The 191,023-nt window shown below is 50.4% G+C and carries 172 protein-coding genes, 1 other RNA gene, 1 pseudogene and 1 riboswitch (1 of these 175 running past the window's edge); of the genes and pseudogenes, 62 read left to right on the forward strand and 112 right to left on the reverse strand.

Annotated features, from left to right (window positions below; all coding sequences use genetic code 11):
* From iscA to suhB, 6 genes are all read right to left on the reverse strand, one after another.
* On the reverse strand, positions 1-177 hold the 5' portion of the coding sequence (gene iscA, locus ACN0S4_RS03810; protein WP_169930425.1) for an iron-sulfur cluster assembly protein IscA. Its footprint begins 147 nt before the window's first position; the window shows 177 of its 324 coding nt (coding positions 1-177); the start codon lies at positions 175-177; its stop codon lies off the left edge, out of view.
* Between the two features lie 3 nt (positions 178-180).
* On the reverse strand, positions 181-564 hold the full coding sequence (gene iscU, locus ACN0S4_RS03815; protein ID WP_169930426.1) for a Fe-S cluster assembly scaffold IscU: 384 nt from the start codon (positions 562-564) through the stop codon (positions 181-183).
* Positions 565-591: 27 nt separating this feature from the next.
* Positions 592-1,806, reverse strand: coding sequence for an IscS subfamily cysteine desulfurase (locus ACN0S4_RS03820; protein ID WP_417656389.1), 1,215 nt, complete (start codon positions 1,804-1,806; stop codon positions 592-594).
* A 5-nt stretch (positions 1,807-1,811) separates the two neighbouring features.
* Positions 1,812-2,303: a Fe-S cluster assembly transcriptional regulator IscR gene (gene iscR, locus ACN0S4_RS03825; RefSeq protein ID WP_169930428.1), complete on the reverse strand. Its 492-nt coding sequence runs from the start codon at positions 2,301-2,303 to the stop codon at positions 1,812-1,814.
* 155 nt (positions 2,304-2,458) lie between these two features.
* A complete protein-coding gene (gene trmJ / locus ACN0S4_RS03830; RefSeq protein ID WP_417656390.1) occupies positions 2,459-3,178 on the reverse strand; it encodes a tRNA (cytosine(32)/uridine(32)-2'-O)-methyltransferase TrmJ in 720 nt (239 codons plus the stop codon).
* Positions 3,179-3,202: 24 nt separating this feature from the next.
* A complete protein-coding gene (gene suhB / locus ACN0S4_RS03835) occupies positions 3,203-4,003 on the reverse strand; it encodes an inositol-1-monophosphatase (protein ID WP_417656391.1) in 801 nt (266 codons plus the stop codon).
* 296 nt (positions 4,004-4,299) lie between these two features.
* Between suhB and ACN0S4_RS03840 the strand changes: the two genes are divergently transcribed.
* Entirely contained in the window at positions 4,300-4,458 is a 159-nt protein-coding gene (locus ACN0S4_RS03840) for a DUF3545 family protein (protein WP_169930431.1), read from the forward strand.
* 22 nt (positions 4,459-4,480) lie between these two features.
* Here ACN0S4_RS03840 and ung read toward each other — a convergent pair whose 3' ends face one another.
* Positions 4,481-5,143, reverse strand: a complete 663-nt coding sequence (gene ung / locus ACN0S4_RS03845) for a uracil-DNA glycosylase (protein WP_417656392.1) — start codon at positions 5,141-5,143, stop codon at positions 4,481-4,483.
* Between the two features lie 102 nt (positions 5,144-5,245).
* On the opposite strand from ung, the gene ACN0S4_RS03850 reads away from it, so the two are divergent.
* Positions 5,246-6,013, forward strand: coding sequence for a glycosyltransferase family 2 protein (locus ACN0S4_RS03850; protein WP_417656393.1), 768 nt, complete (start codon positions 5,246-5,248; stop codon positions 6,011-6,013).
* A 113-nt stretch (positions 6,014-6,126) separates the two neighbouring features.
* Here ACN0S4_RS03850 and ACN0S4_RS03855 read toward each other — a convergent pair whose 3' ends face one another.
* The 4 genes from ACN0S4_RS03855 to ACN0S4_RS03870 all read right to left on the reverse strand — a co-directional run bounded on the left by ACN0S4_RS03855 (position 6,127) and on the right by ACN0S4_RS03870 (position 11,989).
* Positions 6,127-8,178: a S9 family peptidase gene (locus ACN0S4_RS03855; RefSeq protein ID WP_417656394.1), complete on the reverse strand. Its 2,052-nt coding sequence runs from the start codon at positions 8,176-8,178 to the stop codon at positions 6,127-6,129.
* 154 nt (positions 8,179-8,332) lie between these two features.
* Positions 8,333-10,177: a DUF1302 domain-containing protein gene (locus ACN0S4_RS03860; protein ID WP_417656395.1), complete on the reverse strand. Its 1,845-nt coding sequence runs from the start codon at positions 10,175-10,177 to the stop codon at positions 8,333-8,335.
* 136 nt (positions 10,178-10,313) lie between these two features.
* On the reverse strand, positions 10,314-11,243 hold the full coding sequence (locus tag ACN0S4_RS03865) for an electron transfer flavoprotein subunit alpha/FixB family protein (protein WP_417656396.1): 930 nt from the start codon (positions 11,241-11,243) through the stop codon (positions 10,314-10,316).
* Positions 11,240-11,989, reverse strand: coding sequence for an electron transfer flavoprotein subunit beta/FixA family protein (locus ACN0S4_RS03870; protein WP_169930436.1), 750 nt, complete (start codon positions 11,987-11,989; stop codon positions 11,240-11,242). The genes ACN0S4_RS03865 and ACN0S4_RS03870 overlap by 4 nt, the downstream gene beginning before the upstream one ends.
* A gap of 139 nt (positions 11,990-12,128) precedes the next feature.
* On the opposite strand from ACN0S4_RS03870, the gene ACN0S4_RS03875 reads away from it, so the two are divergent.
* Entirely contained in the window at positions 12,129-12,548 is a 420-nt protein-coding gene (locus tag ACN0S4_RS03875; RefSeq protein ID WP_417656397.1) for a SufE family protein, read from the forward strand.
* A 29-nt stretch (positions 12,549-12,577) separates the two neighbouring features.
* Here the strand turns inward: ACN0S4_RS03875 and tcdA are convergent, their stop codons facing one another.
* The 6 genes from tcdA to rppH all read right to left on the reverse strand — a co-directional run bounded on the left by tcdA (position 12,578) and on the right by rppH (position 18,778).
* Entirely contained in the window at positions 12,578-13,330 is a 753-nt protein-coding gene (tcdA, locus tag ACN0S4_RS03880) for a tRNA cyclic N6-threonylcarbamoyladenosine(37) synthase TcdA (RefSeq protein WP_417656398.1), read from the reverse strand.
* An 81-nt stretch (positions 13,331-13,411) separates the two neighbouring features.
* Complete coding sequence (locus ACN0S4_RS03885) at positions 13,412-14,263, reverse strand: thymidylate synthase (protein WP_417656399.1); 852 nt, start codon at positions 14,261-14,263, stop codon at positions 13,412-13,414.
* A complete protein-coding gene (gene lgt / locus ACN0S4_RS03890) occupies positions 14,260-15,108 on the reverse strand; it encodes a prolipoprotein diacylglyceryl transferase (RefSeq protein ID WP_417656400.1) in 849 nt (282 codons plus the stop codon). Before lgt ends, ACN0S4_RS03885 begins: the two co-directional genes overlap by 4 nt.
* A gap of 3 nt (positions 15,109-15,111) precedes the next feature.
* Positions 15,112-15,903, reverse strand: coding sequence for a sulfite exporter TauE/SafE family protein (locus ACN0S4_RS03895; RefSeq protein WP_417656401.1), 792 nt, complete (start codon positions 15,901-15,903; stop codon positions 15,112-15,114).
* 34 nt (positions 15,904-15,937) lie between these two features.
* Positions 15,938-18,211, reverse strand: a complete 2,274-nt coding sequence (ptsP, locus tag ACN0S4_RS03900) for a phosphoenolpyruvate--protein phosphotransferase (RefSeq protein ID WP_417656402.1) — start codon at positions 18,209-18,211, stop codon at positions 15,938-15,940.
* Between the two features lie 12 nt (positions 18,212-18,223).
* Entirely contained in the window at positions 18,224-18,778 is a 555-nt protein-coding gene (gene rppH / locus ACN0S4_RS03905) for an RNA pyrophosphohydrolase (protein ID WP_417656403.1), read from the reverse strand.
* A gap of 88 nt (positions 18,779-18,866) precedes the next feature.
* Between rppH and mutH the strand changes: the two genes are divergently transcribed.
* The 8 genes from mutH (at position 18,867) to arcA (ending at position 26,311) form a co-directional block, all read left to right on the forward strand.
* Entirely contained in the window at positions 18,867-19,553 is a 687-nt protein-coding gene (mutH, locus tag ACN0S4_RS03910; RefSeq protein ID WP_417656404.1) for a DNA mismatch repair endonuclease MutH, read from the forward strand.
* Complete coding sequence (locus ACN0S4_RS03915) at positions 19,550-20,239, forward strand: DUF2982 domain-containing protein (protein WP_417656405.1); 690 nt, start codon at positions 19,550-19,552, stop codon at positions 20,237-20,239. Before mutH ends, ACN0S4_RS03915 begins: the two co-directional genes overlap by 4 nt.
* A 63-nt stretch (positions 20,240-20,302) precedes the next feature.
* Positions 20,303-20,740, forward strand: a complete 438-nt coding sequence (locus ACN0S4_RS03920; protein WP_417656406.1) for an ATP-dependent zinc protease — start codon at positions 20,303-20,305, stop codon at positions 20,738-20,740.
* Positions 20,737-21,642: a 30S ribosomal protein S6--L-glutamate ligase gene (rimK, locus tag ACN0S4_RS03925; protein ID WP_417656407.1), complete on the forward strand. Its 906-nt coding sequence runs from the start codon at positions 20,737-20,739 to the stop codon at positions 21,640-21,642. The genes ACN0S4_RS03920 and rimK overlap by 4 nt, the downstream gene beginning before the upstream one ends.
* 89 nt (positions 21,643-21,731) lie before the next feature.
* Positions 21,732-22,763 carry a succinylglutamate desuccinylase/aspartoacylase family protein gene (locus ACN0S4_RS03930; RefSeq protein WP_417656408.1) on the forward strand — a complete coding sequence of 344 codons (1,032 nt, stop codon included), beginning with the start codon at positions 21,732-21,734 and terminating at the stop codon, positions 22,761-22,763.
* Entirely contained in the window at positions 22,760-23,800 is a 1,041-nt protein-coding gene (locus ACN0S4_RS03935; protein ID WP_417656409.1) for a methyltransferase, read from the forward strand. The genes ACN0S4_RS03930 and ACN0S4_RS03935 overlap by 4 nt, the downstream gene beginning before the upstream one ends.
* 3 nt (positions 23,801-23,803) lie before the next feature.
* A complete protein-coding gene (locus tag ACN0S4_RS03940; RefSeq protein WP_417656410.1) occupies positions 23,804-25,444 on the forward strand; it encodes an ATP-binding protein in 1,641 nt (546 codons plus the stop codon).
* Between the two features lie 114 nt (positions 25,445-25,558).
* Positions 25,559-26,311 (forward strand): two-component system response regulator ArcA, encoded by a 753-nt coding sequence (gene arcA / locus ACN0S4_RS03945; protein ID WP_169930451.1) that lies wholly within the window; start codon positions 25,559-25,561, stop codon positions 26,309-26,311.
* On the opposite strand, the gene ACN0S4_RS03950 is transcribed toward arcA, so the two are convergent.
* A complete protein-coding gene (locus ACN0S4_RS03950) occupies positions 26,291-26,632 on the reverse strand; it encodes an Hpt domain-containing protein (protein ID WP_417656411.1) in 342 nt (113 codons plus the stop codon). The genes arcA and ACN0S4_RS03950 overlap by 21 nt on opposite strands.
* Before the next feature lie 161 nt (positions 26,633-26,793).
* Here ACN0S4_RS03950 and folE2 point away from each other — a divergent pair, with 161 nt between their 5' ends.
* From folE2 to ACN0S4_RS03975, 5 genes are all read left to right on the forward strand, one after another.
* Positions 26,794-27,732, forward strand: coding sequence for a GTP cyclohydrolase FolE2 (gene folE2 / locus ACN0S4_RS03955; protein ID WP_417656412.1), 939 nt, complete (start codon positions 26,794-26,796; stop codon positions 27,730-27,732).
* Between the two features lie 65 nt (positions 27,733-27,797).
* Positions 27,798-28,811, forward strand: coding sequence for an adenosine kinase (locus tag ACN0S4_RS03960; RefSeq protein WP_417656413.1), 1,014 nt, complete (start codon positions 27,798-27,800; stop codon positions 28,809-28,811).
* A gap of 103 nt (positions 28,812-28,914) precedes the next feature.
* A complete protein-coding gene (gene ahcY, locus ACN0S4_RS03965; protein ID WP_417656414.1) occupies positions 28,915-30,279 on the forward strand; it encodes an adenosylhomocysteinase in 1,365 nt (454 codons plus the stop codon).
* Positions 30,280-30,284: 5 nt separating this feature from the next.
* The gene (locus ACN0S4_RS03970; protein WP_417656415.1) at positions 30,285-30,857 is read left to right on the forward strand and encodes a GNAT family N-acetyltransferase; all 573 of its coding nucleotides are present in this window, start codon (positions 30,285-30,287) and stop codon (positions 30,855-30,857) included.
* Positions 30,858-30,875: 18 nt separating this feature from the next.
* Complete coding sequence (locus ACN0S4_RS03975) at positions 30,876-32,213, forward strand: NAD(P)/FAD-dependent oxidoreductase (protein WP_417656416.1); 1,338 nt, start codon at positions 30,876-30,878, stop codon at positions 32,211-32,213.
* A gap of 32 nt (positions 32,214-32,245) precedes the next feature.
* On the opposite strand, the gene ACN0S4_RS03980 is transcribed toward ACN0S4_RS03975, so the two are convergent.
* From ACN0S4_RS03980 to mdh, 11 genes are all read right to left on the reverse strand, one after another.
* The gene (locus tag ACN0S4_RS03980) at positions 32,246-33,394 is read right to left on the reverse strand and encodes an ABC transporter permease (RefSeq protein WP_417656417.1); all 1,149 of its coding nucleotides are present in this window, start codon (positions 33,392-33,394) and stop codon (positions 32,246-32,248) included.
* Positions 33,391-34,125: an ATP-binding cassette domain-containing protein gene (locus ACN0S4_RS03985; RefSeq protein WP_417656418.1), complete on the reverse strand. Its 735-nt coding sequence runs from the start codon at positions 34,123-34,125 to the stop codon at positions 33,391-33,393. The genes ACN0S4_RS03980 and ACN0S4_RS03985 overlap by 4 nt, the downstream gene beginning before the upstream one ends.
* A gap of 9 nt (positions 34,126-34,134) precedes the next feature.
* A complete protein-coding gene (locus ACN0S4_RS03990; RefSeq protein WP_417656419.1) occupies positions 34,135-35,604 on the reverse strand; it encodes an alpha/beta hydrolase in 1,470 nt (489 codons plus the stop codon).
* A gap of 81 nt (positions 35,605-35,685) precedes the next feature.
* Positions 35,686-36,180, reverse strand: coding sequence for a DUF3718 domain-containing protein (locus tag ACN0S4_RS03995; protein ID WP_417656420.1), 495 nt, complete (start codon positions 36,178-36,180; stop codon positions 35,686-35,688).
* Between the two features lie 89 nt (positions 36,181-36,269).
* On the reverse strand, positions 36,270-36,773 hold the full coding sequence (folA, locus tag ACN0S4_RS04000; protein WP_417656421.1) for a type 3 dihydrofolate reductase: 504 nt from the start codon (positions 36,771-36,773) through the stop codon (positions 36,270-36,272).
* Positions 36,774-36,856: 83 nt separating this feature from the next.
* Positions 36,857-38,029, reverse strand: a complete 1,173-nt coding sequence (gene cgtA, locus ACN0S4_RS04005) for an Obg family GTPase CgtA (protein ID WP_417656422.1) — start codon at positions 38,027-38,029, stop codon at positions 36,857-36,859.
* An 80-nt stretch (positions 38,030-38,109) separates the two neighbouring features.
* The gene (gene rpmA, locus ACN0S4_RS04010) at positions 38,110-38,367 is read right to left on the reverse strand and encodes a 50S ribosomal protein L27 (RefSeq protein WP_417656423.1); all 258 of its coding nucleotides are present in this window, start codon (positions 38,365-38,367) and stop codon (positions 38,110-38,112) included.
* Positions 38,368-38,385: 18 nt separating this feature from the next.
* Positions 38,386-38,697 (reverse strand): 50S ribosomal protein L21, encoded by a 312-nt coding sequence (gene rplU / locus ACN0S4_RS04015; protein ID WP_417656424.1) that lies wholly within the window; start codon positions 38,695-38,697, stop codon positions 38,386-38,388.
* Between the two features lie 169 nt (positions 38,698-38,866).
* Positions 38,867-39,838, reverse strand: a complete 972-nt coding sequence (gene ispB / locus ACN0S4_RS04020) for an octaprenyl diphosphate synthase (protein WP_417656425.1) — start codon at positions 39,836-39,838, stop codon at positions 38,867-38,869.
* A gap of 67 nt (positions 39,839-39,905) precedes the next feature.
* Positions 39,906-40,532, reverse strand: a complete 627-nt coding sequence (rrtA, locus tag ACN0S4_RS04025; protein ID WP_417656426.1) for a rhombosortase — start codon at positions 40,530-40,532, stop codon at positions 39,906-39,908.
* Between the two features lie 90 nt (positions 40,533-40,622).
* Positions 40,623-41,555 carry a malate dehydrogenase gene (gene mdh / locus ACN0S4_RS04030; RefSeq protein ID WP_417656427.1) on the reverse strand — a complete coding sequence of 311 codons (933 nt, stop codon included), beginning with the start codon at positions 41,553-41,555 and terminating at the stop codon, positions 40,623-40,625.
* A gap of 156 nt (positions 41,556-41,711) precedes the next feature.
* Between mdh and argR the strand changes: the two genes are divergently transcribed.
* A complete protein-coding gene (gene argR, locus ACN0S4_RS04035) occupies positions 41,712-42,170 on the forward strand; it encodes a transcriptional regulator ArgR (protein ID WP_417656428.1) in 459 nt (152 codons plus the stop codon).
* Here argR and ACN0S4_RS04040 read toward each other — a convergent pair.
* Positions 42,167-43,099 (reverse strand): Dyp-type peroxidase, encoded by a 933-nt coding sequence (locus tag ACN0S4_RS04040; RefSeq protein ID WP_417656429.1) that lies wholly within the window; start codon positions 43,097-43,099, stop codon positions 42,167-42,169. The genes argR and ACN0S4_RS04040 overlap by 4 nt on opposite strands.
* 105 nt (positions 43,100-43,204) lie before the next feature.
* On the opposite strand from ACN0S4_RS04040, the gene ACN0S4_RS04045 reads away from it, so the two are divergent.
* Entirely contained in the window at positions 43,205-45,016 is a 1,812-nt protein-coding gene (locus ACN0S4_RS04045; protein ID WP_417656430.1) for a DUF885 domain-containing protein, read from the forward strand.
* An 82-nt stretch (positions 45,017-45,098) separates the two neighbouring features.
* Here ACN0S4_RS04045 and acnB read toward each other — a convergent pair whose 3' ends face one another.
* Both acnB and ACN0S4_RS04055 read right to left on the reverse strand, forming a co-directional pair.
* Positions 45,099-47,687, reverse strand: coding sequence for a bifunctional aconitate hydratase 2/2-methylisocitrate dehydratase (gene acnB / locus ACN0S4_RS04050; protein ID WP_417656431.1), 2,589 nt, complete (start codon positions 47,685-47,687; stop codon positions 45,099-45,101).
* A 238-nt stretch (positions 47,688-47,925) separates the two neighbouring features.
* A complete protein-coding gene (locus ACN0S4_RS04055) occupies positions 47,926-49,314 on the reverse strand; it encodes an alanine/glycine:cation symporter family protein (RefSeq protein WP_417656432.1) in 1,389 nt (462 codons plus the stop codon).
* A 275-nt stretch (positions 49,315-49,589) separates the two neighbouring features.
* Between ACN0S4_RS04055 and ACN0S4_RS04060 the strand changes: the two genes are divergently transcribed.
* Positions 49,590-49,937: a hypothetical protein gene (locus tag ACN0S4_RS04060; protein ID WP_417656433.1), complete on the forward strand. Its 348-nt coding sequence runs from the start codon at positions 49,590-49,592 to the stop codon at positions 49,935-49,937.
* Here ACN0S4_RS04060 and ACN0S4_RS04065 read toward each other — a convergent pair.
* Positions 49,869-50,750, reverse strand: a complete 882-nt coding sequence (locus tag ACN0S4_RS04065) for a LysR family transcriptional regulator (protein WP_417656434.1) — start codon at positions 50,748-50,750, stop codon at positions 49,869-49,871. The genes ACN0S4_RS04060 and ACN0S4_RS04065 overlap by 69 nt on opposite strands.
* Positions 50,751-50,925: 175 nt before the next feature.
* Between ACN0S4_RS04065 and ACN0S4_RS04070 the strand changes: the two genes are divergently transcribed.
* The 7 genes from ACN0S4_RS04070 (at position 50,926) to ACN0S4_RS04100 (ending at position 67,265) form a co-directional block, all read left to right on the forward strand.
* Complete coding sequence (locus ACN0S4_RS04070; RefSeq protein ID WP_417656435.1) at positions 50,926-52,002, forward strand: efflux RND transporter periplasmic adaptor subunit; 1,077 nt, start codon at positions 50,926-50,928, stop codon at positions 52,000-52,002.
* Complete coding sequence (locus ACN0S4_RS04075; protein ID WP_417656559.1) at positions 52,002-55,073, forward strand: efflux RND transporter permease subunit; 3,072 nt, start codon at positions 52,002-52,004, stop codon at positions 55,071-55,073. The genes ACN0S4_RS04070 and ACN0S4_RS04075 overlap by 1 nt, the downstream gene beginning before the upstream one ends.
* The gene (locus tag ACN0S4_RS04080) at positions 55,070-57,250 is read left to right on the forward strand and encodes a CHASE2 domain-containing protein (RefSeq protein WP_417656436.1); all 2,181 of its coding nucleotides are present in this window, start codon (positions 55,070-55,072) and stop codon (positions 57,248-57,250) included. Before ACN0S4_RS04075 ends, ACN0S4_RS04080 begins: the two co-directional genes overlap by 4 nt.
* A gap of 9 nt (positions 57,251-57,259) precedes the next feature.
* Entirely contained in the window at positions 57,260-58,813 is a 1,554-nt protein-coding gene (locus tag ACN0S4_RS04085; protein ID WP_417656437.1) for an HD domain-containing phosphohydrolase, read from the forward strand.
* Complete coding sequence (locus ACN0S4_RS04090; RefSeq protein ID WP_417656438.1) at positions 58,810-59,559, forward strand: 3',5'-cyclic-nucleotide phosphodiesterase; 750 nt, start codon at positions 58,810-58,812, stop codon at positions 59,557-59,559. Before ACN0S4_RS04085 ends, ACN0S4_RS04090 begins: the two co-directional genes overlap by 4 nt.
* A 115-nt stretch (positions 59,560-59,674) precedes the next feature.
* A complete protein-coding gene (locus ACN0S4_RS04095) occupies positions 59,675-61,021 on the forward strand; it encodes a tetratricopeptide repeat protein (protein ID WP_417656439.1) in 1,347 nt (448 codons plus the stop codon).
* Positions 61,011-67,265 carry a FecR family protein gene (locus tag ACN0S4_RS04100; RefSeq protein WP_417656440.1) on the forward strand — a complete coding sequence of 2,085 codons (6,255 nt, stop codon included), beginning with the start codon at positions 61,011-61,013 and terminating at the stop codon, positions 67,263-67,265. The genes ACN0S4_RS04095 and ACN0S4_RS04100 overlap by 11 nt, the downstream gene beginning before the upstream one ends.
* Here the strand turns inward: ACN0S4_RS04100 and ACN0S4_RS04105 are convergent.
* From ACN0S4_RS04105 to ampD, 10 genes are all read right to left on the reverse strand, one after another.
* Positions 67,262-70,390, reverse strand: a complete 3,129-nt coding sequence (locus ACN0S4_RS04105) for an efflux RND transporter permease subunit (protein WP_417656441.1) — start codon at positions 70,388-70,390, stop codon at positions 67,262-67,264. The genes ACN0S4_RS04100 and ACN0S4_RS04105 overlap by 4 nt on opposite strands.
* Positions 70,371-71,666: an efflux RND transporter periplasmic adaptor subunit gene (locus ACN0S4_RS04110; RefSeq protein WP_417656442.1), complete on the reverse strand. Its 1,296-nt coding sequence runs from the start codon at positions 71,664-71,666 to the stop codon at positions 70,371-70,373. Before ACN0S4_RS04110 ends, ACN0S4_RS04105 begins: the two co-directional genes overlap by 20 nt.
* Positions 71,667-71,752: 86 nt before the next feature.
* Positions 71,753-72,127: a hypothetical protein gene (locus tag ACN0S4_RS04115; RefSeq protein WP_417656443.1), complete on the reverse strand. Its 375-nt coding sequence runs from the start codon at positions 72,125-72,127 to the stop codon at positions 71,753-71,755.
* Between the two features lie 22 nt (positions 72,128-72,149).
* Complete coding sequence (locus ACN0S4_RS04120) at positions 72,150-74,216, reverse strand: M13 family metallopeptidase (RefSeq protein ID WP_417656444.1); 2,067 nt, start codon at positions 74,214-74,216, stop codon at positions 72,150-72,152.
* A gap of 209 nt (positions 74,217-74,425) precedes the next feature.
* On the reverse strand, positions 74,426-75,850 hold the full coding sequence (gene lpdA, locus ACN0S4_RS04125) for a dihydrolipoyl dehydrogenase (protein WP_169930485.1): 1,425 nt from the start codon (positions 75,848-75,850) through the stop codon (positions 74,426-74,428).
* Between the two features lie 79 nt (positions 75,851-75,929).
* The gene (aceF, locus tag ACN0S4_RS04130; protein WP_417656445.1) at positions 75,930-77,621 is read right to left on the reverse strand and encodes a dihydrolipoyllysine-residue acetyltransferase; all 1,692 of its coding nucleotides are present in this window, start codon (positions 77,619-77,621) and stop codon (positions 75,930-75,932) included.
* 21 nt (positions 77,622-77,642) lie between these two features.
* A complete protein-coding gene (aceE, locus tag ACN0S4_RS04135) occupies positions 77,643-80,312 on the reverse strand; it encodes a pyruvate dehydrogenase (acetyl-transferring), homodimeric type (RefSeq protein ID WP_417656446.1) in 2,670 nt (889 codons plus the stop codon).
* Positions 80,309-81,091 carry a pyruvate dehydrogenase complex transcriptional repressor PdhR gene (pdhR, locus tag ACN0S4_RS04140; protein WP_417656447.1) on the reverse strand — a complete coding sequence of 261 codons (783 nt, stop codon included), beginning with the start codon at positions 81,089-81,091 and terminating at the stop codon, positions 80,309-80,311. The genes aceE and pdhR overlap by 4 nt, the downstream gene beginning before the upstream one ends.
* 166 nt (positions 81,092-81,257) lie before the next feature.
* Complete coding sequence (gene ampE, locus ACN0S4_RS04145) at positions 81,258-82,079, reverse strand: regulatory signaling modulator protein AmpE (RefSeq protein ID WP_417656448.1); 822 nt, start codon at positions 82,077-82,079, stop codon at positions 81,258-81,260.
* A gap of 10 nt (positions 82,080-82,089) precedes the next feature.
* Positions 82,090-82,644: a 1,6-anhydro-N-acetylmuramyl-L-alanine amidase AmpD gene (gene ampD, locus ACN0S4_RS04150; RefSeq protein WP_417656449.1), complete on the reverse strand. Its 555-nt coding sequence runs from the start codon at positions 82,642-82,644 to the stop codon at positions 82,090-82,092.
* 265 nt (positions 82,645-82,909) lie between these two features.
* Here ampD and nadC point away from each other — a divergent pair, with 265 nt between their 5' ends.
* The 7 genes from nadC (at position 82,910) to zapD (ending at position 89,925) form a co-directional block, all read left to right on the forward strand.
* The gene (nadC, locus tag ACN0S4_RS04155; RefSeq protein ID WP_417656560.1) at positions 82,910-83,752 is read left to right on the forward strand and encodes a carboxylating nicotinate-nucleotide diphosphorylase; all 843 of its coding nucleotides are present in this window, start codon (positions 82,910-82,912) and stop codon (positions 83,750-83,752) included.
* Positions 83,753-83,832: 80 nt separating this feature from the next.
* A riboswitch (cyclic di-GMP riboswitch) is annotated at positions 83,833-83,910 on the forward strand.
* 199 nt (positions 83,911-84,109) lie between these two features.
* Positions 84,110-84,592 (forward strand): pilin, encoded by a 483-nt coding sequence (locus ACN0S4_RS04160; RefSeq protein WP_417656450.1) that lies wholly within the window; start codon positions 84,110-84,112, stop codon positions 84,590-84,592.
* A 67-nt stretch (positions 84,593-84,659) separates the two neighbouring features.
* On the forward strand, positions 84,660-86,357 hold the full coding sequence (pilB, locus tag ACN0S4_RS04165; RefSeq protein WP_417656451.1) for a type IV-A pilus assembly ATPase PilB: 1,698 nt from the start codon (positions 84,660-84,662) through the stop codon (positions 86,355-86,357).
* A gap of 21 nt (positions 86,358-86,378) precedes the next feature.
* A complete protein-coding gene (locus tag ACN0S4_RS04170) occupies positions 86,379-87,617 on the forward strand; it encodes a type II secretion system F family protein (protein ID WP_417656452.1) in 1,239 nt (412 codons plus the stop codon).
* Positions 87,618-87,665: 48 nt separating this feature from the next.
* Entirely contained in the window at positions 87,666-88,532 is an 867-nt protein-coding gene (locus ACN0S4_RS04175) for a prepilin peptidase (RefSeq protein ID WP_417656453.1), read from the forward strand.
* Positions 88,532-89,128, forward strand: a complete 597-nt coding sequence (coaE, locus tag ACN0S4_RS04180) for a dephospho-CoA kinase (RefSeq protein WP_417656454.1) — start codon at positions 88,532-88,534, stop codon at positions 89,126-89,128. Before ACN0S4_RS04175 ends, coaE begins: the two co-directional genes overlap by 1 nt.
* 35 nt (positions 89,129-89,163) lie before the next feature.
* Positions 89,164-89,925 carry a cell division protein ZapD gene (zapD, locus tag ACN0S4_RS04185; RefSeq protein WP_417656455.1) on the forward strand — a complete coding sequence of 254 codons (762 nt, stop codon included), beginning with the start codon at positions 89,164-89,166 and terminating at the stop codon, positions 89,923-89,925.
* Positions 89,926-90,017: 92 nt separating this feature from the next.
* Here zapD and mutT read toward each other — a convergent pair whose 3' ends face one another.
* From mutT to ACN0S4_RS04200, 3 genes are read right to left on the reverse strand one after another with little or no spacing between them, the layout of a single operon-like run.
* A complete protein-coding gene (gene mutT, locus ACN0S4_RS04190) occupies positions 90,018-90,413 on the reverse strand; it encodes an 8-oxo-dGTP diphosphatase MutT (RefSeq protein ID WP_417656456.1) in 396 nt (131 codons plus the stop codon).
* Positions 90,400-93,102 (reverse strand): preprotein translocase subunit SecA, encoded by a 2,703-nt coding sequence (gene secA, locus ACN0S4_RS04195; protein WP_417656457.1) that lies wholly within the window; start codon positions 93,100-93,102, stop codon positions 90,400-90,402. The genes mutT and secA overlap by 14 nt, the downstream gene beginning before the upstream one ends.
* Positions 93,103-93,137: 35 nt before the next feature.
* Positions 93,138-94,073, reverse strand: coding sequence for a M23 family metallopeptidase (locus tag ACN0S4_RS04200; RefSeq protein WP_417656458.1), 936 nt, complete (start codon positions 94,071-94,073; stop codon positions 93,138-93,140).
* A 25-nt stretch (positions 94,074-94,098) separates the two neighbouring features.
* Here ACN0S4_RS04200 and ACN0S4_RS04205 point away from each other — a divergent pair, with 25 nt between their 5' ends.
* The gene (locus ACN0S4_RS04205; protein WP_417656459.1) at positions 94,099-94,557 is read left to right on the forward strand and encodes a DciA family protein; all 459 of its coding nucleotides are present in this window, start codon (positions 94,099-94,101) and stop codon (positions 94,555-94,557) included.
* A gap of 109 nt (positions 94,558-94,666) precedes the next feature.
* On the opposite strand, the gene lpxC is transcribed toward ACN0S4_RS04205, so the two are convergent.
* From lpxC to mraZ, 16 genes are all read right to left on the reverse strand, one after another.
* Positions 94,667-95,578, reverse strand: a complete 912-nt coding sequence (gene lpxC / locus ACN0S4_RS04210) for a UDP-3-O-acyl-N-acetylglucosamine deacetylase (protein ID WP_417656460.1) — start codon at positions 95,576-95,578, stop codon at positions 94,667-94,669.
* A 119-nt stretch (positions 95,579-95,697) separates the two neighbouring features.
* Positions 95,698-96,906, reverse strand: coding sequence for a cell division protein FtsZ (gene ftsZ / locus ACN0S4_RS04215; RefSeq protein ID WP_417656461.1), 1,209 nt, complete (start codon positions 96,904-96,906; stop codon positions 95,698-95,700).
* A 66-nt stretch (positions 96,907-96,972) separates the two neighbouring features.
* On the reverse strand, positions 96,973-98,205 hold the full coding sequence (gene ftsA / locus ACN0S4_RS04220; protein ID WP_169930502.1) for a cell division protein FtsA: 1,233 nt from the start codon (positions 98,203-98,205) through the stop codon (positions 96,973-96,975).
* A gap of 10 nt (positions 98,206-98,215) precedes the next feature.
* Positions 98,216-98,971, reverse strand: a complete 756-nt coding sequence (locus ACN0S4_RS04225) for a cell division protein FtsQ/DivIB (RefSeq protein WP_417656462.1) — start codon at positions 98,969-98,971, stop codon at positions 98,216-98,218.
* Position 98,972: 1 nt separating this feature from the next.
* The gene (locus ACN0S4_RS04230) at positions 98,973-99,899 is read right to left on the reverse strand and encodes a D-alanine--D-alanine ligase (RefSeq protein WP_417656463.1); all 927 of its coding nucleotides are present in this window, start codon (positions 99,897-99,899) and stop codon (positions 98,973-98,975) included.
* Positions 99,896-101,392: a UDP-N-acetylmuramate--L-alanine ligase gene (gene murC, locus ACN0S4_RS04235; protein WP_417656464.1), complete on the reverse strand. Its 1,497-nt coding sequence runs from the start codon at positions 101,390-101,392 to the stop codon at positions 99,896-99,898. Before murC ends, ACN0S4_RS04230 begins: the two co-directional genes overlap by 4 nt.
* Entirely contained in the window at positions 101,389-102,510 is a 1,122-nt protein-coding gene (murG, locus tag ACN0S4_RS04240) for an undecaprenyldiphospho-muramoylpentapeptide beta-N-acetylglucosaminyltransferase (RefSeq protein ID WP_417656465.1), read from the reverse strand. Before murG ends, murC begins: the two co-directional genes overlap by 4 nt.
* Positions 102,507-103,736: a cell division protein FtsW gene (gene ftsW / locus ACN0S4_RS04245; RefSeq protein WP_417656561.1), complete on the reverse strand. Its 1,230-nt coding sequence runs from the start codon at positions 103,734-103,736 to the stop codon at positions 102,507-102,509. Before ftsW ends, murG begins: the two co-directional genes overlap by 4 nt.
* A gap of 4 nt (positions 103,737-103,740) precedes the next feature.
* Positions 103,741-105,117, reverse strand: a complete 1,377-nt coding sequence (murD, locus tag ACN0S4_RS04250; RefSeq protein WP_417656466.1) for a UDP-N-acetylmuramoyl-L-alanine--D-glutamate ligase — start codon at positions 105,115-105,117, stop codon at positions 103,741-103,743.
* A gap of 15 nt (positions 105,118-105,132) precedes the next feature.
* Complete coding sequence (mraY, locus tag ACN0S4_RS04255; RefSeq protein ID WP_417656467.1) at positions 105,133-106,215, reverse strand: phospho-N-acetylmuramoyl-pentapeptide-transferase; 1,083 nt, start codon at positions 106,213-106,215, stop codon at positions 105,133-105,135.
* Positions 106,209-107,663 (reverse strand): UDP-N-acetylmuramoyl-tripeptide--D-alanyl-D-alanine ligase, encoded by a 1,455-nt coding sequence (locus ACN0S4_RS04260; RefSeq protein WP_417656468.1) that lies wholly within the window; start codon positions 107,661-107,663, stop codon positions 106,209-106,211. The genes mraY and ACN0S4_RS04260 overlap by 7 nt, the downstream gene beginning before the upstream one ends.
* Complete coding sequence (gene murE / locus ACN0S4_RS04265) at positions 107,660-109,141, reverse strand: UDP-N-acetylmuramoyl-L-alanyl-D-glutamate--2,6-diaminopimelate ligase (RefSeq protein ID WP_417656469.1); 1,482 nt, start codon at positions 109,139-109,141, stop codon at positions 107,660-107,662. The genes ACN0S4_RS04260 and murE overlap by 4 nt, the downstream gene beginning before the upstream one ends.
* Entirely contained in the window at positions 109,134-110,906 is a 1,773-nt protein-coding gene (locus ACN0S4_RS04270) for a peptidoglycan D,D-transpeptidase FtsI family protein (RefSeq protein WP_417656470.1), read from the reverse strand. The genes murE and ACN0S4_RS04270 overlap by 8 nt, the downstream gene beginning before the upstream one ends.
* On the reverse strand, positions 110,897-111,214 hold the full coding sequence (ftsL, locus tag ACN0S4_RS04275; RefSeq protein ID WP_169930511.1) for a cell division protein FtsL: 318 nt from the start codon (positions 111,212-111,214) through the stop codon (positions 110,897-110,899). Before ftsL ends, ACN0S4_RS04270 begins: the two co-directional genes overlap by 10 nt.
* Positions 111,204-112,154, reverse strand: coding sequence for a 16S rRNA (cytosine(1402)-N(4))-methyltransferase RsmH (rsmH, locus tag ACN0S4_RS04280; protein ID WP_417656562.1), 951 nt, complete (start codon positions 112,152-112,154; stop codon positions 111,204-111,206). Before rsmH ends, ftsL begins: the two co-directional genes overlap by 11 nt.
* Positions 112,151-112,609: a division/cell wall cluster transcriptional repressor MraZ gene (gene mraZ / locus ACN0S4_RS04285; protein ID WP_169930512.1), complete on the reverse strand. Its 459-nt coding sequence runs from the start codon at positions 112,607-112,609 to the stop codon at positions 112,151-112,153. The genes rsmH and mraZ overlap by 4 nt, the downstream gene beginning before the upstream one ends.
* Positions 112,610-112,859: 250 nt before the next feature.
* Here mraZ and ACN0S4_RS04290 point away from each other — a divergent pair, with 250 nt between their 5' ends.
* On the forward strand, positions 112,860-115,094 hold the full coding sequence (locus tag ACN0S4_RS04290) for a putative bifunctional diguanylate cyclase/phosphodiesterase (RefSeq protein ID WP_417656471.1): 2,235 nt from the start codon (positions 112,860-112,862) through the stop codon (positions 115,092-115,094).
* A 2-nt stretch (positions 115,095-115,096) separates the two neighbouring features.
* Here ACN0S4_RS04290 and rnpB read toward each other — a convergent pair.
* Together rnpB and rsmI are read right to left on the reverse strand one after the other, a co-directional pair.
* An RNA gene (rnpB, locus tag ACN0S4_RS04295) (RNase P RNA component class A) lies at positions 115,097-115,458 on the reverse strand.
* Between the two features lie 11 nt (positions 115,459-115,469).
* Positions 115,470-116,321, reverse strand: coding sequence for a 16S rRNA (cytidine(1402)-2'-O)-methyltransferase (rsmI, locus tag ACN0S4_RS04300; protein ID WP_417656472.1), 852 nt, complete (start codon positions 116,319-116,321; stop codon positions 115,470-115,472).
* A gap of 59 nt (positions 116,322-116,380) precedes the next feature.
* Here rsmI and ACN0S4_RS04305 point away from each other — a divergent pair, with 59 nt between their 5' ends.
* The 6 genes from ACN0S4_RS04305 (at position 116,381) to ACN0S4_RS04330 (ending at position 120,700) form a co-directional block, all read left to right on the forward strand.
* Positions 116,381-118,276: a penicillin-binding protein activator gene (locus tag ACN0S4_RS04305; protein WP_417656473.1), complete on the forward strand. Its 1,896-nt coding sequence runs from the start codon at positions 116,381-116,383 to the stop codon at positions 118,274-118,276.
* 2 nt (positions 118,277-118,278) lie between these two features.
* Positions 118,279-118,647, forward strand: coding sequence for a YraN family protein (locus tag ACN0S4_RS04310; protein WP_417656474.1), 369 nt, complete (start codon positions 118,279-118,281; stop codon positions 118,645-118,647).
* A 38-nt stretch (positions 118,648-118,685) separates the two neighbouring features.
* Positions 118,686-119,261, forward strand: a complete 576-nt coding sequence (locus ACN0S4_RS04315) for an SIS domain-containing protein (RefSeq protein WP_417656475.1) — start codon at positions 118,686-118,688, stop codon at positions 119,259-119,261.
* Positions 119,258-119,827: a division/outer membrane stress-associated lipid-binding lipoprotein gene (gene dolP, locus ACN0S4_RS04320; protein ID WP_417656476.1), complete on the forward strand. Its 570-nt coding sequence runs from the start codon at positions 119,258-119,260 to the stop codon at positions 119,825-119,827. Before ACN0S4_RS04315 ends, dolP begins: the two co-directional genes overlap by 4 nt.
* 92 nt (positions 119,828-119,919) lie before the next feature.
* Positions 119,920-120,201 (forward strand): DUF1778 domain-containing protein, encoded by a 282-nt coding sequence (locus tag ACN0S4_RS04325; protein WP_417656477.1) that lies wholly within the window; start codon positions 119,920-119,922, stop codon positions 120,199-120,201.
* Complete coding sequence (locus ACN0S4_RS04330; protein WP_417656478.1) at positions 120,194-120,700, forward strand: GNAT family N-acetyltransferase; 507 nt, start codon at positions 120,194-120,196, stop codon at positions 120,698-120,700. Before ACN0S4_RS04325 ends, ACN0S4_RS04330 begins: the two co-directional genes overlap by 8 nt.
* Here ACN0S4_RS04330 and ACN0S4_RS04335 read toward each other — a convergent pair.
* The 8 genes from ACN0S4_RS04335 to ACN0S4_RS04370 all read right to left on the reverse strand — a co-directional run bounded on the left by ACN0S4_RS04335 (position 120,677) and on the right by ACN0S4_RS04370 (position 126,152).
* Positions 120,677-121,138, reverse strand: a complete 462-nt coding sequence (locus ACN0S4_RS04335) for a ClpXP protease specificity-enhancing factor (RefSeq protein WP_417656479.1) — start codon at positions 121,136-121,138, stop codon at positions 120,677-120,679. The two genes, ACN0S4_RS04330 and ACN0S4_RS04335, sit on opposite strands and share 24 nt — an antisense overlap.
* An 11-nt stretch (positions 121,139-121,149) precedes the next feature.
* The gene (gene sspA / locus ACN0S4_RS04340; RefSeq protein WP_417656480.1) at positions 121,150-121,779 is read right to left on the reverse strand and encodes a stringent starvation protein SspA; all 630 of its coding nucleotides are present in this window, start codon (positions 121,777-121,779) and stop codon (positions 121,150-121,152) included.
* A 16-nt stretch (positions 121,780-121,795) separates the two neighbouring features.
* Entirely contained in the window at positions 121,796-122,542 is a 747-nt protein-coding gene (locus ACN0S4_RS04345; protein WP_417656481.1) for a cytochrome c1, read from the reverse strand.
* Complete coding sequence (locus tag ACN0S4_RS04350) at positions 122,542-123,804, reverse strand: cytochrome b (protein WP_417656482.1); 1,263 nt, start codon at positions 123,802-123,804, stop codon at positions 122,542-122,544. Before ACN0S4_RS04350 ends, ACN0S4_RS04345 begins: the two co-directional genes overlap by 1 nt.
* Positions 123,804-124,394: a ubiquinol-cytochrome c reductase iron-sulfur subunit gene (petA, locus tag ACN0S4_RS04355; RefSeq protein ID WP_417656483.1), complete on the reverse strand. Its 591-nt coding sequence runs from the start codon at positions 124,392-124,394 to the stop codon at positions 123,804-123,806. The genes ACN0S4_RS04350 and petA overlap by 1 nt, the downstream gene beginning before the upstream one ends.
* 226 nt (positions 124,395-124,620) lie before the next feature.
* Positions 124,621-125,013: a 30S ribosomal protein S9 gene (rpsI, locus tag ACN0S4_RS04360; protein ID WP_417656484.1), complete on the reverse strand. Its 393-nt coding sequence runs from the start codon at positions 125,011-125,013 to the stop codon at positions 124,621-124,623.
* Positions 125,014-125,030: 17 nt separating this feature from the next.
* A complete protein-coding gene (gene rplM, locus ACN0S4_RS04365) occupies positions 125,031-125,459 on the reverse strand; it encodes a 50S ribosomal protein L13 (RefSeq protein WP_169930524.1) in 429 nt (142 codons plus the stop codon).
* A gap of 267 nt (positions 125,460-125,726) precedes the next feature.
* Positions 125,727-126,152, reverse strand: a complete 426-nt coding sequence (locus tag ACN0S4_RS04370) for a YhcB family protein (RefSeq protein WP_169930525.1) — start codon at positions 126,150-126,152, stop codon at positions 125,727-125,729.
* Between the two features lie 76 nt (positions 126,153-126,228).
* Between ACN0S4_RS04370 and zapE the strand changes: the two genes are divergently transcribed.
* The 3 genes from zapE to ACN0S4_RS04385 all read left to right on the forward strand — a co-directional run bounded on the left by zapE (position 126,229) and on the right by ACN0S4_RS04385 (position 130,058).
* On the forward strand, positions 126,229-127,338 hold the full coding sequence (gene zapE, locus ACN0S4_RS04375; RefSeq protein ID WP_417656485.1) for a cell division protein ZapE: 1,110 nt from the start codon (positions 126,229-126,231) through the stop codon (positions 127,336-127,338).
* 194 nt (positions 127,339-127,532) lie between these two features.
* Positions 127,533-128,882, forward strand: coding sequence for a DegQ family serine endoprotease (locus ACN0S4_RS04380; RefSeq protein ID WP_417656486.1), 1,350 nt, complete (start codon positions 127,533-127,535; stop codon positions 128,880-128,882).
* Between the two features lie 129 nt (positions 128,883-129,011).
* Complete coding sequence (locus tag ACN0S4_RS04385) at positions 129,012-130,058, forward strand: trypsin-like peptidase domain-containing protein (protein WP_417656487.1); 1,047 nt, start codon at positions 129,012-129,014, stop codon at positions 130,056-130,058.
* A 90-nt stretch (positions 130,059-130,148) separates the two neighbouring features.
* Here the strand turns inward: ACN0S4_RS04385 and murA are convergent, their stop codons facing one another.
* From murA to ACN0S4_RS04420, 7 genes are read right to left on the reverse strand one after another with little or no spacing between them, the layout of a single operon-like run.
* A complete protein-coding gene (murA, locus tag ACN0S4_RS04390; protein WP_417656488.1) occupies positions 130,149-131,402 on the reverse strand; it encodes a UDP-N-acetylglucosamine 1-carboxyvinyltransferase in 1,254 nt (417 codons plus the stop codon).
* Positions 131,403-131,423: 21 nt separating this feature from the next.
* On the reverse strand, positions 131,424-131,681 hold the full coding sequence (locus tag ACN0S4_RS04395; protein ID WP_169930530.1) for a BolA family protein: 258 nt from the start codon (positions 131,679-131,681) through the stop codon (positions 131,424-131,426).
* A 12-nt stretch (positions 131,682-131,693) separates the two neighbouring features.
* On the reverse strand, positions 131,694-132,002 hold the full coding sequence (locus tag ACN0S4_RS04400) for an STAS domain-containing protein (protein ID WP_417656489.1): 309 nt from the start codon (positions 132,000-132,002) through the stop codon (positions 131,694-131,696).
* The gene (locus ACN0S4_RS04405) at positions 132,002-132,673 is read right to left on the reverse strand and encodes an MlaC/ttg2D family ABC transporter substrate-binding protein (RefSeq protein ID WP_417656490.1); all 672 of its coding nucleotides are present in this window, start codon (positions 132,671-132,673) and stop codon (positions 132,002-132,004) included. Before ACN0S4_RS04405 ends, ACN0S4_RS04400 begins: the two co-directional genes overlap by 1 nt.
* 24 nt (positions 132,674-132,697) lie before the next feature.
* Positions 132,698-133,165 carry an outer membrane lipid asymmetry maintenance protein MlaD gene (gene mlaD / locus ACN0S4_RS04410; RefSeq protein WP_417656491.1) on the reverse strand — a complete coding sequence of 156 codons (468 nt, stop codon included), beginning with the start codon at positions 133,163-133,165 and terminating at the stop codon, positions 132,698-132,700.
* 6 nt (positions 133,166-133,171) lie between these two features.
* On the reverse strand, positions 133,172-133,948 hold the full coding sequence (gene mlaE / locus ACN0S4_RS04415; RefSeq protein WP_417656492.1) for a lipid asymmetry maintenance ABC transporter permease subunit MlaE: 777 nt from the start codon (positions 133,946-133,948) through the stop codon (positions 133,172-133,174).
* Positions 133,941-134,783 (reverse strand): ATP-binding cassette domain-containing protein, encoded by an 843-nt coding sequence (locus ACN0S4_RS04420; protein WP_417656493.1) that lies wholly within the window; start codon positions 134,781-134,783, stop codon positions 133,941-133,943. The genes mlaE and ACN0S4_RS04420 overlap by 8 nt, the downstream gene beginning before the upstream one ends.
* 170 nt (positions 134,784-134,953) lie before the next feature.
* On the opposite strand from ACN0S4_RS04420, the gene ACN0S4_RS04425 reads away from it, so the two are divergent.
* The 11 genes from ACN0S4_RS04425 (at position 134,954) to mgtE (ending at position 143,037) form a co-directional block, all read left to right on the forward strand.
* Complete coding sequence (locus ACN0S4_RS04425; RefSeq protein ID WP_417656494.1) at positions 134,954-135,949, forward strand: KpsF/GutQ family sugar-phosphate isomerase; 996 nt, start codon at positions 134,954-134,956, stop codon at positions 135,947-135,949.
* A 20-nt stretch (positions 135,950-135,969) separates the two neighbouring features.
* Entirely contained in the window at positions 135,970-136,524 is a 555-nt protein-coding gene (gene kdsC / locus ACN0S4_RS04430) for a 3-deoxy-manno-octulosonate-8-phosphatase KdsC (RefSeq protein WP_417656563.1), read from the forward strand.
* Positions 136,521-137,099: an LPS export ABC transporter periplasmic protein LptC gene (gene lptC / locus ACN0S4_RS04435; RefSeq protein ID WP_417656495.1), complete on the forward strand. Its 579-nt coding sequence runs from the start codon at positions 136,521-136,523 to the stop codon at positions 137,097-137,099. Before kdsC ends, lptC begins: the two co-directional genes overlap by 4 nt.
* On the forward strand, positions 137,053-137,583 hold the full coding sequence (gene lptA / locus ACN0S4_RS04440; RefSeq protein ID WP_417656496.1) for a lipopolysaccharide transport periplasmic protein LptA: 531 nt from the start codon (positions 137,053-137,055) through the stop codon (positions 137,581-137,583). Before lptC ends, lptA begins: the two co-directional genes overlap by 47 nt.
* Positions 137,564-138,289 (forward strand): LPS export ABC transporter ATP-binding protein, encoded by a 726-nt coding sequence (lptB, locus tag ACN0S4_RS04445; RefSeq protein WP_417656497.1) that lies wholly within the window; start codon positions 137,564-137,566, stop codon positions 138,287-138,289. Before lptA ends, lptB begins: the two co-directional genes overlap by 20 nt.
* Entirely contained in the window at positions 138,286-139,659 is a 1,374-nt protein-coding gene (locus ACN0S4_RS04450; RefSeq protein ID WP_417656498.1) for an RNA polymerase factor sigma-54, read from the forward strand. The genes lptB and ACN0S4_RS04450 overlap by 4 nt, the downstream gene beginning before the upstream one ends.
* A gap of 27 nt (positions 139,660-139,686) precedes the next feature.
* Positions 139,687-139,974: a ribosome hibernation promoting factor gene (gene hpf, locus ACN0S4_RS04455; protein ID WP_169930540.1), complete on the forward strand. Its 288-nt coding sequence runs from the start codon at positions 139,687-139,689 to the stop codon at positions 139,972-139,974.
* A 4-nt stretch (positions 139,975-139,978) separates the two neighbouring features.
* A complete protein-coding gene (ptsN, locus tag ACN0S4_RS04460; RefSeq protein WP_169930541.1) occupies positions 139,979-140,434 on the forward strand; it encodes a PTS IIA-like nitrogen regulatory protein PtsN in 456 nt (151 codons plus the stop codon).
* Positions 140,435-140,451: 17 nt separating this feature from the next.
* Complete coding sequence (gene rapZ / locus ACN0S4_RS04465; protein WP_169930542.1) at positions 140,452-141,297, forward strand: RNase adapter RapZ; 846 nt, start codon at positions 140,452-140,454, stop codon at positions 141,295-141,297.
* A 2-nt stretch (positions 141,298-141,299) separates the two neighbouring features.
* Complete coding sequence (locus ACN0S4_RS04470; RefSeq protein WP_417656499.1) at positions 141,300-141,578, forward strand: HPr family phosphocarrier protein; 279 nt, start codon at positions 141,300-141,302, stop codon at positions 141,576-141,578.
* 100 nt (positions 141,579-141,678) lie between these two features.
* Positions 141,679-143,037 carry a magnesium transporter gene (gene mgtE, locus ACN0S4_RS04475; protein ID WP_169930544.1) on the forward strand — a complete coding sequence of 453 codons (1,359 nt, stop codon included), beginning with the start codon at positions 141,679-141,681 and terminating at the stop codon, positions 143,035-143,037.
* Here mgtE and pmbA read toward each other — a convergent pair whose 3' ends face one another.
* Complete coding sequence (gene pmbA / locus ACN0S4_RS04480) at positions 143,038-144,351, reverse strand: metalloprotease PmbA (RefSeq protein WP_417656564.1); 1,314 nt, start codon at positions 144,349-144,351, stop codon at positions 143,038-143,040.
* A 150-nt stretch (positions 144,352-144,501) separates the two neighbouring features.
* Between pmbA and yjgA the strand changes: the two genes are divergently transcribed.
* Positions 144,502-145,014 (forward strand): ribosome biogenesis factor YjgA, encoded by a 513-nt coding sequence (gene yjgA, locus ACN0S4_RS04485; protein ID WP_417656500.1) that lies wholly within the window; start codon positions 144,502-144,504, stop codon positions 145,012-145,014.
* Here the strand turns inward: yjgA and tldD are convergent.
* The 27 genes from tldD to ACN0S4_RS04620 all read right to left on the reverse strand — a co-directional run bounded on the left by tldD (position 145,011) and on the right by ACN0S4_RS04620 (position 176,037).
* On the reverse strand, positions 145,011-146,462 hold the full coding sequence (tldD, locus tag ACN0S4_RS04490; RefSeq protein WP_417656501.1) for a metalloprotease TldD: 1,452 nt from the start codon (positions 146,460-146,462) through the stop codon (positions 145,011-145,013). The two genes, yjgA and tldD, sit on opposite strands and share 4 nt — an antisense overlap.
* Complete coding sequence (locus ACN0S4_RS04495; protein WP_417656502.1) at positions 146,459-147,355, reverse strand: carbon-nitrogen hydrolase family protein; 897 nt, start codon at positions 147,353-147,355, stop codon at positions 146,459-146,461. The genes tldD and ACN0S4_RS04495 overlap by 4 nt, the downstream gene beginning before the upstream one ends.
* Complete coding sequence (locus tag ACN0S4_RS04500; RefSeq protein WP_417656503.1) at positions 147,240-151,223, reverse strand: YhdP family protein; 3,984 nt, start codon at positions 151,221-151,223, stop codon at positions 147,240-147,242. Before ACN0S4_RS04500 ends, ACN0S4_RS04495 begins: the two co-directional genes overlap by 116 nt.
* A gap of 2 nt (positions 151,224-151,225) precedes the next feature.
* Positions 151,226-152,698, reverse strand: coding sequence for a ribonuclease G (rng, locus tag ACN0S4_RS04505; RefSeq protein ID WP_417656504.1), 1,473 nt, complete (start codon positions 152,696-152,698; stop codon positions 151,226-151,228).
* A 3-nt stretch (positions 152,699-152,701) separates the two neighbouring features.
* Positions 152,702-153,319, reverse strand: coding sequence for a Maf family protein (locus ACN0S4_RS04510; RefSeq protein WP_417656505.1), 618 nt, complete (start codon positions 153,317-153,319; stop codon positions 152,702-152,704).
* A gap of 9 nt (positions 153,320-153,328) precedes the next feature.
* Positions 153,329-153,811 (reverse strand): rod shape-determining protein MreD, encoded by a 483-nt coding sequence (mreD, locus tag ACN0S4_RS04515; protein ID WP_417656506.1) that lies wholly within the window; start codon positions 153,809-153,811, stop codon positions 153,329-153,331.
* On the reverse strand, positions 153,801-154,712 hold the full coding sequence (gene mreC, locus ACN0S4_RS04520; RefSeq protein WP_417656507.1) for a rod shape-determining protein MreC: 912 nt from the start codon (positions 154,710-154,712) through the stop codon (positions 153,801-153,803). Before mreC ends, mreD begins: the two co-directional genes overlap by 11 nt.
* Positions 154,713-154,720: 8 nt before the next feature.
* Entirely contained in the window at positions 154,721-155,764 is a 1,044-nt protein-coding gene (locus ACN0S4_RS04525) for a rod shape-determining protein (RefSeq protein ID WP_169930553.1), read from the reverse strand.
* Positions 155,765-155,910: 146 nt separating this feature from the next.
* Positions 155,911-158,874, reverse strand: a complete 2,964-nt coding sequence (locus ACN0S4_RS04530; RefSeq protein WP_417656508.1) for a DUF6701 domain-containing protein — start codon at positions 158,872-158,874, stop codon at positions 155,911-155,913.
* Positions 158,861-159,277: a hypothetical protein gene (locus ACN0S4_RS04535; protein WP_417656509.1), complete on the reverse strand. Its 417-nt coding sequence runs from the start codon at positions 159,275-159,277 to the stop codon at positions 158,861-158,863. Before ACN0S4_RS04535 ends, ACN0S4_RS04530 begins: the two co-directional genes overlap by 14 nt.
* On the reverse strand, positions 159,261-160,067 hold the full coding sequence (locus ACN0S4_RS04540; protein ID WP_417656510.1) for a PilW family protein: 807 nt from the start codon (positions 160,065-160,067) through the stop codon (positions 159,261-159,263). The genes ACN0S4_RS04535 and ACN0S4_RS04540 overlap by 17 nt, the downstream gene beginning before the upstream one ends.
* Positions 160,064-160,588 carry a type IV pilus modification PilV family protein gene (locus ACN0S4_RS04545; protein ID WP_417656511.1) on the reverse strand — a complete coding sequence of 175 codons (525 nt, stop codon included), beginning with the start codon at positions 160,586-160,588 and terminating at the stop codon, positions 160,064-160,066. Before ACN0S4_RS04545 ends, ACN0S4_RS04540 begins: the two co-directional genes overlap by 4 nt.
* On the reverse strand, positions 160,585-161,097 hold the full coding sequence (locus ACN0S4_RS04550) for a prepilin-type N-terminal cleavage/methylation domain-containing protein (RefSeq protein WP_417656512.1): 513 nt from the start codon (positions 161,095-161,097) through the stop codon (positions 160,585-160,587). The genes ACN0S4_RS04545 and ACN0S4_RS04550 overlap by 4 nt, the downstream gene beginning before the upstream one ends.
* A gap of 113 nt (positions 161,098-161,210) precedes the next feature.
* Entirely contained in the window at positions 161,211-161,783 is a 573-nt protein-coding gene (locus ACN0S4_RS04555; protein ID WP_417656513.1) for a prepilin-type N-terminal cleavage/methylation domain-containing protein, read from the reverse strand.
* Positions 161,784-161,841: 58 nt separating this feature from the next.
* Positions 161,842-162,429 (reverse strand): type II secretion system protein, encoded by a 588-nt coding sequence (locus tag ACN0S4_RS04560; protein ID WP_417656514.1) that lies wholly within the window; start codon positions 162,427-162,429, stop codon positions 161,842-161,844.
* Positions 162,430-162,530: 101 nt separating this feature from the next.
* Positions 162,531-163,757 (reverse strand): type II secretion system F family protein, encoded by a 1,227-nt coding sequence (locus ACN0S4_RS04565; RefSeq protein ID WP_417656565.1) that lies wholly within the window; start codon positions 163,755-163,757, stop codon positions 162,531-162,533.
* The gene (locus ACN0S4_RS04570; protein WP_417656515.1) at positions 163,750-165,519 is read right to left on the reverse strand and encodes a GspE/PulE family protein; all 1,770 of its coding nucleotides are present in this window, start codon (positions 165,517-165,519) and stop codon (positions 163,750-163,752) included. Before ACN0S4_RS04570 ends, ACN0S4_RS04565 begins: the two co-directional genes overlap by 8 nt.
* A gap of 1 nt (position 165,520) precedes the next feature.
* Positions 165,521-166,639 carry a tetratricopeptide repeat protein gene (locus ACN0S4_RS04575; protein ID WP_417656516.1) on the reverse strand — a complete coding sequence of 373 codons (1,119 nt, stop codon included), beginning with the start codon at positions 166,637-166,639 and terminating at the stop codon, positions 165,521-165,523.
* Positions 166,636-167,553: an ExeA family protein gene (locus ACN0S4_RS04580; protein ID WP_417656517.1), complete on the reverse strand. Its 918-nt coding sequence runs from the start codon at positions 167,551-167,553 to the stop codon at positions 166,636-166,638. The genes ACN0S4_RS04575 and ACN0S4_RS04580 overlap by 4 nt, the downstream gene beginning before the upstream one ends.
* A 7-nt stretch (positions 167,554-167,560) precedes the next feature.
* Entirely contained in the window at positions 167,561-169,195 is a 1,635-nt protein-coding gene (mshL, locus tag ACN0S4_RS04585) for a pilus (MSHA type) biogenesis protein MshL (RefSeq protein ID WP_417656518.1), read from the reverse strand.
* Positions 169,192-169,551, reverse strand: coding sequence for a hypothetical protein (locus tag ACN0S4_RS04590; protein WP_417656519.1), 360 nt, complete (start codon positions 169,549-169,551; stop codon positions 169,192-169,194). The genes mshL and ACN0S4_RS04590 overlap by 4 nt, the downstream gene beginning before the upstream one ends.
* Positions 169,538-170,182 (reverse strand): hypothetical protein, encoded by a 645-nt coding sequence (locus tag ACN0S4_RS04595; RefSeq protein WP_417656520.1) that lies wholly within the window; start codon positions 170,180-170,182, stop codon positions 169,538-169,540. Before ACN0S4_RS04595 ends, ACN0S4_RS04590 begins: the two co-directional genes overlap by 14 nt.
* Positions 170,179-170,838 (reverse strand): PilN domain-containing protein, encoded by a 660-nt coding sequence (locus ACN0S4_RS04600; protein WP_417656521.1) that lies wholly within the window; start codon positions 170,836-170,838, stop codon positions 170,179-170,181. Before ACN0S4_RS04600 ends, ACN0S4_RS04595 begins: the two co-directional genes overlap by 4 nt.
* Positions 170,835-171,782, reverse strand: coding sequence for a hypothetical protein (locus ACN0S4_RS04605; protein ID WP_417656522.1), 948 nt, complete (start codon positions 171,780-171,782; stop codon positions 170,835-170,837). The genes ACN0S4_RS04600 and ACN0S4_RS04605 overlap by 4 nt, the downstream gene beginning before the upstream one ends.
* 136 nt (positions 171,783-171,918) lie before the next feature.
* Entirely contained in the window at positions 171,919-172,959 is a 1,041-nt protein-coding gene (gene pyrC, locus ACN0S4_RS04610; protein WP_417656523.1) for a dihydroorotase, read from the reverse strand.
* A 59-nt stretch (positions 172,960-173,018) separates the two neighbouring features.
* Positions 173,019-175,346, reverse strand: coding sequence for a diguanylate cyclase (locus ACN0S4_RS04615; RefSeq protein ID WP_417656524.1), 2,328 nt, complete (start codon positions 175,344-175,346; stop codon positions 173,019-173,021).
* Between the two features lie 109 nt (positions 175,347-175,455).
* On the reverse strand, positions 175,456-176,037 hold the full coding sequence (locus ACN0S4_RS04620; protein ID WP_417656525.1) for a thymidine kinase: 582 nt from the start codon (positions 176,035-176,037) through the stop codon (positions 175,456-175,458).
* 131 nt (positions 176,038-176,168) lie between these two features.
* Here ACN0S4_RS04620 and ACN0S4_RS04625 point away from each other — a divergent pair, with 131 nt between their 5' ends.
* Positions 176,169-177,419, forward strand: coding sequence for an adenosine deaminase family protein (locus ACN0S4_RS04625; RefSeq protein WP_417656526.1), 1,251 nt, complete (start codon positions 176,169-176,171; stop codon positions 177,417-177,419).
* 73 nt (positions 177,420-177,492) lie between these two features.
* Here the strand turns inward: ACN0S4_RS04625 and ACN0S4_RS04630 are convergent, their stop codons facing one another.
* Positions 177,493-179,406: an alpha/beta fold hydrolase gene (locus ACN0S4_RS04630; protein WP_417656527.1), complete on the reverse strand. Its 1,914-nt coding sequence runs from the start codon at positions 179,404-179,406 to the stop codon at positions 177,493-177,495.
* 150 nt (positions 179,407-179,556) lie between these two features.
* Here ACN0S4_RS04630 and ACN0S4_RS04635 point away from each other — a divergent pair, with 150 nt between their 5' ends.
* Genes ACN0S4_RS04635 through ACN0S4_RS04645 form a run of 3 tightly spaced genes read left to right on the forward strand, consistent with a single transcriptional unit; the run spans position 179,557 to position 183,890 of the window.
* Positions 179,557-181,941 carry a TonB-dependent receptor gene (locus tag ACN0S4_RS04635; RefSeq protein ID WP_417656528.1) on the forward strand — a complete coding sequence of 795 codons (2,385 nt, stop codon included), beginning with the start codon at positions 179,557-179,559 and terminating at the stop codon, positions 181,939-181,941.
* 39 nt (positions 181,942-181,980) lie between these two features.
* Complete coding sequence (locus ACN0S4_RS04640) at positions 181,981-182,658, forward strand: response regulator transcription factor (protein ID WP_417656566.1); 678 nt, start codon at positions 181,981-181,983, stop codon at positions 182,656-182,658.
* Positions 182,655-183,890, forward strand: a complete 1,236-nt coding sequence (locus ACN0S4_RS04645; protein WP_417656529.1) for a sensor histidine kinase — start codon at positions 182,655-182,657, stop codon at positions 183,888-183,890. Before ACN0S4_RS04640 ends, ACN0S4_RS04645 begins: the two co-directional genes overlap by 4 nt.
* Positions 183,891-183,950: 60 nt before the next feature.
* On the opposite strand, the gene ssb is transcribed toward ACN0S4_RS04645, so the two are convergent.
* The gene (gene ssb / locus ACN0S4_RS04650) at positions 183,951-184,514 is read right to left on the reverse strand and encodes a single-stranded DNA-binding protein (RefSeq protein ID WP_417656530.1); all 564 of its coding nucleotides are present in this window, start codon (positions 184,512-184,514) and stop codon (positions 183,951-183,953) included.
* Positions 184,515-184,540: 26 nt separating this feature from the next.
* Complete coding sequence (locus ACN0S4_RS04655; protein WP_417656531.1) at positions 184,541-185,926, reverse strand: MFS transporter; 1,386 nt, start codon at positions 185,924-185,926, stop codon at positions 184,541-184,543.
* 120 nt (positions 185,927-186,046) lie between these two features.
* On the opposite strand from ACN0S4_RS04655, the gene uvrA reads away from it, so the two are divergent.
* Together uvrA and glsA are read left to right on the forward strand one after the other, a co-directional pair.
* A complete protein-coding gene (uvrA, locus tag ACN0S4_RS04660; RefSeq protein ID WP_417656532.1) occupies positions 186,047-188,887 on the forward strand; it encodes an excinuclease ABC subunit UvrA in 2,841 nt (946 codons plus the stop codon).
* Between the two features lies 1 nt (position 188,888).
* A complete protein-coding gene (gene glsA, locus ACN0S4_RS04665) occupies positions 188,889-189,845 on the forward strand; it encodes a glutaminase A (protein WP_417656533.1) in 957 nt (318 codons plus the stop codon).
* Positions 189,846-189,900: 55 nt separating this feature from the next.
* Here the strand turns inward: glsA and ACN0S4_RS04670 are convergent, their stop codons facing one another.
* Positions 189,901-190,599 carry an amino acid ABC transporter substrate-binding protein gene (locus tag ACN0S4_RS04670; protein WP_417656534.1) on the reverse strand — a complete coding sequence of 233 codons (699 nt, stop codon included), beginning with the start codon at positions 190,597-190,599 and terminating at the stop codon, positions 189,901-189,903.
* Between the two features lie 290 nt (positions 190,600-190,889).
* Positions 190,890-191,023, reverse strand: a pseudogene (tuf, locus tag ACN0S4_RS04675) (elongation factor Tu); the annotation flags it as partial.

Raw genomic sequence — 191,023 nt, forward strand, 5'->3', positions numbered from 1 at the left:
ACCTTTGTCCTCGAAAACCGAGTCGGTGTCATCTACTGAATCGACAAATTCCATGACATAGGCTAAGCCGGAGCAGCCTGTCGTTTTCACGCCAAGACGAATTCCAACGCCTTTGCCGCGAGATTCTAGGAACGCCCGCGCTCGTTGCGCGGCCGCTTCAGTCATCGTGATGCCCATCGCTTACCCTGCGTGTTTTTTCTTGTAATCCTCAATAGCCGCTTTAATTGCATCTTCGGCTAGAATCGAGCAGTGGATCTTCACTGGTGGCAATGCCAACTCTTCCGCAATTTGCGTATTTTTGAGCTGAGCTGCTTCTTCCAGTGATTTGCCTTTTACCCACTCAGTTACCAGTGAGCTAGAGGCAATAGCTGAACCACACCCATAGGTCTTGAACTTGGCATCTTCAATAATGCCTTGGTCATTGACCTTGATTTGCAACTTCATGACGTCACCACAAGCTGGTGCGCCAACCATACCGGTTGCGATGCTTGGATCATTTTTGTCGAAACCGCCAACATTGCGCGGATTTTCATAATGGTCGATAACTTTTTGACTGTAAGCCATAATTTCTACCTCTCTTGGTGGCTACTCTTAGTGAGCAACCCATTCGACGCTGTTCAAGTCCACACCATCTTTGTACATTTCCCAAAGTGGTGACATGTCGCGTAGGCGACCAATTGATTTCTGAATTTGCTCAATAGCGTGGTCTACTTCTTCCTCAGTGGTAAAACGACCGAAGCTGAAGCGAATGGAGCTATGTGCTAATTCGTCGTTACGCCCTAACGCGCGGAGTACGTAAGATGGCTCCAAGCTTGCGGAAGTACAGGCTGAACCTGATGATACCGCTAAGTCTTTTAATGCCATGATGAGTGACTCACCTTCGACGAAGTTAAAGCTGATGTTGAAGATGTGCGGTACGCCATGCTCTTGGTTACCGTTGATATACACTTCTTCGATGTCCTTTACGCCGTTCCACAGACGCTCGCCTAAAGCACGGAAACGCTCGCTTTCAGCAGCCATTTCTTCTTTGGCAATACGTGCTGCTTCACCGAAACCGACGATTTGGTGCGTCGGCAAAGTACCTGAACGCATACCGCGCTCATGTCCACCACCATGCATTTGCGCATTCAAACGTACCCGTGGCTTACGTCGCACGTACAATGCACCGATACCTTTCGGACCATACATTTTGTGCGCTGAGAAACTCATCAAGTCAACGGGCAGTTGCTCTAAATCAATGGCGACTTTACCAGCGCTTTGCGCTGCGTCGACATGGAAAATAGTTTTGTTGGCACGACACAGGTTACCGATAGTCTCGATATCTTGAATCACGCCAATTTCGTTGTTCACGTGCATCACGCTGACCACCACAGTGTCTTCACGCAGTGCTGCTTTGAAAGCATCTAGGTCGATCAGACCGTCTTCTTGCACTTCTAAATACGTAACTTCAAAGCCTTCACGCTCCAACTGACGGCACGTATCCAATACGGCTTTGTGCTCAGTTTTCACGGTGATGATGTGCTTGCCTTTTTTCTGATAGAACTCAGCCGCACCTTTGATGGCAAGGTTGTCTGACTCGGTTGCACCTGACGTGAAAACGATTTCACGTGGGTCTGCATTAATGAGTTCAGCAATTTGGCTACGTGCAATATCAATAGCTTCTTCAGCTTGCCAGCCAAAGCGGTGTGAGCGCGACGCTGGATTACCAAACTGACCATCTGGCGTTAAGAACTGCATCATCTTTTCGGCAACACGCGGATCAACCGGCGTGGTTGCTGCGTAGTCAAAATAAATTGGTAATTTCATTGGTACTACCCCATCTGGCAATTGAGAGCGATTTGCTGCTCGCGTTTCTTTTGCTCGGCTGCCTGCAGGTTTTGACGCTGGGCAACTTGTGCGATGTCTTGCTTGGTGACAAGCTCTGCCAGCGTAATGCCGGCTAGGAAATCTTCGATTCGGTCACTCAGACCTTCCCACAATGAGTGGGTCAAACAACGGCTGCCGCCCTGGCACCCGCCTTTACCTTGGCAGCGAGTGGCGTCGATAGATTCATCGACGGCCTGAATCACTGCACTGATTGAGATGGCATGCGCCTCTAACCCAAGGCGATAACCACCGCCTGGACCGCGCACACTACTCACCAGCCCTTGCTTACGCAAGCGAGCGAATAATTGTTCAAGATAACTCAGCGAAATACCCTGCCGTTCTGAGATGTCGGCGAGCGGAACTGGGCCATCTTGGGTATGGAGCGCAACGTCGAGCATTGCAGTCACGGCGTAGCGTCCTTTCGAGGTTAATCGCATAGTGCGTTCTCCTAAAAATCTACGCAAATTGTGACATTCCCGACTGTTTTAGTCAAGTATTATGAAGTTACAGTGAAGAGTGAATAGGGAACAGTGAACGGAACAATAAAAATACAAAAGAGAGCCTTTTGTGTTTTCGGTTCACTGTTACCTGTTTACTGTTTACCGTATTTGTCGACTGAAGTCAGGATTCCGCGGAGGATGTTGAGTTCTGCGACTTCGGGGCGGGCGCGGGCGAACATACGACGCAGTTTCGCCATGACTTGGCCTGGGTGTTGTTTGATGATGAAGCCGGTGTCGAGTAGTGTGCTCTCGAGATGCGCATAGAAGCGCTCGAGATCTTCAGCGAGCGGGTACTCGGTGGTTTCTGGTTTGGGTTGCTGGTCGGCTTCGAGGTATTGCATGCGAATTTCGTAAGCCAAGGTTTGCACGGCCATTGCCAAATTCAGTGAACTGTATTCCGGGTTCGATGGAATATGCACATGATGGCTGCATTGCTGGAGTTCTTCGTTGGTCAGGCCACTGCTTTCTCGACCAAACACCAGCGCAACTGGGTATTGCGATACTTCTTTGAGGGTTTGCGCGGCGGCTTCACGTGGCCCAATCAACGGCCAATCCAGCGTGCGATTGCGCGCGCTCGTGCCAATGACCAAACCACAGTCGGCAATAGCTTCAGCCAACGTACCAACAATTTTGGCGCGGTGTAAAACGTCGGTAGCACCGGCAGCCAATGCCGATGCATGACTGTCCGGGGCCTGTACCGGGTCTACCAGAGTCAGTTGTGACAAACCCATGGTTTTCATGGCACGGGCAACCGAACCTATGTTGCCGGTATGCGACGTGTTTACTAATACAATACGAATGGAATCGAGCATGTCCGCGCCTCTCCTCTTATCGCCTTACTTCATGGCTTTCGGTAAATGTGGACGCGCCTTACCGAGAATACCTTGCACAACCTTCGGGTTACCAGCAACGACGTTACCGCTCGTCATATAGCCATGGCCACCACCAAAATCGGTGATCAAGCCACCCGCTTCACGCACCATAAGGGCGCCAGCAGCAATATCCCAACGTTCGAGTGAGAATTCCCAGAAGCCATCCATACGGCCTGCTGCAACATAAGCTAAATCTAGCGCAGCGGAGCCATTGCGACGCATATCGGCGGCATCTTCAAACAATGCAGCGAACACGTTTTGATAAGTTTCGAGTAAATCTTTGCGCTTAAATGGGAAGCCGGTGGCTAACAGTGCGCCTTGTAGATCGCGACGTGCTTTGACGCGCAAACGCTTACCATTGAGTTGAACACCAGCACCTTTGGTTGCCGTGAACAGCTCTTCACGTAACGGGTCATAAATCACCGCTACTTGGGTTACACCTTTAAATTGATAGGCAATAGAAATGGCGAAATGCGGGATACCGCGCAGGTAATTGGTGGTGCCATCGAGTGGGTCAATAATCCACTGATGATCCGCATCTTTGCCACCCGTCTCACCGCTTTCTTCCGCAAGAAACGTGTGGTCAGGAAACACTTTTTGAATGGAGCGAATGATCGCACTCTCGGCCGCCTGGTCGATCTCAGACACAAAATCATTCTGTGATTTTGCCTGAACATTAATGTCGGCTTCGACACCAAAATTCTTAACTAAGATTTTTCCGGCCGCACGCGCAGCGCGCACCGCTATGTTTAACATCGGATGCATACCAAAGTACCTGTGCTGTAAAAGAACAAATTCGGGCGCAAATGATACTGCAAAACATTATAAAAGCCAAGAGCGTTACTCGTACGCTTCGCTCTTCGTCCGTTCGTTGTACTCACTGCTCGAACGCTACGCTCTTCGAATAGTGCGCAGCACGGACGAACAGCGCAGCGGACCAACAGCGAAGCGTACGAGCAACGATTTTTTGGGATTTCATCGTTTTGTCACTTGTCAGGTGTAGCATTCCGTGTTATCTAATTGTTGCGCTAAAAACAACGATAACAGCCAAGGAGGATCCCATGGATCATTCAGAAGAGCTCGATAATGTTGAAAGTGGTAAATCAGGGAAAAGCGCAGGTAAGCGCTGCTGGCGTGAAATTGAAGCGCTCAAAGAGAAGCGTCGTTTGCAGGCCGAACTCGAAGAGTACGGTTATGCGGAAGAACTCGACGACTTTTAGACGCTAAAAGCCGCTAACGAATTCAAGTAGCACGTGGCAGGTGCCAATCAATTGCATTGGCGCCTAGCAGTCGATTCGTCTCTGCGAAATGACCGCAGATCAAAAAGCCGCGATGAGCTGAAAGTGGGGATGGGTGTACACTCGTCAACACATGGTGACGTTGGCGGTCGATTATTTTCCCCTTCTTTTGCGCATGACTGCCCCACAGCAAGAACACGATCCCCTCACAGTGCTGATTAATTTGTTGTATCACCGTATCCGTAAACCGTTCCCAGCCCCAGTTGGCATGTGAGTTTGGCTGTCCTTGCTCAACCGTGAGTACGGTATTGAGTAGTAGCACGCCCTGCTCGGCCCAATGAGTCAAATTGCCATGCTGTGGTGCGGTAAAATCAGCGAAATCATGACTTAAAGCTTTGTAGATATTCTTCAATGAAGGCGGCGCTGGAATACCAACTGGAACCGAGAAACACAGGCCATGCGCTTGACCGGGACCGTGATACGGATCTTGTCCGATAATGACCACCTTTAAATTCTCGACCGTGGTGAGCTTGAACGCCTGAAACACTTCATGTGCTGGCGGATAGACAGTCACGCCCTGCTCTCGCCGCGCCTGGACGCGCGCAATGAGTTCCTGAAAATAGGGCTGCTGCTTTTCCTCGCCAAGTAAATCCGTCCAAGTACTCATAGTTGCATTGGCCTTTGTATTGATTTGGTAAATGTCATAAATCTTCGATAAAATTCTGGTTAAATAATTGATTACCAGTTGGAACGGCTATCCATATTCACTATGTCAGCAGCACCAAAAATCAGTGTTTATCTTATCACGCTTAATGAAGGACGCTATTTAGAAGAGGTTCTCAGTAGTGTTCGCGGTGCGGACGAAATCGTCATCGTTGATTCCGGTTCGCACGATGATTCTCTGACGATTGCAGAACGCCATGGCGCACGCGTCATTCATCAGGAATGGCTTGGCTATGCAGCACAGAAGTCTTTTGCGCTAGAGCAATGCACTCACGATTGGGTGCTTAATTTAGATGGTGATGAAGTGCTACCTGCTGGTGCCATCGAACAATTGCGTGAACTCGCTGCATCAAATCAAGCTGATGGGTATTGGCTTAAACGCGACGATTGGTGGTTCGGCGGCAAATTACCCGGCGCTAAACGCTATAAATTTTGTCGTTTCTATCGCAAAAACAAAGCCTATTGGGATGTTACTCAGCATGTTCATGAGCACATTCGCATTGACGGTACCACTCAAAAAACCAACATCACCATGAAGCACTACGGATACGATACTGTGCACGGCTACATGGCAAAATTAAATAGCTACTCAGACCTCAAAGCGCGGGTGCGTACCGAGCGCAACCGGCCGGTATCGATGCTACGATTGCTACTGATTTATCCGCTGATGTTTCTGAAGTTCTATCTACTTCGAGGAATGGTATTCTCGGGTTGGCGAGGCTTCGTGAAGGCGCACATTGACGCATTCCACTTCTTCCTAACCGAAGCCAAGCTCTACGAGCAGCGCTATCGTTGTAAACACGGTGAAAAGTGAACTGTAAACAGTGAACAGACAGAGCCAAGACTAAAGCCTGCCCTCTTATCTGTTCACTGTTTTCTTTCAGTTCACTGTTCACTATTCACTTTCAGTTCACTATTCACTATTTACTATTCACTAGTTCTTGCGGGGTGCTTTTCGAACCAGTGCAGGATGTAGGCTACTTTCGCCATTAGATTACTCGGGCGTGCATAGATGCCATGCGGTGCGTCCGGAACTCGTACCATTGCTGTTTCTACTTCGTTCAGTTTCAGTGCTTGGTAATATTGCTCTGACTCTGAGATTGGCGTGCGATAGTCCGCCTCACCAGTAAGCAGCATAGTTGGCGTCGTGACATTGCCGACATAGCTGATCGGTGAAAACTTCATGTAGTGCTCGAGATTGTCCCACGGCATGCCCGGGAACCAATACTTCGTGAAGTAGTTGTACATATCCGCCGTCAACACAAAGCTGTACCAGTTGATCACGGGCTTGGCGACGACAGCAGAGGCGAAGCGATCGGTATGTCCGACAATCCACGCGGTCAACACTCCGCCACCGCTACCACCGGTCACGTGTAAACGATTTTCATCAATAAAACCTTTCGCAATCACCGCATCCACGCCATCCATTAAGTCGGTGTAATCATGACTCGGATAGTTATGGTGAATTTCTTGTGCAAAGGCTTCACCGTAACTGGTGCTGCCACGTGGGTTGGTGTATAGCACCACGTAACCTTTGGCAGCCATCAGCTGAATTTCGGCAGCGAACGAACCGGCGTAGGCGGTATGCGGTCCACCGTGGATCTCTAAAATCAGTGGATACTTCTTGGTTTCATCAAAGCCCGGAGGATACGCGATCCAGCCTTGAATTTGTTTGCCATCATGGCTCGACTCGTACCAAATCTCTTCAATGCGAGCGAGTTCTTTGTGCGCCAGTGCATCGTCATTGAGTGACGTCAGTTTGCGCTCTCGGTTGCCCGCTTTCAGCATCAAATCAGCAGGGCGTTGTGACTGCGCTAAGGTATAAATCAGCGTACCGTCATCAGCTACGGAGAAGGCACCGCCGCTATATGGACGCGAGTAACTTAGGCCACCCATATTGGCGACCAATTCGGTACGGCGACCACTAAGGTTCATGCTCACAACATGTCCATTGCCATGCTTTTCATATGATGCGTAGATAGTGCGACTGTTGGCGCCCCACTGAATGCTATCAATAGCGTAATCCAAGTCTTCGGTCAGTAATTGTGGTTTCCCACCATCCAATTCCATTACGTACAACTGGTTTAATTGATAGCTCAATTCCTTGTCGTCATAGCCTAACCAAGCCACAAAGCGACCATCGGGGCTGACTGCTGGTGAGCTATCAGGACCAACGCGATCGGTTAGCGTTTTGATATCGCCTGATTCCACGTTCAAGCTATAAAGCTCGCTGTTGACTGGTTGCTGCCAAGCATCGTCGCGACGGTTTGCACTGAAGATAATCTGCTTCGAGTCACCGCTCCAAGCCAAGGTGCCACCATGGTTGTAGTCATCAAAGGTCAACTGGCGAGGCGTACCACCACTTGCTGGAATCAGGTAAATTTGACGATAGCCTTCAGGCGCATAACCACCGCCGTCAACGCGGTAGGTATCTTTATCAATATACTTGGCTGGCTCAGCCCAATTTGCGCCTTTCGGCTGGCCGGGTAATGAAACTGGCGGTTTGCTCGGCTTCGGCGTAAACATGCTGAATGCAATCCAACGACCATTTGGCGACCAGCTAAGTCCCGAAGGCGAGCCAGTCAATCGAGTAATAGGTGCTTGCTCACGGGTATCATTCCAGTACAAATGAATCTGTTGACTACCACTACGATTAGAAACAAAAGCGAGTGTTTTGCCATCGGGCGACCAAACTGGGGAATGATCTTGATGCATACCACCAGTTAACGGGCGCAAAGTGCCATTGTGTTCGACTTTCCAGAGATTGCCGTAACGACGGTCTTCCATAATGTCCATGTAATTACGGACAAACACGGTGTACTCACCGGTGGGGTGTACTTGCGGGTCACTGGCATATTCCAGTTGGAAAACATCTTCCAATTGCAGAGTCTTACTGGCTTGTTTTGATTCACTCTCGTCCGCAAAAACCGTCGGAACGGTCAGAGCTAAGCCCAAAAGTATGTAGGAAAGTTGTTTCATGCGCCTAACCTCAATGATGAGAAAACGGTGTGTACATACCATAGTCGCTCGATGGTCGTTTTCCTAGTCGATACTCGGCTAATGACCATGCAATTGCGACCAACAAAAAACCCGCCGAAGCGGGTTTTTGATTTCTATTCAAACTAAGCAGCTATTAGAACGAGTAGCTAAAGCTCACTGACGCGAAGTCACGGTCGCTTGCAGCTTCGTATTCACCGCCAGTGTTGATGTTGTAACCTACGCTCACTTTGTAGTTGCTGAGGTAATCCGCATCAACACTTAGACCGACAGTTTTACGGCCTTCTAAGAAGTTGCTGTTTGGTGAAGTACCTTTCACATCATGACCAAGCGCTAACGTTGGCGTTAAGTTCCAACCGTTCCAAACGTTGTTGTAGTTCGCAACGAAACGAGCGCGATAGCCCCACGAGCTGGCAGTGACAAAACCATCACAGTTAATGTCAGCAGCTGGTGCTGGGTTACCCAACATCATTTGGTCTGCGCGAGTTAAACATTTACCGTACACTGGGTTACGACCGTAACGCTGGGTGTCTAAACCAGGTAACGAATGAACTTTGTTCATCGCTACTTCACCGATAAAGGTCAAACGGCTCGCACCCATCACGTTATCGATAAAGCGAATACCCGTTAACTGCCACTGACTGACGTCTAACTCATCATAACCAGATAACAATTCACCCAAATTAGTGAAGTTGCCATCAGCATCGGCTTCAAGACGGTTCAGGAAGGTGCTTGGCACGCCAGCACGTAAACCTGCAGTCAAAATTTCAGTGGTGTTGATCTGAACGGCTTGATCAGGACGGAAGCTATACTCACCACCCACTGACCAGAGGCCAAAGTTGGTTGAGAAGCTCGCACCCATAATTTCTTGGTCTTCTGGATACTCAAGCGCATAGTTTGGACCGGCAATTGGAATACCATCTGGGTGCGAACGCGACGGAGATGGCTGTAACTGCCAGTTGTATGCAGAAATAATTGGGGTTTGGTTGTGGATGTTCATGTAATACACACCAAACTCAACGTCTAAATCAACTGCATAGTGACGTAATGCAAAACCATACTGGCCATCGTCATCTGGCTCGATATTCGGCTGACGGTCAAGGTAAGTACCAAACATTACCGATTCACGGTCACTCAATGACGATGAAGGGACGCCTGCTACTAGTGTTGGGTTCAAGGTAACCTTGTCACAACCTGGACCACCTAAGATATCTACGGTAGAGAAGAAGGTACCGCAACCATCAAGTTTGGTATTGTCCCACTCATACTGGTAGAACAAATCTAAACTGGTTGAGTCGGTTAAACCTAAGTTCAAGTTCACCATGCCAACGGGTAGCAAAGCTTCTTTGATTTCAACACCCGGGCGACGTACTGCGTTCACGTCAATCGGGTTAATCGCATTCACACCGTTGAAGATGAAAGTACTCTCACCCCAACTCAGTACCTGGCGACCGACCCGCAAGTTGACCGGCATATCGCCGAGGTCAAAGTAGGCATAAACGAAGGCATCTAGCAGTTCAAAACCTGAACCGGTTGAGAAATCATCCAGTGCATCATTATCTAATGTCGCATCTGGGAAATAATTGGTTGCGGTGTGACCATGTGGCACAGCTTCATTTTTAATGACGTCGTCATACCAATACTTAAACCGAACGAAGGCGCCGTAGTCGCCACCATCGATGCTTAAGTCATGAACACCTTTGATGACCGAGGAGACCATGTCACCTTTATCGAAGTTCAAGTTACCATCATCGGCAACACCCGACTGACCCATGCCACCTTCCATATTGCCTGGGTGGATGAGACGCATGTCACGTTCTTCTAAACGCCAAGCGGCGCCATAAGAGATGATGGAATCGAATTTGACACGAAAATCGCCGACTTCGAATTCTGCTGCTTGAGCTCCTGCAGTACCAACCAGGGCCAGCGTTATAGCGGTTGCGAGTGGTAATTTTTTCAGCATAGTTGTTCTTCTTTTCATGTTAGCCACCTATCCATGTAGGATGTTATGCAGTCAATCATGTCCGATGAGTTACAAATATGCAAGTGGTGGGTTAGAAAAAATGGGCTGACTATTCTCATAGTCAGCCCATTTAAAACGTTACGAATTGTGTAACTTAGAGTGATTCGTCGAGTTGCGGCAATACTTCAAACAAATCTGCGACTAATCCATAGTCCGCAACTTGGAAGATTGGCGCCTCTTCATCTTTGTTGATGGCGACAATAACTTTCGAGTCTTTCATACCCGCCAAGTGTTGAATGGCACCACTGATACCGACCGCGATATAGAGCTCCGGCGCAACGATTTTGCCGGTTTGTCCGACCTGATAATCGTTCGGAACAAAGCCCGCATCAACAGCTGCACGCGAAGCGCCAACCGCAGCACCCAACTTATCAGCAACTTTTTCTAATAAGTGGAAGTTTTCGCCGTTCTGCATACCACGACCACCAGAAATGACGACACGCGCGGCGGTCAACTCTGGACGCTCAGATTGTGCCAGTTCTTCACCGACAAATTCCGACTTATCACTCGAATGTGCAGAATCGACGGTTTCTACGGTTGCACTACCGCCTTCAGCTGACACTGCATCAAAGGCAGTGGCGCGAACGGTGATGACCTTGATGGCATCTTCCGACTGCACAGTCGCAATAGCGTTACCCGCATAGATTGGACGCTTGAAGGTATCGGCACTTTCGACTGCGATAATGTCAGACACTTGAGCGACATCTAATAACGCAGCGACACGTGGCATAAAGTTCTTACCCGTGGTGGTCGCTGGTGCCAAAATATGACTGTAGTCTTTACCTAACTCTGCCACTAAAGTGCCCAAGTTTTCAGCAAGGAAATGACCGTAAGCGGCATTACTCGCGCAGAGTACTTTATTTACTCCACCAATTTTGCTTGCTTCTTCAGCAACCGCTTGGCAACCATCACCGGCTACCAACACATCGATGTCACCACCAATAGCTTGTGCAGCAGCTAGAGTTTTCAGCGTTGCTGGGTTTAGTTCACTGTTGTTGTGCTCGGCAATAACGAGAATGCTCATATCACTTTTGCCTCATTTTTCAGTTTCTCGACCAACTCAGCCACATCAGCAACTTTCACACCTGCGCTGCGCTCGGCTGGAGCTTCAACTTTCAATACTTTAACCGTACGTTTCACGGCAACGCCCAAGTCATCTGGCGTTAAAGTATCAAGCGGTTTGCGTTTCGCTTTCATAATGTTCGGTAACGACGCATAACGCGGCTCGTTCAAGCGTAAATCGGTGGTCACGATTGCCGGCAACTGGAGTTTCACTGTTTGCAAGCCGCCATCGACTTCACGCGTGACGCTAACGGTATTGCTGTCGACGTCTACTTTCGACGCAAAGGTACCTTGCGGCATTCCGGTTAAAGCACCCAGCATTTGGCCGGTTTGATTGTTATCTGAGTCAATCGCCTGTTTGCCTAAGATGATCAGTTGCGGTTGTTCTTTTTCCACCACACCTTTGAGCAACTTAGCTACAGCGAGACTATCGGGAAGATCATCCGTCTCGACATGGATGCCACGGTCAGCACCAAGTGCCATAGCCGTGCGCATTTGTTCTTGAACGGCTTTCGGGCCAATTGAGACGACGACGACTTCTTCAGCGATGCCTTTTTCTTTCAGGCGTACTGCTTCTTCAACCGCAATTTCACAAAACGGGTTGAGCGCCATTTTCACATTTGCGAGATCAACGTCAGATTGGTCAGCCTTGACCCGCACTTTCACGTTGTAATCAATGACGCGTTTTACCGCCACTAATACTTTCATGTTGTCGTTCCTGTGTTGCTGAAATGAACTAACTTCAGTAGATAATTTGCTTGAACAGCGCGCAGATTAACATTTTTCAGGGTAAAAATGGTACTATTCGCGCGATTTTTGGCGCTGATCAACGAGGAAAAGCTTGTCTATGTCTGTTTACGGGAAATTGAATGAAACCGATCTATCCGAGCAGGCGCAGTTGATTGGTGGCCGCGAGCAAAGCATGCGCTATTTGGTGCAACTGAGCCGTTCGACGCCAGCATTTAGCGATTCTGAGCGAACCCCGGAAACTGAACGCTTTGGTTGTGAAGCTCGCGTGTGGATGACAGCAAACTATCGTTCGGATGATCGTCTCACCCTGCGAGTCGACAGCGAGGCACGCGTGGTCAAAGCACTGTTGCTCATTATCGCCAGCGCTTTAGATGGCGCCACTCGAGCACAAGTGGCAGCTTATGATCTGGATGCGCATCTGCAACGCGTGGGGTTGGACGCCTTCCTGACGGCCTCGCGCCGCAGCGGGCTGCGCGCGGTGCTACGGACAACAAAAATGGTGAAGAGTGAACAGTGAACAGTGAAAAAAATCGTGGTGCGCGGTTACTAGGTTAACTTTTTTAAGAGTATCGACGTGGCATGCATTGCAAACGTGGTGGTGACGACCATTGATGCGCCAAATCCAGTATCGCAATCCATTCTCATCGATCCCGCTCCGGGTTTCGCGTGACTCCAGGCTCCATCACCGGTTGGATAACGCAACTGTTCTGTCGAATAGACCGCTGAAACCCCAAAGCTGCGCCGGGGATTTTTGCTAAAATGATAATCTCTGCGCAAAATTGAACGTACTTTGGCAAGCAGAGGGTCTTGGGTCGCTTTGGCTAAGTCGCTACTGGTTATGTGACTCGGATCAACTTGCCCACCTGCTCCACCGCAGGTAACCAAAGGCAACTTACGACGCTTGCACCAAGCAATTAATCCTGCTTTCGTAATCACGCTGTCAACCGCGTCGAGGACAGCTGTCACGGGCGCGCCTAAGTATTCATCAAGGTTATCGAGTGAGAGAAAATCATCAATCACTCGAACTTCACAGTCAGGATTTATATCGCGAACGCGAGCCGCCAATACTTCTGTTTTCAATTGTCCAACTGTACTACCCAAAGCTGGAAGTTGACGGTTAATATTGGTCAGGCAAATATCATCCATATCGATGAGCGTGATGGCACCTATACCTGTTCGAGCAAGCGCTTCAACTGCCCACGAACCAACCCCACCAAGCCCAACAACGGCAACATGGTGACGCTGGAACACAGTGAATGCCTGTGTACCATAGACTCGCTCAATACCGCCAAACCGCATCCCGTTACCTCTATCTTTGCTTTGTGTTCTATTCACTATTCACTGTTCACTTTTTACCAGCTGCTCACTATTCACTGTCACTCAGACTGAGAAGGGATACGCGATTGGCTCGTGGTGCTGATACTCCGTCACTTCGAAGTCGTCCATGGTGACCCAAGTCTCCAGATCTTTGAGGGACTTTATGTCAGGGTTGATGTGTAACTGCGGCGATGGGTAAGGTTCGCGTTTCAGTTGCACGTCACGCATCAGCGCCAGTTGGTCTTCGTATATGTGGGCATTGACGATTTTGTGATACGCGCGTCCCGCTTTATGGCCGGTAATTTGCGCCATCAGTGCTAAGAATGTGAACACTTGGATCTGATTGAAATTAAGACCCAGTGGCACATCACACGAGCGTTGGAAGCTAGTGAGGTACAGCGTGTCACCTAATAACGAGAAGTTGTGGGTGTGCATACACGGGCGCAAGCAGCCCATGTGAAACTCACCGGGATTATAGAAACTAATAATTTCGCCGCGATCATCGAGTCCATCACTCAAGTCATCGACGACCTTTTGTAATTGATCAATAACGCCACCATCAGGCTTTGCCCATGCACGCCCCTGCACACCATAGACGCGGCCCATGTCATCTTCGCCTTTGCGGTAAGGATTATTGAGCCAAGCTTCATTGAGATTCGCATTCGCGTCCCAGGTTTTGGTGCCAATGTGTCGGAAATCAGCTGCGTTGTCGTAACCACGAATGTAACCAATCAGTTCGGCTATTGCGGCCTTCCAATAACTTTTACGGGTGGTGATGAGAGGGAATTGGTTGCCAGCCACATCATATTCAAGGTCAGCATTGATCACAGTTAAACAGCGTTTACCCGTGCGTTCGTTGGTGACCCACTCACCTTGATCTACGATACGTTGGCATAATTCTAAATACTGTTTCATACCTTGCCCTTCTTACCGGCTGGTGTGGCTGGAAGCTGACGTTTGTGTGCGATGATCATGATACCGGCACCGACCAGAATCATCGGTAGTGATAACCACTGTCCCATCGACATCCCTAAAGACAACAGACCTAGGTGCGAATCAGGTTCACGTGCAAATTCCACCGCGAAACGCGCTACGCCGTAGCCCAGCAAAAAGAGTCCACCAACCGCTCCAGTCGGACGCGGCTTACGTGAATACCACGCCAAAATGGCAAACAACACAAAGCCTTCAAGGGTAGCTTGATACAACTGTGATGGGTGGCGTGGTTCTGGTCCAGCAGCAGGAAAAATCATGGCCCAAGGCACGTCCGTTACGCGTCCCCATAATTCACCATTAATGAAGTTCCCGATACGCCCCATGCCGAGCCCAATGGGCACAAGTGGTGCAATGAAGTCACCAACTCTGAGCAGTGACATATTCAATTTGCGGGCATATAACGCCAGCACGGCAATGACACCCAACATACCACCGTGGAAGGACATCCCTCCGCTACCGAAATTGAAGAGGTACATTGGGTTGCTAATGAAATACTCAAATTGATAAAAGATAACGTAACCAATGCGGCCGCCTAAGATGACGCCGACAAAACCCCAAAACAGCACGTCACCAAATACTTTTTCGGTCCAGCCGTGCGCTTTGTAGTGTGCCATTTTGCACTGCCGATTTCCCCAATACCAAGCGAAGAAGAAACCCACCAAATAGGTCAGTCCATACCACCGCAGCGCGATGTCAAAACCGAATACCTCGAAGCCAAAAATGATGGGATCGATATTCGGGTGCTGCAAAAACTCGGTGGTCGACATGAGTTATCCTATAACTAATTTAATGGCAATAATGACTAAAAACGCGGCAAAAAACCGCTGCAAATGTTTTACGGGTATTTTCTGTGCCAGTGATGCGCCAATAGGGGCAAATAATACCGAACTAATTGAAATTGCCAACCAGGCTTCGAAATGTACGTAGCCAAACAAGCCGGAATTATTTTCCAATTGCTGACCTAACACGATAAAGGCGATTGCCGCACTTAAACCGATACTTAAACTGCCCACCGATGATACCGCAATCGCTTGGCGAATGGGTACATGTAAGCGCTGTAAAAGCGGCACGGTTAACGAACCACCACCAATGCCGACCAACGCCGACAGGGTACCCATACCAGCACTGATCAGCCCCATTAAACGCTTCGAGACATCGGTTAAAGGCTCACCTGAACGCTGTGGGATCAACATGCGGATCGACAGTGCCATCAGCACAATTGCAAAGATACGTTGTAGCCATTGCGGCTTCAACTGTGTCGCTAACCAAGCACCAAAGACAGCCCCGACCATGAGCCCGGGAATGAGTCGTCGAACCCAAAAGAAACTTACCTGACCGTGACGCAAGTGAGACCGTGCGGAACTGAGAGTTGTCATGACAATAGTGGCCAACGAGGTGGCAACAGCCATTTGCACCACTAATTGCGGGTCTACGCCGAGAATGGGGAGCAAATAAATGAGCAATGGAACAATGATCAGGCCACCGCCGATGCCGAGCATGCCCGCTAGCGTTCCCGCTAGCACGCCACCCGCTAAACACCATAACCAGCCTGTTAACAGCACAAAGGTTCCTTATTGCATTGAGAAATGGTTGCCATTAGGCACCAGCACGCACAAATCCGCCCAGACCTAACTTCTCAAGTTCCATAGTAATAATTTGCCGCACTTGCTGCGGTGAGCGAGATGCTAATGCCGCGGCTAACATACGCTCGAGTTGCTGCGACTCCACATGGCGGATAATCCAGCGAATACGGTCGATGTTGTAACTATTCATACTCAGGGTGCGGTAACCCATTGCTGCTAATAATAGCGCACCGCCCGGCTCGCCCGCCAATTCGCCACACACTGATACCGGTTTATTGAGCTCACGACAGCGTTCTGCGATTTGCTGTAGCGCATGCAATACCGCCGGATGGTAGGCGTCATAGAGTCCCGCCACCCGTTGATTATTACGATCAACCGCCAACATATATTGCGTTAAATCATTGGTTCCGACCGAGAAAAAATCGACTTTATCAGCTACCGTATGCAGCTGATAAATCATAGCTGGCACTTCAATCATCACACCCAGTTGTGGTTGAAACAGACTTTCATCGACGCCGCACTGATACTCTTCTGCCACCTCATGATAAGCCTGCTTAACCATACGTGCGGACTCATCCACCTCTTCGGCATTGGTAATCATCGGTAACAGAATACGCAGATTATTCCGGCCAACTGAGGCTCTTAGCATGGCTCTGATTTGCACCAAGAAGATTTCCGGATGATCCAGCGTCATACGAATACCGCGCCAGCCAAGGAATGGGTTCTCTTCTTTCATCGGCAAATAGGGTAAGGGTTTGTCGCCACCGACATCGAGTGTGCGCATCACCACCGGATGCGGACTGAATTGATCCAGCACTTGGGTGTAGAGCTCTACTTGCTCATCCTCGGTCGGCAAGCGCTCGCGCATCATAAACGGGATTTCGGTGCGGTATAGCCCCACCCCCTGAACGTTCAACTCGGTCAACCAATCATGTTCAATCGACATGCCAACATTGAGCTGCAATTGAATACGGATACCATCGAGCGTTTCGACTGGCAAATGACGAGCAGTTGCTACTTTTTCACGCAGCAAAACCTCTTCATCAGCAAGTTCACGATATTCCGATTCGACCTGTAACGGTGGGTTAATAAAGATGTCACCGTTATAGCCGTCGACAATGAGGGTTTGCCCTTCAATTTCATCGAGGGCAAGGTCATCCACACCGAGTACCGCGGGAATGCCCATGCTACGTGCCATAATGGCTGCATGCGAGCTACCCGAACCACGCAGCGAGACCATCCCAATAATATTGGCATCGGGAAGTTCAGCGAGCATAGTTGGCGTGACTTCTTCAGCCACTAAAATGCAGTTCTCAGGAGGATTATGCTGAGCACTAGTGTGCTGCTTCAAGTGCGATAAAATACGCTGTCCTAAATCGCGGACATCACTAGCTCGCTCGCGAATGTATTCATCGTCGAGGGCTTCAAATTGATTGACGAGATGCTCAACAACCTTGCGCAGGGCAGTTTGCGCACGCCAGCCTTGGCTGATTGTCTCTTCGACTTCCTTCCCTAGCGACTCCGAATCCAGCATGGCGTGATAAACCTCAAAAATTGCGAGGCTTTCTTCCGCCACTTGGTCACGCATGCGATCACTCAGCTCAGTCAGTTCGGTTCGCGTCCGTTTTACCGCCGCGCGGAAGCGACGAATCTCGTGCTCCGGCATCTCGGTTTTCTTCGGCGTCACTTCGCTTAGTCGAGCGCGCGGTCGCACTACATAGGCTTCAGCAATGGCGACACCGGGAGCTGCCGGCAAGCCTTTTAGTGTGTGCAACCAAGGAGACTGACTAGTGGTTCGCAACAGCCCTTTCGCTTCGGCATGCGCCACCACCACGGCCAGCTGCGCTGCGAGTGTCACCACAAAGGCTTCCTCGTCACGCGTGAACGCACGCGCATTGGCTTGTTGGACGGTGAGAATACCGAGCACTCGACGGCGATGAATAACTGGCGCTACCAACATGGCTTTGTAGCGTTCTTCATCTACTTGGTCGAGCTTGAGAAACTTTGGATGGTCTGCCGCATTGGCAATATTCAACGGCTCTTCGCGTTGCGCCGCGAGTGAAATGATCCCTTCGCCAAAAGGGACATGAATGGGTTTATCGGAATGAATAACGAGGCCATCAGTTGCTGCCAGTGCAAACTGCTGCTGATCGTGGTCAGCCAAATAAATCGTGCACGAGTCAGTCTGCAACGCTTCTTTTACTTGTCGCACCATGATTTGCAGCGCCAGTTCGAAATCTGGCGCTTGGTTCACGGCCTCGACAATACGTTGCAATACTCGTAGCACGGTTGCACTCCATCAACGTTTACGACGGGAGTGGCGTTGCCTCTTTACTGGTCCTGAACGCGGCGCCGAGTGCTGTTGTCGTTGACCACCGGCGGTTGGCATGACAATAGGGGCGAACTCTTTCATCACGCGACGGTACACATCCCGTTTGAACGACACTACGTGTCGCACAGGATACCAATAGCTGACCCAGCGCCAGTCATCAAATTCGGGATGTGACGAGCACATCACGTTGACGTCTGCTTCTGCACATTTGAGTCGTAGCAAAAACCACTTCTGTTTCTGACCAATACAGGTTGGTCGTTGTTCGCGTCGCACAAGACGTTTCGGTAAGCGGTAGCGAAACCAGTTGCGACTGGTGTAGACGATCTCTACTTGCTCGGGCTTTAAGCCTACCTCTTCCCACAACTCACGGTACATGGCTTGTTCGGCTGTTTCGCCGTCATCGATGCCACCTTGAGGAAACTGCCAGCTGTGTTGTCCAAATCGACGCGCCCAAAAGACTTGTCCCTGCTCGTTACAGATGATGATTCCGACGTTTGCTCGGAACCCTTCTGCGTCTATCACGCGAGCATCCTCTTAAATTCGACTTCTAAGGTTGATTCTTCCATAATCGCCGCGTGATGAAAAGAGGAAAAGCACAGAGAGGACGCCCGTGCAAGACCTGATAACCTTGTTTAATCGCGCCAGCGCGCTCGCTGGTCGTACGTTTGCCGACTTGGCCGCCGAGGTAAAATTAGCAGTGCCAGCCGATTTACGGCGGCATAAAGGTTGGGTCGGGCAATTGTTAGAAAAGCAACTCGGTGCTAGTGCAGGTTCGCAAGCAGCACAAGACTTCCCAGAGTTAGGCGTCGAGCTCAAAACCATTCCCTTGAACGCACGCGGCAAACCGCTCGAAACCACCTTTGTGTGCACCACTCCGTTGATGGATGTGCACGAACTAACCTGGGAGCGCTCCAACGTTCGCAATAAATTGCAATGTGTGTTGTGGATACCGATTGACGGGCGCCGTGATGTCCCGCTGGCCCAACGCACGGTTGGCACTGCTTTCTTATGGCGGCCGTCGGCTCAGCAGGAAGCTCAGCTGAAAGCAGATTGGCAAGAGCACATGGACAAAATTGCGCTGGGCCAAGTGGAATCGATTAGCGCGCACCAAGGCGAAGTGATGCAATTGCGTCCAAAGGCAGCCAATGGCAGGGTCAAAACGGCCGCCATTGGACGTCATGGCGAAGTCATCCAGACACTGCCTCGCGGCTTCTATCTGAAAACCCAGTTTACGCAGCAGTTAATTGCTGAAGCCTTCAATCTAGATTTCGATGACACTCGTACTGATGAGTTATGAGTACACCCAGCCCTTTACAGCGTAATATCAGTCCCTCGGCGCGCCAAAACGCGCTGACTTTCTGCCTGCTCGGCGTTTTGTTCTTTGCAGTAGCGATGTTCTGTTGGTTGGTGGAGGCACCGTTAGCGCCTGCTGCTTTCGGACTATTATGGATTGCCAGCGCGGTACTGCTGTTTCTCGGTATTGCGAAACTACTAGAGCCTGAGACCAGCTTCATTATTACTCCTGCCGAAATTACCTATTCACACCGACGTGGTCGATGGACCTTGCCATGGGAAGCCATTACTCGCTTTGATGCACCGCGTGTTCACCGTGGCTTAAACCTAGAAGACCTGCCCTATCTTGGCTTTCGATTGGAAGATATTGAGGTACTCCTAGAACGCATTTCACCCCGACTTATGTCTCATGTGATAGTGGAACAGCGCCATTTGCTTGCGCTGGGGCTGCGCTATGAACGGCCGGATCTTAGTGATTACAGCCAGTACTACGATATCCCCGAGCGCTTTATTGGCCGTAGCGGCCGCGAATATAAAGGACTGCAAGCCATGTTTGCCGTGCGCTCCCAGCAACTCCGTGAGTTACTCGGCTACGATATTTATATTCATGCCAGTGCACTCGACCGCCCGCTCGATGAGTTTATCCAGCATTTACGCCAGTTACAGAGCAGTCGTCAGCAACATCTATAGACGCTTGCTGTTTAGGCGTCAGCCCATTATTCTTGCCACATCATTCTAAAGCGGAAGTAATGCATGGAAACTATTGGTTGGCGCGAATGGGGCGCCCTCCCCGAATTGGGAGTTGATGCCATTAAAATGAAAGTAGACACCGGTGCCAAGACCTCGTGTCTGCATGCATTTCGGCTGGAGCCATTTGAGCGCGACGGTGCGCCGTGGTTGCGTATTTGGCTGCATCCAGAGCAAGACAGCGATCGTGAGCACGTCTGTGAAGCACCGATTGCTGATCAACGCGAGGTGACCGATTCTGGCGGTCATACGGAGCTGCGCTACGTGATTCGTAGCCATCTCCAGTTAGGTGCGTTCGCTGAGCCGATAGAGCTAACATTAACGAATCGTGATACCATGAAATTCCGCATGCTCCTCGGCCGACAGGCCATGCGCGGGAAATTTGTGGTAGACCCACAATCATCTTTTTTACTCGGTCAACCTGTGACTGGAGCGCATTCATGAGAATCGCCATTTTATCGCGAAACCCAAGACTTTACTCAACCAAGCGACTGGTCGAAGCCGGTGAGGCTGCTGGGCACGAAATGCACGTGCTCGACCCGCTACGTTGCTATATGAATATCAATGCCCGTGAGTCGTCGATTCACATGAAAGGAAGCGATTTACCGCCCTTTGACGCCGTAATCCCACGCATTGGTGCGTCGGTAACCTTCTTCGGCACGGCTGTATTACGCCAATTCGAAATGATTGGGACCTACCCTCTGAATGAATCGGTAGCGATTTCCCGAAGCCGCGATAAATTGCGTTCACTGCAATTATTGAGCCGTAAAGGTATTGGTTTGCCGATCACTGGATTTGCTAGCCAGCCGCAAGACATTCCCGATTTGATCGACATGGTCGGTGGTGCACCGCTGGTTATCAAATTGCTGGAAGGCACCCAAGGTATCGGCGTGGTCTTAGCCGAAACTCGGCAAGCAGCCGAAAGCGTCATTGAAGCCTTTATGGGCTTACGCTCGCACATCATGGTGCAAGAATATATTAAAGAAGCGGGTGGTGCCGATATCCGTTGTTTTGTCATCGGCGACAAGGTTATTGCCGCCATGAAACGTCAGGCGAAAGCCGGCGAATTCCGCTCCAACCTGCATCGTGGTGGTAGCGCGAGCCTGGTCAAACTCACGCCGGCAGAACGCGCGACTGCGGTTAAAGCCGCTAAAACCATGGGCTTAAATGTAGCGGGTGTCGATATCTTGCGCTCCAATCATGGCCCTCTGGTGATGGAAGTGAACTCGTCGCCGGGTCTGGAAGGAATTGAGATGTCGACCAACAAAGACGTTGCTGGGCAAATCATCAGTTTTATTGAGAATCACGCGAAAGCACATCGCACGCGAACCAAGGGCAGAGGCTAACGAACTGCCAGTAAAAAGTGAACGGTGAATAGAGAATCTTTACTGTCCACTGTTCACTGTTCACTATTCACTTGCTTGCTTGGGGTTTCATGGCTGGGAAAGTAAAAGTATTTCATTTAGCTGGGGAGCGCATTATTGCTGGCTCCCGGCATAGCATCAAAATTCCTGCAGCGCGCCTGTATAACGACACGCCGATGGATTTGCATGCAGAAGTTTTCCATGGCGTGAAGCCGGGACCTACATTACTTGTCTGTGCAGCGATTCATGGCGATGAACTCAATGGCGTCGAAGTTTGCCGACGTTTAATGGGCTTGATTGACCCACTCCAACTCGCGGGTACACTCATCGTCGTGCCAGTGGTGAATGTGTTTGGCTTTATCCAGCAATCGCGTTACTTGCCGGACCGACGCGATTTAAATCGCTGTTTCCCGGGGTCAGAACGTGGCGCATTAGGCAGTCGACTCGCTCATTTATTCAGTGAGACCTTAGTCAAAAATGCGACGCACATCGTTGATTTGCACACGGGTGCTATTCATCGCAGTAATTTGCCACAGATTCGCGTCGATACCACTAATGATGAAGCATTGGCGATGGCTGAAAGCTTTGGCTCACCGGTAATTTTGCATTCGAAAGAACGCGACGGCTCCTTACGTTCGCTCGCGACCGAGCTGGGCATTCCGTTAATTTTGTATGAAGCCGGTGAAGCGCTACGTTTTGATTACGCGGCCATTCATGCGGGCGTTAATGGCGTACAGAACGTCATGAAAATGCTGAAGATGTTGAAGGGTCGACGCACTCGTAAAAAGGTTACGCCAGTAGTCGCGCATCGCAGCAATTGGATCCGATCAGAATCAGACGGATTGGTCATCCCCAAAGTTGAGCTTGGCCAAACCATCACTAAGGGTCAGATTATTGCGCAAACCGTCAACCCACATGGTGTGGAGCTGAATCCAATTCGCAGCCCTTATCATGGCATTGTCATTGGCATTTCGAATATTCCGGTTGCCAATGAGGGGGAAGCGCTTTTTAATGTCGCTCAGTTTGAAGACAATGAAGACATGGACGATGCCACTGAGAGCGTCGATGTCTTTACCGAAGCATATGAACGGAAGCCCACATGAAGAATCGATTACAGGCACCGTCACAACTGATTATCCGGCATGCCGATCGGTTTGCAGGACAACCCTTGTTGCTAGTGAATGCGCCTGATCCTGAAGTTGCAGCCGAGCTGGATGTCCAAGCTACTTGGAACTTGCACGCAGGCTACGCGAAACGCTGGCAACGCGGTTCTGGTTTACATCACTTCGGTGAGCTGCCCCCGCACAGCGAAGCGACTGCGGCGCTGGTCTGGTTACCTAAAGAAAAACCGCTAACCGATTATATCGTCCGCGCACTGGCAAGCGTGTTGCCAACCGGAAGCACCATCTGGCTGGTCGGCGAAAATCGTAGTGGGATCAAGAGTATTCACAAGGTGTTACCAGACTGTCTCGAACCCGCGCAGAAAATTACCAGTGGCAATCATTCTCTACTGATTGCGACGGCGGTCAAACAACAGACTACATTCGCGCTGGAGTCGTTTTTAACCAGTTGCGAACTCCCGCAACCCGGTCAAGAAGAACCCTTACATTTGGCCAGTTACCCTGGTGTTTTCGCGTTCCCAAGCATTGATGCAGGCAGCGCTATGTTGCTGCAACATCTACCACAATGGCAGCGCGGGAAGTTACTTGATTTTGCTTGTGGCCATGGTGTGTTGGGCGCTTGGTTAAACCGCGCTGGTCCGGAACTTGACGTCAGTTATCTTGATGTCAGTTGCATGGCGTTGGCGGCGACCCGCAAGACTCTCGAGCAAAACGGCCTCACCGGTACGTTGCTTGCCGAGGAAGGATTACCGTCCAATTTGCCACGCTACGACTATGTTGTCAGCCATCCGCCCTTCCATACCGGGCTGGCGACCGATTATAAGATCGGTGAACAATTCTTACGTGACGTCCATCAACATCTGACTCTCAGCGGCGAGCTCTGGCTGGTCGCAAACCGCTTCTTACCCTGGCCCGAATTGCTAGAAAAGACTTTCGGTACCTATGACCGAATTGCAGAAGACAACCGATTTGCGGTTTATCGGGCTCGACTCAAGTCACGTGATCGCAAGCGGCGTTAAACCATGATCGGATTCACCTCTATTAAACGCAGCATCTCCCTTATGGTCATATCCACCACGACCATATTGGTGACGCTTGCATGCATAGTGGTGAGCACGCTGTTGATTCAAAATGTCGAACAGAGGCTGTTAGAGCGTACTGAGCAGTTTACGCGCTTGATTGCGATTAGTGGCAGTCGCAGCATTGTGTTTGATGGCGGGCGCGACCCCACCGAGTGGCTGGCAAACCTCGCTGAAACTAAGTACATCGATCATATTCATTTGTATCAGCTGGGCGAGAGCTCCGCCATGATGCGCTATTTTGGTAGCTATAACCGCGAGAGTTTGGCGCCTATACCAGCGCGGTTTGAGCGTGTTGAGAGCTTGCTGGGGGCGCGCCTAGCAGAGCGCTATATTGAGGCCGCGTGGCCGGTCAGCATTGATGACCGGGTGGTTGGTTACGTCTATTTGCGTGCCTCTCGGGACGATATCGATAACCTCGTTTGGCTGAGTATCGTCGTGTCGTTTATTGTCGTGCTTTGCTCTATGTTGCTGGCTTGGCTGATTACACTCAGATTGCGACGCTACATCATGAGTCCGATTGATCAGTTGGTGGACTCATTACAAGAAGTCGCACGAGATAAAGACTACTCCATGCGCTTACCAGAGGCCTCGTTGCATGAGCTGGAACGTCTCTCGAGCAGCTTCAATACCATGCTTGAGCGCATTCAACAGCACATTCGGCGGCAAGAGCTGGCTGAACAACAAGCCAGTCAACTGAATACCGAATTAGAGCGGCAGGTAGCGCAGCGCACTGCGGCACTGCGTGATGCCAACCAAGAATTACTGAATACTCTCGAGAAACTGCATCAATACCAACGTCAGCTCGTTGAAGCGGAGAAAATGTCATCGCTTAGCGACATGGTTGCGGGTATTGCGCATGAGGTAAATACGCCAGTTGGCCTGGCCATTACCTCCACATCAATTCTGCAAGATAAATTGGAGTCGATGCGGAGTAAGTTTGCTGAGCGGCAAATTACCAGCCAACAATTTGAAGACTTTCTGCAGGCCACGGATGAAAACCTACAGTTGATCAGTCGTAACATTAAACGGACTGCCGATTTGATTACGCGTTTCGGGCAGTTAGCAATGGACCAGTTTGCAGAAGATCCGCGTGAGTTCGAACTCAACAGTTTCGTGACTGACGTGGTGGCATCGCTGCACAATCGTTTCCCGCAACTTGACGAGCACCAGATTGATGTCGAGTGTCCAGCAGATATAGTGGTGTGTAGTCGGCCAGGCCCACTCACGCAAATATTGATGCAATTGGTACAGAACTCCTTGCAGCACGCTTTCGCAGAGCGTGATCATGGTCATATCCGTATTCAGTTTGAAGTGATTACAGCTAAACTCGAAGAACAACCGACACACCTGAAAATCACTTACGCGGACGATGGTGAAGGTATTCCGGAACAGATTGGTCGACGCATCTTTGACCCCTTCGTAACGAGCAAACGTGGATTGGGTGCAACCGGCCTCGGATTGCATCTCGTCTATAACCTCGTTAATCAATTATTGGAGGGTCACATTGAGTATGAAACGCAACTTAATGCCGGCACTACCTTCCTGATCGAGATCCCCCTACAACAGTGCGGCCGCATTTAGTCTAGCTTTGCGAGTTATTGGTCGATTTCTTACACAAAATTAATTTATCTTTTTTTAGCTTCTGCTACACTAACAATGTTCACCACTTTTCAACATATGTTAATGGAACTACTTATGAGTGCAAGATTACTGATCGTTGAAGACGAGGTCGTGACTCGCAATACACTCACTCGCCTATTTCAACAAGAAGGCTATGACGTTTTTGATGCGGCAGATGGCATGCAAATGCAACGCATCATGGCTCGTCAACAAGTTGACCTAGTTATTATGGACGTCAACCTACCTGGCAAGAGCGGTATTGAGTTGGCTGAGAAGCTGCGTGAAAACCAAAACATCGGTCTCATTTTCCTTACCGGCCGTGACGCTGAAGAAGATCGTTTATTGGCACTCGAGTTGGGTGCAGATGACTATCTGATCAAACCGTATAATCCGAAAGAACTGATTATTCGCGTGCGTAACCTATATCGTCGTATTGAGGCACTGAAGAGCCAAGAGAAAACGATTGGTCACGATAGTATCGTTTACGAATTCAATAACTGGCGTTTAGAGAGCGATAGCCGCTGCTTATTCTCCCCAGAAGGAAAAATGTTCCGACTGCCGAAGAGTGAGTATCGTGCTATGGAATTGTTCCTCACGAATCCAGGGAAAATTCTGGACCGCGAAACCTTAGTGAAGAAGATGTTGGACCGCGAATTACGCCCGAATGACCGGACTGTTGATGTCGCCATTCGCCGTATTCGTCGTCACTTTGAAGGATTTGGCGATACTCCAAATCTAATCACGACTATTCACGGCGAAGGCTATCGATTCGTTGGCCAAGTGAATATTCGTCACCTAGACCAGCCGTCACTCAATTCCCCGAGCTGATAGCCAGCGTCTCAGTTGTGCTTGATGAATGGGTAGCTCAGCTACCCATTCTTTTATCTGCGGCTCTACTTGTTCCCATGTCCAAGCTTCGCGCTCAACCGATTCCATGGTTCTCGCCAACTGTCGCAAACCAACTGACCGACAGGCACCTTTCAATTTGTGCGCTTGCCGACGCGTTTCTACTTCGTCACGTTGCGCCAGAAGCCAGTTGAGCGTATCCACATAACCACGGATGTTATCTGAGAAAGTCTCATACATTTCGAGCAATCCTTCATTGCCCAAAAGCTCGGCGTACTGTTCAAGTAGGCGTTCATCCAACATCTTAGCTATCCTTAGTGGTTTGGACTCGATTGTCTTAATCGAAAACTTTCAGTCGCTGATTGAACTCATTCTGGCAAACTACCGTAAATGAGTAAGATCAAGTATACTAGCGCCCCCTTTTTGGGGACATTAAATTTTTGCAACGTTTGGAGCCGTAACGCATGCCAACAGCAACACCAACAATGATGCCAGATATCGCTAATCAAACCAAAGCACAAACAGAAGGTGCATTGGATTGGGTTGGCATGAGTAATATCGAAATGCCGATGGTTGTCGGTGCAGCAAACGAACCGGAGCGTCCAGTCAATGCGCTGATCGATGCGTTCGTGAACCTCACCGATCCGAAAGCAAAAGGCATTCATATGTCTCGACTGTATCTGTTGCTCGAGGAGTTGTCGAATAACGACATGCTCACTCACCAATCGTTACGTCGTTTGTTGCACGATTTTATCGCCAGCCACGACGGCTTGGCTGATCAAGCTTACGTTAAGTTTAGCTTCGATTACCAGATTCGTCGAAAAGCGCTGATCAGTAAGAAGCAAGGTTGGAAGTCGTACCCAGTGGTTTTGGTGGGTCGTTACAACGCCGGCGAACTTGACCTCGAGTTGTCCGTCGATGTGCCGTACTCGTCTACCTGCCCGTGTTCAGCAGCATTGGCTCGTCAGCTTATCCAAGAAGCATTCTCGAACCAATTTGGTACCGATGCAGATGTGGATGCAGAGGCTGTTCACCGTTGGTTGGGAACTACACAAGGTATCGTGGCAACTCCGCACAGTCAGCGTTCCATTGCTGAAGTAAAAGTGAAGCTGGGCGACGCAATCACCGAGTTTCCAATTATCGCGTTGATTGATGCCATCGAAGGCTCACTCAAGACTCCGGTACAAGCTGCGGTAAAACGTGAAGACGAGCAAGAATTCGCGCGTCTAAACGGTCAAAATTTAATGTTCTGTGAAGATGCAGCACGTCGTCTCCAGTTTACTCTGAATCATCAACCTGATTACTCAGACTTCTGGATCCGTGTGAATCACTATGAGTCATTGCATGCGCATGACGCAGTGAGCATCACAACAAAGGGTATTCCGGGCGGTTTTAAAGCCTGATTCATCGACCCCAGATTCCGGCTGAGTTATACTACTCGGCCGGAATTTTTTTGTTTTGAGCAACTATGAAATCGATTGATATTGTCGGGATTGGCAACGCGCTAGTCGACCAAGAGTTTGAAGTCACGGATGAGTTTCTCCGTCAACATAACATCGAAAAAGGCATGATGACCTTAATCGAGGACGCTGACCAAGAGCGCTTGATTAAAGAATTGGCCAAACGCGGTGAATTGAAGAAGCAATCGGGCGGTGGCTCTGCTGCAAACTCACTGGTGGCGTTCAGCCAGTTTGGCGGCAAAGCATTCTATTGCTGTAAAGTCGCTGACGACCAAGCGGGCACCTTCTACTGTGAAGACATGAAGCGCGTGGGTATCACCACGAACATCGGCAGTTGCCAGCATGAAGGCAAAACCGGTCGTTGTTTAGTGATGGTCACTCCAGACGCTGAACGCACAATGCGGACCTATTTGGGCATTACCGCCGATTTATCTATTGCAGAACTGGATGACGACGCCATTGCGAGCGCCGAATACCTGTACATTGAGGGTTATTTGGTCACGTCTCCAGTTGCTTTAGAGGCCATTCGTCATGCCAAACAAGTCGCTCGAGCCAATAATACGAAGATTGCAGTCACCTGCTCTGACCCAGCCATGGTGAAATACTTCCGTGAGGGTATCGATACGATCCTAGACGGCGGTGTTGACGTACTTTTCTGTAACCACGAAGAGTCTGAGTTACTCACCGGCACAGCGGATGTACAAGCTGCGATGCAACAATTACAGCAACACGCTGGCATTGTTGCCATTACGCTGGGTAAAGACGGCGCATTACTGGCCGACGGTACGCGTCAAATAGCCGTACCAGGCGTCAAAGTGGTTGCGAAAGACAGTAACGGTGCCGGCGATATGTTCGCAGGCGCTATGATGTATGGTCTGACTCGTGGGTACTCACTAGCGGCCTGCGGCATGCTCGCAAGTCATGCAGCTGCCGAAGTGGTCTCGGAGTTTGGACCGCGGCTGAGTCTTGACCGGCAGCAACAACTGCTGATCCGACTGCAGCACGAACCAGAATTCAACTAAAACAAGGTGAACGGTGAATAGATAATAGTGAACAGAAAGGATTTTGGTTTGTCTCGCTTTTCACTGTTCACTGTTCACCATTCACTATCTTTAAGGGGTAGTCATGCAAGATTATAAAGTTGCCGATATCAGCCTCGCCGAGTGGGGCCGTCAAGAAATTTCTATCGCTGAGTCAGAGATGCCAGCGTTGATGACCATTCGTCGTAAATATGCTGCGAGCAAGCCATTGGCTGGTGCGCGCATTATCGGCTGTATTCACATGACCATTCAAACCGCAGTGTTGATTGAAACCCTGATTGAGTTGGGTGCGGAAGTGCGTTGGTCATCATGTAATATCTTCTCAACGCAAGATCATGCCGCTGCAGCAATGGCAGCCGCTGGTGTGCCTGTGTTTGCGTGGAAAGGCGAAACTGAAGAAGAGTACGAATGGTGCTTGGAACAAACTTGTCGGAAAGACGGCGAGTTGTGGGATGCCAACATGATTTTAGACGATGGTGGTGATTTGACCCTGTTGATCCATGATAAGTACCCGCAAATGCTCGACAACGTGCATGGGATTACCGAAGAAACGACTACCGGTGTGCATCGTCTGCTCGAGATGCTGAAGCACGGTACGCTGAAAGTTCCAGCTATCAACGTCAACGACTCGGTCACTAAATCAAAGAACGACAACAAGTACGGTTGCCGTCACTCGTTAAGCGACGCTATCAAACGTGGTACTGACCACTTGCTGATGGGTAAGAAAGCGTTGGTGATTGGTTATGGTGACGTTGGTAAAGGTTCTGCCGCAAGTCTTAGCCAAGAAGGCATGATAGTAAAAATCGCTGAGATTGACCCGATTTGTGCCATGCAAGCGTGCATGGATGGCTACGAAGTGGTGTCGCCATACCTGAATGGTGTCAACACTGGCGATGAATCGGGTATCGACAAGAACTTGCTGGCCAACACCGATTTGCTGGTAACGACCACTGGTAACGTCAATGTGTGTGACCGCTACATGCTGGCAGCATTAAAGCCAACTGCAGTAGTCTGTAACATTGGTCACTTCGATAACGAAATTGACACCGCGTTCATGCGTAAAAACTGGCGCTGGGAGCAAGTGAAACCACAGGTACATAAAATCTACCGTAGCGATGATAAACAAGATTACTTGTTGCTGTTATCGGAAGGTCGTTTGGTGAACCTCGGTAATGCCACCGGTCACCCAAGTCGTATTATGGATGGTTCTTTTGCAAACCAAGTACTTGCGCAAATTCACTTGTTTGAAGAGAAGTTTGCCGACTTGCCAGCGGCTGAAAAAGCTGCCAAGCTGCGCGTCGAAGTATTACCGAAGCAGCTCGATGAAGAAGTCGCGAAGTATATGGTGCAAGGTTTTGGTGGTGTAATCACCAAGTTAACCCAGCAGCAAGCTGACTACATCCATGTTGCCGTCGAAGGACCATTTAAATCGGACGATTATCGTTACTAAACTTTATGACGGTTATTTATAAGGAACTCACGGCCGCCGATCACGCGGCCGTGCTTGAATTAGGGAACCAGGTTCATGGTGAAAATTATCTCACTCCTGAATCTTTGGCAGATTATGCCCAGCGCGGCCTAGTTGGCTCAACCAATCTTAATTGGCTCGCTTTTGTCGATGGCAAACTGGCTGGTATTCGCTTGACCTTTGCTCCAGGTAACTGGGACATCGACGAATACTGTACACCCTCTGAATGGCCGGTTGCCGTAGAGCAAATGTGTTACTTCAAATGCTCCGCAGTAGACGCAAATATTCGTGGTGCTGGTATTGGTCGGGGTTTGCTAGACCACTCGATTCAAGCAGCCCGTCAATTGGGTTGCAAAGCTGGGCTCGCGCATATTTGGATGCAAAGTCCGAACAACTCAGCCTATTCATATTTCAGCCGTTGTGGTGGCGAGCTCATTAAAGAGCACGCCGATCGCTGGTATCGATTATCGGTTGAAGAAGGCTATCACTGCCCCATTTGTGACGGCGTTTGTCACTGTGCCGCTGGTGAGATGATTCTGCGTTTTAAAGATTTCAGTTAACTCTTCTGCGGAGGCGTTGTGAGCCAATACGACCCATTACACGATGTAAACCCTGGCCCACACCGCCCTTATCCACACAGTTATTGGCTACAACAGACCGCTTCCGCGCAATTCCCACCAACCGTAACGGATTTGCCAGCCACAGCTGATATCGTGGTAATTGGTGCCGGATTTACTGGGCTCAATGCTGCCTTAGAATTGGCTGAGACCTACCAACAACAAGTGGTGGTGGTAGAAGCCAATCAACTCGGTTGGGGTTGCTCGATGCGTAACGCTGGCTTCGCCATGCCTGGCACTGGCCGACTCGGCTATGCCGCGTGGGAGAAGCGTTGCGGTATTGATGTCGCCAAAGGTATCCAAGCAGAGTATCAACGCGCATTTGAACGCTTAGAGCGACATATTGCAGCTTGTCCTGAACACGCTCAGGTGCAACGGGGTGGTTATTTAAAGATTGCCCATCGTGCTAAAGCAGTGCCCGAACTGCGGCAGCAATTTGATGCGCTGCAGCGGTATGAACCGAGCACAACTTGGCTTGATCGTTCTGCGATTCAAGCGCGCGTTAACAGCCCGCAAGCCCATGCGGCGATTCACTTCCCGCAGAGTTTTGGAATCAATCCGGTGTTACTGACGACCAGTGTTGCCCGGCAAGCGGTTCAAGCTGGTGTTAAAGTGGTTGAGCATGCCCCTGTGATTCAGTGGCAAACCGACGCTGATGGCACTCATTGCCTGCATACACCTCGTGGCGACATTCGTGCTCGGAAGGTCATTATAGCCAGTAACGGCTATACCCCGAATCATTTGCATCCCAGCATCCACGGCCGCACGCTACCGGTGCTTTCCAGTGTGGTTGTTACGCGACCGCTGACCGCCACTGAATTAGCAGCAACGCATTTAAACAGTCGTGAATTGGTCATGGATACGCGCACGCTGAAATATTATTTCCGGTTGCTGCCCGATCAACGCTTATTGTTTGGTGGTCGCGGCGCGATTCGTGGTAAAGATGCAAACAATCCGCGCTACACCCGTGATTTGATGCAAGCACTCAGTGCTACGTTCCCGCAATTGCACAGCCTTGCTGCGGAGAAACCAGACTATTCATGGAGTGGTTGGGTGAGTGTGGCGTTGGATGACTATCCGCGGATCTATAGTCCAGCACCCGGTATTTTCACCAGCATGGGCTATTGCGGTTCAGGAGTGACTTTTACCCAGCTAGCTGGACAACGGGTCGCGCAACTTGCGATGGGTGCTGAACTACCCGCTCTGCCGTTCTATCAATCGGCGCTACCGAAATTTCCGTTTGCTGGACTGCGGCGCGCTGGCCAATGGTTGTTTTACCAGGCCAACGTCAACCGCTAATTGTACTTGCTAATAGCACTTGCTAAGAGCACTTACAGACCGAAAACGACCTTCTCACTGCGCAGCATGCGCCCAATCAGCATTAGTAGCAAAGCCGATAATGCAACGGTAGCAACAGCACTCAATGCCATAGGCAGCCACTGTAAGGCTTCACCTTTGATGATGTCGAGTAAGGCCTGATGTTGACCAGTAATCGGCAAATAATAGAGCGCTTGATGCTTCACGCGTGAAAACTCGACCCCAAATACAGCCAGCATGGGCAGCATCAGCAAGAATGAAATGTAGGTTTGTGCCTCTTTAAAACTCTTCGCTCGAAACGATACGAATAGCTGTAAAGCCGTGGCAAATAATGCCAATGGAAACAGCAGTGCGATGATCAACAGAATCGACTGCCAGCCTAAGGCAATGCTAATACCGATATTGTGCAGTGGTAGGAAACTGAAAATAAACGGGATTAAAACCACACTCAGAATGCCGCCAAAGATTGCGAAGCAACTGGCCGCTAATGCTTTGCCCCACACCAACTGCTGGGCGGTTAACGGCTGCGACAACAACAGTTCCAGTGAATTACGTTCGCGCTCACCGGCGCTAATATCAATGGCAACGTTCATTCCTGAAAAGAAGACCGACAACAGCATAAACACCAACACACTACCCATGAGAAGAGCTGCGCGTGAACCCTTGGTTGCAGTGTCTTGCTTGACCAGATCAATGGCGTTCATGATGCCAGGATCAATACCGCGCATCTGTAACCGAATATAGGTCAACTGATTGCTATAACTCTGTACAGCACGTTCCACCCGATTGATGTCGGTGCGTTGCTTTTGCGCAGAAAAATCAGCGGTAAGTGTGACTTCGATGGGCTTCGCCTTGGCAATATTGTCCGCCCAGTTTTCACTGATAGCTAATACGATAGGCTGCTGGCCGTCAGGCCATGGCTTTTCGCGTTCCACAATACCTTGTCGTTGCAGATGGGCAATAAACGCCGGCGCGTGTTCTGCGCCTTCAATGTTAATGCCAACATCGCTCTCATCGGTCAATTGGGATATCAACACAAAGAAAGCGACGGCCATCAACAGTGGACCGAAGAATGCATAGGACATAGCGGCCATAACTGAGCGCTTATCCCGCAGGGCATCGCGCAATTCCTTGCGCCAGACAATCAGTAATGGATTGCTCATGCTGCGATCCCCTCATCGGTACCAATAATTTTCACGAATGCTTCTTCCAGCGCATTTTCGCCAGTCAGCTCACAGAGTTCTCGAGTAGTACCCTGTGCCGCCACTTTGCCCGCCGCAATCACCACGACTTTGTCACACAGCGCTGCAACTTCTTGCATCACATGAGACGAAAACAGAATACTGGTGCCCTGCTGCCTTAGTTCTCGCAGCAAGTCACGCAAAATGCGTGTACTCATAACATCGAGGCCCCGGCTTGGCTCATCAAGAATCAGGTGCTTCGGTTGATGCACAATCGCTTGCGCTAATGCTACTTTCATCCGCTGACCTTGAGAAAAGCCTGTCGCTCGACGATCGGCTATAGCAGTCATATCTAAACGCTCAATTACATGCGCAACTGCCTCAGCCTGCTTCCCGCCTTGCATGCCATGCAATGCAGCGAAGTAAGCAATTTGTTCGCGCGCGGTAAGGCGCTCATACAAACCGAATTTATCTGGAAAAATACCAATGCGTTTACGAGCTTCTAAGGGCGCTACTTTCGCATCTATACCGTCAATCAGTGCTTCACCAGAGTCGGCTTGCAATAACCCATAAATCGTTCGCAAGCAGGTGGTTTTACCTGCGCCATTGGGGCCCAACAAACCGGTAATCTCGCCCTCAGGAGCACTGAAAGATAAACCGTTTAATGCGTTGACGTTTCCGAAGGCTTTTTGTAGTTGTTTTACTTCAATCATCGTCTGCTCCTAAAGACCTTTGCCGTTTGCATTCAGCACAAATGGCATGGGCTTCGCATCCGTAGTCAGACAGGCATCGTCTAACTTCGATAAGTCATTGTGATCAATAAACTGACCTGCGAGTTTGTTCGCGCAAGTGTGACCCACAATCGTATGCGACCCGTGGGTTGCCACTAGGTGACGGCTATTCGACAACGTCTCTGCAGCAATTTCGCCCCACGCAACCGGCGTTACTGGATCTAATTCACCCGATAACAGTAGTGTTGGGATGTCACTCTGAACCGGCTCAAACCAAGTGTCTGGGCGTGGCGCTTGTGGCCATACCGAGCACATGTCGACAAAAGCATCACCGGTGCGGCTGCCAATAAAGTCATTGTCACCATCGCTGGCCAGCAATTCATCGGTGGCACGCGGCAAATCTTCGCTGCAGAGTACAGACAACATCAGCCCCATATAGAGTTGCGATTGATTCATCACACCGCCCATAAGGCCGAGCAAGGGTTCATAGTTGCCTTGAGCAGTCTCATTGATGACGTATGGCAACATTTGACGCGTCGTCGGATGGTACAAAGACACCCGCATGACACCGGTGAAACGACCCGCGGTCACCAGTATATCGGTCTCCTCATTACTAAGCGGATCCGGCACTGTAATAGGTACTGGATTGCTTTCTAACTGCTGCAACACATTACGATAAGTTTCTGCCAAGTTCGGGAACTCGCTGTTGCATGCGGTCGATTCACGGCAGCGCTCCAATAGCTTATCGAACGACTCAGCACCATGTTTACCAAATGGGCCGACGACCACCTGTACGGGTGCCACAGCATCGAGTACGGCGCTGCGCACTGCTTCTGGAGCTTCACGCATATATACCAAACCCGCACGGCTGCCATAAGAGCCACCATAGAGGTTTACTTGCTGATAGCCGAGGTGCTCACGCACCCGCTCAAAATCACGGATGGCATTCACCGAATGATATTGTGTGAGGTCAGTCTCGTCATAACGAGCCAAACATTCACCGGCCATTTGGTCGAGCTGCATGTCATCGTCAGTTTTGACGAGCTCATCCATATGATCGACTTCGCAACTGAGTGGGTTTGATTTACCCGTACCACGTTGATCAATCAACAGGATATCGCGCTTACGGCGGACATCTTTAAAGATTCGATCAATCATCGATGCGAGATCCGTTGCCGCTTGCCCAGGCCCACCAGCCAAAATCAGTAGTGGATCAGGAGCTTTACTCTCGCTAACTGCTGGTAACACAGCGAAATTAATCGGGATCTGACGGCCATCAGGGCGATCATAGTTCTCTGGAACCATAATCTGACCACACTGCACCTGTTCAGAAATGTTGCGCAAATAGCAACCCTCTAACTGCGTAGGGTTGGGTTGAGCCGAAGACTGCGCAGCTACTGAACTTGGCAAGATCGCCAAAGCCCCAAAACATGCGAGTAATACAAGAGGTAGACGCTTCATAGAATGTTATCCAATTGTAACAATTGGCATAGTGTAGCGTTTCAATGTACCGCAGAGAAGAGCTTAAACTGTAAAGAAGTGTTAGCGCAGATAGGAAGGAGTATTCTGAGTTCGTGAGTCACTGCTTCGAAACAGCTGAGAGCACGATTCCTCGGCACCATAAGCGCGGCTCTGCCGCACACAGGTCATACGCTCACGCAGCAAGCTGCCGGTTGGTGTATCAAGTAGATTTTTCGATTTTGCCCATTCTATATCGCCCGCTTCAATAATAGAGTCGGGAGTGGCACTGATTGCTAGAAAGCGACCAACGTCGTGCGCATTGTGTTGTAGTGCAAATTGAATCAATGAAAGGTTATTACACCGAATCGAAGAATAGATATCGCGTAGACGCTTTCGCTCGTACTGGAGCTTTTGCTTTAATGCCCGACTATCATTGGTGCGGACATAGCTGCATATAGCCAGAGCAGTGTCCGCCGTTACGTTTTGGACACCTAGTTGCTGAGCGTGACTGGGAATATGAAAACCACCACTCAAAATGATTATTGCAAGCGTGATTCGACTGAGCCAATTTTTCATGTGCTGCGACCTATTACTCCGCGGCGCTGGTTCATCATAGAACGAATGCTACCGTTGTCATACAGGGCCTGCAACGGAATTTATTGTTGCTAGTCGTTAACTCTTTGGTACACACATGTGAAGAATTTATGCGGATTGTTTGCATCAGCAGGATGCTCGATTTTTTCAACCAGATCCCAGTTCCCCTCCAATTGAAAATCGGGGAAATAAGTATCACCGGCCGTCTTTAAATCGATTTCGGTGAGATACAAGCGCTCAGCTTGCGGCAGAAACTCACGATAGACGTGACCACCACCAATAATCATGACTTCATCACTATGTCCGGCCGCTTGTAAGGCCAACTCTGGGGAGTTCACCCAAATCACCCCTTGTTCATCCGTATAGGGTTGTTGATGACGCCGCGAGAGCACGATATTAGTCCGGTTGGGGAGTGGGCGACCGATAGACTCATAGGTCGCACGGCCCATCACGACGGGCTTACCTAGGGTGATTTTCTTGAAGTGTTGGAGTTCGGCAGGCAAGTGCCAAGGCATGTCGCCGTCCTTGCCAATGACTCGGTCCTGCGCCATCGCGGCTACTAGTGCGACTATCAAGTTACTCCCCCTAAGAGTGAATAGTAAATTGTGAACAGTGAACGGAAAAACTCTGTTCACTATTACCTATTCACTGTTCACTGTCATTTCTGGTAGACCACTTCTACGTCGTAGTCGTCGTCATCGAAATCGTCATCATCATCGTCGTCATCTTCCGCATAGGCGTCAAGCTGTTGTTGATGATAATCATCCCATTTGAATTCGGTGGTGGCTTTCGCTTCTGCTTCCATTTCTTCGGGAGTTTGCTTAGGCTGCGACTCAATGTAAGTCATGATTTCCTTACACAGTGCTTCCGTACCCAAGTTCGCCAAAGCCGAGATTTGATAAACGGGACCGTCCCAATCTAACGCTTCTTTCACACGTTGCAAACGTTCAGTAATTTCCTCGTCATCGAGCAAATCGGTTTTGTTGACGACTAACCAACGGTGCTTGCCCGCCAAGGCCGGGCTGTATTTTTCCAGCTCATGTACAATCTTCACCGCTTGTTCAGCAGGGTCGGTATTGTCATACGGTGCTAAATCAACAAGGTGTAACAGGAGTCGGCAGCGTTCCAAATGTTTCAGGAATCGAATACCTAAACCGGCACCTTCTGCAGCACCTTCTATTAAGCCTGGAATATCGGCAATCACAAAGCTCGCATGCGGAACCGGACGCACTACACCTAAATTTGGGACTAAGGTGGTGAACGGATAATCTGCAACTTTGGGCTTCGCTGCAGAAACCGAACGAATGAACGTTGACTTGCCTGCATTCGGCATACCCAGAAGACCCACGTCGGCGAGCAACATCAGTTCGAGCTTTAACGAACGAATTTCACCGGGTGTGCCATCACTTTTCTGGCGTGGCGCACGGTTGGTACTGCTTTTAAAGCGCGCATTACCCAACCCGTGGAAACCGCCTTTAGCAACCATTCGGCGCTGACCGTGACGCGTTAAGTCACTGATGGTTTCGCCAGTCTCGACATCCGTCGCCCGAGTGCCGACCGGTACTTTCAGAATAATATCGTCGCCGCGTTTACCGGTACAGTTTTTACCTGAACCGTTCTGCCCGCGTTGCGCTTTATGGATGCGTTCAAAACGATAATCAATCAGCGTGTTGAGGTTCTCATCCGCCTCCAGATAAACGTCGCCGCCATCACCACCATCGCCGCCATCTGGGCCGCCTTTCGGGATGTACTTCTCACGCCGAAAGCTCACCACGCCGTTACCGCCGTCGCCAGCCTCTACGCGAATTTCGACTTCATCTACAAACTTCATGATTTCCTACCTGCTAACATGAAAAAACCCCGTCACACCGGACGGGGTTTCTAGTTCAAACGTGCGCTTTGAGCTCAGTCTTACTCAGCTACGATGCTCACGAATTTGCGGTTTTTAGGACCTTTTTCCGCAAAAGAAACTTTACCATCCGCTAAAGCGAATAAAGTGTGGTCACGACCGATGCCGACGTTCTCACCAGCGTGGAAACGAGTACCACGTTGACGAACGATAATGCTACCAGCCAATACTGACTCACCACCAAAACGTTTCACACCCAGACGTTTACTTTCTGAGTCGCGACCGTTCTTAGTTGAACCACCAGCTTTTTTGTGTGCCATGTGTCGTTACTCCTTCAATTAACCGTTGATACCAGTGATTTTCACTTCTGTGAACCACTGACGATGACCTTGACGTTTCATGTGGTGCTTACGACGACGGAACTTAATAATGTTCACTTTGTCGGCACGACCATGGTTTACCACTTCCGCTTTAACAGAGCCACCAGAAACAAAAGGTGCGCCGATTTTCACGTCGTCACCGTTCGAGAGCATTAAAACTTCTCCGAACTCAACCACTTCACCAGTGGCCGCTTCCAGCTTTTCCAGGCGGACGATTTGCCCTTCAGTAACACGGTGTTGCTTACCGCCACTTTGGAATACTGCGTACATAGTTTTCTCCGATTTGTCCCAGTGGGACGCCATATATTTAAATCAGGGCGCGAAGTATACCTATTCTGCAAACAACAGTAAATAGTGAACAGTGAATAGAAAGAGCAAAAGAAGAAAAAAACGAGGGGCTAGTGAGTTCTGTTATCTGTTCACTATTTACTGTTCACTGTCAGTTTAGGCGGTTGACGGCTATGTCGGCTAGTGCGTGCAGCGCATCGCGATACTCCGATGCCGGTAAAGCAGCCAGCTGAGCTTGCGCGAGCTGGGCTTCTTTGAGTGCGCGATCACGCGTGTACTCAAGTGCGCCGGTACGCTGCATCGTCGCGAGAATAGTGCTGAGTTGAGCCCGCCCATCACCTTGTTCTATGGCGAGGCGAATTTGCTGTGCTTCGTGTTCGTTGCCGTGCCACATGGCGTATAGCAACGGCAATGTTGGCTTCCCTTCAGCGAGGTCATCGCCGGCTTGCTTACCCATCACATCGCTGTCGGCGGTGTAATCGAGTAGGTCATCAACCAACTGGAAGGCGGTGCCTAAGTGGCGACCATAAGCGGCGAGTGCATCTTCAACTGCAGAGGGTTGATTGGCTAATACCGCGCCGAGTTGAGTGGCGGCTTCGAACAATTTGCCGGTTTTGCCATAAATCACGGCAAAGTAGCTTTGTTCGGTAGTATCGGGGTCATTGCAATTCATTAATTGCAGCACTTCGCCTTCCGAAATGATGTTGGTGGCGTCAGCGAGAATTTTCATGACCTTCATGGAGTCCAGCGTCACCATCAATTGAAAGGCACGCGTGTAGAGAAAGTCACCCACCAGCACGCTGGCTTCGTTTCCGAAGACCGCATTGGCCGTTTCTTGACCACGCCGAAGCTCCGATGCATCAACCACGTCATCATGCAGTAAGGTTGCGGTGTGAATGAACTCAATAATGGTTGCTAGCGTTAGGTGCCCTTCACCTGCGTAACCCGCAGCGCGAGCAGCAGTCACCGCTAACAAAGGTCGTAACCGCTTGCCGCCGCTATTGACGATGTAAAGACCCAGTTGATTGATCAGGGCGACGTCGGATTGTAATTCGCGGCCAATTAAAGCATTCACGCCTTGCATATCGGCTGCCATCAGCGTGTTGATTTCAGATAACTTCATCGCTTGCTGGTACGGTTACTTGAGAGAGACCGAATTGTACCGTAAAAAAACAGTAAGGGGCAGTAGTTCAACGAGTTTGCTCAGCAGAATGACGCTTCTGCTTGTGCGAGAGCTGAAGGAGGAACTGACGCAGTAACGCGATACCGATGCCCGCACTAATCCCACCCCAATGCGCCATTACAGCAATGTCTGAAGAACTGGGCAGATACAGCGTGTCGTAACCGCACTTCACCAGTAGACCAACGCCAATGGCAGTGCCGCTCCAACGCCGAATAAAAGTGTCGGCGAGCGCTCCCCAAGCATAGAGTCCATAAAGCGCACCTGAAAAACCGGCGTACACCAGCGTGGTTGGATCCAACCACAACATGGCAATGGTACTACTGAGTAATAATACCGGTAACCAGCACCAATCGCGCCAGCACGACAGATGTTCGATGAACAGCAGCCACCACAGCCATAGTCCAAGAATGTTCAGCCACAAGTGTGGTTGATCGTGGTGCACCAGCGCTCCGGTGAGCAAGCGCCACCATTCGCCGGCAAGGATCCACTCACGTTGATACACGAATGCAGCGGATGCGTCGAACCAATGACCACCGTAAAACAGCGCCAACATGAGTACGCTGACGGTACTAATTGGAATCAGTGTTGCTTTACTAAACGGGAGGTTTGCCCACCATTGTCGCCACTTGATCATCGAATTAACTTAGTCCCATAAAAAACGCCGAGCTGAAGACTATCTTCAAGCTCGGCGTTGCAGAGGTCAACGCTTTTGTATCAGCGTCAATTAGCTCACGAAATCCAAACCGGTCTGGATATCGCCTTTCAAGCCGTCAAGCATCGCGGCTTTCGCAGCTTGCTCGTAGGCGCTCAACTCACCATATGGGAGAATTTCAGCGATGCCGTTTGGACCTAAACGAACCGGATGTGCAAAGAACAACGCGTCAGCGCCATCGGTTTCAACGTAAGTGCATTCAACTACACTGTCGTCACCTTGCAGAGCTTTCACAAGTGACAAGCAGAAACGTGCGGCTGCTTGACCCATAGACAATGTTGCAGAGCCGCCACCCGCTTTGGCTTCAACTACTTCAGTACCAGCGTTTTGAATGCGCTTAGTTAACGCTTCAATTTGCTCGTCGGTGAAGCTTAAACCTGTTTGTGACAACAGTGGCAAAATGGTGGTGCCGCTGTGTCCACCAATGACTGGCACAGTGACTTCAGCTGGATTTTTGCCATGAATTTCAGCAACAAAGGTTTCAGCACGAATCACGTCTAAGGTGGTTACGCCGAACAGTTTGTTCTTGTCGTAAACGCCTTTTTTCTCAAGCACACGCTTGGCGATTGCAACCGTAGTATTGACTGGATTGGTGATAATACCGACGCAAGCTTTCGGGCAGTTGTCCGCAATCGCTTCGATCAAGTTGGCAACGATGCCAGCATTGATGTTGAACAAGTCAGAACGGTCCATACCTGGCTTACGTGGGACACCAGCTGGAATCAATACGATGTCACTGCCTACCAATGCACTGGCGAGGTCATCTTTGCCATAACCTTTCACGGAAACCGCAGTTGGGATGTGGCTGAGATCAACAGCAACGCCTGGAACAACTGGTGCCACGTCATACAACGCTAAGTCAGTACCAGCAGGTAATTGGGTTTTCAAAAGTAATGATAGTGCTTGACCGATACCGCCGGCTGCACCTAAAACTGCAACTTTCATCTCAGACTCCATCCAATCGTGTGGGGAAATTTAGGCCGAAAATACTACTCCAGAACCGCCGAAATTACAACCAAAGCCCGCCGCTCTAGGCGTTCTTGTTGAATTCCGTTACACTGCTGTGAATCCTAATCAACTTACGACTATTGCGGAGCTACTGTGCGTTCAGATGAACTAATTGATGCGTTTAAAGCACTCTTAAAACAAGAGCGTTATGGTTCACAGACCGCTATTGTTGATGCCTTGAAAGACCGTGGTTTCAGCAATATTAGTCAGTCAAAGGTCTCGCGCTTATTGAGTAAATATGGCGCGGTCCGCACCCGTAATGCACGGCAAGAAATGGTGTACTGCTTACCACCTGAGTTGGGCATTCCGTCGACGCGCGCGCCATTGACTCAGCTTGTTTTAGATATTCAGCACAATGATGTGATGGTGATTATCCGCACTACTCCGGGCGCGGCGCAACTGATCGCGCGATTACTCGATTCAGTCGGTAAACAAGAAGGTGTGCTTGGCACTATTGCTGGTGACGACACCATATTCATAGCGCCACTTAAAGTGTCGGAAATAGATTTCACACTACAGAAAGTCAAAGAGTTGTTTGAAAACGCCGATTAGCGTTTGCTGTGGCCGAGCTGCTCGAGAAAATCAATCGACGGGGCAAAGTAGGAACCGTTGGCGACTGCTTCCACATAATCCAGTAACGGATCATAATCGCCATCATTATCAGCGATGTAACGTTGCTTCAGCCATTGCACGAGATGCTGTGCGTCACCACTAAAATACATCGCTAATAAGCCCTGCTCGCGTAAATCACCCCACGGCATATTCTGACGAAGCAATAACAGCGGTTGATCGTGAGCATCCACGAGTCGTGACTTTTGCGCATGGGTAACCAAACTCAGGACCGCTTCGCTGATGCGCTCACCGGTAATTTTCTGACGTCCCATCACATGCTCTTGCATGTCGACGCTAAGTTGTTCCCAGCGACGTAAATCGTGCCGAAATTTCTGCATCAATAAATATGCGCCACCCGCAAAGTGTTTATCATCTTCGGCTTTTATGGTGGCAAATTGGCGCCGGCGCATACCATGCGGGTTGTCGGGTGATTCAATGAAGCCGGTTAAATCACGGCCATCCATAAAGCGGAACGTGCGTATTTCGTCCAGCAACTCGACGTCGTGGCCGAGCCACTCTAAGAACGTTCGCGCAGATTGAAAATTTACATCAAAGCGGTCTGATCGAATGCAGAGAAGCAAGTCAACGGATTCACGCGGTGCTTGACGATCACCATCCCGTAATTCTGGAAAGCTGCCCAATTGTGCCGGGCGCTGCGTTGGATACACGTGGTCCCAATAGTCACTGCCAATCGCGACAAACACGCTGAGCATCGATTCTGAGAAGCGATCGTCCAACTCGCTCGCTATACTCGGAATACGCGCAAGCTTACGACGGACTGCATCAACGTCATCCGTCATCACATTCATCAATAATGTTAAGCCGTGTAGATTAGGCTCTGCGTACACGCCGACTTGGGGTCGTGCCATAGCTTCCTCAATTGCATGAAGTTTCAACTTGCAGCGGTTAGTTTGTCACATACAATGGCCGCAGTGAATTAGAATTCGAACAAAAAGAATAAGGTAGCATAACCGATGACTCGATTGACCTATACTTCTGTCGCTATCCTCGTTGCATTGGGTTTGAACGCCTGTGCAACCGCACCGCAGAACACCACGGCCGCTCAACCTCAGCCGCAAACAACGGTACAAACCGCCGACCAAGCATTCACGACGCTTGCCGATAGTATTTGGGAACAAATGCAAGCGCAGAGCCGCTCGACCGGTGCGGATAGTTTGCCAGACATGTCTGCCACAGCGTTAGCTAAGAGAGCTGCCGAGCAAGAAGCCTGGTTAGCGGAGTTGCAGCAAGTTAATGTCGACGCACTGTCACGCGCGAATCAAATTAACTGGCGGATGCTCACCTATCGACTGCAAAACAGCGTCGATGGCTTTCGGTTTAACGAGCACTACCAACCGCTGAATGCAGAGGGTGGATTCCACAGTAACTTGGGCTTTATGGTGCGTAATAGTTCGTTGCGCTCGCTTGAAGACTATCAGAATTATTTGTCTCGTTTGGCGTCTATTCCTCGCTACATGGAGCAGCAAACCGAGTGGCAGCGCCTGGGCTTAGTGGAAGGCTACACCCAACCAAAAGCGTCAATGGTTGGATTTGAAGACAGTATTACTGCCTTTATTGCGCAGCGCCCTGAAGAAAGCTTGTTCTACGATCCATTCGAACAGCGCCCCAATTTTCTTACTGAGACACAATGGACGGAGCTGCAAGCGGAAGCTCGGCAAATCATCGACCGCCAAGTAATACCTGCGTATCAAGACTATTTTAACTTTATGGTAATGGAGTATTTGCCGAATAGTCGCGACACCATTGGTGCATCTGAGTTGCCCAATGGCCGTGACTATTATCAAAACCGTATTCGCCACTTCACCACACTTGATCTCACGCCGGAGGAGATTCACAAGCGTGGATTAGCCGAGGTCAAACGGATCCGCGCCGAAATGGACAAAGTAATTGCCGACACCGGCTTCGATGGCAGTTTCGCCGAATTTGTCGAGTTCCTGCGGACGGATCCACAGTTCTATCCAGAAACGGCTGAAGAATTGCTGAAGGAAGCAGCCTTCATTGCCAAGAAGGCCGACGGCGTCATGCCGCAATTCTTTAAAACGCTACCGCGTCAGCCTTATGGCATCGCTCCAGTTCCTGCTGAAATTGCACCGAAGTACACTACTGGCCGCTACGCAGGTACGAGCCGCGATGATCGCGCCAGCTTTTATTGGGTAAATACCTATGCGCTAGACCGTCGCCCGCTTTATGAAATGGAGGCTTTAACACTGCACGAGGCAGTGCCGGGGCACCATTTACAAGGCGCATTAGCCCGCGAAATGGAAGGCGTTCCGAGTTACCGTCAACAAACCTATATCTCCGCCTTTGGCGAAGGATGGGGGCTCTATGCCGAGTGGCTTGGCTTGGAAGCTGGGTTCTATCAGGACCCTTACAGCAACTTCGGGCGCTTAAGCTATGAAATGTGGCGTGCCGCACGCTTAGTTGTCGACACTGGCATGCATGCGATGGGTTGGACGCGCCAAGAAGCATTGGACTTTATGGCGAGCAATACCGCGTTAAGCTTGCACAACGTGAAAACGGAAATCGACCGTTACATCACCTGGCCCGGCCAAGCATTGTCATACAAACTGGGTGAGATGTTGATTCGCGACCTGCGCGCCAAAGCGGAACAAGAACTCGGCACGGCCTTCGATCTGCGTGAGTTCCACGAGGTAGTGCTGCGCAACGGCAGCATCCCGCTGGATGTGCTAGAGGAAGAAATCAACAGCTGGATAAAGATGGTGAAAAGTGAACAGGGAACAGGGAATAGACAAACCGAAAGCTAAGACTGAGTTCGTCAGTAGGTTTGCTGTTCCATTCACTGTTCACTATTCACCGTTCACAAAAAAGGGGCCGAAGCCCCTTTTTTTATGCAACCTGGATGGTTGGTATGATGTTCGCTTTCGCAGCAGCTTCTGCTTGGCGGAACGCATCCATCTGATCGAAGTTGAGGTATTTGTAGACTTCACCTGCCATCGAGTTAATGTCTTGCGCATACTCCATGTACTCGGCTGGCGTTGGGAGTTTACCCAAAATTGCGCCAACAGCGGCTAGTTCAGCAGAGGTCAGATATACGTTCGCTCCGTCACCAAGGCGGTTCGGGAAGTTACGCGTAGAAGTCGAGAGTACAGTAGCACCGGCTTCAACACGAGCTTGGTTACCCATACATAATGAACAGCCTGGCATCTCAGTGCGCACACCGTTATTGGCGTAGATATTGTAGTAACCTTCTTCGCGTAACTGTGCTTCGTCCATTTTGGTTGGTGGAGCAATCCACAGACGGGTATTTAATTCGTCTTGGTTCTTCTCCAACAACTTACCTGCGGCGCGGAAGTGACCGATGTTGGTCATACATGAACCGATGAATACTTCGTCTACTTTATCGCCTGCGACTTCGCTTAAGAATTTCGCGTCATCAGGGTCATTTGGACAACAGACGATTGGCTCTTTAATATCGGCCAAGTCGATCTCAATCATTTGTGAGTATTCAGCATCAGCATCGGCACGCATTAGACTTGGATTCGCAATCCACTCTTCCATTTTACGAGCACGACGTTCCAACGTACGCACATCACCGTAGCCTTCGTTGATCATCCAACGCAACATAGTGATGTTCGAACGCAGGTATTCCGCGACCGACTCTTCAGACAAGTTGATGGTACAGCCTGCAGCAGAGCGCTCTGCTGATGCATCCGACAACTCAAACGCCTGCTCGACGGTCAAATGATCGAGACCTTCGATTTCGAGAATTCGACCTGAGAAGATGTTTTTCTTGCCGCGTTTTTCAACGGTCAACAAACCTTCTTTAATCGCAAATAATGGAATGGCATGCACAAGGTCACGCAGTGTGATACCCGGCTGCATTTCACCTTTGAAGCGCACCAGCACTGACTCTGGCATATCCAGTGGCATCACACCGGTTGCCGCGGCGAATGCAACCAAACCAGAACCCGCAGGGAATGAAATACCCAGTGGGAAGCGGGTGTGTGAGTCACCACCAGTACCAACGGTGTCAGGCAACAACATGCGGTTCAACCAACTGTGGATAATGCCGTCACCTGGACGCAAGCTAACACCGCCGCGATTCATGATGAAGTCAGGCAATGTATGTTGTGTTTCGATGTCGACTGGCTTCGGATACGCCGCAGTGTGACAGAATGACTGCATGGTCAAATCGGCACTGAAGCCCAAACAAGCTAGGTCTTTCAGTTCATCACGCGTCATTGGACCCGTGGTGTCTTGTGAGCCTACCGTGGTCATTTTAGGTTCGCAGTAAGTGCCTGGACGAACGCCAGTCATACCACAAGCTTTACCGACCATTTTCTGTGCCAACGTGTAGCCTTTGCCACTGTCCGCTGGTTGTTCTGGCTTCAAGAATAAATCGGATGGACCTAAGCCCAGTGATTCACGCGCTTTTTCTGTCAAACCACGACCGATGATCAAGTTGATACGGCCACCGGCACGAACTTCATCGAGAATCACACGTGATGCATAGTCATATTCAGCAATGACGGCGCCAGCTTCGTTTTCAATTTTGCCTGCGTATGGGTAGATGGTGATCACATCACCCATGTTCATTTGTTCGACGTCAGCTTCAAAGACTAACGCACCGGCGTCCTTCATGGTGTTGAAGAAAATAGGTGCCACTTTGCTACCGATACAAATACCGCCAGCGCGCTTGTTCGGCGTGCCTGGCATGTCTTCACCAATGAACCACAACACTGAGTTGGTGGCTGATTTGCGTGAAGAACCGGTACCTACAACATCACCGACAAATGCAACCGGGTGACCTTTAGCTTTCAATTCATCAATTTGCTTAGCCGCGTCAGTAATGCCTTCACGTGGCATTTTGTACATAGCTTTGGCATGCAATGGGATATCTGGACGTGACCATGCATCTGGTGCAGGTGACAAATCATCGGTATTGGTCTCGCCGGTGACTTTGAATACGGTTGCAGTGATTTTTTCTGGGAGTTCATTACGGCCAGTAAACCATTCTGCGTTCGCCCATGATTCCACGACTTCCTTCGCGATGGCGTTACCTGCATTCATTTTCTCTTCGACGTCATGGAATGCGTCAAACATGAGCAAGGTATGCTTGAGTTCTTTTGCCGCTAATGGCGCCAATTCAGCGTCATCTAATAGCTCAACCAAAGTCACGATATTGTAGCCACCGTGCATATTGCCTAGTAACTTCACAGCTGCTTCTTTGCTGATGACTGGTGACTGTGCTTCGCCCTTGACGATAGCCGCTAAAAAGCCTGCTTTAACGTAAGCCGCTTCATCAACACCGGGAGGAACGCGTTCTGACAATAGCTCGACGAGAAAGTCTTCTTCGCCTGCAGGAGGATTCTTTAATAGTTCAACTAAATCAGCAACTTGTTCTGCTGTTAATGGTTTTGGCGGAATGCCTTCTGCGGCCCGCTCGTCAACATGCTTACGATAATCTTGCAGCACTGATATACCCCTTCACTGTTGCGCTGTTAAAAAGTGGCGCAATTATAGGGGTTTTACGGTGAGAATAAAATTCATCGGACAATATAAAGCAGAATGTAGCTTATAAAGACAGTGAATAGTGAACAGGGAACAGATAATAGAAAAGCCAAAAATCAATAGCTCTCCGTTTTAGATTTTAGGTTTTAGGTTTTGACTTTTCTATTATCTGTTCCCTGTTCACTGTTCACCAGCCTGTTCCCTATTCACTGTTCACCAGTTTTGAGCGGTAGTCCCTCAGGTCGCGGCGCACTTCCGGTAGCAGCAAATAGAGCGCGAGGATGTTCGGCACTGCCATCAGGAAGAACAGCGAGTCAGTGATATCGACGATGGCGAGGATATCGACGGACGCAGCCATCGCGACGGTGATGCAGTAGAGAATTTTGTGGGTCAGGAGTACTTCGTAGCGTTCACCAAACAGGTATCCCCAAGCTTTGTTGCCATAGTACGAGACGCTGATGACGGTGGAGAACCCAAACAAAAGAATGATGAGTGTGAGCACCCACGGGAACCAGCTAAACGAAGTGGTAAAGGCATAAGAGGTAATGGCGATACCGTCCACGTTATCGATTTGATAAGCGCCAGTTACGATGATTACCAGCGCCGTAATCGTGCAGATAATAACAGTATCGATAAAAGGCTCGAGCATGGCAACGAAGCCTTGCTGAATGGGTTCATCGACTTTAGCTGCAGCATGCGCGATGGGAGAGGAACCAGTGCCCGCCTCATTGGAATAGGTCGCGCGGCGAATCCCCATAATCATGACGCCAATGAAGCCACCGTATGCTGCGTCGGGCTGCAGCGCAGATTCGACAATAAGAACGAAGGCGCCCGGTATGGCTCCAGCATTCATAGCCAAAATATATAAAGAAGCACCGAAATACAGCGCCAGCATACTTGGAACTAATTTACTGGTGACGTCGGCAATACGTTTGATACCGCCAATAATAACAACCGCCACTAGGCTGCCGTAAACGACACCGTAGATGATGGAATTATCAAAACCTGTGACGGTACTGAATTGCACGAAGCCTTGGTTAACGTTACCGAACGCGATGGAACCGAAGACGCAAAAGATCGAGAAAATGACGGCTAATACCGCGCCAAACTTTGGCCAGCCTCGTGCTTTAAATGCATCGCGCATGTAATACATGGGGCCACCGGCAATGCTGCCATCGGCATTGATCTGGCGATATTTAACTGCGAGCGAAACTTCCATGAATTTGGTGGCCATGGAGAATAAGCCCGCGACAATCATCCAGAATGTTGCACCAGGCCCACCTAAGGTAATGGCAATAGCGACACCAGCGATGTTACCCGTACCAACGGTGCCAGAAAGTGCGGTAGTGAGTGCTTGAAACGGGCTTATTTCACCCGCTGAATCCTCCTTTCGGAACTTGCCTCGCAGCACTTGGACGCCGTGCCAGAAGCCACGGATATTGATAAAGCCAAGACCAACCGTAAAAACAATCGCGCCACCGAATAGCCAAATCACCACCAGCGGGATCTCGGCGCCATTGACGGGGATGGTTGAGAACACAACAGCAGCAACACCAGCAGAAAATTCGGTAAACGACTGAGTAAAAGACATGCGGTAGCCTGTAGGTTGTTTCGACTAACCATAGACTAATTACGGTAAACAGTGAACAGTGAATAGGTAATGGGAAAGCGAGATCTAAAGACAAAAGTGATGAGAGCTCAGTCTTTGTTTTGGTCATTATCTTTTCTATTCACTGTTCACGATTCACTGTTCACCGGACTTTTTACGTTTGCTTACACTTGCTTGCGAAGATACATAGCCGTGACATAAACCTTTCACATGTTTGATCTATCTTAAGTAGTAACGGTCAAGTGGGGGGCCTAGTGATGAAAACTTTAACTTTGTTATCTGTATTTGCAGCGGCATTGATGAGCTCGGTAGCAGTCAGTGCACCTATTCAATCGTATCAGTATGAAGCGCCAATGCAGCGTTATGTGTACACCTACTCTCTCGAGAATCAGGTGGAAACGCTGATGGTCGATATTGCCAACGCGAGTAGCGAAATCATCGCCGATGCGCGTATCGATACGATTTTAGAAGCGAATGAGAACGTACAAGCCATTGGTGCTGAAATGAGAATGACTGGCTTAGTAGCGCGCCTCATTTCACCCATCGAAAGTACGCCAGATGAGGTTCGCAGCTGGGCCCGCGATCCGTTCCGCCGAACGTACTAAATGAATTTCGAGGTGTACTTGGTTGATGAAACCGGGAATTTCGATGCGCACTAAGTCGCCGCGAGCGAGCGCATCACCGACCAAGTCACTTGGGATAATGCCCCAACCCATGTCAGCCAGCAGCAATTCGCGTTGAGCGATTGAATCATTCACCCGAATTCGCTGTTGGCCTGGCATTCGCATCATGCGATCCATATTGATTCCCACATCCTGATCTTGTGGCATCAACATTGGCATTTCTAACAACTCGGAGCGATGCGTCGGTACACCACCAAAACGCTCGGCAAGCCGTGGCGACATCACCACAAAGAGCTCAAACGGACGCACCAAGCGTGTTTCAAAATCACCATGTTGCCGAAACACTGGCAGCCACGGACACAAAGCTAGATCGGCCTCACCCTCGCGAATGGCGCGTAGTGACTTCAACTGTGACTCACCACTGAGCAATAGTTCGGTGGCAGGGAAACATTCCTGCACTTGTCGCATGGCATTGAATAATAAACTTGGCGAGCAAGTATGGTCATAGCTCACTCGGAGCTGTGGTTCTGCTCCAGTTTGTAACTGTTGGGTCAACGACTGCAGTCGCTGCTGCTGTCGCAAGACCTCGCGGGCTTGCCGCAAAAATTGCTCGCCCCGCGGCGTCAATACTAGCCGATAGCCAGTGCGATCAAAGAGCGGAAATCCAGCCTGCTCCTCCAGCTTTTTTAACGCCATACTGACGGCAGCTTGAGTACGATGGAGCTGATCGGCAGCGCCCTGCAGGCTGCCGGTATCGGCTAACGCATCAAGCATCTGTAACTGCTGAATCTTCATAATTAATACTTAATATCTTGATTAGAATAATTCAATATAACTTAATATCAAGAAGAGTAAAATCTTTTGGGAAAGTGAATGGTAAATAGTGAACGGTGAACAGAAAACATGTCTGAGCTCCCGGTTACATTTTTGTCTATTCACTATTCACTGTTCACTATTCACCGGAGGTTACATGCGTTTCTTTGGACTTGTTTTGTTGCTGCTGGTTGGGTGTAGCGACGGTGTTCCCGCTAGTGCGGTTGAGCCTGTTGTGCAACCGGTCAAACTCCATACCGTCACTACAGGGGATGGGCAGCGCCTTCGGGAGTTTCCTGCTGTGGTTGAAGCGGCGCAGGTGGCGCAACTAGCGTTTCGCGTGGGTGGCGAGATTCAAGCGTTTCCAGCGCGGGCAGGAACCGACGTGGAGCAAGGCGATTTAATCGCAAAGCTGGACCCGAAGGATTATCAGTTGGTGGTTGACCAAGCTCAGGCGCGCTATGACTTGGCACTGGCTCAGTATCAACGAACCGAGAATTTAGTCGAACAAGGCGTCATTTCACCGCAGCAATTTGATGAGGTGAAAGCGAACTTGGAAGTCTCTCGCGCAAATCTAGAAACCGCGAAAACCAATCTGCAATACACCGAGTTACGGGCGCCCTTCGCTGGCGTGATTGCGCATGTTTTTGTCGAGAATTTTGAAACTGTGCAGCCGCAACGACAAATTGCCACGCTGCAAATGAGCGATGCTATCGATATCAGTATTCGAGTACCGGAAAGCTTGTTTGCAAGGGTACAGCGAAATACCAACAACAACTATCAGCCGGATGTCATTTTTGCTGCAGCTCCAGAACAAACGTTCCCCGCAACCCTGAAAGAATTCGATACCACCGCCGATCCAGCAACCAATACCTATAAGGTCGTGTTTACTCTGCCGAGTCCGACCGAGTTTAATGTTTTGCCGGGTATGTCAGCGACCCTGCGTGTCGATATGGATGCGGTATCACAACAACTCACGAATGCGCTGTTGGTTCCGACCACGGCCCTGTTTTCCCCAAGTGAAGTGGAACAGGCACAGGGCTACTTTGTTTGGGTGTATGACGACCAGTCAGGCACTGTTGCCAAGCGCGCCGTTGAAACTGGCGCTGTGACCAATCAAGGCGTTGAGATCACGAGTGGTCTCTACGCGGGCGAGCAAGTAGTGACTGCTGGCGTCTATCAACTGAATGATGGACAACGCGTGCGGCCTTGGCTGCGGGAGCGCGGCTTGTGATCAATATCGCTCGCTATAGTATTAAACGCAGCACCACCAGTTGGCTACTGATTGTTATTTTACTGCTCGGTGGTGTATTTGCTCTACAGCAAATGGGGCGTCTCGAAGATCCCGAGTTCACGCTCAAACAAGCGCTTATTATCACCCCCTACCCCGGCGCGACTGCACAGCAAGTTGAAGAAGAAGTCACCTACCGACTCGAGAACGCAATTCAAGAAATGAGTGAGGTGGATCACATCACCTCGATCTCACAACCGGGCCTGAGCCAAATTCAAGTGGAAATCCAAACCACCTATCGTGAAGAGGACATGCCACAAATTTGGGATCAGCTCCGGCGCAAAATTTCGGATAACCGTCGGCATCTTCCGCCCGGTACCGGCGAACCTATGATTCGGGATGATTTTGCTGATGTGTATGGAATTACGCTTGCGGTGACCGGCGCAGGCTACACCTATCAGGATATTGCCGACTATACCGATTTCTTGCGGCGTGAATTGGTCCTCGTGAAAGGTATCGGCAAAGTCACGGTAGCAGGCAAGCAAGACGAGCAAGTGATCGTTGAAGTCTCGCGCTCACGGTTAGCGAATGTCGGCATTGCCCCTCAACAAGTGGTGAACTTACTGCAAACGCAGAACGCGGTTAGTGATGCAGGCCGTATCCAAATTGGCAGCGAGCGGCTAAGAATTCAAACCAGCGGCGAATTTGCCACAGTAGATGATTTAGCCAATCTGCTCATTAGTAACCCCGGCGCCGATGAGCGCATTTTACTGCGCGATGTCGCGACCATTAGTCGTGACTATAAAGAGATACCGACACATCGGGTTCGCTATCAAGGCGATCAAGCCTTGTGGTTGGGTATTTCTTTTGCCGAAGATGTGAATGTCGTTACCGTGGGTGAACGCATTCAAGCCAAGCTCAACGAGCTCAAATATGCCCAACCGGTGGGAATGTCGATTCATTCAATTTATAACCAACCTGCTGAAGTTGAAAACTCCGTCCAGAGCTTTCTGATCAACCTCGCAGAAGCCGTGGTGATTGTTGTGGTCGCCCTGCTCTTAAGCATGGGACTGCGCAGCGGCGTGTTGATTGGCAGCGTCTTGCTGCTGACGGTATTGGGTAGCTTCTTGTTTATGTATTTGGCGGATATTCAATTACAACGCGTGTCACTCGGTGCACTCATCATTGCGCTCGGGATGTTGGTGGATAATGCGATCGTAATCGCTGAAGGGATGTTGGTTGGGGTGCGGCGCGGACTGACGCGAATTCAAGCAGCGGCGCAAGTGGTGCAACAAAATATGTGGCCGCTGTTGGGCGCCACCATTATCGCGATCATCGCATTCGCACCTATCGGCTTGTCGAAAGATGCTAGCGGTGAATATGCGAATTCATTGTTTTGGGTCTTATTCATTTCATTGCTCTTAAGTTGGTTTACCGCTCTCACACTAACCCCGTTTCTCGGCAATTTATTGTATCGCTCGGATGCCCGTGCCCGCCGCGCCAGTGACTTGGCAGACGATGACAACGTCTACGATCATTGGTTTTTTCGAGCGTATCAACAAGCCCTATTGGCTTTTTTGAATTGGCGCAAAACCACCATGCTGGTGATGCTGGGATTACTGGTTCTCGCCGGTGCTGGATTTAGCACGGTGAAGCAGTCGTTTTTCCCGCCCTCTACTACCCCCATTGCATACGTGGATCTCTGGTATCCACAAGGCACTGATATTCGAGCAACGGAACAGTTTGTGCGACAGTTGGAGCACTATTTACTGGAGCGCCATAGCGATTCCGGTGAGCTCGAGTTTGTCGCCACCACCATTGGACAAGGCGGACCGCGGATGACGCTGACCTACATGGTCGAAAAGGCCTATGAAAGTTATGCACAGTTGATTCTTCGCGGTGCCGATATGGATGCGCTCGAAACCGTTCTACTTGATTTCGAAGAGCATTTGCATGCGGAACAACCGGACGTCGAATTCAAATTTAAGCCAGTCGAGATGGGTCCCGCGCAGGCAGCCAAAATTGAGGCGCGTTTTATTGGCTCAGACCCAGACGTCTTGCGCCAACTTGGTGAGCAAGCGCGTGACATTATGGCAGCCGACCCGGGCGTTCGAAATTTGCGGGATAATTGGCGTCAGCGCACGAAGATTCTCGAGCCCCAATTCAACGAGGCATCGGCGCGGCGCCTGGGCATTACCAAAGCAGACGTGAATGATGCACTGAAGCGCAATTTTTCCGGTCAAACGGTTGGAGTGTTCCGTGATGGTACGGATTTATTGCCGATTGTCGTGCGCGCCCCCGCAGTCGAGCGTACCGACCTCAACGATTGGTCTGAGCTGCAAATTTATAGTTCGGCGCTGAATCAGTATATTCCGCTTGGCCAAGTAGTTTCGGCCATTGATCTGGGGGTCGAGGACAACCTGATCATGCGGCGTGATCGCAAACGCACACTGACGGTCATGGCGGATCACGATATATTTGGTGATGAAACGCCAGCACAAGTCTTGCAACGGATCCGCCCAGCTATTGAAGCGATTGACTTACCGATTGGGTATGAGTTGCAGTGGGGTGGTGAATTCGAAGCCTCACAAAAAGCCACGGGGGCTGTTTTCCAAGCGCTCCCACTGGCCTTCTTGGTGATGTTTATCATTACCGTGTTGTTATTCAGTTCAATTCGCCAAGCTGGGGTATTATGGACTACGGTACCGCTCAGCATTATTGGTGTAACATTGGGCTTAGTCGTCACCGGTCAACCTTTCGGCTTTATGGCACTGCTCGGCTTTCTCAGTTTATCGGGGATGCTCATCAAGAATGGTGTCGTGTTACTGGAGCAAGTTCGAGTTGAGCTCGCTTCAGGCAAAGCGGAAATGCAAGCACTGGTTGATGCCGCGGTGAGCCGTGTCCGGCCAGTGGCGATGACCGCGGTCACCACTATTGTCGGAATGTTACCGTTGCTGTTTGATGACTTTTTCGCCAGTATGGCGGTAGTAATTATGTTTGGATTAGGTTTCGCGACTATGCTGACTCTAATCGTTGTTCCTTTAATGTATGCCATGGTGATGCGAGTGAAATGATTCGGGCGCGCTGGTTCCAACTTGTCGGAAGTCTTGCCATTGTGCTGTGGCTAGCTGGTGAACAAACTGGCTGGTGGCCAACGCAATTACTGCAACGGTTGGAATGGATGAGTTACGACATTCGCGTCAACCAAACACTGCCAAACCAAGCCCCGCAAGAATTTGTACTGATCGATATTGATGAAGCTAGCTTGCAAGCCTATGGCCAATGGCCCTGGCCGCGGCAGCAATTAGCGACGCTGGTTGAAAAGTCTTTTGACGACTATCAACTGCAAATGCTCGGCTTTGACTTAGTATTTGCGGAGCAAGAACAAAACCTGTTGGCAGCACAATGGCAGCAATTACAACAACGTATTCCTGCTTTGTTATCTGAACCATTGCCTGCCACTGGTGATGCTGCGCTAGCGCGAGCAATAGCAAATTACCCTGTGGTCACCGGTTTCTACTTTGAGCGTTCTGGCGCAGCAACAACCAGCACGGGAATGTTGCCCACGCCCCTTGAAGTCATTTCCACAGATACTTCAGCTCCACTTGCAGAACTGCCGCTGGTGCGTCCTGACCGGTACGCGAGTAACATCCAAGCCCTGCAAGAATCCGCTTGGGCTGGTGGCTTCTTCGATAACCCTACTGTCGACGGCGATGGGATATTTCGTCGTGTCCCGCTGATACAAGAATTTAATCAGCAACTCTATCCAAGTTTGCCATTAGCTATGGTCCGAACGTTACTTGGGCAAGCTCCGGTCACGCTCGATACACACTTCGAAGGCGGATTGTGGCAACTGGAAGGCGTCGATATGGGCGGCTTTTACTACCCGACAGACCCATCAGGTGCGGTGTTAGTGCCTTGGTATGGTGGTCTAAATACGTTCGATAAAGTTTCAGCCGCAGCCATTTTGCGCGGCGACCCAAATATTGCGACTAAGCTTCAAGATCGGATTGCTATTCTGGGCACGTCAGCACCTGGATTGATGGACCTACGAGCGACACCCGTTGCCAATGTGTTTCCCGGTATGGAGATCCATGCTTCAGTACTAGCAGGCTTGCTAACCATGAACTTTAAAAGCGAGCCCGGTTATGCGGTCGCCATTACCTTTCTCGGTTTGGTTCTTTTAGGTTTAGTTTTAAGTTGGTTGTACCCGCGACTGCCAGCATTTGCGCTGGCTATTACCAGCTTGGTGATACTGTTTGTTCATATTGCTGCCAATATGTTTGCTTGGAGCCAAGGACTGGTCTTGCCCGTCGCTTCAGGGGTCGTATTAATAGTATTGCTAACTGGTTGGCACCTAACACTAAACTTCTGGCGCGAGAGCAAGGCGAAACGCCAGGTTGCGTCGCAATTTGGCATGTATGTGCCACCTGAGCTGGTAGCCGATATTGTTGCCGCGCCTGATGCGCAAGACCTCACCGGTCAAGAAAAAGAGCTGACCGTACTGTTTTCAGATGTTCGTAACTTCACCTCATTTGCAGAGACTATTCCACCAGCTCAATTGACCGCGGTCATGAATCAATTGTTGTCGCCAGTGACGCGCGCCATTCACGAACATCGCGGCACCATTGATAAATACATGGGTGATGCCGTTATGGCTTTTTGGGGCGCACCATTGACCGACCCGGAACATGCAGTTCATGCAGTGCAAGGTGCTATTGCCATGCAGCAGGCGCTCAGGAAAACGAATCAAGAATTTATGGCAGCTAACTTACCTGAACTTGCCATGGGAATTGGTATTCATACTGGGGTGATGAATGTTGGCAACATGGGTTCTGACTTCCGCATGGCTTACACAGTGTTGGGCGACAATGTGAATCTAGGCTCGCGTATTGAGGGACTCACCAAAACTTATGGTGCTGAGATTCTCATTAGCGATGATACGCTGCGAGCCCTTGGCAATGACCATGACTTCAGTATTCGTCCAGTTGATTTGGTGCGAGTCAAAGGGCGCGAGACCCCAGTCATGTTGTATCAAGTAGTTTTAGACTCAGAGCAACAAGCCACCATTGCCCAAGTTCAATTTGCATGGAACTGCTATCGCAATGGAGAATTTGCTGACGCTGAACAAGCCTTCCAAAGTCTTACAAATGACCCGCTCGGTTTGCTCTTTGCAGAGCGCTGCAACTATTATCAGAAGAACCCACCGTCACCGGACTGGGACGGCGTGTTTACGCACCAACAAAAATAGGCTGAGGTCATGAGTACTGAACGTTTAGTGGAACGGATTCGCTATTTAAACCACATTGGTATTGCCCTAACAGCTGAGCGCGATCCATTAAGATTGCTGGAGATGATTCTCAGCAGTGCGCGGAAGCTTACAGGAGCTGACGCTGGCTCTTTGTATTTAATGAAGGGCGAAGATAACGAGCGCGCATTGCATTTCGCACTCGTGCAAAATGACAAACTCAAGATTCACTATGGCGGCTCCGGTGAGCCGCTTTCCGATAAGTTCGCGCCACTGCCACTATTTAAGAACGGTAAACCCAACGACTCGATGATTGTGGTGAGTGCAGCGTTAGATGAAAAAACGATTGTTATCGATGACGCCTACCATGCCGAAGGCTTCGACTTCTCGGGCACACGTGCATTCGATGAGAAAACCGGTTATCACACAGAATCGGTTCTAGTAATACCGCTTCGCAATCACGAAAATGAGGTTATTGCCGCGCTCCAGTTGATCAACAAATTAGAAAATGGCGCAACCACCGCATTTTACGATGATGACATTGAACTAGCCGAGTCACTCGCATCCCAAGCAGCAATTGCCCTCACCAACCAACGCCTAATTCGCGAGCTGGAAACCTTGTTCGAGAGTTTTACACAACTCATAGCAGAGGCCATTGATGCGAAGTCACCACAAACGGGCGCACACTGTCGACGTGTCCCAGAGCTGACTCTGATGATTGCTGATGCGGCAAGTGGTTCTCAGTATCCTGGCATTGAATCCTTTAGTATGGACGAGCGCGAACGATACGAGCTTAAAACAGCGGCATGGATGCATGATTGTGGCAAAATCGTCACGCCTCCCCATGTGGTTGAAAAAAGTCGTAAACTCGAGACCATCTATGACCGTATTGGCACTATTGAAGCACGCTTTGCCGCGCTGGCAGCGCAACCTGAATGGGCGAACCGCCGCGAGGAGCTAGCCGACGACTTAGAGTTCCTGCGCGTCGTCAATGCGGGTGGAGAGTTTATGAGCGATGAGGATGTTGCGCGGGTTCAAAGTATTGCAACTCGCACCTATCCAACGCTCGAGGGCGAGCAGCAACCTCTGCTCACTGCTCAAGAAGTCGAGTTTTTGTCCATTCGCCGCGGCACGCTCACCGCAGAAGAACGCAAAATTATGGAAGACCACATGGTTCATACCATCAACATGCTCGAGAAACTGCCGTTTCCGAAGCATTTACGACGGGTTCCAGAATTTGCTGGTGGCCATCATGAGCGCATGGATGGCAATGGCTATCCACGTGGACTCACCAAAGAGCAAATGTCGATACCAGCGAGAATTATGGGGATTGCGGACGTGTTCGAGGCGTTGACTGCACCAGAGCGCAGCTACAAAAAACCGATGCCACTGTCACAGAGCCTCACCATTATGGGACGAATGGTTGAGAACAATCATCTCGATGCGGACCTGTTCCGATTGTTTGTCGATAAGCAAGTCTATTTGAATTATGCACAAGAATTTTTGCAACCTGAGCAAATCGATACCGTTGATTTAACGCAGTTACCGGGGTACTCAGCACGATGAACTTACATGTTTTAGGCTGCAGCGGCGGCATCGGCGGCAGTACTCCGAGTACTTGCGTCCAGTTAACACCGAACATTTTGATTGATGCAGGTTCGGGCTTAGAGCAGTTATCACTCGACGCCATGCGCCAAGTTGACCATATTTTGCTGACGCATGCCCACATGGATCACATTAGTGCACTGGCCACTTTTCTATCGAATGTGATTGGTTATCGAGAACAGGCGGTCCGCGTGTATGCACAACCCGCTACATTGGAAGTCCTCCGTAAACATATATTTAATTGGCAAGTGTGGCCTGATTTCACGGTACTCCCCAATGTCGAGCAACCTATTATTGACATGGTACCCCTGCAACCCGGCAAAACTTTCGCAGTAGAGAACTTGCAAGTGACGCCGATTACTATGGAGCATACGGTGCCAACGGTTGGCTTTAGTATTCGCATCGATGACCACCATTTAATTTACTGCGCGGATACCACCTACAACGCCAACTTGATTGATGCCTTGAATCAACTCCCGCCTGCCGATCAGCTCGTGATCGAATGCTCATTTCCGCAATCACAGCATGAAATGGCGATGCTTTCCAAACACTTAACCACAGAATTATTGAAACGATTTATCGACCAATTGCAGTATCAACCTAAAGAAATTTTGGTCGCTCATTTAAAACCAAACTACGAGACGGCAATCCGTGCCGAGTTAGCTGAGCTGTTGGCGGACTATCCGTGGCGTTATTTGGAGCAATGATCACCACCTGAAGCTTGATGACGACCTCATTCGCACAAGCGAAATGGCATTGCGCAATTTTTCAGCATGTTCTAATCTTCACAGGATATTTACAGTCTTACTGAAGGATCGATAGATGCTACTGTGCAGGAACGCACGACTAGCTCTCGTGGTACTGGTCGCGTGCTTAAATTCTCCCCATCTGAGTGCTCAAACACTACAGGACGCCATTGCTCGCGCCCAACAGTCCGCTGCTGCTGGCGACGTAACCTCCGCGTTCACGGAACTCCAATCCTTAGAAAATGATTACGCTGGTGATCCCGAGTTTGATTATTGGTATGGCGTCATTGCCCTTCGCGCTGGTGAGGAGAGTGAGGCAATCGTTGCTCTGCAACGCGTCATTGCGGTGAACCCAAAGCATGCTGGAGCTCATATGGAGTTAGTAGGTGCTCACTTACGGCAGAATAATGTCGAGCGCGCACAGCATCATCTAACCATTGCGAAGTCACTGAATCCACCTGAACGCGCCGCGACCATGATTCAACGCTATGAAGAAGCTATTGCCGAGCGCCAGCAGCGGGCGCGAGACGGTGTTTCTTTGGTGGTGTTGGGAACCGATGTCGGTTACGACAGCAACTATATGAATTATCCAGACACCTTTGATTTATTTCAGGGGACCTTTTTAGAAGGTATCGCCATTTTAGAGGCGGATGAGACCGCGTTTGCGACGTTACGAGGCAGCTATTACCGCCAGAAGCCGGTGAACGAAAGTGAATATTTCGAGGTTACGGCCAGCGGTCAAGCACGTGTCAACCAAGCCGACGAAGCCGGTGCGTTTAATACCAACATTGTTCAACTTGCCGCGCTTTATGGCGAACGCGTGAATGATCGTCAGCAATTTAAATATGGTGTTGAAGCCAGCAAAATATGGCTCGATGAACAAAGCTTTCGCTCGCACATTGGCCTACAAATTAGCTATGAACATCAAATGAACGATCAAGATTTGGTTCGCGCCACCACGAGGTTACGCGATTTTCATTTCAAGAATAACCGCAATGATTACCGCTCTGGCATGGGTGAAGCCGAATGGACACACAAGTTTTCTAAGGTTTTGACCGGACGTTTTCGGGGTGCTGCTGAAATTGAACGGGTAAAGAATAACCCTGCTCGTCCCGGTGGTGATGCTACTCGGCTATACGTCTCTGCCGACTTTGACTATCAGTGGGATGACCGCAATAAAGTATCGGCAGGACTGATTTATGGTCGATTACGCTACCACGATCCTGGCTTCGCCATTTTTAATCGCGGTCAGGATGACATGCGCAGTGATGACCTAGTAAGTCTGCGTAGCGAATGGCAACACAACTTAACTCGTAATTGGCAACTTGCCCTGAGCGCTCAGTACCGAAACCAGCGCTCGAGCGTAGACTTTTTCGATTTGGACCAGAGCTTGGTTCAGTGGACGGTGACTTATGCTTACTAAGGCATTAAAACAGACACTTACGTGGATTGGCTTGCGCACACTCAGTGTGCTCTTGGTTGTGCTGGCTGCAGCTGGGTTTAGTCCCCTTTTGAGTGCAGCTGAAACGGTCGAAATTGCCCGCCTACTGTTCGTTCATGGACAAGTAGAAATACATCGCGAAGCTGAAGTGATTGAAGCTCGGCGCGGTAACGTGTTGTTTGTGGGTGATCGCGTCATCACTCATGAGAATAGTAGCGCCCAAATGCGGTTTAATGACCAACAGCTGGTCGCCATTCGTCCTAAGTCAGCCTACGAAATTATTGCTCACAAGTTTGACCCGGATAATGCTGCTGATAACACGCACTCGAGCCACCTCCTGCGCGGTGGTTTGCGCGCGGTAACCGGATTAATTGGTAAATCGACACCAGAGAACGTGGAATTTACAACGCCAGTTGCGACAATGGGTATTCGTGGCACCGACTTACGTATTGTCGTGATACCTGTAGGTCAAGAAGATCAGTATGGTGGTTTGCCAGCCGGTGTGTACCTATTGGTAAATGATGGTTTGGTTAACATTAAGACCTTGATAGCCGATGAAGATGTTCCTGCTGGCGGCTTCAAATATGCGGAAGATGAGAACTCACCACCGAGTGATCCTCCTGTTGGCTCTGACGAAGTTTTTGGCGAAGAAGAGGAATTTGTTGAGGACGATGAAGAGCAAGACGACGAGAATACTGAAGAAGGCTCTGAAGAAAATCCAGACGAGAGTTCTGACGACGATACCGATGACAATGATGAAGGTGCTGACGATCAAGAAGGTATTGAAAACGATGACGAATTGGAGCCTGTCGATCCAGATAGCGGTGGTTCCGATCCAGGTCCTGGCAATGATGGTGGTAACGACAATGACCCCGTTATTCCTCCCGAGCAAGCCGGACAAGATGATGCTGAAGATCGCGGTGAGGAAGTAGCTGAGCCGGAGCCTGAACCAGAGCCAGAGCCAGAGCCAGAGCCCGAACCAGAGCCAGAGCCAGAGCCTGAGCCAGAGCCCGAACCTGAACCCGAGCCTGAGCCGGAGCCGGAGCCTGAGCCAGAACCCGAGCCAGAGCCAGAGCCTGAACCTGAACCTGAGCCCGAGCCTGAACCCGAGCCAGAGCCAGAACCTGAACCTGAGCCCGAGCCTGAACCCGAGCCAGAGCCAGAACCCGAACCTGAGCCCGAACCCGAGCCAGAGCCAGAACCTGAACCCGAACCCGAGCCTGAACCGGAACCTGAGCCTGAACCCGAGCCAGAACCCGAACCTGAACCTGAGCCAGAACCCGAGCCTGAGCCCGAGCCTGAACCCGAGCCAGAGCCAGAACCCGAACCTGAGCCCGAACCCGAGCCAGAGCCAGAACCTGAGCCCGAACCCGAGCCAGAACCTGAACCAGAGCCAGAGCCGGAACCCGAGCCTGAGCCGGAACCCGAGCCTGAGCCAGAACCTGAGCCAGAGCCAGAACCTGAGCCAGAGCCAGAACCTGAGCCAGAACCTGAGCCAGAACCTGAGCCAGAGCCAGAACCTGAGCCAGAACCTGAGCCAGAGCCAGAGCCAGAACCTGAGCCAGAGCCAGAACCTGAACCCGAGCCCGAGCCCGAGCCCGAGCCTGAGCCTGAGCCCGATCCCAGCGATCTGCCGCCTACTGGCGCGGGTTTAAATGATGGTGGCTTTAGCGGTGGTACACAAACTGCAAGCGTCATGTTTGACGAGAGCGGCGCGTTGGTGCGTATTGAAGACGGCGGTTTTGTCTTTGTCGCAGAGAATGCAAACAATAACGTCACCAGCCAATCAGTCTCTGAATCTGTTTCTGAAAGTAATGTCAGTTTTGACTCATTACCGCTTGATTCCTATATCCCTGGATCGACCAATACATTCTCATGGGGCCTGTGGGCACCAGAGAGCTATACGCTGACATACAATGATGAGCCCTTGGATAACAGTCGTAGCTTTGGCTATAGCTATGCACCACATGTCTATTACGATGCAGCGAGTGCCATTGCACAAGCAGCGCTGTATTCCGAGCCAGCGCGGTTTGAAATTGTCTTTAGTCAGGTACCAAGTGAAGCCAATGGCATTTTGAATGTCATGAAGGAAACCTCATGGATAGATGTCGACTTCGGCACGGCAACCATTGATGCGCAGATCAACCTCTTCTATGAGGATGCTGGTAGTCTCAATCTATCCGCCGCAGGAACCATACAAGACTTCTATGACAGTTACTTAAACCTTACTGAGGATAGTAGTAACCCACTCTTTATTGATGGTCGCTTGTACGGTCAATTCACCGGGCACGAAGACTGGGGGATTGATGGCATGTTAGCGGGAATCTATCTCGAACTAGGTCAACTCGCACAAACCGAGTTAGTTCGTTATTGGATTCAAATTGGTCTTGTGAATACCTACTGCTGGCGTAGCTTCCCCTGCGACTTTATTGATGCCAACTACCAATCTACAAACATTACTCTCGCAGGTAGCACCTTTATAGGACAGGCTGATTATATAGCCATGCGACCCAACAGTGATTCGCTGTGGTTAGATGGTGATCAATTTGCCGCCGATATTTGGGCTCCGATTGCCGCTCGCAGCGACGCAGTTTACGGTTACTCGCCTCACTTTGTAGTACTGGACCCAACTGGCTTAGTCGGTGGTGACAGCGCGCATAGTTATTCGCTAACTACCGAATCAGGTGCCATCGAATTTCGCTGGGGCTATTGGGAACCTGGTAGCTACATGATCAAGAACTATGATCCTAACTATCGATTGGAATGGAGCTACGACGTCGAGAATGCAAGTTCACTCCCGTATCACTTTGTCTGGTCAAATGTCGATGGCCCAAGTGTATTGCCAGATTCTGGCATCCGTTCTTTTGAATTTGCGGCAGGTGGATCACTGCTTGCTAACGACCAAAGTGGTTCCATCGATCTGATCGATGGCAACATCGCCATCGATTTTGGTCAAGAATCTGTGTTTGTGACCCTGCTGTTCGATGTGGGTGAAGCAACAGAAAGTCTGCAAGGATCGAGTTCCATCTGGAGTTTACTCAATGACTCTGAGTATGGTTTTTCGCTATACGGCTACGGTGAGATCATTTCTAGCGGAGTGATGTATGCATCGCTCGTAGGTGAAGATTTAGAGGCTCTTGCCGCATTGTTGCGAGTGTTTGGCTACAACGATGCATTTGTTGGCGCCGCTGTGTTCTCGGCGAGTGATTCGTTGGGGCAAAGCCTTGCTGCAATGGGCGCAGTCAATGGTGGGATGCTGGGTCTGAATGACAACATTTCGATTTTCTCGAATGCGCAAAATACGGCTGTTATCGGCACTACGCTCGCACAAGCACAGTCTGAAAATTGGCTATTCCAATTGTTACAACTCCCTCAGTACATGGGTAGTGAATCAGAATGGTATGTCTATGACAGTAGTGGCAACGTCGCAGCTTCAGTATTTTCTGGCTGGGTATCTGCTGGTGGTTACGCGCTTTTCGAGCAAATTAATGCGGCTGGCGATGCACAGAGTCAGTCTACCGACAACACGAGTCCATTCTATTACAGCTATACCGATGTACTGACTGACTTAAACACCTTAGCCATTGCTGGAGTACACTCCTGGCGGCCGAATAGTTCGTTGTACTTTACTGACGATTCGCTGGGAGGTGGTTTTATTGCCTCGACAGACGGCTTCCTCACAGTCAACTTCGATACAGGTGAAGTAGCGATCTCGCTCGATTTCAAACAGTACGATGCCTTCGAACTGCCACTAGGTGCTGGTCGCCTCTGGACACAAGTATTGTTCGCTGACCTGTACGAATCACAAGGCATAGAATTACAAGGTGAAGGAATCTTCGCTGCCACTGGCAATCGACTTTGGGCACGTCCTGTAGGTGCTCAGATGGAAGGTATAGCCACCTTATTGCGTGCTTATTTGGTCGGTAGTACGGATGCCTTGCTAGGCGACCTACTGTTTACGCGGTATTCCTTTAGTGGCATTCCTGCAATTGGCGGCAGCGATGCGACCTTTGATCAGTTTTCAGGCATGGCAAATGCCGGCATCATGATTGCGGGCAACGGTTTTAACACGCATTTTTACGCTACCGATTTTTATGCCCAAGAACCGCAAGAAGTGGGCGCTGCCATCCTACCCAACTACGCCAGCAATGCCGCTGGCTATGAGCTATGGGGATACCTCAACCCTAACTATGTAATGAACTACTCAGTGCAGTTGGCTGGTGAAGATATTTACTTCTCCTATTGGGAAGCACCGCCTTCGGATTATTTGCTCTTTGGTCAGCAAAATGAGCGGATCTCAAGCGAACTATTGCGCGGTATTTCGAGCCCGAACTTCAGTGATCCTGCAACTTCGCTATCACTCGAGAATTTCAGTTATAACGTTGAGTTTGGTTATTTGTTCGATGCGCTCGAAGGCAATTGGATTGGCTTAGATGGAACAGCGAACGTTGACTTTATTAGCGGCACCATAGATTTTGATCTCGGTATTGACGAAGCTAGTGACGGTAATGTCTATTACCTATCCGCCAGCGCTACGGTGCAACAGCTGTTCGATATGGACGCCATTTTATTTAACGGTGGTTCGGGCAACTTCAGCGAGCTCACTTATCACGCGCATTGGTTAGGTGCTGAGCTACAAGGAATTATAGGTTTACTCGAAGGCTACCATGCTGGTGACGACAGCTTCTATCGAGGTTTCTTGTTGTGGGGACGTGATGTTGCGATTGAGCCACTCAATGAGATTGATCCGAATCGATGGAATACCGGTGGTATCATTGCTGGTAATCGTGATTACATGCTAGCAACGAATATCAACGCAGGGCTATTCAATAGTTCGGGTTCTACGGCGGTTCTGGCGCAGTTGCGCGGCGACGGTTTGCGTTTTAACAACCGAAATGCAGAAAGCTCTTTCAATTACAGCTTCAACTGGGCGGCGGGCAGTGTTGACCTCAACTGGGGTTACTGGACTGCGGGTAGCTACAGCATCTTCGACAGTATCGAAGTGCCGCCGAGCTCGGTTGCTGGTGACTCGATGCTGCTATACATGGCCGCATCGGTGATTACTCCAGCCACTGCAACGACACCAACAGGTTCCCTGAGCTATAACTACGTGCCAGCGGCACAACAGAATCGAGCTTATGATGCTGTTGATGGTGCTATCTCAAACTACGATGGTAGCCGCATTATTGTCGACTTCGACGATGAACTGGTGGCAGTCGATATCCGCATTGACTTCCTCGATGCAGATACCTTTGATTCAACTGGCATACTAGGAAGCTTTTTTGGCACCAGCGGTTTGACAGCACTGTATTCTGCACAGCAAATCGACTTGGTTGGTGACGGCTACTTTAGTGGTGGCTCGGGCGCTTTGTGGGGGCAATTCATTGGCTCTGAACACGAAGGCATTATGGCGCAATTCCGCGGCACGAACAGCGGTGGTAATTGGTTCCATGATGTACTGGTGTTCGAACAAATGGGCATCACGAATAGTGTCGATGAAGTCAGCCTCGCAGATTTAGGCGGCAACCCAGGCATTGCTTGGTTCTCCAATGCCGATAGCTTGTATCGCATCAATGGCGACGCGTTACGACTGTTGCTCACGACACCGGGCACAGAACCGACTCTGGGGCTCCGTAGTGCTTGGGACGGCGTCACCTACATTGGCGGCAACACACTGAACTACAGTGACAACTATGCCCTGCCTGGCTCGGCTGGACCCGACACACCGCAAATTCATTGGGGTTATTGGGAAGCGGAAGACTACACAGTACAGACTGCTGACCCAAGTGGATTCACAGCGCAGAACAATGATTCACGCATGTACTATCTGTACACCAATGATCTCACGCCTGCAGGTGCGACCTTGTTAAGTGGCACCCATACCTATTCGATGTTTACAGGTTCGACACTGAAAGGTAGTACCTACGAGTTTGATATGGATTACGACACATCCGACATTCAGGTGAATTTTGATGATGGGTTGGTCGATATCAATCTCGCCTTTATGAATGCAACCGACAGTGGCGGCTTGACCGCTACTGGTGTCGATTTCAGCACTTTCTGGGCGGATGGAGCCATTGACTTGATTGGTAGCGGCTTCTTTGACTCAGGTAGCATTGAAGCGACCTTTGTCGGCGCTGAATTTGAGGGCATCATGTCGATTATAGAGGCACAGGGCGGCGGTGACGCCCTGCGCGGAGTGGGAATATTTGGGCGCGATCCTTAACGGGTCGCGCGCTTCAGTTGCCATTGCCAATAAAGATGATAAACGGCTGGAATCACCAACAATGATAGCAGCGGTGCCGCTATCATACCGCCAATCATCGGCGCAGCTATACGCTGCATAACCTCGCTGCCAGTACCATGTGTCAGCATGATCGGTAGCAAACCGGCAATGATAGTCAGCACCGTCATGGCCTTGGGCCGAACCCGCATCACTGCACCTTCCATAATCGCCGAATCAAGGCCTGTTAGCGTGCGCTCTTGCGTATCTCGCCAGGCATTATTGAGATACAGCAACATCACTACCCCAAACTCGGCTGCCACACCCGCTAAGGCAATCATGCCCACCATTACGGCAATCGAGAGATTGAACTCCAAGTACCAGAGGAACCAAAGACTGCCAGCCAGTGCAATAGGCAGCGTCGCCATGATCAAGAGTGCTTGTTTGAACGAACGGAACGTTAAATAGAGCAAGATCAAAATAACCGCCAAGGTTATAGGAATCACTTCCTGTAACTTGGCTTCAACGCGCTCAATCTGCTCGAATTGACCCGACCAAGTCAAGGCGTACCGTGGCGGCAACTCTAAGTTAGCTAACGCTGCTCGTGCGTTGGTAATCACCGTACCAACGTCCGTATCACCCGCAACATCAATGAACACCCAACCTGTTGGCCGAGCGTTTTCACTGCGAATCATTGCCGGTCCATCGGTGACAGATACGGTTGCTAACTGCTCTAGCGTCACCCAAGCGCCGTCGCGACTAACCACGGGTAATTGCCGCAGACTTTCGACATGATCACGGTACTGACGTGGATAGCGCAAAGTAATGGGATAACGTTCTGTCCCTTCAACCGTTTCATCAATACGCCCACCGCCAATGGCAAACTGGATAACTCGCTGCAACTCCGCCTGACTCACGTTGTAGCGTGCCGCACGTGCTAAATCGGGCTGAATTTCAATGTAACGTCCTGCCGCAGGTCGCTCAGCATAGACTGAAGCAATGCCTGCTACATCGGCAAGCTCTTGCTCGATAGTTTGTCCGAGCTGCTGAATCTCGGCTAAATCAGGACCGGCAATTTTGAGTCCAAGCGGCGTTTTCAAACCGGTGGATAACATATCGATACGGGTCTTGATAGGCTGTACCCAAGCATTGGTGATACCCGGCACTTGGACAGTCGCATCGAGTTCGGCGATGATATCTTGAATGGTTACACCGTCCCGCCACTCCGCTTCAGGCTTCAACTGAATGGTGGTTTCTAGCATCGTCAGTGGTGCGGGATCGGTTGCTGTGTCAGCCCGACCTGCTTTACCAAAGACGCGGTCCACTTCTGGCACTTGAGCAATTAGCCGATCGGTTTTTTGCAATAATTGACTGACGGTTGCCGGACTAATACCCGGGAGCGTGGTTGGCATATACAGTAAGTCGCCTTCTTGCATGGTCGGCATAAACTCACTGCCGAGCTTACTGTATGGGTAGTAAGCACTTACTGCCAATAATGCAGCCAAAACTAGTGTCAGCTTAGGCCACGCCAAGACACCACGCAGCAGCGGTCGATAGACAAAAATCAATCCTCGAGTCAGCGGATTGCGATTCTCAGAAATGATTTTGCCACGGACAAAGTAGCCCATTAACACCGGCACCAAAGTCACGGCAAGCAATGCGGCGGCCGCCATCGCGAAAGTTTTGGTGTATGCCAAGGGGGCAAATAAGCGCCCCTCTTGCGCTTCCAGTGCAAAGACTGGCAGAAAGCTCAAAGTAATGATGAGGAGCGACAAAAATAGCGCTGGACCGACTTCGACACTGGCTTTTGCTACCAATTGCCAATGTTCTGCTGAGTTGGGTTGGCGTTGCTCTCGCTGTGTAAATCGCTCAAGGTGTTTGTGTGCATTCTCAACCATGACAATAGCTGCATCGACCAGCGCACCAATGGCGATCGCGATACCACCTAGGCTCATGATATTGGCGTTGATGCCCAGACTCCGCATCACAATAAAGCTCATGAGCACGGCCAAAGGCAGTGTGATAATCGCCACCAGTGCGGAACGAAGATGCAGCAAGAACAGCACTGTCACTAGCGCAACGAATGCCATCTCTTCAATCAATTTGGTTTGCAGGTTATCCACGGCGCGCTCAATCAATTGCGAGCGATCATAAGTTGTGACGATTTCGACACCATCAGGCAGCCCCGCAGCTATTGAGTCAAGCTTGGCGCGGACGTTTTCAATGGTGGCCAAGGCATTCTCGCCATGACGCATCACTACAATACCGCCGACCACTTCGCCCTCGCCGTCAAGCTCCGCAATACCGCGCCGCAGCTCAGGTCCGCGGCGCACGGTGGCAACATCAGCCAGCGTCACCGTGCCGTCACGCGAATTCATGACGGGCAATGGCACCTGCCGGAGGTCTTCGAGAGATTGAATATAACCGGTGCCACGCACCATATATTCAGCCTCACCCATTTCGATGATACCGCCACCCACCTCATTATTGGCGTCAACAATGGCCGATTGCACCTGCTCTAGCGTTAAACCCAACGCCTGCAGGCGCTGCGGCTCCACCACCACTTGATAGCCAGCCACCATGCCACCGACAGTAGCCACTTCGGCGACACCCGACACACTTTGTAGCTCTTGCTTCAAAAACCAATTCTGCAAACTGGTGAGCTCACCTAAGTCATGGCTACCACTGCGGTCCACCAGCGCATATTGGTAGATCCAGCCTACTCCACTAGCATCAGGCCCGAGTGTTGGTGTGACACCTTCAGGGAGACGATCCGCTGCCTGATTGAGATATTCCAGCACACGGCTACGCGCCCAATACATATCGGTGTCGTCATCGAACAAAATATAAAGATACGAGTCGCCAAAAAATGAATAGCCACGCACTTGCGTCGCCCCAGGCACCGCCAGCATGATATTGGCGAGCGGCCAGGTGACTTGTTCTTCCACTAACTGCGGCGCTTGCCCCGGGTACGGCGTTTTTACAATGACTTGAACATCAGATAGATCAGGGATCGCATCCAGCGGTGTCGACACCATGGCGCGCCAACCCAACCATGCCGCAATAAAAGCTGCGACCAGCACCAATAGGCGATTACGAATGGAGGCATTAATGATGTGCGTGAGCATCTTGCGCCTCCGCTGGTGCATCTTTTCGCTGTTGACGGCTCAGTAATAGACTTGCCTCAGAATCCAGCAAAAATTGGCCGGCAGTCACCACTTGTTCGCCCTCAGTTAAGCCTGACAGAATCTCCGCCTCGCCATTAACGACCAAGCCGACCTCAACAGGCCGTTGCTCGAAGCTGCCTTCGGCACTACGTACCATGACGCGATTCTCAGAACCGGTCAGAATCAGGCTGCTCACTGGCACCGCTAGCACATCTCGGCGTGGCCCACCAAATAACTCAACTTGCGCCTGCATGCCCACCTGCACCGGAGTGGTTACCGATTCGGGTAGCAAGATACGAACCCGCTGACTGCGAGTTTGTCTATCTAGCTCGGGATAAATGTAATCAATTTCGGTTTCAAAGCCGCGTAGGTCTGCTTGAGGCAAAGTAATGTCTGCTGGTGCACCTACGCGGAGCCAATTGCTGTAACGTTCGGGAACATCCGCGATCAGCCACACACTCTGGTCTCCGGTAATAGTCAGTAGTTCTGTGCTCGGTTGCACATACATACCCTGCGCCACGTTGAGTTCAGTGACCACTCCCGCCGCCGGAGCATACACAGGAACCCGGTAGAGAATCTCACCTGACTTCATTATCGCGTCAATTTGTGTCGCTCTCATACCCAATAACTCTAAGCGTAAGCGAGCATCACGGAGCAGTCGTTGACGCTGCGCATCCGCCATGGTGGACCCTGCAGCTGCCTGCAACAAATCTTGTTGGGCAACCACGAGCTCTCGGCTATAGATGGTGTACAGCAAGTCACCAGCTTCAACCCGTTGTCCCTCGCTCCGAATCGCTAACTCTTCGAGCCAGCCATCGGCGCGTGGATGAATATGCACGCGAGCATTGTCGTTCCATTCGACGGTACCTAGGGTTGCAAAGTAACGCCACAATGTGGTCCGGTACGCCGCTGTCGTCTGAATACCGAGGTTCTGTTGCATCTGGTCACTGATTTGCACCGTCACTTGCTCTTGCCGTTCGCGTGCTTCCAAGTCCATCCCACAAATGGGGCAAGTACCGGGCTCATCACGGACGATATGACTATGCATGGGGCAGATATATTCGACTGCAGCATCTTGCTCCAGTATTTCTGGTTGCGCTAACGCTTGAGCACTGGTTGGCTCTTGATGCTCGTGCTCATGCTCTTGAGCGAGCAACGGCTGAGGAAACACCACCACGCTTAGGGTTAAAACAACCATAAGCAACCACACCAAACGGGTCGAAAAAAGCGTATTCATAGCAAATGACCTTATGTAAAACCAATTTCAGCAGACAGAACTGCAAGCACTGTGGGAGACAGCGCGCTTACGAAACAAATTGATCTTTAGGCCATCGGTGGGCGGTCGAGGTATCCGGGTAAAGCGGTAATGACTGTGCCATCGTCTCGCAATATTTGCGCTGGCAGAGTACTCGGGAAGGTAAATGCAGATTGTGTAAGTGCAGACGCGGAGCCCGCACAATGGTGCTGACAGTCGCTACAGGTGTTATCGCAGTCCATGTGTTGAATGGCTACAATCTCACTAGCATTCGTCTCATCATCACAGCATGAATGATCAGCGTCGGCATCAGCTGCCATATGGTGCTGCATGGCTGGAACATTACTTGCCGACATGCTGTCATCACTCACACGCGCAGATGCCGGGGTCCCGAGGGAACCCAGCACCAGTAACACGATTAGCATGCGAATGATAATGTTCATGCCAGCAAGTATAGCCTAAGCGTTACCAAATAGTCACGCGCTGCTCAGGAGCCACGTATAGGTCATCGCCTTCTTGCACATCAAACGCTTCGTAGAACGCTGGAATGTTGACGACCGTACCATTCACACGGAACTCTGCTGGTGAGTGAGGACCCACTGCAACTTGCTGACGAATCGCTTCTTCACGCGCTTTGTTTTTCCAAACTTGCGCCCAACCTAAGAACACACGCTGTTCACCGGTGAAGCCATCCAGTACTGGCGAAGGCTCGCCATTCAATGAATCAACGTAGGCTTTATAAGCGATGGTTAAACCAGCTAAGTCACCAATGTTCTCACCCAATGCTAAGCGACCATTCATTTTCAAGCCTTCAATCGGCTCATACTCGCTGTATTGGTTCGCCAGCATAGTGCCGCGCTCATCAAACGCAGCACGGTCTTGCTCAGTCCACCAGCTGTTCAAGTTACCGTCGCCATCATACTTCGAACCTTGGTCATCAAAACCATGGCCAAGCTCGTGTCCGATAACTGCACCGATACCGCCATAGTTGACCGCATCTTCCGCCTTCATATCAAAGAATGGCGGCTGCAAGATACCCGCTGGGAACACAATTTCATTGCGCACTGGGCTGTAGTAAGCATTGACCGTTTGTGGCGTCATACCCCAGTCTTCTTCATCAACTGGCTTGCCAATTTTGCTCAAGTTATCGTTGAATTCAAACTGTGCTGAACGCTTGTAGTTACCCACTAAATCGTCCGCAGCCACAACGAGGTCTGAATAATCGCGCCACTCACTTGGATAACCGATGTACGGCGTAAACTTGCTCAGTTTCTCTTGTGCTTTTTGCTTGGTTTCTTCGGTCATCCACTCGAGGTTATCGATCGACTCACCATAAGCGGTGATCAAGTTAGCGACAAGCTCTTCCATCCGCGCCTTGGCAGCAGGTGGGAAGTATTCCGCCACGTAAAGTTGACCCAGTACTTCACCGAGGGCACTGTCAGTAGCCGACACGCCGCGCTTCCACAATGGTTCTTGCTCTGGCGTACCTTGCAATACTTTGCCAAAGAATTCGAAGCGACGGTCACTCATTTCGGTAGTCAGCGCAGATGCATAGCGGTTCACTACTTTCAGGGCCATGTAGTGCTTCCACGTATCGACTGATACGTCGTCAAACATGTCGCCAAAAGTCTCGAAATAAGACGGCTGACGCACAATAGCTTCGTCTAAAGTTGCCAGACCAGCCGCTTCGGTAAACGCACCGAAGTTGAAGTCACCAAATAACTCAGTGAGCTCATCCATCGACTTTTTATTGTATGTGTTATCTGCATTGCGGCTTTCAACACGGGTCCAATGAGCCGTCGCGATGTCGGTTTCTAAAGCCATGATCGCATCAGCAGCTTCAGCCGCTGAGGCATAGCCGGCGAGCTCAAGAATATCGACCAGATAGTCTTTGTATTGTGCGCGAATTTCGACGAATTTCTCGTCTTCGCTAAGGTAGTAGTCGCGGTCAGGTAAGGTTAAACCCGACTGTGACATGTAGATGGCATTGATACCTGGGTTCTTCGCATCTGGATAGACATAGAACCCGAACGGTGAGCCAACACCCATTTGGGCTAGTTTGGCGAAATGCGCCGCAATCGCATTGTGGTCTTGTAATTGAGCAATCGCTTCAAGATCAGCCGCAATTGGCGTCACACCCAAACGGTCGCGCAGCTCAACATTGGTGTAGCTGTTAAAGAAGTCACCAATTTTGGCTTCGTTGCTACCTGGCTCTGGGTTTGCTGCTGCGGCTGCTTCAATAATGCCACGCAACCGTTCTTGGTTTTCGTCACGTAATTCAGTGAATGAGCCGATCCGCGAGCGATCCGATGGCATTTCGGTTTCTTTCACCCAAGTACCGTTCACATACGAGAATAAGTCATCTTGTGGACGAACGCTGGTATCAAACGCTTCCATCCGCAGACCTGAAGTCAGCGCTTGCTGCTGCTCTGCAGCTTGTGTTTGTTGTTGTTCGGTGCTCTGCTGCGGCGAGCAAGCAGCCACGCCGAGGGCAAGTGCGACACTAAGCGCAATGGTATTAATCTTGTTCATGAGTACTCCATTAAAGTCGAGATGTGAACAGTGAACAGTGAATAGATGACGCCGGTCGACAGAGCGTGATAGAGAGCACTTCGATCGGTTAACTATTCACTGTTCACTTTTTACTGTCCGTACGATAGCGGATGGGTGGGAGCGCGGCAATAAAAAACCGGGGCATGCAGCGCATGTCCCCGGTCGTTGATCGCAAATTAGACGATCGTTTACTTCTTCTTAGCCTTTTTGTTCGGCAGGTCAGTGATTGACCCTTCGAATACTTCGGCGGCAAGGCCCACTGACTCATGCAGTGTTGGGTGCGCATGAATGGTGAGTGCGATATCTTCAGCATCACAACCCATCTCGATTGCTAGACAGATTTCACCCAGCAATTCACCTGCATTCGTACCCACAACAGCACCACCAATGATGCGGTTATTCTTGTCGAAAATCAGCTTAGTGAAACCATCCGTTGCGCCTTGCGCAATCGCACGACCTGAAGCTGACCATGGGAAGGTCGCTGCTTCATACTCAATACCTTGCTCTTTCGCTTCTTTCTCTGTGAGACCTGCCCACGCGACTTCTGGGTCGGTGTAAGCAATGGATGGAATCACTTTCGGATCGAAGTAATGTTTCTTACCTGCAATCACCTCAGCAGCCACATGACCTTCGTGAACCGCTTTGTGCGCTAACATTGGCTGACCGACCAGGTCGCCAATTGCGAAGATATTCTTCACGTTGGTACGTAATTGCTTGTCGACTTCAATAAAGCCACGGTCCGTCACTTTCACGCCAGCGTTTTCCGCACCGACTTTCTTACCGTTCGGAGCACGACCGACAGCGACCAACACCGCGTCATATTTGACTGGCTTATCAGGTGCTTTGTCGCCTTCAAACGTCACGTAGATACCGTCTTTCTTGGCTTCTACTTTCGCCGCTTTGGTGTTCAACATAATGTTGTCGAACTTCTTGTTCATGGTTTTCATGAACGGCTTGATGACATCTTTGTCTGCCGGTGGAATCAACTGATCGGTCATTTCGACCACATCAATAGTTGATCCTAAGGCGCTGTATACGCAGCCCATTTCCAGGCCGATAATACCGCCACCAAGAACCAACATACGTTTTGGAATGAAGCGCAACTCGAGTGCTGCAGTCGAATCCCAGATACGCTCGTCGTCGTGCGGTACGAAAGGTAACTTAATAGACTGTGAACCTACCGCGATAATCGCGTGTTCAAAGTTAATCACGGTTTCGCCGTCATCACCTTTCACTTTCAATTGTTTGTCGCTGGCGAATTCACCGGTACCATTCACCACGGTGACCTTGCGCATTTTCGACATTTGGCTCAAACCGCCGGTCAATTGACCGATGACTTTTTCTTTGTGCTCGCGAATCTTGTCGAGGTCGATTTTTGGCGTACCAAAATCAACACCTTCAGCACCCAGATGCTTGGCATCCTCAATGTGCTTCGCCAAGTGCAACAAGGCTTTCGATGGGATACAACCGACGTTCAAGCAAACCCCACCAAGGGTGCTATAGCGCTCGACTAAAACGGTTTCAAGTCCCAAGTCAGCAGCGCGGAACGCGGCTGAATATCCACCAGGACCCGCACCGAGTACGACCACCTGGGCTTTAATTTCTTTGCTCATGACGACCTCTTTGATTCGTTCATTGACCAGATTCGATAAACGGGGCGCATTATAGCAGCCCCATAGCGATTTGTTTACTTTACAAGACCAGTTTACGGATATCCGATAACACGTTGCTTAGATAGACGCTAAATCGTGCGGCTACTGCACCATCAATAACTCGATGGTCGTACGATAAGCTCAACGGCAACATCAAGCGCGGTTCGAATTCCTTGCCATTCCACTTCGGTTTCATCTCGCTTTTCGAGACGCCCAAAATGGCGACATCTGGCGCATTCACAATCGGCGTAAACGCGGTTCCACCGATACCGCCGAGGCTAGAAATCGAGAAACAACCGCCTTGCATATCCTGCGCTTTCAGCTTGCCATCGCGAGCTCGTGTACTGACATCCATCAACTCTTCCGACAGTTGATAGATACCTTTTTTATCGACATCACGAATAACCGGTACCACCAAGCCTCCCGGGGTATCCACCGCTATACCCAAATGGATATATTTTTTCATGATCAGGCTTTCGCCATCTTCATGCAGCGATGAATTAAAGACCGGATACTCTTGTAAGGCTTTCGCAACCGCCTTCATAATGAAGACCAATGGCGTGATCTTGATGCCATCCTTCTTCTTCGCTTGCAGCTCGTTCTCTTGCTTACGGAATGCTTCCAGCTCAGAAATATCGGCTTCGTCAAATTGCGTCACGTGTGGGATCGTGACCCAATTACGATGCAAATTAGGCCCAGAAATTTTCTGGATGCGAGTCAATGGCACCTGCTCGACTTCACCGAACTTACTAAAGTCGACTTTCGGTGGCGCAATTACTTGCAATCCACCCGTACCACCGGTAGCAGCGCCAGCATTTGCCTTCGGACGTGACAATTCGTATTTCACATAATCCTGCACGTCTTCTTTCATCACGCGGTCTTTGCGACCTGAACCTTTGACTTGATTCAGATCCACACCAAATTCACGTGCGAGACGGCGCACTGCAGGCGATGCATAAGCAAGACCTTCGGCTTTACCTTTTTTATCCAAAGGATGATCAGGAACCGGTGGTTTACGCTGTTCGCTGCTGTCGCTCGACTTCTCCGCTGACGCCTTCGACTCTGGCTCTGGCTGCGGTGCTGGAGCTGGCTCTGGCGCGGGTTCAGCCGCTTTCTTGCTGCCACTGTCTTGCACGCGCAGCATGATGACCAACGAGCCTTCTTTTACTTTGTCGCCTGTTTTCACTTCAACAGACTCAACCACACCCGCTTGCGGTGCCGGCACGTCCATAGTCGCCTTGTCGGTTTCCAACGTGATCAAGCCGTCTTCAGCTGCTATCTCATCGCCTTCTTTGACCAAAACTTCAATCACATCCACTTCACCAGATTCACCGATGTCGGGAACCTTCACTTCAATAACTTTGCTCTCACCTGCGCTCTCTTCCGCGTCAGGCTCTGGTTCTGAAGCCGGTTCTGGAGCTGACTCTGGCTCTGGAGCAGGTTCTGGCTCTGGCTCCGGTTCAGGTTCAGGTTCAGAACCTGAATCCGCTTCACCTGCTGCTTCAAACATGGCCAGCAAATCACCTTCGTTAATTTTATCGCCAACCTTGACCTTTATTTCGGCAACTTTGCCGGCAAAAGGGGCTGGGATATCCATCGATGCTTTATCACTCTCAACGGTAATCAACGCGTCTTCTGCTGCGAGTTCATCACCCGTACTCACCAGAATTTCGATGACTTCAACCGCTTCGCCTCCCACATCCGGGGCTAGGACTTCTTTTAAATCTGCCATAAGTGCCTCCGCTCCCGTCGCTTACGCGTACAGTGGATTGATTTTGTTCACGTCGATGCCGAAGTCTTTAATCGCCTTCGTCACCACCTTCGCGTCAATAGTGCCGGCCTTTGCCAATTCACTGAGCGCAGCCACCGCAATGTAATGCGCGTTCACTTCAAAGTGACGACGCAAGTTTTCGCGACTGTCTGAACGCCCGAAGCCGTCCGTACCTAACACACGATACGCGGTCGGAACCCAAGCACGAATTTGATCGGCGTAAAGTTTCATGTAGTCAGTTGCTGCAATAGTTGGCCCTTTGGCTTTACCAAGTACTTCACTGACATAAGCCGTTTTCGCTTTCTTGGTCGGGTTCAACATGTTGTAGCGGTCGACATCCATACCATCACGCGCCAACTCATTAAATGACGTTGCGCTGTAAACAGTGGCACTAATGCCAAAGTCATCTGCCAACAATTTCGCCGCTTCACGTACTTGCTGCAAAATTGTGCCTGAACCTAGCAACTGCACTTCGCCTTTGGCTGACTTCGGTGCATGCTTCTCGAGTTCATACAGACCCTTAATGATGCCCTCTTCAGAACCTTCAGGGAGTTCTGGCTGCTGGTAGTTCTCGTTCATGACAGTGAGGTAATAGAACACGTTTTCACCTTCACCATACATGCGACGCAAACCATCTTGCACAATCACAGCCACTTCATAGCCGAAGGTTGGGTCATAAGTGACGCAATTCGGAACCGTGTTGAACAAGATATGGCTGCTGCCATCTTGGTGCTGGAGACCTTCACCGTTGAGTGTGGTGCGGCCAGCCGTACCACCCACCAGGAAGCCGCGTGCTTGGCTATCGCCTGCAGCCCACACCAAATCACCAACACGTTGGAAACCAAACATCGAGTAATAGATATAGAACGGAATCATTGGCTCATTGTTAGTGGAGTAGCTGGTTGCTGCTGCCACCCATGACGCCATGGCGCCGAGCTCATTGATGCCTTCTTGGAGCACTTGGCCTTTCGTATCTTCACGATAGTAGGCGACCTGATCCGCATCCTGCGGCTCATATTTTTGGCCTTGGCTGGAGTAAATACCCACCTGACGGAACAAACCTTCCATACCGAACGTACGTGCTTCATCTGGAATAATCGGGACAATGCGGTCGCCGATTTTCTTATCTTTCAGCAACGCCGTCAGCACGCGGACAAACGCCATCGTCGTTGAGATTTCACGATCACCAGAGCCTTTCAGAACCGCATCGAATGCTTTCAGTGGCGGCATTTCGAGTTCTTTATCGCTTTCTGGACGACGCACTGGCATAAAGCCACCTAGTGCTTCACGACGCTCGCGCATGTACTTCATTTCCGGGCTGTCGTCCGGGAATTTGTACAATGGAATGTCTTCAAGTTCGCTGTCTTTAATTGGAATATTGAAACGGTCACGGAAGTGTTTAATGGCTTCCATATCCATTTTCTTCACTTGGTGCGCAATGTTCTTACCTTCACCTGCAGCACCCATGCCGTAACCTTTGACGGTTTTCGCCAAAATGACTTGTGGACGGCCTTTGGTGTTCACCGCTTTGTGATACGCCGAGTAGACTTTCACCGGGTCATGACCACCACGGTTCAAGCGCCAAATATCTTCGTCAGATAGGTTGGCGACCATCGCTTTGGTTTCTTCGGTTTTGCCGAAGAAATGTTCGCGGGTATAGGCACCACCTTTAGCTTTGTAATTCTGGTACTCGCCATCAACGCTGTCTTGCATGATTTGCGCCAGCTTGCCGTCAGTATCTCGATACAGCAGTGGATCCCAATAGCGACCCCAAATGACTTTAATCACTTCCCAACCCGCGCCACGGAATGTGCCTTCGAGTTCTTGAATAATTTTGCCGTTACCGCGCACTGGGCCATCCAGACGCTGCAAGTTACAGTTCACAATAAAGGTCAGGTTATCTAAACCTTCACGAGTAGCTAAACCAATCGCACCCAAGCTTTCTGGCTCATCCACTTCACCGTCACCCAAGAAGCAGTACACACGTTGTTTCGAGCAGTCTTTAATGCCGCGGTCGGTGAGGTACTTCAAATAGCGTGCTTGGTAAATGGCTTGAATCGGGCCAAGGCCCATAGATACCGTTGGGAACTGCCAAAAATCAGGCATGAGTTTCGGGTGCGGATAAGAAGAAACACCCTTGCCATCAACTTCTTGACGGAAGTTATTGAGCTGCTCTTCAGAAATACGTCCTTCCAAGAACGCACGAGCATAAATGCCCGGTGACGCGTGACCTTGCACGTACAAGTAATCGCCGCCATCTTGCTCGGTTGGTGCGCGGAAGAAATGGTTAAAACCGATATCGTAGATCATCGCCGATGACGCGAAGCTCGAGATATGACCGCCTAACTCCAATTCTTTTTTCGATGCCCGCAAAACCATGGCCAACGCGTTCCAGCGAATTGCCGCACGAATGCGTGCTTCCATGCTCTGGTCGCCCGGCATGGTCGGCTCTTGGCTCGCTGGTATGGTATTTAAATAGGCTGTTGTCGCTGCATATGGCAAATAGGCCCCGCTACGACGCGCTTTTTCGATTAAGGATTCCAGCAGGAAGTGACCCCGCTCAGGGCCGTCTTCTTCCAGCACGACTTCGAGGGCATCAAGCCACTCCCGCGTTTCTTGCGGATCGAGGTCGTCTTTTAAGTGGTCAGTCATACTTTATCCTTACCCAGTTTGTGTTCGACATTGTTGGTGCGGCGCAATGAACGCAGCATTCGCGATTGCTCGCGATTCAGTGTCAACAATGCATTTTCGATGTAGGCGAGCAGTTGATGACACGCTTCCCGTGCCTGCTCTGGCTCACCAGCAGCTATAGCGGCAACAATGAGTTGCCGATGTTCGTGTAACTGTTGCACGATGCCCGGCTTGTGCGCGAGATCCTGCAAGTTTTGTTGAATATTTTTCTGTAACAGTGGCTGCATACTGCGCACCAAGTGCAATAGGATCACATTGTGTGATGCCTCACAAATACACAAGTTGAACTCGGTGAGCGCTGTTGCTAATGCGACGATGTCCGTTGGATCGGTACGACTAATGGCTTCAAAGCTGGCCTGTACCTGCTCTAAGTCAGCTGCGGTGCCACGAAGTGCGGCGTAATAGGAGGAGATCCCCTCTAAGGCATGCCGGAATTCGAGCAAATCAAACTGCGACTCCGGATGTTTCGTCAATAAATCCAATAAAGGTTCAGCGACCCGCTGCTGCAGATTGTCGACCACATAAGTGCCACCGCCTTGACGCCGCTCGAGCAATCCGCGCGCTTCCAGCTTTTGAATGGCTTCACGCAAACTCGGTCGCGACACTGAAAACTGATGCGCAAGATCACGCTCCGACGGCAAGCGCGCGCCAGCTTCGAGGGTGCCATCGACAATCATGCCCTCAATGCGTTGCATGATGACATCGGACAGCTTGGTCTGTTGGATGCGTTCAAAAGCCATAAATACCGGATACTAGTGAATCGTGAATAGTGAACTGTGAATAGTGAACAGAAGAGCGGAAAAAGGGCTATTTTCTGTTCACTATTCACAGTTCACCATCACTTTGGGTCATTGGTCTTACCACGCATTGTAGATCAGGACGCGGCAAAGCCCAAACATTTTCCTGTTAGAGCCAGCCGCTAATAGTGAATACTGCAATGAATACGATGAATAACAACAGGTTACGTTTTAGCAGTGCGACAGTGGTCAGAGCAGTGCTAGTAACGTCGTCGGACGATTCTGGCTCTAGATTCTCAGCCGCAGCTGCAATTTTTGTGAGCGCACTGAAGTTATCACCGGGAATATTTCCGACCGAACTGAGCCATATGCCCGCCGCTTTCGAGAAATTACCGACAAGTAAGAAGCCGAATGTCATGACGCGCGTTGGCAACCAATCAATCATGAACTGAGCGCGCTGCCAGTTGATTGACGAGGTGCGACGTGGTCGACGCATGTCACGCAAGGTGGCATATACCAGCACACCGACAATGCCGAATAGCACATAATAAAGTAGTACCGCGAAATACTGACGCAGGTGAATCCACAGTAATAAGTCATGAACTGGGGCTGCATCAGTGCGACCCGAGGCCAATCGTAATTGTCGCAAGGCTTCAGCCGTTTGCGCGGTGTCACCAGCGTTAGCGCTATCGAGGTACTCTTTATAAGCATTACGCGCTTGCGGGCACTGAATACTGAGGACTATGGCGGCAGTTCCCACAATGAAATGCAGTAACAGATTGCCGCTTAATGCCACCACGAAGGCGATCAAGAATGCTGGGATCAACGCCCATACCAGCTGTCCGAGGCCATTTTGTTTCCACTCTTTGAGGCCGGTATGTTCGAACTCAAGGTGCTGCCAACGCAGAACCAGGCGACGCCAGTGCCAGTTTTTGCCGACGGTTACGGTTCTTTCTAATGCGTATGCAAGAATAATGGCCAGCAATTGCATAATGATGATCCTAAGTTGAAATACATGCTGTTAAACAGCGATTAAAGTAAGCCCAATCAAATGCAGGACCCGGGTCCGTCTTTCGTACCGGTGCAATATGTTGATGCCCGACAATGCGACGCCGGTTGAGTTTCGGATACGTCCTGATCAAATCTGCAGCAACAGCTGCCAGCCTATCATATTGTTCTTTAGTGTAGGGGGCGGTGTCGGTTCCCTCAAGTTCGATTCCAATCGAAAAGTCATTACAACGTCTACGCCCCGCATAATACGACCGACCGGCATGCCAAGCGCGTTGCTGAAATGGCACGTACTGGATGATTTCACCATCACGTCGAATCAGGCAATGCGCGGATACTCGTAATCCCTCCAGCGGCTTGAATTCTGGGTGTGCGGCACTATCCAACTGCCCCATAAAGAGAGCATCGATATAAGGTCCGCCAAACTCCCCTGCGGGCAAACTAATGCCATGCACCACCAATACACTGATATCGGTGGCGTCCGGGCGTGCATCACAATGCGGCGACGGCCGCTGCTGCGCATAACTGAGCTTCCCATCGGTAATCAAAAACACCCCCCGAAGACACAGTGAACAGTGAATAGTGAACAGTGAACAGAAAAGCCAAAAATGAGAAATAAGAGCTGCTTTCGGGTTTTATTCACTGTTCACTGTCATTTCACTGTTCACTATTAACTATTCACTTTGTGTTTATCGTAGCGCGAAGCAGTGGAGCCGTCAGCTTTTTTGGCACTGCGGCTGGAGCTGACGTAGAATAGCCCCATTCTTTTATAGGTAGGACTGAGTAGACATGGATACGCGTGTAGATGCTGAATTGTTGCGGCGTGACCGAATCACCATGGTGGAGCTAGCGCTGCGTGAGGATCTGAACGGTTCGGCAGCGGAATTGGATATTACAGCGCAGCTTATTGAAGCAGATCGATACGCTGAAGCTCGGGTCATCACGCGGGAGCCCGCGGTTGTTTGTGGTGTCGACTGGGTCAATGAAGTGTTTACGCAGTTGGGCGGTGACGTTGAGTTACAGTGGCACGTGAAAGATGGCGATGCAGTTAGTGCTGATCAAACCCTGTTTGAGTTGCGCGGACCTGCGCGTGCCATTCTGACCGGTGAACGGACTGCGCTGAATTTTCTACAGACCCTGTCCGGAGTTGCAACCACCACAGCAAAATATGTCAAATACTTAGAAGAGTCTCATACGCAGTTGTTGGATACTCGTAAGACAATTCCAGGGTTGCGGACGGCGCTGAAATACGCAGTTGTGTGTGGTGGTGGTCACAATCATCGGGTCGGTTTGTACGACGCGTATCTCATTAAAGAAAATCATATTTTTGCTTGCGGTGGTATTGCAGCAGCCATCACTCAAGCGCGCAAATTACAGCCGAACAAAGTGGTTGAAGTTGAGGTGGAAAACCTTGCTGAATATAGCGAAGCGCTGACTGCGGGTGCAGACATTATTATGTTAGACAACTTCTCGTTGGCAGATATTTACACTGCCGTTGAGCAAAGAAATCAGCACACCAAATTGGAAGTGTCCGGCAATATTACCAGTGATCGCTTGGCTGAACTCAGTCGTACTGGTGTGGATTACATTTCGTCCGGTGCGCTGACTAAAAACATACAATCAATCGATTTGTCATTGCGAATTTGTAAATTTTAAATATTGACGCCTTAAACGTTTGTGCTATGTTTGATGTTGCAATGCGCATCCGCGAAGTGGACGTCGCGGCATGCCAGGCATGCTTTAAAAGGCAAAACCGTCGTGAGGCGGTGACGCAAAACCTCCGGTCCAGTTGTTTGGATAGCGGGGCTGCAGGCTCAAGTCTGGTGGAATGGAGTGGCTTCCCGACGAAACGTCGGTTAGCGCAACCACTTGCTCTGACAGCTAGTGCAGTTGGTTAGTTGATGTAGCGATGTGGTCGTACAGCGTGTTTATTGACTCTAGTCGAATGACAATGGGCGCCACACATTACAACAACAATAATGAGAAAGTTACGGAATACTCGGGAGATATTTCATGAAAGCGCAAATCCAACGTGGTTTTACATTAATTGAATTGATGATTGTAGTTGCAATCATCGGCATTTTGGCCGCCGTGGCCATTCCTATGTACAGTGATTACACGCAACGTGCACAAGCGAGTACGGGTGTTGCTGCGTTAGCATCATTCAAGCAAGCTGTGGCACTGTGCTACCAGAACGAAGGCGCATTAGCTGATTGTGATGCGGGTACGAATCGTATCCCAACTGCGATTGCTGATGCCGATGCAGTAAATGGTCTCGATGCAGCTGATGTGGTCGACGGTGTCATCACCGCAACGCTTGATGCTGTCGCTGAAGCTGGCGGCAACATCACTATTGCTATCGTTCCAAACACAGCTGAAGGTTCAAACCTGAACTGGGATATCGAATGTTCAGATTATGACGCAGACGGTAACTCACGCGTAGATGGTTGTGCGTATGCTGCTAACGGTGCACCAGGCCGCCCAGCAGCTGAGTAATATGTAATTGTAATTTGGTTATCCACACGGCCTCTTTGGAGGCCGTGTTTCTATTAGAAGGTCGACCATGCTGCATCATTCGCTCGCCGCTCTCTTGCTGCGAGATAAGATGATTCCTGAAGATAAACTGACTGCCTGCAGTGAATATGCATGGGAGTCTAAGCTCCCCTTCACCAGTTGTTTACTCGACCGCAAGCTCATCAAACCTGATGATTTAGCTGCCTTTTGCTATCAAGAATCGAACTGTCCTTGGATTGACCTCGATGCATTTAACATTGATGCAGTGCCGACCGATTACATCAATGAACGCCTGATTCGTAAAAACCATGCGGTGCCTTTGTACCAGCGCGGTAATGTCCTCTACATCGCGGTTTCTGATCCGACTCGAATCGAAACCTTGGATGAATTCCAATTCCGCACTCGGTTACAAGCGGAAGCAGTTTTAGTCGAGGAAAATAAGCTCCAGAAGCTGATCGACAAACTTCTCGAAAATGAAAGCTCGATGCTCGGCGTTACCGAGCAAGACGAGCAAGAGCTGCGTGATATTGACGCCTCTGACGAATTTAAAGAAGACGCTGGCTCGGTAATGGCCGACGTCAAAAACGATGCCCCGATTGTTATCTACATCAATAAAATGCTACTTGATGCGATCAAGCGCGGCGCATCAGATTTGCACTTTGAACCTTATGAGCAAGAATATCGCATCCGCTTTCGTATCGACGGTGTGCTCCATGAGATTGCTCGGCCACCAGTAGCATTAGCCGGCCGTATCGCAGCGCGACTCAAAGTTATGTCGCAGCTCGATATTGCTGAGCGTCGGCTGCCTCAAGATGGCCGCATCAAACTCAAACTATCTAAGCACAAAGCGATTGATTTCCGCGTGAGTTCACTCCCCACACTTTATGGTGAGAAAATTGTACTACGGATTCTGGATGCGCAAGCCGCTATGATTGGCATCGAATCATTAGGCTATGAACCGGAACAACAAAAGCGTTACGAAGAAGCGCTAGAAAAACCTCAAGGCATGATTCTGGTGACTGGACCTACGGGTTCAGGTAAAACCGTATCGCTTTACACGGGGTTGAATATACTCAATACCCCAGAACGGAATATCTCAACAGCGGAAGATCCGGTTGAGATTAACCTGATGGGTATCAACCAGGTACAAATTAACGTGAAGGCCGGTTTAACCTTCGCTGATGCGCTACGATCGTTCCTCCGCCAAGACCCTGATGTGGTCATGGTGGGGGAGATTCGTGACTTGGAAACCGCAGAAATTGCGATCAAAGCAGCCCAGACCGGTCACTTAGTATTGTCCACTTTGCATACGAATTCAGCCGCCGAAACTCTGACTCGATTGATGAACATGGGCGTTCCCGCCTACAACATTGCCGGTTCCGTTTCCCTCATTATTGCGCAGCGATTGGCACGTCGTCTGTGTAATCTGTGCAAAGAGCCAGAAGAATTACCGCATGAAGAATTGATCCGACAAGGGTTTACCGAAGAGCAAATTCCAAATCTCACCATTCACAAAGCGGTGGGTTGTGATCAATGCACAGGTGGCTATAAAGGTCGTACAGGTATTTACGAAGTCATGCCGATTACATCTGCTATCCAAGAGCTTATTATGACCAGTGCTGGAGCGCTGAAGATTGCTCAAACCGCGCGCGATGAAGGAATCAACTCGTTGCGTCAATCAGCGCTTCTCAAAGTTGCGTCCGGAGTGATAAGTTTAATTGAAGCCAATCGCGTAACGAGCTCATAACGATTTCTTGGGGTACTGACTATGGCAACAAAAGTGGCTGGCAAAGGCCCAAAAGCAAAAGAGATTCTCGAGTTTAATTGGACTGGCATTAATAAGCGTGGCGTCAAAGTTAAAGGCCTGATGCGCGCCGATAATGATAAGCAAGTTCGAGCCAAACTGCGGGACCAAGGCGTCACCCCAAAGTCTATCAAGAAGAAATCGAAACCACTGTTTGGCGAAAAGAAAATCACTGGCGCAGACATCGCCCTATTTACCCGGCAAATTGCGACGATGCTGGAAGCTGGGGTGCCACTTTTGCAGGCTCTCGAAATGGTTGCCAAAGGTGTCGATAATCCTCGTATTCGCGAGTTAATGCTGACCATTAGTGCTGACGTTGGTGCGGGTTCACCGCTAGCGTCTTCCTTGCGCAAACACCCCGATGTATTTGATTCGTTATATTGTGACCTCGTCGATTCCGGCGAACAGTCCGGTTCACTTGAAACCATTTATGATCGGATTGCCACCTACCGCGAAAAGTCTGAGATTCTCAAAGCCAAAATCAAAAAAGCTTTGGTCTACCCCGCATCCGTAATCGTGGTGGCATTAGCCGTTACCGTCATCCTATTAGTGTTTGTGGTACCGCAGTTTGAAGCTGTATTTAAAGACTTCGGCGCTGAGTTGCCAGCCATGACTCGATTTGTGGTGACCTTGTCAGAAATTGTGCAAGCCTATTTCTTGTATGTTGCTGCAGGAATAGCAGCAGCAGGTTGGCTGTTTAAACGCGCCTATAAGAAGAGCCAGAAACTCCGCGATCGTGTTGACCAATTGTCGCTCAAAATTGCGATTGTAGGCACTATCTTGAATAAAGCAGCGGTGGCGCGATTCGCACGTACCCTATCCACTACCTTCGCTGCGGGTGTGCCGTTAATCAGCGCACTCGAGTCCGCTGCAGGCGCATCGGGCAATGCGGTGTATCGTGACGCCATTTTGCGTATTCGCGAAGAGGTCAGTTCGGGTATGCAAATGAATACCGCAATGCAAAGTGCCGACCTTTTCCCCACTATGGCAGTACAAATGGTCTTCATTGGTGAAGAATCTGGTGCATTGGATGATATGTTGGCCAAAGTTGCTAACATCTATGAGCGCGAAGTCGATGACTTAGTGGATAACTTAACCGCATTGTTAGAGCCGATGATTATGGTGGTTATCGGGGTACTCGTCGGTGGCTTGATTGTCGCGATGTACTTGCCGATCTTCAGTTTGGGCCAAGTTGTTGGCTAACAATTTGTCGGTTCATTAACCGCAGAATCAGTTCGACTAGGAAATCGTATGGACTTAATGACGCTTTATGCTGCACACACCCCCTGGGCAGCAGCTTTTGGTATTGCTTTCGGGTTGATTGTCGGCAGCTTTCTCAATGTGGTCATTGGCCGTTATCCCGTCATGATGCAACGCCAGTGGCGAGCCGAATGTGCCCAATTGCAAGAGCAAGAACTCCCAAAAGCTGAACCCTTTAATCTAGCGACGCCCAATTCTCGTTGTCCCAAATGTCAGTCCGCTATTAGTTGGTACGACAATATTCCGGTGATCAGTTGGCTGCTGTTGCGAGCAAAATGCCGCTCGTGTGGAACTGCCATTTCTGCGCGCTATCCGTGGATTGAGTCACTGACTGGTGCAGTATTTGGGGTGTTGGCGTGGCAGTTCGGAATGAGCATTGATGCAGGCATTTATATGTTGCTTGCCGCTCTATTGATTGTCCTATTCTTTATTGACCTTGACCACATGCTACTGCCAGACCCATTTACATTGTTCGTGCTCTGGCTGGGGCTCGGTTACGCCATTTATGGCGGCCCAGTGAGTCTGCAAGATGCCGTGATTGGCGCTATGGCTGGTTACTTATTCCTATGGTCGGTTTATTGGATCTTCAAACTGCTGACCGGTAAAGAAGGTATGGGCTATGGCGACTTTAAATTGCTGGCTGCCTTTGGTGCGTGGACCGGTTTTCAGTATCTCCCCGTCATTATTATTGCTGCTGCGGGTAGCGGAGCGATATTGGGCCTTACTTTGCAATGGCTGCGCAAAACCAAAGCTGGTCAGCCAATACCATTTGGCCCGTTCTTGATCTGTGGCGGGGTCATTACCATGGTCTGGGGTGAGCTGATTCTGTCTACCTATTGGTCTTGGTTGGCACGCTGATGTATGTAGTAGGCGTGACCGGCGGCATCGGTAGCGGTAAAACGACCGTCACTAACCTCTTTCAAACCTATGGCATCGACGTGGTGGATGCGGATGTTATCGCCCGCGGACTCTTTCAACTCGGCAGCGACGCCCTGCAGCAAGTTCATGAACGATTTGGTGACCAAGCCTTGCTCGGAACGGGCGAGTTGAATCGCGCTTGGTTGAGAGCCAGAGTGTTCGAGCATCCAGAAGACAAAGTCTGGCTGAATCAGCTTACGCATCCGCTGATTCGCGAGCAGATTCTTGCCGCGCTGAAACAAGCACAATCGCCTTATGTCATTCTTTCCGCGCCACTGTTGGTTGAGAATAAGCTGACCGAGTTGTGTGATCGCGTACTGGTGGTCGACATTTCCGAGGCATTGCAGGTTGAGCGAACGCTTCAGCGCGATAGCGTTAGCGCACAGCAAGTTGCTGCCATCATGCAGGCACAAGCGTCGCGCGCTGAGCGCCTACAAGCTGCAGATGATGTTATTGATAACAGCGGTACGCAGGATGCTTTGGTGGAGCCAGTGGCGCGCTTACACCGCTTTTACCTCCAGCAGCTCGAACAATAATTGCAACTGCGCAATAAGCCGTTATGATAGAGACCATGAGCGATAACACTGCAGCAACGATTGATTATGAATATCCACTTCATGAGCGGGTACGTACTTACCTGCGCCTTGAACATTTGTTGCAAATGCTCGCTCCTCAGCGACCGGTCGATGCGACCAATTACGCGCGCTACTTCTCAGCTTTGTTTGCCATTTTAGAACTCTGTGAACGCAGTGATGTTCGCACTGATGTTCAAAAAGACCTAGACCGCCGCAAAACACAACTACAATTGTGGGCGCAGCACCCTGATGTGAATCAGGAACAACTGGCCGCCACCGCAACCCGCGTGCGCGATGCACTAGCAGCAATTCAGCCGATGACGCGTGTTGGTAGTAGCTTAAAGCAAGATCGTTTACTGGGCGTGATTCGCCAGCGTTTTGCGATGCCAGGTGGTACCTGTAACTTCGATGTCCCGCAATTACATTATTGGCTTCACCAATCACAAGACCTGCGTACCGCCGATTGCGCGCGCTGGTGGAAAGAGCTCGATGTCCTGCTATCGAGCCTGCAATTAGAGCTACAACTATTGCGTGGTCAAGCGATGTTTCGCAACGTGGTCGCGCCTGCAGGCCTCTTACAAGAAACCACCGAAGCTCTGTCGTTACTCCGCTTACAAGTCCCAGCAGATATTCCTGCCTACCCGGTCATCAGTGGCCACAAAACCCGCTTCAGCATCCGCTTCCTGCGCTACACCCCAGTCGATGGGAAAGCGTCCTACGAAGAAGATGTGACGTTCAGCCTGGCGTTATGCCCTTAACTGACAGTAAATAGTGAATAGTGAATAGTGAAAAGGGAAAAAAGAATAGAGGAACAGTTCATGTTTTGTGTTCACTGTTCACTATTCACTGTTCACTGACACAAGAGGTTGACGATTCGGGTGTTGGCTTCCGGGAAAGGATAGGCTTCTAGTTCGCTACGATCGACCCAGCGCCATTCTTGGCCTTCGCGCTGATGCACTGTGCCCGTGAACGAATGAACGTGCCAGACGTCCAGAATGACGCTTTTATCCGGGTAATCGAATTGAATCACTGTGAAGGGTGTTGCCGAGGTAACTTGGATGTTGCACTCTTCTTGCAGCTCACGGCATAAGGCATCGTAGACAGACTCATCCGCTTCGACTTTACCGCCTGGAAATTCCCATTTGTCGCCCTGGTGTAAATGCTGATGGCGACGACTGATGAAGATGGCACCGTCGGTGTTTTCTATGACACCGACGGCAACATGAATGGCGTTAGATTTTGCCATGACATTGTTTATATTTTTTACCCGACCCACATGGACATGGATCGTTGCGGCCCACTTTCTGCGCTGCAGCAGACTCTGCTGGCTCAGGTGATGGACTACCGCTGGTGCTCGCACTCTCGTGAGTGAATTGCTTCGGCGCCCGCTCTGCTGCTTCACGGCGCTTAGCTTCAACCGCTTCGACGTCTTCTTCCGCACGTACGCGTACTTTGCTCAGAATCGTCACGACTTCTAATTTCAGCGCTTCGAGCATGTCGGTGAAGAGTTCAAACGCTTCACGTTTGTATTCCTGCTTTGGATTCTTCTGCGCGTAGCCGCGTAAATGGATACCCTGACGCAAATGATCCATCGCCGCTAAGTGTTCCTTCCAATGCGAATCCAAGCTTTGTAGCATGATAGCCTTTTCGAACTGGCGTAATACTTGCGAGCCCACTTGTTCTTCTTTGGCTGCATACGCTTGCTCAATTTCGCTGAAGATACGTTCACGCAAGGTTTCCTCATGCAGCTTGTCGTCATCATCCAACCACTTCTGCACCGGCAACTGCACATCGAAATCAGCGCGTAGGCGTTCTTCTAAACCTTCGACATTCCACATTTCTTCAAGAGATTGCGGCGGGATGTACTCGTTGATCACATTCTCAACCACATCTACGCGAATAACTTTAATCGTTTCTGAAATATCACCTTCATCGAGCAACTCGTTGCGTTGCTCGTACACCACTTTACGTTGGTCATTGGCGACATCATCGTATTCAAGCAATTGCTTACGAATATCGAAGTTACGGCCTTCAACTTTGCGCTGTGCATTCTCGATAGCGCGTGACACCCAAGGATGTTCGATGGCTTCACCACGTTTCATACCGAGGCGTTTCATCATGGCACCCATGCGCTCTGAGGCGAAGATACGCATCAACGGGTCTTCCAGTGACAAGTAGAAGCGTGATGAACCCGGGTCACCTTGACGACCTGAACGACCACGGAGCTGGTTATCGATACGTCGTGATTCGTGACGCTCGGTACCAATAATATGTAAACCACCCGCGGCGATAACGGCATCATGACGCTCTTGCCAAGCTGTCTTCACTTTATCGATTTGCTCGGGGCTTGGCTCTTTCAGCTTCTCAATTTCAGACTGTAAATTACCACCCAGTACGATATCCGTACCACGACCCGCCATGTTGGTAGCGATGGTCACCGCTCCTGGCAAGCCAGCTTGGGCAACGATATCGGCCTCTTGCGCATGGAATTTTGCGTTCAAGACGTTGTGTGGAATTTTCTTTTTCTTCAATAAGCCAGACAGTAGCTCGGAGGTTTCGATGGAAATTGTACCAACTAGTGCTGGTCGACCGGCCTCGCGACACTGTTGGATATCTTCGACGATAGCATCGAACTTCTCTTCAGCGGTCAGGAAGATTAAGTCAGCACGGTCATCGCGAATCATCGGACGGTTGGTTGGAATAACGACCGTCTCTAGACCATAAATAGATTTAAACTCGAATGCTTCGGTATCGGCGGTACCTGTCATACCCGCCAATTTATTGTACAGGCGGAAGAAGTTCTGGAAGGTAATCGACGCCATCGTCTGGTTTTCATTTTGGATGGTGACGCCTTCTTTGGCTTCCATGGCTTGGTGCAAGCCTTCCGACCAACGACGACCTTCCATTGTCCGACCCGTGTGTTCATCGACAATCACGATTTGGTCGTCTTTGACAATATAATCGACGTCACGATGGAATAAGTGCCGCGCGCGCAGCGCTGCATTCACATGGTGTAGCAAAGTGATATTTGCGGCCGAATAAAGCGAGTCGTCTTCGGCGAGCATGCCGCGCTCTTTCAATAATTGCTCGACATTCTCTTGACCTTCTTCGGTCAAATGTAACTGGCGTGCTTTTTCATCGATTGTGAAGTCACCTTCAACACGGCCTTCTTCACTATCTTCTTTGTCGGCTTTCTTCAGCAACGGCACCAGCTCATTCATTTTGATATAGAGCTCTGAGCTATCTTCAGCGGCACCAGAAATAATTAGTGGAGTCCGCGCTTCATCGATTAAAATCGAGTCAACCTCATCCACAATGGCATAATTCAATTCACGTTGTGAGCGGTCTTGCGGCGTAAACGCCATGTTGTCACGCAGATAATCGAAGCCAAATTCGTTATTGGTCCCGTATGTGATATCGGCTTGATACGCAGCCTTTTTGTCCCGTGGATTCATACCCGGAATGTTGAAGGCAACAGTCATATCGAGGAATTCGAACAACGGACGGTTAGTTTCGGCATCACGACGCGCTAAGTAATCGTTCACCGTCACAATATGCACGCCTTTACCTGTCAACGCGTTGAGATACGCGGGTAAGGTCGCAGTAAGGGTTTTACCTTCACCAGTGCGCATTTCGGCAATACGGTTGTCATTTAAGATCATGCCGCCAACCAGCTGCACATCAAAATGACGCATGTTAAATACACGCTTGGATGCTTCGCGCACGGTTGCAAATGCTTCAACGAGAATGTCGTCGAGCGTTTCACCTTGGCCTAAGCGTTGCTTAAACTCAGCAGTTTTCTGTTTTAATTCACTGTCGCTCAATGCCTCAAATTCTGGTTCAAGCGCATTGATGCGCTGCACATTTTTTTGTAAACCTTTGAGGATACGATCGTTACGGCTACCAAAAACCTTCCGAAAAATACTTCCAAGCATGAGAATTTAAAATCCTGTGGTCGTTGTCGCGTGCCTTAATTGGCTTCGCGATATACATATTTATAAGGGTCAATTTGTCGATTGTTGCGGAGCACCTCATAATGCACATGTGGACCTGTCGAGCGTCCGGTGCTTCCGAGTATGGCTATTTCTTGGCCGCGTGTGACAACATCGCCTTCTTTCACCAACAATTCTTTACAATGGGCATAGCGCGTTTTTAAACCGCCCCCATGGTCAATTTCAATGAGCTTGCCGTAGCCATAACGCTCACCTGACCATGTGACAACCCCAGCACCGGTTGCGTACACACCGGCATTTTCTTCCAAACTGGCAAAGTCGAGGCCCTTATGCATAGCTGGTGTGCCATTAAACGGATCTTTCCGCACACCATACTGTGACGACAACCAACCTGACGCAATTGGACGCCCTGCCACAAAGCTCTCAGCAGAGATATGGTGACTCATCATCACAGACTCAAGGAGGGAGAGCTGATTTTGTTTATCGGAGAGCTGGTCGAGCATGCGATCAATCTGATCAACCACATCGCGACCATCGACACGCGGCGCTTCCGTGATGGAAATTTCTGGTCCACCGACGAGTGGTGATGCGGATTGTTCGCCAAATTCGAATTCACCGTTATCGAGTTCAGCTACCGCAGCCAGCCGTTGACCTAGAGCGTCTAGCCGGCGCATCTGCGCCTGCATTTCACCCAAATAGATGGTCATTGCTGCGAGCTTTTTCTCGGTTTCATCCTTCAATTGGGCAACCGCTTTTGTTTGCGCTGCCAATCGAATTTGCTCATCGCTAATACTGGCACGCGCAGCCTCTGGATCCACCCCACTGTATTCCCAGGGTTTACTCAGAGCCAGCACACCCAAAGCCGTCAAACCTGCTAAAGACAGCAATCGGCGCCGCGTGAGCTCGAATCCGAATTTTACTTTGGTGCCTCGATAGAAGACTGTTAGACTCATGCAATCTCTCGTTGCTTTGAAACTTATGGCTCGCTCTCGACCCCGTACCCTACAACATGTGCTCGATGGTCAAAAGCTTCAGCAATTTGCTGACTTTACCGAGCAACACAAACGCTGGCAACAGCAATTACGTGATTGTTTTCACGTACTGCAGCTGTCGCCTTTGTCTGAGCATTGTCAGGTTTTGAACGTCCGCGCACAAACCCTAATCATGCAAGTTTCATCGGCCGCTATTGCGACACGATTGAAAATGCAACAAAGCCGCATTATAACGTATTTTCGCAATGAAGCTATGCTTGCGGTCGAACGACTTGAACTACGCATCGCCCCTACTACCAAACACGCTGCACCAGAACCACGCAAGCAGCCCTCGAGCAGCGACTCGCTGAGCGATACGGTAAGACAATTACGGGAACAAGCTGAACAGTGCGAAGAGCCGCTGCGCTCGCAACTGCTAGCGCTAGCAACCAAATACGAAAAGTGACAGTGTATAGTGAATAGTGAATAGGTAAGTGAAAAAAACAAAAAGGCCAGCGACTGCTGGCCTATATGTCTGTTTCTATTATCTGTTCACTATTCACAATTTACTGTGTTTAGGCGGTGACCGGTTGGAACGCGATTGGTGCTTTCACGTCCGCTTCTTCGAAGGTCACAAACTCCCACGCTTCTTGATTTGCCAAGACTTCGCGTAGCAGCATGTTATTCAAAGCGTGGCCTGATTTGAACGCACGCAGGTGGCCCAGAATAGCGTGACCACCCATGTACAAATCACCAACAGCGTCGAGAATTTTGTGTTTGACGAACTCGTCGTCATAACGCAAGCCTTCGCTGTTTAAAATGCGGAATTCATCCAGTACCACTGCATTGTCGAAGCTACCACCTAGCGCCAGATTATTAGCGCGGAGGTATTCGATGTCTTTCATAAAGCCAAACGTGCGCGCACGGCTTATTTGCTTCACGAAACCTTTGGTACTGAAGTCCATGCTGAACACCTGGCCGGTGTCAGCAATGGCCGGATGGTCGAAGTCGATGGCAAAATCGATGCGGAAACCATTATGGGGTAGTAGTTCCGCCCACTTGTCACCGTCTTCAACACGAACCGGTTGCTTGATTCGGATAAACTTTTTGGCAGACGACTGTTCTTCAATCCCGGCGCTCTGCAGCAGGTAGATAAATGGATGAGAGCTGCCATCCATGATCGGGATTTCGTGACTGTCGACTTCAATGATCAGATTGTCGATGCCCATGGCGGCGATAGCAGCAAGCAAATGCTCGACTGTTGAAACGCGCACATTGTCTTCGTTGATTAAACAGGTACACATACGCGTGTCGCGCACCAACTCTGCATTGGCGACGATATCTACAGCAGGATTCAGATCGACACGACGAAACACCAGACCTGTATTCGCAGGCGCCGGACGCAGTGTTAACTGTACCTTGTTCCCTTTATGCAAACCCACACCTGTGGTTGCAATAGGTTGCTTAATCGTACGTTGTTTAATCATCTTTCAGCTTCTTCTCACCTGTCATCTGACCAGTAAAAGGCGCAATAGTTTACCCAAAACTTGAAAAAACCGCAATTTTTTCAGGCCCTTTACCCCTCTTTTACGTCAAATAGTGGTGTTTAGTCCACTTGGCGACGTAAAAACGCAGGAATATCTAAGTAATCCATATCCTTACCAGCACCTGCTTTCGGTTTTGCCGCTGGTTTCACCACTTCGTCTTCGATCTGTTCTTGATAGTCTTCTTCTTCGATCAATTGACGTGCAGTGGCTGCACCTTCGTAACCGCCGCTCGAACGACCGTACAGCGATTCACGACGTGGCTGTTGCTGCTGATTGTTGACCAATGAAATGTCTGGCTTGCGTTCAGCACCAATACCGGTTGCGACAACTGTTACGCGGAGTTCTTCAGACATCTCGGTATCAATAACCGTACCAACAATGACCGTCGCGTTTTCTGATGCAAAGGCTTTGACGGTATTACCGACAATATCGAACTCGTCGATACTGAGGTCCATACCCGCAGTGATGTTGACTAGTACGCCGCGAGCGCCAGAAAGATCGATATCTTCCAACAATGGACTGTTGATCGCCATTTCTGCAGCCTCTTGAGCACGGTCTTCACCACGCGCAACACCGGTTCCCATCATGGCAGTACCCATTTCACGCATAACCGCCCGGACGTCCGCAAAGTCGACGTTGATCAAACCAGTACGGGTAATCAAGTCAGCGATACCTTGAACAGCGCCTAACAGAACGTTGTTGGCTTCGCTGAATGCATCCAACAAACTGGTTCCTTTACCGAGAACTTTCAGCAACTTTTCGTTCGGGATGGTGATCAAGGAATCGACATAGCGAGCCAACTGCGCAATCCCTTCGTCAGCAATAGCCATACGCTTTTTGCCTTCAAATGGGAAAGGCTTGGTGACGACCGCAACCGTCAAAATACCCAGCTCACGCGCCACTTCCGCAACTACGGGTGCCGCACCAGTACCGGTACCACCGCCCATACCAGCGGCGATAAAGATCATATCGGCGCCTTGCAGCTGTTGTTTAATTTGCTCACGGGTTTCTTCAGCAGCTTGGCGACCGATTTCTGGGTTCGCGCCAGCGCCGAGACCTTTGGTGAGGTCATTGCCTAATTGAATGGTGATATGCGCGCCATGATTACGCAGTGACTGCGAATCTGTATTGGCGGCAATAAACTGCACCCCTTCAATGTTGGCATGAATCATGTGTTTCACGGCGTTACCACCGCCGCCCCCGACGCCAATCACTTTAATGACTGCATCTGCGTCAAAATTGTCTACAACTTCAAATACTTCAGACATATTGTTTCTCCTTTACCTGCTTATTGTACTACCCCAAAACTCTTTCTAAAATTCTTGTTTTAAATCTTAGAACTCACCTTTAAACCAACCGTGGATGCGCTTCCATAAGCCCATCACGTTGGTGCTGCTCGCTTCTTTCTGGCGAGCTAATACATCTTCTTGTCCATAGCGCAGCAAGCCGACAGCGGTCGCATAGGTCGGGTCTTGAACGTAATCACTCAGACCCTGCATACCCAACGGTTCACCCAGTCGCACTGGCATTTGGAAAATTTCTTCGGCAAACTCAATGGCGCCTTCCATGCGTCCACTACCGCCGGTCATCACAATGCCGGCAGCAATTTGATCTTCGAGACCGCTTTGCTGAATTTCATCCCGCACTAATTCGAACAATTCGCCATACCGAGGCTCGACCACTTCAGCCAGAATATGGCGCTGCATGATCCGCGATGGTCGCCCACCTACAGAAGGCACTTCAATATTGTCGTCTTTGCTGACCATGTCGCGCAGCGCACACGCATACTTGGTTTTAATTTCTTCGGCATGATTCAGTGGCGTACGGAAAATCTTCGCGATGTCACTGGTGACCTGATTACCCGCCGCAGGAATGACTGCGGTGTGGCGCAACACACCACCGGTATAGATACAGATGTCGATGGTGCCAGCACCCATATCTACTAAAGCCACGCCCAAATCTTTTTCATCGTCGGTCAGAATTGAATAGCTCGATGCCAACGCCGAGAAAATCAGTCGATCAACGGTCAAACCACAACGCTCGACGGCTTTCTGAATATTCTTCGCCATGTCATTGGCACACGTAATAATGTGGACCTTGGCCTCCATCCGAACGCCTGACATGCCAATTGGGCTCTTGATACTCTCTTGCGAATCAATGACGAACTCTTGTGGTAACACATGCAAAATGCGGCGTTCTTGCGCAATCGGAACCGATTTAGCAGCGTGGATCACGCTATCCACATCATCCTGAGTCACTTCGGCCTCGTTAATCGGCACCATGCCACTTTCGTTTTGGCAGGCAATATGACGACCCGAAATGTTCAAGTAGACCGACGCGATGCGGCAGTCGGCCATTAGCTCCGCTTCTTCCACCGCGCGCTGAATGGACTGCACCACTAGGTTCAAGTCGTTGACGCCGCCCTTGTCCATGCCACGTGCAGCCGACGCGCCGACACCGATGATACTGATATCACCATCGGGAATAATCTCGCCGATCAGCGCGACAATTTTACTTGTGCCGATATCGAGACCAACCACCATGTTCCGTTCTGCTGCTTTAGACATGTTTTACTCTCTACTTTTTATTCGTCTGATTATTATCGTTATCCGAATTCAACCATCGCACTGCCACACCGGTGTCGTAACGCAAGTCAATCGATTCAATCGGTTGCTGCTTGTGTTCCGCAATACGCGGATACAAATCAATAAACCGCTGCATCCGCTCTAGCAATCCTTCGCGTCCGAGTCGTAACTCGATATCTGAGCCGAGCACTACCGTTACTGCGAAGCGCTCGCTGAGTTGCAGACTGACCGCACTATGGCCGTTCAACTGCAATAACTCTTGCGCTTGTCGATAAGCCTCAATGGTCTCATCAACTGCATGCTCAGGACCGGCCAAATAAGGCAACTCGGTAGTGAGCACGCTTTTGTCCGCGCGAAAAATCTCGCCGTCTTCATTCACCAACGCATCGCTACGTTGGCCGGCATTCCAATGCGCAAGTGGCCGCTGTTCAACCACATAGACCTGCAAAATATCAGGCCATTCCTTGCGAACTGAGGCGCGGCGTACCCATGCCATCGCTTCAACGCGCTGCCGAATCTCATCAACATCGGCTGAGAAGAAACTACCTAACTCAGCGCCTTGCAATTCAGTTCGTACTTCGGCCGGTGTCACATAGGTCAACTCACCCTGCACTACCAAGCGCTTCAGTGGTACTTCGTTGGCATCCATGGCGGTGTCGTACAACCACATTCCCCCGCCAATGGCTCCTGCTAACACGCAAACAAAAAACGTGAAACCGAGCCAAAACTGCCAACGTACCGCGGCCACCTTAATCCTCGTGTTCAGTCAAACTGAAATCGAGAATTTCTAACACTAATTGCTCGAAGCTCAGTCCGGTTGCCCGCGCCGCCATAGGCACTAAACTCTTGGCTGTCATGCCAGGCACCATATTCGCTTCCAACAATTTAAATTCACCAAAGGCGTCACACATCACATCAATGCGACCCCAACCACTGCCTGCCACCGCGCGAAATGCGCTTACGGCTAATTGCTGTAACGCCTGCTCTTGTAACGGCGATAGCCCAGCTGGACAGTGGTATTGCGTATCGCCAGCCTGATATTTGGCGGCGTAATCATAAAATTCATGCGTAGTTTGCAGCCGAATCGACGGCAACGCGCGTTCACCCAAAATACTGATGGTGTATTCCGGACCAGCCAACCAAGCCTCAACCAACGCTTCTTGGTCATACTCATGCGCTAGTTGTAGTGACTTACTCAAACCTTCCGGCGTGTTCGCCGAACTCATGCCAATACTTGAACCCTCTTGAGCGGGCTTCACCATGACCTTGCCACCAAGCTGACGGAGTAAGCCGGCTGCATCAACTGATTGTCCGCGGCGGATCACCACGCTCTCTGCAACGGGCAATCCTTGCGCCTGCCAAATTTGTTTGGTGCGCACTTTGTCCATCGCTAACGCGCAACCGAGCACGCCGGTACCGGTATAAGGGATGCCCAAGTATTCCAATGCACCTTGCACGGTTCCGTCTTCTCCACCGCGACCATGTAACACCACAAAAGCGCGACTGAAATTCTGGTCAACCAAGTGGGTCAATGCTTGTTCACTGGGGTCAAACGCATGCGCATCGACGCCCTGCGATTGCAACGCGCCTAACACGGCAGCGCCTGAACGCAGCGATACTTCGCGCTCGGCGGAATGACCGCCCATCAACACCGCGACCTTGCCATACTGCTTCATACTTGGCCTCCTGCTTGCGCCGTACTTGCACGTAATTGTTCAGGTTGAAGTTCGGTTGCAGCGAGATCGCGAGCCAGCGCACCGATGTTGCCAGCGCCTTGCGCAAGCAACAGGTCGCCCGGCTGCAATAAATCGGCCAAGGTTTGCTTCAACTCGGCTTGGCTGCCGACATAAATCGGTTCGAGCTTGTTGCCACCACGCATCCGTAATGAACGAGCTAACGCACGGCTATCGGCGCCAGCCACCGGTGCTTCACCAGCGCTGTATACGTCGAGCAGCAACACCACGTCGGCTTGCGCGAGTACTTGCACGAAATCGTCATACAAGTCACGGGTGCGTGAATAACGATGCGGCTGAAACGCAATCACAAGACGCCGCTCAGGCCACCCAGCGCGCGCTGCTGCAATAGTTACTGCCACTTCTGATGGGTGATGACCGTAATCATCGACTAACATCACATCACCCTCACCTGCTGCGCCAGCTAAAGCATAAGAACCTAAATGCTGGAACCGTCGACCAATGCCTTCAAACTTAGTCAGTGCTCGTACAACAGCACCATCCTCAATACCCTCATCGGTCGCTACCGCAATAGCCGCTAAGGCGTTTAAGCAATTATGTTTACCCGGCAAATTGACTGTCACTTGTAGCGGTTCGCGACCGGCGCGATGCACGGTGAAACTGCTTTGTCCGCGGGCTTGCTGATAATCCGATGCACGTACATCAGCATCATCGCTAAAACCATAAGTAATGAGCTGACGTCCCACGCGCGGCAACAATTCGCGCACCACGGGGTCATCGACGCACATTACTGCCAATCCATAAAACGGCAGGTTATGCAGAAACTCGACATAGGTGTCCAACAACTTGTTGAAGTCACCGCCGTAGGTATCCATGTGGTCGGCTTCAATATTCGTGATCACCGACACCATCGGTTGTAAGTGCAAGAACGATGCGTCCGATTCATCCGCTTCGGCAATTAAATACTTGCTGGTTCCTAGCCGTGCATTCGTACCGGCGCTATTCAGCAAGCCACCAATAACAAAGGTAGGATCTAACTCTGCCTCGGCAAAAATACTCGCGATTAGCGACGTGGTAGTCGTTTTCCCATGGGTTCCAGCAATGGCGACGCCATGTCGGAATCGCATGAGCTCTGCCAACATCTCAGCGCGACGTACAATCGGAATAAACGCTGCTTTAGCGGCAACTAACTCAGGGTTATCGGCTCGAATCGCAGTACTCACCACTACTACATCAGCGCCTTTCACATGCTCACTCGAGTGACCGATAAAAATCTCAGCGCCGAACTGACGTAACCGTTGAGTATTTGCATTTTCGGCAATGTCGGAGCCCGCAATGTCATAGCCTTGGTTCACCAATACCTCAGCAATGCCGCCCATACCGGCACCGCCGATACCGACAAAATGAATACGGCGCACTCGCCGCATCTCTGGCACGCTTACCACGGTAAATGGCTGGCTCTTCAACTGCGTCATACTCGTCCTGCCTTGATTGCTTCTGGGTTAGCCCAGCGTTCACATTGATTCACCACTGCATCGGTAGCCTTCGGATAGGCGACCGCTGCAGCATTTTTCTGCATACTGCGACGGAGCTCAGCATCGGCAAACACAGGCGCCAACCGTTGCACTGCAGTGCTCGTTTTGGCGAGCGTTGATTGTGGCAACAAAATGCCAGCTTCAGCGCGCACGAGTTCCATGGCATTTGCGGTTTGATGATCGTCCACGGCATGTGGCAGCGGTATCAGTACCGCAGGCTTACCTAATAGCGCTAACTCGGCAACCGTCAGTGCGCCGGCACGACATATCACTACATCAGCAGCGGCATAAGCACTGGCCATATCGTCAATAAAATCGACCACGGTCACGCGGGTAAAATCTTGTGCTGCATAAAACTGCTCTACTTCAGCTTGTCGACCTGCACCACACTGATGCACGACCTGTATGAGTTGGTCGCTCAACTGCTTTTGCAGCTCGGCAAAAACCGCTGGCAAGGCTTCGTTCAACGCCGTTGCGCCTAAGCTTCCGCCAATCACCAAGGCCGCGACACCGTCGCGGTCCGCTTTTGGTTGTCCGCGTTGTTGGCGGGCATTGTCGAGCACTTGCTCGCGTAATGGGTTACCGGTGACATCCGCTTTCGGGAGTTGTTTACGAGCAGCCGCAAAGCCAATCATTACATGGCTCGCAAAACGCGCTAAGAATTTATTCGTCATGCCCGCAACCGCGTTCTGCTCATGAACCAGCAATGGAATTCCACACCAATGTGCAGCGAGTCCCGCTGGTCCACAGACATATCCACCAAAGGTCACCACTAGTTGAATGCGTTCGCGGCGAAGCAACTGACGACAGTGCCAGGCAGCCTTGAGTAACTGCCATGGCATGCTCAATTTACGCATGAGTCCATGCCCACGCAGCCCCTGCATACCAACGGTCTCAAGCCGAAACCCAGCATTAGGTACAACCTTCGATTCCAATCGACCTTCAGCAGTACCGAGCCAGAGAACTTCCCAGCCATAGCTGCGAAGTTTTTCTGCCACAGCCAACGCCGGAAATACATGTCCGCCAGTTCCAGCGGCAGCAATTAGTACTCGATTCATGCGCGCCTCCCTGACCGCGGCGCCACTTTCATGGAGCCAATGCGAACTTCATAATCAAGCCGCAACAAAATGCCTATGGTGATGCAGCTAATCAGCAAACTAGTTCCACCGTAACTGACCAGTGGTAATGTCAGTCCTTTGGTTGGCAGTAGGCCGGCGGCAGCACCAATATTGACCATGGCTTGAAAGGCAAACCAGACGCCAATGCCATAGGCCATAAAGCCGCCAAACTGGTGCCCACGTTCCAATGCGCGACGCCCCAGTTGCATGGTCCGAAATACCAGTGCGAACACCAGCACGAGCACCGTCAAAATGCCGACGAAACCGAGTTCCTCACCAACCACAGCCATAATAAAATCGGTATGCGCTTCAGGCAGGTATTGGAGCTTCTGAATACTGTTGCCCAAACCTTGTCCAAACCAGTCACCGCGCCCGAAGGCCATCAGTGACTGCGTCAATTGATAACCGCTACCAAAGGGGTCCTGCCAAGGGTCGAGGAACGACACTACACGACGCATCCGGTAAGGTTCAAAGTAGATTAAGAACGTCAACAGCAAGCTGATAGCAATGAAAATGGCGAAGAATTGCCAGAGTCGCGCACCCGCCAAGAACAGCATGGCGACCACAATACTGGTCATGACGACCGCCGAGCCAAAGTCAGGTTGCAACAACAACAGACAGCCGAAGATGAACAGCACTGCTAGGGGTTTAATAAAGCCGCGCAAGTTTTCCTGCACTTGGTCATGGCGTCGCGTCAGGTAGCTCGCCACATAAGCAACAAAGAATAGTTTGGCGAGCTCGGCGGTTTGCAGTGTCAACGGACCGACTTTGATCCAACGTTTCGCACCGTTTACCTCATGCCCAATAATCAGCACCATCACTAACATACCGATAGCAATGAGTAGCAACACAGCAGAACCGCGGAACCACACTTGAATAGGCACTTGCACCACTGTTGCTAACAGTCCCATGCCCAGCGCCAGATACATGCAGTGACGGAAGAAGAAGTGAAACGGATTATCGGTTAACCGTTCAGCCACTGGAAAAGAGGCCGAAGTAACCATCACCAGGCCAATGGCCAATAACGCCAAGCTCAGCCACAGCAATACACGGTCGTACAGCGGCGCTGACTCAGGTTGCCACCAACGTAGCCAACGCTGCCACGGTTGGCTGCGTTCGCTGGTCTGTGTGATGCCCAGTTCTAATTGTTGTTCAGCAGTTGATATCGACTTAGTCATAATAAGCCTCCACTGCTTTACGGAATTGCTCACCGCGGTCTTCATAGTTGCGGAACATATCGAGGCTTGCGCAAGCTGGTGACAGTAGCACCATAGACCCTGGTATCGCTCGCTGCGCCGCAACACTGACCGCTTCCGGTAAATCTTTTACGCGCACATGGGGGCGCTCTTGGGCAAAATTCTGGCTGACTCGATCCGCATCACGACCAAAGGTGATGAGCACATCCACTTGATCAAGTGCACTGCGAAACGCTTTAAAGTCTGCTCCTTTTGCATCACCACCAGCAAGCAGAATCAGCTTGCCTGAAACCAGACGTCGCACGCCAAAAATAGCCGCTTCAGCAGCGCCAATATTGGTCGCCTTGGAGTCATTGATCCAAGTGACACCGCCTTGCTCTAATATGGTCTCGCAGCGGTGCGGTAAGCCTTTGAATGATTTGATGGTCGCGAGCACTTGCTGCGGTTCTACACCTACGGCATACACCAGACCCAGTGCAGCTTGCACATTCATTAAGTTGTGCATACCCGCCAACTGTAATTCAGACGCTTTGGCAAGCGCTTGGCCTTTGAATTCAAGGGTGGCATCACCACCATCAACGCCAATTCCAAACAGGTGTGGGCGCTCGGTTTCACTCGCATCTAGACCAAATGTGAAATGTTGGCGTGGCGCCATCGACATCGGCTCAGTTGCCGGCTGTTCACGATTCCATACCGCGCAACGCGCATTCTGATAGATGCGTTGTTTGGCATCCACATAATCGCGGCGGGTGTAATAACGATCCATATGATCGTCGGAAACATTCAGCACCGTAGCCGCTGCCAAGCTGAGATTTTCCATGAGCTCGAGCTGAAAGCTAGACAGTTCCAGAACATAGATGTCGTAGTCAGCATCATTCGCCACTACATCCAACACCGGCACACCAATATTACCCGCTACCGCTACACGTTTGCCGGCTGTCTCTAGCAAGGCTGCGGTTAATCGCGTCACGGTCGACTTGCCGTTCGACCCAGTGATACCAATCACTGGCTTGGTGGCGAGGCGGGCAAAGATATCAATATCACCAATCAGGGGGATCTCAGCATCGGCGGCCAACTGCAATTCTGGTAAACGCAAATCGACGCCTGGGCTGACGACTAAGACATCCATCTGCAGCAGTAAAGCCGGATCTAAAGCGCCTAAATGCACTTCGAGACCATCATGCAGCTCAGTCAACGCCTCTAAATTAGACGGTTGCTCACGGGTATCGAATACTACTGGCTCAACACCTTGTGCCAATAAATAACGCACCACAGACAACCCGGTCTGGCCGATTCCGACCACACCAATGGTGTCATACTGTGTTAGCGATTTATTGAGCATAACGGGCATAATATACGTGCTGCCTTATCTCAGTTTCAATGTGGCAAGTCCAATCAGGACAAAGACCAACGACAAGATCCAAAACCGCACAATCACGCGCGGCTCTGGCCAACCTTTTAACTCATAGTGATGATGAATGGGGGCCATCCGAAACACGCGTTTCCCGCGCAGTTTGTACGAACCGACCTGCAACATCACCGATACTGTCTCCATCACGAACACACCGCCCATGATGAACAAAACAAATTCTTGGCGAACCAACACCGCAATCATGCCGAGCGCTGCGCCGAGTGCGAGGGAACCTACATCGCCCATGAACACCAACGCTGGATAAGTGTTGAACCAGAGGAAACCGAGTCCGGCACCGCAAATGGCGGTGCAGACGATGATTAATTCACCAGCGAGCGGCAAGTGAGGAATATTCAGATACGCAGCAAAATTCACGTTACCGGCGGCATAGGCGAAGATACCGAGAGCCGCGGCAACCATGATGGTCGGCACAATGGCGAGTCCATCGAGACCATCGGTCAAGTTGACCGCGTTACTGGTTCCCACCACAACGAAATATGCCAACACTATGTACATCAAACCCAGTTGCGGCATGATGTCTTTGAAAAATGGCACGAGTAGTTGTGTTTCTGCACCCACGGTTGCGTTGGCATATAAAAATACCGCAGCAAGAGTGGCGATGACCGACTGCCAGAAGTACTTCCAGCGCGCAGGGAGACCTTTCGAATTTTTCTGTACGACTTTACGGTAATCATCGATAAAGCCCACCAGACCAAAGCCGAGCACAACGCCAAGTAACACTTGAACATAGCGATTCGCGAGATCAGCCCAAAGAACGGTTGAGATAACGATGGCGGCAATAATTAACACACCACCCATGGTGGGTGTGCCCGCTTTGCTTAAATGCGACTGAGGTCCGTCATCGCGAACCGATTGGCCTATTTGCAGGCGCTGCAACCAGCGAATCAACCCAGGCCCCATCCATAACGCTATCAATAATGCGGTCAACACGCTCAAAATGGCGCGCATCGTCAAATACGAAAAGACGTTAAAGAATGTCGCGTACTGGGTTAAGTACTCCGCCAACCACACTAACATGCGTGTTTTCCTTTTTCGGTGTAGCCGGGTTGCAGTTCGTTCTGGCGCACTGTTAAAGCTTCTATGACACGTTCCATATGCGCACTGCGTGACCCTTTGGCAAGAATCGTCACTGGCACTTTGGCTTGTTGTACGGCTTCAATAACACCTTCAATGAGCGCATCGAACTGGGAGAAGTGACGTCCACCGCGACCATTGAAAACCTCGCTCGCGCTTTGACTCAGCACCCCGAGCGTAAATAAATTGTCGATGCCCGCTTGAATGGCATAGGCGCCGACTTCCTCATGATATTGTCTGGCTTGTGCACCCAACTCGCCCATATCACCAAGAATCATCAACCGAAAGCCTGGGTACGCGGCAAGCGTATCGAGGGCAGCTTTGACGGAGCCAACATTGGCATTGTAGGTGTCGTCAATGAGGCGCAACTGCGGTGATAAAGTCATCACATTCAGGCGTCCACTGACCGGCGTTAATTGGTTGAGAGCTGTGGCTGCATCAGCCAGCGCACAACCTACCGCAAGCGCTGCCGCAATGGCTACCAAAGCATTGTCAACGTTGTGTAAACCTGGCAATGACAGCTGCACTCGAGCGGTCTGTTCGGTCGGTTCCAGTGTCGATAATCCTGCTGGAACATGCGCGGTGAAACTGGCGCAGCCTTGGTCATTCAATTCAACGTCTGTTGCGGCGATGTGCGGTTGCACATCATCGGACTGGCGGCCGAACGTAAAATGAGTCCGCTCTGCAAGTTCTTGCTGCCAGCATTCGGCAAACTCCGAGTGAGCCGGAGTTAGTGCAATCCCTGCTGGCCCTAGACCGCGGAAGATCTCCGTTTTGGCACGGAACACACCATGCACCGACCCGAAACCTTCCACATGCGCCGGCGCAACATTATTGATAATCGCAACATCGGGCATGGTTAGACGTGTAGTGTAAGCAATCTCACCCGGATGATTCGCACCCAATTCAATCACCGCAAACTCGTGTTGTGGCTCAAGCCTCAGCAGCGTCAGTGGGCAACCGATGTCATTGTTAAAGTTGCCGCGTGTAGCCAACACATCGCCGCGAGTTTGTAGGATGGCGGCCAGCATTTCTTTGACTGTGGTTTTTCCACTACTACCGGTAATCGCGATAGTTTTTGGAGCTACTTGTGCCTTCACCGCCGCACCCAGTTGGCCAAGCGCATGCCGAGTGTTCGGGACAATAATTTGTGGAACTCCACGGCGCGTATCCATGTCTATCGGACGTTCAACCAGAATGGCTGCGGCCCCTTGATCAATGGCGTCAGCAATGAAGTCGTGCGCATCAAAATGCGGCCCTTTCAGAGCAATAAATAAACAGCCTGGTGGCAGTGAGCGAGTATCTGTACTCACCCGATTAATGGTGCAATGTTCGCCTTGCAGCTCACCACCTACGGCAGCGGCTATCCACTGTAAACTCACTGTAATCATGAGCGCACCTCGACTGATTGTTGCATCTGTTCGGCAACCCACGCGCGCTCGTTATAATCGATTCGCTCGCGGCCAATAATTTGATAATCCTCGTGACCTTTCCCAGCCAACAAGACGATGTCTTGCGGTGCTGCAGCCGCTATAGCAGCAGCGACGGCTTCACGGCGTCCATGTTGAACTTGCACATGCTGACGCTGATGAATGCCTGTCATAATGTCTTGGACGATTTGCTCAGGCGGTTCCGTGCGTGGGTTGTCATCGGTCACAACCACCTGATCCGCATATTGCGCAGCCACTTGCCCCATTTGCGGGCGCTTGCCGCGGTCACGATCACCGCCACAGCCAAACACGCACCAAAGCTGACCGTCACAGTGTCGACGCAGATTCTGCAGCACTTGCTGAAGCGCATCGGGTGTGTGGGCGTAATCAACAATGACTAACGGCCGTTGTGGCGCAGTAAATGTCTCCATCCGCCCAGGAATAGGTTGCAGATCAGCAACGGCTGCTGCAACTTGCGCAAACGGGTATTTCAGCGCACACAACGTGGTCATCGCTGCGAGTACGTTAAACACGTTAAAGCCACCTAATAAGGGGCTGCTGACCGCAAACTCTTGAACCTCGTCCGTGACGCGAATGTGCGCCTTGAACGTGGTGCCAGTTGCGGTGTAATGAATGTCGGTGGCCCAGACGCTGCGTTTGGTATTTTGTGGTGTTGTCGCAAAGCGCCAGCTATCGGTGCGGTCGGGCAGCCACGCTGCAACCGCACTGTCATCTGCATTGAGCACACTGACCTGCGTATCTAGTTCGGTGAACAAGCGACGTTTCGCACCGGCGTAGTTCGCCATGGTGCCGTGATAATCCAAATGATCACGACTGATATTGGTCGCAATACCAGCCGCAAATGAAATGGCCTCAACGCGGCGCTGAACTAGCGCGTGGGAAGAGACTTCCATTGCAACATTCACTGCTCCCTCAGCACGCAATGCCGACAGGCGCTGTTGCACCGCAATCGCGTCTGGCGTGGTATGGGTTTCGGGGACTAAACGACCCGGGAAGCCACTGCCGGTGGTGCCGATAACGCCAGATTTTTCTCCAAGCGCTTCGAGTAATTGCGCCACAATATAGGTCACCGATGTTTTGCCATTCGTGCCGGTCACGCCAATGACGCGCATCTGCTGCGCCGGTTGCTGATAGAAACGCGCAGCAATAAAGGACAACTCATTTTTCAGTTGCGGTACTTCAATCACGATGGCACTACCACGTTGCTCAATACCGTAGCTATCTGATTCAGCCAACACTGCAATAGCGCCTGCATCTAACGCTGCATCAATAAATTGGCGACCATCACTTTGATAACCTGGCACTGCAACAAACACATCACCGCCAGCCACTTGTCGACTGTCTAACTTCAAGCCAGTAACCGGAACCTCTGGCAACGGTAACGGATAGTTGGGTAACAAATGACTGAGCTTAATCATCTGCACCTCCCGGCAATGCGGAGCCAACAAAGCCAGCCACACGTGGCTGAGTATCTTCAAGATTATCTGGTGCGATATTCATGATGCGCAGTGCATCACCGACAATTTCGGCAAACACTGGTGCCGATACATCGCCGCCATAGTATTCATCACCGCTCGGTTCATTCACGGTCACCACTACTGCAATGCGCGGGTCACTGACCGGTGCAATACCGGCAAATAGCGTGACATATTCATCACCGTAACCACCTGCCACCGCTTTGCGTGAGGTACCGGTTTTACCGGCAACGCGATAGCCACGCACGCGTGCTTCTTTCGCGGAGCCTTTCATAACCACGTTTTCCAGCATGCTGAGCACGGCTTCCGCGTTCTCGCGGCTAATGACTTGTTCGCCTTCTGGGATACCCTCGCGACGTTGAATACTCAGTGGACGCTTCACGCCGCCGTTACCGATAATGGCGTAAGCTTGCGCCAGCTGAAGGGTCGTAACTGACAAGCCGTAACCAAACGACAAGGTGGCGATTTCAAAGTCAGACCAGCGGCGACGACTCTGCAAGATGCCGAAGCTCTCACCGAGCATCGCGACACCGGTGTCGTTGCCCAAACCCAGCGCGGCGTAGGTCGACATCATATTGTCGATGCCAGCTTCGAGCGCAATGCGCGCGGAGCCCATATTGCTTGAATTTTCCAAGACTTCGCTGACCGTCAGCTCACCACGATTCTTCGGATCGCTAACACGGCGTCCGCCCAGGCGCATCCAACCCGGATGGGTATCAATGATGTCGTCTTTGCGAATCACTCCAGCCTCAAGCCCAGCCAAAACCGCCAGCGGCTTCATGGTAGAACCTGGTTCATAGGAGTCAGTAATCGCACGATTGCGCAGTTTGTGCGACTGCATATCGTTGCGATTATTCGGGTTAAAGGACGGGCTGTTGACCATCGCGAGTACTTCACCTGTTTTCACATCGACAATCACAGCTGATCCGGACGTTGCCTGGTGATAGCGCACGGCTTTTTTTAGTTCGGAGTAAGCGAGTGATTGCAGACGTTGGTCAATACTCAGTGTGAGTTGTTGTGGTTCTTGAGCAGCGGTGACGCGAATCTCTTCAACAACCCGTCCTTGCGCATCCTTGCGATAAACACGCTCACCGGGAATGCCAGTGAGTACTTGATCATAAATAGCTTCGAGGCCTTCAATTCCGCGGCCATCAATATCGGTGAAGCCAACCACATGGGCAGCAATTTCACCGACGGGATAAAAACGTCGTGATTCGGTCTTCAAATGCACGCCGGGAATACGCAACTGTTGCACAAAGTCGGCTACTCCAGGGGTGACTTTGCGTTCCAAGTAGACAAACCGACGTGTAGGATCTTCGACTTTGCTGATGAGGTCATTCACATCGACGCGAAATACTTCAGCGAGCGCTAACCAACGCTCTCGATCAGCGAGACCATCACCGTCATGAACTTGTTTCGGATCGGCCCAAACCGTCTGTACCGGCACACTGACCGCCAATTCACGACCATTGCGGTCCACAATAGTACCGCGCTGCACCATGGTGGTATCGGCGCGTAATGAGCGGCGGTCGCCTTCAAAAATCAGTCGCTCAGGTTCAATGACCTGAATGTAGGCCGCACGAGCAACCAACGATGTGAATACCAAGAACAGCATGCCCAGCGCAAAGTAGAAGCGACCATGCGCCAAGTGCGGCTGAATTTTCTTCAACCGTTTGTTCAAACTAGGGCGAGGAGATTTTATTGCCATGGTACTAGCACCTCCTGTTCGCCTTCAGGACGCACCATGTCGAGGCGCTGCTCTGCAATGCGTTCAACGCGGCTGTGCTCGGTCAACGCCGTCTCTTCAATTTGTAAGTGACGCCATTCGATATCCAGTTGGTCACGCGCCGACAACAGATCATCGCGTTCAATGGTGAGCTGGCGATGCGCATGCGACACGTAGATCACTGCTAATGCTGAGACGATGACCAATAGAAACAGCAAAACCAGCACAAATTGCTGGCGAAGATCGTCCACTAATACGCTGATAAGGCCAGGTACGCGACTAGTCGTCATAAGCTAACCTCGCCGCGATACGCAGAACCGAACTACGGGCTCTTGGATTGGCATTAATTTCTGCAGCGCTGGGCTTGATTGCTTTGCCCACCAACCGCAGTGTCCGACCGCGATCAAACTCATCGTCACGCACGGGTAAGCCAGCGGGGATTGGCCGCCCCTGACTTTGCGCTCGCATAAAACGTTTGCTGAGGCGATCTTCGAGTGAGTGAAAGCTAATCACAGCTAACCGACCGTCTTCTTTCAATGCTGGAATAGCCGCCGCTAAACCGGCTTCAATTTCTTTCAATTCACCATTCACATGAATGCGAATGGCTTGAAAACTGCGCGTTGCCGGATGCTTGTGCTTATCTTTAAATGGTACCGCTTGGTCGATTAGTTGAGCCAATTGCTTGGTGGTCGTGAACGGCTGTTCCTCGCGTTGCTTCACAATGGCTTGAGCAATGCGCCAGGCAAAGCGTTCTTCGCCATATTCGCGTAACACAAAAGCGATTTCATCGGCAGTTGCAGTATTCACAAAATCAGCAGCGGTGGGGCCGGTGCTGGTATCCATGCGCATATCGAGTGGGCCTTCACGCATGAAGCTAAAACCGCGCTCAGCGTCATCAAGCTGTGGGGATGAGACGCCAAGATCGAATAAAATGCCGTCCAAGCGCCCCTGAAGCTGGTGCGTTTCGACAACGTCGGCAAGTTGTGAGAAAGGAGTGTGGATGATGGTAAAGCGTGGATCGTCAACCAATTCCGCTGCGGCTGCTATCGCGGTGGGGTCGCGATCCAGTGCATAAAGGTGGCCTTGGTCATTTAATTGAGACAAAATCGCCCGTGAATGCCCCCCTCTTCCGAAGGTAGCATCGAGATACAGTCCGTCTGGTCTGATCGCAAGAGCCTCAATCGACTCCTGTAACAGCACCGAGACATGTTGCGGCGCTTTTGTCATTATAATGAGAAGTCTTGTAGTCGTTCACTGAGTGCCAAATCGTCTTGTTGTTCTGCGGCCATATCGGCTGCAACTTGAGTTTGCCATGCTGCGTCAGACCAGAGTTCGAACTTGTTCAATTGACCAACAATCATGATCTTTTTACTTAAGTCCGCGTGTTGGCGTAGCGTCGGCGCAATCAAAATGCGTCCCGCTTTGTCCATCTGGCAATCTTCAGCATGACCCAGCAATAACCGCTGGAGACGACGCTCTGCGGGGTTCATGCTAGATAAGGTGGTGAGCTTTTGTTCAATCAGTTGCCACTCGGGCAACGGATACAGCAATAAACAAGGTTGCTTGATATCTATGGTGCAAACCATTTGGCCATCACAGTCTAATAGGAGGCTTTTACGATACTTTGCTGGTATCGCAAGACGCCCCTTCTCATCTAGACTTAATGATGCTGCACCACGAAACATGATAATTGATCCACTTTTACCCACAAATCCCCACAAGGTGACAGTCTAGGTGCCGATCTTTCCCACTGTCAAGAAAAAAAGTGGTGTTTGCGACGTGTAACGGCGCGCTTGGATTGGTGTTTCAGTGAGGCGCTTGAGCACTTGACGAGAAGTTGTATCTACAGGATGATGCGTGAAAGGTCGCGTAAACTCATAACAAACATAATAAGCAACGCCCTACACCATGCGTAAACCAACAAAGAGTAGTGTCGTGAGTCAAGCGGCTGCTGAACAACAAGATGGGAACACCAGCGAACGCTCCAAATGGCGTATCGTTCGTTATGCTGTGGTCTTGCTATTCATCACTTCGGCGCTGCTGTATGCCGTCTATTTAGTGGTCGATAGTGAGCGCCAACAGCAACTCGAGATTGAAAAACGCCGCGCCGTCGAGCAACTCACGGCCATGCGTGGTCGGCTCGAACAACGCATTCTCGCCAATACGCTTGTGCTACGAGCACTGCGTCCAGAAATTCTTTGGCAAGACACCCCTGACCGATTGCGCTTGCAACGCCTGATGGATGAATTCCTCTCGACTGACCTAGATATTGAACATCTCGCACTCGCTCCAGATCTGATCATTCGATTTGTGTATCCATTGGCTGGCAATCAGTCCGCTTTAGGTTTTAATTACCGCACTTCAGCAGCGCAGTATGGCGATATCCTTCGTACCATTGCCGCGCAAGATATTACGATGGTTGGACCCATTCAATTGGTACAGGGCCGTGATGCTTTTGTCGCCCGGATGCCGGTATTTGATGAAGAAGGCGAACTGTGGGGGGTGACCTCCTTGGTTATCAACCCACAACATTTATTGGATGGCGTCGAGTTTAGTCAGCATCCCGAGTATGTGTTTGCGTTACGTCACAAAATGGAAGATGCCGATAACGTTGCCACGGCATTCGCGGGGCCAAATCTGATTTTTAACAAAGATGCCATGATCACTGATGTTCGCATACCGCGAGGCATGTGGGAGTTGGCCGCATATCCACGCAAAGGCGCATGGGTTGATGCACCACAGTCGTTCTTCCTGCATTGGTCCATTGGTATTGCGCTAACCGCTTTTATTATCGCGTCATTTATGGTGCTGATGATTACCCAACAACGGTTACGCCGAGCAATCAAGACGATTGCGTTTCAGGCACGTTTCGATCCGCTCACGGAATTGCCGAACCGAAATTACTTCCAGCAGCAATTGGACCGCGTAATTCGTACCTCTATTCGGCATGAACAGCAGTTTGCGGTGCTCTTGCTCGACCTCGACCATTTGCGCGAGATCAATGACGCATTAGGCCATGACATTGGCGATGAATTGTTGAAGAACGTCGCCAGTCGTATTCGGCAAAGTATTCGTGCCGATGATTTGTTGGCACGGATTGGTGGTGATGAATTCGCGATTGCACTGCGTGCTCTGGAGGATGCTTCACAAGCCGAAGCGCGGGCCAAAGTGATCATGAGTGATTTGTTGAACACGCTCGACATTGAACACAATCATATCAATATGACCGCCAGTGTCGGTATTGCGATGTTCCCAACCGACGCTACCGACGTGCAGACCTTGGTCAAGCATGCCGAACTTGCCATGTATGCAGCCAAAACCACCGGTTCGCTGAGTGTTTACTTCTTTGATGAACAGTTACGGCAAACCACTGAGAAGCACATTGCTCTTCATCACCAGATCATCCGTGGCTTAGAGGAAGGTCAGTTCCGCGTTTACTACCAGCCGGTTATTGATACGGCGAGTCATAAGATGACACGTTGTGAAGCATTGATTCGGTGGGAGCATCCAGAGCGTGGCATGGTATCGCCAGCAGAGTTTATTCCGATTGCGGAAAAAACCGGTGCGATTATAGGTTTGGGTGAGTTTGTCATGCAGCAAGTGGTAAAAGATTGGAAGTACTTTGCTGATGACAATCTCGATGTGACGATTGCGATTAACCGCTCACCCCGTGAATTCAATGACCGCGAGGCAGCTGATCACTGGCTCGAAATTTTGAAACAAAGTGGCATGCCAGCGGACAAGCTGATGATGGAAATCACCGAGTCCATGTTGATGCGCAATAAGGAACGGCAGTTTATGAATCTGCGTAAACTGCGCGATGCGGGTGTACATCTGGCTATCGATGATTTCGGTACCGGTTATTCAAGCTTGAATTACCTACGCTCGTATCCCATTGATGTAATCAAGATTGATCGCAGCTTCTTGCAAGATGTGCCGTATCATGGCCAACAAACGGCTTTAGTTGAAGTATTGATCCGTATTGCCCATACGCTGAACATGCAAGTGATTGCAGAGGGTGTCGAGACCGAAGCCCAGGTGGATTTCTTACGTGCGCAAGAGTGTCACTATCAGCAGGGCTTCTTCTATGGCCAAGCGGTGCCGCGCGATGAGTTCTTGAAAATGGCGCACAGCTTCAACCAGACCAAAGGCAAGCTGAAGAAAAGTTAGAAATGGGGAGCCAGCCGATAAGCCGGGTTCTGTCGAGGACAATCATTCGTCTAGCCACTAGGTCACCCTAGCGTTCAAGCAGTCTACCCGGGTTCAACGCGGGCCGCGCCAATGAACCCCTATTTGACCTTGCTCCGGGTGGAGTTTACCGTGCCACGAACTGTTGCCAGCCGCGCGGTGCGCTCTTACCGCACCCTTTCACCCTTACCTGATCCTGCTTGCGCAGGCCATCGGCGGTTTGCTCTCTGTTGCACTAGTCGTCGGCTTACGCCGCCCAGGCGTTACCTGGCACCCTGCCCTATGGAGCCCGGACTTTCCTCCCCCTAGCAGTTTCCCACTAGGCAGCGATTGTCTGGCTGACTCCCGCGGCGGATTCTACGCTTGATCGGCCTCTAAAGCCAGTTGATAGAGTGCGTTTTTGCGCACGCCGTGAATTTCGGCGGCGAGCGCCGCGGCCTTTTTCAGCGGTAGCTCTTTTCGCAGCAGTTGCAAGGTGACGAGTGCTTGTGGATTCAAGTCGTCGGCAGCAACAGGCTCGGCACCGCCCAGCATTAGCACCATTTCGCCACGTTGTTGATTGCTATCGGCTAACACTTGCTCTTCGACCGTGGCAATGGTGCCATGTAGGTAAGTCTCAAACTGCTTCGTGAGTTCGCGTGCCATCACCAAAGGACGTTCGTCACCAAACACAGAGCGCAGATCCGCCAACGTATGCGTGATACGATGCGGTGACTCATAGAACACTAAGGTGCGGACTTCTGCCGCAAGCTCTTTTAATTTAGCCCGTCGCTGCTGTGGCTTGGCTGGCAAAAAGCCCTCAAAGGTGAAGCGATCGGTCGGTAGTCCTGCTGCAGACAGTGCGGTGGTGATAGCACAAGCTCCTGGCAGCGCGCTGACGCGGATATTTGCTGCACGACACTGTTGCACCAAGACATAGCCTGGATCACTGATGAGCGGCGTCCCAGCGTCACTGATGAGTGCCAATGACTCACCGGCTTGGAGTCGTTGAATTAATAATTGCGACTTGTTGCGCTCATTGTGTTCATGCAATGCAATCATCTCTGCTTTGATACCGAAGTGCTGTAATAGCTGTCCGCTATGGCGAGTATCTTCGGCAGCGATAGCAGCAACATCTCGTAAGACTTGAATTGCACGCTCGGTAATATCGCCCAAGTTACCAATGGGTGTGGGCACAATAAAGAGCGTCCCGTGAGTCGAAGTAGACATGTTAACCCCTAGTAAAGACGGCACTGCGCGTTGTGTCAGGTCACGCGTACGTTTATAGTATGGCCATTCAGGCAAGCGATAAGTTGGATGCTATTGTGCCAAATATTTACTCGGCAAAGAAGCTGTTGATTGTGATCACTGTGCTGACGCTCAGTGCCTGTGCATCTGGACCGCGGCAAGTAGATTCCTCGCGGAAGCCAGCACAACCTGCTGTCACCGACGTTGCGCCACAAGTTGGCATTAGTGATCAACGCAGTAGTCGCGAATGGTTAGAGCTGGCTCAGCAAAGCGAAGGTGACCAACGCAACGAGGCGCTGCTCAACGCGGCAGCTCAGTTCCAGCGCGCTGGTCAATGGCAGCATGCGGCAGCTGTATTAGCGCAGTCGCAAAATCACATTCCGAATAGTGAATTGACGCAAGCACACCTGCATTTGCGGCAGTACTTATTGGCGCAGCAAGCCGCGCATGAAAGTGAATGGCAGCAAGTGGATCTGTTTCTCCGCCCCTTGCTCACTCCAAGAGTAAGTACCCACTTCGGTGATGAAGCACTGCAACTCGCTATTCGGAGTCAGCTCGCACAAGATCGTTGGGACCAAGCTTCTGTCTATCAATTGCAACGGTTAGACCGTGGCGATATCGCTGCCGATGACATTGACGCAGTATGGTCATTGCTCCAGCATGTGCGCGAACCCGAAACGCTCGACATCGTCGAGCCGACCCAATTGACTCGCGGTTGGCAACAGTTGTTAGTGACTTTGCATCAGGCGGCAGCTGACCCCAGCACTGGTCAGTCACTCTGGCAACGTTGGTTAGCGCAATTTGAACAACACCCAGCCACCAACTTGGCGGAAGGATTACTGGAGGAAGCCAGTAAACGGGCGCCACAAAAAGCACTGGTGTTGCTGCCCTTAACGGGTCAATTTGCCGAGCAGGGACAGGCAGTTCGCGACGGCATGATCATGGCATTGGCGCAACGACCGGAACTTGCTGTCACTATTGTCGATACACAAAGTCTCGATTTCGCAACCATTCCTGAGCTGCTGCAACAAAAGCAAGCCGATGTATTGATAGGACCTCTGCTGAAGGACAACATTGCACGGGTGGATGCCAGCGCATTGCCGGCGCAATTACAATGGCTGACGCTCAATGAGCCGACCGGCAATTTGACGGTGTCTCTGGATCGGCAGCGGTTTTACGCGTTAGATACGGAAACCGAGGTGCGTCAAGCCGCACAACACATTCATGCCTTGGGCCATCGATCGCCATTGGTGTTATTTCCGCAATCCACTCGGGGTGAATCACTCAGCCAAGTGTTTAGTGACACCTGGACGCAGTTACAGGACAGCGGCAGCTTAAGCTTCGGCACCTATCAAACACCTGATGACATGAAAGCAACGGTGCAAAGTCAGCTCGGGGTGACTCAGAGCGAAGCGCGTATTTGGCAGGTTAAAATTGCTGCGGGCAAAATTATTGTCGATTCCCAAGCACGCAGCCGCGCCGATATCGATGCGATTTATTTAGTCGGTGGTATTGAGCAAACGCGTTTGCTGAAGCCGTTTATTGACGTCAACATTGCGCCATTCATGCAACCCATTCCGGTGTATGCAAACTCTGGCAGTCACACCTTACGCAATGACCTGAGCGAGAATGACCTGGATGCCGTTCATTTTACCGATGCGCCTTGGTTGCTCCCTGAACATCCGCGGCATCAACAGCTGGAGCAATTGATTGAGTTGCGCAAGCATTGGGGCCACAACTTGGCACGCCTCGCTGCCTTTGGTCATGACAGTGTTCTGTTGACCCAGCAAGGGTATTGGTTAGCGGCATTGCCGGGACTGACCGTTGATGGGTTGACTGGTGCATTGCGCTTAGATACGAATCGGGTGCTCCGTGAGTTGCAATGGGCGCGCTACGATGGTCATCGTGTGGTTGCCGATAACGAAGCTGCAAATTAGTTTTGGTCGAGACCCAAACTCACGGCAAAAAAGGCTTCGGGAATCAAGGCGAGGCGCAAGCTATCTCACACTTGGAAGCGCATGATTTGCGTTTGGTCGCGCAAAATTATCGCTGTGATCACGGTGAAATCGACCTCATCATGCAGCACGAACAAACCTTAGTGTTTGTTGAAGTGAAACACCGCAGTGATGAAAATTTCGCAACGGTCGTGGAACAAATTAGTGCTGCACAATGTCGACGTATACGACGCGCAGCGCAGTATTTTTTAATGTCGCAGCAGCTCGATGAACACCGCGTGCAGATGCGCTTTGATGTTGTGGCTATTGTTGATAACCCAACCCAATTGCATTGGCTGGTTGACGCGTTCTAACCGTTGGCCGATACCCAGAAAAGCATAACAAGGACTCCATGATGCAGGACTCTGTAAAAGGTATTTTTACCGAATGTATTCAAACGCAGATCGCCGCTGCTGATCAATTACAGGAACCCTTATTGCGTGCCGCAGAGTTACTTGTCGATACGCTGCTCAATGGACGGCGCATTTATTGCTGTGGTGAGAATATGGCTCACGCGAGTGCACGACATTTCGGCCACATGATGCTGACTGGCCTGAACTTTGAGCGTCCACCTTTTCCTGTGACCGCGTTGCATGCCGACTTTGGCGCGAAAGAACACGAAGCCATTTTTGCGCAGCAAATTCTTGCCGCTGGTCAAGCCGCTGATTTACTCATTGTATTGAGTTCTGGTGCACAAGCGCCGCGCGTCAGTAAAGCGATGGAGGCAGCCGTTGCACGCAACCTGTTTATCATCGCGATTACCAGTGATGCCGATACCGATGTTGCCGGTTTACTCGGTCCTGATGATGTGGAAATTCGCATCCCATCACGCAACACCGCGCGCGTCAGCGAACATATTTTGCAACTCGTGAATATGCTCTGCCATCTTGCTGAACAACATATATTCCCGCAGGAGTTAGACGAATGAATATTTTGCAACGAACAACATTAGTTGCCGTATTGACCCTATCGTTGAGTGGCTGCGCAGCGGCGCTTGTTGGTGCGACTGCTGTGGGTATTGCATCGGCGAGCGATAGCCGCACGGTTGGCGCGCAAGTCGATGACCAAGCCATCGAGGTGAAAGCCATTACCGCTCTGCAACGGGAAGACAAGCTTGATGCGGCCCGTATTCAAGTGGTCTCGTTTAATCGCTCAATTCTGTTGATGGGACAAGTGGCGAATCGTAATTTAAGCGACCTCGCGGCCAACACGGTCCGTTCCATTGATGGAGTGATTCGGGTTCACAATGAGATTCGAGTTGGCGACGTGATTGGTGTCCAAACCATTTCCAAAGACACCTGGATTACCAGCAAAGTTAAAGCTCAACTGCTTGCCAATAAAGAGGTGGAAGGCTCACGCGTCAAGGTTGTCACCGAGAATGGCGAAGTCTTTTTGATGGGTATCGTGAGTCGTGCTGAAGCACAAACCGCTATCGATATAGCACGCAATGTGAATGGCGTGACCCGCGTTATCGACGCCTTCGAAGTCCGCTAATCTTGCATGGTGCCAATTTGGCACCATTTTATCCAATCTGTGCTATGCTTTTAATTGGTGCCAAATTGGCACCATTTCAATTAATGGTGGCAATGATGAACAATAATCTTGAGCGCGACCGAATTACAGCGCGCATACCGAAGCACATCAAAGATGATATTCAGGCGGCCGCTGACATGGTCGGTTCGCAACTCAATGACTTTATAGTTCAGGCCGCTCTCCAAAAAGCCCAAGAAATTATTGCGCGAGATAAATTAATTGAGTTGACGGTCGAAGACAGTAAAGTTTTCTACAACGCTATCGACAACCCCGACGAACCGAACGCAAAACTCAAAGCCGCAGCGGCTAGAGCTCGGAGCCAGGGGCTTGCTTAAAGTCAGTCTTCTTAACCGAACCTTCGAGCGGGATGCCTTTGATTGTGGCTCAGCTGAACTGAATCTCTTTCTGCGCAACATTGCTTTTCAGGCACAGCGCCGGTCGAGTTCAAGAACCTATATTTTGCATTCAGAATCACAACCACAAAGTATTTTAGGCTTTTATACTTTGACCCTATGTACCGTCACAGCAGCACAGGTACCCTCACCATTTGACCGCCGCTATCGCCCGCAAATGCCAGGCGTCAATCTGGCACGATTAGGGATTGATAAACACCATCAAGGTCAGGGTTTTGGCGGTTTACTACTCATGAATGCATTAAAGAATTGTCTGAAGATTGCAGATATTGCGGGCGCAGCAGCATGCTTTGTTGATGCAAAGCTAGGTGCTCGTGACTTCTACCTCAACTACGGTTTTATTGCGCTGACATCTGACCCCAATCGGCTATTTCTACCAACTGAATCTATTCGTAAGCTATTTAACGACTTTGAGGTGTGAGGTTTTGCGCTTCGATTTGCTGGACTGTTTGTTGGAAGCTTCAGGAGCTGGCTCAACCGCAGGCGGTGCACCAGTCGCAGTAGGCTCATCATCATCGGTCAGGCTGATATCACGCTCTTCCGAATAGTAAGCTTCTTCTTCAAACAGAGTGCCGGCACCATTTTCTCGAGCATACAACGCCATGACGGCTGCCATAGGGGCTACGACGTGGTGAGGCTTGCCGGAAAAACGGGCGTTAAATTCGACGAACTCGTTATGCATCTGCAATTGTGCAACTGCAGTGGGTGAAACGTTCAGAACAATTTGACCGTTCTTGACGAATTCCCACGGCAATTGGCAACCAGTCACACTGGCGTTTACAACAAGATGCGGAGTCAATTGATTGTCCACTAACCACTCGTACATCGCCCGCAATAAATACGGGCGACGAGGGCTCATGGCCTGCTCACTCATCGACCTAAATCTCGCTCGATTTCAGTGAGTGATTCTTGGAAAGATTCGCGCTCAAATACACGTACCATGTACGCTTTAACCGCTTTAGAGCCAGTACCATCAATGGTGATGCCGTAGACCGGCAAACGCCACAACAATGGTGCTAAGTAACAGTCGACTAGACTGAACTCTTCGCTCATAAAGTATGGCGTGTCCGCAAAAATTGGCGCCAGTGCCAAAATACCTTCGCGAAGCTCTTGGCGAGCCGCCTCAGCACCTTTGCCACCAGCCATAATTTTGTCAGCAAGCTCATACCAGTCACGGTCAATACGGTACATCATCAAACGACTAGTACCGCGTGACACTGGGTAGACTGGCATTAATGGCGGATGCGGGAAACGCTCATCAAGATATTCCATGATGATGTGGGCGTTATACAACACCAACTCACGGTCCACTAACGTCGGCAGTGCATCTGCGTATGGGTTGAGCTGCAGCAAATCTTCCGGGCGATTGTCAGGGTCGACAAAAGTGATCTCAACCCCAACGCCCTTCTCTGCGAGCACGATACGAACTTGATGACTGCGTAAGTCATTTTTACCTGCGTACAAGGTCATCACTGACCGCTTGTTTGCCGCAACCGACATTTTATTCTCCATAAAATTACTTCAAGTCTCGGAAGTACTCACGTTTCAACAACCACGCGAGAATTGTAAAGACCAGTATGAACCCGAATACATACCAACCTAAGCGACGCTGTTCGAGCAGCATAGGTTCACCGGTATAGACCAGGAAATTGGTTAAGTCGAGCATGGCTTGGTCATACTCTGCTGGGCTCAAAATGCCGCTGCCGTCAGATTTAATACCGACGTAGACATCTTTCATTTCGCCATCAACCATGCGTTTTTCATGCGTTTTGCGTGGCACGCCTTGCAGTTCTTGCAAGACATGCGGCATACCGACGTTCGGGAACACCGCATTATTGACGCCAAACGGACGCGACTCGTCCACATAGAACGAACGGAAGTAGGTGTACAACCAATCGGCTCCGCGGACGCGAGCGACCAACGTTAAATCAGGTGCTGCAGTACCGAACCAAGCACCTGCGGCTTCAGTTGGCATCGCGTTGGTGATCAAGTCACCAGGTTTCTCACCCGTAAACTGCAAGTTTTCTACGCCCAGTTCTTCCGGAATTTCTAAATCGCGGAACGTGCGGTTGTAGCGTTGATACTGCATTGAGTGACAACCCAAACAGTAGTTCATGAACAATTGCGCACCACGCTGTAACGACGCTTTGTCGTGTAAGTCGATCTCCGCCTTGTCGAGTGGGACCGTTGGACCCGCAGCGAAAGCGGCTGCGGTCCAAAGTGATGCTGCGGTTAACAGAGTCGCTTTAAGAAATGATTTCATCACTTGGTAATCCTCTCTGGTACGGGCTTCGTGTTCTCGTTCTTACTGTAGAACCACAGGAAGATAAAGAACGCAAAATACAAGAAGGTGAAGACACGGGCGAAGAAGGTATAGACCTCAGTCGCAGGCTTCAGACCCAAGTAACCCAGCGCAATAAAGCTGATCACAAACAACGTCAGGTTGATTTTGTGGAACGTGCAACGATAACGAATCGAACGAACACGGCCACGATCAATCCACGGCAGCAAGAACAAGAAGACAATAGCGCCAAACATCAAGATAACGCCTAACAACTTGTCAGGAACCGCACGCAAAATTGCGTAGAACGGTGTGAAATACCATACCGGAGCAATGTGCTCAGGTGTCTTCAATGGATTCGCCGCTTCAAAGTTTGGTGGCTCTAAGAACAGGCCGCCCATAGCTGGAGCGAAGAAAATCACATAGCAGAACAAGAATAAGAAGATACCGATACCGATCAGATCTTTCACCACGTAGTAAGGGAAGAAAGGAACCGCATCGACCACGTCATACTTCTTCGTGAAGCGCTCGTGGAATGTGAACTTCGGCTTCTCTGACTCTGGAATCGTGCCTTTCTTCTTCTTGATATCAATACCTTCAGGGTTGTTTGAGCCAACCTCATGCAAAGCAATGATGTGCAGGAATACTAGAATGACGAGTACCAAAGGTAACGCAATAACGTGCAGTGCGAAGAAGCGGTTCAACGTTGCGCCAGAAATAACGTAGTCACCACGAATCCACAGCGTTAAGTCGTCACCGATAATCGGAATTGCACCGAACAGTGAAATGATAACCTGTGCACCCCAGTACGACATTTGTCCCCAAGGCAGCAAGTAGCCCATAAAGGCTTCAGCCATCAGCACCAGGAAGATCAACATACCGAATACCCACAGCAATTCGCGTGGTTTCTGGTAGGAGCCGTACATCATGCCGCGGAACATGTGCAGATAGACGACCACAAAGAATGCCGAGGCACCGGTGGAATGCATGTAGCGCAATAGCCAACCGTAATCAATGTCACGCATGATGTATTCAACTGACGCGAACGCACCTTCAGCAGAAGGAACATAGTTCATAGTCAGCCAAATACCGGTCAGGATTTGGTTTACCAATACCAGCATGGCGAGCACGCCAAACAGGTACCAGAAGTTAAAGTTTTTCGGCGCAGGATACTGAGCAAGGTGGATATTCCACGTTTTCGACAGTGGGATGCGCTCATCAAACCAAGCAATTAGTTTACTCATTATGCTTGCTCCCCATCTTCACCAATGAGAACGACGTTGTCATTCACATAATAATGTGGGGGTACGACCAAGTTGTATGGTGCAGGTACACCCGAGAACACGCGTCCTGCGATATCAAACTTAGAACCATGGCATGGGCAGAAGAAACCCGCTTCAATGCCTTCAACCTGCTCACCGAAATCGGTTTCTAAGTACTGTGGAGAGCACCCTAAGTGGGTACAAATACCAACCGCGATGAAATATTCATCTTTGCGCGACCGGTAGAGATTGCTCGCATATTCAGGTTGTTGTGGTTCTTCTGAATTTGGATCGCGGAGTTGGTCCGCTAAGCCTTCAAGGCTGGCTAACATTTCCGGAGTCCGACGGACGATCCAGACTGGCTGGCCTCGCCATTCGTTCCGAATCAATTGACCCGGTTCCATCTTTCCGATGTTCACTTCCACAGGGGCACCCGCGTTTTTCGCTTTTTCACTCGGGTTCCACGATGCAATGAAAGGAACAGCAACACCCACCGCGCCAGCTGCTCCCACGACGGAAGTCGCGACAGTCAGAAAACGACGGCGGCCTTTATCTACAGGCGCATTGCTCATCCACTTACTCTCCAGTTTGGACGCTTCATGGAACATAGCCATGAAGTCAGTAATTAGCTGCTGCGTTGATTCGTACGTACAGCAAGTGCTTCAAATCTATATACGAACTATCGGCAAAAAAAGCCTTCAGATGATAAAGAAATGACCTGATTTTTACAAGGATAAACGCAAAAAACCCGACACGAAGGCCGGGTTTTTTTGAACTGCGAAACAGTTTCGGCTGCGATTAACGCTTCGAGAACTGTGGACGCTTACGTGCTTTGTGCAAGCCGACTTTCTTACGCTCAACTTGACGTGCGTCACGAGTTACATAACCCGCACGACGTAAATCGCCACGTAAAGCTTCGTCATATTGCATCAACGCACGAGTAATACCGTGACGAACTGCACCGGCTTGGCCGCTAGAGCCGCCGCCAGCAACGGTAATGTACAGATCGAATTTTTCGATCATCTCAACCAACTCAAGTGGCTGACGTACAACCATGCGCGCAGTTTCGCGACCAAAGTATTCTTCTAAGGTGCGGTTGTTAATGCTGATGTTGCCGCTGCCCGGACGCAAGAAAACGCGTGCAGTAGAGCTTTTGCGACGACCAGTACCGTAGTATTGATTCTCTGCCATTTTCTTAATGCTCCGTATTAAATTTCAAGTTGTTTAGGTTGCTGAGCAACATGGTTATGCTCTGCACCTGCGTATACTTTCAGTTTACGGAACATGGCACGACCCAATGGACCACGGGGTAACATACCTTTCACCGCTTTCTGAATAACCATTTCTGGTGCCTTAGCAATCAACTTCTCGAAGTTGATTTCTTTGATACCACCTGGGTAACCAGAGTGTGAGTAGTAGATTTTGTCCTGCGCCTTACGACCAGTAACAGCTACTTTCTCACAGTTGATGATGACAATGTAATCGCCAGTATCAACATGCGGAGTGTATTCAGGCTTATGCTTGCCGCGTAAACGACGGGCAACTTCAGTAGCCAAACGACCCAAAGTTTTACCTTCAGCGTCAATTACGTACCAGTCACGTTGAACAGTTTCTGGTTTTGCAACAAATGTACTCATTGAAACATACTCTTTTTAAAGGTTCACGACAGTAGTTCCGGGCTTCCCCGCGAACCACAACAACCGCTGTGGTTACATTTTCAGTGCCACAATCTCGGTTAGTTGTACCTGTAACGTGGGCTGGCGCGGATTATACGCGAACTAATTTGGAAAGTGAACAGTGAACGGTAAATAGTGAATAGTAAATGGTGAATAGGTAATAGCAAACACTAGATTTGAGCTTCTTTCGGCCCTGTCTATTACCTGTTCACTGTTCACCATTCCCTGTCAGTCCTTGGTGAACAGCTTTTGCTTTTTGTCGCTGTAGTCGCGTGGGGGTTCGCTGGCATTTTCTTTCTCGCTGCTGCGACTGCGATCACTGCGTGTGGTGTTCGCCATGCGAATTTGTCGAATGGTGTCTTCGGCAAAAAATGGCAAGCTGGGTTGTGTTTGCTCGCGCTGCAATAGCTCACTACTGTTGGCTAAGTAGGCTTTCAGCTTCTCTTGGGTTTCTTCGAGTTGCTCTACTAAGGCGTTAGCGGTGCTCAAATGCTCGGCGACTTCTTGCTGATAGGCAGCAAATTGTTGCTTACTTTGCGTGACTTCTTCACTCAAGCGCGCTTCTTCTGAATGCTCATGCAGCCAGTAGCGGGCGACGAAAAAACCAATCACAGCACCCACGGCAACTAATAAAATGCCAATAATCCAGCTCATAAACACTCCTTTACTGCGTCCTTCGCATGATAAACTCTTCCCTATAAGCATAATCCAGTTTGAGGTGGAAGTGGTAGTGACAAACGAAAGACTTAGCCCTATCGCCAAATATGAACGTGATTTAAGCAGTGGTGGTTTCACCCCAGACGCCGCTCAGCGCAAGGCTGTGGAAGCGCTGCAAAAGCTTTATGAGGCGCTGATTCAGTATCGTGCAAAAGCAGACCGTAGTTTGTTGGGGCGCCTGTTTAGTTCACCACCGCAACCACCGCAGGGCATTTACTTTTGGGGTGGCGTTGGACGCGGCAAGACCTATTTGGTCGATACTTTTTTCGATGCGCTACCTTTTGAAGAAAAAATGCGCGTGCATTTTCATCGCTTTATGCAGCGCGTTCATGCGGAACTGAAACAATTAAAAGGCCGTAGCGACCCATTACCGATTATTGCGGAAAAACTAGCCGCAGAAACCCAAATCATCTGCTTCGACGAATTCTTTGTACAAGACATCACCGATGCCATGCTGCTCGGCACTTTGATGCAGGAGCTATTCAAGCGCAATGTTGTGCTGGTCGCCACGTCGAATATTGTGCCTGACGAACTCTACAAAAATGGTTTGCAGCGCCAGCGTTTCTTGCCTGCTATTGACTTAATCAAGGCCAATTGCGAAGTCATCAATGTCGACAGCGGCATTGACTACCGCTTGCGAACTCTGACCCGCGCTGAAATCTATCACTCGCCATTAGATGACGACGCTGATATTAATTTGAAACGTTATTTCAGTGAATTGTCACCCGACCATTGCAGCCGCAATACCGACGGCACCGTGCACATTAACGGGCGAGATATCCCGGTTCGACTCGAGTGCGATGACGTCGTCTTATTTGACTTTAAAGCCATTTGTGAAGGCCCGCGGTCCCAGTACGACTACATCCAAATCGCCCACGAATATCACGCAGTTTTGATCAGTAACGTGCCACAAATGGGCAGTAATAATGATGATGCCGCACGCCGCTTTCTCGCTCTCGTCGACGAATTCTACGAACGCCGCGTCAAACTCATCCTCTCCGCCGCAGTACCACTTGAAAACATCTACAGCGACGGCAAACTCAGCTTCGAATTCAAGCGCTGCATCAGCCGACTCCAAGAAATGCAGTCACACGACTACCTGGCGTTAGCACACAAACCCTGAACTTCCGGTGAATGGTGAAAAGAGAACAGTGAACAGAATTGCCAAAAACTGTTCACTTTTCACTGCTCACTGTTCCCCGTCAGTCAGAAACACCTTGAAACATGTCGGGGGTGAACTTATATCGTCGATATCGGTCTTTCTTTGCGTGATACACGTATCTTGAATTACACACATAAACTTGGAGTATGAACCCGATGAAAGCAAAGTTTCTTGCTGTGCTCGCCGTGGTGGGTGTGTTCGCTGTCGCTCCCGTTAGTGCGAATATTCCCTTCTTTAATAATGACAAAGATGAATTACCAACACTGGCGCCGATGCTGGAGGAAGTGACTCCTGCGGTGGTGAATATTTCAGTGAAAGGTAAGCGTGAAGTCCGTCAACGCATTCCAGAGATGTTCCGCTTTTTCTTTGGCCCGAATGGTCCGCGTGAACAAGTCCAGGAACGTCCGTTTCAGGGCTTAGGTTCTGGCGTGGTTATTGACGCTGAAGAGGGTTATGTGGTGACGAATAACCACGTGATTGATGGTGCGTCTGAGATTGTGGTAACGATGAAGGATGGTCGTCAGTTCGATGCCAAAGTGATTGGTACCGATGAGCGTTCGGACGTGGCGTTACTGAAAATCCAAGACGGTAAAGACCTTACTGCGATTGAACTGGGCTCGTCTGCAGATTTGCGTGTTGGTGACTTTGTGGTCGCTATCGGGAATCCATTCGGCCTTGGCCAAACGGTGACTTCAGGAATCGTTTCAGCACTAGGTCGCAGTGGCTTAGGCATTGAAGAGATTGAAAACTTCATCCAAACCGACGCTGCTATTAACAGCGGTAACTCGGGCGGTGCGTTGGTGACCTTAGACGGCAAGCTCATCGGTATCAATACTGCAATTTTGGGCCCCAACGGCGGCAATATTGGTATTGGCTTTGCGATTCCGTCAGACATGATGAATAACTTAGTTCAGCAATTGATTGAATTCGGTGAAGTGCGTCGGGGCGTGTTGGGTGTACGCGGTAATGACCTCACGCCGGAAATCGCCAAAGCACTGGATTTAGATGTGAGTCAAGGCGCCTTTGTTGCCGAAGTATTGCCAGACGGTGCTGCAGCAGAAGCTGGTCTCAAATCTGGTGACGTGATTGTTGGCGTCAATGGTGAGAAGATTCGGACTTTTGCGGATCTGTCAGCTCGCGTGAATACCATTGGTCCAGGTAAAGAAGTTACTATCACCGTGCTGCGCGATGGCGACGAGCGCGAATATACAGTCACATTGAGCCCAGATGACACCGTGGTTGAAGCTGAAACGTTACACCCCGCACTGCAAGGTGTGACGCTAGAAACTACCGATGGCGGTATTCTCATCAGCGATGTGGAAGAAGGTTCGATTGCGGCTCGTTACGGACTGCGTGATGATGATGTGATTATTGGCGTGAACCGTCAGCGCGTCACAACTGTCACTGAGTTGAAGCAAGTACTGGAAAATACCGAAGGCGTGATTGCATTGAATATCCGTCGCGGCAACTCATCGCTTTACTTGGTGCTGCGCGGTACCGAATAAACGAGAAAGCGAAACGATTAGCGCACGTGCGAAGGCAGTGTGGTCGGAGGATTACCTCCACCATGCTGCCTTCGTTACATTTCAGTGATATGCTGTGCGAATCTAACTTCTTGAAACTGTGGACACCGCATGACATCACGTGATTGGTTTTGGCTGGTATTACGCTCAGTAGGTTTGGGCTTGGTCGTAGCCGTTATCGTCATTTGGGTAATGCCCTACCTGCAAAATCTCAAGCAGCCATCACCTGCCACCGATATGCCGATTTCTTTTGCCACGGCAGTGAATCGTGCAGCGCCAGCGGTGGTGAATATCTACAGCGTCGGGGAAACGCCGGGTTCGTATTATTCGCGCCGTCCAACCACGGTCTACCGACTCGGTTCCGGCGTCATCATGGATAACAGCGGACACATTTTAACTGCTGCGCATGTAGTTGCAGACGTGGACGAAATTCAAGTCGCCCTGCAAGACGGCCGCCAATACAGTGGGCAAGTGATTGGTTCGGATCCAGTCACCGATCTAGCGGTAGTTCGCATTGAAGCTGATAACTTGCCCATTATTCCCCAACGTAGTGACATTCGTACCCGCGTTGGTGATGTTGTGCTGGCTATCGGTAATCCTTTGAATTTGGGTCAAACCATCACCCAAGGCATTATCAGTGCGACTGGCGGACGGATGGGTGTGATTAGTTCACATGCCGACCTGATACAGATGGATGCGGTAATCAACGAAGGCGCATCGGGTGGTGCACTGATCAATAGTCAAGGCTATTTAGTCGGCATTAATAATGCGCAGTTCCAAGACCTGACTGGTCAGGGAATCGACGGTATCTACTTTGCGGTCCCCTACTTATTAGCCAAACAAATTCTGGATACTTTAATTCGCGAGGGTGAGGTCATCCGTGGCTACTTTGGAGTGCGCATTGGCGAAATCCCCTATGCCAATCCGTATCAACAACCGGGTATGTTCGTAACTGGCATCGATGCTGGCAGTCCTGCCGAAAAAGCTGGTCTGCAAATTGAAGATTACATCATAGAGATGAATGGTCAGCCGGTACGCTCAGGCTCTGAGGGTATTGCGATAGTGGCTCAAACACCACCGGGAACGGAGATCGAAGTACGCTTCTTCCGCGGCAATCGAGAACTAACCCGCACCGTCCTGATCGAAAAGCTCCGGTGAATAGTGAACAGTGAATAGATAACGGAGAGACCCAAAAAGTACTTTTTAGTCTTTCCTATTACCTATTCACTATTTACCGTTCACTGGTGGTTACAGGCGCTGGATGTTGGCGCCTAGCGCGGTTAGCTTGCGTTCGATAGATTCGTAGCCGCGATCGATATGATAGATCCGCTCGATCACCGTCTCACCACTTGCCACCAAGCCCGCAATCACTAGTGAAGCTGATGCCCGCAGGTCGGTACACATAACTTGTGCGCCGGTCAGTTGTGGCACCCCTTTGCAGATAGCCGTGTTGCCCTCTAGTTCGATGTCTGCGCCCATACGACGTAGTTCAGGTACGTGCATGAAGCGATTCTCGAAGATGGTCTCACGAACCCAGCCAGCCCCTTCTGCAATAGCGTTGAGCGCACAGAACTGGGCTTGCATATCGGTTGGAAACGCGGGATGTGGTGCGGTAATGATATTGACTGGTCGCGGACGTTGCGTGGCTTCGAGTCGAATCCAGTCATCGCCGCGCGTAATTTTGGCGCCAGCTTCCGTGAGCTTCTTCAATACTGCATCGAGCATATCCGGGTCGGTTTCACGACACGTGACATCGCCACCGGTCGCCATCGCCGCAACCAGGAAGGTTCCAGTTTCAATACGGTCTGGTTGCACGCGATACTGACCGCCGTGCAACTTATCAACACCGTGAATTTCAATAGTATCGGTGCCTGCACCTCGAATATCGGCACCCAGCGTATTCAAAAACGCCGCTAGGTCGACAATTTCAGGCTCGCGCGCAGCGTTCTCGATATAAGTAACGCCGTCGGCAAGCGTTGCGGCGGCCATTAGATTCTCGGTACCCGTAACACTTACCGTATCCATCAAGATATTGGCACCTTGCAGGCGACCATCGACATGCGCGTTGATATAACCGTTTTCGACTTTGATGATTGCGCCCATTTGGCGCAGCCCTTCAATGTGCAAATTCACCGGGCGTGCGCCAATTGCGCAACCACCGGGTAAGCTCACCTGTGCTTTACCATAGCGAGCCAACAAGGGTCCCAAGACCAGAATGGAGGCGCGCATGGTTTTCACTAATTCGTAACTGGCAACGTGGTGGTTTAACCCTTGCGGTTGAATCCGGACTTTGTTGGGACCCAACATGGCGCTACCGACACCCAGCTCAGTCAAAACCTTCAGGGTCGTTTTCACATCATGCAACGCAGGTACGTTGTCAATTTCAACGTCGTCGGTCGCGAGCAGGGAAGCAATAAGAATGGGCAGTGCTGAATTCTTTGCACCAGAAATGGTTACATCACCACGTAACGGTTGGCCGCCACGAATTACAAATTTTTGCATAGTTTGATTAACTCAGTTGGCTTAGCTTAAAAGTGCGAGCTTCTTCTCGCGCTGCCACTCTTGCGGAGTGTAGGTTTTGATCGTTACAGCATGCAAGCTACCATCGGCAATAATCGCCTTTAACGGCGCATACACCAATTGCTGCTTTTTCACGCGACTGAGATCAGCAAAAATTTCGCCCACCGCAATAATGTTCGCGTGACTACCTTCAGCTTTTACAATGAGTTCGTCAAGTTGGAGCGCGTTCTCGAGTAACGCGCGAATATCTTCAGCAGTCATGAGATTGATTCTTTAGTCGTTGAAATTCAACAGATCAGCGACACCGCTGACCTCGACAATCGCCCGTAATTGGCGATTTGCGTGCTGTAGTTTCAGCGTCCGTCGCTGCTGTTTGAGGATTTTTTGTGCTTGAATCAGCAACGCCACACCAGCAGAGTCGACCTTTTCTACGTCGGCTAAGTGTAACGTTAAATCACCCTCGCCTGCCAGCCACTTTGCACGTTCTTGCCAAAGTGCTGGCACCGAATTGCGGTCGAGCGGGCCGCTGAGAGCGATCACCGCTGCATCTTCTTGAGGGGACCAAGTTGCTGTTGCCGCCATTAGAGAGACTCGTTGCCGTCGTAATTGCGAATCGGCTCATTCGCCTTTTCACGCAACAGTTCGATGGTTCCGTCAATGCCACGTGAACGAATTACAGCAGAGATTTCCGCTGCTTTACTATTCAGCAAGCTGACGCCCTCTACGACCATGTCGTAGGCTTTCCACAGGTTATCGTTGTCGTCGTAGCGCATTTTGAAGTCCATGCGAATAGGCGGACGACCTTGCTCAATCACCCGAGTGTAAACCGTCACAGCTTTGCTGCCTTCTTCAAAGCGATTCGCGTTATCAAACTCGACCGTGTGCTTCGTCTCATCATACTGAGTAAACGCACGACCATAAGTCGCAATCAAATAATCACGAAACACTTTGTAGAATTCTTGCCGCTGTTCTTCAGTCGTATCTTTCAGGTTACGACCCAATACGCGTTTCGCTGCATACACAGAATCAACGTAAGGCATCATCTCTTCACGGATAATCACGCGAAAATGGTCGAGACTCTCATTGATTTGACCGCGCTCTTCGCCAATTCGATCAAAGGTTTCATTCGCAACCTTCTCGAGTAATTTGTACGGATTCTCATCGCGAATCACATCTGCATTCGCAGTTGTGCTGACCAACGTGATACACGCGACTGTTAGTGCCTTTAATAGTGCCATTAACCAATTTTTCATGCGGTACTCCTTACACCGTGATTCTTAATCGTTACCCTGACTAAACAGGAACTGCCCGATCAAATCTTCCAACACCAACGCTGATTTGGTGTCGTAGATATAGTCACCGTCTTTCAGCATTTCAACGGTGTCATCAATAAACCCTGGGTTTAAACCGAGATACTGCTCGCCCAATAAGCCTGATGTCAGTATTGAGACCGACGATGTTTCAGAAAATTCATCGTAGGTTGCGCTAATGGTCATTTCGACCAACGGCTCATAGTATTCACCGTCTAACGTAATACGGCTGACACGCCCGACTACCACGCCACCAACTTTCACTGGCGAGCGCTCTTTCAAGCCGCCAATGTTGTCGAACTTCGCGTAGATTTTATAGGTATCTCCGCTACTGACCGCGCTCGTGTTAGCTGCTTGCAAACCCAGGAACAACAAAGCTGCAACGCCGATAATGACGAATAAGCCGACTGCTAATTGTGTTGTACGTGATTCCATAATCCATTACCCAAACATTAATGCGGTTAAAATAAAATCGAGGCCAAGTACTGCTAACGATGCAGTCACTACGGTCGAAGTTGTCGCTCGGCTGATCCCCACCGAGGTTGGCACACAGTTGTAGCCTTTGTGCAGTGCAATCCAAGTGACGACGAATGCAAAGACAATGCTTTTAATGATGCCGTTCAAAATATCTTGATGCCAATCGACCTGCGATTGCATGACCGACCAAAATGCGCCTTCATCGACACCCAGCCAGCGCACGCCTACTAGATAACCACCGTAGATACCGACCGCTGAGAAAATAACAGCCAATATTGGCATGCTGTAGAAGCCGGCCCAAAACCGCGGCGAAATAATGCGCCGCAACGGATCGACTGCCATCATTTCCAGACTAGAAAGCTGTTCAGTCGCCTTCATCAAACCTATTTCTGCGGTTAACGCTGAACCCGCTCGCCCTGCAAATAAAAGCGCTGTGACTACGGGCCCTAATTCGCGTAACAGTGATAGCGCGACCATAGGACCCAAGCTTTGTTCGGCACCGAAGTCGACCAAGATGGTGTAGCCTTGCAAGCCCAATACCATGCCAATGAACAAACCACTGACAATGATAATGACCAACGACAACACACCGACTGAATACATTTGTTGCATCAGTAGCGGGAACGACTTGCGCAACTGGGGTTTGCCAACCAGCGCGCGTAACAACATTAATAGTGCCGCACCAGCGCCAGCAATAGAGTCGAGAACCGCCTTACCAAGACGCGCGATTGCATCAATCATGCTGACCTCCCGCGTCTCCAAACAATTCTTCCGTCAACGATGGCGCTTTGAAATGAAACGGCACTGGGCCATCCGCTTCACCCTGAATAAATTGCTTCACTAATGGGTCATCCAGCGCTTGCAAATCTTTCGGCGAACCATGTGCAACGACCCGCTTATCCGCAATGATATAAACGTAGTCAGCGATAGTGAGTACTTCCTCAACGTCGTGCGTGACCACAACGCTGGTCAAACCCATTGATTCGTTCAAGGATTTGATTAACTTCACGATCACGCCCATTGAAATGGGGTCTTGCCCAGCAAAAGGCTCATCGTACATCACCAATTCAGGATCCAGCGCGATAGCGCGTGCCAAAGCAGCTCGTCGTGACATCCCGCCCGACAACTCCGCTGGCATCAAGTGCCGTGCTCCGCGCAAACCAACCGCCTCTAGTTTCATCAACACGATGGTTTCAATAATTTCTTCTGGCAACATGCTATTTTCCCGCAACGGGAATGCGATGTTGTCGTACACCGACATGTCGGTAAACAGCGCGCCGCTTTGGAACAACATGCTCATGCGTTTGCGCACCGCGTAGAGTTCAGAGCGACTTAGAGCCGGTATATTCTGCCCAGCAAATCTAATTTCGCCTTTCTGTGGCCGCAACTGGCCGCCGATCAATCGCAACAATGTGGTCTTACCGATACCACTCGGCCCCATCACCGCAGTAATTTTGCCGCGTGGAATGTTGAGCGAAAGTCCGCTATATACTTGATGTGCACCATGCGCATGGGAGAAGTCGATGGCGTCGACTTCCACCAAATAGGGCGATTGGGGCGTATCCTGTGAACTCATGAAAATCCATATCCATTCATTTAGATGGCTGATAGTTTACCGCAGCTGGGCCAACAACCCTAGATTTAGCGCGTTAAATTTGTGACAAATCGTTTATCCGTATGCTTTTTACGTCTGCAATTCGAAAAACGATCGGGTATGATGACGCGAGATTGTAAAGAGAGCACTTTATGACGCAAACATCGACTGCACAGAAGACTACTGACGAGTTCATCCGATTGGGTTTAGATGTTCTCGATACCGAATTGACCGCAATCGACGGACTCCGCCGCTATATCGACGCAGACTTCGCACATGCATGCGAGCTATTACTGGCTTGTACAGGCCGCGCTATTGTCATTGGTATGGGCAAGTCTGGGCACATTGGCGGCAAAATTGCAGCCACCTTAGCATCCACTGGCACGCCAGCATTCTTTGTGCATCCCGGTGAAGCCAGTCATGGTGATTTGGGGATGATTACCGCCGCTGATGTGGTGATTGCGATTTCGAACTCTGGCGAGACCAACGAAGTGCTCAGTATTGCACCACTGATTAAACGCCGAGGCGTGAAGTTGATCGGGATGACTGGGAATCCGCAATCAACCTTGGCTGAATTAGCTGATGTGCACGTGTGTATTGCTGTGCAAAAAGAAGCCTGCCCGCTGGGTTTAGCGCCCACCTCTTCAACCACTGCAACTCTAGTTATGGGCGATGCCCTTGCTGTTGCTTTGTTGCACGCACGCGGCTTTACCGCCGATGATTTCGCGCTATCGCACCCGGGTGGAAGTTTGGGTCGCCGGTTGCTCCTGCATATTCACGATGTCATGCACAAAGGCGAGCGCATTCCGTTGGTGGCTGAATCTGCCACTATCAGTCAGGCCTTACTGGAAATGTCCCAGAAGGGCTTAGGCATGACCGGGATTACCGACGCCAACGGCAAATTATTAGGTGTGTTCACCGACGGTGATTTGCGCCGCATCCTCGACCAACGATTAGACGTTCACCAGACTCCAATTGCCCAAGTGATGACGCGTCAGCCCATTACGATTAGCGCCGATGTGCTTGCAGCACAGGGACTGAAGCTCATGGAAGATCGCAAAATTAATGGCTTGTTTGCAGTGAATGCTGAAGGCTACCCGCAGGGTGCACTGAACATGCACGACCTATTAAAAGCAGGAGTACTGTGATGAACACTCCCCTGCAGCCTATGGCTACCGTCAGCACTTGGTATGGCGACGTCGACGCGGCGCTGATTGAAGCGCTATCTGCTATCCGCATGGTGATGTTCGACGTCGATGGGGTCTTTTCAGATGGTCGTATTTACCTCGGTAATGACGGCGAAGAATTCAAAGCATTTCATACTCGTGACGGCTTTGGTGTTAAAGCATTGATTGAGCACGGTATCAAAGTGGCAGTCATTACTGGCCGCTCTTCAATCATTGTCGAAACGCGCATGCGGGCACTCGGAGTACACGACATCGTTCAAGGCTGTACCGACAAATTAAGTGTATTTGAACGGTTGGCGGAACAATATCAACTCAATGCAGCTCAAATAGTTGGAGTCGGCGACGATATTCCTGATGTCGCCTTGTTGCAGCGTGCCGGTGTTGGCATTGCCGTTCAAGATGCCCACCCGTGGGTTCAGCAGCAAGCGCGTTACGTGACCAGTCAGCGCGGCGGCTTTGGCGCTGTCCGTGAAATTAGTGATTTGATCCTGCTCAGTCAGGGGGCATTGCAAACGCAAGGAGGGATGAGCGTTTGAATCGGAATGTGTGGCTGTTTTTAGCGCTTATTTTTGTCATCGGTTCGCTACTGATATGGCGACCTTTTGGTGACGGCGATGAGTCACAACAAGAAACTGGCTTCCGTGAAGTGGCGCCAGACTTTACTGCGTCGGGTCTGATCATGCGTATCTACGACACCGATGGTAAGCTTGCGCATCGTATCGCCGCAGAGAAAATGACGCATTATGAGCCTATTGGGCTGACGGAATTAACCAGTCCAGTGTATATTGTGCATGCGGATGGTGATGCTGCGAATTGGCAAATTATTGCTGAGCAAGGCTCATTTTATGATGACAAGACGTTGGTATTGGAGCGCAATATTCAAATCAACAGCTTAGATCATGAAGATTTTATGGATCGGGTCGAAACTAGTTATTTGGTGATTAATACACTGACCGAAATCATGGAAACCGAACAACCTGTCACCATTTATGGCAAAAATTTTGTAATGCGTGGAGAAGGCATGGTTGCTGACTTACGCACCCAAGTGTTGGAATTTAAAAAACATGTCGAAAGCACCTATTTTGGTAACAACGCTACTGCTACTCAGTAGTATCGGTCTCACTGCAGTTGCAGTGGCACAGGGCAAAGCAGACTTCAATCAGCCGGTCAGCATTGATGCTGAGCGTGACCTGATTGATATTGCCAATCGCATTGCCACCTTCGATGAAAACGTATTGATTAAACAAGGTACCCTTGAAATTCGTGCGGATCATCTGCAGGTTACTCGTGAGACCGAGCCTGGCAACGATGTGTTTGAAGCGACGGGCTCTCCAGCTACGTATGAACAGCAATTGGACGACGGCAGCATTATTGCGGCCCAAGCTGAAACGATTCGTTACGACCAAGCTCAGCAGTTATTGACGCTTCGTGGTAACGTCAAAGTCGAACAGAACAATAGCGTCATGCAAGGCAATGAAATTGTCTATAACTTCGCGACCCAACAATTGAGCGCGCGGCGCGGTGACGAAGAATCCGATCGCGTTTCTACCATTTTATTACCGAAGCAAAAAAACGATGAGCCGACTAACCGCTGAGCATTTAGCGAAAACCTATAAAAAGCGAACTGTAGTCAAAGATGTCAGCTTGACGGTTGAGTCTGGTCAAATTATTGGGCTACTCGGCCCGAATGGTGCGGGTAAAACCACCACGTTTTATATGATTGTCGGCCTGGTCGCCAATGACAAAGGCCGTATTGTGCTCGACGACGATGATATTTCGTTATTGCCGATGCATGAGCGCGCACGTCGTGGCATTGGTTATCTGCCGCAGGAATCGTCTATTTTTCGCAAACTCACGGTTCGCGACAACATCATGGCCATCCTCGAAACGCGTAACGAACTCGACAATACGGCGCGCGAAGAAAAGCTCGATAGCTTGCTCGAGGAGTTTCATATCGGTCATATCGCGAATAGCTTGGGTATGAGTTTATCGGGTGGTGAGCGCCGTCGCGTTGAAATTGCCCGCGCACTCGCTGCAGAACCTGAATTTATTTTACTCGATGAGCCATTTGCCGGCGTCGACCCCATTTCAGTGCTAGATATTAAGAAAATTATCGAGCACTTAGCTAATCGCGGCATCGGTGTGTTGATTACCGATCACAACGTTCGTGAAACACTGTCGGTGTGCGAGCATGCCTACATTGTGTCGCACGGCGAACTCATCGCAAGCGGCAATGCAGAGAGCATATTGGCGAATCAACACGTGAAAGACGTTTATCTCGGTGAACAATTTACCCTATGAAGCAGGGCTTACAGCTCAAATTTAGTCAGCAACTGACCATTACACCACAGTTGCAACAGGCCATCCGCCTGCTGCAACTCTCCACCCTTGAGCTGCAACAAGAAATTCAACAAGCGCTGGACGAAAACCCTCTACTGGAACTTGAAGACGCGAGTGTCGAGGGCGAAACGCCCATTGATGATACCGAGTGGGAGGAGAGCTATTCTGCGGACTGCGGTTCGCATTCCAGCTCTGCGCCAGGACAAAGTTTTGACGGTGAAGACAGCGTTTTTGAAGGGAATACTCAAGACAGCCTGCATGAGCACCTGCTCTGGCAAATGCGCTTATCACACTTTACTCCCACCGATGAACTGATTGCGCTTGCCATCATTGATAGCATTGATGAGCAAGGCTACCTCAATAGCTCACTCGACGAGATTTACGAGAGCCTCGACCCACGCATTCAAGAACTGGTTGATGGCGACGATATTGCAGTTGTCTTGAAGCGTATTCAACACTTTGACCCTATCGGCGTGGGCGCACGCGATATTCGCGAATGCTTATTGCTGCAGTTGCAGGCACTCCCTGAGACAACCCCAGCACGAGCTGCTGCAATACAAGCCGTCCAACAACACATTGACCTACTCGGTAGTCGTGATTACCGCACACTAGCGCGAAAACTCAAACTCAATGAAGCAGCCTTAACGGAAGTCATTCAACTGATCCAAGCCCTGCAACCGAGGCCTGGCGACGGCTTTGGCGGAGGCGATAATGATTATGTGATCCCCGATGTGTTAGTGCGGAAAAAAAATGGTCGTTGGATAGTTGAGCTAAATGCCAATTCTGTGCCTAAACTAAAGGTAAACGATGTGTACGCATCATTGTGCCAAGCGAGTGATGACATGCAGTATATTCGCCAGCAAACCCAAGAAGCGAAATGGTTTATCCGCAGCCTTGAGAGTCGCCATGACACTTTGTTGAAGGTCGCCAGTAGCATTGTGCAACGCCAACAAGCCTTCTTTGAGTTTGGTGAAGAAGCCATGAAACCTATGGTTCTGGCAGACATAGCACAAGCAGTCGACATGCACGAATCTACGATTTCGCGAGTCACAACACAAAAATTTATGCACACGCCACGCGGCCTGTTCGAATTGAAATACTTTTTTTCATCACAACTATCGACAGATAGCGGTGAAGACGCTTCCTCAACGGCCATTCGGGCGTTGTTGAAAAAACTAGTTGCTGCGGAAAACCCAAAAAAGCCGTTGAGTGACAGTAAACTGACTGAACTCATGGCACAGCAGGGTATCCAAGTAGCTAGACGGACAATTGCAAAGTATCGAGAGGCCATGCAAATTCCGCCCTCGAGTCAGCGCAAACGTCTAATTTAATATCTTGGACAACAGAAGGAAGATGTTATGCAAATTAACTTGACTGGTCACCATGTCGATATTACCGAAGCACTGCGCGATTACGTGGATGAAAAATTTGCCAAGCTCGAGCGCCACTTTGACCATATCACCAATGTCCATGTAATTTTAAATGTTGAAAAGTTGACCCAAAAAGCGGAAGCTACCGTCCACTTACATGGCGGCGAGATTTTCGCAGATTCTGAACACCAAGATATGTATGCTGCTATAGATGGGCTGATCGACAAATTGGATCGGCAAGTCATTAAACATAAAGAAAAGCTGAAACGTCACTAACATCATGGATTTAACCGCATTGTTAACCCCGGACTGCACGCGTCGTGCAGTCGCGGGAACAAGCAAGAAAAAGGTTCTAGAAACCATCGGTCAACTCGCTGCCGGACGCTGCTCTGGTGTCACTGGCTTCGATGTCTTTGAGAGTTTACTCAATCGCGAACGTTTGGGTAGCACCGGTATTGGGCTTGGCGTTGCCATTCCACATGGCCGTGTACAAGGCGCTACGAAACCCGTCGCCGTGCTCATGACATTGTCTGCACCCATTGACTTTGACGCGATTGATAATCAACCGGTCGATATTATTTTTGCGTTGCTAGTCCCCGAAGATCAACACGAACAACACCTGCAAACACTCGCTGCCGTCGCCGGTCGACTCAACGACAAGCAGTGTACTCGGGCGCTTCGTGAAGCCACCAGTGACATGGAATTGTTTGAAATTTTCACGCAGTGTGAAACGTAGCGAAAGGATTGATGGCGATGCAGTTGATTATAGTGACAGGCCGCTCAGGATCAGGCAAAACCATTGCCTTACGAGTCCTTGAAGACTTAGGCTTTTACTGCGTCGATAATCTCCCCATTACGCTGCTGCCAACGCTAGTGCATGCCGTTATTGAGCAATATGACCGTGTTGCCGTAAGCGTCGATGTCCGCAATTTGCCAGATCAACAAGACGAGCTGACTGACGCGCTCGACTTTCTGCCGGACAAAATTAAACCCGAAATTCTCTACATTGATTCTTCTGATTCAGTGCTACTGCGCCGTTTTGGTGAAACTAGACGATTGCACCCACTATCTCGACACGAGCTACCGTTGGGTGACGCGCTGAAAGAAGAGTTGAAGTTGCTGGAGCCACTCGCAGAACGCGCAACTTGGCGTATTGATAGCAGTAAGCTCAGTATTCATGAACTCAGTGAGCAAGTCAGCGAACGCGTGTTAGGCAAAGCGGCTTCGCGACTCATTGTGGTCTTTCAATCCTTCGGCTTTAAGTACGGCTTACCGCCGGATCTTGACTACGCCTTTGATGCCCGAATTCTGCCGAATCCGCATTGGGAACCTGAGCTCAAAGCGCTGCGTGGCACTGACGTTCAAGTACAACACTTTTTTGCACAACAGCCATTGGTCACGAAGTTTATTCATCAGCTCGAGACCTTTTTAGAAACTTGGCTGCCTCACTTCCAACGCAGTAATCGTAGCTATCTGACAATTGGAATTGGCTGTACGGGTGGGCAACATCGGTCAGTGTATATTGCCGAACAGCTGGGCCAACGCTTCGCCGACCAAACCTTTAAAGTGCAAGTCAAACATCGTGAGGCGAATCGCTAGTTATGACGCATACAGCCCGTGAAACGGTCACGATTCGCAATAAACTCGGCTTGCATGCACGTGCTGCGACTAAGTTGGCAAAGCTGAGTCACCAGTTCGATGCGAAGGTATCGATTGTCCAAGGCGAACAAAAAGTCGATGCATCCAGTGTGATGTGTCTATTGTTGCTCGCTAGTGGGCAAGGCAAAGTGATTGACGTGGTTGCCGAAGGTCCAGAGGCAGAAGCCGCAGTTGCAGCCATTGCTGCGCTGATTGCAGCCCGGTTCGACGAAGACCAATAATTTCTAGTTCGTGCAGGGTTCTTGCACGCTCCTTACGCTTTCCCTTACTGACGAACCCCGTAAAATGGGTTAAACTCCTCATATCAAAGGGAGTTTCGTCATGTTAGAAGTCGCCGAAAAAGAGTTCACAGAACAGCGCTTGCAGGAAGTTTCTGAAGCGTTGAGCCGTGGCATGTACGTACAGGCGCGGCGGCAACTCCATAATCTCCCAGCTTGGGATATCGCATTACTCCTTGAGTCTTCTCCACCGAAATCACGTGCGGTGATTTGGCAACTCGTCGATGCCGACGAGCATGGTGATATTCTCGAGGAACTCTCCGAAGAAGTTCAAAAGTCCGTCATCCGTCAAATGGCGCCAGAAAAATTGGCTGCCGCGACCGAAGGCATGGACACCGATGACTTAGCTTACGTTTTACGTGGCCTACCAGAGCAGGTCTATCAAGAAGTATTGAAGTCGATGGACGAGCAGGATCGGCAACGTGCAGAGCAAGCGCTCTCGTACGAGGAAGAAACTGCCGGCGGTATGATGAATACCGACACCATTACCCTGCGTCCGGATGTCACCATTGATGTGGTTCTGCGGTATCTGCGCTTGAAAGGCGAATTGCCGGAAGCGACGGATAAACTCTATGTGGTCAGTCGCGAAGATAAGTTTATTGGTGAAATTGGTATCAGTCGGTTGCTGACCGTTGATCCGACGCGCCTGGTTGAAGATGTGATGGACCGTGACATTCAAGGTATCCCGGTCGACATGGACGAAACCGAAGTCGCCAAGTTATTCGAGCGCCAAGACTGGATCTCTGCACCGGTTATCGATGACGAAAACCGACTACTGGGTCGTATTACCATCGATGACGTGGTCGATATTATCCGCGAAGATGCTCAGCACTCGATGTTGAGTATGGCGGGTTTAGATGATGACGAAGATACGTTCGCCCCAGTTCTCAAAAGTACGCGTCGCCGCTCTATTTGGTTGGGCGTCAACCTGATCACGGCATTATTAGCCGCCATGGTGAGCTCACTATTCGAAGACATTTTGGCGCAGATGGCAATCCTCGCCATCTTGAACACCATAGTCCCCAGTATGGGTGGCATTGCAGGCTCACAAACACTCACCCTGGTGATTCGTGGTATGGCCTTGGGTCATATCGGCCCGAGTAACTCACGCTGGCTGATCGGCAAAGAGCTTGCCATTGGGGCACTGAACGGTGTGATTTGGGCGGTACTGATTGCCGGCGTGGTCGCGCTATGGAAACAAGATCTCATGATCGGTTTAATCATCGCCTTCGCGATGATGGCAAACCTACTAGCCGCTGGCTTAGCTGGTGTCACGGTGCCGCTAATCCTGAAAAAATACAATATCGATCCAGCCCTAGCCGGTGGCGTCATCCTCACCACCGTCACCGATGTGGTCGGCATCTTTGCCTTTCTCGGCACCGCCACCCTCCTCCTCGGCTAATTAGTTACCGGCGATTTTGAGGTTTTCGAGGAGGACGGAGCCGGTGCGCACGCCGTGGCGAAAGTCGACATCGTTACCGATGGCGACGATGCGCTTCAGCATGTCTTTAAGATTGCCCGCGATGGTGATTTCTTCGACCGGGTATTGGATTTCACCATTTTCGACCCAGAATCCTGCAGCGCCGCGCGAGTAGTCGCCATTGACGAGATTGACGCCCTGCCCCATCAGCTCGGTCACGAGTAAACCGGTGCCCATGGTTCGGCATAAATCAGCGAGTGTCTGGTCACCGTGAGAGACGTTCCAGGTGTGAATGCCACCGGCATGACCGGTCGGTTGCATTTGCATCTTACGGGCGGCATAGCTGGTCATTAGATAGGTTTCTAAAACGCCGTTGGTGACAATATTCTTTTCGGTGGTTGCCAAGCCTTCGTGATCGAATGGGCTGCTACCCAGTGCACCACGCAAATGCGGTTGTTCGGTAATGGTGAGCCAGTCAGGTAGCACTTGTTTACCGAGATGATCGAGTAAGAAGCTCGATTTGCGGTAGAGGTTGCCACCGCTGATAGCTCCAACGAAATGACCAAACAATGAATTGGCAACGTCAGCACGGAACAGAACTGGGACGCTGGCAGTTGATATCTTACGACTATCTAAGCGTGCTAGCGTCGACTGTGCAGCATCTTCAGCGACTTGCTGTGGCGTCCACAGGTCATCTTTATGACGGGCAACCGTATAACTGTAATCGCGTTGCATGGCGTCGCCACTTTTCGCAATCAATGAGCAGCTCAGGCTATGCCGAGACTGCAGATAACCTGCGAGGAAACCATGGCTATTACCGTACACGCGATAACCCACGTGACTGCTATAGCCTGCGCCATCTGAATTGACGATACGTGGGTCGAGTTGCAGCGCATGATTTTCACAAGCCAAGGCTTGTTCCAGCGCGTAGTCAGCAGATTGATCGGCTGGATGACAGAGATCGAGATCAGGAATATCGGTCGCCATCAGTTCCGCAGGTGCGAGTCCTGCGAACGGGTCAGGTGAGGTATAGCGAGCGATATCGAAGGCTTTCTCGACTGCTGCTCGAATGGCTTTACTGCTGAGGTCGGTGGTCGATGCTGAGCCTTTTTGCTGACCAACATACAAGGTGATACCGAGCGCGCCATCTTGATTAAATTCAACCGTTTCTACTTCACCCAAACGCGTGCCAACGTTGATACCGCGACTGCGACTAATCGCACATTCCGCCGCGGAACTGCCAAGCTTTTGTGCTTGTTCGAGAGCAGTAGCAACTGCAGACTCGACTTCACGCATTTCTTCATGTAATTCAGCGTTGGTAACAACGCTGCTAGCTGATTGAACTGATGACAACAGGAATCTCCTCATTTCTATTCATAACGCGGTGTTCAGTTTGGCATTCACTGCTACAATGATGGCAAATGAACGAACCTCACTAAGAGTCTCATGACCGACGATTTCAATGAATTTGACGACGACCTACAAAGTAAGTCGCAACTAAAACGTGATGCCGAAGCACAACAAGCGCTCGGCGAAAAACTTATTGCCATGCCTGCGGGCAAACTCGCGAAAATACCACTGGACGAAGAACTGCTCGACGCCATTTTGCTGGCCCAGCGTATTCGCAACAAACGCGAAGGCTTTCGGCGCCAGCGCCAACTGGTTGGCAAAATGATGCGTGTTCGTGACACAGCGCCGATTGAAGCTGCAGTGTCTGAATTAGAGCAAGCACATTCCCAGCAAACCGCACTCTTCCATCAATTAGAGCAATTCCGCGATGCCATCATTGCCAACGGCGACGAGGCCATTCAAGAATTTATCGATGCGCATCCGCAGGCAGATCGACAAAAGTTGCGGCAACTACACCGACAAATTGTGAAGCAGCAACAAACCGGTAAACCACCTGCCGCTGCTCGCGAACTGTTTAAATATTTACGCGAAGTCGCCGCTCACGACTAAGCCGTACCGCCCACCGTCAAGGCGTCGAGTTTCAAGGTCGGTTGACCGACGCCTACGGGAACGCTTTGCCCATCTTTCCCACACACACCGACGCCAGCATCTAACGCTAAGTCATTGCCGACCATAGATACTTGGCACATGGCTTCCGGACCATTACCAATCAAGGTTGCGCCTTTGATCGGTGCAGTGATTTTACCGTCCTCAATCAAATACGCTTCTGAAGCCGAGAACACAAACTTACCCGACGTAATGTCCACCTGACCACCGGCAAAATGCGGTGCATAAATACCTTTCTTCACGCTCGCAATAATTTCACTCGGGTCATGTTCACCCGCCAGCATGTAGGTATTGGTCATGCGCGGCATCGGTAGATGTGCATAAGACTCTCGACGACCATTACCGGTCGGAGCAACGCCCATCAAGCGCGCATTCAGTTTGTCTTGCATGTAACCGACTAAGCGGCCTTTCTCGATTAATACGTTGTAACCCGCTGGCGTGCCTTCATCATCCACAGCCAATGAGCCACGGCGATCAGCAATCGTGCCGTCGTCGACAATAGTACAATGCTCAGACGCCACCAACTCACCCATTTTGCCGGAGTACGCTGATGCCCCTTTGCGATTGAAGTCGCCTTCCAAACCATGCCCAACGGCCTCGTGTAAGAGGACGCCCGGCCAACCTGAACCCAGTACAACCGGCATAGTACCTGCTGGAGCGGCTTGCGCTTCGAGGTTCACCAATGCCTGCCGAACGGCTTCTTTCGCGTAGTCTTGCCAGCGCGGTTGCAGGCTGTCTTCTGCGGCAAAGAAATAGTCATAGCCAACCCGCGCGCCACCACCTGCACTGCCGCGCTCGCGCTTGCCGTTTTGTTCAACCAGCACCGTACAATTCAAACGCACCAAAGGACGCGAGTCGGTGGCAAAAATACCATCGGTGCCAGCTACCAACACTTCATCGTAACTACCACTGATGCTGGCAATGACTTCCACAACGCGCTTATCGAGGCTGCGTGCGAAGGCATCAACTTCTCGTAACAGGTCGATTTTTGCGGCTTCGTTCAGCGTCGAAATAGGATTGGTTGCTGCATAACGCTCTGGTGTTTTTACCGATTGCAGTTGCGGTAAGGTGCCATGTGCTCCGGCAGCTGCAATGCCCCGCGCTGCGGCGGCGGCATTCTGTAATGCAGCCGGTGAAATATCATCGGCATAGGCAAACCCAGTTTTTTCACCATGAATAGCGCGCACACCTAAGCCCGCTTCGATATGAAAGCTGCCATCTTTGACAATACCATCTTCGAGTACCCAGGATTCATTGACGCTACTTTGCAAATAGATATCCGCGAAATCGATAGTGCCGCTGTACATACTCTGAAGCGCATCAACGAGCGCAGTGCGGTCTAAACCGTTCGCTTGCAAAAGTTGTTGTTCAACACGACTGGAAAGGGTCATTTATACACCTGTTTACGACTTGAATAATGTTTCGATACGGGAATATTGGCCCGGATCTGCTGTTGTTTGTGGAGCTCAATAGACGCTGTCGCTAAGCCCTCTGTGGGCGTCTCACATTCCGCGACTATGCTGCCCCAAGCATCCGCTATTAACGCATGCCCGTACGTCTGGCGGCCATTGGCATGAGTACCGACTTGCGCTGCGGCAACCAGTGCGCATTGCTGTTCAATAGCTCGCGCGCGAGTCAGGACATGCCAATGCGCGACGCCCGTTACTTGGGTAAACGCAGACGGGAGTACTATTAGATCAGCGCCTTGTTCGCGAAGTGCTCGGAATAGCTCTGGAAAGCGCACATCATAACATACTGCCAATCCCAATACGCCAAACTCCGTGGTAACAGTCACGACTTCATCACCAGCTTCGGTCCACGCCGATTCGCGGTAGCTCTTCGTGTTATCGTCCACATCCACATCAAATAAATGCACTTTGTTATAGCGTGCAATACAAGTTCCTTGCGGATCGAAAACTAGTGATGCGGCACTAAACTTGGCTTGCTCCATATCGTCAATCAAAGGAATGGTGCCCGCTACCAAATACACGCCAAACTCACGCGCAAGCTCGGCCAACTGGGCTTGCATGGGTCCCTCGCCGGTCAGCTCGGCAAGTTCGCGTTGCCGTTTGTCGCCCGCGCCAAAACACAGGCACGCTTCGGGAAGTACCACTAATTGCGGACGTGCCGCTGGAAGTTGCTCAAATAGTTTCCGAATGGTCGCGAAATTAGCCGCGGGTTCCGCCTGGCTGGTCAGTTGCACTGCCGTTACTTGCAGGGCTTGCTGAGGGCTTTTTGTCGGTGCTTGTGTTGTCGGTGCTTGTGTTGTCGATGCTGTTGTCATCCTTCACCTCCGTAGCTTCGGGTTCTGCGGCTGGCTCTTCATCTTGTGGAATGGTCACTTCACGACTGGAGCGTGCAACCTCTTCGACAACAGGCTCATCCATAGTTCCGCTGATTTTATACTCAAGACGGCTGATCACTTGCGCGTTTTGCAACATGCGGTCAATCAATAGCGCTGCGAGTCCAGACGGCGGATTCACCATCCACGCCAGAATAACCGGCAAGCTCGATGTCACTTTCGGAGCAAAGAAAAGTTGATAATCGATGGCGCGCGTCACTAAATTGGTTTGCCCTGCTACATCCATATCACCGGCTGAACCGTTCATGACCGTATTGTCGGTTCGCACCAACCCATTTTCAATCGCAAACGTGCCGCCAAACGATGTGTAGAAAAGCCCATTGGCAAACACATCTCGGAAATCAAAGCGCAGTTTGCGAAGAATTCCTTCCAGGCTCAGTAGTGAGAAGATTCGTGCACCACCATCGCTCACTTCGTTCAAGTAACCCTGGCCCAACCGCCAGTCGACTTGGCCGTTCAATGTTTCTGGGTTGTAGGCGTCTGGCGCGCCCTGCCAGCTCAAATCAAAGTCCATGCTAGCTGGGCTGTCTTGCACCATGGTCGTGATATTGTAATCACTTAAAAATGCACCCAAGTCATCGCTACTAAAATTACCTTCCATCCGCGTGAGCGTGTCAATGCTCTCACCTTGTTGCCACAAACCGGTAGCGGTCAACACATGACCATTGTTCGCAATGCGTAAGTTGCTAACTCGCAGACCGGCTGAATCAGGCGCTACCGAAAAAGCGACCTCACCTAAGGGATATTCGCCGTAGCGACAACGTTGGCAGCTAAAATCAATCTGCGGCACCTTGCGCAAATCAACTTCAGCTATCGATTCCACTTCTTCATCTACGGCTTCGGCGATAGCTTTTACGGGAGGCTCCAATTCGAGATAATCCGCACTGATGGTGACCGCTAGCGGCGCCTCGGCGCTTGCCATCAAGCTACCTTCCAGTTGCGCTTGGTCGGCATTGGCACGAAACAACCAACCCTCATCGGTTGGCCACAAAATCCCGTCGAAATTACTCAGCTGATGGTCACCGAACTGAAAGGCTGGCGTCACTACTTCAATATAGTCAGGACGGAGGAAGCGATAGCGTTCGCGTCCCTCTGCTGGTGCTTGCTCACCTAATTCAGCGAATGCCGCTATGGTGTCAATCCAATCCTCCAACACGATTTCATCATGACCAATTTCGACCATAAAGTTCGGATTCAAGCGCAAGGTATTGGGATTTGGCTCACTCGGCACGCCTTCGCCGACGCGCAAAAAGCCCTGTTGCAGCTCAGTCGCGGCACCGTCAAGCTGCAACTCCAATAACGCTTGGTCGCCATACTGGCTGTTAATCAAAATGGAGTCGTTTCCACCGGATATCTGTAACTGCCAAGGTATAGCCACATCACTTGATTTGCGAAGTGGTGTCGGCAACTCGAGTTCAAGCGCGGCTAAATCAGATCGCTGTTGCCAGTTGAATGAATACGCCTCGGGCTCTAATACCAGTTGCAGACGTCCGGTCCAGTCGAACACACCAGAAACGAGGTCGCTATCAAAATTCTGCCATGTGCCGGTAAGCCCCAGGTCGACGCGGTAATCCTCACCGTCTGGCGCACCGTTAAGATCACCTTCAACAATCTGCCCAAGCCAACTAAAGAGTAAGTCTTCACTTTCAATTTCTGCATTGCGAAATCGTACTACTCCATTCAAGTCTCGGAATTGTTGTTGCAGCGGTTCGACAAACAAATCATTGTCCGCCAAGTTGGCATAGCCTTCGGCCACAACATTACCACCACCTTTAAGAGGAATGGTGAGCTTCAGCTCACCGTTCAATGGTCCAGCTAATTTCAGTTGGGTAAAGGTGGTGCCCAGACTATTCGCCAACGGGCTCTCAGCAAATACAGGTTGAAGTTCCTGAGCTGCGCCGCTGATTTCTGCATCAATCACCAACTCGGGAATGTCTGCAATCAAATTGGGAATGCGGGTATGCACAATGGGCAACTGCATATTCCCCAATCGGCTGCCGGTGGCAGCGATATGCATCCGCTCATTATGAAAATCGACAATGGTTCTGCTATCAGTCAGCGGCAACCACTCGCTGCGGAATTGATAGGTTAACTGTTCGAGGCGTGTACGCGCTTGAAAGATCCCACTACCATCAACATAAGGAAAGTCGCTCAGCTTGCCGCGCCATACCATGGCGAGGTCATCGACCTGCGCTTCTACCATTGCAGTCGAAAGATAGTCTTGCAGATTGCCGCCCATTACTATTGGGAGATTGCCACGCAGTGCCGACACATCCATTGATTCTTGATTCGTGCTGTGTAGCGCTAAATCGACATAAATCGAGTCGTCTCGGGGCTCAATGGCGCCCTGTAGGCGCAGCGGTAAACCGGGTAACTCGATGCGACTCGATGAGTCGATCTGCAGCCGCCACTGAGGCGTTTGCTCTGCATTATTGAAACTGAGTTCCCCGCGCGTATCGATGCGCGGTAACAGCCATGCCTCTGAGACACTCAATGCTTCGCTACGAATGGCACTGTCGGTGCCGAATAAGTGCCACTGCACACTTGAGCCAGCGCCAAAGCCCTGTCCCCATAATTCCACATTCACACCGGTGAGGCCTGGAATGCCCGCCGCTTCTTGCCAGCTGAGATCGTCACTGCTTAACCACCACTGTGGGGATTCGTTGATGGGAAAGTGAGCAACCACATCAGCTCGGCCAGTTAACTGACGAGCAGCCAAATCATCACTTAGGACGGCACCCGCACTCCCGGTGATGGTGAGCAGTTGCGCGAGTTCAGCCAAAGGAGCTGCTTCAATACTGATTGCCTGCCCTGCCGCATCACGCTGCCAACTAAACGATGGTAGCTGCCAACTGGAATCATCGTGCTGCACAGTAATTGGATTGCTATTCACCAACCAGCCGTTGGTAATAGGATTGAGCTTGAGCAGGCCGGCAGGGATGACCAATCGATGATCACGATCATCCACTCGCCACCGCAATGCATTGCGACCGAGTTGGAGACTGCCGTCATTAAAGGTCGAATCCGCAAAGTTGAGCCACAAGGTAAAGTTAAATTCCGCGGTTTCAATTTCTGTATCAATGACTTGTTGTTGCAACCACGGAGTGATGTCGAGATTCTCGGCATTCACATACACTTGTCCCGCAAGAGCCTGCAAGTCGTTCCCTTCAATATCAATCACAATATCGAGAGTGTTCTCAGTAAAGTCGGCAATACGCAATTGCCCAGTGCCTTGGTGTTTGGAGCCATCATTCATCCAACTCAATCGCGCAATTTCAATCACGCGCTGAACGCCCACCAAATTGATCAGCTCGACGGTGCTATCTTCAATGACTACTAAATCGAGTTGGTTCAGCAACAAGCGCGGAATCAGTTCATTGGTCGGTAATCCTTCGGTTCCAGACACGTCGCGCAAGTCATAGGTAAACTTGGCGTCAGCGAGGGTGATTTGTTCAAACTGCAGCGTCCAAGTGCGCAAACTATCCCAAAAATTCAAATGAACCCGAGCTTCGGGCAGTTGCACTCTTGTGGCTTGTTGCGAAGATGATTGAATAGCGAGCTCGTGCAGTACTAGTTGAGGTCCACTGGTACGCCAATCAGCACTTAATCTACCAATGGTTGCCTGTACATCGTATTGTTGCTGCACAAAGGCTTCAGCTTGGGTGGTTAAATCAGGGAGTTGCGGTAACAAGTAACGCAGAATTGTCAGCAGCACAGCAAACAGCACCAGCGCAGTAGCGACACTGTAGAGAAGTGTTCGGTAAGCCCAACGTGCTGATAGCCGCCACATAGTTACATCATAACCACATCAAATTGCTCTTGGTTATAGAGCGGTTCAATCGAAATGCGCACTTGCTTGCCAATAAAGACCTCAAGTTCCGCCAGCGCGTGTGACTCTTCATTGAGCAAGCTATCGGCTACTTTCGGTGAAGCATAAACCACAAAATGGTCGGCTGCATACGCACGATTCACGCGGACGATTTCGCGCATAATTTCGTAGCACACCGTCTCCACGGTCTTCATGCTGCCGCGCCCACTGCAGACCGGGCACTCGGAGCACAACACGTGTTCCAGGCTTTCGCGGGTACGCTTACGGGTCATTTCGACCAGACCGAGCGTGGTAAATCCGTTGATGGAGGTTTTCGCACGGTCTTTTGCCAGTGCCTGTTCCAAGCTGTGCAGAACCCGCTTGCGGTGGTCGTTGTTCTGCATATCAATAAAGTCGATGATGATAATGCCACCCAAGTTACGCAGTCGCAGCTGTCGTGCGATCGCTTGGGTCGCTTCAATATTGGTGTTGAAAATGGTTTCTTCGAGATTCCGATGCCCGACAAAGCCGCCAGTATTGATATCAATGGTGGTCATGGCTTCGGTTTGGTCAATAATAATGGAGCCACCCGATTTGAGGTCCACTTTGCGGTCCAAGGCGCGTTGTACTTCGTTTTCAACGTCGAACAAATCAAAGATCGGCCGATCACCGGTGTAGTATTCCAGCGCTTCGGTAAGCTCAGGGATAAATTCGGTCACAAATTCATTGAGCAGATCAAAAGTAACGCGCGAGTCGACTCGGATCCGCTCAATCTGTTCGCCGACAAAGTCGCGCAGAATACGACACGACAAATTCAAATCTTCATACACCAGGCCAATTTTACGCATGGCTTTACGGCGTTTTTGGATGGTGTCCCAAAGCCGCCGCAGGAAGGCGGCATCACGGCTAATGTCCTCGTCGCTGGCACCCTCGGCAGCGGTGCGGACAATAAAGCCCCCTTCGCTATCGCAATACGGTTCAGCCGCTCGCTTGAGTCGATCACGCTCTTTTTCATCTTCGATGCGCTGGGAAATACCCACATGAGGCGATTGCGGCATCAACACCATGTAGCGTGACGGAATAGTGATGTCGGTGGTTAAACGTGCGCCTTTGGTACCCAGAGGATCTTTGATAACTTGTACTAGAATTTGCTGCCCCGGCCGCACCAGTTGCGCGATATCGGCGGTGCTACGCATCGGCTTAGCATCAATTTCTTCGACCTGTTCAATGTGCGTCACAATATCGGACGCATGCAAGAATGCGGCTTTATCGAGGCCAATATCAACGAAGGCTGCTTGCATCCCAGGCAGAACCCGTGACACTTTGCCGACATAGATATTGCCGACCAAACCACGCTTGGCTTGGCGTTCTATATGCAATTCTTGCAAGATGCCATTCTCGATTAACGCAACGCGCGTCTCGGTTGGCGTCACGTTCATTAAAATTTCTGCGCTCACAGGCTAAGATCCTTTACTGATGGAGGTTGAGTCTGCAGCCGCATGCGCGTGCTCAACCGCCTGCAATAATTGTTCGGTTTCATATAAGGGTAATCCTACCACAGCCAGGTAACTTCCCTCGAGGTGAGTCACGAACTTGGCCGCGCGCCCTTGAATGCCATAGCCACCTGCTTTGTCATGGGGTTCGCCACTGTGCCAATAAGCCGCAATTTCGGCTTCGGTTAATGCTTTGAAGGTCACTGTTGCGCTGACTACTGCGACCTGTTGTTGCGTGCCATCGGTCACTGCAACCGCAGTCAAAACCTGATGCTTGCGGTCGGATAGCAGCGCCATCATGCGACGATAATCGGCTTCATTTTGAGGTTTTTCGAGCACAGTGTCGTCGACGGTGACTATGGTATCGGAGCCGATCACCATCGCCGCATGCTGGGGATGTTGCTGCTGCCACAACGCGAAACCTGCTGCTGCCTTGGTTTCAGCTAAGCGCTGCACATAAGCGGTTGGCGCTTCGCCGGATTCCCGTTCTTCAGGCACGTGGGTAACCAGAACCTGAAACGGACGGTCGAGCAGTTGCAGTAGTTCGCGACGGCGCGGCGATGCGGACGCAAGGATCAGTTCCATAAGAGCTTCCTAGCGAATGGCGTAACGACGACGATACTGACGCAGGATGAGATACATCCACGGCCATAGAATCGCCGACGACAGCACCGGATACATATAGGACAACTGGAACACAGCATCATTCAAGACATGTTCAAGTTCATACACAATGGCTCGCTTCACCAGTACCAACATGCCGACAATAATGGCTTGCTGTGTCAGGGAGTAGTTGCGGATCCGTTGAAAATGACGAATAGCAGGATAAGCCATGATCAGTAATGCAGTGGCATAAATACCGAATACCGAGCCCATGAGAATATCGGCGAGCAAACCTAAGATAAGTACCGTACCCACACCGACCCGGTGCGGTATAGCTAGCAACCAATAAATGATGAGTAGACTGAGCCAATCGGGACGCCACGCTTCCAGCATCGAAGGCAGCGGCATCACCGTCAACACCATCGCTACTACGTAGCTCACCAACAAAGGTGTTAGGCCAGACTTAATCCACATTGTTGGCTGCCTCCGTTGCTGGCTCAAGCTCGGTTTCGAGTTCAGTGTCAACTGGTTCATCATAAACTGGCGATTCGGTCGCATCAGCAGGCCATAGCAATAACACGGAACGAATGCGGTCAAGTTGCGAGAAAGGCTCGGCGAGTACTTTGGCATACTGCAGGCGCTCGTCACGGTCTATCGACACAATTCGCGCCACTGGGTAGCCTTCGGGGAACACACCGCCAAGACCTGAGGTGAGCAACACATCACCCTCTTCCAATTCGGTGCTATGCGGAATAAATTTCAATTCGACGCGTTGTAAATCACCAAAACCTTGCGCCAGCACCCGAATATCATTGCGTTCAGCGCGCAGCGAAATGGCATGACTTTGATCGGCTAAGAGCAAGATTCGTGCGGTATTGCGACCAACGCTGAGCACTTGTCCGACAATTCCGCGATCATCCAACACCGGCTGGCCCTCATACACACCATTTGCGAAACCTTTGTTCACAACAACTTGGTGAGAAAACGGGTCGGTGGCAACAGCAACCACCTCGGCGACCATACGCCGTGAGGTTTGGCGCACATCGGAGCCGAGCAACTGTCGCAATCGGGCATTTTCATTTTCGAGGAAGTTGAGCCGTTGCACGGCCATTTGTAATTCTTGCAGTTCCTGCGACAAGGCTTCGTTCTCTTCACGCAACGCCGACCTTGTTTGTGCCAGATACACTAAACGGTCGAGTACTTGCTCAGGGAGCACAGCTAGATATTGAACAGGTGCAACTAGGGTACTTAAAAACGAACGCACCGGCTGCATGGTATTGAGCCGGTGGTCGAGAAAAATCATGAGGGCAGCAAACGCCAGCGTGAGTAGCAGGCGTGTGCGGAGCGTGGGACCTCGTTCAAACAGCGATTGCATGCAATCGCCTACTCGTAACTAAAAAGGTCACCGCCGTGCATATCGATCATTTCCAGAGCTTTACCGCCCCCTCGCGCTACACAAGTGAGCGGGTCATCAGCAATGATGACTGGAATGCCGGTCTCTTCCATGAGAAGACGGTCGAGGTCGCGTAACAAGGCACCACCGCCAGTCAACACCATACCGCGTTCAGAAATGTCTGACGCCAATTCAGGTGGGGACTGTTCCAGAGCAACCATAACAGCGCTCACAATGCCTTGCAGTGGCTCTTGCAGAGCCTCTAAAATTTCGTTGCTGTTGAGGGTAAACGAGCGTGGTACCCCTTCAGCCAAGTTACGGCCACGCACTTCAATTTCGCGCACTTCATCGCCTGGGAATGCCGAGCCGATTTCATGCTTGATGCGTTCCGCGGTCGCTTCACCAATCAGTGAGCCGAAGTTACGGCGAATATAATTCACAATGGCTTCGTCAAACTTATCGCCACCAATACGTACCGACGATGAGTACACCACACCATTCAATGAAATGATGGCGACTTCAGTTGTACCACCACCGATATCCACAACCATAGAGCCGGTTGCTTCAGAAACGGGTAGACCCGCACCAATTGCCGCAGCCATTGGTTCATCGATGAGATGCACTTCACGCGCACCAGCACCGAGTGCAGATTCGCGAATTGCACGACGCTCAACTTGGGTAGAACCACAAGGGACACACACTAATACACGTGGGCTTGGGCGGAAGTAGTGGCTGTCATGTACTTGCTTGATGAAGTGCTGCAGCATTTTTTCGGTGACATAGAAGTCTGCAATCACGCCGTCTTTCATGGGGCGGATGGCTTTGATATTTCCCGGCGTTCGACCGAGCATCTGTTTGGCCGCATGGCCTACCGCAGCGACGCTTTTCGGTCCACCTGAACGTTCTTGGCGAATCGCAACGACCGATGGCTCGTTCAACACAATACCCTCGTCTTTGACATAGATGAGTGTGTTTGCTGTTCCTAAATCGATCGACAGATCGTTGGAGAAAATACCCCGAAGTTTCTTAAACATGGACTGGCCAATCCCTACTTAATAATTTTTATGCGTGATTCTGGTGTTGCTATGCAGCGCACAGTGGTTGATCACCACACTTTAGCAATGTGGGCTTCGTACGGCAAGCAGCGAGGGGCTTATATTACCACGGTTTTACCGATTCATTACCAACCCAATTCACGTTGATAGATAATTCGATCATTACCACGGAAAACGCCAAATTCAATCGGCGCACATGGATTCAATTCTGGACTGATTGCAGGGCTGCAATCATCGTCCCAATTAAACTGTAGCCACGGCAAACCGATATCATTCAGATTCAGAATCCAGTCAAAGGTTCCTGACAATCCTTCAACGGCCGTTTGTCCCAGTAATAATGGCTCTAACGTGGTGGCAGTACCATCACTCATCGCCGTCGCGACCAGCGTTTGCGCTTCGAGATCGGCAGCGGTCAAACTTTCGTCTGAGACAAAGTTTTGAAAGCGCGTTGCTTCGGGTTGCATCCACACATCACTATACAAAGTACTGTCATCGCGAATGTTATTTACAAAACCGGCGCCATCAAAATACTCGATGGTGAAATCCAGTTCCAAAGTATCATTGGCTGGACCATAGCTGGCTAGTAAGCGTAACCGACCGTCTAACAATTCGGTTCCCTGCAGTGGCGTAAATACATAACTCAGGCAAGCACCGGCAGCACTGGTTTTCACGCAGACATCATCGCTGTCAGTCAGACTGGCGGCTGGCAGGGTTAGTTCGGCGCAAGCTTGAAATGGCGGAGTGTATACCGCTGGATCCTGGACATAGGTCAAACCCGCTTCAGTGGTCAGTGACGCAATAAACTCGCCGTCCACATCTGTATCTGTACCGCTGTTTATGGTGGCGGTTGAAGCGCCAAAACCAGTCAGCGCAAAAGGTCCTTGCGCGTCGCAGGTGGTTGAATGCGTATAACTGCGCAGCGACCAATCGGGCGTGTATTTGAAGAAATCATCACGGTAGTTGGTAACAGGGGTGCCTTGGACACTCCGAGGCGCCAAACTAAGCTGCGGGAAATTACCGCTCAGTACAAGCGGTTGTCCCACGTAGGTAAAATCATCTTGCGCGGGTAGGAAGGTAGGCTGAACCACCTCACTAGCGGTGAAATAAGCTGGGTAGAATCGACCCATAGGGACGCTAGTACCAGTGACATCTGCGGTGCCTAAATAAGCACCACCGGTGTGTGTTGCTAAAAACTCCACCACGCCAATATCGCTGTACCTTGCGGTGGCACTGGAATAAGTTCCGGTGCCACTGCCATCAAAGGCTAAGTTGTCATCCAGCGTCACTGCACCGCCAGCTCCGGTTGGTGCGACATAGTTCGGAGTTCCGGCTAGCTGTGGGCGTTGTTGTGGTGATTCATTGCCATAATTCGGTGTCGTCGCACCTTGTGCATTGACGGCAGTAACCGCAATCGGGAAGGTTTCGCCAGCCATTTTATATTTGGGCGCAATGCTGTAATCAGCCGAAAACGCAGACACATCCGCTGCTGCCTCGGTGCTAATTACAAACGCGAATGGTCTTACTATCACATCAGTGTCAAGACTACCTGTAAGTTCAGCTGCCGTGGCCACTGTTTTGCGAGCGGTGAAATCAATCGCACCGACATCCGAATACTCGACAGGTAGTGTCGCAATACCGCCGGTAAAAGTAGTACTGACCGTCGCAAAAGTTGGCGCAGTCGAAATAGTCGTCGCACCGGTTGTCGCATTCTGCAAACAAGTCATAGGATTAGTACACGTCATCGCTAATTCGATATCTTGCGCGCCATCCAGTGCAGCCACGCACGCACCGGTATTGTTATCCGTGCGAATGGCTTCAACGGTCAAGTTAAAACCGACGCCGGCTTGAGCAGTGGTTGGTGCGCTTAGCAAAAAGCCAGTATCGACAAAGTTGATGGCACAATTGTCAACGCCAGCCAAATCACACTGATTCGGCGTCACGAAAGACTCAGAGGTTTGCAAAGACAGTGTATAGGGACCAGCTACGCTCACTGCCAGTTGCACTGTCGCCGGACCACTCGGGAAGCTGCCAGTTTCAGTAAATGTGTTTACACCGTCGGTCGCGGTCAGCGTGTAAGTGCCCGTAGCTGCGACGCTTGCCGAGCAAGCCGCATCAATACAGGGCACCAGTGTAATGGTCTCCGCTAAACACGTCAGGCCTTCGCCATCATGCACAATTTCAAAATGGTCAACGTCGCCGCTCGGATCGGCACAAGGGTCTTCTTCGTTGACTCCAAAGTCACAGGCACCACCACCGGGATCGCCGTAATCACTTCCATCAGGGGCGTTCACATAACCGTCGACATCGCCGTTGTTGTCGGTAATACAGCCGGAGTTTACGTTACCCGTAATCTGACCATTATTGACGACAGTTTCGCCCTCATTGTCGTCACAGTTGACGATGACATCACCGTCAACTGTACCTTCGTTGGTGAGGTTACCGGTTCCGGTCACTGTACCTGTTACGGTTGAGTTCCCACCAGAAATGATAATATCGTCACCAGTTAAATCACCTTCTACATTATTGTTCTGACCGAGAGTGATATCATCGGCGGTGACGTTGCCGATAATGGTCACGTTCTCACCGGTATCTAGGTTACCGTCAACGGTCACGTTCCCTTCAATGGTACTGTTATTGCCTAAGGTAACGTTGCCGCTGACGTTGAGGTCACCGTCAAAACTTGTATTGTTGCCCACCTGAATAGAGCCATCGACAATCAGCTGAGCATTGACCGTATTCCCATTGTTTCCAGCAGATAAGTCACCCTGAACGTAAAGAACAACCTCAGTTGCTAAACCACCGATGTTAATATCCGTTCCGCGTAAATCGAGGTCACCCGTAATAGTCCAATACACCGGCTCGGAGAACTCAATAAAATTATTATTGCCGTTAATGAGGGAAATATTTCCGGTACACACCACATCCAGATAAGTAACTGTGCCAATAGTTTGAGTGGTTCCAGGAACATCACAGTCGCGAATCGGGTTTTGACCACCGCCGGTACCGATATCATCGGGCAGGAAATATGTATCCGCCCATGCTACCGATGGTAGCAGTGTAAGCAGTGCGAGCCACTTAATCATTCGCATCGGTGGCCTCCGTCAATATTCTGCGGGTGTAGGTTTCAGTACCCAAGTCACAACTTCCTTCCGCTTCGAGTCGATACAAAGTCGCGTAGAGTTCGGTCACAATTATTTCTGCACAAGTGACTTCAGCACTGCAATTTCGCAGCCCCTCGGAGTCAAATGCGGGTATGGTGGTTACGCTGCAATCGGCAACACCGCCACCAACTGGGAATAGCTTCAACAAGGCTTCTTGCGTTGCGCTCTTCGCGGCAAAATTCGCTCGCGCACCACCGACATTGGCCACCGTAGCACTGCTGGCACTGCCGAATAAACTGTAGAGCGCAACCGCAATCAGTGCCATCACCACAATGACAAATATGGCGACCACCAGTGCGCTTCCGGATTGACGGTTAGGGTAAGTTAACAATGGTCACCCCATGATGCATAGTTAAGCGTTCATTACTGCGCGCACTGCCAATAATCAGCACTAGCTCGATGGTTTTACGGCGGACGTCATTGGCCACTTCCTGAAACGGCCGCTCTGCCTCTAATGCGACATTATTGACGACAAAGTTTGCCATTACGTCTTCGCTACCCGTCAATGGTAAAGTCAGTAAATCCGGTTGATCTTCCTCAACGCCATAACCACTGAATCGTACCAACCGGTTCGTGGTGGTCACGCACCAACTAACAGGGTCATCAAGGATATAAAACCGCTTGGCCGGACTTTCACGTTGAAAGCGCGTGGTCGGATCCAATTCAAATTCAGTATAGCCCGCTGCGGGAGTATCAGCATTAATGACAGTTATTTCCTTGACCCGACGGTCATCCGCGTAGGCATGCGTTTCGGTTTGTGCAAAAATCGCAATGCGTTGGCCTACCTCAAAATCGTCTTGGAAGGGAGTCACCACCTGCAAGAGGTTGGTTTGAAATGGTAATTGTGTATAGATACTACCAGAAATAACCGGAATATATTCAATACAGCGATAGTCAGCACTCACTCTCACACTCGCTGGAAGTGCATTTTCAAGCTCTTTCGTGAGCCGTTCTAACAAGAAGCGCCCTTTGCTGACTTGCTCATCACGAGCTACTGCATCCACGTATATTTGGGTACCGAAGCCAACAAATTGATAACCGCCAATGCCAACAATACCGAGCAAGACAATCACGATGATCAATTCGATTAAGGTAAAACCTTGCTGCTGTGCGCGTATCATAAGTTACCTCGATACGCAGCAAAGGTAATCACTTGCCCATTTGGCGTGGTGACATCAACTTGAATACGCTTATAGTCTTCGATGGTCGCATCAGGTCCACAGCTGCCCGTAATACTGTCGGCGTAGCAGACTTCGACGGAGACCTCGAAGTTACGATACAAATCACTGATGGTTTCACCGCTGAGTAGTTCACCTGCGGTGGTGTAGTCATCAAAATCATCGACATCATTCCAGTCTTCGCGATTGGATTCTTCAGCCCCGAGTGTTGTGGAACATTGCCGTGGTGGCGATGGATTACAGGAGCTTGCGCTTGAGCCTTGCGAATTGGCTTGGTCAAAGTCGAGCGCTAAAATCTCGGTCAGTAACGACTGTCCAAGCTCGGTTGCTCGCACTTGATAAACGGGGTCGACCGAATTTCGGGATTGCTGAAACAGCGTCGACGAGATGCCGACGAGCGCGATTGCCAGCACGACTAAACCCACGATAATTTCGACGAGTGTGAAACCTTTGCTTGACGTCATGGGCAAGCCCCAACATAAATATAGCCCTGGCGACCAACACAGACCTTGAGGCTGCTGACACCGGTAATGGTGAATTCGTGATTCACTGCATCTTCGCATATACCGGGGGCTTCAATCGGACAACCGAGCGCATTAAACGCTAGTGTGTATGGAACGGCTACGGCGGAGCTGGCAATGGTGACGTTGGCTGACGCTGCTTCGGACGTGGAGATACCACTGCCGGTGCTCGGTAGCGGATTGGGAATGGCGACTGCGGCGCAATCATCCACGGCACCGAAGCGGTCGGCTTCGATGCGCACACCATAGCATTGCGTGGTGTCTTGCATCGCGCGCTGCTGTTGCAGCCGAAGGACACTGTGAAGACGTGCTTGGAAAAACCTTTCATCAAAACCTTCACGGCCGAAAAAGACGGGGCCAGCAGTAACCGCGAGGATACCAATCACCACGACCACAATCACCAACTCGATGATAGTGAAGCCTTGATTGGATTGGTACGGTTGTGCTGCCATCGCTCGAAACCTAGCGTGAAAGTGGTTTAGAAATCATACGTGGCAAGAACTGGCTAAGACAAGCCAAATATTGAAGAAAAGAAAAGGCGCCGAAGCGCCTTTCTTAAAAGCTATTAACAACCAGTCGCTGTAATGGTGATGGTTGGCTGAGCGCCAGCCGAAGCTGCTGGAGTGTACTCAACATAGCAGTTCGTAATTTCATCCCAGTCGATACCTGGAGTTACGCGCCATGCCTCTGCAGCATCTGGGTCGTCAACGTTACGGCCTGCTGGAGAAATACGCACAGTATCAGTCAGTTCAGGACCAACAGGATCTTTTGAAGCGCCGCCATAACCAATGTCCCAATCACCTGAACTAAGGTTTAATCCGTCTACTATGCCCAGCGCCGTTGGTGCTGGGTAACCGAACTGGATCTCATAGGTATCAGCAGTTGGATAAGTATCATCGGTAATGTTGCCAACGGTCGCATTATCATCAATACCCAAAGTCTCATTACCTTCAATCAGCGACTTACCATAAATAATGTCGCCAGCTGAGATCATCGACGCCTTAACTTTTTCTAGTGTACCTTCACGAGCATCAGCTCCGAAGTTAATGAACTGAGGCGCAGCGGTGACTGCCAAAATCCCCAGGACCACGATAACAATGATCAATTCGATCAATGTAAAACCTTTTTGTGAGTTCATAACGCACTTCCTTCCATTTTTAAGAGGATAAACCCCAATTATAAGTATAAATCTAAAATCAGTTATTACTGTAAATGCTTACCCCACCGGTGCGTGGATTGTAAACAAACGCATTGCCCACGCTCAGATAGTCATCACCCGCCGGTGCAGCGGTGCGACTTTTAATGGTATTTGCTAAGTAATAGACGCAAATATCATTCGTCCCGTTATTTTCGCGAGCCACGAAATAACGGTTTTCACCCAGTAGGGTAAAATTGGTAGTGGCGGTTGGCGCTCCTTGCAGTATAGCCTGCATTAAGGTTCGACAATCGTCAGCAATTAAATTCTCGTCATGGGCATCCAAATTACTGTTGCCACTGACTGGGAAACCCGTATTACCATCTACATTGACGGTAATACCATCCATCACCACTTCAGCGCCAGCGCCTTCGGTATTACCGGCAGGTCGGCCGCGTAATTCCCACTCTGCTCGCACTAAAGAAATGGCAGTAGCAAAGCCACCGGCAACGCCTTCAAGCGCAGAGTCTTCAGCGTCAGCTGTGACACTGGTGAATCGTGGTAACGCCGAAGCTGCAAGTAATCCAAGGATTACCACCACAATAATCAGCTCGATTAAAGTAAAACCTGATTGTCTGTTTTGTAGCACTTGGAACTTCCCCTTACAACACTGTGGTTATTATCTAGTCATCTATACATTTTTTCAAATAATATAAGCTATGGGTATTCGTTTATATTTTGTTATTTTTACTAGCTGCCACCTTGGTAGGCACTCATCATGTCCCACATTGGCATAAAGATACCCAACGCCATCACTGCCACAATAACCGCAACGATTGCCAGCATGATAGGTTCTATCTTAGCTGTCAAACTTTTCAAGTCGTAATCGACTTCACGTTCATAGTAGTCAGCGACCTCAGTCAACATTTCATCTACACGTCCCGTTTCTTCACCGACTGCGATCATCTGCAGGACTAATGGGGTGAACAACATGCTGGATTTAGTGACTCGGGTTAAACTTTCACCCCGTTCAATATTGCGACGCATGTCATTGATTTTTCGGCCCATCCACGAGTTATCAACGGCATCAGCAACCAGCGTCAGGCCTTGTGTGAGTGGGACACCGGCGCGCAACATCACGGCAAAGCTGCGGCTAAAGCGCGACAGCAATGAACGCATAATAATGCTGCCGATGAGCGGGATCTTCAGCTTTAAATGGTCCCATTTTAATTTTCCGCCGGCTGTACCTATGTATTTAACGACACCGAACCAAGTCACGCCAATACCGAGAATCATGGCCGGCCAATAAGCAACGAAGAAATCAGAAGTGCCAATCAAGATTCGCGTGGCTAGAGGCAACTCAACACCGAATCTTGCAAACATTGACGCGAACGTTGGAATCACGAAAATATTCAGTACAAATATCGCAATGACCAAGGTAATGGAAATGAAGGTCGGGTAACGTGTTGCTTCTTTGACCTGTTTGCGGGTTTCTTCTTCCTTACCTAAGTAACTGGAGAGCTGTTCAAACGACTCTTCCAATTGACCGGTATTTTCACCGACATGAATCACCGCCACTAATAAGCGTGGGAACACTTTCGGATGCATCGCCATCGCAGCTGAGAGTTGCCGACCTTTTTCAAGTTGATCGACCAAGTCGAACAGGACTTCCGATAATCGTTTGTTGGTGGTGTTTTCCGCCAAACCTTCCATTGCCCGAAGCATGGGGATGCCGGCTTTGGTCAAAGCATACATTTGGCGGGTGAAGACTATCAAATCTTCAGCGCGAACTTTTGGTTTGAACAACTCCAGCGATTGCGAGTCTTTTGCGGCAGCTCTCTTCGCTGAAGCGATTTCGATTGGGGTCACGCCCCGGCGGAGCAATACCTCTGCCGCGCCAGACTCGGTTGACGCATCGACCATACCAGAGACTAACTTGCCGTCGGAGCCGCGGCCACGATAACTAAAATCAGCCATCATTGCCCTCCTCGACCTCGGCTATATCCGCCGTATCAATGCGTAGTTCTTTTTCTTCGACGGTTTCTGCCAAGAACAATACTTCTTCCACGGTGGTGATGCCGTCACGTGCATAGTCGAGTGCGACGTCGGCGAGTGGACGAAACCCTGCCGACTCTCGCGCTGCTTGCGCGAATTCGCGCATGTTGCTGTCGCGCAGTGCGTCGATCATGGCTTCATTCATTTCTAATAATTCAAAGACACCGACTCGACCTTTGTAACCGGTATGGTTGCAGTTTCGACAGCCACGACCGTGAACAAAACCACTGCCATCGGCTGGCAATGAGGGACGCATGCGTCGCAGCAATGTGATGTCTTGTTGCTCTAATTCTTGCGGCTGTTTGCAGCTTTCGCAAACACGGCGGATCAAACGCTGAGCTAACACACCACGTAACGCAGCACCGACTAAATATGGAGCCGCACCCATGTCGATTAAGCGCAATGCGCTGGTAATCGAGTCGTTGGTGTGCAGTGTGGTCAATACTAAGTGACCGGTAATGGAGCCGCGGAGACCAATTTCAACGGTCTCACTATCACGCATCTCACCCACCATGATGATGTCGGGGTCTTGCCGTAATGTGGTCCGCAGTACATTCGAGAAATTCAGACCAATCTTCGAATTCACCTGAACCTGGGTGATTCGAGGCAGGCGATATTCCACCGGATCTTCGACGGTAATGATTTTCTTCTCAGCCTGATTCAGTTCGCTGAGTGCACCATAGAGTGTGGTGGTTTTACCAGAACCTGTTGGACCGGTAACAATTAACATGCCGTAGGGACGATGAATCAAGCGGCGCACGCGTTTCAGGATCTCATCAGGCATACCCGTTTGTTCAAGATTCAAAAGTCCCGCGGACTGGTCGAGCAAACGCATGACGCAGGATTCGCCGTACTGCGTTGGTAGTGTGGATACCCGCACGTCAATTGCGTGGTCCCGCACTTTAATATGGAAACGGCCATCTTGAGGCAGCCGCTTTTCCGAAATATCGAGGCCGGACATTAGCTTCAAGCGCAATAATAAGGCGCTCGCGATATTCGTCTCGCGTAAGACGTTTTCTTGTAAGACACCATCGACCCGCATGCGGATGCGAAGCGCATTATTATCAGGTTCTATGTGAATATCCGATGCGCGTACTTGCACCGCATCGGCAAAAATAGACTGCAATAACTTCGCGACGGTGGCATCGTCATCTTCGTCATCCAAGGACAATGAGCCCAGATCAAACTCAGATGTGTCCTCATACTCCGTCTGCAACTGACTCGCAAACTGCGCGATATCTTTGGTGCGCCGGTATAAGTTATCGAATGCTGACAGCAACTCATGATCGGGGACAACAACGAGGCTGATTTCACGTGGCGACAACACCTGCGAAATCGCATCTATAGCGGCTAAGTCGGCAGGATCCGACATCGCTACGGTGGCCTCTCTCGCTGATGCCTCTACTACCAGCGCACGATGCCGCCGCGCCTGAATTTCAGGTAACAAATTGACCGTTTCCGGCGGGATTTTCCGTTCTGACAGTTGGATAAATGGAATATTCAGCTGCTTGGCAAGGAACTCGAGCAAGTCGTGTTCGGTAATCAAACCAAGATCAATCAGCGTCACACCGAGCTTACGCCCATTCTGCTTTTGGTCGTTGAGGGCTTGCTCTAACTGAGCTTCTTTAATGATGCCTTCTTGAACCAGCAGATCACCGAGGCGCATTTTCAGACGTGGACGCATGTTAAGAGCCTCCCAACGCCTGCAAGCGATCTTCCGCGTAACGTCGCGCATCAACACCCAGGTCACGCGCGAATGCTGCTTGCTGATAGGCCCTTAGCGCTGCTGCTGGCTCACCTGCGTCCTCAAACGCAACTGCAGCTGCTAACCACCAACGGCCTTCACCGTTCAAATTCGCTAGCGCCAGAAAATCCTGTGCGGCTTCTGTGAAGTAACCTAATTGGTTTGCCGAGTTTCCACGAACTTCGAGTAAATCGGAATATTCAGCTGTACTCGAATCCAAAGACTGCAGCGCAATGTAAGCATCTTCAATGCGCCCCATGCGCTCAAGAATTCTACCGAGCAAGAGTTGCCACTGACTTTGCTGCGGCACCCGATCCAGCCCTTGTTGTAAGATCGCGACAGCTCGTGTCGCGAAACCGCGACCATACCAATAAGCCGCCAACTCGCTGCGCACGGCAACGTGCTCAGGCATTACGGTGAGTGCTTTTTCCAATAATTCTTGGCCCTGTTCACGCTCGCCGCGCCGCAGTGCACTGCGCGCTTTCTGTAAATTAGTCTCGGCTAACTCATTCGGACTCAGTTGCACCCGCTCGACGGCAAACGTTGATGGGGTATCATCGGGCGCTTCAACTTCGGCTTCAGGTTCAAGCTCAACTGCCACTGCTCTCTGTGAAAGGGTGTCATCACTCACTGCGGGTTCAGCTTCCGCTGCTACCTCTTCCAATTCCGTAGCTGCTGACTCGGATGACGATGCCGGGATCTGGACAAGTTCGCGTGGTTTTACTGGCCCGCGCTGCAAAGCAGGCTTGCTAGCAGTTTCACTTTCGGTTTCCGCTTTTTCATCGACTGGGTTCGTCGGTTCCTCTGCAGCTGCAGGAACAACGGTTGGCTGATTCGTGACCGGAGCTTCAACCGTTTGCACTACGGTGTCAGTATCCGTGGTCAGCCACCAATAGATATTCAAGAGAACAATGATCACCACTGCTGTACCTACGGCAATGCCAATCATCCAGGTCCAATGCAGTGGTTGTGGTGCTACCGCAGCGGGTGTGTAGGAACCTTTTGACTGCTGTTGTTGGCGTTGATCTAAGTCACGCAACATCCGATTAATGACGCTCACAGCCAGCCTCCAAGCCAGCCTTGGCGGTAGGCAAAGAAACCAGTAACAGCAATTACAACTGCACTGACTACGCCAATCCATACGCCCCAGGCGGTTGGGTTTAGCTCGACATCTTCAGTATCAGCAACCGCCGTTTTGACATGTTTAGGGAGGACTGCATAGGTTCCTTCACCGTAGCAGAGCAGCAGAACCTTGTGGCATAACACATTAGCAAGACGCGGAATACCACGACTCGCTTCATGCAACTGCTGCACGACCTTACCACTGAAAATAGGTGGACCTTTGTAGCCAGCCACATGTAAACGGTGCGAAATATAGCGCGCTAATTCATGTATGGACATGGCATGCAGGTTGTAGCTAAACGAAATACGTTGACGCAACTGGCGGTGTTCGCGCTGCGCCAGTCGTTCGTCGAGTTCAGGCTGACCAAACAACACAATGTGCAGTAGCTTACGACTCTCCGTTTCTAAATTGGAAATGAGCCGTAAAGCCTCCAAACTCTCCGACGGCAGTGCTTGTGCTTCATCGAGTACAATGACTACAGTTTTGCCCTGCTGGTTGATTTCCAGCAACTTCTGTTGAATAGCTTGGGTGAGCAACTGTTGGTTATGCTCGTCATCAATCTCAACCTGTAACTCACGCGCAATCTGCTCGCGTAGTTCGGCTGGATTGAGGTAGGGATTCGGGATATAGGCAGATACAAATTGTTCGGGTAGCTCATTCAGCAGCTTACGGCAGAGTAATGTTTTGCCGGTACCGACTTCACCTACAACTTTAATGAACCCTTCACCGGTTTCCAAAGCGGTCAACAAGACCTCGAGCGCCGAACGATGCCCGTCGAGATCACAGTAGAAACTGGTGTTCGGTGTTAGCGTGAACGGCAGTTCACGCAACCCGTAGTGGTTCTGATACATGCGTGTGCTAGTTCCCGTACCACTGTTTTAATAAATCCGAGGAGCGTTCGAGCTCCGTGTTCCATGAGTCGGCGCCAACAATAATCGGGCGAATCAAAATCACTAATTCTTTCTTGGTTTCGCGACGCTGCTTATTCTTAAACAAGTTACCTAGCACAGGCACATCGCCGAGCAACGGTGCTTTGGTCTCGCTTTCAGTATAGTTGCTTTGCATCAAGCCGCCGAGCACCACTACTTCGCCATTGCGAGCAGTGACAATAGTGTCACTTTCACGAATATTACTTTGCGCCAATGGCAGCACCAACGTGTCATCTTGCAACTTCACGACGCGCTCTTGCGCCGTCGTTTGCACAACCGACGGATGCACATGCAGCGTGACCGTTTGCGAATCACTGATTTGTGGTGTGATGTCCAACGAGATGCCCGAGAAGAACGGAGTCAGTTCGACATTTGGTGTGCTGGTGGTTGCTGTTCCTGTGACCGTGGTTGTCGAAACGTTGGTTACGAAGTATTCATCTTCACCGATTTTAATGACCGCTTTCTGATTGTTTGATGCAGAAATGCGCGGATTAGAGAGCACTTGCACATTACCTTGGGTTTGTAGCAAGTTCAGAACGCCACTGAAATCACCGACATCCAGTGACATACCAAAAACACCATTCGGCGCTGCAATCGCTGAACCAGAGAAGCCAATAGTCCCGGTGGCATTGCCTATGCGGAACAAGTCGCTCCAATTGATGCCTTGCTGATATTCGTCATTCAGAGAGACTTCAACAATACGAGCCTCAAGGATAACTTGGCGCTGTAAACGCTCCTGCGCATTTGCCAAAAAGTCGCCGACTGCACGCAGTTCTTGTGGCAGTGCTGTTACCGTAATCAAGCCCGCCTGAGGTGCTGACACTACACGTCGGCCATCACCATCACCGATAATGCCTTCGATGATTTGCTCTATCTCACCCCAGAAATCAGTCGATGAACTGCTTGAGATTGACGAACCATTCGCTTGCGAACCACCAGAATTCTGATTGTTATTGTTATTGCCGCCAGCTTCATTACCTAAATTGCGGTTATTCGTATTGGTGTTGGTGCCTTGGTTACTTTGATTGCGGTCATTCTCGCGTACTCCACCATTAGAAATACTGGTGGATGAGGAACCACTGCGCTGCATAGACAAGTAATCGAACGTGAAGGTTTGACTACGTAAACCAGACGGGAAAATACGAATCATCCGATTTTCTTGGCGAATATCATAGCCGTAAATGTCGCTGACCACGGCCAGCGTCTCTTGCAAAGTAACGTCCTTTAAACTCACTGTTATGCTGCCACTGACATCTGGGTGCAAAACAATGTTGTAAGGGGAGTCCGCCGCAAGACCCGCAAAAAAGTCAGGCGCCGAAACATTATTCGCAGATACAGAAAAACGCGGCTCTGCAAGCAAAGCTTCGCCTTGTGCTTGGAGCTGACTGTCGCGAGACCCCTGAATGGCTGCGCGCACGGAATCTGGTAAAGGTGGCCGCGTTTTCGGTTGGGGAGTTTGCGTTCCTGATTCTAACGCACGATGCAACTCTGCCGGCTCTCGATCCGGCGAATAAGCGCATGCAGTTAGCAGCAGTGACATCAAGGTACAGGTCAGTAGTCTCATTGAATAATCAACTCCCCTGACTTCTGTTCTGACTGCGAATTCACAGCTGATTTAATTGGAGAAAATAACGACAAAGTCACCTCTTGTTGTTCTTCTCGATTCATTAATCGAACTTGATGAAGTTCAATTTCTAGCACCTGATATTGGTTTAGGTTATCGCCTTCACGCACCCTTTGACCACTAATTTGTGCCATTTTTGAATCGCCAAACCATTGAATTGATTGTAATTGCAAATTAGTTACCGAAGACATTGCTACTTGCGCGCGATAGCGCGGCGGTGCCGTCGGATCACTCAACTGTTGTGCCACTGCAGCGCCACTCAAGAGCAAGAGGATTAGGACGTTAACTCGCCACATAATTCCGCTCCAGGCTCAAGGTATAAAGCTCGATCAGTACATCTCCATGTGGATGCGTACGTACGCTGTAGTCCATGCTTTGCCAGTAGAAGGTCCACGGCAATTTATCGAGCTTGGCAAAATACTGCTGCACGGCGAAATACGTACCAGTCAACTTCACCTGCAACCGATGTTTGTAGATTGCTGTGTCTGGCTGATCTTGATCTTGATAGACCACCTCAACCGGCATCGCTAGCGCAGATTGGATAGTGACACCATCTGCAGCGGCCAATAACTGCTTCAAAAATTCTCGGTTATCTGCGGCACCTACGTAACTGGAGGAAGCCTCTAGCTCCGTATCAATACGGGCCAAGCGCTCTTGCAGTTGCTCGATGTTACGCCGCAATGCTGCAGCAGGATCGCCAGCTAATGAACGTTGGATAGATGCCAATTCACGCTCCATACCAACTAACTGTGACTGCTGTTGTTGCTGGCGAGCTTGAGCAGTACTGATTTCGTTGTACAGCGGCAATAGACTCATCCACACACCGATATAGAGCACAATAGCAATCACGAACAGCATCCAAAAGCGACGCCGATTTTCGGGTAACGTTAAAAATTGTTCTTGCCACTTTAACCACTGTTCTTTCATTGTTGCCCCCCAGCAGCGACTTGTGGGAGCACCTGTGGATCTTCCGAGCGAACGGTCTGTCCACGCGAACTTGCTGCAGGTAGCGTACCGACTGTGAATTCGAGAGCACTGTCATTCGCAACACGTAAATCGAACACACCAAACTGCCGATTTTGCAAACTTTCATGTTCTGCGAAACGTTCAATCCACAATGGTAATTCTGCAGGTTGCTGGGTATAACCACTTAAGGTTAGTTCACCATCTCGCAAACTAATGCGCTGCAACCAAATGGCTTCTGCATCTACTCTGGCTATATCGGCCAAGAGCTCCGGAACTTGATCATCAGTTGATTGAAGAACGATTTGCATTTGTCGCTGCAAGCGCTGCCGTTGCGAAATGGTTTTCTCTAACTGATCCTTTTCAGTAAGCAAGGTCGGATCATTGGTCCGCTGCTTTAACAGTTCTTGTTGCACCGTGAGTAATTTTTGCTGATCTTGAATTTGGACTTGCAGCGACCGCGCCGATTCTTGTTCTGCGGCCAACCACCAATTACCGACTATATTGGCAATGATTAAAACAACCGCAAGACCGCCACAAATCGCCGCAGCAAATGGCAATGTATAGCGCTCATGGCGTGGTCTGAGTTCATTAACGTAGAGGTTTGCAATCAACTTCATGCTGCATCCTCCTTCGCTTTGTCCTGACCTTGTTGCAGTAGTAGCAATCCGCCAAGCGCAGCAAAATCGCTAAAGTCTCCAGCCGCCAGTTCCTGCGCCCAAGCAGGGTAAGGACAGACATCAACAGTCAAACCAAGATCATCACTGAGTTGCTGAGTCACTTCTGCAAGGTTAGGCAGCGCCGCCGCGAGTAAGGCCTTTTTGATAGGACGCTGACGCAGTTGTCGCTCAAAATAATCGGCTGAGCGCTGAATTTCGACAGATAGCGGTTGTAGACCACCGAGTTTAATCTCATCAGAACTCAACTCGCTGAGTTTCTCCAGCGGACGAACCACACGATTCACTTGAAGGGTCGAGTCCCGACTGACTTGCAAAAGCGCTGGCTCTTGGCCACTTTGATAGGCAATCACAACGGGCTCAGAGGCTGTTTCAATAAGCGCTGGTAGCGCTAACTCAGCTGGGAAGATACCGACAAACTCATCTGATATATCGAGAGCTATTTCGACCAGTGGTTGCAGCAGTTGCCGATCAGCCACAATAGCGTTGATCTTCGACTGGTTTGGCAGTTGGATTGGCAGTTCGTAATAATCCGCGATGATGTCAGCCGCATTCAATGAGACGAGATCGCGCAGGCTGTATTTCAGTGCAGCGGCAATCTCGGCTTCTTCCTGTAAGTTTGGACGGTCAGCGGCCACGCTCTGATACAAACTGGGCTCGAGCACGATAGCGAGCTGTGGGTCACCCTTGGTAAACCGGCTGTATTGATTGGCGAGTTGCAACATTGCCGCCGCGTAGTCTTGCGCCGGTACTTCAAGCTGATCGGAAACGATTAATTCTGGGGTGTTATTGAGCCAACGAGCGACAACGACTTTAACCGCTGAATTCGACAGGGCGAATACAACGCTATGTTCGTTCTTAGTCCGGCTGCGCAATAACTTCAGCAATTTGTTATTTCCCTTGAGTGAATCGTCTCACAATTTATAATTCTTGTTATAGTCATAGTATGCCTACAAATGAAGCATATCGCCACGATTCAAAGCGACTTTTTACGCTGTTATATTGTTAAGTACCACGTTGCAATTATGTTGAAACTCTCCATTTTAAAGGCTGTCCAGCCCAATACGGCACCATTGGACCAACAGCGGTATCGACCTGTTCAGGAACTGACCAAGTATCACGCTCTAACGTTACCTGACTGGTCGCTCGCGGATAACCATAGAAATCGGCACCATAAAAACTAGCAAACCCTTCTAATTTATCCAAAACATTCATTTGATCAAAGAATTCTGCATAGAGCGGCAGTGCTGCTGGAGCCGAGTAGCAGCCCGCGCAACCGCATGCATTCTCTTTCTTCGATTGCGCATGTGGTGCGGAATCGGTACCCAAGAAAAACTTTGGATTACCCGACGCGGCAGCCTCTCTTAGCGCCAATTGATGCTCTCGACGCTTAAGGATAGGTAAACAATAGTTATGCGGACGTACTCCACCCACCAGTAAATCGTTACGATTCATTAACAAATGTTGCGGTGTGATGGTTGCTGCCACATTGTCACCCATGCTCTTAACAAATTCGACCGCGTCTTTAGTGGTGATGTGCTCTAAAACTAGCTTCATCTGCGGGTGTCGTTGGAGTATTGGCCGCAAATGACGGTCAATAAAGATCTTCTCACGATCAAAAATATCAATATCTCCATCCGTTACTTCACCATGGACCAGCAGAGGTACTTGTAACTCTGCCATCACCTCAAACAAGTGCCCCAATGCTGCGACATCGGTCACGCCAGCGTCAGAATTGGTGGTCGCGCCTGATGGATATAGCTTAAAGCCAATTACGAAAGGAGTTTCTGCAGCAGCGCGAATCGTTTCGACAGTAGTCGTTTGAGTCAAATACAGTGCCATCAATGGCTCAAAGGTCATGTTTTCCGGAACCTGTGCCAAAATACGCTCACGATAAGCAGTAGCGGCCTCAACTGTAGTCACCGGTGGCACTAGGTTCGGCATGATAACAGCCCGTTGAAACACTGCGGCTGTGGCGGGTACAGTATTTGCTAAAAGGTCACCGTCACGTAAATGAAGATGCCAGTCATCAGGGGTTGCAATGGTGAGTTGGGTTGTCGTCATGAGGCCTCTGTTCTTGCTCTATCGTTCAATCGATCATGCAGATCACGGATGGACGACGATTATACCTTATCTGACGCGATACAGCGATTCCGACCTGCATTTTTTGCCGCATAGAGAGCTGCATCGGCACGGGCAATCCAACGATCAATATCCGCTTCTTCGGGGGACAATTCAGTAACTCCAGCGCTCATTGTGACGTTTAATTCCCGCTGTTCAAACGGAATCGTCAATGTAGCTAATCGCTCTCTCAATCGCTCTGTTGCCTGTAACGCTTTGTCGCTATCTGTATATGGGTATAAAATAGCGAACTCTTCGCCACCTAAGCGACCTAATACGTCGAGTTCACGTAATTCTTCGCGGGCAAGCTCTGCAAATTTTCTCAATACCTCATCCCCTGCCGCGTGACCGTAGGTGTCGTTGACCTTTTTAAAATGATCTAAATCGATAACCGCAACACTCACCGGAGTTTTATATCGCTTTAATTCGTCGAAGCGCAGCTCACATTGCTCCAGAAATACGCGGCGGTTAACACACCCCGTGAGCTCATCAGTGGTTGCTAAACGACGCAGTTCGGCAACGGCATGCTCCCGCTCTTCTTCGACACGTCGCATATGCATCAACGTACCTAGAGTGTTGAGCAGTGGTTGCAGCATATAGAGCTGCTCGCGCTCATAATACTCAGCGTTAGCAAGCACCAGCATGCCAATAACATCGCGTTGAAAGTACACTGGAATAAATAAAGCATTCTTAAATTCGGGGAGTTGCAATGGTTTAAATTCAGCTTCGAGAAGAGACACTGGCTCGTTGCAAATAATGGGTTCACCGCGCACTAACACCGATTTAATGATATCTCCCGATACAGCTACATCAACGCCCTGACTGACTAGCTTGTCAGTAATTTCGTTCGTCAAGGTAGGCTCATTAACACCTCGCATACCATGCAAATACAGTAGGTTTCGCTGACGAGCTTGCGGCGGTAGCTCACCGATTAAACCTAGCTGACTACCTGTTAGATCAAGCAGCCGGTCGAGGGTACTTTGGCAGACCGAAGCAAAGTCTTTGACCAACAAAAAGTCATGTTGAACTTGGCCAACTAAGCTCAGCACCGCCTCCTGCTGGGAGCGAATGCGTTCATTCTCAACCTGCTCGGTGATGTCATGATGAATCCCCACGATGCGCAGTGCTTTTCGCTGTTTATCACGCTGCACTACACGACCTACGGAGTGCAACCAGATATAGTGCCCATCAGCGTGACGTAGTCGAAATCGTGTTTCGAAACGCGCAGTTTCATCGCGAATATGAGCAAACAACGCTTGTCTCGCTGCTTCGATATCGTCTGGGTGCAGCAGTTTCATCCAACCTCGTGAATCGGCTTGTGATTCAGGAATTCCAAGCATCTCTTCCCACGTGTGGCTGACGTCAACAGCATTCGTTTCAAGATCCCAGTCCCACGTAGATAGCTCACCAACCGCTAGCGCCAAATCGAAGCTACGGTTCGCCTCCAACAATTCTAATTCGAGACGTTTACCTTTAGTGTCATCGAGCAAATAGCCACGCACGCGCATCACTTTGTTGTTGTGGTCTTTGTCAGCCCGCGCGAAATGATGCACCCAACGGACGGTTTCGTGCGGTGTGACAATGCGGTAATCCATTTCCAAAAAAACTTCGACACCGTCAATCAACTTTTGCATCCGCGCCAACAACTCGTCGCGGTCATCAGGATGAACAATGGCTTCGTAGGGCACATCTTTGCGTAATAAATAGGCTGCATCGTAGCCCAAGATTCGTTTGGCGTTCTCGGCTACATAAATCAGATTAACATCGGGCTCAACTTCCCAAACCACAGCAACAACAGGCCCTTGAGCCAAAACGTCACGTTCTGCTGCATAGTTTTCGTATTGGTATTCTTTAAGAATTTCATCGGTTACGCAGCTTGCGAGTACTTCGAGCCACCGACCTTCCTGCTCCGTAAATTGACGCGGTTTGGAATCAAACACACAGAGAGAACCGAGGTTAATGTCACCCTCTACCGTTAAATTTGCACCGGCATAAAAGCGCACACCATTCTCAATGGCGACGTGGGGATTATCGTGAAAACGTTCATCTTTGGTGGCATCGGGGATAACCAGCGTTTGGTCGCTGGCAATGGCATGAGTACAAAAAGAATCCTTTCGACTCGCACTTTTGCCATCATATCCCGCAGTGGCTTTAAACCAGCTTTGGTCTTTATCAATTATATTGACGAGCGCAAATTCGACCTGAAAGATCTCCCGCGCCATCTGCACAATCTTATCAATGACTGGGTTTGGCTTAGAATCAATGAGTTCGAGCTCGCGTATCATAGCGAGTCGTTGTTGCTCATTATGTGGAATGGGCGCCAGCTTCATAGATTTCCTCGCAGTTAGTCCATCTAACTCTAGACCTGAACCACTGAAAAAGCGAACAATCTGGTTGATAAAACTGGGAAATTTACACTATGGACAACCCAACAATCCGTTAGTTTTTATCCAACTTTTCCTTCCAATGTTTACGGCAACAGCTGACATACCGATCATTTCCACCTATCGCGATTTGATCGCCCACTTTCACGGCGTTGCCTTGTTCGTCTATTCGCAGATTCATGGTCGCCTTGCGACCACAATGGCAGATGGTTTTCATTTCGGAAACTTTATCGGCAACACCCAGTAACACCGCACTACCTGGAAAGTTGCGCCCAAACGCGTCGGTCCGAATGCCATAGCACATCACCGGAATATCGATACGATCGACCACATCAGTCAACTGCCACACCTGCTCTTCTGACAGGAATTGGGCTTCATCCAGCAACACGCAGTCAATAGCTTGCTGGCGGTGACGCGCCTCAATGAGTGCAGCCAAATCAGTGGTATTGGAGAACGCCAGCGCTTGCCGATCAATGCCCAAACGCGAGGCAATTTTGCCGTTCCCTGCCCGATCATCAATGGCGGGAGTCAGCAGGAGAACGCGTTGATCACGTTCCTCATAATTATGTGCAACCTGCAGCAAGGATGTGCTTTTGCCCGCATTCATTGCCGAGTAAGTAAAATAAAGAGATGCCATGGTGTGTGATCGAAGTTGTCAAAAAAAGCGTTAATTGTCCTCGATTTATACTGATATTCTCGCATGATTGCAAAGCCGAAATTTGCTATTATGACGCAATTGTACGGACCCAACCCTACCGAGGAGATGCTATGACCACTCAGTCACCACGATATTCCCGTGAATTTTTGCAAGCCATGCCGAAAGCGGACTTGCATTTGCATCTTGACGGTAGCTTGCGTCCAGAAGGTCTTATTGAGATGGCGAAGCGCAGCAACATTGAGCTGCCCTCATATACTGTTGATGGCCTCTATGAGCTGGTATTCAAAGAGTCATACAACAATCTCGGCGAATACCTAAACGGCTTTCAGTATACCTGTGCCGTGTTACGAGATATGGAGAACCTTGAACAAGCTTCGTATGAACTTGCCGTCGATAACCTCGCTGAGGGTGTGAATTACATTGAAGTGCGCTTTGCACCGCAATTAATGATGGATCCAGCGCACGGCATCGACTTTGATACGGTCATGCACACCACCAATCGAGGTCTAGCCCGCGCTAAAGCTGAGTACAACAATTCTTCTGCGGTTAAAAATGGCGACAAGCCACCGTTCGATTATGGCATTATCAATTGCGCCATGCGCATGTTTGGCAAGAAGGGTTTCTCGCCCTACTACACGCAATTATTCCAAATGTTGCGCGACCACGAACCCAAACAAGTCATTAAAACTGCTGCGATGGAAATGATCCGCGCCAGCGTGCGCTTGCGTGATGAAGAAGGTCTGCCCATTGTTGGGCTTGATATTGCGGGTCAAGAAATGGGTTATCCTGCGCATGACTTTAAAGAAGTATACGAATACGCACACCAGAACTTTTTACTGAAAACGGTTCACGCAGGTGAAGCTTATGGTGCGGAGAGTATTTTTGAAGCGCTCACACAATGCTATGCCGACCGTCTTGGTCACGGCTACTCATTGTTCTCACCGGAAATGATTCAAGACCCAGCCATTACCGACAAAACCGACTATGCCCGCCGGTTGGCGTCATTCATTGCGGATCGTCGCATTGCCATTGAGGTCTGTATTACCAGCAACCTGCAAACCAACCCAGCTATCGGCGATGTGAAGAATCACAACTTCAAACACATGTACGCCAATCGCTTAGCTACCGTGATTTGCACCGACAATCGCTTGGTGTCACGCACTACCGTCACGCAGGAATATGAGCTAGCGTTAAGTTCGGTCGATGTGCCTCTGAAACGTCTCAAAGACATGGTCGCCTATGGCTTCAAAAAGAACTTCTTCCACGGCGACTATGTAGCAAAACGCTCGTACGCGAAACAAGTCCTCGAATACTTCGATCGCATCGCGGCGGAGCATAACCTGACAGACGGTGAAAAGTGAAGAGAGAACAGTGAAAAGAAAACAGTGAACCGAACGAATCAGTTCACTGTTTACTATTCACATTTCACTGCACTCAGAGGTGTTTTAGCAGGAACTGCAGATACGCCTCTTGGGCTTCAATGCGGTTTTCTTTGACCGCAAAGCCGTGACCTTCGTCTTCGAATAATACATATTCGACGGGTACGTCATTGGCTCGAATGGCTTCGACCATTTCGTCACTCTCGACCTGCAACACGCGCGGATCATTCGCACCTTGAACCACTAAAACAGGCGCTTTAATTTTATCCGCGTGGAATAGCGGCGAGATGCGACGTAAGCGTTCCATATCGGTAGCAGGGTCACCCAGCTCGTCATACAGTGATTGACGGAAGCTTTCCCACCACGGCGGAATGCTTTCAAGAGTACGTACCCAATTGGTGACGCCGAAGATATTGATACCCGCATCAAATTCATCGGTAAACGCTAGTGCTGCCATGGTGAGATAGCCACCATAACTACCGCCCATCACAGCGATGCGGTCTGGATCGACCCAGTCTAACGTCTGCAAATACTTTTTGCCGTACACGATATCTTGCAGATCATCTTCACCGTGGCGCTTATCATCCAAATGGAAGAAGGTTTTACCATAGCCGGATGAACCGCGGTTGTTCACGCCAAACATGGCATAACCATGATTCACCAAGTGCTGAACCATCGCGCTATACCCTTGACGCGTTTGCCCACCCGGACCTCCGTGAATATAGATTACGGCGGGTACTTTATTATCGGCGCTGGCTTGGTGAGGCTTATACAGCAAACCTGGAATCGTTAAGTCGTCAAAGCTGGGGAAGCGTTCCACAGTGCTTTGCACTAAATGGTCTGGATCCATTTCTGTCGCTAAGGTGCTAGTAAGCTGCGCCACCGAGTCACTACCGACATTCCATACCATCAAGTTCGATGGTGAGACATCCGAGTTCACGTAGAACACCATGGTGTCTTCGTCTTGTGAGAAATTCACGCCCCGCAAATCACCCGGTGGATGCTCCGGTAATGCTACTCTTTCGCCAGTAGACTGGTCATAAATCGACAATTCAGTGCGCGCATCAGCATTTACACCCACCACCTGATAACGACCGGTTTCAGAGTAATACAAGAACGACACATCCCAAGCCGCTTCATACAACTGCGCATGCGCATCTTGCTCGATGTCATATTCCCAAGCTTGATAATACTCGCCGTGACCATCCGTGCCGTAAACCAGTTTGGTGCTATCGACAGTGAAGGTGTAAGCGCTGTGAGACACGTTGCCTTCGGTTGGCGTAATGAGTTTAGGCTCAGTGCCTGCGGCTTGCAGATCCACCAAAAACAGATCGGAATCAGCATTGGAATTGGTGCGGCTCAGCGCCAAATAACGCCCGTTCGGGCTAATCGACTCCACATTAAAACCGGTGTTATTTTCGTACACCAACTCACGACTGAAATCGTCTGTGCTGTATCGATAAACATCAAAGAACCGATTATCACGCTCATTGGTCATGACGTAAAAATGCATATCATCTTCATGCCAACCAGCAACCATAGCCTTCAGATTCTCTCCCGGCGTCAGGTCTTGGGTCGTGCCATCTTCTAGACGCACATAAACGTGATTCAGCTCATTACCGCCTTGGTCTGCGGTAAACAGCATCCGACCATCATTCGGAAACCAACTGACACCTCGCATGGCATCGGTGGTTGAGCTGGTCAATTGCGTCGGCTCACCGCCATCGAGTGGATAGCTGTAGACGTTAAAAATACCACTCTCATCACTGGTCACGAGCACGGCCGTGCCGTCGTGATTAATCGACGAACCATAAAGTGTGGTGGTATCAAAAAATGTTTGAGCGCTGTAGGTCGGCAGGGTTATTGCCGCTGGCGTTTCAGTGGGCGCCTGGCTCTCGGGTGCTTTGCCGCAGCTTACTGCAAAAAAGCTGAGGGCAACCATCGTACTGAAAGAAACAAAAACTCGCATAGCAGATCCTTTGTGTGTAGTAGAAAGCTACCGCAGCACAAGTGTAGTCGAATCTAGCCAAAGCGCTACTTGGCGACTTTTTGGTCACATTTGCTTTGCTAGACTCGCAGCGTTTCATCAACTAAATACAGTAGGTGTTGGGAGTAGCATATGAACAAGCATTTGAAACAGCCATTGTGGTTGACGCTGTGGGTGATTTTAATCGGATTTCCATTTTTTGCGCACGCAGCCGAGGCACCTGGCGCACTGACTCTTATCATTAAAGATCAAGTGACGGATCGTCCTATCTCTAGCGTGCAGATTACGATAGAAGAACGAGAAACCACTGCGACTCGAGTCCTTCAAACAGATGAGCTAGGTCGTGTCGTGGTAGATCAGCTAGATCCTGGCCTTTACGCTCTCAACATCGAAAAGAGCGGGTTTGCTTCATTATATGAACCCAGCGTACGCGTGATCACGCGCAAAAATGTCAAACTGGAATTCAAACTCAGGGAAGCTGACATTGAGCGAGTTGTTGTTCGCGGCCAACAGACGGATACATTTGCATCAGCTTCCAGTACCTACCTTGATCGTGAAGCCTTACGAAGTGCTGTAGGTGGCGGTGCTGATCCACTCCTTTCTTTGGACGGTTTGCCGGGCTTAGCTTCCGCGAGTGAATTCGCTAGTTTCAGTGTCCGCGGCCGTGGCCCCCGAGATAACCTGCTCTTTGTTGATGACTTCCCTTTTGATAAAGCCGTGCATTTTGATGCCACTCTAGGTGAAGAAGAAGATGTCGGCGGTGGTGGCCGCTTCTCGATTTTCGCTCCGAACGTGATTAGTGGTGCTGAGTTTTCACCGGGCGGCTGGGAAGCTGCGTATGGAGGTCGTGCTGCATCACTTCTTAAGCTAGATGTGGCTGACGGAAACCCAAGTCCATCTGCAAGTTTTCGCTACGACCTTGCAGGGTATGAAGTGGGTTACGACGGTCCAGTCGCTATTACTGACGATGCAACCTTGCTCTTTTCTGCTAGACGACTCGACTTCGGCGCGTTATTTGAAACCATTGAAGAGCTCGACATTGGCGATCCTGTCTTACGCGATATCATTATCAAATCAGTCATACCAATCAATGAGAATCATACGTTTGAGTTGCTTCTGATCGATACGCATGAGGATTATACTCGCGACGTCACCCATGTGGCCGCATCACCTAATTTCGAAGACGCTGCGCTGCAAGACTCCGAACAAGATAGTGATTTATACGGATTCACATTGCGTTCTTTAATCGGCGAATCTGCGGTCTGGACCAACAAGGTTTACTATCGTTCAAGCGACAAAATCAGTTCTGAGGGCGAGGCATTTCCCGATCTTGTCCCTGAAGGTTCCCCTGCTTCGAGTTATCCGGTGCGCGAGGACATTATTACTATTGGCGAAGATGAAACGGAAATCGGTTGGCGCAGCGATTTTGAAACATTGAATCAGTGGGGCGTATTCAGTACTGGTCTTCGTGTCACGCAAATCGAGCTCGATTACAACACGGTCTTAGATGGTGATTGGAACCGCTTTGTCTACGACGACGATGATTTTCGTCCAGACCCCGAGCAGCGCTATATTGTCCTGACTCCTGAGCATCTTAACTCTGCAATAATTCGGAAAGAAACCAGCTATGCTGCTTATGCCGATCAGGTGTTTGAGGTTGGCGAATGGGATTTCCGCACTGGTTTAAGATTCGAACGAGACGGTTTTGCGGATGAAACTTCGATATCACCGCGGTTCAGCGTCAACTGGCAACCACACCGAGAAATCCGTTATTTCGCCACTGCAGGACGCTTTCTTCAGTCGCCTCGGTACTTAGAACTTGCTGCAAACGAATCCAATGACCTGAAAACTGAAAAAATCACTCACGGTAGTATCGGATTCAAATATTTCCCGACTAGCAATTGGTCGCTGTTGACCGAAGCCTATTACCAAAACCTTGACGACCTTGTTGTCGATCTCGATCGAGCGAACGGCACCTATGCAAACATCGGTGAAGGTCACTCCTATGGCGTCGATTTCGTTGTCAACGGAACCATTCGCGACGGCCTTTATGCTACGGCCACGTATTCCTACAACGATGCAGTCGTCGATCGGAAAGACGGCCGTGGTGAGGTAGCTGCTGATTTCAGTCGCGATCATGTTGCTACCCTCGGCTTAACTTGGGAAATCAACGATCGCTGGAAAGTTGCCGGACGCTATAAATATCTATCAGGAAGACCCGATGATAGATTTATCATTCACTCCGATGTGTTAGGACCCGGCCAACCGTTACGCTATTCCAAAGAAATTATTGAACGTAATGTGGGCCGGAAAAGTGGTTCAGGTATAGTCAACGTACGTGTTGATTATCGGCGCGCAGTTGGACCGGTTGATGTCACTGCTTTTCTTGACGTCATCAACGTTACCTCAGCGTCTTCGAGTGATGATACTGAGTTCGACTACCGCCGCGGAGTTTTGGTTTCCGATGACAGCGAAGCAGAGCCCTTAATTGGTCTGAGATTCGATTACGCTTGGTAAAGAGGAATGCTTATGGTGCACGCGCAAGATGCGGTGCCTATTCGCGTGTTGATTGTTGAAGACAACCGCGACATTTGTGAGAACATTGCAAACTATCTGGAACAGCATCGTTATATTGTGGACTTTGCTTATGATGGTATTCGCGCGATGCACCTGGCATTGACTCATGCTTTCGACGTTATGGTGCTGGATTTGATGCTACCCGGGATGGATGGCTTAAGCTTCTGCAAAAAACTACGAGCGGAAGCACAATTAAATACCCCAGTGCTTATGCTAACCGCGAGAGACACACTCGACGATAAGTTAATGGGGTTCGAAGCTGGAGCTGATGACTATTTGGTCAAGCCATTCGCTTTGCAGGAATTGCATATGAGACTGCAGGCGCTGTATAAGCGCAGTCATAGCAACATGAACAACCTACTGACTGTTGGTGAACTCACCTTGAATAAGTCTACACTGCAAGTCCATCGTTCCGGCAAGCTGATTGAGCTCAACCCCACCGGGATGAAACTGTTACAACGCCTGATGGAAGAATCACCAACGGTTGTCACTCGCGATACGCTCGAAACATTGCTGTGGGCCGATGAGCGTCCTGACGGCGACGCTTTGCGCTCCCACATGTACAAACTAAGACAAGCGATTGATAAGCCCTTCGCCAATTCGCTCATTCACACGGTTCACCGCATTGGCTATCGAGTTGCAGAGGAGTCACAGTGAGGTATAAACACAGCTTACGCACGCGTGTCGCATTTGCATTCGCAATGTGCGTTGCTGTGCTGAGCGTCGTGTGGGGTTTCGCTTTCGTCGCAGCGGTTCGGTTGAGCGAAGACAGAGTCATGACTCAACAGCTACAACATGCTGCGGAAAGCTATCCTGATTTAACGTCCAATCTTCGTGGTTACGATAATATTGACGGCTTGCCCGAGCCGTTAAGAGAATGGGCGCAGACTAATCCCAATTTCGGACTGCATGAATTTGAGAGCGACGAACTGCACGTTGCAGTGGTACCCGCTGACAACGACCAGCAACGAGCTTTTGTTGTCTTTGACGTTGCTCAAATTGAGGCTGACTCCGCAGAGGATTGGTGGCTCCTCCTGATCATTACTGGTGTTGTTGGCACGCTTGGTGCCCTTGGTTTCGGGCTGGGAGTTGCGGTGATGCGCCGCTCAATTGCTCCAGTGGCGCATCTTGCAAAAGCAGTCGCTGACATCGATTTGGAGCACGTATCGGCAGAAGACTATAAACGTATCGATTCTACTCGCTTCGGTGACGATGAAGTGGGCTTACTTGCCGCTGCTATCGAGAAAAATCTCGAGCGCATCAATGCCTTTGTTGAGCGGGAGAGATACTTTACCAGTTCAGCCAGTCATGAGTTACGCACGCCCATTACGGTGATCACCGGTGCGCTTGAGCTGTTAGCGCAACGTGATTTGTCAGCAGCCGATGCCAAGGTGTTGGATCGAATTAAACGGGCGACACTCGAAATGAGAACGACGATTGAAATGTTCTTGTGTCTCGCTCGCGAAACCGACGCCGGATTAGACAATGAGCAGTTCGCTGTTGTGCCCCTTGTGACTGATGCGATAGAACAACAACGCTATTTGCTGCACCGAAAATTGGTTAATATCAGTGTCGAAGAACATGCAAGTCCGACAATCAATGGCTATCCACACGCCTTTGCTATTGCCGTTAATAATTTAGTGCGGAATGCATTCGAGTATACGCTCGACGGACAAGGACCCATTGTCATTCAAATCAAAGCGCAGGAGCTACGCATATACAATCAAGTTAGCAATGGCAAAAGTGAGCAATCCGCGCAGTCTGACGAGTCAGCATCACATGGCTATGGATTAGGGTTGGGGATTGTGGAACGCCTGTGTGAACGTAACAACTGGTCGTTCTCACTATTAACTGACCGACAACAGGTCATCGCACGACTCGGTTGGTAAACACGTCTCACCGAGTCCAAAAAGTTAAAGGCCGCATCAAGTGCGGCCTTTTTTCTGCAGTTAGAACGGGATGTCGTCGTCGAAGTCTTGGTCTGGGATGAACGGCTCTGGCTCATTTTGCGCTGGGCGTTGCTGGTTCTGATTCATGCCTTGCGGAGCTGCTTGGCGCTGCCCGCCTTGTGGCTTCTGACCGCCCTGTCCACCTTGGCCGCCGCCGTAGCCGCCACCTTGGTTGCTTTGACCACCTTGACCGCCTTGACCACCGCCGTAACCACCTTGGTTTGGACGACTGTCGAGCATTTGTAATTCATTGATCACGATTTCGGTCGTGTAGCGCTCGATGTTGTTTTGATCGGTCCACTTGCGCGTTTGCAGCTTGCCTTCGATATAAACTTTGGAGCCTTTCTTCAGGAATTCGCCAGCAATTTCTGCCAGTCGACGATAGGCCACACAACGATGCCACTCGGTGACTTCACGAGGTTCGCCGGTTTGTTTGTCTTTCCAGGCTTCACTGGTTGCGATCGACAAGTTAGCGATAGCGGTACTGTTCTGGGTGTAACGCACTTCTGGGTCGGCGCCTAAGTTGCCCACCAAAATGACTTTATTTATGCCGCGACTTGCCATGCTTAGTCCTCTTTATTCAATCTGTTTTACGCTTGATACGGTGCTAAAACCAACTTCACTTGGTCTTCATTGTATGTCGATTTGTCTACTTTTAGATAGACGACTTGCTCTGCAGCAACCACGTGCACTTCGGTAACCCCGGTTTGTGCCGCTAAGTTTTCCAGTAACAAGTCAGCACGCTGTTGATCCAGTGGGGCGAGCTTGAAACTGACACTTGCCCGCTGTGGCGGCGGCTGCATACCAACGGTGATCATGAACCAGCATAGTAACAGCAGCAAAGCAAAAATCCCAACGCCAATCGTGCCAAATTCTTGTTGTAGCCAACCACCGAACGCGCCACCAACAAATGCGCCAAGAAACTGGAAGGTGGCGTACAAACCGCTGGCACTGCCCTTGTTCCCTGCGGGTGCAAACCGGGTTAATGACGATGGCAACGTCGCCTCAAGGAAATTAAATCCAGTGAAAAATAAGACAATTACCCCTGCGACAAGCAGCCAATGCGCGGCGAAAAAGGCGTTGGCGACGACTGCCAGTGCGAGCAGCAAAATGGCAACGCGGAAAAATAGGGGCTGTTGGCGTTTGCGCTCTGCGCGAATCAACATCGGCAGCATCAAAGCAAACGACAACAATAAAGTGGGCAGGTAGAGCCAAGCATGATCTTCGACTGCCAAACCTGCTGCCACCAGTTGCTCGGGTATGACTATAAAGAATGCGGTCAGCAGCGCATGTAACACAAAAACGCCACTGTTTAACCGCAACAACTGTGGATGTTTTAACAGCGCCTGCAGCTGATTCGTTGCTGGCAATACTTCACCTTTCGCTGCATGCACTTGCACCCGCGGCACCGCAAGTTGCAGCACTAGAATACCTAGCAAAGCCGACACCGCAGTAAACCAAAAAATGCCGCTAAGCCCAATACTAGCCGCTAACAGTGGGCCCAGTACCAAAGCTAAAGCAAAGGACAGACCAATGAACATGCCAATAGTGGCCATGACTTTCGGGCGCTGGGACTCACGTGAGACATCGGCAGCTAATGCCAAAATAGCTGCCGCAATAGCGCCACACCCCTGCAACGCGCGGCCAATCACGACGCCCGTGAGTGTATCGGCGGTCGCTGCAATCATGCTACCGGCAGCGAAAATCAACAGCCCACCAATAATCACGGGGCGTCGCCCGATGCGATCAGATAGCAGACCAGCGGGAATTTGCAGTGCTGCTTGCGTCAAACCATAAGCACCAATAGCTAAGCCGATGAGCAGTGGTGTGTAGTCCGGATAGGCACGACCATAAATAGCAATCACCGGCATGATCAAAAACAGCCCTAACATCCGTAACCCAAAGACAGTCGCGAGCGCTCCCGCTGCTCGCCGCTCGAGTGGAGTTAGGTGTTGTTCTGATTGGGTTCGGGACATGCCATGCTCACTACGCTGGAAAAAATCGTTGGTGATTGTACCAGAACCAACCGTCTGTGCGATAATGCTCGTTTGTTTTGCAACGGGTTCTCGCTTGAACCCTCGGAGAGAAGTCTGACTATGGATAAAATTGAAGTACGCGGTGCCCGCACGCACAACCTGAAAAACATCCACGTCACTATTCCACGCGATAAATTAGTCGTTATTACCGGCCTCTCAGGCTCCGGAAAATCGTCACTCGCTTTTGATACTTTGTATGCCGAGGGCCAGCGCCGCTACGTTGAATCATTGTCTGCGTATGCGCGCCAATTCTTATCGCTGATGGAGAAACCAGACGTTGATGGTATTGAAGGCTTGTCGCCCGCTATTTCCATTGAACAAAAGTCGACTTCACATAACCCGCGTTCAACCGTGGGCACCATTACCGAAATTTATGACTACCTGCGCTTGATGTTCGCGCGGGTTGGCGAACCCCGTTGCCCAACACATGATGTCGCGTTAGCTGCGCAAACCATTTCGCAGATGGTCGATCAGGTCATTGCCATGCCCGAGGGCGAGAAGCTCATGATCTTGGCGCCGATTATTCAAGACCGCAAAGGTGAGCACACCAAAGTACTTGAGAACCTCGCGGCGCAGGGTTTCATTCGCGCACGTATTGATGGCGAGCTCTGCGACCTCAGCGATCCACCCAAACTGGAACTCCAGAAAAAGCACACTATCGAAGTAGTCGTGGACCGGATTAAAGTTCGCGAAGGACTGGAGTTGCGCCTCGCCGAGTCTTTTGAAACCGCGTTGGAACTGAGCGGCGGCACCGCTATTGTGGCGCCAATGGATGCTGACTCGAAGCTGGTTAACATGATTTTCTCGGCTAACTTCGCTTGCCCACATTGCGGCTACAGCATGCAAGAACTCGAGCCGCGGTTGTTCTCATTTAATAATCCAGCCGGTGCGTGTGGCAGTTGTGATGGTCTCGGTATTGAGCAATTCTTTGACCCAGAACGCGTAGTCACGAATGCCGAACTGAGTTTGACTGGCGGCGCGATTCGCGGCTGGGACAAGCGCAATTTCTACTATTACCAAATGCTGCAGTCACTCGCGAAGCACTATAAATTTGATCTGAACAAGCCGTTTGAAACGCTCACCGATGATCAGCGGCAAGCCATCTTATTCGGCAGTGGTCGCGATGAAATTGAATTCGTTTATATGAACGACCGCGGTGATCGCGTGGTTCGTCGCCATGCATTTGAAGGCATTATCCCGAATATGCAACGCCGCTATCGTGAAACCGATTCACAAGCGGTGCGCGATGAGCTGGCTAAGTATCTCGCTTCACAACCATGTAAAAGTTGTGGTGGTGCACGTTTACGTGAAGAAGCGCGGCATGTGTTTGTCGAGAATACGACACTGCCACAAGTAGTCGACCGCTCTATTGGCGATGCGTTGGAGTTCTTCCAGACGCTGCAATTAGATGGTCAGCGCGCCAAAATTGCTGAGAAAATCCTGAAGGAAATTAACGATCGCCTCGGCTTCTTAGTGAATGTCGGTCTGAATTATCTGAGCCTATCGCGCAGTGCGGAGACACTCTCGGGTGGAGAAGCGCAACGTATCCGCTTAGCATCACAAATTGGTGCGGGTTTGGTCGGCGTGATGTATGTACTGGATGAGCCCTCTATTGGCTTACACCAACGTGACAACGAACGATTACTGAAAACACTGACGCATTTGCGCGATCTCGGCAATACCGTCATTGTGGTCGAACACGACGAGGATGCGATACGAGCCGCTGACCATGTTATCGACATTGGTCCTGGTGCTGGTGTGCATGGTGGCCAAATTGTCGCACAGGGGCGCTATGAGGACATCCTCGATGCCGAAGGTTCATTGACGGCTGACTATTTGTCAGGACGTAAGGCTATCGCCATTCCTGAGCAGCGTCATCAGCCGGGTAAGCAATGGCTGACCTTGTCGGGTGCCACAGGCAATAACCTCAAGGACGTTGAAGTGAAACTTCCGATTGGTTTGATGACCTGTGTCACTGGCGTTTCCGGCTCAGGAAAGTCGACCCTGATCAACGATACGCTCTTCCGTATCGCGCATCGTGAATTGAATAAGGCAACAGTAACGGAGCCGGCACCGTACAAGAAAATTGATGGCATGCAGTTCTTGGATAAAGTGGTGGATATCGACCAATCACCGATTGGCCGTACGCCGCGCTCGAATCCTGCCACCTACACCGGCATCTTCACCCCAATTCGCGAACTCTTTGCGGGCACTGAAGAAGCGCGCTCACGTGGCTACAAGGTTGGACGTTTTAGTTTCAACGTCCGCGGCGGACGCTGCGAGGCCTGCCAAGGCGACGGCATGATCAAAGTAGAGATGCACTTCTTACCTGACGTGTATGTGCCGTGTGATGTCTGTAAAGGCAAACGCTACAATCGTGAAACCTTGGAGATTCATTATAAGGGTAAAAGCATTCACGAAGTTTTAGAAATGACCGTCGAAGATGCACACGAGTTCTTTGCGCCTGTACCTGCTATTGCGCGCAAATTGCAGACGCTGATGGATGTTGGTCTCAGCTACATTCGTTTGGGCCAATCAGCCACAACGTTATCAGGTGGTGAAGCACAACGCGTGAAGCTCTCGCGTGAGCTGTCCAAACGTGACACGGGCAAAACTCTTTATATTCTGGATGAGCCGACTACCGGTCTGCATTTCCACGATATTCAGCAACTGCTCGCGGTATTGCACCGTTTACGTGACCACGGCAACACCATTGTCATTATCGAGCATAACCTTGATGTGATAAAAACCGCAGATTGGATCATCGATTTAGGTCCGGAAGGCGGCGGTGGTGGCGGTGAGATTTTGACCGCAGGTGCGCCAGAAGATATTGTGACTTGTGAGCGTTCGCATACGGCACGCTTCTTAAAGCCATTATTAGCCAAGTCTGCAAAAGGATAGAATGACCAACGATGTGATCAGCGGCGGGCAGCCTATTCATGCTCCCGATAACCTACAGCCTTTGCTGGAGTCGATTCTTCAGCAAGCGCTCACGGTGAACGATGGTAAAGTTGCTGATTACATTCCTGCCCTTGCCGAAGTGAAATCCGATTACTGCGCATTAACCGTGGCAACGCTGGATGGCAATGTGATTTCAGTCGGTGACGCGGATAAAGCGTTCTCCATTCAGTCGATCTCGAAAGTGTTTGGACTCATGTTAGCCATGGAACGCGTGGGCGACTCACTGTGGGAGCGAGTGCAAATGGAGCCTTCCGGGCAACCCTTTAACTCGATTGTGCAGCTCGAATGGGAACAAGGAATTCCGCGTAACCCGATGATTAACGCAGGCGCGATTCTGATCAGCGACGTGCTGGTGAGTCATTACTCTGCTAGTAAATCAGCATTATTGAGCATGGTGCGCGGACTCTGCGGCAGTGAAGAGGTGTACGTCGATTATCGCGTGCATGAATCGGAACGCGAGCACGGTGCCAGAAACTCGGCTCTCGCCTACCTGATGAAGAGCTTCAACAACATTGAGTCTGACGTTGAAGAAGTCCTCGACCACTATTTTTGGCAATGCGCGTTGACCATGTCGACCGAACAATTGGCGCGTAGCATGGCATTTTTGGCGAACCGCGGTAAGTGCCCACACAGCGGACGTCAAATAACCTCCCATCGTGATTCGCAACGCATTAATGCATTACTCAGTACGAGCGGTATGTACGACCAATCTGGACAGTTTGCCTTCACCGTCGGATTGCCGGCGAAGAGTGGCGTTGGCGGTGGTATTATCGCGATTGTGCCAGACTACGGCGTGATCGCCGCCTGGAGCCCACCACTGAATAGTTACGGCAACTCCGCCCGTGGGATGTTTATGATTCGTGAACTGGCGAACAAGCTGGGACTGAGTGTGTACTAAGTGACGGTGAATAGGGAATAGTGAACAGGTAATGGAAAGAGACTCGGTTCACTGTTTACTGTTCACTATTTACTGAGATTCTCAGCAACTCGTTGAGATTGAGCTTCTTCAAAAGCTGTTCGAGTTTGCTTGCCGCTAGTCCCTTCTTTTCGTTGACCACTGCTGCGAGTTCGAAGCGGTCGTAGGGTTCCTTGGCAATCAGTAGTTGTTGTTGGGTCTCTGCTGGAATCATGGCTTCGATGTAATCGTCATACAGCATGATCAAATCAAGCCGTTTGTTTAGTAGCATTTTCAGATTCGTACTGTGCGAATGCGAGAGATAGATACCGTATTCATTTTCCAACACGCCATTGTCGGTAATATTCCCCGCAAAGGGATAATGGTATCCGACTAGGCCACCAAACTTGAGTCCAGTCTGGGTGAAAAATGATTGATCACGATCTGGTTCTTTCAACGCGACAAAACGTTCATATCCAAGTTTAATCGGTTGTGTTGTTGCCACCGCATAATCCGCTTTCTCGGCCCAACCCCACTTTTTATCTTCGAATAGAATTAGGCTGCAGCAGCCCTCCGCACTCAATGCATCATATCGCGCATTCGGTGCCACATGCTGCAGGACAAATTCATACTCGTCTTGCTCCGCATTCAATGCCGCTATTAACTGACCGCTCATATGATTCTCGGTGTTCTCAGAAAAGTACGGAGGAAACTCATAGGCAGCGACATAGATGGTCTGCTGAGCAGCCACAGTCATAGACACAACAAGCAGAAATAATGGAGTTATGAGCTTAATCACTATAGAGATGTAAATTTTATGTGGTTATTTAGCTATAGTCGAATGAAGCCAAGATGATGTCAACCTTTTTGACGACCGGAGTGAAAAGTGAAAAGTGAATAGTGAACAGGGAATAGGAAAGTCAAAAGACTAAAACAGATCTCGCTTTTTTGTATTTGGTCTTTTGACTTTCCTATTCTCTGTTACCTATTTACCGTTCACAAAAAAGGGAGCCGTTTAGGCTCCCTTTTTAATCAGTTTCAGCGACATTAAGCGATGATCTTAGAGACCACGCCTGCGCCTACTGTACGGCCACCTTCACGAATTGCGAAGCGTAAACCTTCGTCCATCGCGATTGGGTGAATCAGTTCAACAACAAACTTCAAGTTGTCGCCTGGCATGA

The sequence above is a fragment of the Pseudidiomarina aestuarii genome (assembly GCF_048263735.1).
GTDB classification, from domain to species: Bacteria; Pseudomonadota; Gammaproteobacteria; order Enterobacterales; family Alteromonadaceae; genus Pseudidiomarina; species Pseudidiomarina aestuarii_B.

Excerpts from the sequence above, each read along its gene's own strand:
- iscU (WP_169930426.1), bottom strand. The coding sequence starts at position 564 with ATGGCTTACAGTCAAAAAGTTATCGACCATTATGAAAATCCGCGCAAT.
- ACN0S4_RS03820 (WP_417656389.1), bottom strand. The coding sequence starts at position 1,806 with ATGAAATTACCAATTTATTTTGACTACGCAGCAACCACGCCGGTTGAT.
- iscR (WP_169930428.1), bottom strand. The coding sequence starts at position 2,303 with ATGCGATTAACCTCGAAAGGACGCTACGCCGTGACTGCAATGCTCGAC.
- trmJ (WP_417656390.1), bottom strand. The coding sequence starts at position 3,178 with ATGCTCGATTCCATTCGTATTGTATTAGTAAACACGTCGCATACCGGC.
- suhB (WP_417656391.1), bottom strand. The coding sequence starts at position 4,003 with ATGCATCCGATGTTAAACATAGCGGTGCGCGCTGCGCGTGCGGCCGGA.
- ACN0S4_RS03840 (WP_169930431.1), top strand. The coding sequence starts at position 4,300 with ATGGATCATTCAGAAGAGCTCGATAATGTTGAAAGTGGTAAATCAGGG.
- ung (WP_417656392.1), bottom strand. The coding sequence starts at position 5,143 with ATGAGTACTTGGACGGATTTACTTGGCGAGGAAAAGCAGCAGCCCTAT.
- ACN0S4_RS03850 (WP_417656393.1), top strand. The coding sequence starts at position 5,246 with ATGTCAGCAGCACCAAAAATCAGTGTTTATCTTATCACGCTTAATGAA.
- ACN0S4_RS03855 (WP_417656394.1), bottom strand. The coding sequence starts at position 8,178 with ATGAAACAACTTTCCTACATACTTTTGGGCTTAGCTCTGACCGTTCCG.
- ACN0S4_RS03860 (WP_417656395.1), bottom strand. The coding sequence starts at position 10,177 with ATGAAAAGAAGAACAACTATGCTGAAAAAATTACCACTCGCAACCGCT.
- ACN0S4_RS03865 (WP_417656396.1), bottom strand. The coding sequence starts at position 11,243 with ATGAGCATTCTCGTTATTGCCGAGCACAACAACAGTGAACTAAACCCA.
- ACN0S4_RS03870 (WP_169930436.1), bottom strand. The coding sequence starts at position 11,989 with ATGAAAGTATTAGTGGCGGTAAAACGCGTCATTGATTACAACGTGAAA.
- ACN0S4_RS03875 (WP_417656397.1), top strand. The coding sequence starts at position 12,129 with ATGTCTGTTTACGGGAAATTGAATGAAACCGATCTATCCGAGCAGGCG.
- tcdA (WP_417656398.1), bottom strand. The coding sequence starts at position 13,330 with ATGCGGTTTGGCGGTATTGAGCGAGTCTATGGTACACAGGCATTCACT.
- ACN0S4_RS03885 (WP_417656399.1), bottom strand. The coding sequence starts at position 14,263 with ATGAAACAGTATTTAGAATTATGCCAACGTATCGTAGATCAAGGTGAG.
- lgt (WP_417656400.1), bottom strand. The coding sequence starts at position 15,108 with ATGTCGACCACCGAGTTTTTGCAGCACCCGAATATCGATCCCATCATT.
- ACN0S4_RS03915 (WP_417656405.1), top strand. The coding sequence starts at position 19,550 with ATGAGTACACCCAGCCCTTTACAGCGTAATATCAGTCCCTCGGCGCGC.
- ACN0S4_RS03920 (WP_417656406.1), top strand. The coding sequence starts at position 20,303 with ATGGAAACTATTGGTTGGCGCGAATGGGGCGCCCTCCCCGAATTGGGA.
- rimK (WP_417656407.1), top strand. The coding sequence starts at position 20,737 with ATGAGAATCGCCATTTTATCGCGAAACCCAAGACTTTACTCAACCAAG.
- ACN0S4_RS03930 (WP_417656408.1), top strand. The coding sequence starts at position 21,732 with ATGGCTGGGAAAGTAAAAGTATTTCATTTAGCTGGGGAGCGCATTATT.
- ACN0S4_RS03935 (WP_417656409.1), top strand. The coding sequence starts at position 22,760 with ATGAAGAATCGATTACAGGCACCGTCACAACTGATTATCCGGCATGCC.
- ACN0S4_RS03940 (WP_417656410.1), top strand. The coding sequence starts at position 23,804 with ATGATCGGATTCACCTCTATTAAACGCAGCATCTCCCTTATGGTCATA.
- arcA (WP_169930451.1), top strand. The coding sequence starts at position 25,559 with ATGAGTGCAAGATTACTGATCGTTGAAGACGAGGTCGTGACTCGCAAT.
- ACN0S4_RS03950 (WP_417656411.1), bottom strand. The coding sequence starts at position 26,632 with ATGTTGGATGAACGCCTACTTGAACAGTACGCCGAGCTTTTGGGCAAT.
- folE2 (WP_417656412.1), top strand. The coding sequence starts at position 26,794 with ATGCCAACAGCAACACCAACAATGATGCCAGATATCGCTAATCAAACC.
- ACN0S4_RS03960 (WP_417656413.1), top strand. The coding sequence starts at position 27,798 with ATGAAATCGATTGATATTGTCGGGATTGGCAACGCGCTAGTCGACCAA.
- ahcY (WP_417656414.1), top strand. The coding sequence starts at position 28,915 with ATGCAAGATTATAAAGTTGCCGATATCAGCCTCGCCGAGTGGGGCCGT.
- ACN0S4_RS03970 (WP_417656415.1), top strand. The coding sequence starts at position 30,285 with ATGACGGTTATTTATAAGGAACTCACGGCCGCCGATCACGCGGCCGTG.
- ACN0S4_RS03980 (WP_417656417.1), bottom strand. The coding sequence starts at position 33,394 with ATGAGCAATCCATTACTGATTGTCTGGCGCAAGGAATTGCGCGATGCC.
- ACN0S4_RS03985 (WP_417656418.1), bottom strand. The coding sequence starts at position 34,125 with ATGATTGAAGTAAAACAACTACAAAAAGCCTTCGGAAACGTCAACGCA.
- ACN0S4_RS03990 (WP_417656419.1), bottom strand. The coding sequence starts at position 35,604 with ATGAAGCGTCTACCTCTTGTATTACTCGCATGTTTTGGGGCTTTGGCG.
- ACN0S4_RS03995 (WP_417656420.1), bottom strand. The coding sequence starts at position 36,180 with ATGAAAAATTGGCTCAGTCGAATCACGCTTGCAATAATCATTTTGAGT.
- cgtA (WP_417656422.1), bottom strand. The coding sequence starts at position 38,029 with ATGAAGTTTGTAGATGAAGTCGAAATTCGCGTAGAGGCTGGCGACGGC.
- rpmA (WP_417656423.1), bottom strand. The coding sequence starts at position 38,367 with ATGGCACACAAAAAAGCTGGTGGTTCAACTAAGAACGGTCGCGACTCA.
- rplU (WP_417656424.1), bottom strand. The coding sequence starts at position 38,697 with ATGTACGCAGTATTCCAAAGTGGCGGTAAGCAACACCGTGTTACTGAA.
- ispB (WP_417656425.1), bottom strand. The coding sequence starts at position 39,838 with ATGAAGTTATCTGAAATCAACACGCTGATGGCAGCCGATATGCAAGGC.
- rrtA (WP_417656426.1), bottom strand. The coding sequence starts at position 40,532 with ATGATCAAGTGGCGACAATGGTGGGCAAACCTCCCGTTTAGTAAAGCA.
- mdh (WP_417656427.1), bottom strand. The coding sequence starts at position 41,555 with ATGAAAGTTGCAGTTTTAGGTGCAGCCGGCGGTATCGGTCAAGCACTA.
- ACN0S4_RS04040 (WP_417656429.1), bottom strand. The coding sequence starts at position 43,099 with ATGGCACGACCCCAAGTCGGCGTGTACGCAGAGCCTAATCTACACGGC.
- ACN0S4_RS04045 (WP_417656430.1), top strand. The coding sequence starts at position 43,205 with ATGACTCGATTGACCTATACTTCTGTCGCTATCCTCGTTGCATTGGGT.
- ACN0S4_RS04055 (WP_417656432.1), bottom strand. The coding sequence starts at position 49,314 with ATGTCTTTTACTCAGTCGTTTACCGAATTTTCTGCTGGTGTTGCTGCT.
- ACN0S4_RS04060 (WP_417656433.1), top strand. The coding sequence starts at position 49,590 with ATGAAAACTTTAACTTTGTTATCTGTATTTGCAGCGGCATTGATGAGC.
- ACN0S4_RS04065 (WP_417656434.1), bottom strand. The coding sequence starts at position 50,750 with ATGAAGATTCAGCAGTTACAGATGCTTGATGCGTTAGCCGATACCGGC.
- ACN0S4_RS04070 (WP_417656435.1), top strand. The coding sequence starts at position 50,926 with ATGCGTTTCTTTGGACTTGTTTTGTTGCTGCTGGTTGGGTGTAGCGAC.
- ACN0S4_RS04080 (WP_417656436.1), top strand. The coding sequence starts at position 55,070 with ATGATTCGGGCGCGCTGGTTCCAACTTGTCGGAAGTCTTGCCATTGTG.
- ACN0S4_RS04085 (WP_417656437.1), top strand. The coding sequence starts at position 57,260 with ATGAGTACTGAACGTTTAGTGGAACGGATTCGCTATTTAAACCACATT.
- ACN0S4_RS04090 (WP_417656438.1), top strand. The coding sequence starts at position 58,810 with ATGAACTTACATGTTTTAGGCTGCAGCGGCGGCATCGGCGGCAGTACT.
- ACN0S4_RS04095 (WP_417656439.1), top strand. The coding sequence starts at position 59,675 with ATGCTACTGTGCAGGAACGCACGACTAGCTCTCGTGGTACTGGTCGCG.
- ACN0S4_RS04100 (WP_417656440.1), top strand. The coding sequence starts at position 61,011 with ATGCTTACTAAGGCATTAAAACAGACACTTACGTGGATTGGCTTGCGC.
- ACN0S4_RS04105 (WP_417656441.1), bottom strand. The coding sequence starts at position 70,390 with ATGCTCACGCACATCATTAATGCCTCCATTCGTAATCGCCTATTGGTG.
- ACN0S4_RS04110 (WP_417656442.1), bottom strand. The coding sequence starts at position 71,666 with ATGAATACGCTTTTTTCGACCCGTTTGGTGTGGTTGCTTATGGTTGTT.
- ACN0S4_RS04115 (WP_417656443.1), bottom strand. The coding sequence starts at position 72,127 with ATGAACATTATCATTCGCATGCTAATCGTGTTACTGGTGCTGGGTTCC.
- ACN0S4_RS04120 (WP_417656444.1), bottom strand. The coding sequence starts at position 74,216 with ATGAACAAGATTAATACCATTGCGCTTAGTGTCGCACTTGCCCTCGGC.
- lpdA (WP_169930485.1), bottom strand. The coding sequence starts at position 75,850 with ATGAGCAAAGAAATTAAAGCCCAGGTGGTCGTACTCGGTGCGGGTCCT.
- aceF (WP_417656445.1), bottom strand. The coding sequence starts at position 77,621 with ATGGCAGATTTAAAAGAAGTCCTAGCCCCGGATGTGGGAGGCGAAGCG.
- aceE (WP_417656446.1), bottom strand. The coding sequence starts at position 80,312 with ATGACTGACCACTTAAAAGACGACCTCGATCCGCAAGAAACGCGGGAG.
- pdhR (WP_417656447.1), bottom strand. The coding sequence starts at position 81,091 with ATGGCTTTTGAACGCATCCAACAGACCAAGCTGTCCGATGTCATCATG.
- ampE (WP_417656448.1), bottom strand. The coding sequence starts at position 82,079 with ATGCAATTGCTGGCCATTATTCTTGCATACGCATTAGAAAGAACCGTA.
- ACN0S4_RS04160 (WP_417656450.1), top strand. The coding sequence starts at position 84,110 with ATGAAAGCGCAAATCCAACGTGGTTTTACATTAATTGAATTGATGATT.
- pilB (WP_417656451.1), top strand. The coding sequence starts at position 84,660 with ATGCTGCATCATTCGCTCGCCGCTCTCTTGCTGCGAGATAAGATGATT.
- ACN0S4_RS04170 (WP_417656452.1), top strand. The coding sequence starts at position 86,379 with ATGGCAACAAAAGTGGCTGGCAAAGGCCCAAAAGCAAAAGAGATTCTC.
- ACN0S4_RS04175 (WP_417656453.1), top strand. The coding sequence starts at position 87,666 with ATGGACTTAATGACGCTTTATGCTGCACACACCCCCTGGGCAGCAGCT.
- coaE (WP_417656454.1), top strand. The coding sequence starts at position 88,532 with ATGTATGTAGTAGGCGTGACCGGCGGCATCGGTAGCGGTAAAACGACC.
- zapD (WP_417656455.1), top strand. The coding sequence starts at position 89,164 with ATGAGCGATAACACTGCAGCAACGATTGATTATGAATATCCACTTCAT.
- mutT (WP_417656456.1), bottom strand. The coding sequence starts at position 90,413 with ATGGCAAAATCTAACGCCATTCATGTTGCCGTCGGTGTCATAGAAAAC.
- secA (WP_417656457.1), bottom strand. The coding sequence starts at position 93,102 with ATGCTTGGAAGTATTTTTCGGAAGGTTTTTGGTAGCCGTAACGATCGT.
- ACN0S4_RS04200 (WP_417656458.1), bottom strand. The coding sequence starts at position 94,073 with ATGAGTCTAACAGTCTTCTATCGAGGCACCAAAGTAAAATTCGGATTC.
- ACN0S4_RS04205 (WP_417656459.1), top strand. The coding sequence starts at position 94,099 with ATGGCTCGCTCTCGACCCCGTACCCTACAACATGTGCTCGATGGTCAA.
- lpxC (WP_417656460.1), bottom strand. The coding sequence starts at position 95,578 with ATGATTAAACAACGTACGATTAAGCAACCTATTGCAACCACAGGTGTG.
- ftsZ (WP_417656461.1), bottom strand. The coding sequence starts at position 96,906 with ATGTCTGAAGTATTTGAAGTTGTAGACAATTTTGACGCAGATGCAGTC.
- ftsA (WP_169930502.1), bottom strand. The coding sequence starts at position 98,205 with ATGTCTAAAGCAGCAGAACGGAACATGGTGGTTGGTCTCGATATCGGC.
- ACN0S4_RS04230 (WP_417656463.1), bottom strand. The coding sequence starts at position 99,899 with ATGAAGCAGTATGGCAAGGTCGCGGTGTTGATGGGCGGTCATTCCGCC.
- murC (WP_417656464.1), bottom strand. The coding sequence starts at position 101,392 with ATGACGCAGTTGAAGAGCCAGCCATTTACCGTGGTAAGCGTGCCAGAG.
- murG (WP_417656465.1), bottom strand. The coding sequence starts at position 102,510 with ATGAATCGAGTACTAATTGCTGCCGCTGGAACTGGCGGACATGTATTT.
- murD (WP_417656466.1), bottom strand. The coding sequence starts at position 105,117 with ATGCCCGTTATGCTCAATAAATCGCTAACACAGTATGACACCATTGGT.
- mraY (WP_417656467.1), bottom strand. The coding sequence starts at position 106,215 with ATGTTAGTGTGGTTGGCGGAGTACTTAACCCAGTACGCGACATTCTTT.
- ACN0S4_RS04260 (WP_417656468.1), bottom strand. The coding sequence starts at position 107,663 with ATGATTACAGTGAGTTTACAGTGGATAGCCGCTGCCGTAGGTGGTGAG.
- murE (WP_417656469.1), bottom strand. The coding sequence starts at position 109,141 with ATGATTAAGCTCAGTCATTTGTTACCCAACTATCCGTTACCGTTGCCA.
- ACN0S4_RS04270 (WP_417656470.1), bottom strand. The coding sequence starts at position 110,906 with ATGGCAATAAAATCTCCTCGCCCTAGTTTGAACAAACGGTTGAAGAAA.
- ftsL (WP_169930511.1), bottom strand. The coding sequence starts at position 111,214 with ATGACGACTAGTCGCGTACCTGGCCTTATCAGCGTATTAGTGGACGAT.
- mraZ (WP_169930512.1), bottom strand. The coding sequence starts at position 112,609 with ATGTTTCGTGGTGCAGCATCATTAAGTCTAGATGAGAAGGGGCGTCTT.
- rsmI (WP_417656472.1), bottom strand. The coding sequence starts at position 116,321 with ATGTCTACTTCGACTCACGGGACGCTCTTTATTGTGCCCACACCCATT.
- ACN0S4_RS04305 (WP_417656473.1), top strand. The coding sequence starts at position 116,381 with ATGGCCATTCAGGCAAGCGATAAGTTGGATGCTATTGTGCCAAATATT.
- ACN0S4_RS04315 (WP_417656475.1), top strand. The coding sequence starts at position 118,686 with ATGATGCAGGACTCTGTAAAAGGTATTTTTACCGAATGTATTCAAACG.
- dolP (WP_417656476.1), top strand. The coding sequence starts at position 119,258 with ATGAATATTTTGCAACGAACAACATTAGTTGCCGTATTGACCCTATCG.
- ACN0S4_RS04325 (WP_417656477.1), top strand. The coding sequence starts at position 119,920 with ATGATGAACAATAATCTTGAGCGCGACCGAATTACAGCGCGCATACCG.
- ACN0S4_RS04335 (WP_417656479.1), bottom strand. The coding sequence starts at position 121,138 with ATGAGCCCTCGTCGCCCGTATTTATTGCGGGCGATGTACGAGTGGTTA.
- sspA (WP_417656480.1), bottom strand. The coding sequence starts at position 121,779 with ATGTCGGTTGCGGCAAACAAGCGGTCAGTGATGACCTTGTACGCAGGT.
- ACN0S4_RS04345 (WP_417656481.1), bottom strand. The coding sequence starts at position 122,542 with ATGAAATCATTTCTTAAAGCGACTCTGTTAACCGCAGCATCACTTTGG.
- ACN0S4_RS04350 (WP_417656482.1), bottom strand. The coding sequence starts at position 123,804 with ATGAGTAAACTAATTGCTTGGTTTGATGAGCGCATCCCACTGTCGAAA.
- petA (WP_417656483.1), bottom strand. The coding sequence starts at position 124,394 with ATGAGCAATGCGCCTGTAGATAAAGGCCGCCGTCGTTTTCTGACTGTC.
- rpsI (WP_417656484.1), bottom strand. The coding sequence starts at position 125,013 with ATGGCAGAGAATCAATACTACGGTACTGGTCGTCGCAAAAGCTCTACT.
- rplM (WP_169930524.1), bottom strand. The coding sequence starts at position 125,459 with ATGAGTACATTTGTTGCAAAACCAGAAACTGTTCAACGTGACTGGTAC.
- ACN0S4_RS04370 (WP_169930525.1), bottom strand. The coding sequence starts at position 126,152 with ATGAGCTGGATTATTGGCATTTTATTAGTTGCCGTGGGTGCTGTGATT.
- ACN0S4_RS04380 (WP_417656486.1), top strand. The coding sequence starts at position 127,533 with ATGAAAGCAAAGTTTCTTGCTGTGCTCGCCGTGGTGGGTGTGTTCGCT.
- ACN0S4_RS04385 (WP_417656487.1), top strand. The coding sequence starts at position 129,012 with ATGACATCACGTGATTGGTTTTGGCTGGTATTACGCTCAGTAGGTTTG.
- murA (WP_417656488.1), bottom strand. The coding sequence starts at position 131,402 with ATGCAAAAATTTGTAATTCGTGGCGGCCAACCGTTACGTGGTGATGTA.
- ACN0S4_RS04395 (WP_169930530.1), bottom strand. The coding sequence starts at position 131,681 with ATGACTGCTGAAGATATTCGCGCGTTACTCGAGAACGCGCTCCAACTT.
- ACN0S4_RS04400 (WP_417656489.1), bottom strand. The coding sequence starts at position 132,002 with ATGGCGGCAACAGCAACTTGGTCCCCTCAAGAAGATGCAGCGGTGATC.
- ACN0S4_RS04405 (WP_417656490.1), bottom strand. The coding sequence starts at position 132,673 with ATGAAAAATTGGTTAATGGCACTATTAAAGGCACTAACAGTCGCGTGT.
- mlaD (WP_417656491.1), bottom strand. The coding sequence starts at position 133,165 with ATGGAATCACGTACAACACAATTAGCAGTCGGCTTATTCGTCATTATC.
- mlaE (WP_417656492.1), bottom strand. The coding sequence starts at position 133,948 with ATGATTGATGCAATCGCGCGTCTTGGTAAGGCGGTTCTCGACTCTATT.
- ACN0S4_RS04420 (WP_417656493.1), bottom strand. The coding sequence starts at position 134,783 with ATGAGTTCACAGGATACGCCCCAATCGCCCTATTTGGTGGAAGTCGAC.
- ACN0S4_RS04425 (WP_417656494.1), top strand. The coding sequence starts at position 134,954 with ATGACGCAAACATCGACTGCACAGAAGACTACTGACGAGTTCATCCGA.
- kdsC (WP_417656563.1), top strand. The coding sequence starts at position 135,970 with ATGGCTACCGTCAGCACTTGGTATGGCGACGTCGACGCGGCGCTGATT.
- lptA (WP_417656496.1), top strand. The coding sequence starts at position 137,053 with ATGTCGAAAGCACCTATTTTGGTAACAACGCTACTGCTACTCAGTAGT.
- lptB (WP_417656497.1), top strand. The coding sequence starts at position 137,564 with ATGAGCCGACTAACCGCTGAGCATTTAGCGAAAACCTATAAAAAGCGA.
- ACN0S4_RS04450 (WP_417656498.1), top strand. The coding sequence starts at position 138,286 with ATGAAGCAGGGCTTACAGCTCAAATTTAGTCAGCAACTGACCATTACA.
- hpf (WP_169930540.1), top strand. The coding sequence starts at position 139,687 with ATGCAAATTAACTTGACTGGTCACCATGTCGATATTACCGAAGCACTG.
- ptsN (WP_169930541.1), top strand. The coding sequence starts at position 139,979 with ATGGATTTAACCGCATTGTTAACCCCGGACTGCACGCGTCGTGCAGTC.
- rapZ (WP_169930542.1), top strand. The coding sequence starts at position 140,452 with ATGCAGTTGATTATAGTGACAGGCCGCTCAGGATCAGGCAAAACCATT.
- ACN0S4_RS04470 (WP_417656499.1), top strand. The coding sequence starts at position 141,300 with ATGACGCATACAGCCCGTGAAACGGTCACGATTCGCAATAAACTCGGC.
- mgtE (WP_169930544.1), top strand. The coding sequence starts at position 141,679 with ATGTTAGAAGTCGCCGAAAAAGAGTTCACAGAACAGCGCTTGCAGGAA.
- pmbA (WP_417656564.1), bottom strand. The coding sequence starts at position 144,351 with ATGCGTGAAGTCGAGTCTGCAGTTGCTACTGCTCTCGAACAAGCACAA.
- yjgA (WP_417656500.1), top strand. The coding sequence starts at position 144,502 with ATGACCGACGATTTCAATGAATTTGACGACGACCTACAAAGTAAGTCG.
- tldD (WP_417656501.1), bottom strand. The coding sequence starts at position 146,462 with ATGACCCTTTCCAGTCGTGTTGAACAACAACTTTTGCAAGCGAACGGT.
- ACN0S4_RS04495 (WP_417656502.1), bottom strand. The coding sequence starts at position 147,355 with ATGACAACAGCATCGACAACACAAGCACCGACAACACAAGCACCGACA.
- ACN0S4_RS04500 (WP_417656503.1), bottom strand. The coding sequence starts at position 151,223 with ATGTGGCGGCTATCAGCACGTTGGGCTTACCGAACACTTCTCTACAGT.
- ACN0S4_RS04510 (WP_417656505.1), bottom strand. The coding sequence starts at position 153,319 with ATGGAACTGATCCTTGCGTCCGCATCGCCGCGCCGTCGCGAACTACTG.
- mreD (WP_417656506.1), bottom strand. The coding sequence starts at position 153,811 with ATGTGGATTAAGTCTGGCCTAACACCTTTGTTGGTGAGCTACGTAGTA.
- mreC (WP_417656507.1), bottom strand. The coding sequence starts at position 154,712 with ATGCAATCGCTGTTTGAACGAGGTCCCACGCTCCGCACACGCCTGCTA.
- ACN0S4_RS04525 (WP_169930553.1), bottom strand. The coding sequence starts at position 155,764 with ATGTTTAAGAAACTTCGGGGTATTTTCTCCAACGATCTGTCGATCGAT.
- ACN0S4_RS04530 (WP_417656508.1), bottom strand. The coding sequence starts at position 158,874 with ATGCGAATGATTAAGTGGCTCGCACTGCTTACACTGCTACCATCGGTA.
- ACN0S4_RS04540 (WP_417656510.1), bottom strand. The coding sequence starts at position 160,067 with ATGATACGCGCACAGCAGCAAGGTTTTACCTTAATCGAATTGATCATC.
- ACN0S4_RS04545 (WP_417656511.1), bottom strand. The coding sequence starts at position 160,588 with ATGACGTCAAGCAAAGGTTTCACACTCGTCGAAATTATCGTGGGTTTA.
- ACN0S4_RS04550 (WP_417656512.1), bottom strand. The coding sequence starts at position 161,097 with ATGGCAGCACAACCGTACCAATCCAATCAAGGCTTCACTATCATCGAG.
- ACN0S4_RS04555 (WP_417656513.1), bottom strand. The coding sequence starts at position 161,783 with ATGAACTCACAAAAAGGTTTTACATTGATCGAATTGATCATTGTTATC.
- ACN0S4_RS04565 (WP_417656565.1), bottom strand. The coding sequence starts at position 163,757 with ATGGCTGATTTTAGTTATCGTGGCCGCGGCTCCGACGGCAAGTTAGTC.
- ACN0S4_RS04570 (WP_417656515.1), bottom strand. The coding sequence starts at position 165,519 with ATGCGTCCACGTCTGAAAATGCGCCTCGGTGATCTGCTGGTTCAAGAA.
- ACN0S4_RS04580 (WP_417656517.1), bottom strand. The coding sequence starts at position 167,553 with ATGTATCAGAACCACTACGGGTTGCGTGAACTGCCGTTCACGCTAACA.
- mshL (WP_417656518.1), bottom strand. The coding sequence starts at position 169,195 with ATGAGACTACTGACCTGTACCTTGATGTCACTGCTGCTAACTGCATGC.
- ACN0S4_RS04590 (WP_417656519.1), bottom strand. The coding sequence starts at position 169,551 with ATGTGGCGAGTTAACGTCCTAATCCTCTTGCTCTTGAGTGGCGCTGCA.
- ACN0S4_RS04595 (WP_417656520.1), bottom strand. The coding sequence starts at position 170,182 with ATGAAAGAACAGTGGTTAAAGTGGCAAGAACAATTTTTAACGTTACCC.
- ACN0S4_RS04600 (WP_417656521.1), bottom strand. The coding sequence starts at position 170,838 with ATGAAGTTGATTGCAAACCTCTACGTTAATGAACTCAGACCACGCCAT.
- pyrC (WP_417656523.1), bottom strand. The coding sequence starts at position 172,959 with ATGACGACAACCCAACTCACCATTGCAACCCCTGATGACTGGCATCTT.
- ACN0S4_RS04615 (WP_417656524.1), bottom strand. The coding sequence starts at position 175,346 with ATGAAGCTGGCGCCCATTCCACATAATGAGCAACAACGACTCGCTATG.
- ACN0S4_RS04620 (WP_417656525.1), bottom strand. The coding sequence starts at position 176,037 with ATGGCATCTCTTTATTTTACTTACTCGGCAATGAATGCGGGCAAAAGC.
- ACN0S4_RS04625 (WP_417656526.1), top strand. The coding sequence starts at position 176,169 with ATGACCACTCAGTCACCACGATATTCCCGTGAATTTTTGCAAGCCATG.
- ACN0S4_RS04630 (WP_417656527.1), bottom strand. The coding sequence starts at position 179,406 with ATGCGAGTTTTTGTTTCTTTCAGTACGATGGTTGCCCTCAGCTTTTTT.
- ACN0S4_RS04635 (WP_417656528.1), top strand. The coding sequence starts at position 179,557 with ATGAACAAGCATTTGAAACAGCCATTGTGGTTGACGCTGTGGGTGATT.
- ssb (WP_417656530.1), bottom strand. The coding sequence starts at position 184,514 with ATGGCAAGTCGCGGCATAAATAAAGTCATTTTGGTGGGCAACTTAGGC.
- ACN0S4_RS04655 (WP_417656531.1), bottom strand. The coding sequence starts at position 185,926 with ATGTCCCGAACCCAATCAGAACAACACCTAACTCCACTCGAGCGGCGA.
- uvrA (WP_417656532.1), top strand. The coding sequence starts at position 186,047 with ATGGATAAAATTGAAGTACGCGGTGCCCGCACGCACAACCTGAAAAAC.
- glsA (WP_417656533.1), top strand. The coding sequence starts at position 188,889 with ATGACCAACGATGTGATCAGCGGCGGGCAGCCTATTCATGCTCCCGAT.
- ACN0S4_RS04670 (WP_417656534.1), bottom strand. The coding sequence starts at position 190,599 with ATGACTGTGGCTGCTCAGCAGACCATCTATGTCGCTGCCTATGAGTTT.